Raw genomic sequence first — 216,939 nt, 5'->3', positions numbered from 1 at the left:
TCTCCGGGCGCTGTCGTTCATCGGGCTCGGTGCGGTGCTGATCGGGATCGGGCTTTTCTACCAGCGCATTCTGGTGAACAAGAGCGGTGAACCCGCCGCCGTTGATTCCCAGGAACCCGTTTCGTGACCACTTCGCTTGTCGCTTCCTTGGCCGCCGCCTTTTCGCCTTTCGAGGCGCTTGCCGATACCCTGATTCCACATGCGACCGAAGGCGACGACGGCTCGCACGACATCGCCCATATTCTCCGCGTCTTCCGCAATGCGATGCGCATCCATGCCAAGGAAGGCGGCGACGGGCGAGTGCTTGCCGCCGCCGTGCTGCTGCATGATTGCGTTTCGGTGGAGAAGAACTCGCCGCTGCGGACACAGGCCTCGCGGCTGGCGGCGGAGAAGGCCGCGACCGTCCTTGCCGATCTCGGATGGGACAAGACGGATATCGCGGCCGTCGCGCATGCGGTGACGGCACACAGCTTTTCGGCCAATATCGTGCCCGAGACGCTGGAGGCCAGGATATTGCAGGATGCGGACCGGCTGGATGCGATCGGCATGGTGGGCGCGGCGCGCTGTTTTTATATCGCCGGGCGGATGGGGTCCGGCCTCTACGACCCGGCCGATCCGCTCGCCAGACACCGCCCGCTCGATGACAAGGCGTTTGCAATCGACCATTTCGAGGTGAAGCTGTTCAAGCTCGCCGACGGCTTCCAGACGGCCGCGGGGCGGGCTTTTGCCACCGAGCGGCATGAGCGGCTGAGGCAGGTCCTCGACCTCTTCATCGACGAGATCTGAAGGAGACCCCGATGCGGATCAGCGAACTCAACCTCTATCCCCTGAAGAGCGGCCGCGGCATTGCGCTTGGCGAAGCGGAGATCACGGCCGCGGGCATTCCCGGCGACCGGGAGATGATGGTCGTCGATCCGACCGGCATGTTCATCACCCAGCGGGAATTGCAGCCGCTTGCCAGGCTCGAGGTCACTCCGGACAAGGATGCCGTGCGCTTCGCGATGGAGGGGCAAGGTGAGATCCGCGTCGCCCGGCCGCCGGCGGACCGGCGCATGGAGACGGTGGTGTGGAAATCGAGCGTCAACGCGGCGCTTGCCGACGATGCGGCCAATGCGACGCTGTCGAAATGGCTCGGCCGGGACATTCGGCTGGTGTTCTTCGACCAACAGGCAAGACGCGTCGCGAGCCCCGAATGGGCGGGCGACAATTCGCCGGTGACCTTTGCGGACGGCTACCAGGTGCTGGTGACCACGACCGGATCGCTCGCCGCGCTCAATGCGGACATGGCGGCCAAGGGCGAAGGCGCGGTCGGCATGGAACGGTTTCGGCCGAATATCGTGCTCGACCATGACGAACCCTGGGCGGAGGACGGCTGGACCGGCATCGAGATCGCCGGCATCCGCTTCGATTTCGTCAAGCCCTGCGCCCGCTGCATCATGACCACGCAGGACCAGCAGACCGGCTCGCGCGGCGTGCCGGACCCGATCCCCGCCATGGGCCGCATCCGCATGTCCGCCGACCGGCGCGTGCCCGGACCGCTGTTCGGCTGGAACGCCGTGCCGCGCGGCACCGGGCGGATCAAGGTCGGCGATATTGCGACAGTGGTTGCCGAGAGGCCGGAGGCCTGGGCGATCAAGCGGCGTGCTTGAGCGGTTCCCATCGATGATCGTCACCGACCGGCTCATCCTCAGGCGCCCAAAGCTTACCGACGTCCCTGCCCTGTTCGAATTCCTCGGCGACCCGAACGCGATGCGGTTCACCCATGTGGACGGCTCACCGAGGGAATGCCGGCGGCGGGTGGCGGTGCACGAATGGCGGCGGCGGCGCGACGGTTACGCGCCCTGGACGGTCGAACTGAAGGAGAGTGGCCGGATCATCGGCTGGGGCGGGCTTTACGACGACCCTTTCGATCCTGGCTGGGGCGTCGAGCTCGGCTACTACTTTCACCCCGATAGCTGGGGCAAGGGATTTGGCCGCGAGCTGACGGCGGCAGCGATGCATGAAGCCGACGAGGTCCTGAAGCTGCCAAAGGTCGGGGCCTTTGCCCGGCCGGAGAATGCCGCCTCGCGGCGACTGCTCGAAAAGACCGGATTTCAGGTGGTGCGCTACGTGCCCGAGATGGAACGCTATTATTTCGAGCGCCTGTCGCCGGAAAGTTGAAAGGCCGCCGCGGCGGCCCCTCCCATTACTCGGCGGGATTGAGCGCCACGCCATCCGGCACGGCCTGCGGCTCCGACCGGCTCAGCAATCCAAAACCGGTGAGCATGGTGGTGAGCGCCAGCGCGCCGCCGGCGACGGCAACCCAGAAACCGTTGGAGGCGCCATGGGCATCAATCGTCCAGCCGGCGAGCGAGGAGCCGGCGGCAAAGCCGATGCTCATGCCGGTCATCGCATAGGTGATGCCTTCCGTGACCTGCGAGGACGGGACGATGCGTTCGATCAGGGTCATGGCGCTGATGAAGGTCGGCGAGATCGCAGCGCCGGCAAGGAAGATGACCGCCGTCAGCCCCCAGAGGCTGCCGACGAAGGGCGTGGGCAGCGTGGTGACGGCGGCGACGAGGCTTGCGAAGAGCAGCCGGCGGGCCAGCGACGACTTGAACTTGATGGCGCCGAAGACGATGCCGACCACGAAGGAGCCGGCAGCATAGGCAGACAGGATGTAGCTTGCGGCGCCCTTGTTTCCCATCGCTTCCGAGAAGGCGACGACCGAGACTTCCGCCGTGCCGAAGATGACGCCCATGCCGGCGCAGAGCACCACCAGGAACCACATGGCACGCAGCCGCATGACCGAACCGCCGCCTTTCATCCGCTGCGGATCGACCTTCGGTTCGGTCGATTTCTGGACCACGAAGAGCGTCGTGCCGACCGCCAGGAAAGCGGCCGACGCGAGCACGCCGGCCTCCGGGAAGAGCGCGACGCTGAGGCCGATGCCGAAGACCGGGCCGCAGATATAGACGAGCTCGTCGATGACAGATTCGAAGGCGAAGGCGGTGTGCAGTTCAGGCCGGTCGCGATAGATCTCCGACCAGCGGGCGCGCACCAGCGCCATCATGCTCGGCATCAGCCCGGCGACGAGGGCGAAGGCAAACAGCGTCCAGATCGGCCAGCGCATCCAGGCGGCGGCGGCAAGACCGATCAGCGCCAGGAAGGTGACGATCGTCGTCGGCAGCAGCACGGCCGACTGGCCTTTCGCATCCACCCAGCGCGACACCTGCGGGGAGATGAAGGCGTTGGCGAGGGCAAACGTGGCCGAGACCGCGCCGGCCAGCCAATATTCGCCATGCGTCTGGGAAAGCATGGCGACAAGGCCGATCGTCGTCATCGGCAGCGGCAGCCGCGCCACGAAGGCGGCGGCGGAAAAACCTTTCGTACCCGGCCTTGCGAATATTTCGCGATAGGGATTGGGCATAACCTGCTCCTTGGGTTATTTTGAATGAGGACTTACATACGCCGCGTATGTGAGGTAAATAGTCGCATACATTTCGTATGTCAATTCACATACGGAGCGTATGCGAATAATTCGGAGTCCGCATGGCTGAGAAGATGGCAGACAAGATCGTCACCGATATGGCTCCCGACACGAGCCCAAGGAGCGCCGCCAGGCCGCGCAAGGAAATGATCGCCGAAACGAAGGCCAAGCTGATCGCCGCGGCAAGGCACGCCTTTGCGCGCCAAGGTTATGCCGAGGCCTCGATGGACGATTTCACCGCCGGCGCCGGGCTGACGCGTGGCGCCCTCTACCACCATTTCGGCGACAAGAAGGGCCTGCTGATGGCGGTGGTCATGCAGATCGACGCGGAAATATCAAACCGTCTCTGCGAGATCTCAAGCCGGGCCGACGATACCTGGCGCGGCTTCGTCGACGAATGCGTCGCCTATATCGAAATGTCGCTGGAGCCCGAAATCCAGCGGATCATGCTACTTGACGGACCGGCGGTACTCGGCGATCCGTCGCAATGGCCAAGCCAGAGCGCCTGCATCCGCACCACCACCGCAAGCCTCCAGAAGCTGATCGACGAAGGCACGATCCGCCCCGTCGACGCCGAAGCCACCGCCCGCCTCGTCAACGGCGCCACCTTGAGTGCCGCACTCTGGATCGCCAGTGCCGAGGACCCGAAAGCGGTGTCGAAAAAGGCGGTGGAGGCGTTTCTGACGCTGGTTTCGGGGTTGTTGGTGGAGAGGTGAGGTTGAGGCGTGGACGCTGGCTGAACTGAAAAACAAGCAGCCTAAGGTCATTGCAGCGGCACTTCAGGCCAATCGTCCGGCACCAACGCTGGCGGCTTTGCCCACGGCGTCTCAACAAGCGATTGCTGGAACCAATCGTCTCGCAAGTTTGCGTGTTCCGTCACAATGAGCTGAAATCCAGGCGCATCCTCGGTGACAAATCGATACAGCATTTCGAACAACCGGCGAACCGCTTCCAGGTCCGCGTCCTTCTGGCTTTCAGTTTGCTCCACCGAACCACCCGCCGCAATGTAAGAAGCGTCGGAAGGAAAGTAGACTTGGCTAGGCTGATCAATCAGCATGAAGCGAGGTATTGGGTGCCCGTATGTCGTCGCAAACCGGTGCAAAGACAAGAGCGCCGCCAGATGGTAAGCGAGATGGTTCTCGCCGCCACCGGTCCTGTTCATGTAAATCGGTCTGCCAGGACGATCTATCACCACGGTCAAGTTGTGCATATCGAGCCGTGCCGGGAACTCAGAAAACTCGCCGCCGAGGGCGGCGATGTACCCAGACATATGAAGGCCGATGTTGCTTAGCGTCGACATCAGTCTCGCATCAGAATCGTCAGTGCCGAGGCGCTCCTCCAAATCGGCTATCCGAGCTTTGAGCCGGCGCTCCTCAGCCTGGAGATGAAGTAGCTCTTTGTTGGGAATGATACCTTCGAGGAACAGGCTTATCCGACCGACTACACGCGACGCCGCGTTGTTTCGGTTGCCTAGCGCCGTTGCCATTTCGCTTGAAGCGATGGCGGAGGAGAGTTCCACCTCTTTTGTTCGGATTTGGTCGCCAATCTCAACCAGCGCTTTTTCTTGCTCAACGAGATAGGCAGCCAATACAGGCCTCTCGCCAGTAACCGCAGCAAGCTCGTCGTCTAACGACCCAAGCTCGCTCAATAGAATCTGGGCGATAGGTCCTTCCATTCCAAGATTGACCTGAGCGAATGGCCATTGCCACTCGCCAGTCGCCCTGTTAACCGGCAAGGCCTTGATTGAGTTCAGTCTGTCACGTTGCTCACTGGCCTCCACTTCAAAGCCTTTCGACCGCTTGGAGAACTGCTCGGCGCCTTCAATACGGCGCTGAACTTCGCGACGCCTGTCGCGTAGGTCGAGCAACGTTCCTTCAATGCTTGAGATCCTGGTACCATCGTCTTGCGGGATCGGAGTGGGTTGCCAGTTCAGTGCACGACGGAGAAGCGCGATGACTGCCGTTTCGTCGTCTCCAAGCGGAATCTCAACCGCACGGGCTTCCGAAAGAAGGCCGATAGCTCGCTCTTCGGAATTGTCGATTGCCTCACGAGCCTGCTGAAGAAGCTTCGTGTTAAGGCGCAGTTCCCGCTGAGCCATGCGAAGCTGCGATTCGAGCGTGAACTTGTCTCGTCCGGATACGCCGAGAAGTATGGGTAGGGTGTCCTTGATGGTCTGAGGTTGCTGCGGTTCGTTCTGCCGATAAAATAACTGCTCCTTGTTCGTGACCAATCCCTGCTTTTGGAACAAGTAATAGAAGCTATGCTTCACGTTAGCATCAAAGCTCACCCTACTGCTTTCAAGTGGAACCTCGGTGGTGTTTTCTGGAATGCCCAACAGGTGCGTCAGCAGCGCCACGACTCCATCATCGCTGTCATTGACCGCAAGCTCAGGGAACGGGGGCGCTTCTAGCTTAGCTCCACGGCGTACCATCGCCATGCTCAAACTTTGCGCCCCAGGCGAGGGCGCCGGCTTGGCGACCAGGACTTCCTCGCCAGTAAACCGGAAAATTACTGAGAACCAAACCACACGATCACGAATGACGCCTTCCGGAACGTTGAAAGTCGATCGCCCCATGCAGTATTCAATGATATCTGAAAGCGCGGACTTACCCGTCGAAGATCGGCCGGTGATAACATTGAGCCCATCGTGAAAGGCCACGTCCCGCCGGCGCCCGTCAACACTGTAAATGTGGATTGATTTGATTTTCATGGCCGAATTCCAAGCGTTGTGTAGATAGTCCCTCGATCGCCAATCAGGGCAAATTGCTTACCCAAATAAGCGGCTACTCGCTGGCAAGCCTTGGATTCCTCACTCCCGTTGACGCTCTTGACGACCCGGCTGTCTCCCGGAACCAGAAATCCTTCCGTCGTAACCGTAAGCGCGCCGACATGCATGAGCAGGCCTAACCCTTCGAACGTAAAGGGCAATACGTCCGCACAGCGATCTGAGAATCCGACGAGGAGTTCGGGATGTTCTGCAATTACCTTGAGGAGGTAGCTTCGACTACCAGTCTGCAGGATTTCGCGGGATCCCTGTTGAAGGCTCAAGGGAAGGATCAGCAGTGACAACGAGAACGGAATTCCCCGCGCGTCTTTCTCCTGAAAACTCGCGATAGCACGATGCAGAACCAGGCCACAGAATGCAGGGTTGAACAGGTTACGAATTTCGATGGGGCGATTGACCCACTGCTTCATGCCGCGACCTCAAGGATCTTGGCGATCTGTTGAAGGAAGCGGGGATGCCAATGGATGCGAGGTTCCGGGCTACCGTTTGCCAGAATATGAAAGGTGCCGCGTACAACATATTGCTCGGCGACGCGCTCGCGGATTCTAAGCTGTCCAGTTGAACGCTCTGCCCAATTGTAGAGCTCACGCCCGGCAACTACGCATGTCTCGTCTTTACTTTCTTCCGTGATGTTTTCGCAAACCACGGCTTTGTAACGGCCCCACTCCTCAACAAGCTTGTCCTCGTATCTTTCGATTTCGCCGGACACGATGAGGGTCGCTCTCGCCCAACTTGAGCGCTGCTCGAAGGCGCGGTAGTAGTCGATGATCGCGTACCGGATGCGTTCTGCAGGTAGGTTTAGCGCTCGCAACTGCTCGACGAAGCGACGTGGATCTGTGTTTGCATCAATGTCGCCCTCCGGAAATTTATCACTGAATTCGATGGGAAGACTGTCCAACTTGTAGTCGTCTGCAAGAACCGCAAGCCGGTCGTGCAACTCCTGTACCTTTATGGGCTCTTTTCGCACGCCGGTCAGCGTTTGGATCACCAGGTCGATCCACCAGCCTTCAAGGCGCTGGAATAGATCCGCTCGAGATTCCTTACGCACGGTTATAAGCCGCCGGCTGATCAGGCCCGGAATGTCTCCGATCCTTGGCGTTTGAGGAAATATTGTAATGCGAGAATAAAAGTCGCTCGCCTCCTCTGCAGTCAGGTCTGCCAGTTCGTCCTTGATCTTGGCAATCAGTTCCGACCGGCTATTTTTTAGCGCGGCAGCCGCGCCCTGAGCTCTATTGAAGCCATCCGCGTCGTGTTCCGCGAACTGTTCGAGGAACGATCCTCCCGAAATTTCCGATGTGGTGAGGAGCTGAAATTGCGCCTTTGAGGCGGTTCGTCCAGTCCCCTTGAAGGTAACGAGCCAGATCCGGACCGATTTCCAGAAATCTATCGACAGATCACTCAGTCGATCACCCTCCGCCTTGTGCTTCACCGAGCCTAACGAAATTCGTCCACCCTGCTCGACGAATTCAACGTCATCGTTACGCTCCATGTAGACGAGGCAGTCCTCGGGATAGTCTAGAGCCTGAAGTAACGCCAACCGGGGCTGGAAGATGTATCCTAGTCCCTGTTCAGCGGCTGAGAATTGCGACATGAGATCCGGCATATAAAACTGGCGTTTGAACCGATGCGGTTCTCCAAGAAATCTTCATCTTTATAGTGAAGTCAGCAGAAGTTAAAATCAACCACTAATCCTCAGCATCCACGATCTGCAACCACCAAATGCCTGCTAATTCCGCCACTGCTTCGGCGCAATTTGGCTGATGCAATTGCCGTGCGCAGTGATCGCTTCTGGCGCAAACGGACGTTACCCCCACTCCCCCGCCACACGCATGGCAGCTATTCGTAAAATCACGTTGTCCGGCCCCTTGCCGAACGGTCACAACCGGGTCATCACCATAAGCCGCCCTGCTTCCCATGCGCCGACCGGATTTCCATCCGGGCGGCACCCCGAAAGAGACTGCCTTCATGACCCCTCGGTCCACCGGCCTCATCTGCGCCATCGCGGCGGTGACGATCTTTTCGCTGCAGGACGGGATTTCCAAACATCTGGGCAGCGCCTATCCGCCGATCTTCATCACCATGATCCGCTACTGGGCATTCGCGGGCTTTGCGTTTGCGCTGGCGAGCCGGTCGTCGGGCGGATTGAAGGTTGCGGCAAGCGCCAGCCGGCCTTGGCTGCAGGTTGCCCGCGGTGCGCTTCTGGCGGTGCAGATCGTCATCTCGATCTTCTCCTTTTCGCATGTCGGGCTGGCGGCCAGCCACACGATGTTTGCGGCGACGCCGCTGGTGGTCGCCTGTCTTTCGGTGCCGTTTCTCGGCGAGAAGGTCGGCTGGCGGCGGTGGACGGCGATCGGCGTCGGCTTTATCGGCATCCTTCTGATCGTCAACCCGCTCAATGCCACCTTCGACGCGGCGATCGCCATCCCGATGGTCGCGACGCTGATGTTCGGCCTCTATTCCGTCATGACCCGGCTTGCCAGCCGCACCGACACGTCCGAAACGGCCTTTTTCTATACCGGCGTCGTCGGCGCGGTGACGATCACCTTTGTCGGCCCGTTCTACTGGACGCAGGTCACGCCCGCCGACTGGCTGTGGATGGTGGTGCTTTGCATCACCGGCATGAGCGGGCATTACCTTCTGATCCGCGCCTTCAACCTGCTCGATGCGGTGGTCGTGCAGCCGATGTCCTATATCCAGTCGGTGCTGGTCTGCCTGATCGGCGTCTTCGTGTTCGGCGAGGTGATGACCGCCAACATGATCCTCGGCGTAGCAATCGTCATCGGCGCCGGCATTTTTACCATCTGGCGCGAAGCCCGGCTCGGGCGCATGAGCCCATCGGCGATCGATCCGCCGGGCACGCCGTAGAGGGCGGCATCATCAATCCCGGTGATGGATTGATTGAGCAAAAGTTGTTTTAACAACAGCGGTGCACGCGGTATGTTTTGCTCCTTGTGTTCGAGGAGGTCCCCATGCCCACGTCTGCATCGCCATCCGTGCGCCCCTCGGGGCAGAGGCCGGCTTCCATGCCCTGGCTGATCATCGTCGCCGGTGCCCTGATCGCCATGCTGACCTTCGGCCCGCGCTCGGCCATGGGCTTCTTCCAGCTGCCAATGCTCCACGACACCGGCTGGGACCGCTCCACCTTCGCGCTCGCCATGGCGATCCAGAACCTTGCCTGGGGGCTCGGCCAGCCGTTGTTCGGGGCGCTTGCCGACAAATACGGCACCGGGCGGGTGCTGACCCTTTCCGGCCTGCTCTACGCCTGCGGCCTGATCCTGATGTCGACTGCCCATTCGGTCCCGGTGCTCTATCTCAGCGGCGGCGTGATAGTCGGGCTTGCGGTCGGTGCCGGCTCGTTCGGCACCATCCTGTCGGCCTTTGCCCGCAACGTGACGCCCGAACAGCGGTCGGTCGCCTTCGGCATCGGCACGGCTGCGGGTTCGGCCGGCATGTTCCTGTTTGCGCCATTGAGCCAAGCGCTAATCAGCACCTACGGCTGGTCGGACAGCCTCGTCTATATCGCCTTGCTGATGCTGCTGGTGCCGGTGCTCGCCTATCCCCTGCGCGGCAATTCCAGCTCCGGCACCCAGTCGCAGTCCGAGGTCAAGCAGACCGTCGGCGAGGCGCTGCGCGAGGCCTTCGGCCACCAGAGCTATCTTCTCCTGACCTCCGGCTTTTTCGTCTGCGGTTTCCAGGTGGCCTTCATCACCGCGCATTTCCCGGCCTATCTCGGCGATATCGGCATCGCGCCCGCTTACGCGGTGATCGCCATGGCGCTGATCGGCTTCTTCAACATCATCGGCTCGTTCGGCGCGGGCATGATCGGCCAGCGTTATTCAAAACCCTATTTCCTCGCCTATATCTACATCGCCCGGTCGATCGCGGTCACCGCCTTCCTCCTCCTGCCGCAAACGCCCGTCTCGGTGATCGTGTTTGCGATCGTCATGGGGCTTTTGTGGCTTTCCACCGTGCCGCCGACCAACGGGCTCGTCGCCATCATGTTCGGCACGCGCCATCTCGGGCTCCTGGGCGGCATCGTTTTCCTGTCGCACCAGGTGGGCTCGTTCCTCGGCGTGTGGATGGGCGGTTATCTCTACGACCGATTCGGCTCGTATGATCCGGTCTGGTGGCTCGGCGTGGCACTCGGCATCTTTGCCGCGATCGTGCATTGGCCGATCCAGGAAAAGCCGGTCGACCGCGGCTTGTTGCGGCCTCAGCCGGCGGAGTAGAGGCCCCTCACCCGGCCTGGCGTTCCGCATCCCTCGAAAGCGCCTTCAGCGCCGCCTGGACGAAGCCGTCGCGGGCGGCGTTTTCCGTCAGGCCCCGAGGTTCGTAGACGTGGCGGTGCAGGAAATAACCGGTGAGCCGGAAGGCCTCCGCCATGCTGTCGCGGTCGGCGGCCGAAGCGGCGCCTTCGCTCAAGAACCCCGGCAGCGCCAGCATCCGGTCGGCATAGGGCGTGCCTGCCTCGCGGGAAACGGCACGGCCGGTTTTCGGCGAGACGTAGACGAGGTTTTCGCGTCCGCCGGTCGCGGCGCATTCGGTGAGGTCGAGGCCGAAACCGAGATCGTTCAGCACCGCGAGCTCGAAACGCACAAAAAGCTCGCCGGCATCGGAGGGGTCGTCGAAGGCATCGAGGATGATGTCCAGCGCCTCGAAGAGATGCGGATGCGGATCACGCTCCGGCAGCAGGCGCAGCAGCGCGCCCATGGCCTGGACGCCGTAGACTGCGGTCGCCGTTTCCATCAGCTTGGCGGCGCGCAGCCGGATCGGTTCCAGCTTGAACTCGCCGAGATGTTCGTCGAGCCGCGCGCGCCAGACGGCCTCGACCCGGTTGCCGGCCTGCAGCACCGGCTGCATCGCCCGCGAGCGGCCGGAGCGGACGAGGCCGAGATGCCGGCCGCGGTCACGGGTCATCAGCTCGGCGATGACGCTCGTCTCGCCGTGGCGCTTGACGCCTATGATGATCGCTTCGTCCTGCCACTGCATGTATCTGTTCAAGCTCCTTCCGAGCCGATTCAACAATAGAGCATAAGTCCTTCGGACTGAATCGGTTTCTGCTTTCCCCGGTCGACGGCAAAGATGCAGGTGTCCATGGGCTTGCCTGGAACAAATCGGCCTCCATTTGGATTCCTGAGCGAAATTCGCACGTCAAATACGACCCTTGGGAGTCTTCATGAAACACGCCCTTCTCGCCGCTGCCCTCCTGGCCGCTTCGCCTGCCGCCCTTCTCGCTCCCTCGCCCGCTGCCGCGCAATCGCCACAGCTCGAACAGGCCTGCATCTCGGTCGCCAAGAATTTCCTGCTGGTGCCGTCGCTCAAGACGGGAATCGTCCAGTCCTTTCCGGAACTGGATCCGCCGGGCGCGCGGCTGACCTATTCCACCCGCGAGGACCCCAAGCCGACCGATTTCAGCAGCGAGATCGAATGCGAGTTCGACAAGGGGCAACAACCCTTCCGCCTGCAGCGCTTCTGCATTTCCGACACCTGCTACGGCCCCAACGAACAGGACCAGGACCGTCGCCGCCGCTACCTGGAGGTCAGGGCGCTGATGGACCGGCAGAAGTAAGACGGGAACCTATTTGCCGAGCACATTGAGCGCCGACGTGAGGTAACGCGCGGCGAGCATCTGGCGGCGTTTGGTGGCAAGCCCGAGAGCGGCGCGGCAATGGCGCTCCAGCGGATCGGTCGCCGCAGCCGCCGTGGGCTGGATCATCACGGTGCCTGAATAGATATACGGGACACCCTCGGCATCGCGCAGACACCGGCCATTCGCCACGACGTCGATCCGGCGCCCGTCCGGATGGGTGACACGGTAGTTTTCCTGGTAGGCAAACCCTGTGACGATCGCATCGTGGATCGCCTTTGCGACCCGCTGCCTATCGCCTTCGTTGATGTACCGGATGACCCTCTCGATCGGGGCGCCGGCTGCCAATTCCTGATCCGAAACACCGAATATGGAGGCAATCACCTGATCGCCATACACCTTGTTTTCCGGGACGACCCAACTGTAGAAGCCGACGGAATTCGGATCATCCGAACCCGTGTCTTCTTCTCCTGATCCGCCATCCGACATTCATGACTCTCCGCGCCATTTTGCCGATAAATTGGATCTTCGGTTCAACGTTAGCAAGTCATTATAATGATGGATAAAAATCGCTAGCGAAGTACTCCGTCCGTGGGTATCGCTCGCGGCGGTTTACGCCGCCACGTGGCGGCGTTAGTTCAGGACTTCGGGAACTCCAGGCCCATCTCGCGAAAACGCTCGGGATCGTCGCCCCAGTTCTCGCGGACCTTGACGAACAGGAAGAGGTGGACCGGCTGTTCGAGGATTTCGGAGAGTTCCTTGCGGGACGCGGTGGAGATTGCCTTGATGGCGTCGCCGTTCTTGCCGAGCGCGATCTTCTTCTGGCTGTCGCGCTCCACGTAGATCACCTGTTCGATGCGCACCGAACCGTCCTTGCGCTCCTCCCATTTCTCCGTCTCGACATGGCTGGCGTAGGGGAGTTCCTGGTGAAGGCGCAGGAAGAGCTTTTCTCGGGTGATCTCGGCGGCCAGCTGGCGCATCGGCAGGTCGGAGATCTGGTCCTCCGGGTAATACCAGGGGCCTTCCGGCAGCTTGTCGGCCAGATAATCCATCAGGTCGCCGCAGCCGGAACCGGTGGTGGCAGAGACCATGAAGGTGCGCTCGAACGGCACGGCCTCGTTGGCCGTGGCGGTGAGCTTCAGCAGATCCTCGTGACGGACGCGGTCGATCTTGTTGAGCACCAGGATCTTCGGCTGATGAACTTCCTTCAGGCCTTCCAGGATCGCCTCGGCATCGCCGCGGATGCCGCGTTCGCTGTCGATCAGCAGCAGGATCAGGTCGGCATCCTTGGCGCCGCCCCAGGCCGATGTCACCATGGCGCGGTCGAGCCTGCGGCGCGGCTTGAAGATGCCGGGCGTATCCATGAAGACGATCTGTGCGTTGTTGTGGATGGCGATGCCGCGCACGATGGCACGCGTCGTCTGCACCTTGTGGCTGACAATCGAGACCTTCGCGCCGACGAGCCGATTGAGAAGCGTCGATTTGCCGGCATTGGTGGGGCCGATCAGCGCCACGAAACCGGAATGGGTCGGGCCGGCATTGGTCGGGCCTGCTTCGTTCTCGTCACCGGTGATGTTGTCGTTTTCGGTCATAGTGTCCAATTCATTGTTCGGCAGAGGGTTTCTGCCATACGCCTTCGCGTTCGAGCATCTTTGTGGCGGCCACCTGTTCGGCGGCGCGCTTGGAACGGTCCTCACCGGTCTCCGGCGCCACGCCCGTAACCTCGACGGTCACCGTGAAGCGCGGATCATGATCCGGGCCGGAGCGTTCGTCCACCCGGTAGGCGGGCGTCAGGCCGAATTTCGCATGCGCCCATTCCTGCAGCTCGGTCTTGGCATCGCGCCGCGCGCCGTCGGCACGGGTGGCGCGGCCTTCCCAATACCTGATGATGAAGCCGCGGGCAGCTTCCAGCCCGCCATCCAGATAGAGCGCAGCAATCAGGCTTTCGACCACATCGGCACGCACGTTCATCATCCGCTTGCCGGTCAGCTTCTTGACGTCGGCGCCGGTGCGGATGAAGCGGTGCAGTTCCAGTTCGTCGGCGACAATGGCGCAGCTATCGGCGCTGACAAGCTGGTTCAAACGCACCGAAAGCTCGCCTTCGGCGGCGGTGCGGAACGTCTTGAACAGCAGTTCGGCGACACAGAGGCCGAGCACCCGGTCGCCCAGGAATTCCAGCCGTTCGTAATTGGCACTCTTGGCCGACCCGGTGCTCGCATGGGTGAGCGCCCGGTCGAGCCATTGCTTGTCGGCGAATTCATGACCGATGGCTTTTTCAAGCTGGCCGCGTTCCTCCGCCGAAAGCGTCTTTGACTTCATCACCGGACGACCTTGAAAATCCGATCCCAGCGCATGTTCGTCGGCCATTTCCAGATTTCGCGGAACGAGGTGTCATTGCCGAGCGAGAAGAAGATGACGCTGGCGCGGCCGACGAGGTTTTCGGCGGGCACGTAACCGACGTCGAAACGGCTGTCGAGCGAGTTGTCGCGGTTGTCGCCCATGAAGAAATAATGATCCGCCGGAACCACGAATTCCTGGGTGTTGTCGCCGCGCGAAACCGGTGAATGGTCGAGCGTGTCATAGGTGACACCGTTGTCGAGCGTTTCCCGGAAGACCGGCACGTCGGTGCCCGGATCGAGGCTGTAATCGGAGGTAAAGGCGCCGTCGCCCTGTTTGGGGACCGGCTTGCCGTTGACGAACAGCACGCCGTTGGTGACCTGGACGCGGTCGCCCGGCAGGCCGATCAGGCGCTTGATATAGTCGATATCCGGATGGCTCGGCAGGCGGAAGACGATGACGTCGCCGCGCTTCGGCTCGTTGAATTCCAGGATACGGCCCGAGAACAGGTCGGGCGAGAACGGCAGCGAATATTTCGAATAACCATAGGCGAACTTGTTGACGAAGATATAGTCGCCGACGAGCAGAGTCGGCATCATTGAGCCGGACGGGATGGTGAAAGGCTGGAAGAGTACGGTGCGGATCACCATCGCCAGCAGCAGAGCCTGGATGATGACCTTGATGTTTTCCCAGAGGCTGTTCTGCGACTTCGTCTCGGCTTTGTCGGACACGTTTGACGTCTTTCTGTTCGGCTCGGCTGTTGCCAGCGGTTTTGCGTTCTCTAAACCCTTCGCAAAGCGGCGGCAATGGTCGATTAGGCTGCGAGGCGCGCTTCGATCACCACAAAGGCTTGCGCATAAGGGTATTCGTCGGTGATCGTGATGTGAATAACCGCTTCGTGACCCGCCGGCATCATGCTCGCGAGACGTTCGGCGGCGCCATTGGTGAGCACCATGGTCGGGCGTCCGCCGGGCAGGTTGACGACGCCCATGTCCTTCCAGAACACCCCTTGCGCGATGCCGGTGCCGAGCGCCTTGGAACAGGCTTCCTTGGCGGCGAAACGTTTGGCATAGGAGGCGGCGCGGTTCTGGCGGCGGTCGGATTTCGCTCGCTCGATCTCGGTGAAACAGCGATGGGTGAAACGCTCGCCAAACCTCTCGATGGATTTTTCCACGCGTCTTATGTCGATGAGGTCACTGCCCATGCCGATGATCATGAAATCTTCCTCACGGCGCCAGGCCGGTTCTCGTCAGTCTTTATACTGACTTGAGGGCTCCGGCCCGTGCCGTCAAGCGCTCCAGCCGCCGGTTGCGGAAACTGCGCACGCCCAGATAGGTGACTGCGTAGAAAACCAGGCCGCACAGGATGCCCGGCGGCAGGGAGCCGATCAGCATCGGCTCGAGGATCGGCCGCCAGAGCTGCGAGAAATCGAGGTGGTGAAAAAGCCGGCCGAGATCGAGATTGTCATGGCCGGCAGCCTCGTTCCCAAGCATCGTCTCGCCGATCTTCCAGGTGAGCGGCCAGATGATCGGACAGGTGATGGGATTGGCAAACGTGGTGCCGAGGGCTGCGGCGATCATGCTGCCGCCGAAGAGATAGGCGAGCGGGATGGCAAACAGGATGTGGAGGCCGAGGAACGGCGTCCAGGCGCTGATCACGCCGATCGCGAGGCCTGCCGCGACCGCATGCGGCGAGCCGCCGATGCGCATGACCTTCAGGCGATAATAATCGAGGACGCGGCGAAAGCCCTTGGGAGGCAGGACGGCACGGCGCAGTCTTTCACGAAATGCAAGCGGTGTACGGCGGCGAAACGGCATTGGGGCGCATCTGGTTCGGCAGCGGGATATTCATCCGTCGGCTGCGGGAATCTTCGATCGAACAGGCTTTAGCCCAAACCGAAGATGATGGCGAAAATTTGCCCGTCTCGCATGAGACAAGGTTTTCGCGGAGGTGATCAGGCCTTCGGCCGCATCGAGGCGGCAGGGGAAGACCTACATCTGCCGCGCGGCGATTTTCCGCGCGAACGGGTGGCTGATCGGAACGTGTCGCTTAGAAGGACGACTTGCGGAACATGCCGCGGTCGACCTGGCGCATGCGGAATTCAAGGTCGATCCGATCCTTGGATTCGTTCAGGTAGGCGACTTCGCGGTCCTGGGTGGAGGGAACGCGGAAAGCGCGGGCGAACTTGCGTACTGAGTCAAACATGATGTTTTCTTTCTCTCTTATATTGCACTGCACCAATATATGACGCGGCGTCGCGCTTTACCAACGCCGCAACTGCTGGTCAGCCCTGCGTGAGAAGCATGGCGAGTTAATCCGGATGCGCAGGAAATAGGCGTCTGGAAGAAGCCGCCGGGAGCCGGGCTTCATCATCTAGCGTGAATCGAGAAAGCTCTATCGGCGTATTGGTGTCTTTTCCAGGCTGCTTTTCCTTGGCTAAATCACCTTCGGGATCGTCGGGCGTGACGGCCCGCAGAAATCAGGGAGGATGCCATGACTGATCAGAAGGTTTCGGTGAAGGAGATACGCCAGAACGAGAACCGCTTCCTGAGCTCCGATATCTTCGAATCGGGGCACTATGTCTTCCCGCGCCGCAACGGCGAAGGCGTTCTCCGGGAGGAGGCCCGCGACGTTCCGGTCTATCATCGCTGCGACGTACTGGTCGTGGGCGGCGGACCATCCGGAACCGCCGCAGCGCTCGCCGCTGCGCGAACCGGGGCAGAGGTCGTGGTGCTGGAGCGCTATAACCATCTCGGCGGGCTTTCCACCGGAGGCGTGGTGATCTGGATCGACCGGATGACCGACTGGGAGGGACGCCAGGTCATTCGCGGCTTTGCCGAGGAGGTTCTCGGTCGCCTTCCCCCTGAAGCCGTCGCCGGGCCGGACAGGAGCCTGTGGGGGCAGCGGGACGCGGATCTCGCAAAATACTGGCGGCTGCGCACCTCCGCCTTTCATGGGATCGTTACCTGGGCGCCCACGATCGACCCCGAAAGACTGAAGCTGATCTCGCAGGAAATGCTGATCGAGGCGGGCGTGCGGATCGTCTTCCATTCCTGGGCAGCGACGCCGGTGGTCGAGGACGGCGCGGTAAAAGGCGTCATCTTCGAAAGCAAGGAGGGGCGCCAGGGGATCATGGCCAAGGTCGTGGTCGATTGCACCGGCGACGGCGACGTTTTTGCGCGCGCAGGAGCGAGTTTCGAGGCCGATATCGAGGAAGGCGACGTCCATCACTCGATGAATACCGGCTTCATGCTGGGCGGCGTGGACATGGAAACATGGCTGACATTCCGTGCCACCCAAGAGCAGGCCTTTGCCGACTTCAACACGCTCGGGCGGGACAAGCTCGGCTTCTTCCAGACACCCTACGTTTCCTGGCGCAACGATATCGCGCTGTTCCTCGGCCCGCGGCAATCGGGGCTTTCGGCGCTCAATGTCGACGACATGACCGAGGTGGAGATCCGTTCCCACCGGTTCATGCAGTCGCATTGCGAATTCTTCAGGAAGCATGCGCCGGGATTCCAGAACGCCTATATGCTGCTCAGCGCGCCCCAGCTCGGCGTCCGGCACACGCGGCGTCTGGCCGGTGTCGGCCGGGTCGAGCGCAGCCAGTGGCCGGTCGGTGCCGTTCTGCCGGATGAAATCGGCGTCAGTCCCTCGGTCTCGCCGAAGTTTCCGGTGATCTCAGTACCGTACGGAGCACTTGTGCCGGCAAGGCTGGATGGACTGCTGGCCGCCGGGCGGCACATCTCCTGCGATGCGAACAGCCACGGTTTCATGCGCGAAATTCCGCAGTGCTGGCTGACCGGACAGGCGGCGGGTGTCGCGGCGGGCATTGCGGCCAACCGTGGCGTGGCACCGCGGAATGTGGATATTGCCGAGCTGCAGTCGACCTTGCGCACTCAAGGCGCATTCGTGCGGGATGCGAGCGAGGCTGCTGCGATGGTGAGCCAGGCGGAGACGGTGCAGGGCTGACCTCAGGTGAGTTCCTGGGCCAGTCCGATGAGAAGCCCGCCAGGTCCGCGTATGTAGCAGAGCCGGTACGCGTCTTGATAGTCGACGACCTCGCCTACGAGCTCAGCGCCGCGCGCGCGGAGCCTTTCAAGCGTCTCGCCGATGTCGTCCACGGTGAACATCACGCGAAGGTAGCCGAGCGCGTTGACCGGGGAGTTCCGGTGATCTTCGACGATTGGCGGCGTGAGGAAGCGGGAGAGCTCGATCCGGCTGTGACCGTCCGGCGTGCGCATCATCGCAATCTCGACATGCTGATTGCCCAGCCCGGTGACGCGTCCGGCCCATTCTCCTTCGATCGTCGCCCGCCCTTCGAGCTCGAGGCCGAGTTCGCGAAAGAAATCAATCGTCACGCCGAGGTCTTCGACGACGATTCCTACATTGTCCATCCGCTTGAGCGCCATGTTTCCAATCTCCGATGTGTCGGTTCAATCTACGAGGTGTTCGCCTCGTCTAACAAAAGACGTTCAGGGCACCCCAACACCGACAGCCATCCGCGCTGAATTCGCTGTTTCCACATCAGAAGCTTGAATCAGGGGCCACCTCGAATTTCCGCCCCCTTTTCAAACGGTCTCTCAGTCATACACCCGCTTGAGGTTCGCCACGCAGTCGAGATCCTTCAGCTGACTCAACAGCTGGTTCAGCTGGCGCAGGTCCCAGACCTCGACTTCCATGGTGATCTCGGAGAAGTCGGCGGCGCGGTTGCTGCCCATGGTCAGCGTGCGAATGTTGATGTCGAGATGGGCGATCGTCTGGGTGACGGTGGCGAGCGTGCCCGGCTCGTTCAGCGTGTTGACCTCGATGCGGGCAAGGAAGCGGGACTTGTTGGCCTCGTCGAGATCCCAGCGCACGTCGATCCAGCTTTCCGGCTGATCGTCGAACCGCTGCAGGGCGGACGCCTGGATCGGGTAGATGGTGATGCCCTTGTTCTTTTCCATGATGCCGACGATGCGGTCGCCGGGCACGGCGCCGCTCGGCGCGAAGCGTACCTGCAGATTGCCCGAAAGGCCGCGGATCGGCAGCGGATCGGGGCCTGCTTCCAGCTCCTCCGGCGAGACGCGCCGCTGGTTCGGCAGCTTGAAGATCATGCCGGAGGCGCTACGCATGTTGAACCAGCCATCGTCGGCGGCCGGCTTCACGGTGACACGCTCGTCCTTGTAGTCGGGGAAGACGGCGCGCAGCACGTCGAGGGAGGAGAGTTCGCCGCGGCCGACGGCGGCGATCGCATCCTCGACATCCTTGTGCGCCAGACGGGGCAGCGCGGGCTTCAGCGTCTCGCGGGAAAACACCTTGCCGGCGCGCTCGAAGGTGCGCTCCAGGATCCGGTGGCCGAGACCGGCATATTGCTTTCGGATCGCCATGCGGGTGGCGCGGCGGATCGCCGAGCGCGCCTTACCGGTGACGACAATCTCTTCCCAGGCGGCGGGCGGCACCTGCACGCCGGAACGGATGATCTCCACTTCGTCGCCATTGTTGAGCCGCGTCACCAGCGGCATGATGCGGCCGTTGATCTTGGCGCCGACCGTGGTGTTGCCGATATTGGTGTGGACCGCGTAGGCGAAGTCGATCGGAGTGGCGCCGCGCGGCAACGCGATCAGCTTGCCCTTCGGCGTGAAACAGAAGACCTGGTCCTGGAACAGTTCGAGCTTGGTATGTTCCAGGAATTCTTCCGGATTGTCGCCTTCGGCGAGCGACTCGATGGTGTGCCGCAGCCAGGAATAGGCGTTGGACTCCTTCGGGAGCAGTTCCCCGCCCCTGCCGTCCTTGTAGAGCGCATGCGCTGCGATCCCGTATTCGGCGATTTCCTGCATCAGCTGGGTGCGTATCTGCAGTTCGATGCGCTGGCGGGAGGGGCCGACGATGGTGGTGTGGATCGAGCGGTAGTCGTTCTGCTTCGGGTTCGAGATATAATCCTTGAAACGGCCGGGCACGACGCGCCAACGCGTATGGACGATGCCGAGCGCGCGGTAACAGGATGGAATGTCGCCGACCACGATGCGGAAACCATAGACGTCCGAAAGCTGCTCGAAGGAGAGCGACTTCGACTGCATCTTGCGAAACACCGAATAAGGCTTCTTCTGGCGACCCTTGACGAAGGCATCCTTGAGGCCGTTGGCGATCAGCAGCTCGCGCAACTCGTCCTCGATCTTCTTGATCAGGCCCTCGTTGCGGGCTTCGAGATCGGCGAGCCGGCCGGTGACGGTGTCGTAGGCTTCGGGATTCATGTAGCGGAAGGACAGTTCCTCCAGCTCGTCGCGCATGTCCTGCATGCCCATGCGGCCGGCAAGCGGCGCATAGATGTCCATGGTCTCTTCGGAAATGCGCGCCTTCTGCTCGGCCTTCATGTGCTCGAGCGTGCGCATGTTGTGCAGCCGGTCGGCGAGCTTGACGAGAAGGACGCGCACGTCGTCGGAAATGGCAAGCAGCAGCTTGCGCAGGTTTTCCGCCTGCTTGGCTTTCTTCGAGACGAGGTCGAGGCGTTTCAGCTTGGTCAGCCCCTCGACCAGCCGGCCGATATCCTCGCCGAACAGTTCGTCGATCTCGGCGCGGGTGGCAGTGGTGTCCTCGATCGTATCGTGCAGCAGGGCGACCGCGATGGTCGACTCGTCGAGATGCATGTCGGTGAGGATGGCTGCGACTTCCAGCGGGTGGGAAATATAGGGGTCGCCGCTGGCGCGCTTCTGCTGACCATGCTTCTGCATGGCGTAGACATAGGCTTTGTTGAGCAGAGCTTCGTTGGCTTCGGGTTTGTATTTCTGAACCCGCTCCACGAGCTCGTATTGCCGCATCATCCTGAAAAATGTCCTCGATACCGCTTCAGTGCCTGCGAATGGGCACCGGACGAAAAGAAAATGGCGCGCCAACCGGGAAGGTTGGCGCAGCCATCATAAAACATTCAAGCAGATTAGGGCGAGAGAATGAACGAAAACTTGCTAAGCAGGTGTTTCGCTTAGTAATCGTCACTCTTTTCCGGCGGCACGAGGCCTTCGATGCCGGCGAGCAGTTCTTCTTCCGACATCTGGTCGAAGGTGACGGTCTCCGGAGCGTCGTCTTCCTCGTCGCGATCGGAGGCGACGGCAACGCCGCCGGCAGCGATCAGCGAAGCCGGATCGGGCTCGGGCTCGTCGACTTCGACATGCTTCTGCAGCGAATGGATGAGGTCTTCCTTGAGGTCGTCCGGCGAAAGCGTCTCGTCGGCGATTTCGCGAAGAGCGACGACAGGATTCTTGTCATTGTCGCGGTCGATGGTGATCGAAGCACCCTGCGAGATCTGGCGGGCGCGGTGGCTCGCGAGCAGGACCAGTTCGAACCGGTTGTCGACTTTGTCGATGCAATCTTCTACTGTGACACGGGCCATTGCCTGTCCTTTGATCAGTGATTTTCGGAATTGATACGCCCGATACAGGCATTGCGCGGCAAATTCAAGTTTTTCCTGATAATTGACTTTCGGCAAGTGAGGCCACGCCTTCTGGGGGTGCCGGCGAAATTCAACCCCAAGCTGCTTGGATTATTGCGAATCGTGCCATAAATGACAGTTATATGAATAGTTCGTAATGTAGTGGATTATTCCGGAGATTTGGCTCGGCTTATATTGACCAGGCCTCCACCTGCCAAGCAGGTTCATAAGAAAAGGGGATGGAGACCATATGTTTGACCCAAGGGAGAAGATTGCTCTCTTCATAGACGGCGCAAATCTTTACGCTGCTTCGAAAAGCCTCGGTTTCGACATCGATTACCGGAAATTGCTGAAGGCCTTTCAAAAGCGCGGTTATCTTCTTCGCGCCTATTATTACACCGCCCTGATTGAGGATCAGGAATATTCCTCCATCCGCCCGCTGATCGACTGGCTCGACTATAACGGGTACAAGGTCGTCACCAAGCCGGCCAAGGAATTTACCGACTCGATGGGCCGCCGCAAGATCAAGGGCAACATGGATATCGAGCTTGCGATCGATGCCATGGAGCAGTCGGAAACCGTAGACCATCTCGTGCTGTTTTCCGGCGACGGCGACTTCACTACGCTCGTCGAGGCGCTGCAGCGCAAGGGCCGCAAGGTTTCCGTGGTTTCGACCATGGCCACCCAGCCCCCGATGATCGCCGACGACCTGCGTCGCCAAGCCGACCACTTCATCGACCTGGTGTCGCTGAAAGCCGAAGTCGGTCGGGATCCGTCCGAACGCCCGGCCCGTCCGGCGGAATCGACCGAAGCCGCCGATCTCTGATCCGGCCCTTTGCCCGGATCGCTATCCGGCATATCAAAAGAAGAATAGGCGCCCGTTTTTCGGCGGCGCCTTTTTTCGTTCTGGGCTAGAAAGGCTTCATGCTTTTCGAACGCCCTTCCGACGATCTTCTTTACGATGCGCTGGTCGCCCGCGACGCCTCCTATGAAGGCTTTACCTGGGCTGCGGTGAAGACGACCGGCATTTTCTGCCGCCTGACCTGCCCGGCCCGCAAGCCGAAGCGTGAAAACACCAGTTTCTTTGAGACGATCGCCGAATGCCTGGAGGCCGGCTTCAGACCCTGCAGCCGCTGCCGGCCGATGCTGAAACTTGGCGAGGCGGATCCGATGGTGACGCGGTTGCTGACGGCGCTCGATACCGAACCCTTCCGCCGCTGGAGCGAGGATGATGTCGTTTCTCTCGGCATCGATCCGTCGACCGCACGGCGTGCCTTCAAGCGGCAGTTCGGCATGAGTTTTCTCGAGATCGCCAGGCTCAGGCGCATGGGCAAAGCGGCAGAAACACTGAAGGAGGGCGCGAGCGTTCTCGATGCGCAGCTCGATGCCGGTTACGAATCCGGCAGCGGCTTTCGCAGCGCCGTGACAAAGCTGTTCGGTGTGGCCCCCGCCAACCTGCGTAACAAGGTGCTGCTCAGGGCCGACTGGATCGAGACGCCGATCGGACCGATGATGGCGATCGCCGACCAGCATTGCCTGCATCTCCTCGAATTCGCCGAGCGCAAGGCGCTGCCGGCGGAAATCAAGAAACTGCAGAAATTCACCGGCAGCGGCATCGTCATGGGACGTCATCCGCCGATCGATCAGATCGAGGAGGAGCTGAAGGCCTATTTCGCCGGCGAGGACAGGGGGTTCAAGACGCGGATTGCCGGGCATGGATCGCCATTTCAACGGCAGGTCTGGGAGGCTTTGCGGGCAATCCCGGCCGGGGTGTCCACGACCTATGGGGCGGTCGCCGCCGAACTCAACCTCCCCTCCTCCACCCGCGCGGTGGCGGGCGCCAACGGCGCCAACCAGATCGCCATCGTCATCCCCTGCCACCGGCTGATCGGCGCCGACGGCAGCCTCACCGGTTACGGCGGCGGGCTGTGGCGCAAACGCTGGCTGTTGGAGCATGAGCGGCGGATGGCGGCCAGGGATGGCGGTTAGGTTTGCGCCCCGGCCGCGCCAGTCGTCAATCAACGGGATCCGGCTGCTGATCAAAATGATCAGTCGATGATCTTGTTGAGCCCCTCGGCTGTCAGGCGGGCGAGACCGGCCTTCATCTGCTCGACCTGTTCAGGTGAATGTCCTTGCCATTCGGTTACCTCGCCGATGATCCGCAGCGGATCGCGAGATCGGTAAGACAAGGTCGGGTTACCGGGGAACTTCTTGTCCGTCAGATTGGGGTCATCAACGATCGGTCCGGTTGGCTCCACGACATAAATGCGCTGCCGTTCGCCGCCGGCCGCAAGTTCCGTTCCCCAAATCGCGGCGTCCAAAGTCCCGGAGAAATAAACCCAAGATAGCGGGTCACCGGCGAAGTTTGATCGATGGCCGACACGGATCACATCACCGGCTTTCAAATCGGCCCGCGTTCCGTGGAAGAACGATTGAACGAACATCGTGGCACTTGCTGCCATATATGGGTGCTCCTTTCTGCTTGAGTCGATTGCCGTCCGCCCCGGAGGGATCGAAACTGGCCTGAGCCAAAGCGCTCAAACCGATGCCGGCTCGCGCATCTGAAGCCCCTCCGCCGAAGACCGCTTCGCCTTCCGCGCCCGAAACACCGCCTCGACAACCAGCGACAGCGGCAGGCCGATGAAGAACGGGATGAAGAAATAGATGACCCGGAAGGCGACCAGCGAACCGATCGAGGCCTGGTCCCCCATGACGTGGCGAACCGTCGCCTCGAGTACACCGAGACCACCCGGCGCATGGGTGATCAGTATCGCCAGGTTGGCGAGCACGAAGGCGGTCGCCGCCTTGAGATAGCTGACATCCGCCGTGGCGGCCATGACCTCGCGCAGGCAGGCGGAAACCAGTGCGAAATTGATCGTGCCGATCACCACCTGGGCTATAGCGATCTTCAGCGTCGGCATCTCAAAAGTCCAGGCACGGATTTTGAGCGGCGTGCGGACGAAGGCCGCAAGCACCAGGTAGCCGGCTGTTGCGGCAAGGCAGATAAAACCGATCGCGACGATCACGGCTTCGCTCAGGCCCAGCACCGAAGCGGCATCCTTGGGATTGAGGACCATGACGATGCCCGACAGCATTGCCATGCCGATACCGACCGTGACGCCCGACAGCAGAACGATCTTCGCCACGTCCTCGGTGCTCATGCCCCAATGGGCATAATAGCGGTAGCGCAGCGCGCCGCTGCTCAAGCCCGCAAGACCGACGCTCTGGCTGATCGACAGCGCGATAAACGAGGCAAGCCCGATCTTCGGATAGGCGAGGTCGTTCTTCACATAACGCACGCCGGCCCAATCGAAGCCCGAGAGGCAGAGATAGGAACCGAAGGCAAAAAGGAGTGCCATCAGGAGGTTGAAGGTGGGGATGGCGCGGACGGATTCGACGATGTCGGAGAGCGAGTATTCGCGAAAGGTGTGATAAAGCAGGTAGCCGGCGGCGCCGAAGCCGATCACCAGCATGCCATAGGTCAGGATTTTCTTTCGCGTCATTGCCCCATTGCCTATTGCCCGCTCGCGCTCAGAGATGAAAAACGAACGGGCGAAGGTGGATTTTGTTCCTAGGGCGGGATTTTACAGCCGCTCGATGATTCGCGAAAAAGCGGGGTCGTTGGGATTATATCCGCGCGCGGGGCTGCGGAAGCCCGCCTCGGTCTCGGTCAGATCGCCGATATCATCGACATGAAACAGACGCCACCCGGAACCCGTTCCGGCAACCTGCCAGGCGCTGAGAGCGAGCGCGCCCTCGCCGACATAACCGAGGATATGCGGCCGCACCCTGCGCCTTACGTCCTTGTAGCGGAGTTCGATGATCCGCCGCCGCTCGATCGCACCGATGATGATATTCGGATAGCTTATCTTCCGCACGAGAACTCCCTGGTGTCTCCCTTAACGGCCGGGAGGCAGGGAAGTTCACGATCGATATACGGCGAAAATGGCTTCGGCGGGAAGTGCGCGGTTGATCAGTTCGACTTCAACAGCCGCGACTTCTGGCGGTTCCAGTCGCGTTCCTTCTCGGTCTCGCGCTTGTCGTGCAGCTTTTTGCCCTTGGCGAGCGCGAGTTCGAGCTTGGCGCGGCCCTTTTCGTTGAAATAGATCTTCAACGGCACCAGCGTCATGCCCTCACGATTGATGCCGACGCGCAGGCGGTTGATCTCGCGCTTCGACAGGAGAAGCTTGCGGCGGCGGCGCGGTTCGTGATTGAAACGGTTGGCCTGCAGGTATTCCGGCAGATGCGAGTTGATCAGCCAAATTTCGTTACCCTCGTCCGATGCGTAGGATTCGGCAATGTTGGCCTTGCCTTCGCGCAACGCCTTGACCTCGGTCCCGGTCAGGACCAGGCCGGCCTCATAGGTATCCAGGATTTCATAGTTGTAGCGGGCCTTGCGGTTCTCCGCGACAATCTTGTTGACCGTGCGCTGGCTGCCTTTGGGGGCCATGGGTATATTCCGTTCCGCCCTTTTTATCCGAAAACAAATCCCCGCCCATGGGCAATGAGCGGGGTTGGTTACCTATGTAATGCGGCGGATGCCGAAAGTGAAGCGGCGAGCGCTGACGTCTCTCAGTTCAGCAGCCCGGCATGGCGCAGCGCGGAGTCGATCGCCGCTTCGGTTGCCGGCTCCAGCGTCGAGACCAGCGGCGAGCGGACCGTGCGGTTCATGCCGCGGGTCCTGTGAAGGCCGTATTTAGCGCCGCAGAGGCCGGGTTCCAGGAAGATCGCCTTGTGCAGCGGCATCAGGCGGTCCTGGTATTCGAGCGCCTTGGCGTAATCGCCGGCAAGCGTCGCCGCCTGGAATTCCGCACAGAGGCGCGGCGCGACATTGGCCGTTACTGAAATGCAGCCGACGCCGCCATGAGCGTTGAAGCCGAGCGCTGTCGCGTCCTCCCCCGAGAGCTGAACGAAATCATTGCCGCAGGTGATGCGCTGTTCCGAGACACGCTCGATCTTGCCGGTCGCATCCTTGACGCCGACGATATTCCGGTGCGCCTTCGCGAGTGCGCCCATCGTTTCCGGCGACATGTCGATGACCGAACGCGGCGGGATGTTGTAGATGATGATCGGCAGCTTTGTCGCTTGCGCGATCGCCGAGAAATGAGCGATCAGGCCCTTCTGCGTCGGCTTGTTGTAATAGGGTGTCACGACCAGGACAGCATCGGCGCCTGCCTTTTCGGCATGCACGGCCAGCTCGACGGCTTCACGCGTGTTGTTGGAGCCGGCGCCGGCGATCACGGGAACCCGCTTTTTGGCGACTTCGATACAGAGTTCCACGACGCGCTTGTGCTCGTCATGGCTGAGCGTCGGCGATTCACCGGTGGTGCCGACCGGCACCACTCCGCTGCTGCCTTCGACGATCTGCCAATCCACATGCGCGGCAAAAGCCTGCTCATCCACAGCGCCATCGGCCGTGAACGGGGTAACCAGGGCGGGCATCGATCCCTTGAACATGCAATACTCCCAGTCGGCAACGTTCATTCTGCTGCCGCAATCCATGACTATGAGGGACGTTCAGGACATTTGGACGGGCAGCGACGCAGCCGATCTTTTCCCGAAAGCCTCTCAGGTCGCGCACCATAAAGCGGCGGGAAAGCGACGACAAGCGCAAGTGCCAGGGATTTCATATGGAATCTCATATAAGAAACCGCGCATTTTCATAAATGCGGTAAGCTTTCGTTAATGTGGCTGGCGGCTAATAAGGGGACGACATATTTTCGCGAGTTACCGGATGTACAGGCCTGTTCTGATCCTCGCAGCACTGGGGCTCGGCGCTGTGAGCATGCATGCATTTGCCGCATCGCTTCCCGAGAGCATGGCACCGCTGCCCTATGTGAAGCCCGAAAACCCGGTCGCGATCACCATGCCCGCCGCGATGCCCGCGCCTGATGTGACCGGCACGATCCCAAGAACCGATCCACTGGTCGTTGCTCCCCAGCTGAAAGCCGGGCTCGATGCGCTTGCAGGCAACGACATCGCCGCCGCCCTTGCCACGCGGAACGGTCTCGCCGAAGGCTCGCTCGACCGCCATATCCTCACCTGGGCGATCGCCACATCCGGCGCGCCGGGCGTGCCGTCGGGCGAGATCGCGGCGGCGCAGACGGAACTGAAGGGCTGGCCGGGGCTCAAGGGCCTGCGCGCCAACTCCGAACGGGCGCTTTATCGTGAAAACCCGCCCGTCCCGACCGTGCTCGCTGCCTTCGGCGCGACCCGGCCGGAAACCACCGAGGGCACGATCATCCTCGCCCGCGCGCTCGTCGCCTCCGGCAAACAAGCGGAAGCTGCCCGTCCGCTACGGCAGATCTGGCTCACCGACACACTCGACAAGCCGACCGAGGACAAGATCCTCGCCGAGTTCTCGGCGCTTTTCACCGCCGCCGACCATAAGGCGCGCATGGACTTCCTGATGTACAAGGCGCGCGCGGCGCAGGCCAAGCGGTTCGGTGATCTCGGCAAGGCGCAATCGCTCTACAAGGCCTGGGCTGCCGTCATCGGCAATGCCAAGAATGCAGAGGCCCTGCTCACCGGCGTCGACGGCTCGCTGAAGGATGATGCGGGTTATCTCTTTGCCCGCGTCGAATATCTTCGCCGCCAGGACAAATACCAGGATGCGGCGGACCTGCTCGAAAAGGCGCCGCGCGAGGCGGCAAAACTGGTCAATACGACGGAGTGGTGGAACGAGCGGCGCATCGTGGCGCGCGGCCTTGCCGACCAGGGCGAATTCAAGCTGGCCTACCGGACCGCGGCCAATTATGTCGCCGCCTCCTCCACCGATATTGTCGATGCGGAGTTCCACGCGGGCTGGTATGCGCTGCGGGCGCTGCATGAGCCGGCAACCGCCGAGAAACACTTCCGCAAGATCCTCGACACTTCGAACAAGCCGCTATCCGCTTCGCGCGCCCTCTACTGGCTCGGCCGCGCGGCGGAAGACGGCGGTCCGGGCAGCGCCAAGGAGTTCTTCGCCAAGGCGGCGCATTTCTCCAGCACGTTCTACGGCCAGCTTGCCGCCGCACGGCTCGACCTCAAGTCGCTCGACGTCACCTATCCGGCGGCGAGCGGGGCCGACCGCCAGAATTTCGAAAGCCGCGAAGCCGTCCGGGCGATCGCAAGGCTCGAAGATGCCGGCCACGGCAAACGCGCCGCGGTGCTCTATCGCGCGCTGGCGGAAGAAATGACCAGTCCTGGGGAACTGGCGATCCTCGCCGCCAGGGCCGAATCGGAAGACAATCACGCCCTTTCGCTGCAGATCGGCAAGACCGCTTTCAGCCGCGGCATCGATGTGGCGGCACTCGCCTTCCCGGTCGGCGTCATCCCGGCCGGCGCCGATATCGAAGGTTCCGGCAAGGCACTCGCCTATGCGATCGCTCGCCAGGAAAGCGCCTTCAACCCGGGCGCGGTTTCGCCCGCCAATGCCCGCGGGCTCCTGCAGATCCTGCCCGGCACGGCACAGGGCGTCGCCAAGCGGCACGGCCTCACCTACGCGGCCGCACGGCTGACCACGGATGCTGGTTACAATGCCACGCTCGGCGCGCATTACCTCGGCGAACAGATCGACACGTTCGGCGGTTCCTACATCCTGACCTTCGTCGCCTATAATGCCGGTCCGAAACGGGTGCCCGAATGGATCACCCGCTATGGCGACCCGCGCGGCAAGTCCCTCGACGAAGTGGTCGACTGGATCGAGCGCATCCCCTTCCCCGAAACCCGAAACTACGTGCAGCGGGTGATGGAGAACTACCAGGTCTACAAGACGAGGCTTGGACAGAAGGCGGATATAGATGCGGATTTGCGGTTCGGGCGGCAGTAGCAGGCTGCTGCTCGACCGAGATCACTCTTCTTTTGAACAAGAGGGGTCGCGTCTTCCACGGCGACACTGGGGCTCATTGCACCCGCTATGCCGTTGGATCCCGAAGTTCCTCAAAGAAAAAAGCCCGGCACGAGGCCGGGCTTCTGAACTCAACCTGATCAAGTCAGATTAGAAGTCGCGCTGCAAGCGGACGAGACCGCGAACCTGGTCGGCGCCGTCTTCGACCTTGAAGTAGTTGACGGCAACCTTGGCTGCGAAGCCTTCGACGATCTGGTAGTTGATGGTTGCACCAGCGGTCCAGGTGTCAGCACCGGTGAATTCGTTATCAGCGGTCAGTTCCGTGTTCCAGGTGTACTGGGCTTCCGGAATGATTTCGAGCTTGTCGGTCGCCTTGAAGGAATAGGCTACAGCAACGGCTGCTTCACCAGCAGCGGTATCGCTCACGCCGTAATATGCGTTCTCACCCGAAGACCAAACACCGGAAAGATAGAAGGTGCCCGGACCAACGGCAACCGAGCCGATCGCACGGATAGCGCCTTCTTCTGCGCCGAAGTCATAAGAACCGAGCAGTTCGAGCTTAGCCGGGCCGATTGCAGCCTGGATGACAGCTTCGACACCGACGTTCTGACCGCCAACGCCAGCAGGGCGCGACAGTTCGTCAACCTGAACGCCAGCCGTGAAGGCAGAGCCGGTATAGGTGTACGAGATCGACTGGAGACGGTTCGAACCGAGGTTGTCCGCTTCGCCCGGAAGGTCGTTGGCATCCCACCAGTTCAGCCAACGGCCGACGCGGAATCCGCCGAGCTGGATGTAGGCTTCGTTGATGTAAGCGCCGTTGGAGCTGCCGTTGGACGTGTAACCAACATCCTGGTTGGCTTCGAAACGAACCGAAGCAACCGAGGTCAGCGTACCAAGTTCCGTGTCGCTCTTGGCCGTGAAGTCAAGCTGAGCGCGGCTGTACGAATCCCAGTCAGCGCCGTTAAAGGCGTTCTCGCCATTGCTAAAGCCGACTTCGAAACGGACATAACCGCCGACCTTGAGGCAGGTTTCCGTGCCCGGGATGTAGAAGTAACCAGTGCCAAACGCGTCGCAGACGCGAACGTATTCCATAGGCTCCGGTTCGGCAGCGACGATGGCGTCGGCAGCCTGAGCACCGGAAACTGCCGCGAGAGCCGCTGCAGAACCGAGAAGAAGGCTCTTAATGTTCATTCTTTTGACCTCCAGTCAATTTCTCTGAATGCTAATTCGCGCCCGATCGAAAATTAATCAAACACGTAAAGGCCGCATAAGCAGCCCCATCCCCCGGTATCAACTCCCCATATGGAGGCCCTGCATAGAGGCCAACCACTTATAGAAAACTCCCCCGGCGAACCGGGGGAGTTCCGTTATGATTAGAACGTGCGGTCGAGACGGACAAAGCCATCCCAGAACTTGTTTTCACGCACCGTCGCACCGTCGGCCTGCGTCTGGTTGTAGTTCGCAGTGACCTTTGCAGTGAAGCCCGGAACGATCGTGTAGTCGACCGTCAGACCAACGCGGTAGGCTTCGTCGCCACCAAAATCACCATCGCCGTCAACCTGGGAGTTCCAGACATACGTACCACCGGGGGTGATCGTCAGCTTGTCGGAGACCTTGAAGGCGTACGAAGCAGCGAGAGCCCATTCACCACGTGCGTAGTAGGCATTATCGAAGTTCGCATCACCCACACCGCTCGACCAGATGGCGAGAGCCTGGAAGGTGCCCGGACCGACCGGAGCCGAGATGAGAGCGCGGACTGCGCCATTTTCAGCGGCGAAGTCATAAGCGCCGAGAAGGTCGAACGCTACAGCGCCGAACTTAGCAGTGACAATAGCTTCGATACCGACGTCCTGGCTACCAAGGCCCTTGAGACGCGACAGTTCGTCAACCTGGACGCCAGCGGTGAAGGCAGAGCCCGTGTAGAAGTAGCCGACAGACTGCATACGGGTCTGGCCAGCAGAGTTCCAATCGGATTCGCCGTTGATGCCCTTATCCCAAGGGTTGTAGTAACGACCAACCTTGAAGCCGCCCAGCTGGATGTAGGCTTCGTTGATGTAAGCGCCGTTGGAGCTGCCGTTGGACGTGTAACCAACGTCCTGGTTAGCTTCGAAACGAACCGAAGCAACCGAGGTCAGCGTACCAAGTTCGGTGTCAGACTTCGCGGTGAAGTCGAGCTGAACGCGGCTGAAAGTATCCCAGTCCGAGTCGTTGAAGGAGTTTACGTCCTGGCCGATATCAGCCTGGAAACGGACATAACCGCCGATCTTGAGGCAGGTTTCGGTGCCCGGGATGTAGAAGTAGCCGGTGCCGAAAGCGTCGCAAACGCGAACGTATTCCATGGGCTCCGGTTCAGCAGCTACGATGGCGTCAGCTGCCTGAGCGCCGGAGACTGCTGCGAGGGCAGCAGCGGAGCCGAGAAGAAGGCTCTTGATGTTCATTTTTGACCTCCAGTCAAAGTTTCGTATGGGTCTGGGTTCTTTTGGCTGAAGGACAGCGTTCCCTGCCCCATCCCCGTCGATTGCTAGAAGAAGGACGATCCACCGCCTCGCTTCCGGATTTGAAAATACAAGACGGGGAGGGTCATGCAATCTGGAACTTCAACCGGACGCCATTCCGGTACCCGCTTCCCAGAAGTCTGTTGCCGAAAGGACACAAAGCCGGGGACTGCCTTAGGTGGTATTTTACGTTTTGTTAAGAAAGGGCTTATCCGGCAGCCACTTAGCGCCGCGGAGAAGCCTCGGAAGGGAATCACCTCGCCCGTCAGGTGGCGCGGGTGCACGGCCGTGCGAGCAGCTGGCAAAGGTCGATCAGAACGGCATTGGGATTCAGAATTGGGCGGGCGTTTCGAGCCTGGAATGGCGGAGAAGATGGGATTCGAACCCACGATACCCTCTCGGGTATACTCCCTTAGCAGGGGAGCGCCTTCGACCACTCGGCCACCTCTCCGGTCGGGCCTGATTATTGGGAAACGATATCGATGGCAAGGTCTTTTATGGAAATGTCATGCGATTCCCACCGGTCACGACACACGAATCGCAACAAGTGATTCCATTCTTGCCACTTCGGTGATTCTCAGTAGCCCGAACGCTGCTTGCCGATCCCGCCACCGCGACCGTAGCGGCCCGCAAGCGATCGCAACGCGCCGGAAAACTCGGTGACGTCGGCGCCAACCGCCACGAAGCTCGCGCCGAGATCGAGATAATGGCGGTTCAGGGATTCGCTGAAGGTGAGGATGCCGGCCGCCTTGCCGGACTTCACGATCGTGCCGATCGCCTTCTCGATCACTTCCTGGACCTCCGGCGCCTCCATGCGGCCGAGATAACCCATGTCGGCCGAAAGGTCGGCCGGGCCGATGAACACGCCGTCGACGCCATCTACGGCTGCAATGTTCTCCAGGTCGCGGATCGCGGCCATGGTTTCGGCCTGGACGATCAGGCAGATTTCGTCGGCGGCCGTCTCGGCATAATCGGGAATGGAGTTGAAGGCGGAGGCGCGGGCAACGGCGGCACCGACGCCGCGCACGCCGCGTGGCGGATAATGCACGGCGCGGACGAGTTCCCTCGCCTGCTCCGCCGAATCGACCATCGGCACCAAAAGCGTACGGGCGCCGATGTCGAGCATCTGCTTGATGACCCAGGTCTCGCCGATCGGCGGCCGCACGACCACTTCCGAGGGCGAGGTGGCAAGCGCCTGTAATTGCGCCAGAATGCTGCGCAGGTCGTTCGGCCCGTGTTCGCCGTCGATCACCAGCCAGTCGAAACCTGCATGGCCGGCGATCTCGGCGGTCAGCGCCTCCCCCATGTTCAGCCAGAGGCCGATCTGCGGCAGGCGGGCCTTCAACGCCGCCTTGAAGTGATTCTTCGGAGACGGCATGGCATTTCCCTTCAGGCGAGGAGCTGTTTCAGGTCGGCAGCGGGATCGGCGAGGATGGCGCGGCTCGGTTCGATGCCGGCGTCGAGCAGCTTCTTGCCGCTCACATAAGCCTTGGCATCGTTGATCGCATCGACGGCGATGAACCGCCCCTCACGGAAATACCAGATCGACAGGCTGCCCTCGCGGGCGCCCTTGCGCACCAGCGTCTCGTCGTAACCGAGGTTGAAACCGGCGATCTGCAGCTTGACGTCGTATTGATCGGACCAGAACCAGGGCTTTGCGTCGTAGGGCGCGGAGCCGCCGGCAAGGATCGCTGCGGCGGCTTCCGCCTGGTCGACGGCGTTCTGTACCGATTCGAGACGGATGCGCTCGCCCTTCCAGGGCAGCATGGCGCAGTCGCCCATGGCGAAGATCGACGGATCGGAGGTGCGGGCGAATTCGTCGACGATGACGCCATTGCCGACTTCGAGGCCGCATTCCTGCGCCAGTTCGTCGTTCGGCTTGACGCCGATGCCGACGATGACGAAATCGACCTCGATCGTGCTGCCGTCGGAAAGCTCGGCGGCGCGCACGTGATTCCCTTCCGGACCGCCTCCACCGATCAGCCGATGCAGGCCGGTCTTTTCGCGGATGACCACGCCGTGGCTGTCGTGAATGGTGCGCATCACGTCGGCGGTCTCTTTTGCGGCGACGCGCTGCAGGATGCGGTCGGCCATTTCAATCAGCGCCACTTCGAGGCCGAGATGGCGGGCGACGGCAGCGGCTTCGAGGCCGATATAACCGCCGCCTATAATAAGGAGTCGGCGGCCCGGCTTCATTTCGCCTACGAGCAGGTCGGCATCACGCTTGTCGCGAACGGTGAAGACGCCGTCGAGATCGCCGCCGACACTTGCCGGCAGCGTGCGCGGCGTCGAGCCGGTAGCGAGCGCCAGGGTGTCGTATTCGATGACCGCGCCATCCTGCATGCGGACGGACTTTGCCTTGCGGTCGATTTCCTCGACATAGGTCGAGAGCAGAAGCTCGACGGCATTCTCGGCAAACCAGCTTTCAGGCCGGAAGGTCAGCCGCTCGAATTCCATCTCACCGAGCAGATATTTCTTGGAGAGCGGTGGGCGCTGGTAGGGGATCACGTTTTCCGAACCGATGATCGTAATCGGCCGCGCATCCTTCAGGGCCCGGAGTTTTGCAGCGAGCGCGAAACCCGCCTGGCCCGCGCCAATTATCACCAACCTGCCCGTCACGTCTCACTCCCCACGCCGATCATGGTTTCGTTGATAGCACCACTCATCCGATCGCAAGGGGTATCCCCGCGACACCGGCCCGTCAACAACGCGACATGGTCGATTACGGGCTTTGAGTTCGCAGCTGTCCCACACGGAAAGGAAAAACCGCCTCTGCTGCACTTAAATGCCGGATTTTTTGGCGATATTCCCGTTATCCGTCGCATTTTACCATTCCGTTTCAGAATGTGTCAGCGGACGAGGAATATAGTCACATCCTAGGAGCGCAACAGGAGGGTGTCATGCCCTTGAACATGGACCAAGACACAAAAACAAACGGCTCACGCGAGCACGCCTTCGAAAAGTTCTCGATCGATCGGCCGGGCAAGATCATCTTCGTCGGGCATCACCTCAGCACCAAGACGAGTTTCCGCTGCCTGATCCGCAGCATCTCGCTTCACGGCGCGGAACTCGAGGTCAGCCCACACCTGCCGGTGCCCAACAATTTCTTCCTCGAAATCCTCGGCATCCATGACGACATCGGCTGCACGGTGATCCGCCGCGAGGAAGAGAAGGTCACCGTCGGCTTCAACATGCTGATCGATGCCGAATTTCTGCATCACGTGATCCGGCTGAACTTCGAGACCAGCCACTGACCGGCTGATAGTCTCGCGGCCGGAGGGCCCTCCTCTCTCGCCGCTTGTGGTTGCCGTTCGTCAGCCGCGACAAAAGCGGCACCGCCCATAACAGCCCGCGCCATTCGGCGCCCTCCAGAGGGTCGGCGAGCGGATCCCCCAGCCCGTTCCGGCAGCGCCCGCTCTTCTCCTTGTTCAGTTGTTTCCAAAACCTCACCCGGTTGAGAAACATGGCAGTCACTCCATCTATGATGTGATGCCATCGAGCTAGTGGTTTGCGGCGCGGCTTGTAGACGCGCCGGCGAACGCCGTTTTTCATCCATGAACGATGGGACGATCACCAGTGAAACAATAAGGTGTCTCGCATGACAGACGCGGGCTGGGATGATCTCAAACTGTTCCTGCATGTGGCGAGCGAAGGTGCCTTGAGTGGCGCCGCCGCCCGCACGGGCCTCAGCGCGCCGACGGTCGGCCGGCGGATGCTGGCGCTCGAACGGACGACAGGCCGGACCCTTTTCGTGCGCAGCCAGCAGGGCTATCGGCTGGCTCCGGACGGCGAGACGCTGCTCGAACATGTCCGTGCCATGCAGAAGACGGCCGACAGCATCGCCGACTGGAAGGCGCAGGCCTTCGCGCTGCCGATCGTTTCGATCGGCGCCGACGCCTGGCTTTCCGGCTTCGTCAGCGATCATACGTCCGAGATCAGGGGCAAGGAGGACCGGTTCCGGCTCTGCTGCAAATCGCTGCACAAGGGGCTCGATTTCACCTATCGCGAGGCGGATGTCGGGATCCTCGGCCGAAGGCCTGAATCCGGCAATGTGGCTATCCGCCGCTCGGTCACTGTCGCACACTGTATATATAGAGCGCATAGCCTTGCCGAAGACGAGACCACGCCTTGGGTTTCGATCGGCACCGAAAGCTCCCATTCGCCAGCCGACAAATGGGTGTTTCAGCATCACGAAGCGGATATCCGCACCTGGACCAATTCGCCGGAACTGCTGCTGCGGCTGATTGCCGGCGGCAACGGGCGCGGCGTGCTGCCGTGCTTCATCGGCGATTCGCTCCCTAGCCTGGTGCGCGAGGGCGGCATCATCGAAGAACTCACCTATACGATGTGGATCGTCGCCAATGACGACGACCGGCACCGGCCGGAGGTGCGCCAGGTGATCGAAGGCCTCGGAGCGCTTTTCAAACGGCAAGAGAGAAGATTCAGCGGCGAGAGGGCGCAATCGGCAGCAAGCAGACTTGCTTACCGATGAATCGATCTTATTGTGTGCCGGTTTTAGAGAACCGGAACTGAAGTCCATGCCTGCATTCTCGCGCTTCACACCGCTGATCAGCGCCCTTCCCGCCAGCGTCCCCTTCGTCGGCCCCGAAGCCATCGAGCGCAATCGCGGTCTCATGGTCAAGGCCCGCATCGGCGCCAATGAAAACGGTTTCGGACCGGCGCCTTCCGTCATCGAGGCGATCGGCGCGGCGGCGGCAGGCACCTGGAAATATGCGGATCCGGAAAATTTCGAGCTCAAGCAGGCGCTTGCGGCGCATCTGGGCTGTCAGGTCAACAATATTGCCGTCGGCGAAGGCATAGACAGCCTGCTCGGGCTGATCGTCCGGATGGTGATCGAGCCGGGCATGCCGGTCGTCACCTCCTTCGGTGCCTATCCGACCTTTAACTTCCATGTGGCAGGCCACGGCGGCCGGCTGGTAACGGTGCCTTATGTCGACGACCGCGAGCATCTCGACGGGCTGATGGAAGCCGTTCGCCGCGAAAACGCGCCGCTCGTCTATTTCGCCAATCCCGACAATCCGATGGGAAGCTGGTGGGATGCCGACAGCATCGTCGCGTTTGCCAAGGCGCTGCCGGAAACCTGCCTGATGATTCTCGACGAGGCCTATTGCGAGACAGGCCCAGCCGGCGCGACGCCCGATATCGCCGCCCTGATCGACCGGCCGAACATCATCCGCACTCGAACCTTCTCGAAGGCCTACGGCATGGCCGGCTCGCGGGTGGGTTATGCGATCTCGACGCCCGGCACGGCGGAGGCCTTCGACAAGATCCGCAATCATTTCGGCATGAACCGGATCGGCGTCGCCTCGGCGCTCGCGGCGCTGAAAGACCAAGCCTACCTCTCCCAGGTGATTGGGCAGATCAAGGCCTCGCGCGAACGGATAGCCGCAATCGCTGAAACCAACGGTCTGAAGCCGCTGGCGTCTGCCACCAATTTCGTGGCGATCGACTGCGGCCGCGACGGCGCCTATGCGCGCTCGATCGTCGATGGGCTGATGGAGCACGGCGTTTTCATCCGCATGCCGGGTGTCGCACCGCTCAACCGTTGCATCCGCGTGAGCACGGGACCGGAGCCGGACATGGCGTTGCTTGAAGAAGCGCTGCCGAAGGTGCTGAAAAGCCTATAGGCCAAAAGAAAATGACCGCGCCGGCCTTGTTCCTGCCGGTCGCGGTCTCAATTTCAGGCGTCGTCCCCGTCCAGACCCGACCGCCCTCTCCCGATCCCCTTTTGGGTTGATGTCTTTTGGATTGTTCTCCCGCCGGCCCTCTTGCGGGGCCGGTCAAATTCTTCGACCACAGCGCTCCCTCGAGGAGCTCAGTGCATGGTCATCCATTCGCGAGCGGCGCGAAGGGCTGCGGCCAGCTGCATCTTGCTCATCGTCTGGGCCAGGTCGGCGCGCAGTTCGGCGGCGCGGTCGGAGCCCTTGATCGCGGCGATGTTGAGCCATTTGTGAGCGGAAACGAGATCGACGTCGCAACCACGGCCGGTCGCATACATCAGACCCATTTCGCAGAAAGTGTCGGCGCGGGTTTCGCCACCCATGGTGGCCATTCCGGAATTGTTCATTTCAAAGCGTGCCATCGGTTTGATCCCTGTTAAAGCCTGTTGTTCGTCGTCTGCCCTGTTTTTGCCCTTTCGGGCTCCGTCCGGATCACCGTCTTAAAGCGGCTGTTTCGATCCTTCCGGCCGGCGGTTTTTCCCGCTCGTTTGATGACTTCACTATGCGCCCAACCTTCCAAAAGACGCCTAAAAAGCATGATTAATTCAACGAAAACAAAGTACAAACGCTTGGTAAACTTGGCTTTTTGTTAAACATGGGATGCCTTGCATTTTAAGGAATTTGCGGAGATTTTTACGAAAAATTTAGAAATCGATTTAAACTGATCGCTAACTACGAATCCGGGTCGCATCGGGGATCTGTGGAAAAACCTGGCCCTCCCCGACGCTGTAAATCCCCCGTTTTCCAAGCCAATCCGATATTTACCTTTACGTACGGGTAAGATAAATTTCGAACCGGGTTCGCGCAAAGGGGTGCGAATTAGAGGAAACCGCGCCGTCTATCGCTTGAGAAGGTCTGACGGCGGAAGCAAAGGAGGAAACAATCATGATGCGCAGACTGATGCTTGCTGCCGCGCTGACACTTGCCGCAGCTGGGGCCCAGGCCGCCGAGCCGATCGAAGGCAATTGGAAAACCGCCAGCGGCGAGACCGCAGCGATCGGCAAATGCGACACCGCCTATTGCGTGACGCTGAAGACCGGCAAACATTCCGGCAAGCAGATCGGCAAGCTCTCCGGCAAGGACGGCGAATATAGCGGCGAGATCACCGATCCTGCGGACGACAAGACCTATAGCGGCTCAGGCTCGGTCAGCGGCAATTCGCTGAAGATGAAGGGCTGTGTCCTCGCGATCTTTTGCAAATCGCAGACCTGGACGCGCCTCTAAGGTCGGCTCGTCCCATATTCCTTATATAAGAAGTGCAGAGATGGTCGCGCCGGCAAGGGCCGCGGCCATTTTTCGTCTCGCGACGTCAAGGACTGCCTGATTTTTTTGCTGCGTCGCACCAACAAGAGGCACCATGATCACGGAAACGGCATCGGATTTGACCGCCAAGTCCGGTGGATTTTTGGATGTCACAGTTTTGTGAAAAGCTTGAATAGGCCTTGAACGCAATTTTTGCCACATAGAAGTCTCAAAAAAGCCTTGTTCTGCCAAAATACACACGCAGGCGCTGCAAATTCTGTCAGACCTATCTATGCACTTGATATACATAGATAATTATCTTACCAAACCGTAACTTAATCGGTTTATTTGCGGCAATTTCAAAAAAAATTAGCTTGCTTAGCACTTTTAGCGTGCATTTTTAAAAGCCGATTTTGGTTGTCAACGTTTCGTTGACAGCAGTCGTCAAAAGTGGGGCTTTCGGATCGAACCGATCGGTCCGATATCAGCATCGCAAACAGAAATTCACTCTGGTTCGCCCCAAGACCGAACCGAACATACTCCAAGGATAAAGACAATGACCAAGATCACATCCGCATTCGCCGCTGCTCTTATCGCTTCGGCTTCTTTCGCTTCCGTCGCCCTTGCTGAAGGCGACTATTATGAAGGCGCCTCCAAGGCCTCCGCTACTGTCGACCACGTTCAGACCGGCAGCATTGCGAAGGATCAACAGGCCGCCAACCAGATCCAGGCTCCGATCGGCCGCGGCGACTATTATGAAGGCGCAAATCGCCCGAACTAACCGCAGCTCATTCAAAACACCGAAACAATAATCCGCAGCCAGGTCGCAAACTTTGAAGCCGCGGAACACTCTGAAGGGACTACCATCATGACCAGGATCACTTCCGCTATCGCCGCAGCCCTCATCGCTTCGGCTTCCTTCGCCACCGCCGCTCTTGCTGAGGGCAACTATTACGAAGGCGTCACCCCGCCGTCGGCTGGCCAGCAGCATCCGTCAATACATCAGAATACCCAGGGTTCGGCCAGCTACGGTTACACGGGCTCGGTCTCCAACGCTCAGGGTTCAAACCAGTCGTTCGACGGCACGGTCACCCTGAACCACGGCGACTATTATGAAGGTGCAGTTCGTCCGAACTAACTGCAGCTCACGCAAGATACCGAAACAAACAATCCGCAGGCCAGGTCGCAAACTCATGAGCCGCGGAACACTCTGAAGGGACTACCACAATGACCAAGATCACTTCCGCTATCGCCGCAGCCCTCATCGCTTCGGCTTCCTTCGCTTCCGTCGCTCTCGCTGAAGGCGACTATTACGAAGGCGCCTCCAAGGTTTCCGTCACGACCGACCAGGTCCAGACCGGCAGCATCGGTCAGAAGGCCGAAGCCCAGAAGGCAGACGTCAACAGCGGCGACTATTTCGACGGCGCAAACCGCCCGAACTAACCGCAGACGTTCAAGACACATAAACAATTTCCGCAGGCCAGGTCGCAAACTGATGCGCCGCGGAACACTCTGAAAGGACTACCATCATGACCAGGATCACCTCCGCTATCGCCGCAGCCTTCATCGCTTCGGCTTCGTTCGCCACCGCCGCTCTTGCCGAAGAAGGCGATTATTACGAAGGCGCACAGCCCACCCAGCAGGCTCAGTCCGTCCAGGGCGCCCGCGTCGATAGCTTCGGCTACACCGGTTCGATCGCTCGCGCTCAGGGCTCCGCCCAGTCGAACCAGTCGTTCGACGGCACGGTCACCCTGAACCGGGGCGACTATTACGAAGGTGCAGTTCGCCCGAACTAATTGAAAGTTCGCCCGAGCTACTCCGCAAGTCATCCAAGACAACCACATCCGCAGGCCAAGGTCGCAAACTTTAAAGCCGCGGGTCACTCTGAAAAGGAATAGGACCATGTCCAAGATCACTTCGACGATCGCTGCTACGCTGATCGCTACCGCTTCCTTCGCCACGGCCGCCCTTGCCAGCGGCGGCACATACTACGAAGGCGCCGTCGAACCGGCTCCCAGCCAGTCGGTTGCCTCCAGCCATCAGGCGGCTCCGAAGGCCCAGCATCCGGGCGTCAGCTACGGCCACACGGGCTCGGTCTCCAGCGCCCAGGGTTCGAGCCAGTCCTTCGACGGCACGGTCACCCTGAACCGTGGCGACTACTACGAAGGCGCAGTTCGTCCGAACTAACCGCCGTTATTCAAAATACTAAACATATGTCCGCAGGCCGGGTCGCAAACTCACTGCCGCGGGCAACTCTGAAAGGCATAAGACAATGACCAAGATGACTTCCGCACTCGCCGCAGCCCTGTTTGCTTCGGTTTCGTTCGCCGGTGCAGCACTTGCTGAAGGCGACTATTACCAGGGCGTTCAGAAGACTGCGCCTTCCGTCTCCACCTCCATCGATCGCACCAACACCGGCAGCATCGATCGCCAGGACGGCAAGCTTCCGTTCAACAATGGCGGCGGACGGGATAACCGTATCTCCGATCTGGACAGCGGCGACTACTACAGCGGCGCAAATCGCCCGAACTAATTCTTGAGTTCGCTCGCGATCGATAATCGCACAGAGGCTTTGCCCCGTGCGGGATCGGACAGACTGAAAAGATATGGAAAAATGAAATACCAGCCGCTTGCGCGGCTGGTATTCGCAGTTCATTCAAGACACCGATTGGAAAGACGGGTCGCAATCGTCTTTCCGGTGCGTGGGTGGCAGGACTCTGAAACCAGCCACCGTCTTCAAGATTAAGTGAAGCTTTTCCACGAATCAATCACGTTGATGCTCTTCTTCGTGAGATTCCTGCATTTGGCAGCGCACGGCCCGGTTTTCGCGGTATTTCAGGCTTTTTCACCGCCTAGACGAAAAACCCTTAGTGGCAACTCCGCTCCATTTCTATTGGAACGATCCGTCCTTCCAGGGATTTCTATCTTCGGCGGAGCGATGCGACTATCGCTTCGCACCATAAGAACAGATGGAAAGGACAGGACAATGAAAACCTATCTGACGTCCGGTATTGCCGCTCTTATCATTTCGGCAGGTTATACTGGTGCCGCCATGGCACAGGATGCCGTCTATCCTGACCCGAACGGCCTGCCGCAGTCGCCGCCGACCATCCAGCAGGATCGCGGCCGGGATCGTGGCCAGGGCGTTGATACCATGTCGACCGGCAGCATCTATCCGGGCACCGGCTACATGTATAACAATAATACCAGCGGCAATGCCGATCTGGATGGTGGACAGGACGAAGGCGACTACTACGACGGTACGTTGCGTCCGCATAACTAAGCAGTTGCTTCAAGATACCGCATCTCGCGCAGGTCGCAGCCAATGCACGGGATGACGTCTCCACCGATAGAACCAATTTCAAAGCCGGCCCTCACGGGTCGGCTTTTTCGCGATCGGCATTGGCTTCGAAGACGCATGGCGACATCCGATCACCTGGTGACGGCGCGCGGTCATGGTTCCGGCAAGGACGCCGTCATGTGCGGCTATTCAAACGCCCGTTCTGTTCCGCCGGCGTTAACCATTCTGAACCCAGGATGAAGCCCTCTCTCAGCACGCATTCAGCCCCGCGCCTTTATTCTGCCGCCATTGGCTTTGGGGAGAGAACCATGACCGTCCTCGCACGTCGCCTGACAATCGTAACGCTGATCATGACCATTTTCGCATTTGCCTTTGCCGCGCTTGTCGCAGCTCCGGCGCGCAACGATCTGCGCGTGCATCTCGGCACGACCGTGCCTTGCTATCATCCCGCGACGCCGAACTGCGTCGCGGCGCTTTAAAACTCATGGATCAATCGGCACAAGCCTTCTGACGTCGTTTGATTGTTATTGAGTTCCCACTATAATAGCGCATGAACACACGAATCTTTTCCCTATCCCCGCTCTCCTTCATCAGCCCGAGCCCGGTCGAGCCGCGCGCTTTCGACAATCCGGTCGAGGCGGTCGATGCCCTGACCGAGCTCTACGAGCGCAACACGCGGTTCCTGATCGAGGCGTTCGGAGCGCTTGCCGACGGCGCCGCCGTGACCGGCCGCTACCGCGCCTGCTATCCGCAGGTCAGCATCGAGACGACCTCATTCGGACACGCCGACTCGCGCCTCTCCTACGGCCATGTGTCGTCCCCCGGCGTCTATACGACGACCATCACCCGGCCAAAACTGTTCCGGCATTACCTCAAGGAACAGCTCGGCCTGCTGATGCGCAACCACAGCGTTCCGGTGACGATTTCCGAATCGACTACGCCGATCCCGCTGCATTTCGCTTTCGGCGAAGGTGCGCATGTGGAAGCGTCGGCGACCAGTTCACTCGCCGACATTTCGCTGCGCGATCTCTTCGACACGCCGGATCTCAACAATACCGACGACCTGATCGCCAATGGCGAATACGACCAGGTGCCTGGCGAGCCGGCGCCGCTTGCGCCGTTCACCGCCCAGCGGATCGACTATTCGCTGGCGCGGCTCAGCCACTACACCGCGACCAGTGCCGATCACTTCCAGAACTTCGTGCTGTTCACCAACTACCAGTTCTACATCGATGAATTCGCGGCCTGGGCCCGTGAGATGATGGCAAAGGGCGGCGACGGCTACACGGCCTTCGTCGAGCCCGGCAATATCGTCACGCTTGCCGGCGGCGACAAACCGGAAACCGATGCGGTCGTCCGCCTGCCGCAGATGCCTGCCTATCATCTGAAGAAGAAGGGGCATGCCGGCATCACGCTCGTCAATATCGGTGTCGGGCCTTCGAACGCCAAGACGATTACCGACCATATCGCCGTGCTGCGCCCGCATGCCTGGCTGATGGTCGGCCACTGCGCCGGCCTGCGCAACAGCCAGCGCCTGGGTGACTATGTGCTGGCGCATGCCTATGTGCGCGAAGACCATGTGCTCGACGACGACCTGCCGGTGTGGATCCCGATCCCGGCACTTGCCGAAGTGCAGCAGGCGCTGGAAAGCGCCGTCGAGGAAGTCACCGGCTACCAGGGTTTCGAGCTCAAGCGGATCATGCGCACCGGTACGGTCGCGACGATCGACAACCGCAACTGGGAACTGCGCGACCAGCGCGGGCCGGTGAAGCGGCTCTCCCAGTCGCGCGCCATCGCGCTGGACATGGAATCGGCGACCATCGCAGCGAACGGTTTCCGCTTCCGTGTGCCCTATGGGACGCTGCTCTGCGTCTCCGACCGGCCGCTGCACGGCGAACTGAAACTGCCCGGCATGGCAACCGCCTTCTACCGCACCCAGGTCAGCCAGCACCTGCAGATCGGCATCCGCGCCGTTCAGAAGCTTGCAGCCATGCCGACCGAGACACTGCATTCGCGCAAGCTGAGAAGCTTTTATGAGACGGCGTTTCAGTGACGGCGCCATAATTTAGGACTATATTCTGGACTCTCAGGAGGGCTCCCGATGCGCATGTCCTTAAATATCGACGACGACCTCTTGAACGAGGCGAAGGAAATCACCGGCTTGCCGACGACGGCAACCGTGGAGGAGATCCTTCATCATCTGGTCACGAACGAACGCCGACGCCGCGCTTTCAAGGAGCTTGAAGGCATGGGCTGGGATGGCCCTCATCACAGCCGGCCGACCTTCGAGACCCTGGCATCCGAATTTCGAGCCCTGACCGCCAATCGCGACCATACGCCCTCCGAAATGCTGATGCGCGAAGGACGCCAAGAACGGTGACGACCTTCGTCGTCGACGCAAGCGTCGTCATCAAATGGGTCATCCAGGAGACAGGGACTTCCGAGGCGCTGTCCCTACTCGACGGCAATGCGCTGATTGCCCCGGATCTGATCCTTGTCGAATGCGCCAACATCCTCTGGAAGAAGGTACGGCGGAGAGAGCTTTCCGCCGTAGAGGCACATTTCGGCGCCCGGCTCATCGAGGGCTCGGACCTGCAATTGCGAGAAATGCTACCGATCTTGAACGCCAGTCTCGAACTCGCGATCGAACTCGATCATCCGGCTTATGACTGCATCTATCTGGCCCTTGCGCTGAAGGAAAACCTTCGCTTCGTCACTGCGGATGAAAGCCTCATTCGCAAGCTGCGGCAAAGCGCCGACAAGAGACTTCGGGACATGGCGGTATCGCTGAGCGAACTGGCCTAGCCGCGATCGCGTGTCGGCCGCGCCACCAGCAAGGACAGCGCCGTCCCCACCAGCGACGAGATGATCACCAGCAGATGCGTGTTGACTGCCGCTTGGCCGAGTTCCGCCAAGGGCAGCCCGGCCGTGCCGGCGCCGAAGGCGATGGCGCCGGCGGTGATGCCGGCGGGATAGGTGCCGACGCCGGCGGGGGCGTGGACGGGAAGCACCGAAGAGAGTTCGCCGCCGAGGGCGCCGCCGAAGCTTGCAGCGGTAGACAAGCCGCCGAGCAGGCCAAGCACCCAGGCGAGCACGGCAATCTTGGTGAACCAGTTGATCAGCGTCGCGCCCCAGGCGCGGGCGAAGGCTTTCGCATCGAGCGGCAGGCCGGCTTCGACCTCGTCGAGCAGCTTTTTCGCCTTGTCCGGCAGAACCTTGGCCGCAAGACGGAATGCTTGGCCGCGCAGCGCGAAGGCGATGGCGGGAAGGATGAGGAAGGCGAGCCAGAGTGCCCAGGCCCAGAGTTTTCCCGTCTGCAGCGCCAGCCCGGTGCCGGCAGCGGCGAGCAGGGCATGCAGGTCGAAGAGGCGCATGACGAACAGCGCGGCGGTTCCGCGGGCGACGCCGAGGCCGAATTCACGCTTCATCAGCAGCGGAAAGCTCGCCTCGCCGGTGCGGAAGGGCAGCATGATGTTCAACAGGTTATGGACCTGGACGAGCCTCAGCAGCGTGCCGAAATGACCGCCGGTTTCGGCCGGGAAATAGTCGTAGATACGCCAGGTGCGCAGGACATAGGTACCGAGCAGCAGCACGAGCGCTATTGCCGCTGAGCCCCAGCCGGCGCTGCTCCACAAAGACACGACGCTCTGCCAGCCCCAGACCCACTGGATGAAAGCGGCGTAGACGAGGATGATCGACACCGTTCCGAGCGTCATCGCGTGGCGAATTATCCACGCCCGGCTGGCAACCGGAGAATTCTTCATATAGTAGGGTGCCCCATGTGATATTCCGGGTTTTGCCGCCATCGAGGCGTGCCGTTTCAAGCCCGTGGTTTAGGAGAAACGCAAGGTGCGTACAACAGCAGAGTCGGTGACGGGCCTCATCGAGACGGCCGAGCCGATCGAACTGTCTCTGGTCGTGCCGCTCTTCAACGAAGAAGAAAGCGTGCGCCCGCTGATCGAGCGGATCTGCGTGGCGATGGATAACTACGCCGCGACCTGGGAACTCATTCTGGTCGACGACGGCAGCACCGATGCGACGATCGCCAATGCCCGCGAAGCGCTGAACCGCCCCGGCCTAGACCTGAAGATCGTCGCGCTGCAGCGCAATTTCGGCCAGACGGCCGCCATGCAGGCCGGCATCAACCAGGCCGAAGGACGGTTGATCGCCACGCTCGACGGCGACCTGCAGAACGACCCGAAGGACATTCCGGGGATGGTTGCGGAATTGGAACGCCGCGAACTCGACCTTCTCGTCGGCTGGCGCAAGAACCGCCAGGACGGGCTGCTGTTGCGCAAGGTGCCCTCCTTCATCGCCAACCGGCTGATCGGCCGGATCACCGGCGTGCGGCTGCATGATTACGGCTGTTCCCTGAAGATCTATCGCGGATCAGTGATCAAGCAGGTCAAGCTGATGGGCGAGATGCACCGCTTCATTCCGGCCTGGGTTGCCGGCGTGGTGCCGAGCTCGCGGATCGGCGAGATGCCGGTGACCCACCATGCGCGCCAGCACGGGGTTTCGAAATACGGCATTTCCCGCACCTTCCGGGTTATTCTCGATCTTCTGTCGGTGATGTTCTTCATGCGCTTCAAGGCGCGGCCAGGACATTTCTTCGGCTCGCTCGGCCTCGGGCTCGGCGCGCTGTCTGCGATCATCCTCTTCTACCTGTTCATCGACAAGTTCGTCATGGGCAACGACATCGGTACGCGGCCGCTGTTCCTCATCGGCGTCATGCTGTTCCTGTCGGCAGTGCAGATGATCACCACCGGCATTATCGCGGAAATGATCGCCCGCACCTATTACCGCGATGACAACTCGCTCAGCTACATCGTCAGGGAAGTCTATGAGGGCGATGCGGCGCATCAGTGACGCGCTTGCCCGCCGTCCCCACCTCATCCTCTGGCTGATCGCTGCATATTATGTGCTCGCGGTCATCCTTCGGGTGCTGCGATCGGAGGCGCTCGAAAGCGACGAGGCAGAACAGCTCTACCAGTCGCAGTTCCTGCTGATGGGGTACGGCCGCCAGCCGCCGTTCTACAACTGGCTGCAATACGGGATCGTCCACCTGATCGGCCCGTCGATCCTGGCGATCGCCCTGGTCAAGAACCTGCTGCTGTTTCTCACTTGTGCGGTCTATGGGCTGGCGGCGCGGGTGTTGCTGAAGGACCAGAGGCTGGTCGCCGTCGCCATGATCGGGGTGATCGCCATGCCGGCGGTCAGCGTCATGGCGCAGCGGGACCTGACGCACGCGATCGCCACGCTGTTTGCCGTCGCGCTGTTCTTCTGCGGTTTCCTCAAGACGCTGACGCGGCCGAGCCTGTGGACGTATCTGCTGACCGGCATTGCGGTCGGGTTCGGGCTGATCGCCAAGTATAATTTCGTCATCGTACCGGTTGCGGCAATCCTCGCGATCCTGCCGGAACCGGACCTGCGCAAGCGCATCCTCGACTGGCGGCTGATCCCAGCACTTGCCGTGGTCGGAGTGATCTGCCTGCCGCACGGGCTGTGGGTGCTCGGAAACCTCAGCGAAGCGACGGCGGGGACGATCAAGGCGATGCGGGAAGATGCATCGGGCAACCCCATCCTCGACCGGCTGTCCGGCATCGGCACGCTTTTCGTCGCAATACTGACCGGCGGGCTGCCGGTGCTCGCCTTTTTCCTGATCGCCTTCCGGCGGTCGCTGGTCGATGCATGGCGAGCGACGAACCACTGGACGCGGGTGATTGGCCGGACGCTCGTCATTTGCTTGATCGCGGTCGGGTTGATCGGGCTCGGTTTTGGAGCCACCAGCATCAGCGAAAAATGGCTGTCGCCCTTCCTGGTTCTGCTGTCGCTCTATCTCTGCCTGAAGCTGGAAGCCGCCAATGCGGAGACGAGCCGCAGCATTCCGCGGCTGCTGTTTCCGGTGGCCGTGCTGGCGCTCGGCTTCGTCGTCTATATCGCGCTCGGCAATGTCATCGGCCCGATATTCGGCAATTACACGAAGGAAAACCTGCCGTCCGGGCGGTTCATCGAACAGGCGGTGGCGGAGCATGCCGGCGCCAAGCCCGCCTATGTGATCACCGCCGACCCCTATCTTGCCGGAAGCGCCCGGCTGGAACTGCCGCAGGCCCGCGTGCTGCTGCAAAGCTTCGGGCAGACGCCGCCGCTCGGCGAGGCGGAGAGAAGCCAGCCGGGGCTGATCGTCTGGCAGGAAAGCGGTGATACGCTCGATGCCCTCAGGCCTTATCTGCAGGCGAACGGGATTGCGGCGGAAAGATTGACGCCGGCGACCAAGGCCGTGCCCTATCTCTTCTCCGGTGGGCGGAACAGCGTCACGTTTGGGTATGCCTGGGTGGAGCCGGGCACATAGAGGCCGGCAAACTCCCTCTCCCCCCTTGCGGGGGAGATGTCACCAGAGGTGACAGAGGGGGGGTGGGTCTGCGAACTCAATTGCCGGAGAGTATGCCGCGCCCCCCCTCTTCCCCTGCCGGGGCACCTCCCCCGCAAGGGGGGACATTGAATCGCGGCGGCGCTCACCCGCTGACGCTATCTCTCAGATGATCCAGCGCCGCCCGCAGCTTTTCGATCACTTCGTCCACTTCCGAACGGCTGATCGTCAACGCCGGCGAGGCCAGCATGCGGTCGCCGGTGGCGCGCAGGATGAGGCCATTTTCGAGGCAGTGGTTGCGCACCAGCGAGCCGATATCGTCGGGCTTTGCATATCGGCGGCGGGTGGATTTGTCGGCTGCAAGCTGCAGACCGCCGATCAGGCCGACGCTTTCGGCCTCACCGACCACCGCGTGATCCTCAAGGCTTTTCCACGCGGCGGCAAAATAGGGGCCGATATCGTCGCGGACGCGCTCGACCAGCCCCTCCTCCTCGATGATACGGATGTTTTCCAGCGCTGCGGCGGCGCAGACCGGGTGACCGGAATAGGTGAAGCCGTGGTAGAAATCGCCTAACTCCTCGACCATGACATCGGCGACGCGGTCGCTGACCAGCACTCCGCCGATCGGCAGGTAACCGGAGGAGAGGCCCTTGGCGATCGGGGCAAGGTCTGGCTCGAAGCCGTAATACTGGTGGCCGAACCAATGCCCAAGACGGCCGAAACCGCAGATCACCTCGTCGGCGACAAGCAGGATGTTGCGCGCCTTGCAGATTCGGGCGATTTCCGGCCAATAGGTCTCCGGCGGAATGATAACGCCCCCTGCCCCCTGGATCGGCTCGGCAACGAAGGCTGCGACGCGCTCCTCGCCGAGTTCGTCGATCTTCGCCTCCAGCTCGCGGGCGACCTTCAGGCCGAATTCGGCAGGCGAAAGGTCGCCGCCCTCGGCGTACCAGTAGGGCTGGTTGATGTGGTGGATGCCCTCGATCGGCAGGTTGCCCTGCTCGTGCATCAGCTTCATGCCGCCGAGCGAGGCGCCGGCGACGGTCGAGCCGTGATAGGCGTTCTTGCGGGCGATGACCAAGGTCTTTTCCGGCTTGCCCAAGGCCTTCCAGTAGACCCGCGCCATGCGGAACCAGGTGTCGGTCGCCTCCGAGCCGGAATTGGTGAAGAAGACGCGCTTCAGGTTTTCGCCCGTGTGCGAGGCGATCTTCTGGGCGAGCAGCGCCGCCGGCTCGGTCGTGGTGCCGAAGAAGGTGTTGTAGTAGGGCAGCTCCTGCATCTGCTTGTAGGCGGCATCGGCGATCGACTTGCGGCCGTAACCGACATTGACGCACCAGAGCCCGGCAAAGGCATCGAGATATTTCCTGCCCGTCGAGTCGTAGATATGGACGCCTTCCGCGCGCTGGATGACCCGTGCACCCTTGGCGTTCAACTGCTTCATGTCCGAGAACGGATGGAGGTGATGGGCGGCATCGATGGCGGCGAGATTGGAAAGCGGCGGCATATCGGTCATGACTGTCTCTCTGCCTTAGATTGTGCCGTCAATTCTTATCGGTTACGAACAGAGTTCCGCAACACCCGTCAAAAGACATTCCTCATGGCTTCCGATTCCGCACCGCCCCGCATCGAAATCCTGCTCGTCGGCATGAACGGCGACTTGCGCGGCAAGCAGATCCCGCTCGAAGCCGAAAAGAAGGTCTGGGACGGCACCGTGCGCCTGCCCTCCTCCACCCAATCGCTCGACATCTGGGGCTACGACAATGACGAGATCACCGGGCTTTCCATGTCGATCGGCGATCCCGACGGCCTATGCATTCCCGACAAGCGTAGTCTTGCGCCAATGCCCTGGGCGCCGGAAGGGTCCAAGCAGGTGCTTTCGACCATGCACGAATTCGACGGCACGCCTTCCTTTATGGATCCGCGCGCCATTCTAGCGGCCCTCCTCAAGCGCTTCGAGGAGCGCGGGTTGACGCCGGTCGTGGCGACGGAGCTCGAATTCTACGTGGTGCAGGACGACTGGCGCGAGACCGGCAGGCCGCGACCGCCGGCGAAGCTGACCTATCGCGACCAGCCGAACGGCTTCCAGCTCTACGACATGAGCGCTGTCGATGCGCTCGACGACTACCTGCAGACGGTGCGGACCTGGGCGAAGGCTCAAGGACTGCCGGCGGATGCGACGACCGCAGAATTCGGCCCCGGCCAATTCGAGATCAACCTTCTACACCGCCCCGATGCGCTGGCGGCGGCCGACGATTGCATTTATCTCAAGCGCATTGCCGAACAGGCGGCGAAGAAGCATGGGCTGAAATCCACCTGCATGGCGAAACCCTATGCGGATCACGCCGGATCCGGCCTGCATGTCCATGCAAGCGTCATCGACCGCGACGGCAACAATGTGCTGGACGCGAAGGGCGGCGATCCGGTGCGGCTCAAATCCGTCTGCGCCGGCATGCTGATGACGATGCGGGATGCGCAGCTGATCTTCGCGCCATTCGCCAATTCCTATCGCCGCTTCCAGCCGGGCTCGTTCGCGCCGGTCGATATCGACTGGGGTTTCGGCCATCGCGGCACCGCAGTGCGCATTCCGGACGCTCAAGGGCCGGCCGCCCGCATTGAACATCGCGTCGCCGGCGCCGACGTCAATCCGTATCTGCTGCTGACCGCCATCCTCGGCGGAATGCTTCTTGGGTTGGGTGAAACGCTGGATCCGGGTCCTGCGACCGAACCGGGCAAGGAGCCGCCGGCCGGTACGAAAAAGCTAACGCACGATTTCCTGACGGCAGTCGAGGAGTTTTCCGCCTCGCCCTTCATCGCCGACGTGTTTGGGGCGCGATACCAGAAGCTCTATGGCGACACGAAGCGCAAGGAGGCGATCAGCTACCTGCGCACGGTCTCGGATTTCGACTATCAGACCTATCTGCCGCGGATCTAGGGCTTCATCCATGCTGCGTAGAGAATATCCTTCACGTCAACAAACATAAATACATCGCCTGGCTTGAAGCCGAATGCATCACTCCAGGCGGTGGCATATGAACCGAGTTCCATGTTGAGTTCACGTAAGGCCGTCTCGTCGCCGGTCTTGGCAGCGTTGATCTCCTCCTCCGCCACCGCTTTCATGAGGTCGCTATAGGTGCTGTTCCCCCCGCTGTCGGGAATGAAGACGATGATGCCGCTCTTGTCCTCGAACTTCACCGAAAGCTCGATCTCGTCTTCGGTGAAACGCTCGCGGTTCTTGACGATCATCTGGGGAAGCACGATTGCGAAGAGGTTTTCGCGCGAAATAGCACCGTCATGGGCCTCCTGTTGCTGCTTCACCAGCTGCATGAATTCCCATCCCTTCTCGGAGATCACCTGCTTCAGCGTCTGCTTGACGGCGAGGTCGGTGACCATGAACTGATCCGAGTCGATAAACTCCGCCGCCTCGACGGCCAGTTCGCCCTTGGCGTCCAGCTCCATGAACGCGACGCTGATCGCAAAGGCCGCCTTCAGCGTCTCTTCAGCGGGCTCTCCGGTAATACCGTTCGCCACCTGGACGAGATCGGCTTTCTTTTCCTTGTCTTCGTCAGTTTCGGCAGGCTGCGCGTTCGCCTGCTGAAGGATCAGCAAAGCCGCAGGTTGAACGACGGAGATTGAAGTCATGCCGGCCCTCGTCCGCGACGCACCACCCCTAATGGGCATTGCCGCGATTTGCCGGGCGCTTCATGGCCAGACCAACCAATGATTCTATCAATGGTTGAGAAATTAGGACCCGGGGATTAACGAGATATGAATGGCTGGATGCGAAAGGTTGTATTGCCGGCAGCGAACTCGCTCATATCCCGCTGCCGTCCCGTTCCTGTGTCACGCGTTCCTGCGGCTGGTTGACCAGCACGGTCAGTTCGCCTGCGTGGACCGACAGCACTGCCTCACCATAAACAGTGACGATCTGTGGTAGCGGGACTAGGCATCGGCCGCACAGGATCGATGTTTAAGCGAATGTTTCAACCTATCTTAAATTCATGAGGCCTAAGGAAGCTGGATATTTGAAGTCTTGCGGCACATCCGATGCGTATTGTTATCGCCAAGTCACTCTTTACCGGACTGTTATCCCTGCTCGCATCTCTGGCTCTATCGTTTGCCTTCGTTCCGATGCTGGGCGGGGAAGTAGCCGGTGCCGGCCTGGTGATGACCATCGTTTGCCCGCTTGCCATCTCTATCCCCGCCTCGGCCGTGCTTTACAGCCAGTCGGAACGAATCCGGCGTGCGGAAGCCATGGCTTCTGACGCCCTCGCCAAACTGGCAGCTGCCTACGAGGAACTTCACCGGCAGTCCCGCCACGACGGATTGACGGGGCTGTTGAACCGCAGCGCCTTCATGGAAGAACTGCAGACATTCAGCCGGGAGGGTGTAACCGGAGCCCTTATTTTTCTGGATCTCGACCACTTCAAATCGATCAACGATCGCCACGGCCATGCAGCCGGTGACGAGGTCCTTCGCCGCACCGGGCAGATACTCGCCACGTATGACGGGCAATTCAACATAGCGGGCCGCCTCGGAGGGGAAGAATTCGCTCTGTTTCAAGGTGGCCTGACCGTCGACGAGATGTTGAGGTGGTGCGAGGATATTCGAGAGCTCATCGAAGGCATGGATGTGCGCTCCGCCTCACGATCGAGTGTGCCGGTATCGGCCAGCATCGGAGCTATCCACTGTGCTCCGGGCTTCGATCCTCATGGATGTCTCAGAGCCGCCGATATAAATCTATACGAGGCAAAATCGCTCGGGCGAAATCGGGTGGTTTCATCCATCTGAAGAGGCGGCAGAACGGTTCGGATACCGCCTCGAACTCGCTCAGATGCCGCTGCCGTCCCGTTCCTGTGTCACGCGTTCCTGCGGCCGGTTGACCAGCACCGTCAGCTCGCCCGCATGGATCTTCAGGAGCACATCGCGATCCATCGGCAGCAATTCGCCGTCGATGACGCAGCGGATATCGTGGCGCTCGCGGGGGAAATGCAGTTCCAGTTCGGTCACCGTCATCGCGGTGACGGCAGCGTTTTCCTTCAGCCGGCCGCGCATGATATCGAAAGTCAGCCGCGCCACGCCCGCCGGCGTCAGCGGATCGGCGACATAGAAGCCGAGATGGCCGCCGGTCAGGCTGTCGGCAAACATCAGCGGGTCGCGGCCGAATTCGTTGTTGGAGACGGAGATGGCCGAGACCCTGCGGTGCCCAACCTTGCCGCCCGCATTGTACTCCACCTCGAATTCCGGCGGATTGAACATGACGCCGATCGCCGCCCGTGTGCTCGCGCGTATCTTGCCAAGCCGCGAGGCAAAGGTCATCGAATTGCGGTACCGCACCATGCGCGCATGCATGCCGGCGGAAAACTGGTGCACGAAGCTCTTGCCGTTGGCGCTGGCGATATCGATGTTTTCCGGCCGCGCCTGCGCCAACGCATCCAGCACCTGCCAGATATCGAGCGGCAGTTTCAGCGAGCGGGCGAACAGGTTCATGGTGCCGGCCGGCACGACGCCAAGTGCGATGCTGCTTTTCCAGGCGATGCCGGCAGCCGCCGAGATCGTGCCGTCGCCGCCGCCGGCGATCAACCCTTCGACGCCTCGCGTCGAGGCCGCCTTTTCCATGGTCGCGACCACGTCCTTGCCGGACACTACATGGCATTCGATCTCGTGACCGGCCGCCTTGAACGTCTCGACTGCTCGAGCGCAATAGGCGTCCATGTCGGTGGTTCGGAAGGTACCGCCATCGCGGTTGAAGACGGCAAAGAGGTTCATCTGATCTCGCTTGCAGAGGAGCGGATTTGGCGCGGGACAACGGCCCATCAGAGAAATGGTTGCGACCGGCAGCTTTATCAACAAGCCCGCCGTCGCTTCAGGGAAAAACTCACAATCCCGTGAGGGGGACGCCTGAATAAGTGGCGGATACTACCGCAATGCACAATGCCATGCTAATTTCAAGTTCGGTCATTTCGGTGACCCGCTCACCTCCAGAGCGGGTGGATGTCTCCCACATCCTACCCGCGTCTTTTTCCAGCAGATTCAACGTTATGACCGATACTGCCGCCGATTTTCAATCCGCACGGGACCGTTCGGAAGCCCAAGACTTTGATAGTGCACCCGCTCTTTCGCGGCTCGCCGTCATCCTGATCGAGATCGCATTGGCGGTCGGAGGCTTCGGTATCGGCACCGGCGAATTCGCGATCATGGGCCTGCTGCCGGATGTCGCCGCGACCTACCAGGTCAGCATTCCGATGGCGGGCTACGTGATCAGCGCCTATGCCCTTGGTGTCGTCATCGGCGCGCCGATCATCGCGGTCGCCGCTGCCCGGATGACGCGGCGGTCGCTGCTGCTGATCCTGATGACGGTGTTTGCACTCGGCAATATCTTGAGCGCCGCCGCCCCGGATTTCTGGAGCTTTACGGCGCTGCGCTTTATCACCGGCCTGCCACATGGCGCCTATTTCGGGGTCGCAGCGCTCGTTGCCGCCTCGATGGTGCCGCCCAACAAGCGCGCCCGCGCCGTCGGCCGGGTGATGCTCGGCCTCACCGTCGCCACCCTGGTCGGCACGCCGATCGCCACCTTCATGGGACAAATACTCAACTGGCGCGCCGCCTTCTTTCTGGTCGGCGGCATCGGCGTCGTGACCGTGGCGCTGCTCTGGTATTTCCAGCCGCGCGACACGGTGCAGGAAGGCGCCGGCATCTGGCGCGAGCTGAGCGCCTTCGGCCGCACGCAGGTGTGGCTGACGCTCGGCATTGCCGCGGTCGGCTTCGGCGGCATGTTCTCGGTGTTCAGCTACATAGCCTCGACCACGACGGTGACGGCCGGAATGTCGGTCGGCATGGTGGCGATCGTGCTGACGCTGTTCGGCATCGGCATGAATGTCGGCAATATCATCGGCTCGCGGCTGGCCGACCTGTCGCTCAAGGGCACGATCGGCGGCGTGATGCTGTTCAACATCGTCGTCATGGGCGCCTTCGGCCTGTGGGCGCAATATCCGGCCGTGCTCTGCCTCTGCGTCTTCCTGATCGGCTGCGGGTTTGCCGCCGGACCCGCGCTGCAGACGCGGCTGATGGATGTCGCCGCCGACGCGCAGACGCTGGCCGCCGCCTCCAACCATTCGGCCTTCAACATCGCCAATGCACTCGGCGCCTGGCTCGGCGGGCTGGTGATTGCCTGGGGATGGGGTTTCGCCGCGACCGGCTATGTGGGAGCGGTGCTATCGTTGCTCGGCTTCGGCGTATTCGCGATCTCAGCGGCGCTCGACCGGAAGGTCGCCGCGGCCTGATCAGGCCGCCCTCGATGGCTTTTCAGCCTCCGGCATGACCATGTACTTTTTGCCGCCTTCGCAGATGACGTGTTCCTTGCCCCAGAGGCGAAGCGCGGCGATGACCGGTTCCAGGCTGCGGCCGATCGGCGTCAGCGCATAATCGACGCGCGGCGGCACGACCGGGAATACGGTGCGGGACAGCAAGCCTGCCTCTTCCAGTTCCCGCAGCTGCTTGGTCAGCATGCGCTGGGTGACCGCCGGAATGCGGCGGCGCAGTTCGTTGAAGCGCAACGTGCCGTCTTCCAGCAGATGATAAAGGATGACGCCCTTCCATTTCCCGTCGAGGAAACTCAGGGTCGATTCCACCGGGCAGCCTGGGAAATTGCCAGTGAGCTTGGCGCGGGGTTTCGACATGGTCAGCGTCCTTTCGCGGTATACTTTTCGGTACTATAGACCAAAAATGTGCATTCTTGCGCTCTCTGAACATAGACGCCATCTAGTCTCCGGACAACAGGACACAAACCAAGGAGACGTTCCATGCGCGCCGTCGGCTTCAACACGCCCCAGCCCATCACCGCCGAAACCTCGCTGATCGACATCGAGCTGCCCATGCCGGAGGCGGCGGGCCGCGACCTGCTGGTCGAGATCAGGGCGATCTCGGTCAATCCGGTCGATACCAAGGTGCGCCGCTCGGCACCGGTCGAACCCGGCCAGCACCGGATCCTCGGTTATGATGCTGCCGGCGTGGTCAAGGCGGTCGGCCCGGGCGTCAAGCTCTTCAAGCCGGGCGACGAGGTCTATTATGCCGGCGTGATCAACCGGCCGGGCACCAATGCGGAATTCCATCTGGTCGACGAGCGCATCGTCGGCTTCAAGCCGAAGACCCTGAGCTTCGAGGAAGCAGCCGCCCTGCCGCTGACGGCGATCACCGCCTACGAGACGCTGTTCCATCGCATGAAGGTGCAGGACAAGGTAGCGGGCGCCTGGAACGCGGTGCTGGTCATCGGTGGCGCTGGCGGAGTCGGCTCGATCGCCATCCAGCTCCTGCGCGAACTGTCGGACGTGACGGTCATCGGCACCGGCTCGCGGCCGGAGACGCAAGCGTGGATCAAGGAACTCGGCGCCCACCACGTGCTCGACCATTCGAAGCCGATGGCGCCGCAACTTGCCCAGATGGCGATCGGCGCGCCCGCCTTCGTCTTCTCCACGACCCATACGGAAAACCATCTCAAGGATATCCTGGAGCTGATCGCACCGCAGGGCCGCCTGGCGCTGATCGACGACCCGAAGGAGCCGATGGACCTGCGCGCCTTCAAGAGCAAGGCGCTGTCGGTGCATTGGGAGATGATGTTCGCGCGTGCCGTCTTCCAGACCGCCGACATGATCGAGCAGCACAAGCTTTTGAACCACGTCGCGGAACTGGTCGATGCCAAAAAGATCCGGACGACGCTTGCCGAAACGCTGGGGCCGATCAACGCCGCAAACCTGAAGAAGGCGCATGCGATGGTCGAAAGCAATCGCACCAAGGGCAAGCTCGTGCTTTCGGGCTTCTGACGCAGCCCTGTGAAAGAAACAAAGAAAGCCCGCCGTGGCTGAAACGGCGGGCTTTCTTAGCGGCCTGGCGGTGGATCAGGCCTGGATGACAACGACCTTGGCGCCGACATTGACGCGGCTGTAGAGATCGACGACGTCATGGTTCATCATGCGGATGCAGCCGCTCGACATAGCAAGCCCGATCGATTGCGGCTGGTTGGTGCCATGGATGCGGAAATGCGTGTCGTTGCCGCCGCGATAGAGATACATGGCGCGGGCGCCAAGCGGATTGTTCGGGCCGCCAGGCATGCCGCCTGCGAGTTTCCGGTACCGCTCCTCGCGGCGCTGCATGTTTTCCGTCGGGGTCCAGGTCGGCCATTCGGCCTTGCGGCCGACATAGGCATTGCCGGCAAGCGCCAGTCCGGCACGGCCGACGCCGACGCCATACCGGATCGCGCGGCCGTTGCCGAGAATGTAATAGGCGCGGCGGGCCGGCGTGTCGACGACCACGGAGCCGGCGGCATGCGGGGTGACATAGGCGACTTCCGTGCGGCGCAGCTCCGGCTTAATGTTCTCTACCGGTACGGTCTTCAACGGGAACTGTTCGTTGGGCAGCGCTGCGTAATTCGTCTGATCATTGATGGTGGAAGCGCAGCCGGCAAGCAGAAGCGGCAGACCGCCAAGAAAGCCGCGACGGGAAATCGACATGAATGTGTCCTTGATGCGTCGAGAAGATGACGCCGAATTTAAGAATATTATGGTTAATGAAGTGCTAAACGGGTGATTGAAGCAGTCATCACGAACGCGTCAGAAGGACGCTGAGGTAGAGATGCTACGTACCATGCCTGTGTTGAGATAGGCATCATTTGATGCTATCTTTGATGCAGCAGGAGATAAGCCATGCGCACGACGGTGACGATCGATGATAAATTGCTCGCAAGAGCTCAAGAAGTCACTGGCATCAAGGAGCGATCCCTCCTTTTGAAGGAGGCCTTGACGCGGCTGATTCAGGAAGAAGCTGCGCGTCGCCTTATCGCGCTGGGGGGAAGCGCGCCCGATTTGGAAGCCCCGCCCAGGCGGCGGTGGAACCTTGACGGGACATGGGGAGGATCAGATTGGGATAAATCGGAGTGATCCTGCTCGACACCTCGATCTGGATTGATCATCTCCGAAAGCGCGAGGAGGCTGTTGAATTTCTTCTGAAACGAAAGCAGATTCTCGTGCATCCTTTCGTCATCGGGGAAGTGGCCCTCGGCCCGATGCCACGCTACGATCTTGTTCTACAGTCCCTCTCGGAATTGCCTCAAGCGCTAGTAGCCAGCGACCCTGAGGTTCTCTTGCTCATCAGACAGCACTCTCTCATGGGAAGCGGCGTCGGCTATGTCGACGCACATCTATTGGCGTCGACCAAGTTGCACGAAGGTACCCGACTGTTAACCCGCGACAAACGCCTCGCGCGGATCGCGACCGCGCTCGGCATCGGGTACGAGCCTTAACCAGCCTCACATATTCGGATAAACCGGCCCTTCGCCGCCCTGCGGTGGAACCCAGTTGATGTTCTGGTTGGGGTCCTTGATGTCGCAGGTCTTGCAGTGGACGCAGTTCTGGGCGTTGATCACGTAGACTTCTTCGCCGCCCTTCTCCACCCACTCGTAGACGCCGGCCGGACAGTAGCGCGTCGACGGGCCGCCATAGACTTCCAGCTCCGAGCGCTTCTGCAGGTCCATGTCCTTTACTTGCAGATGAACCGGCTGGTCTTCCTCGTGGTTGGTGTTCGACAGGAAGACCGAAGACAGGCGGTCGAAGGTCAAGACGCCGTCCGGCTTCGGGTAGTCGATCTTCTTGTGCCGGGCTGCCGGTTCCAGCGAGGCTGCGTCGGTCTTGCCGTGTTTCAGCGTGCCGAAGATCGACAGGCCGAACAGCTGGTTGGTCCACATGTCGAGGCCGCCGAGCGCGATGCCAAGGCCGGTGCCGAGTTTCGACCAGAGCGGCTTGACGTTGCGCACCCGCTTCAGGTCCGTGCCGATCGGCGTCGAGCGCCATTCGGCCTCGATCTCGATCACCTCGTCATTGGCGCGGCCGGCTTCGATTGCCTTGGCGATGTTGTCGGCGGCGAGAATGCCGGACAGGACGGCGTTGTGGCTGCCCTTGATGCGCGGCACGTTGACGAGGCCGGCGGAACAGCCGATCAGCGCGCCACCCGGGAAGGTCAGTTTCGGCACCGACTGGTATCCGCCCTCGGTGATGGCGCGGGCGCCGTAGGAAAGGCGCTTCGCGCCCTCGAACGTTCCGCGGATCGCGTCATGCGTCTTGAAGCGCTGGAATTCCTCGAACGGATAGAGATACGGGTTCTTGTAATTCAGGTGCACCACGAAGCCGACGGCGACGAGGTTGTCCTCCAGGTGATAGAGGAACGAACCGCCGCCGGTCTTCATGCCGAGCGGCCAGCCGAACGAGTGCTGCACTAGGCCCAGACGATGGTTTTCCGGCTTCACCTGCCAGAGTTCCTTGACGCCGATACCGTATTTCTGGGGCTCGCGATCCTTCTGCAGGTCGAACCGCAGGATCAACTGCTTGGCGAGCGATCCGCGCACGCCTTCGCCGATCAACGTGTATTTGCCAATCAGTTCCATGCCGCGGGTAAAGGCCGGGCCGGGCTCGCCATTCTTCTCGACGCCCATGTCGCCGGTGGCGACGCCCTTGACGGCGCCGTTCTCGTCGTAGAGCACTTCGGTGGCGGCAAAGCCTGGATAGATTTCGACGCCCAAGGCTTCCGCCTTTTCGGCGAGCCAGCGACAGACGTTTCCGAGCGAGACGATGTAGTTGCCGTGATTGTTCATCAGCGGCGGCATCATGAAGTTCGGAAGGCGGATTGAGCCGGCCGGCCCTAAGAACAGGAAGTGGTCGGCGGTGACCGGGGTCTTGAACGGATGACCGTCCTCGTCGCGCCAGCCGGGCAGCAGCGCGTCGATGCCCACCGGATCGACGACCGCGCCAGACAGGATATGGGCGCCGACTTCCGAACCCTTTTCGAGCACGACGACGGTCAGGTCCGGATTGACCTGTTTCAGGCGGATCGCCGCCGAAAGCCCCGCAGGACCCGCGCCGACGATCACCACGTCGAATTCCATGCTCTCGCGCTCTGGCAATTCGTGGACAGGAAGTTCTTGCTCGCTCATATCCAACTCCGCTCGCCGGCCCCTTCCGGCTTTATTCAGGCAACCTGTTTGACAAAACCGCCCCGGCTTGTCGAGGCGGGAAAACGTCCTCCGCCTTGTCATTCGCGCAAATGGAGTTTCGGTTTTCTCATATTACGTTTACGTACACGTCAGTTATAGGCACCGAACCGCAGAAAGCAAGATCGGCCTTTCGCAGCCTTCTGTCGCTGCTATAAAGGCCCGACAACCGATCACAGGAATTGGGGAAGGAACAGAACCATGGATCTCGGTCTCACCGGTAAACGCGCCCTCGTGCTCGCCTCGTCGCGCGGACTCGGCCTCGGCATTGCCAAGGCGCTTGCAAGCGAAGGCGCACACGTTCTCCTCGTCGGCCGCTCCGGCGACCGGCTGGCGGAAAACTGCAAGGCGATCAATGCCGAAGGCAAGGGCAAGGCCGACTGGGTCTGGGGCGATCTCGCCGAAGAGAATTTCGTCGAGGCGACGAAGGCCGCGGTCAAGGAGAAGCTCGGCGGCATCGACATCCTGGTCAACAATACCGGCGGCCCGACGCCGGGTACCGCGGAAGAAATGACTGCCGATAAGCTCGACATCTTCTTCCAGTCCATGGTTCTGCGCGTCATCACGCTCACCAACGCCTTCCTGCCGCAGATGAAGGAACAGGGCTGGGGGCGCATTCTCACCTGCGCCTCGTCGGGTGTCTACGAGCCGATCGCCAACCTTGCGCTGTCCAACACCCTGCGCTCGGCGCTGGTCGGCTGGAACAAGACGATCGCCACCGAAGTGGCGGGGTTCGGCATTACCTGCAACATGCTGCTTCCCGGCCGCATCCATACCGACCGCATCGATGAACTCGACGGCGCCAATGCCAAGCGCACCGGCAAATCGGTGGAGGAAATCCGCTCCGCCTCGCTGAAGACCATTCCCGCCGGCCGGCTTGGCAGGGTCGAGGAATTCGCAGCCGCCGGTGCTTTCCTCTGCTCGGTCCCGGCAAGCTATGTCACCGGCACGATGCTCCGGGTCGACGGAGGCGCGTCGCGTTCGATCTGATCTTCGGACCGTTAAACTGAGGTCGTTAAACATTAAATCGAATTGAGCTGCCGCTGTTGGCGGTATCTCAATTCGCCTCAGCTAAGAGGCAAGCCGGCCCCCAAAATTAAAGGATCGCCGGCATGATCGAAAGTGTTTCGGGGGCGACCGAAGCTGCATCGCCCAGTATCCCCTCCGCCGTGCCTCACGTCGCGGCGCCTTCGGCAGCCTCCTCGGCTGCCTCGATCTCGGCGACGCTTGCGGCCGGACAGGTCGCGACATATGCAGGCACCTGGGAAGCAGCAACCCGGCACGCAGCCGAGACTTCGGCGATCTCCAGCCGGCCGGGCATGATGCATGCGCGAAGCCTTGAGGCCGTGGACGATGTTGTGGTCCGCAACCTCCTCGACAGCCTGTCTCCATCGAGTCGCATCGCCGGCAGCTTCTTCCTGGCCGACGGCGAGGAACCAGCGCCACGCTCGCTGATCGCCACCTATTACGAAGATGTCTGACCGGACACGGTTCGGGACGATGTGACATCACGCAAATTCGTTTCGCGGGAGCACCCGCTCAAGCCTATGATCTCCAGACCCTGTCCTCGGAGACTTTTCGATGAAATTCACTCGACTTGCGCTTTCGATCATCGGCGCCCTGCTGGTCGTGCTCGGCCTCATCTGGATCGGCCAGGGCAGCGGCGCCTTCCCCTATCCCGCCAGCAGTTTCATGATCAACCAGACGCCCTGGATCATCAGGGGCGCCATCGCCGCGATCGTCGGCGTCGTTGTCATCTGGGGCGCCCGGCGGTTTCTGCGCTAGCTGCGGCGAGCGCAGTTCAGCGGCGCATCCAGAAGGCGAGAAAGATTAACTCCAGTTCATCTAAGCCCTTCATTACAAACCTTTAATCCGCTTTCACCGGTTAGTGAGCCGGTCACTCAAAACTTGTCTTTTTTGCGCCGCAATAGGGGCGGTTCGATGGGCCGATACCATCGAGCACAACCATAGGCGAGCGGTCACCTCATGAAGAAGATCTGGATTTTTGCTGGCATTCTTGTCGCTGCCGGCGTTGCGGGCTGGGAGTTCCGCGATCGGCTTCCCTTTCTCTCACCCTTCATCCAGCAGGCATCCGCCGATACCGGCGACGGCCAGTCGACGGGCACGCAGCGGCGTCGCGGAACAGGCGGTCCGCCGCCGGCGGTGAAGACCGTTGCAGCCACCCGCACCGCCCTGCCAATGGACGTGACCGCCTCGGGCGCGGCCAATGCCGACCAGAATACCACGATCGCCGCACAGCAGCCGGGCATCGTCGTCAGCATCGCTGCGACTGACGGCGCCTTCGTCAAGGCGGGTGACCTGATCGCCAAGCTCGACGACCGCACCGCCAAGGCCGCGCTCGACAAGGACAAGGCGCTGCTGGTCCGCGACCAGGCGACGCTGACCCAGGCTCAAACGGCGCTTGCCCGCGCCAACGACCTGCTGCGCGGCAATGCCGGCACGCAGCAGACCGTCGACCAGGCGAAAGCGGCACAGGACACCGCAGCCGCCACCGTGCAGAGCGACAATGCGGCGATTGTCTCCGATCAGATCGCAATCGACCACACGGACATCCGCGCGCCGTTCAACGGTAGGCTGGGCGATATCGACATCAGCACCGGCGCCTATCTCAGCGCCGGCTCGGCAGTGGTGACGATCGCCAAATACGATCCCATCTATGTGAAATTCCATCTTCCCGAAGCCTATCTCGGCCAACTCAAGCAGGGTTCGACGGCGAATGCGGTAACGGTCGATGCCGTACCGCAGGGCGGCGGCACCTCGGCCAAAGGAATGTTGAGCTTCTTCGACAACACGGTCGATCCGGCTTCGGGCACGATCCTTGCCAAGGCACGGTTCGACAATCCATCCGGAACGCTCTGGCCGGGGCAATCGCTGAATGTCACCGCGCATTTTGAGAGCGACGACAAGGACATCGTGGTGCCGACGGTGGCGGTCAATCCGGGCGTCGACAGCCCGTTCGTTTATGCGGTCGGCGACGACAGGAAGGTTCACGTAACGCCGGTCAAAATTGCCCGCTCCAGTGGTCCGGATACGGCGATTGCCAGCGGGCTGACCGAAGGCGCGCATGTGGTGATCGAGGGCCAGGTGCAGCTCGTCGATGGCGCGACCGTCGTCGAGCAGTTCGGCAACGGCCAGAAGACGGCCGGCGCCAAGGGTAATGATCAGTCGATCGAAGTGGGGGCCGCGCAATGATCCCGCAATTCTGCATCCGCCGCCCAGTCGCCACCACGCTACTTGCCATCGGCGCCGTGCTCGCCGGCATTGCCGGTTATCAACTGCTGCCGGTCGCCGCCCTGCCGCAGGTCGATTTCCCGACCATCAACGTCTCCGCACAGCTGACCGGCGCCTCGCCGCAGACGATGGCGACGGCGGTCTCGACGCCGCTGATCAAGCAGTTCGAGACGATCCCCGGCATCAGCGAGATCAGCGCCACCAACTCGCTCGGCAATACTTCGATCGTGCTGCAGTTCGACCTGAACCGCAATATCGACGCGGCGGCCGCCGACGTGCAGGCGGCGATCTCGCATGCGACCCGGCAGCTGCCCGACAACATGACGACGCCGCCGAGCTACCGCAAGACGAACCCAGCCGACGCGCCGGTCCTGCTCCTGTCGATCCGCAGCGATACGATGCCGCGCAGCAAGATCGACGAGATCGCCGAGGACGTTCTCTCCCCTTCCCTCTCGACGCTTCCCGGCGTAGCGGAAGTGTCGATCTTCGGCGCCCAGACTTATGCGGTGCGCGTCGAGGTCGATCCCAACAAGCTGCAGGCGCGCAATCTCGGCGTCGACAACGTCACCAATGCGATCTCCAACGCCAACAGCCAGGCGCCGGTGGGCTCGCTCGAGAACAACAGCCAGCGGCTGACCATCAATGCCGATACCCAGCGCACCAATGCCGACCAGTTCCGCTCATTGGTGATCGCCAGCCCGAACGGTGCGCCCGTCCATCTCGGCGATGTCGCCAACGTTCAGGACAGCGTTGCCAATCTCGACGCGGGAAGCTGGTATGACGGCAACCAGTCGATCATCCTCGCCATCCAGCGCCAGCCGGACGCCAACACGGTCGATGTCGTCGATTCGGTGCGCGCAAAACTGCCCGGACTTTCCGCCGAGCTGCCGGCGTCGGTGTCGATCAGCGTCATGAACGATTCCTCGACGGCGATCCGCTCCTCGATATCGGACGTGCAGTTCACGCTGATGCTGACGATCGGCCTCGTCGTACTGGTCATCTATCTCTTCCTCGGCCGGATCACCGCCACCCTCGTTCCGGGGCTTGCCGTGCCGCTGTCGCTGATCACCACGTTCGGCGCCATGTATGTGCTCGGCTACAGCATCGACAATATCTCGCTGCTCGGACTGACGCTCTCGGTCGGCCTCGTGGTCGACGATGCGATCGTCATGCTGGAAAACATCATGCGGCATGTCGAGGATGGCATGCCGCCGATGCAGGCGGCCCTGCAGGGGGCAGGTGAAGTCAGTTCGACGATCATTTCCATGTCGGTGTCGCTGATTGCGGTGTTCATCCCAATCCTGTTGATGGGCGGGGTAGTCGGGCGGCTGTTCAACGAGTTCGGCATGGTGGTGGCGCTCGCCATCGTCGCCTCGGCGATCGTCTCACTGACGGTGACGCCGATGCTCGGGTCGCGTCTGTCCGGTGCCGAACATCACCCAGGCCTGCTGGTGCGCATCTTCGATGCCGGCTTCAGCCGCACACTCAAGGGATATGACCGGGCGGTCGGCTGGTGCCTCAGAAACCGAGGGGTCATCCTCCTCGTCTTCCTCGCCTCGGTCGGCGCCTCGGTCTATCTGTTCAGAACGCTGCCGACGAGCTTCTTCCCGCAGGAGGATATCGGCCGCCTGACGATCTCGACCCGCGCCCGCGAGGACATTTCCTATCCGGCGATGCGCGACCTGCAGGCACAGGTGGCTGCCGCCGTGCAGAAAAACCCGGCGGTCAACCACGTCACCTCGATCGTCGGCAGCAATGGCCGCAGCTCGCTCAACAACGGCACGATCTGGGTGGAACTGAAGGACCGCGACCAGCGTCCGCCGCTCGACCAGACGCTGCGCGAACTCCGGCAGGCGACATCCAGGTTCGCCGGCATGAAGACCTTCATCACCCCGCAGCAGAGCCTGCGCTTCGGCGGCCGCGCGACGGCCAGCCAATACCAGCTCGTCGTTCAGGCGCTGAATGCCTCGCAAACCAGCGAATGGTCGGACAAGATCCAGACCGCGATGCGCGCCGACCGAACGCATTTCACCGACGTCACCTCCGACGCGCAGAACAACGCGATCGAAGCCAATATCAAGGTCGACCCGGAAAAGGCGGCGTCGTTCGGGATTACCGACGACGAACTGCGCAAGACGCTGCAGATGGCCTTCGGCGGTTATACGGCCGCCGAAATCCAGTCGACCGGTGACAGCTACGACGTCATCACCGAGTTCGACAATACCCAGCAGTGGAATGACCAGATGCTGCAGGGTGTCAGGGTGATGTCCTCGAACGGCTCGCTGGTGCCGCTCTCGAATTTTGCGACGGTCGTGCGCCAGACGGCGCCGGTCACCATCAACCAGACCGGCCAGCTGGTCTCGACGACCGTATCGTTCAACCTGCCGGCCGGCGTGTCGCTCTCCGATGCGACGGCGGCGATCGACCAGATCAAGACTCAGCTGCAGATGCCGAATGACGTGTTCACCTCCTATGGCGGCACGGCGCAGATCTTTCAGCAGAGCCAGGGCAATACGCCGCTGCTGATTCTCGCTGCGGTGCTGACCATCTATGTGGTCCTCGGCGTGCTCTACGAGAGCTTCATCCACCCGCTGACGATCCTGTCGGGCCTTCCGGCTGCGGCCTTCGGAGCGTTGCTGGCACTGAAGCTGTTCGGCTTCGACCTGTCGATCATCGCGCTGATCGGACTGCTGATGCTGATCGGCATCGTCAAGAAGAACGCGATCATGATGATCGACGTGGCGGTGGAAACGATGCGCTCGAAGGGAGAAACGGCGGCCGTCGCGATCCACGAAGCCTGCGTACGGCGTTTCCGGCCGATCATGATGACGACCTTCTGCGCCCTGCTCGGGGCGCTGCCGATCGCGCTCGGCACCGGTGCCTCGTCGGAACTGCGCCAGCCGCTCGGCGTCGCTGTGGTCGGCGGCCTGATCGTTTCCCAGGCGCTGACGCTGTTCATCACGCCCGTCATCTTCGTGGAAATGGACCGGTTCGGGCGGTTCCTCGGGAGGCTTTGGTCGAAGAAGGACAAGGACCTGCACGAGGCAAACGACGACGCGCCGACGCAGATCGCCGCGGAGTGACGCCCCTGACCGCCGCCCCAAAAAGGGCCGGCGGGCAAGCGCCAGTGCAGGTAACCTTAACCGATAACCTGAACGGACGACTCCGTTTGCATTAGCCACTGCTAAAGCTTCTTATAGGTGGCGCAGCGCAGTGTTGCGTACGCGCTGGGCGGTCGGGCTTGGGGGTCGCCCGGCCGCTTTCAGCTTCAGGCCGAGAGCCTAGAACCCTTCCGCCAGTTTCGGGAAATCCTTGATCAGCCCATCCCGCACCACGAAGCTGATCGGCTCGTTCGGATACCGCTTGGTATCGACCAGCAGCCTTGCGAAGATGACACGCCGTTCGTCCTTCATTGCCCAGCCGACGAACCAGCCGAGCGGGCGGTCGTAATCCACCTTGCCGGCCTTGTCGCGCAGCCAGCCGGAACCGGTCTTGCCCTGGATGTCCCAGCCGTCGCCGGCCTCGAAATGCGGCACGATCGCCAGCGTCATGTCGACCGCATGTTCGGAGATCGGCAGGCCGCCATTCAGGAACCGGCGCAGGAACCGCACCTGCTCGTCCGCCGAAATCTTCAACGACGACATCAGCCAGGATTCGGTCAATCCGTCGGTATTGCCTGGGCCGCCGGAGACATCGCGATTGCCGTAACCGAAGCGCTGGATGTAGTCCGCAAACTTGGGCTTGCCGAGCTTGCGGGCGACTTCCTGCGAGTACCAGACGATCGAGTCCTTTTCCCATATCACCGGATCGACATCCTTCTTCACCCGCTCCGGGCCACCGAACTTCGCCTGGTATTTCCAGCGCGGGTTCTGGGCGTCGGTCAGAATGCCGGCATCATAGCCCATCATGGCCAAAGGCAGTTTGAAGGTCGACTGGGGATAAAAGCCCTGATCGCAGGTGCCCTGGCGGTAAAGCGCGTCGCCGCTGTCCTCGTCGATGATGACGGTGCAGCGGATCGGGTCGGCGGCACCAGCGGAGGTGCAATCGAGAAAAGTCACGATAATTCCGAGAGAAAATGCCAGAAGAAAAGAATTTCTGAAAGCCATCGAGGTGCTCCAATTGGGGTGACGCGGCTTTTCTAGGTCGGCTTGCAAGCCCCAATCAAACGATGATATCTGCGGTCAGGCATGAATCAAATTAGGGCATGGCCATGGTTCGACCATATTTGCCGCTGAACGCGCTGCGCGCCTTCGAGGCGGCCGCCCGGCATCTCTCCTTCACCCGCGCATCGATCGAGCTCTGCGTCACCCAGGCCGCCGTCAGCCATCAGGTGAAGCTGCTCGAAGAGCGGCTCGGCGTGACCCTGTTCCGGCGCCTGCCGCGTGGGCTGATGATCACCGAGGAAGGCCTGGCGCTGCTGCCGGCGCTGCAGGACAGTTTCGACCGCATGGCCGCCATGCTGGAGCGCTTTGAAGACGGGCATGTGCGCGAGGTGCTGAAGCTCGGGGCGGTCGGCACGCTGGCGGTCGGCTGGCTGCTGCCGCGGCTTTCCGACTTCCGCGAGAAATACCCGTTCATCGATCTCAGGCTTTCCACCAACAACAACCGCGTCGACATCGCCGCCGAGGGTCTCGACTACACGATCAAGTTCGGCAACGGCGCCTGGCACGATATCGAGGCGGAACCGCTGTTCGAGGCGCCGCTGTCCGTCCTCTGCATTCCGGCGATCGCAAGGCAGCTCAAGACCCCGGAAGACGTGGCGCACCAGGTGCTGCTGCGCTCCTACCGCGCCGACGAATGGCCGGGCTGGTTCGAGGCCGCGCATGTCGCCCCGCCGCAGATCCGCGGGCTGGTGTTCGACAGTTCCGTGCTGATGGTCGAGGCGGCGATACAAGGGGCCGGCGTGGCGCTGGCTCCTCCCCTGATGTTCTCCCGCCAGCTTGCCGCCGGCATGATCGAACAACCGTTTCCAATCACTATTTCCAAGGGCAGTTACTGGCTGACGCGGCTCAAATCCCGCAGCGTGACGCCGGCCATGGAAATGTTTAGGAATTGGCTTGTGCAACAGGCGGCGGAGACGCGGCGGCAGTTGGAAATCTAGGGCTTTCGGGGGTTGCCATCCCGGCGACCTTGTGCGATCACCCGCCCTCTCAAAAATTCCGGGGTGCCAGAAGCGCCCTTTTTCGCGTTCGAAGCCTTGTCGGCTTCGGTTCAATGATTTTCGACGGATAAAAGGAGCACGGCGATGGCACGGGCGCTCGGGCTTGATTTCGGCACGACCAATACGGTTCTGGCACTGGCGGATGGCGGCAGCACCACGCATTCGATGCGCTTCACCAGCAGCGCCGGCGAGAGCGATTCGATGCGCACCGCACTTTCCTTCATGAAGGATCCGGTGATGGGGGCGCAGGCGCTGAAGGTCGAGGCAGGCCAGGCGGCGATCCGCCAGTTCATCGACAATCCCGGCGATTGTCGTTTCCTGCAGTCGATCAAGACGTTTGCGGCAAGCGCGCTCTTCCAGGGCACGCTTGTGTTTGCCCGCCGGCACGTCTTCGAGGACCTGATGGAAATTTTCCTGAAGCGCCTGAAGATCTACGCGGACGACAGCTGGCCGAGCGACGTGTCGCGGGTGATCGCCGGACGGCCGGTGCATTTCGCCGGCGCCAATCCGGATCCGAAGCTTGCGACCGAACGCTACAACGAGGCGCTGACCCGGCTCGGCTTTCCGGAAATCCACTATGTCTACGAGCCAGTCGCGGCCGCCTATTATTTCGCCCAGACGCTGAAGAGCGATGCCACCGTCCTCGTCGCCGATTTCGGCGGCGGCACCACCGACTATTCGCTGATCCGCTTCGAAACCAGGGCCGGCAAGTTGACCGCCACCCCGATCGGCCATTCCGGCGTCGGCGTCGCGGGCGACCATTTCGACTACCGGATGATCGACAACCTGGTGTCCCCGGAAATCGGCAAGGGCAGCAAGTTCAAGAGTTTCGACAAGGTACTGGACGTGCCGGCCGGTTATTACGTCAATTTCGGCCGCTGGAACCAGCTGTCGATCTTCAAGACCACGCGCGAATTCACCGACCTCAAATCGCTGGTGCGCTCGGCGCTGGAGCCGGAAAAGCTCGAACTGTTTGTCGATCTCGTCGACCACGACGAGGGTTATCCGCTCTACCAGGCGATTTCGGCAACCAAGATGGCGCTGTCGGGAGCCGAGGAAGCGGAATTCAACTTTGCGCCGCTTGGGCGTGCCGGCCGCAAGATGGTCAAGCGCTCCGATTTCGAAGGCTGGATCGCCGAAGACCTCGGCCGCATCGAAGGCGCGCTCGACGAGGTGCTGGAAAAGACTGGCACCGCACCTTCCGAGATCGACAAGGTGTTCCTGACCGGCGGCACCTCCTTCGTGCCGGCCGTGCGCAGCATCTTCACGCGGCGATTCGATGCGAGCAAGATCGAGACCGGCGGCGAATTGCTGTCGATTGCCCACGGCCTGGCGCTGATCGGCGAGAGCGACGATATCGGACAATGGGCGGCTTGAGGGCGGCATACTCCCACTGACCTCCCCCCTTGAGGGGGAGATGTCACCGAAGGTGACAGAGGGGGTAGCGACGGTGCGGCAAAACATTCGGCCAATGAATCTGCCGAGAGGTTACCCCCCTCTGCCCTGCCGGGCATCTCCCCCTCAAGGGGGGAGATGCCCGGCAAGACGCTCCGTCTCCGTCCACAGGCCGTCGCCCATTCGAGCCAAAACCGGTTCCCTCTCCCACGCCACATGCTGTAGTGTGAATCCGATGAACCTCGCCAAAGACATGGACGCTCCCGAGCTCGCCGCCCTTCTGCATTTCTATGCGGATGCGGGTGTCGAGTGGCTTGTCGAGGATGAGCCGGTCGACCGGTTCGCGCAATTTGCGGCCCAGAAGGCAGCGCAGGCCGAAGCGCGAGCGCCGGCGTCTGCCCGGCAGCAGCAGCCGACGAACTATGAGCAGGCGCCGACCTCCCAGGCAGCCGCGGCAACGCCAAAACGCACCACGCCAACCACACGCGCGTCAGCACCTCCACCCGCCTCCGCGCCCGTATCGGTACCAGACGAACAGGCAGTCGCCTCGGCGCGATTCGCGGCCGAAAGCGCCCGGTCGCTCGACGAGCTCAAAACCGCGCTCGAAGCCTTCAACGGCTGCAACCTGAAGAACGGCGCGCGCAACACGGTGTTTGCGAGCGGCAACCCCGCTTCCGGCATCATGGTCATCGGCCCGATGCCGAATGCTGACGACGACCGTGACGGCATTCCCTTCTCCGGACGGCAAGGGCAGTTGCTGGACCGCATGCTCGGCGCGATCGGGCTTTCCCGCGACGGCGTTCTGCTCACCAATGTCATCCCCTGGCGGCCGCCGGGTAACCGCATGCCCTCGCAGGCCGAGATGGATATCTGCCGGCCGTTCCTGGAGCGCCAGGTGGCGCTCGCCGAACCGAAACTGCTGCTGCTGCTCGGCAATTTTCCTGCCCGTTTCTTCTTCGGCGGCAATGGCACGATCCATTCGATGCGCGGCGAATGGCGCGATCTCTCCTTCGGCGGAATCACCGTGTCGGCGATCGCCACGCTGCATCCGCAGGAACTGCTGGCGGCACCCGCCAACAAGGCGCTGGCCTGGCAGGACCTGCTGATGTTCAAAATGCGGTTTTCCGGGCACTGAATGCCCGCATTTCAGGCAGAATTGCCCAAAATTTGCTTAAGGTTACGGAAATATGAAGGCTGCCATGCAACCCACGCATGGCAGTGCGGCGTTTCGCTGCATTGCAGAATCGATGTTGCGCTGCAATATAAGCGGTGTGTCTTGGGAGGAATTCTAGGTTTAAGGAACCAAGGCCAATGACGACCCGCTTCCGCCCGATCCATTCGGGTTTCGAAACTCTTCGCATCGCCGGCCTGTCGCCGCGCTCGACGAAGGGCTATCACCATTTCGGCTCTGCGACGAACGAACAGCTGACCTCCTGCGCCATGGCGCGTCCGGTCGGCATCACCCGTCCCGCTTCGATCTTCAACGATTTCCGCGAACGTTGATCGCGCGGCACCAGGGAAGCATCAGCCATGACGGCCATTTTCCACCCGATCCGCATCCTGCGTGAGAACTTTTCTCATATCGGCGCTGCCGTGAACGCCTCGCGCGAATATAGCCGTGCGGGCGCTGCGCGCGCCTGCGCCGAGACCAATCCGGTCACCGCGGCCATTCCGCTCTAAACCTCCGGCTTGATCAAGCCCCCGGCGGCGATGCCTTGCGCGCCGCCTTCCGCTCGAGCCCCAGCTGGTGCTCGCGGTAGATGATGAAAATCCCCGCCGACACAGTGATCGCCGTTCCGACCAGCATGGCCGCCGTCGGCACATCTCCGAACAGAACATAGGCGATGCCGATCCCGAGCAGGATCGAGGTGTATTCGAACGGCGCCACCGTCGAGACATCCGCGTTGCGGTAACTTTCCGTCAGCAGGATCTGGCCGATGCCGCCGCAAAAGCCGGCGCCAATCAGAAAAAGCTTTTCCGGCATCGTCAGCGCCGCCCAGCCGAAAGGCAGGCTCGCAAGAGAAAACAGCGCCCCCGATAGCGAGAAATAGAGCACGATCGTCGCCGTCTTTTCGGTGCGCACGAGCTGGCGCGTCTGGATCATCGCAAAGCCGGCCAGCACTGCCGAGAGGATGACGGAGGCGGCGCCCATCGCCTGTTCCGAACCCATTCCGCCCTGTTCGAACATGGTGAGCTTCGGCCAGGAGATGATCACCACCCCGACCATGCCGACCATGACTGCGCTCCAGCGGTAAATGCGCACCGTCTCCTTCAGGAAGATCGCTGCGAAGACGACGGCCAGGAGCGGCGAGGAATAACCGATCGCGATTGCATCCGGCATCGGCAGGTGGACTAGACCGTAAAAGCCGAAAACCATCGACAGGATGCCGAGAAAGCCGCGTTTCACATGGCCGGTCAGACTGTTCGTGTGGAAGGCGCCGCGCAACTCGCCCTGGAAGGCGAGATAGACCATGATCGGCACGAGCGCGAAAGCGGAGCGGTAGAAAGTGATCTGTCCGGCCGGAATATCGGGACCTGCCGATTTGATACAGGTCTGCATCATCACGAAGATCACCACGGAGGTGACTTTGAACATGATCCCGCGTAGGGGATTCAGGGCATCGGCGGACATCAACAACTCATGGAGATTTCTGGGGGAATTTTGGCGGAAATCCAGTCCGCGCTGACAGGACGTGTTGGAGAGGCAATCCGGGGAGATTCAGTTTGGCGGCAAAGTAACGGAAAAGTGCCGTGAGGGGGATCAAATCTGATGATAGGTCGATCAATATCCGTGACCTTGTGAAAGATTGCGCGAAATATACTGGATCGAAATGACGCTTTATTTTAGCCAAAGTTTCAACAATCGTTTAGCATTGCGTGCAATTATCCGCGCGGCGACGGGTGTGTGCCAGTTCGACGGGAGTGCTGCGAAGCGCCCGAAACCAATTTGAAGAGCCGGTTCAGGAAGCAATATGCGAACAGATACGGGCCAGATCGTTCATCTGGCAGATTACCGCCCCACCGACTTTGTCCTGGAACGCGTCGATCTGACCTTCGAGCTCGACCCCACCAACACCAAGGTTGATGCGCGGTTGATCTTCCACCGGCGCGAAGGTGTCGACCTCTCGGCGCCGCTGGTGCTGGATGGCGACGAACTGACGCTGTCTGGACTGCTGCTCGACCAGAACGAAGTGCCTGCGGCGCAATACGATGTGACGCCGGAAAGCCTAACGATCCGTGACCTGCCGGCCGAATCTCCGTTCGAAATCACCGTCACCACCTATATCAATCCGGAAGCCAACAGCCAGCTGATGGGCCTCTACCGCACGAACGGGATCTACTGCACCCAGTGCGAGGCGGAAGGTTTCCGCCGCATCAGCTATTTCCCGGACCGGCCGGACGTGCTGGCGCCCTATACGATCACCATTATCGGCGACAAGGCCGCCAATCCGGTCATGCTGTCGAACGGTAATTTCTTAGGGGGAGCCGGCTATGACGAGGGCCGCGCGTTCGCCGCCTGGTTCGACCCGCATCCGAAGCCGAGCTACCTCTTTGCACTGGTTGCCGGCGATCTCGGCGTGGTCGAGGACACGTTCGTCACCATGTCCGAGCGTGAAGTGACGCTGAAGATCTATGTGGAGCACGGCAAGGAGGCGCGTGCGGCCTATGCCATGGATGCGCTGAAGCGCTCGATGAAATGGGACGAGGAGCGATTCGGCCGCGAATACGACCTCGACATCTTCATGATCGTCGCCGTATCCGACTTCAACATGGGGGCCATGGAGAACAAGGGTCTCAACGTCTTCAACGACAAATACGTGCTGGCCGACCCGGAAATCGCGACCGACCAGGACTATGCCAATATCGAGGCGATCATCGCCCACGAATATTTCCACAACTGGACCGGCAACCGCATCACCTGCCGCGACTGGTTTCAGCTCTGCCTCAAGGAAGGCCTGACGGTCTATCGCGACCACGAGTTTTCCGCTGACCAGCGCTCGCGTGCCGTCAAGCGCATCGCCGAGGTGCGGCACCTGAAATCGGAACAGTTCCCGGAAGACGCAGGCCCGCTCGCGCATCCGGTCCGCCCGACCAAATACCGCGAAATCAACAATTTCTACACGACCACCGTCTACGAAAAGGGCTCGGAAGTCACCCGGATGATCGCCACGCTGCTTGGCCGCGACGATTTCAAGGCTGGCATGGACCTCTATTTCGAGCGCCATGACGGCCAGGCCGTGACGGTCGAGGATTTCGTCAAGTCGTTCGAGGATGCGAGCGGCCGCGACCTTACGCAGTTCTCGCTCTGGTACCACCAGGCCGGCACGCCTCTCGTCACCGTGTCGAGCGACTATGACCAGGCAAGCGGCACCTTCAAACTATCGCTCGAGCAGATGATCCCGGCAACCCCTGGCCAGACGGCCAAGGAACCGATGCACATCCCGCTCTCCTTCGCGCTCATCCTCGACAACGGCTCGCCGGCAGTGCCAACCAAGGTCGCGGGTGGCGAAGTCACCGGCGATGTGCTGCATCTGACCGAGCGCCGGCAGAGCTTCACCTTCACGGGCGTCTCCTCCCGTCCGGTCCTATCGCTCAACCGTTCGTTCTCGGCGCCGATCAACCTGCATCTCGACCAGACGCCGGCCGATCTTGCCCATATCGCCCGCCACGACACCGATCTCTTCGCCCGCTGGCAGGCGCTGACCGACCTTGCGCTGCCGAACCTGATGCACGCGGCGCGCGACGCGCGTGACGGGAAGGAAATCACCTGCGATCCGTCTTTCGTCGCGGCCCTTCTGGAAGCCGCCGGCGATGAGACGCTCGAACCTGCGTTCCGCGCCCAGGCCCTGACGCTGCCGAGCGAGGCGGACATTGCCCGCGAACTCGGCGGCAACAACGACCCGGATGCGATCCATGCCGGCCGCGACGCCATTCTTTCGGAGATCGCCAAGGCCGGAACCAAGACTTTCCTGCGCCTGTTCGAAGACATGAAGGTCGATGGCGCCTTCACGCCGGATGCGGCAAGCGCCGGCAAGCGCTCGCTGCGCAACACCGCGCTGTCCTATCTCACCTATGCGGAAGGAACGCCAGCCCGCGCGGCCGCAGCCTTCGCATCCGCCGACAACATGACCGATCTCGCGCAAGCGCTGGCGGTGCTCGCCCATCGTTTCCCGGACGCGCCGGAAACGACAAACGCGCTCGCCACGTTCCTCGCACGCTTCGACGGCAACGCTCTTGTCGTCGACAAGTGGTTCTCGACCCAGGCGACCATTCCCGGTGCGGGTGCGCTTGCCCGCGTCAGGGCGCTGATGGAAAACCCGCGTTTCATCGCCACCAATCCGAACCGGGTGCGGTCGCTGATCGGCACGTTCGCCTTCGGCAATCCGACCGGCTTCAACCGCGCCGACGGCGAAGGTTACAGGTTCCTGGCCGAGCAGATCCTGGCGATCGACCCGCGCAATCCACAGCTCGCCGCCCGCATCCTGACCTCGATGCGCTCCTGGCGGTCGCTGGAACCGCAGCGCGCCGATCATGCGCGCGCAGCGCTGACCACGATCGAACAGACCCCAACGCTTTCGACCGACGTGCGCGACATCGTCGAGCGGATGCTGAAAGGTTGAGCCTGAAGCGCCGGCTTCAAGCGCCGGCGCATTTTTCCAGGAAGCGGGAGACCAGCGAGCGGCAATAGTCGATCGTCAGTTCGCGGTCGCGGAACAGGATGTGGTAGATGATCGGCGCGATGACGGCGTCGATCGCTTCGCTGACGTCGAAGGCTTTCTCGCCGCGCGTCAGGGCGCGCTCGCGCAAGGTCTCCAGGTGATCATAGGTGAACTGGCAGCAGCGGCCCGCCGCGGCGCCTTCTATGCTGCCCAGCACGTCCGCCAGCATCGAGCGGCCAACCTTGGATGACATTTCCTCGGCATATTGGAGAATGAAGGTTTCGAGGTCGGACCCCATCGCGCCGGTGTCTTCCGGGTCGGCGACCGGCCGCATGCGCGCAACCGCGACATCCGCCAGGAGTTCGGACAGATCGCCCCAGCGGCGATAGATGGTCGACGGCGTCACACCGGATTTTTCGGCGATCATCGGCACAGTGATCGCGCCGCGATCCATGGTCTTCAGCATATCCCGTACCGTGCGATGCACCTCCGACTGGATGCGCGCACTGCGCCCACCCTGGCGCACCATTTCCCTGGCCATTTTGTTCTCCTTGCCGGCACATGCCGGAATATGAAATTCCTTAATGCAAAGATATTGCATTAATCCGGCAATGCAACTATATCCCGTTAACGCTAAAAAATTGCGTTAAGGTGAACCGCCATGAGCAGTATCCTCCCCTCGCCCAATTCCCCATCCGCTTTCCGGATGACGGTCTACAGTTTTATCTTCGCGGTACTGATCTCCGCGACCAGCAGCGCGCCAACGCCGCTTTACCATCTCTACCAGCAGCTCTTTCATCTCTCCCCGGCGATGATCACCCTGATCTTCGGTTCCTATTCTTTCGCGCTGCTCGCGGCGCTTCTGACGGTCGGCGGGCTTTCGGACTATCTCGGCCGCCGGCCGCTGATCCTGCTGGCGCTGATCTTCAACGCCGCGGCGCTGATCGTCTTCATGCTGGCTGAATCAGGCACGACGCTGCTCGTCGGCCGTATCGTCCAGGGTTTCGCGACCGGCATCGCCTTCCCGACCTTCGGGGCGACGATCCTCGATACCGACAAGCGCAGAGGCTCGACACTCAACAGCATCACCGCCTTCCTCGGCCTGATGGTCGGCACGCTCGCCGCTGGCACGCTCGTCGCTTTCGCGCCCGCGCCGACACATCTCATCTACGCGCTTCTTTTCATCGCGACGGTCGCCGGCATCATCGCGCTTGCCCTCATGCCGGAGACGATCACCGGACGGCCAGGAGCGCTCGCCGCCATGCGCCCGCATATTAGCGTACCGCAGCGAGCCCGCGCGACGCTTCTCAAGGTCACGCCGGTCAATATCGCCGGCTGGGCGCTCGGGGGCTTCTATCTGTCGCTGATGCCGACACTGGTCGCCGTTGTGACCGGCATTACCTCACCGTTCGTCGGCGGCACGGTCGTCGCCGCACTGATGCTGAGCGCCACCGCCTCGGTCTTCATCTTCCGCACATGGGCACCACAGCGGGTTCTCTTTACCGGCGCGACCATGCTGATCATCGGCGTCCTGATCACGCTCTCCGGGATATACCTTGAGGCCGTCGAGCTTCTCTTCCTCGGCACCGCGGCCGCCGGCCTCGGCTTCGGATCGATCTTCTCAAACATTCTGAAGATCGTCCTGCCGCTTGCCGAAAGCCACGAACGAGCCGGCCTGTTCGCGGCCTTCCTGGTCGAGAGCTACCTCGCTTTCTCGATCCCCGCGATCGCCGCGGGACTGATCGCGCCCACGCTCGGCCTCTCCAATACCGCGTATATCTATGGCAGTGCAATCATCACGCTGGCGGTGATTTCGATCGCGGCCACCCGCACCAGCCTTTCCGAAAGCCCGGCCGTCTCCTGAGACAGCCGGTTTTCCGTCCCGCGGGACTCTTCCGATTCGCAATTGAATCAAAACGTTAAAAAAATCTTAGCAAGCCTCTGGACACGAAGAATCACTAATGATTCATTAAGGCAGATTCGGGCGAGCGGCGCGGCGAATCACCATGAGGGACACCATGAAAACCATGTCGGACGTGCAGCGGGCAACCGCGGCCGAGGGGCGGCTGCGTCTTAAATTTCCGAGCCTTGGAAATTTGCGGCGGGCCATTCCTGACGAGGCGCGGCTCTCCGTCAAACCCATCGCACGGCAGCTGCCGCGGGTGGAGCTCGTTCTCAAGCGTTCGATCCCTCTTCTCATCATCGCATTCCTCACCGTCGTCGCCGCCTCGCGTATTCTCGGCATCGTCTCCGAATACACGCGGATGGAAAACGCCGCTCGGCAATCGACCGCTCTGATGGCAGCCGCGGCTAGCGCTGCCTTTGCCAGTGATGCGACGGCGCTCATCGGCCGCGACCGCGCTGCAGCGGAAAAACGCCTCGGCGCTTTCCTGCCCCAGGAGCATCTGGGGGCGGACGCCTTCTTTCTTTTCGTCGACGAGACCGGCCGTATCTTCGGCGGCACCAAGCAGGCGGCCAGCTATATCGGCAGGCGCCTGACCTCCGTCCTGCCGGAAACCGCGGCACTGCGGCGGTTCGGCGACGAGAGCGGTGTGATCGAGACTTATTTCGGCGAAATCCCGCATTACGCGGCCATCGAGACGGTCGGCAGCGAAGGCGCGCTGATCGTGGCGGCCTATTCGATGGAGAGCATCAATCTGGCATGGCGTCACGACGTCTCGCTCAACGTCACGCTTTTCACCGGCATTTCGGCGATCCTGCTGATCATCCTCTATGCCTATTACATGCAGGTGAAACGCGCTCGCGAGGCCGACGAGACCTTCGTCGAATCCAATCTGCGTATCGAGACCGCATTGTCGCGCGGCCGTTGCGGGCTGTGGGATTTCGATGTCAGCAACCGGCGCCTGTTCTGGTCGGGATCGATGTACGAGATGCTCGGCCTGCCCCCCGCCGGCAATGTCATTTCGTTTACCGACGCGGCCCGGATGATGCACCCGACCGACGGTAATATCTATGCGCTCGCCCGCGCCATCAGCCGCGGCAATGCCAAGCAGGTCGACCAGGTTTTTCGCATGCGCCATGCGGCCGGCCATTACGTGTGGATGCGCGCCCGCGCCCAGCTGGTGAAGACCAGTCAGGGCCGCACCCATGTCATCGGCATCGCCATGGACGTGACCGAACAGCATCGCCTCGCCCAGCGCTACGCCGAAGCCGACCAGCGCCTCGCGGATGCGATCGAATGCACGTCCGAAGCCTTCGTGCTGTGGGACAAGAACGACCGGCTGGTGATGTGCAACACCCATTTCCAGCAGGCTTACGGTCTGCCCGACAGCGTGCTTGTGCCCGGCACCGAACGGCATGCGGTCAACGCCGCAGCAGCGCGACCGGTGATCGAACGCCGAGTTGCAGACCCGGACGGTAGCGGCCTTTCGCGCACCACCGAAGTGCAGCTCGCCGACGAGCGCTGGCTGCAGATCAACGAGCGCCGCACCCGCGACGGTGGCCTGGTCTCGGTCGGCACCGACATCACGCTGCTGAAACGCCACCAGGAGCGGCTGCGCGACAGCGAGCGCCGGCTGATGGCGACGATCGGCGACCTTTCTTCCTCTCAGAAGAAGCTGGAGCGCCAGAAATCCGAGCTTTCGATCGCCAACGCCAACTACCAGGCGGAGAAGGAACGCGCCGAGGCTGCCAACAAGGCCAAGTCGGAATTTCTCGCCAACATGTCGCACGAGCTCAGAACGCCGCTCAATGCGATCCTCGGCTTCTCGGAAATCCTCGCCAACGGCATGTTCGGGCCGCTCGGTTCGCCGAAATATTCGGAATATTCCAAGGACATCCACGACAGCGGCAAACATCTGCTCAACGTCATCAACGACATCCTCGACATGTCGAAGATCGAGGCCGGCCATATGCGCATTCAGTGCGAGGCGGTCGACCTGAAGCCGCTGATCGAGGAAAGCCTGCGACTGACCACGATTTCCGCCCAGGACAAGGAGATCGCCATCCATCAGCGCCTGTGCGACAGCCTCCACATGGTGGCCGACCGCCGCGCGCTGAAACAGGTGCTGCTCAACATTCTCTCCAACGCAGTGAAATTCACCAACTACGGCGGCAGGATCGAGCTGCGTGCCCGCAAACTGGAAAAAGGGGTGCTGCTGACGATCGCCGACACCGGCATCGGCATTCCGATGGAGGCGCTCAACAAGATCGGCCAGCCGTTCGAGCAGGTGCAGAGCCAATATGCCAAGAGCAAGGGCGGTTCGGGATTGGGGCTTGCCATTTCCCGCTCGCTGATCGGCCTGCACGGCGGCAAGATGCGGATCCGTTCACGGGTCGGCGAAGGCACTGTCGTCTCGCTGCTTATTCCTGACCAGCCTCTGCTGGTTAGTCGCAAGCGGGTGGCCTGAGGATCGCCGCAATACCGAACCAAGCGCTAGATGAGGGGCAACGCCACCTCTCATTTCCGGACGACCGTCTGGAATATTCCCCGCACCGCCTTCGACAGCCGCTTCACCTCACCCTCCAGCGTCCTGATATCCGGGCAATCCCCAGCCCGGCAGACGCGCTCGACAAGCCCGGCGGGTGCATCACCTGGATCAAAAGGTCCATCGACGCAGAGCCGGACGATCTGCGACAGTTCGGTGAACAGCCGTAACGCCTCGATGCAGGTATCGAGATCGCCGGGCTTCATCAGTTTTTCGCCAAGCGCCTTCAGGGCTTCCTCGGTGCTGAACCCGTAGGTATCGGGCGCTACGCCTTTGGCTGGCGCAATCAGGCGCAGATACTGGGCGATGAACTCAATATCGATCAGGCCGCCCGGAATGAGCTTGAAATCCCAGATGTCACGCGGCGGCTTTTCCTTGTCGATCAGCGCGCGCATCTCGGCCACGTCCTTGGCGATCTTGGCGATATCGGGCTTGGTCGATAGCACTTCGCCGATCATGCCCTTCGCTTCGTCGGCGAGGCTTTCTTCGCCGCAGATCAACCGGGCGCGGGTGAGCGCCATGTGTTCCCAGGTCCAGGCCTCTTCGCGCTGGTATTTGCCGAAGGCATTGATGCGGGTGGCGACCGGCCCCTTGTTGCCCGACGGCCTGAGCCTCAGGTCGACCTCGAAGATCACCCCTTCCGCCATCGGCGCGGAAAGGGCTGCGATCAGCCGCTGCGTCAGGCGGGTGAAATAGCGGGTGGAATCGAGCGGCTTGTCGCCCTCGCTTTCCGTGGCTTCATTGTCATAGTCGTAGAGCAGAATGAGATCGACGTCGGAACCGGCCGTCAGCTCGAAACTGCCGAGTTTACCCATGCCCATGACCGCGACACGGCCGCCCGGATAGGTGCCGTGGGCACTGCGGATTTCTGCGGTCACCGCCTTCAGGGCGGCGTCGATCAGGAGGTCGGCGAGATGGGTGAACGCGCGGCCTGCCTGGGCACCGGAGATCGCCCCCGTCAGCAGCCGGATGCCGATCAGGAACCGCTGCTCGGCCGCAAAGATGCGCAGCCGGTCGAGCTTTTCCTCGTAGTGCCGGCCGGCGGTGAGAAATGCCGTCAGGCGATAGGAAAGATAGTCGCGGGTCGGCAGTTCGGACATCAGGCCGGGATCCAGCATGCCGTCGAAGACATGCGGCTTGGAGGCGATGATATCGGCAAGCCGCGGCGCCGAGGACATGATCGTGACGATCAGCGCGAGCAGCGGCGGATTGTTGCCGATCAGCGAAAAGAGCTGGATGCCGGCCGGCAGGCCTTTCAGGAAGCTGTCGAACCGCAGCAGCGCCTCGTCGGCGCGCTTGCTCTCGCCGAAAGCCTGCAGCAGCGCGGGCATCAGTTCGGTCAGCCGCTCGCGCGCCTCGGCAGACTGGGTGGCGCGATAGCGGCCGTAATGCCAGGTGCGGATAACGCGGGAAATGTCGACCGGCCGTTCGAAGCCGAGCGAGGCAAGCGTCTTCAGCGTGCCCGGATCGTCCTGCTGGCCGGTGAAGACGAGATTGCCGTCGCCACCGGACAGCTTTGCCTCCTGCTCGAAGAGCCGTGCGTAACGTTTCTCGACGGTTCGCAGCACCTCTTCCAGCCGGGCGGAAAAACCGGCAGTGTCGGCAAAACCGCGCATGAAGGCGATGCGCTTCAGCTCGGCATCGGTTTCCGGCAGGTTATGAGTCTGCTCGTCGCGCACCATCTGGATGCGGTGTTCGACATCGCGCAGGAACCAGTAGGCCTCGGTCAGCTCGGCGGCGATCTCGGGCGTGATCCATCTGGCCTCGGCGAGTGCGGCAAGCGCCACTTCCGTATCTCGGGCGCGCAGCGGCGGCATGCGGCCGCCGGCGATCAATTGCTGGGTCTGGGCAAAAAACTCGATCTCGCGGATGCCGCCACGGCCGAGCTTGACGTCATGGCCCTTCACGGCGATCGCGCCGTGACCCTTGTGGACATGGATCTGCCGCTTGATCGAATGAATGTCGGCGATCGCCGCATAGTCGAGATATTTGCGGAACACGAAGGGCGTCAGCAGCCGCATAAAATTTTCGCCCGCTGCAATGTCGCCGGCAATCGGCCGCGCCTTGATGAAGGCTGCCCGCTCCCAGTTCTGCCCCCTGCCCTCGTAATAGATCAGCGCCGCGTCGAGCGAGACGGCGAGCGGCGTGGAGCCGGGATCCGGCCGCAGGCGCAGGTCGGTGCGGAACACGTAACCGTCGGCGGTACGTTCCTGCAGGATGCGGATCAGGCGGCGCATCATCCGGCCATAGACTTCCGACCCGTCGAGCGGATCGGTGAGGATGCCCGTTTCGGGATCGAAGAACACGACGATATCGATGTCGGAAGAATAGTTGAGCTCCCGGCCGCCGAGCTTGCCCATGCCAAGCACGATCAGGCCCGAACCCTTGCTCGGCTCATCCAGGTCGGCGAGCTTCAGCTTGCCGCTTTCATGGCCGGCAACCAGAAGGTAGTCGATTGCCGCGGCGACGGAGGCTTCGGCAAACAGGCTCAACCAGCGTGTCGTGTCCTTCGCGGAAAAGATGCGGGCGAGATCGGCGAGCGCGACGAGGAAGCTCAAAGCCCGCTTGGCAGTCCGCAGTGCCGTCATCACCTCGTTTTCAGACGGTGCCTTGCCGTCTCTCGGCAGCCAGGCCCGCCGCGCCGTCTCGACCAGCCGGTCGAGCGCCGGCTCCAACGGCTCAGTGATCGCTGTCACCAGAAGCTTTGGCGAGATGACCGCCATGTCGCGCAGATAAGGCGAAAGGGTGAAAGCCGCGACGATGAAGTCCTTGAGCGCGCCGTCCTTGCCAAGCAGTGCCGCGACCGAGGGTTCGGACTTGCCGATATCCTTCAGGGCAGCCATCGCTGCCTTGGCTTCCGTCTGGTTCAGCGGACGGATCACCTCCGCCTTCACCGTATCGAGCCGGTTTCCGGTCTCCGACACTGGCACCTCCCGTGATTCTTCCCTGGCCAAACTTAAGGCTTCGGCGCAGGAAAGACCATGGTGACCGTCAGGCCGGGCGCCGAGGTGTTCGCCTCATCGGTGGCGGAGAGTTCCAGCGAGCCGCCATGCAGTTCCATCACCGCCTCGACCAGCGAGAGGCCAAGGCCGGTGCCGGGCTTGGAGCGGCTTTCGTCCAGGCGGAAGAACCGCTTGGTCACCTCGCCGCGCTTGTTGGCCGGGATGCCGGGGCCGTTGTCGCAGACGGAGAGCCTGAGCGTGCCGTCGCTCCTGGCGAGGCGAACGCGGATATGCGCCGCGTCCTTTGCCTCGGAGGCGTATTTGATGGCGTTGTCGAGGAGGTTGAAGATCGCCTGCCCGATGAGCTCGCGGTTGCCGTGGACCACGAGCCCCGGTTCGAGCTCGGTCGTCAGCGACAGGCCCGCTTCCTCCGCCGCGGGCTCATAGAGCTCGGCGCTGTCGGCGGAGATCGCCGACAGATCGACATCGGACATTTCCGCGGCGATCGATCCCGCCTCTACACGGGAGATCATCAGCAGTGCGTTGAAGGTGCGGATGAGCTGGTCGGATTCGGCGATGATGCCTTCGAGGGCTGTCCGGCGCACGTCCGCACGATCCTCGCCCAGCGCATCGGCCGCCTTGTTGCGCAGCCTCGTCAGCGGCGTCTTCAGGTCATGGGCAATGTTGTCGGAAACCTGACGCAGACCTTCGTTGAGCTTCTCGATGCGTCCAAGCATGGCGTTCAGCGAATCTGACAGCCGGTCGAATTCGTCGCCGGACTTGCCGACCGGCAGGCGCTGCGAAAGGTCGCCGGCCATGATCTTCTGGCTCGCCGCCGACATCCGGTCGATGCGTTTCAACGCATTGCGACCAATGCCGAACCAGATCACCAGCGCCCCGACGCCCATGATGGCCAGCGCCACCATCAGCGCCCGGCGTACGATGCCGCGGAAGCGGCTCGGGTCGCCGAGATCGCGACCGACCAGCATCCGCAGGCCATTGTCGAGGCGGATCACGTTGGCCGTGGCGAGATGCCGGCCAGGGCGATCCGATTCGGTATAGGGTTCGTAGGTGAAGGGAATTTCCGTCCAGCCCTGCTCGTCGAGCACGCCGGGCTGCACCGCGGCGACGTTGCCGGCGAGCATCTCGCCGTTGGGACCCGCGATCACATAGAGGTTCGCGCCCGGCTGGCGGGCCCGCCGCTCCATCATCCGCAGGAGAAGGCTGACGCCGCCCCGTTCATAGGCGCGCTGTATCTCCTGCACTTCCTCCTGCAGCGACTGGCGCGTCTGCTGCGCCAGCAGCCGTTCGGACATCGCCGTCACGTAAATGACCAGGAATGCCGCACACAAGGCGAAGAGCAGGATATAGAGCGCCGACAGCCGCACGGCCGTCGAGCGGAACATCAGGCGGGCACGTGCCAGCAAGTCGGCTTACCCCTCGTCCTTGATCATGTAGCCGGCACCGCGAATGGTCTTCAGAAGCGGCTTTTCGAAATCCTTCTCGATCTTCGATCTCAGCCGCGAGACATGCACGTCGATGACATTGGTCTGGGGATCGAAGTGATAGTCCCAGACGTTTTCGAGCAGCATGGTGCGGGTGACCACCTGGCCGGCATTCTTCATCAGATATTCGAGCAGGCGGAATTCGCGCGGCTGCAGAAGCACTTCCTTGCCGGCTCGCTTCACTTCGTGCGACAGCCGGTCGAGTTCCAGATCGCCGACCCGGTAGACCATGTCCTGTTCGGGCGTGCCCTTGCGGCGGCCGAGCACTTCGACGCGGGCGAGCAGCTCGGAAAAGGCATAGGGTTTCGGCAGGTAGTCGTCGCCACCGGCGCGCAGGCCGGTTACCCGGTCGTCCACCTGGCCGAGTGCCGAGAGGATCAGCACCGGCGCATTGATGCCGCGCTTGCGCAGCTCGCTGATGACGGAAAGCCCGTCGCGACGCGGCAGCATGCGGTCGATGACCATCACGTCGTAGGAATTTTCGGTCCCCATGAACAGGCCGCTCTCGCCGTCGCTTGCGTGGTCGACCACGATCCCGGCCTCGCGAAAGGCCTTGGTCATATAGGCCGCGGCCTCCAGGTCGTCTTCGATCACCAGAATCTTCATGTGCGGAACAATAGCGTCCGCGCCCGCCTTTGCACTACGGGAATCTGCGGCACTGGCAGAATATCGGGTATCCGTTTCCATCACGCGCTCCATGGAAGGAAAAAGGGCGCCGACCGTTGCCGGCGGCGCCCTCGATCTTGCGACCTGTTTTTTAGAAATCAGCCTTCATTGATCGGCAGGGCAACGAAACGGCTGCTATTGCCTTCGCCGGCCACCTGGAACAGCGCGCGGGTGCGCCCGTCCTTGCGGGCCTGGTCGAGAACCTTGCCGACTTCGGCGGCGCTGGTGACCTTGCGGTTGTTGACCGAGACGATCTTTTCCCCGGTCTTCAGGCCGCGGGCGGCGGCTTCACTGTCCGGGTCGACATCGGTGACCGAGAGACCGGAACCGTCCTCGGCCGGAGCGACGGTGATGCCGAGGCTGGCAAGCGCCTTGTCGCTGGAGGGCGCCGGAGCGTCGGGCTGCTTCGGCTCGGCCTTGGCGGCTTCGTCACTCTGGAGGTTGCCGAGCGTGACCGGGATCTTCTGCGCCTTGCCGTCGCGCCACAGGTCGACATCGACCTTGGTGTTGGGGCCGAAGGCGGCGACGCGCTTGGCGAGGTCACGGGCATCCTTGATCGGCTGGCCGTTGACGGCGGTGATCACGTCGCCTTCCTTGATGCCGGCCTTCTGGCCCGGAGAGCCTTCCTGCGGAGCGACGACGAGGGCGCCGGTCGCTTCCTTGAGACCAAGCGAGTCGGCGATATCCTGGGTCACCGGCTGGATCTGCACACCGAGCCAGCCGCGATCGACCTTGCCGTCCTTCATCAGGTCGGCGACGACGTCCTTGGCGGTGGACGACGGGATCGCAAAGGCGATGCCGACATTGCCGCCCGACGGCGAGAAGATCGCGGTGTTGATGCCGACCACTTCGCCCGAGAGGTTGAAGGTGGGGCCGCCGGAATTGCCGCGGTTCACCGCCGCATCCACCTGGATATAATCGTCATAGGGACCGGAGCCTATGTCGCGGCCGCGGGCAGAAACGATGCCTGCGGTAACCGTACCGCCAAGGCCGAACGGATTGCCGACGGCAACCACCCAGTCGCCGACGCGGACCTTCGAATCGTCCGCGAAATTGACATAGGTGAACTTGCGGCTGGTGGCGTCGACCTTGAGCACGGCGAGGTCAGTGCGGCTGTCCTTGCCGACCAGCTTGGCTTCGAGTTCCGTGCCGTCATTCAAAACGACCGTGTAGGCGGAACCATCCGAAACGACGTGGTTGTTGGTGACGACATAGCCGTCTTCGGAGATGAAGAACCCGGAGCCCTGTGCCGCCGGGCGCAGGCGGTGAGGACGATTGCCGTCCTGGCCCCGCGGGCCGTTGCGGTCGGCGCGATCCTGGTTGCGGTTGTTGCGGTCGCCGGGAGCACCCGGAGCGCCCGGCATCTGGCCGCCGAATTCACGGAAGAACCGCTTCAGCGGATGGTCATCGGGAAGCTGGTCGAAGCCACGGCCGCCGAAACTGAACGAACTGGTGTCATCGGAAACGGGTTGGGCGTCGGACTGGACGCGCACGGAAACGACGGCGGGAGAAACAGCCGAAACGACATCGGCAAAGCTCGGGGTCTGCGGTGCGGTGACGCTGACCGGAGCAGCAAAGGACTGCGTGATCTGAGCCGGGATGCCGCTCGAGAGCATGACCGCGGCAAGACCAGCAACCGTGGTGGTCTTCAAGACGGTCTTCAGAGAGGGACGTCCGATATTGCGCATGTTTTAAGCTACCTTCTTCTCTTCAGTCATTTTGGCCGGAGGTCAGCCAAGCGGTGGATGAGAGAGATATAGGCGCTCGCAGGTTAACTGCAGGTGGCGGACGAATGAAATATTGGTAATGTTCGAGCGTGCCTCTTTCAGGCAGCTATTTTTTCAGAAGCTCTTCGATGCGCGCCTGTTCCTCGGCACTCAGCGCCGCAACTGCGCGTTGGCTTGGACGGGTGCGGACGAAGATCAGAATGGCGATTGCACCGACCAGCAATAGTAGCACTGGCATTGCCCAGAGAATGATCGTCTTGGCGCTGAGGCGCGGCTTCAGGAGCACGAATTCGCCGTAGCGAGACACGACATAATCGATCACCTGACCGTCCGTATCACCGTTCGTCAACCGCTCCCGCACCAGTACGCGCAGGTCGCGGGCAAGCTCCGCATTGGAGTCGTCGATCGACTGGTTCTGGCACACCATACAGCGCAATTGGGCCGAAAGATTTCGGGCCCGCTGTTCGAGCACGGGGTTGGTAAGCACTTCGTCGGGGTTGACGGCGAAGGCCGGCAGGGGGGCGAGGAGAGCCAGGATCATTGCAAGAGCGACCCAGAACACCCCCCTCTGCCCTGCCGGGCATCTCCCCCTCAAGGGGGGAGATTGGCAAGACGCACCGACATTGCTCCAATCGCGGCGTTTGCTTGGGGCGGGACATGGCAACGGGTCGATCTCTCCCCTTGAGGGGGAGATGCCCGGCAGGGCACAGGGGGGTGATGTGCGTGAGTTCGCCATCACTCCGCAGCCTCCAGCGTCGCCTTGACCGGTTTCACCTTGCGGCTCGGCGCGCCCACACGCAACCGTCGATCCGACAGCGAAACGAACCCGCCGAACATCATCACAAGGGCGCCGCCCCAGATGCAGAGGATGAACGGCTTCCACCAGATGCGCACCACCATGCCGCCGCTGTCCATTGCGTCGCCGAGCGAGACATAGAGCTGGCTGAGCCCGAAGGTGAGGATGCCGGCCTCCGTCGTCGGCATGCGCCGCGCCGTATAGAGCCGCTTCGACGACCAGACATCGGCCACCTGGACGCCGCCGCGGCTGACGGCGAAATGTCCGCGCTGCTCGGTATAGTTAGGCCCGACCGCATCGCGCAGCCCGTCATAGGTCAGCGAATAACCGCCGATATCGACGGAAGCACCCTGCTTCATCTCGACCACCGTCTCGGTGCCGAAAGTCGTCGCAGCAAAGATACCGAGCACCGTGACGCCGAGCCCGAAATGGGCAATCGCCGTGCCGAAGACCGAACGCGGCAGGCCGGCCAGGCGCTTCAGCCCAACAGACAGCCCGACCTTCGAAAAATTGGCGCGATACCAGAGATCGGCGAACGCACCGATCATGCCCCAGAAGCCGAGCACCAGGCCGAAGATCGCCAGAACCGGCCCACCGTTCTGGATGTAGAAGAAGGCAAGGCCTGCAGCCAGCGCCAGGCCGGCGAAGGCATAGAGCCGCTGCAGGGCGCCCAGGAGATCGCCGCGCTTCCAGGCAAGCACCGGCCCGAACGGCACGGCGACCAGCAGCGGCAACATCAGCAGGCCGAAGGTCATGTTGAAAAACGGTGCGCCGACCGAGATCTTTTCGCCGGTCAGCGTTTCGAGGATCAGCGGATAGAGCGTGCCGGTCAGCACCGTCGCGGTGGCCACCGTCAGGATCAGGTTGTTGAGCACCAGCGCGCCCTCGCGCGAGATCGGCGCAAAAATGCCGCCCGCCTTCAGCATCGGCGCCCGCCAGGCAAACAGAGCGAAGGCGCCGCCGATGAAGATGCCGAGAATGCAGAGGATGAAGATGCCGCGGGTCGGATCGGTCGCAAACGAATGCACCGAGGTCAGCACGCCCGAGCGCACTAGGAAGGTTCCGAGCAGCGACAGCGAAAAGGTCATGATCGCCAGCAGCACGGTCCAGATCTTCAGGGCCTCACGCTTTTCCATGACCAGCGCCGAATGGAGGAGCGCCGTGCCGGCGAGCCAGGGCATGAAGGAGGCGTTTTCGACCGGATCCCAGAACCACCAGCCGCCCCAGCCGAGCTCGTAATAGGCCCAGTAGGAACCCATGGCGATGCCGGCGGTCAGGAAGGTCCAGGCGGCGAGCGTCCACGGCCGCACCCAGCGGGCCCAGGCGGCATCGATGCGGCCTTCCATGAGCGCCGCGACGGCGAACGAGAAGCAGACCGAAAAGCCGACATAACCGAGGTAGAGAAGCGGCGGATGAACCGCCAGGCCGAGATCCTGCAGCACCGGATTGAGGTCCTGCCCCTCGGCCGGCGCCGGGTTGAGGCGAAGGAACGGATTGGAAGTCAAAAGGATGAAGAACAGGAAGGCGGTCGAGATCCAGGCCTGAACGGCAAGAACATTGGCCCGCAGCGTATCGGGCAGATTCCGCCCGAACACCGCCACCAGCGCGCTGAAGAAAACGAGGATCAGCAGCCAGAGCAGCATCGAACCTTCGTGATTGCCCCAGACGCCGGAGAATTTATAGATCAGCGGCATCAGCGAATGGGAATTCTCCCAGACGTTCATCACCGAGAAGTCCGAGACCACATAAGCCCAGGTCAGAACGCCGAAGGAAAAGGCGACAAGCGCGAACAGCACCAGCGCGCCGGTCGGCGCCAGCGCCATCATCGCCACGTCGCCGCGCCTTGCGCCGATCACCGGCAGGACGGAGACGATGAGGGAGGTCGCAAGTGCCAGCACAAGCGCGTAATGGCCGATCTCGATGATCATTGCGTGACCGCTCCCTTGGCACTGCCGGGTTTTCCCTGATTGGCTTGGCCCTGTTTCCCCTGGCCTTCGTTCCAGACGCCCTGCGCCTTCAGCCGGTCGGCGACTTCCTTTGGCATGTAGTTTTCGTCATGCTTGGCAAGCACGCTGTCGGCCACAAAACCATGCGATGCCGCATCGAACGCGCCTTCGGTCACCACGCCCTGGCCCTCGCGAAACAGGTCCGGCAGGATGCCCGTATAGGTGACCGGCACATTGCCGGTGCCGTCCGTCACGGTAAAGCTCACGGTCGAGCCCTGGCCGCGCTTCACCGAGCCTTCGGCCACCAGCCCGCCAAGCCTGATGCGCGTACCGGGCTTGACGTCCGCCTTGGCAAGGTCGGCCGGCATGAAGAAATAAGCGACCGACTGGCTGAAGGCGAACATGACGAGCAGCACCGCGACGAGGATGAAGCTCATGCCGCCTGCGATCACCGCCAGCCGCTTCTGTTTGCGGGTCATTGGGCCACTCCTTCGACGGCAAGCCCCATCTCGTTGGCCAGCGCCACCAATTCTCCTGATGACGGGAACTGCTTGAGGCCGCTCTTCAACGCCGCTTCTGCCTTGGGTTTATCTCCGAGCACGGAATAGGAGCGCACCAGCCTCACCCAGCCCTCGAGATTATTGGGATCCTGCTTCAGCCGTTCCGCAAGGCTGTCGACCATGCCGCGGATCATCGCCTGCCGATCGCCCTGCGACATGGTTTCGGCTGCCGCCACATCCGCCTGGCTCGGATTTCCCGGAACCTGCGCCGTGTCCCGTCCCGGCACGATGGTGCCGCCGTTCTTGGCGATATGCTGGTTGACGAGCTGCATCCACGGCGCGTCGGCGGGCGAGGCTTTTGCAATCGTCTCGAACTGCGCCCTTGCTTCTGCCGCCCTGCCCGCCTGCTCTAAGCCGAGGCCGACATAGAAGCGGGAACGCGGATTGTCCGGATCGAGCTTCACCGCCTGCTCGAAGACGGAACGCGCGTCCTCGGTGACGATCCCGTCATTCGATGCGACCAGCGTTTCGCCAAGCCCCGCGAGCCTGACCGGACTGGCCCCAAGGATGCGGATCGCGTTGCGATAGGCCATTTCAGCATCACCGAGCCGCATGGAGCGCAAATAGATCGGCGCGAGCAGGTCCCAGCCGGAACCGTCATCGGGGTTTTCGGCGAGATGCCGCTCGGCCTTGGCGACCAGCAGCGCGACATTGTTGCCGGGATTGGCAAGCCGCGCTTCGAGCGGCTGATCCGGCAGCCCGGGATTACCGAGCGCCAGGTAAAGACAGAGCCCGACGACGGGCGGAACCAGCGTTACGATGGCAGTGGCGAGCCCATGTTTGCGTGTCTTCGGAGCGGCAATCCCGTCGGCTTCCCCGGCACCGGCCGCAGCCAGCAGCCGGCGGCCGATCTCCGCGCGGGCGTATTCGGCCTCTTGCGGCTCGATCAGGCCCTGGGCTCGGTCCCGGTCCAGTTCGGCCAGCTGGTCACGATAGACGGCGACCTCTCCGGCACGGTCAGCGGATGCTGTTTTGGTGGCTCGGGCGAAGGGCAGGATGAGGATTGCCGCAACGGCCGCCGTCAGAGCTGCGAGGATGATCCATAAAACCATAGTGGCCCATTACTGCAACGGCCCGTGCTTTCCAACAGCGCAGCCGGCGTTGACGCGAATTTGAGGCGTTTGGCCGCAAGTTCAAGCCTCATATGGACCTAATCCGATCCAGCGGCCATGACCCATGTCAAACAGCGGCAGAGGAAATCAGGTGAGCGGCGTCCACGTGCCGTTCGAATTGCGGCAGGCAGCGCCCCGCGCCGTCATGTCGCGGCCATTCATGGTCACCGTATGGCGATACTGGCGGCAGTTCTGGGTGCCGACCTGATAGGGAGCATTGGCGACCACCTGGCCGCTCGCGTCGTCACCCTTCCAGGTGATGGCCTCGCCGCCGGCCGCCCCTTCCAGGGCGCGATATTCCGCCTCCAGGGCGCGGGAACGGTCGCTTGCGGAAAGCGTCGCGCCGCTCCGTCCGACGATGCCCCCCTGAAGAGCGGAAATATAGGAAGTCGAAGGCGAAGGCCGCGGCGAAAGCAGGCCACGCGCACCTCCGGGTCCGGTTCCCGAAGTCGTGCCGCAGCCGGCCAGCAGGCCGGCAACCACAAGCGATGAAACGGCATTTCGGAGGCTCAATAATCGCATCGTGTCGGAAACCGGTCGCGGGTCGTTTTCTTCGGAAATCTTGCCGAGACTGGTCCCGTCCCGGCATGGCATCATTATGGCGTCACTGGGAAAACACACAAATCCGGCGATCTTTCAGTCTCCCGCACACTAGCAGACAATCATAGGAAAGTCTGTTCCGGCAAAGATATAGCAGGCGATCCATCCGTCCATAACCAAAGGCAGGGAATAGCCCGATGTTGCCGATATGTCACAGACCCAAAGGACTGAAGTGCGAGACCTGCGACAATCAGGAGGCTTCCTTGGCGATACCCGGAAGCAGAAGTTGCGCCCTGAGGCCACCACGCGTCCCGCGCGTCAGCTCGACCGAGCCCTGATACTCGCCGGTGATCTCGCGCACGATCGAAAGTCCGAGCCCGGCGCCCGGCTTGCTCTCGTCGAGCCGCCGGCCGCGTTTCATCGCCTCGCGGATCTGATCCGGCTCCAGCCCCGGGCCGTCGTCCTCGACAGAGACCTCGACCCAGGAGCGCCGCGCAGTTTCGCCTTCGCCGGACTGAGGGCCGGATGTCGGCGTCGCGGTGATCCAGACGCCGGTCTCGCAGAAGCGAGCGGCATTTTCGAGCAGGTTGCCGATGGTCTCCTCGACGTCCTGCTGTTCCATGGCAAGCGCCACGCCCGGCGGAAAAACCGAGAGATGGAATTCCTTTTCCGGATTGAGTCGGCGCATCACCCTGACCAGGCGTTCCAGCACAGGCTCGAGCTCGGTCCGGGCAAGCAGGGACTCGCGCTGGGCGGCGATGCGCGCCCGGTTCAGATAGGATTGCACCTGCGCCTGCATCCCCTCCGCCTGCGACCGCACCATGTCCGACTGCACCTTTTCGACGGCGCGCGATTCGTTGAGCAGAACCGCGATCGGCGTCTTCAGCGAATGGGCGAGGTTGCCGACCTGCATGCGCGCACGCTCGACGATGCGGCGGTTGCTTTCGATCAGCGCGTTGATGTCGCTGGCAAGCGGCATGATCTCGCGCGGAAACTCGCCTTCCAGCCGCTCCGCTTCGCCGCGCCGGACCCTTTCGAGGGAGCGCCGCGCGCCGTCGAGTGGCTGCAGCCCGTAAAGGATCGCCAGGCCGTTGACGACCAGGCTGCCGAAACCGAAAACGGCAAGCGCGATATAGAGACTGCGGGTAAAGGCCTGGATATCCTCCTCGACGACCGCAAGATTGCCCGAGACGCGGAAGCGCGCGGCGCGGCCATCGCCGTCGAGCACCACCTCCGTCTCGGCGACCAGAACATGGTTCTTGTAGGCGTCGATGGCCGGGTAGAAGCGCTCGTAGCGATTGTTGAAGGGCACCGCCAGAATCGACGGCACGCTGATGTTCGAAGTGCCGAGCGAGGAGGAGGAAAGCGGCGTCGCTGCAAAGGTGCCGAGCGGCTCGATGATCCAGTACCAGCCGGTCTCGGGCTGCGAAAAGCGCAGGTCGCCGAGCTGCGGACTGCCGGCGAGCTTGTTGTCGTCGCCGATCGTGATCGAGTTGATGACGTTATAGAGCTGGGCGCGCAGGAGGTCGGTGAAGGCGCGTTCGGCCGATTGTCGGTAGAGCTGCGAGATGACGATCGAAATGACCACCAGGGCCAGCGCCGACCACAGCGTGGCCAGAAGCAGCACGCGGGCAGTCAGCGATCTTGGTCCGATCATTCGGAATTTAACGCGCATCGTTTGGCGCTTGCATCCTGTAGCCGAGTCCGCGGACCGTTTCGATGAGGTCGACTCCGAGCTTCTTGCGAAGCCGGCCCACGAAAACTTCGATCGTATTGGAATCGCGGTCGAAATCCTGGTCATACATATGCTCCACAAGCTCGGTGCGGGAAACGACCTGCCCCATGTGATGCATCAGGTAGGACAGCAGCCTGAATTCGTGCGAGGTGAGCTTCAGGGCGACGCCTTCGACGCTCGCCTTGGAAGCCTTGGTGTCGAGCCGCACGGGCCCGCAGACGATTTCGGAGGATGAATGCCCCGCCGCCCGGCGGATCAGCGCCCGAACACGGGCCAGCACTTCCTCCACATGAAAGGGCTTTGCGACATAGTCGTCGGCACCGGCATCGATGCCTGCCACCTTGTCGCTCCAGCGGTCGCGGGCGGTCAGCATCAGAACCGGCATGCCCTTGCCTCCGGAACGCCATTTCTCGACGACGGTGATGCCGTCCATGACCGGCAGGCCGATATCGAGGATCACCGCGTCATAAGGCTCGGTTTCGCCCAGATAATGGCCTTCCTCGCCATCGAAGGCCTGATCGACCACATAACCCGACTCCTTCAGGGCGTCGGAGAGCTGCCGATTGAGATTGACGTCGTCTTCGACCACCAGAATGCGCATGCACCGCCCCTCGAATGATATGCCGGCGACTGATGCCGCCGACCCCCGCTTTACATCGGAACCCTGACGGTCACCTTGCGCGGTCTTTGATTGCCATCGCCCTGGACGAGCACCGTCACGACGCAGGTCTGGCCATCGGAGGAGGGCTGAGCGGAAAGAAGCTCGCCGCCGGTTTCCCGCACCACGCGAGACGCAGCCGACCCGCAATCGCCTGCGACGAGGACGAGATAATCACGCGCGGAGACCTTCTCCGGCACGAAGCCGGAGAAACCGGCCAGGCCGGCGGTCAATATCGCGATGATTGGCAGTCGCGCCATGGTTACAATTTCCACTCACAAGACAAATAGGATTCATGTCCAAAGCATGTGATGGATTATGTAGCTAAAGGCGGCTGAATGGCAAATGAATGGTCCGTAACGCTTTCCTTCAGGAGGCTATTTTCCCCTGATTCCGCTCTGGGCCGCGACACGCCCATAAATCGCAAAAAGTCCGCCGGCGGCACCCGCAAGCGTCACCGCAATGTCTGCGAGATCGGCCTGCATATCCGCTCCGAGCTTTATTCCCATGACCTGCAGAAGCGAGGCGGCGACCGCGATCAATCCACCCCAGACAGTCTTCGACTGGTACCATGCCTTCATGCCGTCCATGCTCATCTCCTTGTTTCAGTTTAGAACACAACGACCGTTTCAAACGGAACGCCGAGCGGAACCGCCCGGCCCATCTGCCGGATCCGCAGCGAAAGGCTCACCAGAGGTCCGCCGAAATCGGCGACCTCATCGGCTGCCGGATAGGTGAAAACCGGCCCGGCGACCTCGATCGCGCGCTTGACGGAACCGCCGTCGAGAAACTCCAGCCGGTAACGTTCCACCGGCTCGTCCAGCGGGATTTCGCTACCGTCCCAACCGTCCGCCTCGATCCTTCCGCGCCTCACCCAGGTCAGCCGGACATCGCCGGTCACCTGCCGCTCGCCGCGGACATGCACCGGCGATAACGGCGTCTCGGCACGCACGCCGCCCGAAAACACATGTGGGCTGGATCGCCCGCCCGCCTTCCCTAAGCTTTCCGCGAGCCAATTCAGGGCAAGGCCGCGTTCGTCCGCCGCAAGCCCCAGCGGCACCACCGCCTCGTCGAGCACGACGACGGCGTTCCCTGAAGCCGCGCCGGCCCGCATGGCGTCCTCGGTCCCCGCCAGCCCGCGCAACAGGTTCGACAGACGCCATCGGTTAGGGCTGATCTCCTCGGCATCGGCAAAGCCGATCGCCTCCCAGACGCCGCTATCCGCCCTCACCGCGATCCGGTTTTCGCCGTTCAGTACGGCCTGCTCGTCCGCCGACGACAGCCCGCCGAAAAACAGTTCGATCTCGATTGCCCTCCCCCGATCGAAGCGCCCGGCAATGCCGCCCGTCAGCGGCGCCGCCAGAACGCCCAACCTCGCCGGCCGGTCGAGCGCGGCCCGCGTGCGATATCCTTCCGTCGTCACGGAGGAGGATAGTGCCATCCGCCGCCATGGCCGGCAGAAACCTGCGACCCGGGCAAAGCTCGCCGCCTCGCCGGACGCGAATCGTGGCAGATCGAGAAAATGCAGGATCGGCGCAAATGCGTCGGAGACCGCGCCGCCGCCATTCCTGTGCCCCTCGTCAGCGGCGTAATTCGATGGCGCGAGCGGCGCGTGGTGCCGTGCGTCGATCCGCCGCACCGCCCCCTCCTCGATCCGTTCGACGATAAAGGTCCCGTCCGGCCCGGTGCCATCCGGCAAAACCAGCCGCACCGTATCCCCGGGCTCGACCGCGACATCGGCTGGCGAGAGCCCGAAACTCAGCGACCGTTTCGCAATCCTGTGGGTACGCAGCAGCGTCTCGACGGCATCGAGCGACGTCTCCTCCGGCAGCACGGCGGGCAGATCGTAGCTCAGGATTCGCTGGCTTTCCGCCCGTGCCCGCCGTGAGCGCACGCCCGACTGTTCGTAATCCAGTCGTGGATTGTAGGAGGTCAGCACCGCCTCCGCCGCAAAATCGCTGTCGTGCCCGCGGTTTTCAGACCAGAGGGCCTCATCCTCGGTATCGGCGACGACGGTAATCTCCTTTGCCGCCAGGCTGACCTTCAGCCGCGACCGGAAACGCAGCTTGCCGCCAGCTTCCGCCACATCCACCTGAAACACCTCGAGCAGCGGTTCCAGAAGAGCCCGTGCCGAGGTCACTTCGCCCTGCACATAGCCGGTCAGGTCGCCGCTCACTTCAGAAACGTCGAAATCTTCAAAACCATGCTCGGTCAGGATCGCGGCGATGGCATCGGCAAGCGTAGTTCCGCCGAGCCGGCCATTGAGCCAATGGCCGGCGCGCCAGTTACCGCCATCGCTCCAGGCAGAAAGATCGCCGGGAAAGGCCGGAACAGGCCGGGCATCCCAGGTCCAGACAAACACGTGGTCCCGGTCGACCATGCCGGCCGGCGTCGCGTCACCCTGCCACCAGCCATGATGCGCTTCCAGGAACCGTCGCTGCATGCTGTCGGACCGTCCGCCACTCGAAGAATACGGCAGCGCGCTTTCGGCCGATTTCGGATCGATGAAGACGTTCGGCTGATTGGCGCCCTTATCGACCGCCGGGCACCCGAGTTCGGTAAACCAGATCGGCTTCATGCCGGGCACCCAGGCCGTGGGTGTTACGGTCTCGGCACCGCCCACGCGGTCATGATGCCGGTTGGACCACCAGCCCAAGAGGTCCTTGTAACGATAGACCCACGGCTTGCCCGCCAGCCCATCCGAAATTGGCGATCGCAGCCGGTTCCACCGGTCTGCATCGCTCGCATAATACCAGTCGAAACCCTCGCCGGCGGCGATCTGCGCAGCCATCGCTTGGCGGTCATCCGCAAGACGAAAATCATCCGGATTGTCCGCGACAAGATCCCCGTCGCGCCAATCGCCGAGCGGCATGTAGTTGTCGATGCCGACCGCATCGATATCCGCCGACGCCCAGAGCGGATCGAGATGGAAATGCACCTCACCCGAACCGTCCTGCGGGTGATAGCCGAAATATTCGCTCCAGTCTGCGCCGTAGGTGAGTTTCGTCCCCGGCCCGACGACCGCCCGCACATTAGCCGCGAGCCTGACCAGTTGCTGCACGAAAGGAAAGGCCCCCGTCTCGTCGCGCAATTGCGTCAACCCGCGCAGCTCCGAGCCGAGGATGAAGCCATCGACCCCGCCCGTGGCTGCCGCCAGGCTGGCATAATGTAGCACCATGCGCCGGTATCCCTCGGAACCGGCGCTGAAAACCTGTACTTGCGCCCGCGCATCCGCGGTCTTATCCGCCGACGCCGGGAAACAGGTGATCCGCCCCCGCCAGGGAAAGGCCGCTTGTTCCGTCCCGCCATAAGGGTCCGGCAGGCCATTGCCCGGCGGAATATCCATCATCACGAACGGATAGAGATAGACCTTCAGTCCACGTGCCCTGAGATCGGTGATTGCCTGCGCCACGCTCGCGTCGCTCGGCGTCCCGCCGAAAGCCGGTCCGCCGTCCTGGCTCACCAGATGCGCATCGCCGCGCGACGTGCCGGCGACGGACCACTCTGCGCTTTCCTCCCGTCGCTCGGGCACCTCGACGCCCGGCACGATCCGGCAATGCCCTGCCCTGAGGTCCGTTCCGAACCAGGAGACCACCAGCGCCACCCGTTCGAGGTTCGGGCAGAGCGCCTGCAACTCGTCGAGCGACGCCTGCCAATCGGAGCCGGCCGCCAGCGTATGGCGATTGAGAATGCGCCCGCTGCCCTCGCCGGTCTTCTCCGTCACCGGCACAGTCGCATAACCGTGCTCCGTTGCGCCCGGAACGATCGTCACGGCGCGGATCTGCTCTTCGAGCCTGCCCACCGGCCGCAGCACCTCGAACTGCAGAAGCGGGATGCGATTGCCGAAACTGTCGAGCGGCAGCCGTTCGAACACGACGTAGGCCAGCCCGCGATAGGCTGGCGCATTGCCTTCGCCCTGCTTCGCCTCGATCAACGGATCGGGCAGTTGCTCCTCGTCGCCACGATAGACCCGCATTTCGATCGCCGTCAGGTCGAGTTCACGTCCATCGGCCCAGACCCGCCGCACGGCAGCGATCGGTCCCTCGCAGAGCCCGATCGCGAGGTTTGCGAAATAGCGGTACGTCTCCACCCGCGGCCCGCTCGTCGCCTTGCCGCCGGAGCGCTCGTGCGTCACCTCCTCCTCGAAACGCGTCGCCCAGATCAGCGTGCCGCCGATCCGCGCCGCGCCATAGATGCGGCTGATCGCCGTACCCTCATCCGCACCCGGAATGCGTGCGGTCGCAAGACGAGGCCCGGAGATGGTCGTGCCGCCGCCGCCGATCAGCGCCCGATCGACCATGCTGCCGGCCAACGCGCCCGCCGCCCGCCCGAGGATCGCCCCGACCGGACCGAACACACTGCCCAGCGCCGCACCCGCCGCCTGGAAAAGGATAGTGGCCATGGAAATACCTCGCCGTCGCCCAGCCTTGCCACTGGATGCTCGCTCAGATTGTGATAGCGCCAGAAAATTCGGGAGCAGAAGCAGCACGCGCCGCGCCAGCCGGCGCATCGGCGAGGACAGGCCGCGCCGACCCCGGCAAGGGCCTTGCTCTCGAAAATGGAGGTAATGTTATGAGGCTCAGGCCGATTGGCATTACGCTTATCTTGAAGATGACCCGGACGGGCTGGTCTATAGCCGTCCGGATCCATTTCAACGGATAAGCAAAACGGTGAGCGGAGCAGCAACTCCGCTCACCACTCCAGAAGATAGCCCATGCCGGGATTTTTTCAAGTTCGGGTTGGAAACCGGTACACGCCCGCAACCCGTCGCCGCCACGATGGCACCAGCGCCGAACGCGTCACGGCCGATTGCTCATAGGCATGGATGAAATGCTGCGGCCCGGCCAACACCCCGGCATGTTTGGCCGCGCAATCCGGCCGCCAGCGAAACAGCAGGACGTCGCCAGGCTCCGCCTCCGTCAACGGCACCGCCGGCCCAAAAAGCCGTAGCGCCGCGTCCATCAACCGGTCTTCGCCGCTCCGCTCGGCCCAATCGGGAGCATAGGCGGGCACCGTCCCCGGCTCCTCGCCGTAAAGCTCGCGCCAGATGCCGCGGATGAGCCCGATGCAATCGCAGCCGACGCCCTTCGTTGCGCCCTGATGGCGATAGGGCGTACCGATCCATCCCTCGGCCAGTGCCACGATCCGCTCGCTTTGCCCGCTCATTCGAAGATCGGGCCGCCGTCATGGACCCGCTCCCCATCGACATAGGAATAGGCAAAATCGGCGCCGGGAACATGCGGAAAACCGCGGAAATTCAGATGGTTCGCAAAGCGCGCCTTGCAGGTTGCAAACGACTTGTCGCATCCCGCGGTCAGCGTGAACGTGTGACCCGCCGCAACCGGCTCCTCCAGCGGCAGCCAGAAAGTCAACTCCACCGAACCGTCCGCCCTCTTTTCGTGTGCGTCGACATCGACCGCGACGCCGTCCGCAAACGTCAGCACGCCGTGGCGGAAAAAACCGCTCCCGAAACCACCGAGCCCCGAGACGACAATCCGGCTCGCATCCTTTACCGCGACCACCGCCCCTTCGCCGCGCCACAGGGCCAGGTCTACGCCGCAGCGCGTATCCCCGAGGCTCGCGTCGCAGCGTCGGTTGTAGACCCGGCCCTGCGGCTGGCTCAGCCGATGCGCCAGACTGCGCAGCTCTGCGCGAAACTGGCCGCCGGTGCGGGAAACCTCGCCGATCTCCCGCACGTTCAAAAGCACGTGCTGGTCCGGCGCCGCCCAATTGACGAGAAACAGTTCCACTCGAGCGCCGTCATATTTGCCGGTCGCCAGATCCTGCTCGCCAATCGCCGCGTTCGAAAAACCGCCGACGACCTCGTCGGCGCTGGCGGAAAGTCCCGTCGCCGCCTCCGCCTCGCTTGCCGAAAATCCGCTTGCCGCCAGGAAGATCGTGCCGCCGAATGTCAGGTCATGGTCGTGTTCGGTGAAACCGAGGATCACGCCATCGCGCCGCGTCACACGCCAGGCGTGGCAGGTGGTCGTTGCCTCCTGCGCCAGATGCTCGGCCAGATCCGCCGGTATCATTCTCATGCCAAAACCTCCGTCAGCGGAATGGTCGGGATGCGCCCGGCATCGAAATGCGCGAGGTTGACGTCGATCCGGTCGGTATCGAACCGCACCGGCACGTCGAATTCGTAACCCGCCCGCACCACCGCGCCGACCGCCGGAACATGGCCGGCGGCAAAAGTGACGATCCCCGTCGCCGCATCGACGGAAAAGACCTCCGGCGCTTGCCCAACGCCGTCCACCGACAGCGCGACCGTTCCGGCAACCGGCTTGACGATCCGCCGGACCCAACTCCCGCCGCTGTCCGCATAGGTCTTGACGAGTTGGAATGCCGCGGTCTCCCCGTCGCCCGCACCGATCGCCTGGTCGGTCGCCGATACCGCCTCGCCCGGAGCACAGGATTTCCAGTCCACCGGATCGCGGAACCGAAAGCCGTAAAGCTGCCCGCCCCGCGCCTCAAAAAATTCCAGCACCGCATAGAGATCGGTGAGCGATTTCACGCCCGATCCCGCATCATAACTGCGCCTTGAATCCCTCCAGCGCTGGTTACGCTGCTCGCGCCCGTTGGAAAGATTGACGATATCGGTGCGCCGCACCGGCCCGCCGGTTGCCCCGAGCGCCAGGCGCAACGGAAACCTAACCTCGTGAAAACCGCTCATCTCATCCTCGCAACATCATCGTCACAAACCACGCCGCCCGCGCGAAACGCTGCGCGCCAGCATGGCGGAAATCTGCCCTTCGCTTTTCCGAAAGCTCGCGGCGTCGCTCGCCGTCACGTTGAAGACGATCTGGGGCGCGGCCCCACCCGCCGACGCAACCCCGAGCGCGCCATCCGGCCCGCGTCTGAGCGGCAGGATCGCTTCCGCGCCCGCCTCGCCCATCAGCCCCATATCGCCGCCCATCGGAAAGAAGCTCGGGGAGCGCACAACCCCGCCGTCGGCAAACGGCGTCACCGACCCGACAAGCCCGCCGATCGCGTTGCCGAGCATGTTTTCGAGCGGCCTCAGCCCGGCCGCCAGCGCAATGTCGGAAAGCCGGTTGCCGAGCCCTCGCAACACGTCCTCAAGCCCCCGCCCGCCCGTCGTCGCGGATCTGAGGGCCCCGGTCAGTGCTGCCCCGAACCGCTGCGAGCGGGCTTCGAGATCCGCCATCACGCCGGTCAGCGCCTCGGCGCCGGAGAGCGTCCCGGCCAAGCTATCGTCGTCTTCCATCGTGAACTCCGTTTCGTCGCCGCTGCCCAACTCACTCATCCGGAAACGCCTGCATCAGCGCGTCCAACCCCGCTCTCTCGATTCCTGCGCCACGCCCCCTCAACCCGCCGGTCATGGCAAAAAACTCGACTGGCGTCAGCGCCCAGAAATCCCTCGGCGGAAGCCGCAGCAGGCAGAGGCCGGCATGCATCACCGTTCCCCAAGGAAACGGCTCAAGCCTCGCCTCTTCGATCGCAGTGTCGGGAACCCCTATTGCGATCGCTCCGATTCCCGCTGCGGCCCTCAAGGGTTTGCCGTGGCCTTCCCGCCCGGCTCCGCAAACGTCGCGGCCAGCAGATCCCCGACAATCTGCGCATAGGCTAAAATTCCGCCCTCGATGCTCATTGCCGCCACTTCGTCATCGGAGAAGAGATTGCCGCCGCCGCGCAGGCCGGCGCCGATTAGCCGGATCATGTCCGCCGCCTTCAGCCGCCCGGAGGAAAACCGGTCCGCCAGCCCGTTGAGGTCGCTGACGGAAAACACAGTTTCCAGTTCCGCCAATGCGCCGAGCGTCAGGCAGAGAATGCGGCGGTCGCCGTCGATCACCGCCTCCACCTCACCACGCCTGCGGTTTGCGTGTCCGCCCGCCATCACAGCACTCCGAAGGTCAGGCTGCCGGCCGATTCCAGCGCCAGTTCGAAGCGGATCTCGCCATTGTGCTCGCCGGAATATTCGAGCGCCGTCACCTGGAACGATCCGGTCACCGTGCCGAAGGCCGGGATCAGGATCTGCCAGGCAAGAATGCTGCCGGCAAAGAACGCAGCCCGCACCAGCGCGTCACTCGCCTGGTCCTTGAAAATGCCGGCGCCAGTCAGCGAAGCGCGCCGCACGCCAGCGCCGCCCAGCAGCTCGCGCCAGCGCCCGGCGCTTTCGGCATCGGTGATGTCGACGGTCTCGGCATTGAAGGCGAGCCGCTTCGAGCGCAGCCCCGCCACCGTCACCAACGCGCCGTCATTGTCGATTTTCAAGAGCAGGTCCTTGCCCTTCTGCGCCACCATGTGGAAGTCCTTTCCTGTGTTGTCGGATTGTCGCTTCCGCACCTCCAGAAGCGGTGCTAGAGCACCGGGCGCTCACATCCGTTTCCCGAATGCTTCCCGCCGCCATGCCCAAAATTCTCCCTCTGCGCTCGGCGCAGACGATCGCCGTGCTCGCCGTCACCCAGATCATCTCCTGGGGCACGACCTTCGACATGCTCGGGGTCATGGGCCGCATCGTCGCGCCGGAACTTAACCTTCCGAACGAGGTCGTGTTCTTCGGGCTGTCGATCATGATGTTGGTCAGTGCGCTTGCCGGTCCCGCGACCGGGCGGCTGCTCGGCCGCCATGGCGCTGCAAAAATCATGGCAAGCGCGTCCGTGATCTTCGCGATCGGCCTGCTGCTGCTCGCGAGCGCTCACGAAATCCTGGTCTACGGGCTAGCCTGGATCGTTATCGGCCTCGGCGGCGCGCTCGGCCTGTCGGCGCCGGCCTATACGGCGGTCGTCGAGCGCGAGGGGCTGGACGGCAAGCGCATCATCGCCATCCTGATGTTGTTCACCGGGCTTTCGGCGACCATTTTCTGGCCGGTCCTGGCGCTGATGAACGATCTCGTCGGCTGGCGGATGACGTTCGTATTCTCAGCCATGCTGCAGATCTTCGTCTGCCTGCCACTCTATCTGTTCGGCCTTCCCAAACCGATCGACCGCAATGAGCAAACCCAGGCCACGGATACGGTTCCCGTCGATTTCACGCCGCCGGAACGCCGTCGCGCCTTCTTCCTGGTGGCGGCGGCAACGGCGATCAGCTCGTTCATCAGCTTCGGCCTGTCGCCCTCGCTGCTGGCCCTGCTGCAACACTCCGGCGCCTCGCCAGCACTTGCGCTGCAGCTCGGCTCGGCGCGCGGCGCAATCGGCGTGTCCGCCCGCTTCGTCGACATGGCGCTTGGCCGACGCGGCAATGCGCTTCTGACTTCGCTCGTCGGCACCGGCCTGGTTCTCTTCAGTTTCCTGCTCGCCGCGACCGTCACGTCCTCGGCTCCGGTCCTGGTCATCTTCATGGTGCTCTATGGCTTCGGCACCGGCGTGCTCGCAGTCGCCCGCGCGCTCCTGCCGCTGTCGCTGTTTTCGCCCCGCGAATTCGGCCTGCAATCGGCCCGCCTGTCGATGCCGCAGAACCTTGCCAATGCCGCCGCACCGGTCATCTTCACCGCCCTCCTCGACCGCGTCGGCGCCACCGCCGCACTTGTGACCGGAGCGGTGCTTTCGGCAATCTCGCTGGTATTGGTACTGATGCTGGTGGGGTTGGTGCGAAGGGTGAATGGGCGGGCGGCGGAACCTAGTCCCGCTTCATGATCCTGTTCTTCCGCTCGCGATCTAGGTCGATGATGCGGCCGCGCATCTGTTCGAAGCTTGGGCTCCGGAAAACTCACCTGGCAATAGAGCCGTATTCGGCGTCACGGATAGCAGAGAGCGTCTCCTCGTCCAGTTCACCGACGGTCAGGATCTCCCGTTCCTTGCGCTTCAGCGTCTCGTAGTGGGCAAGCTCGCTAGCGGAGAGATAAGCGCCTACCACGCGCCCGTGACTGGTGACACTGATCACCTTGGCGCTGATCGCCTCGTCCTGATATCTTGCAAAATTGCGGGCGAATTCCGTCGCCGCTGTGTATTTTACACAAGCCTATTCCGTCACCGCCCGAAATCGCATCTCCGCCAAATAGAACTTCGTCTTCGGCTCCCGCCGCGTCCTTGTGCCGACCTGCAGCAGGTTCACCAGCACCGCACCGTCCAGCGGCAATGCCGCATCGTGGAGCAGGCCGTGCACCAGGCTGGCGACCTTCTGTGCCTGCCGCCGTCCCTCGCCATCCGACCAGATTTCCAGAACCAGAAGATGTTCCTCGCCGGCCTCGCTGGCGGTCGAAAAATCCCGTGTCTCCAGCTCGCCGAACACCACGCAGGGCAGCTTTGCCCGCGGCAGAAGCCGGTCGCGGATGCCGTCGGCACCGACGATCGCAGTCAGCGCCGTATCATTGGCAAGCGTCTGATGGATCGCCTGCAGAAGCGCGTTTCCCGCCGTCATCGGGTTTCCTCCTCGCATTGGCAGACGAGATAACGCCGCGTCTCGTCCGGATCGCGCACCAGCTTCACCAGGAATATCCGGCCGCCCTTTCGAAATCGCTGCCCGGCTGAAATGCCGTCGCGGAACCGTACCCAGATGCGGTGGCTGATCGTGCCGGCCTCGGCCGCTGCCTGTTCCGCTACCACGAACGCGACGGGCTCGATCCTGGCCCAGAGCGTCGCCGTCACCTCCCAGGCGACCGTCGCGCCGCCCTGTCCGTCCGGCATCGCCTGCGACGCCTCGAGGTCGAGCCTTGCGGTCATCGACCCCGGATCGAAGAACACGACCATCAGAGCCTCCGCATCCGGAAAGGCGCGATCAGCCGCTCATAGCCGTCGGGAATGCCAGCCGGCTGGTTCTCCGGCGAAACGACGCCGCGAAAGGCGAACATGTGGCCGATATGGATCGACATCGCCCGTTTCAGCGTGTCCGGCACATCGGTGCCCGCCTCACCGAAACCGGCCAAAAGGTCGATCTCGATGCCGTTGACCGACCGGCCCGGCGCCGGTGGGTGCCTCAGCCACAGCCGCGCCGGCCGGCCCTTGCCGTCGAGGAGATGATCTTCCAGTGGAACTTCAAGCGCCGCGCCGTCAGCGTCGTAAACCGTAACGTTCTGAATCTCTTGCACCGGCGATCTCGAAATCCGGATCACCCCATCCGCCGGCCAGCGGTCAAGATAGAGCCGCCAGGCTTGAGAGATCAGGCAAAGCCCGGTCTCCCGCTCCAGGTGTTCGCGGGCGGTGCTGATCAGCGAGGCCAGCAGCGCATCCTCGTCGCTTCCATCGAGACGCAGATGCGCCTTCACCTCGGCAAGCGTCAGCGGCTCCGCGGAAGGCGGAGTGGTTTGGGCGTAGGTCATGGGGATCCTGGGTGATTGAGTGGGTAGCGGTTGGTCGGTAGTGAGCAGTGATGTGAAAGGGGCAGCCAACCCGCCGCCCCTACTCACCAATCACTACCCGCTACTCACCGAGCGTCAGCTCGCGGCAAACTTCACCACCTTGATCGCCTCGAAGTTCTGCACCCCGCCGCCGACGCGCTTGGTGGTGTAGAAGAGCACATAGGGTTTCGCCGAATAGGGATCGCGCAGGATGCGCACGCCCGCCCGGTCGACGACGAGATAACCGGAACGGAAATCACCGAACGCGATCGACAGCGAATTCTCCGCCACGTCGGGCATCTCTTCGGCCTCGGCGATCGGAAAGCCCATCAGCGAGGCCGGCTGGCCGGCGGATACCGGCGGGTGCCAGAGATAGTTGCCGTCACCGTCCTTGAACTTGCGGATGTCGCCCTGCGCCTTGCGGTTCATCATGAACGTGCCGTTCTGGCGATGGCCGGCCTTCAGCGCATAGATCACTTCGATCAGCGTGTCCGAAGGACCCGTCGATTTCCAGCCGCCCGCAACGCCGGTGGCGATGTGGCCGATATTGCCCCAGCTCCAGGAGCCTTCCGCCACCGTCGGATAGGACAGAAATCCTTTCGGCTTGTTGGTGCCGTCGCCGCGGATGAAGGCGTCGCCCTCCTGCTCGGCAAACACGATGTCCACCTCGCCGGCAATCCAGGCCTCGATATCGACCGCCGAGTCGTCCAGCAGCGACTGCGTCGCGGCCGGCATGGCGTAGAGCTCCATGGTCGGGAAGGAGAGTTCGGTGAGCTGCGGCGTGTTGGTCTGCGGCCGCGCCGCGGTCTCCGCCACCCAGCCGGTGGAAAGGCCGGCCGCCGCAAACGGCTTCTTCAGCACGGCGGAAGATACGGTACGCACGGTCGAGAGCGCCCGCATCGGTGAGACCGCCGAAATCCGCCGGCCGATTTCGGTATCGATTTCCGGCGGCACGAGATAACCGCCGTCGGCTCCCGTCCCGGAAGAAAACGCCTTGGCCTCCAGCTCGCGCAGACCGTTCTCCTCGCCACGGCGGACATAAGCGTCGAAGGCCGCCTTGTGCTCCACGACCTCGGCCGAAAGCTCCGAGCCGCCGCGGCCAAGTTGCGGCCTGGCCTTCTTCAGTACCAGCTGGTCGAGCACCTTCTTCTGGTCGTCGACGGCACGGTTGATGCGGTCCATCTTGTCGCGGGTCACGACGTCGGCGGTCAGCTTCTGCTCGATCTCGCCGAGGCGCCGGTCGTTGACCTCCTTGAAGGCCTCGAACGCCTCCATGAATTCGTCGAACGCCGCCGTCACCGTTTCCGGCACGGCTTTTACTTCGGGCGCCACGCTTACCATCGTTCTCGCCTGCTCGGTCATATCGCTTTTCCTTTGAAGGTTGATTTCATCATCATCTTCGCCGCCCGCCGCATCTGGCGGACGAGTTCGGTTTCCTTGTCGCGGAAGAACCGCGCATGCTTGACGTTGGAGACCCGGGCCGATGGCAGCATCGGAAAGGTCACCACCGAGATTTCCCAGAGATCGGCCTCGAGGATTTTGCGCACGCCCGTCTTGGCGTCGGTGCGGGCCTTGACCGTGCGAAACCCGATCGACAGCCCGTCGAGCGCGCCCGATTTCATCAGCGCCAGCACCTCGCGGGAACGGGCGACGCCCGGAGACAGCATGCCCTCGACATAAAGCCCGCGGGCATCCTCTCGGATCGTCTTCCAGGCGCCGATCGGCTCGGAAGGGTCGTGCTGGTAGAGCATCCGCACCCCCATCGCCCCGCGCTCGACGAGGCAATTGCGAAAGGCGCCGCGCTCGATCGTATCCTTGCCGAGATCGACTTCGCCGAAGACGCTGGCATAACCGGAGAAAACCCCGTCGCCGGTAAGCCCAGCGAGTTCCAGATTGGCAAATTTGCGCGCAGTCGGACGCGGCCCGCGATAAGCGTGCATTGGTATTCTCCTAACGATTGAATTGGTGCTGGCCCGGGCGAGGACCGAAGTTAAGCCGCGCCGCCTCGGCCGCCATATCGCGCAGCGATCCTCGCCAGCGCGCCCAGCACCCACCAGGCACAAAGACTGACCGCCGCCGACCCCGTCAGCATCACTTCCGCTCCTGAAAGCTCCCCGCCGATCCCCAGCCTTTCCACCAGCCAAAGCCCGGCCGGCCCGCCGAAGATCATCCCGCAGCTCAGGCCCGTCAGAAACCGGCTCGCCGCCTCGCGGCGGCTCTTCGGCAGCAGGTAGATCAGCGAAACGCCAGCTCCCGCCGTGGCGCCCACCGCCTTGGCGGCCCAGATGCCGGCCAGGGCGCCCGGATCGTTTCCGAGGTCAGCCATTTTTAATCTCTCTTGTTTATGATGCACGAACATGGACCGAACGGCGCTGCTGCCATGCAACCAGCCGTTCCGCGCTCGACCCAGGGTCGGCGGATCCAGTTTCCATGAATGTTCAGAATCGCTTGGGGTTACCTGCTGGGAAGTTGAGTCCGGCACTTCGCAAGTTGAGTGAGTTCGGAGAACGATTCAGCAGACCTGCAGAAAGTGTGCCACCTCGACGATTTCATTCGAAGTCGTCGTCTTCGTCCTTTTCGAGATCCGCTGGCCCCTGCCGCGCACGCATGATGGAAACAATCAGTATCCGATCCGCCTGGATGACATAGTCCAAATGATAGGGCGCCGATACAAAACGGCGAATTCCCTCGACCGGCGCCACAGCGGTTCCCACACGAGGATGATCCGCAATCACCGTGCCGCCCTCTTGACCTGTTCCGAAAAGGCAATGGATGCCCGTCGGCTGAATTGGGCAAGATATGCCCTTTCCCGTTGGACGTAGCGTATCGCTTCTTCCGACAGGAACACCTTCATCAGGCGGCGTCCTCGCGGTTGAGACGGTCAAGCTCAGTGAAAAGCTCCTCCGCCTCCACGAAGCGCCCGGCCTCGATATCCTCCCTGCCACGCCGGATGCTCAGGATTTCACTCCCCTCCGCCATCAGGTAATATTTCAGCGCCCGCACGATCACCCAGGACCGGCTTCTGTCCGCTGTCTCAGCGATCTTCTCGATGTCCTCAAGGATGTCGAGCGGCAGGCGCAGCGTGATCGGATCTGAAAGAACGGGCTTGGCCATGACAGCCTCCATTTTGTAATACAGCGTATTACAATCTACACCCCTTCCTTACGGATTAATACCCCACCGCCTCGCGCTTCTCCTCGTCGCTCAGGAACGCCGCCGCCCCGACCCTCGCCCACAGCGCCTCGCGCTCGGCGGAAAGGCCGGCGATCCGGTCGAGGTCCGGCTCCAGCCGCAGCCGGTCGCCATAGGCCTCCGACAGCCAGGCGGAAAAGCTCGCCGCGGTGCGGGAGATCAGCGGCAGCACCGTGAGCCGGTAGAAGGCGCGGTTGGCCTCCTGGTAGTTGGCATAGGTGTTGTCGCCGGGAATGCCGATCAGCATCGGCGGCACGCCGAAGGCGAGTGCGATGTCGCGGGCAGCTCCGTTCTTGGCCTCGATGAAATCCATGTCCTTCGGCGACAGGCCCATCGCCTTCCAGTCGAGCCCGCCTTCGAGCAGCAGCGGCCGGCCGGCATTGACGGCACCGGAATAACCCGCCTCCAGCTCGTCCTTCAGCCGCTCGTACTGGTCGGCGGACAAGTTGCCGCCGTCCTTCGGCTGATAGACCAGCGCACCGGAAGGCCGCGCGGAATTGTCGAGCAGCGCCTTGTTCCAGCTCGCCGCCGCATTGTGCAGGTCGAGTGCCGCACCCGCCGCGCCAAGCGGCGGAAAACCGCAGTGGTCGTCGAGCGGATGAAACAGCTTCAGGTGCAGCAGTGCGATGCCACCGCTTTCGGCCGCAAGCCGCCGCGTGGTGCCGCCGGCGCGATAATCGTAAGCCGCCACCCAGCCGTCGCGGCCCTCGACCACGCTCACCCGGTCGGGCCGGAGCAGATGCAGTTCGCGTAAGCTCCCGCCGATCGAAAGCGGTTCGACATAGGCATTGCCGGAAAGCGCCAGGTGCCCGTAGAGCGCCTCGAAAAAGTCAGGCCCGCCCTGCCGGCCGTTCGGCCGCGCCAAGAGCGCCAGCGCCGGATGTTCGGCAAGCTCCGTCGCACCGTCATAGGCAAGCCAGGGCACGGCTGCGGCGGCTTCGGCGATCATCCGCACCGCCCGATAGGCGACCGGGTTCTTCATGAACCCTGCCCGCGCCAGCGCCGCATAGGACCGCCCCGACCACTGCGCCGCCCCCTCGCCGGAAACGATCGCGAAACCGGAGGCCGTCTTGGTTTCGGCCCTTCGGGTGTCGGTTCCCTGAATTTCGGGCACGGCCTGTCGCCCACCCGTGGAAAACCACGGGCGCCGGAATGGAGATTTCATCGTGACTTGTCCTTTTCGCTCGCGGGCGCCAAGGCCCGCTTCAGGGAAGCGGCAGGGGCGATTTCACCGCACTTTCGCTGTCGAAATCGGCCGCAACACGCATTTCACGGATCGGGCGGACGATATCGATCGAGGCCTGATAGGCCGGATGCGCCTTGTAGGCGGCAAGCGCCGCCGCATCCTCGAATTCGCCGTAGACCACCAGGTCGACCTCGTTGCCGAGCTGGTCACTCTTCACGTTGGTGCCGATCTCCAGGGTCAGCGCATGCGGGTTGCCGGTCAGCAGGGAAAGACCTGCCCGTACCCGTTCGATCTCGCCCGTTTGCGCCGTGAAAAATACGATGTGGCGTATCATGGAACCTCCAGCAATGCGGAGGCCTGCTATCATGGCCTGCAGTGGGCTTCAATGCGGCTTGGTGTCCAGCGCCTCGGTGAACACTTGCGCATGCCGCGCCACCAACTCCGCCCGGTCATTGCCGTTGATGATTTTTCTGGCGCCCAGCCAATCCGTCCTGCCCCGCCCGAAATAGTCGCCGAGCTTGCGGCCGGTGAAACTGCCGCGCCGCATGCCCTCGATCAGGATCGCCACCGAGACCGGCATCTCCATCGCCCGGCCCGGATCGGCCACCAGGTCGATCCCGGTCACAGCGGACATCGCCTCGTAGTTCCGCCTGTGGGTGAGCTGCACCAGTCCGCGGCCGAGCCAGCTTTTTCCGTCTGCGTCCAGCCGCCAGTAGGGCGTCTTCACCGACCCTAGCCGACCCGCCGCAAAAGCCTCCTCCAGTCGCGCAATCGCCGACCTGTCGCTGGAAGCCAGGGTCTCGCGGACGGGCTGCATGGTGGCGGCCGTCTCGTGAAAGGCGGTGGCCAGCACATAAGCGAGCGGCTGCGCCTCATCCTGGCCGACCCTTGCCTGCCAGCCATCGAGAATCGCCGTCAGCCCCTCCACCTGGCCGGTAGCGAGCCTGCCCTTGAACAGCTTCGTGCGTACCAAATCAAAGAAAGCATGCCGGTTGTGAGCCATCTGGTGCCTACTCCCATACCGCGTCGCAGGGTTTCAATCGGTTTAGAAAAACTAAATCGTTTTAAGCCTTTAGGCGGCAGTTTACTTTTTTCTAACGGTATGGAACCAACGGCGTCACACGACGTTCTTGTCGGCTTTCTAAACAACAGGAGATCATGATGATGCAGCAGCCCGCACCGGCCGCCCCTTCCAAGCCGATCCCGCAGCATGTCGTCGAGCGGATCGAATCCGAATGGAAGCAGATGCGCGAAAGCGCCCAGCCGAAGCCGGTTACCCCGCGCTGATCATCATCACCTGAAGCGCGAGCCGCGCTCAAACACCGCGCACGCGCGGCTCTCCATGACCTTCCAGCATCAGCGCCGTCAGCGCCCAGACCAGCGCATCGAGCCGGTCGGGCGAGCGGCCTGAAGACAGGCCGTCCGGGCCGAAATCGCACATCTGGTCTTCGAGTTCGGCAAACCGCCAGGCATGCGCCACCCGCCCCTGTTCGTAGAGGGCAGCAACAGGCTCGGCGCGCAGGAATTTTCCGCGCGTCGCTCGCACCATCGTCACCGGCAGGCCTGCGTCGACGCTTTTCAGCATCGCCGTCACCATCTCGCCGCCCTGGTTCACTTCCGCCACCACCCGATCCGCCTGGAAGCGCGCATAAGCGCGCGCCACCGCGTTCGCCCAGCCCGCCGGGGTTTTTCCTTCGACCGAACAATCGGCCAGCACCACCGCCCGGCCGCTCGCTTCCAATCCGGCGACGACGATGCCGCAGCAGGAATGTTCGCCCGAACCCGAGGGCGGGTCGACGGCGACGACGATGCGCCGGAGCGCACCGGTAAAGCGGATCGTGAAGGCTTCGAGGTCGGCGCGTTTCCACAGCGCGTCCTCGCGGTCTTCGATCAGCTCGCCGGCCAGTTCCTGCCGTCCGAGCCTCGTTCCTCCGTACCGCGCCTCCAACGCAGAGATGAAGCCGGGTGAAAGATTGCCGGCGTTGGCCTGGGTCGAGATCCTCACGAGCCGGGTGCCGGGATCGGCAATCAGCCGTTTCAGGATCGGCACCGGCCGCGGCGTGGTCGTCACCAGCTGGCGCGGATCGGCTCCGAGCCGAAGCCCGAACTGCAGCATGTCGAAGGTTTCCTCCGCATGCCGCCATTTGGCGAGCTCGTCGCACCATGCGAAATGAAACTGCGGGCCGCGTAGGCTTTCAGGATCTTCCGAGGAAAAGATCTGCGCGATCGCCCCGTTCGGCCAGACCAGCCTCCGGCGAGAAATCTCGAAATCCGGCCGGTTCTTCCGCGCAATCCGGCAGATCCCGGACACTCCATCGATCATCACTTCGCGGGCATCGCCCAGCGTTTCCGCCACCAGCGCTATCCTGAGCTGCGACCTGCTGCCGGCCGAGGCGAGCCCATGGATCCATTCCGCGCCTGCCCGCGTCTTGCCCGAGCCGCGCCCACCCATGATCAACCAGGTGCGCCAGTCGCCCTCGGGCGGCTTTTGGTCGCGACGGCCCTTTATATCCCAGTCGCGTTCATGATCGAGCGTGAAGCCCATCAGAGAGGTGTCGGACTCGTCATTCCGCTCCGGAGCGTGCTCGCTTAAAGGAGCAGACCCGTGCGGCAGACCGATCTCCCCCCTTGAGCGGGAGATGCCCGGCAGGGCAGAGGGGGGTGCTGCGGCACATTCTTCGACAGTTGAGTTCGCGGCGCCACCCCCCTCTGTCACCTTTGGTGACATCTCCCCCTCAAGGGGGGAGATCAGAGGGCGTTTGCCGCGCCCGGCGTTTCCTTGCTCAATCACGCTTCTCAAGGCCGTGCTTTTCACAACGGCTTCGCAATATTCCTCCCGCGCAGCCGTGATCGTCCGCAGACCCCTGTTCAACCCCGACGCCCCCTTTGAGGCTTTGACCGCGATCTTCTCCTGCGCTCGCAGCAAGGTCCGTTGGCTCGGAGGACGCGTGTCCAAACCTCTCCAAAACGAGGGGCGGAGGTCCATGCCGCTTCCATACTTCGAAAAGCCGATAGGCGTTTTCATTGGCGCGATCCTCGATCATTTTCAGGAAGCGGACCTTGGCCTCCTCATAACCACCCTCGTCCGCATCGCGCTCGGCGGCCTCGTCGCGGTCGCGGGCGAGCTGGCGTTGCAGGCTGTCGACCTTTTCGAGCGTGCGGACGATCAGCGACATGGCGTCGGTCGCGGCCTTCACGTCGGCACGCGCCAGTTTCTGGGCGGCGTCGTCGCCATCTGTGAGCGCCGCCTCCGCCGCGGTCCGCATCCGCCGGAAGGTCGAGAACTGGTCGCGCATTTCGACGGTCATCTCGTTCAACAGCCGCCGCAATTCCTCGCCGGGAGAGAATGCGCCCTCAACCGACTTGATCTCCAGCAGCACGCCGCGCACCGCGTCGACCAGCGCCGAATCGTCCATGACGACCCCGTCGCCATAGACGGGGGCCTCCGTCCAGAGCCCGAAAAGCGCCGGATCGAACGTCTCGAATTCATCCATCTGGGATATCCCCGGGGGCCAAAACAGGAGCCAAAATTTCGGCGCAGAAAATCCCGCCGCCCCCGTTTCCGGTCGCCGCGCGTCCCCCGCTGCCGATTGTCGAGATAAAAAGAAGGCCCGGCTTTTGGGACCGGGCCAATTTGACTGGAAGTCTTGCCACCGGCCGCCCGAAGGCCACTTGCCGGCGCAATTCTTCGACTGTGCCTAAAACCTACCAAACAGCCGTCACGCCGTCAAGGACTATTTTCCTAATTAGCAAAAATTAATTTACGTTCCGCAGAACGTCTGCGTCACCCGCTCCTCAGGCTCCGGCGGCTGCATGTAGCCCAAGAATTCCGGCCGCTCTTCGAAAGGCTTTTCCAGTGCCTCCAGTAATCGTTCGAAGAAACTGAAATCGCCGTAATTGGCGGCCGAAAGGGCTTCCTGGACCTTGTGATTGCGGGGAATGACCGCCGGGTTGACCGAGCGCATGGTCTTTGCCCGTTCAGTTGGGCTCTGCGGTTCGGCATCCAGCCGCGTTCCCCAGAGTTCCAGCCATTCCCGCGCCTTGGCCGGATGGGAGAAGGAGGAGAGGAAAAGCTCATCCCCCTCCGTCCCGGCAGCTGCCCCGCAAAGCCGCCGGAAGGCCAAGGTGAAATCCGCCTGCCCCTCATGCATGGCCGCCAGCAGCGCCTGGATCAGGTCGCCATCGCCGTCAGCCTCGGTCGCGAGGCCGATCTTCGCGCGGAAAACCCCGATCCACTCCTTCTGGAACCGCTCGCCAAAGGCCTTCAGCACGGCGTTCGCCGCTTCCACAGCCTTTTCCTCGTCCTCGTCGAGCAGCGGCAGCAGGCATTCCGCCAGCCGCGCGATGTTCCATTGGCCGATGCCCGGCTGGTTGCGATAGGCATAACGCCCGCCCTGGTCGATCGAAGAAAACACCTTCATCGGGTCGTATTCGTCGAGGAAGGCACAAGGCCCGAAATCGATCGTCTCGCCCGAAATCGTCATGTTGTCGGTGTTCATTACCCCGTGGATGAAGCCGATACCCATCCAGCGGGCGATCAGATCAGCCTGCCGCGCCGCTACACCCTGCAGCAGCGCCAGATAGGGGTTTTCCGCGACTTTAAGCTCCGGATAGTGCCGCTCAATGACGTAGTCGGCGAGCAATTTGATCCCGTCATTGTCGCCGCGGGCGGCAAAGAACTGGAAGGTGCCGATCCGCACATGGCTTGCCGCGACGCGCACGAACACCGCGCCCTGTTCCACCGTCTCGCGATAGACCTGTTCGCCGGTCGCGACAGCCGCCAAGGCCCGCGTCGCCGGCACGCCGAGCGCATTCATCGCCTCCGAGACGATGTATTCGCGCAGGACCGGGCCCAAAGCCGCGCGTCCGTCGCCGCGACGGGAATAGGGCGTCGGTCCGGCGCCCTTCAGCTGGATGTCGCGGCGTTTGCCGTTGCGGTCGACGACCTCGCCCAGCAATATCGCCCGCCCGTCCCCGAGCTGCGGCACGAAATTGCCGAACTGGTGGCCGGCATAGGCCATGGCGATCGGCATGGCGCCGGGCGGCACGACATTGCCGGCAAGAATCGCCGCCAGCCGGGCGGGATCGGAAAAATCTGCCTCGACGCCCAGCTCCTCAGCCAGCTCCGCGTTGAATTTCAGAAGCTTCGGCCCCTCCACCGGCTCGGGATAGACGGAAGCGAAAAACCTGTCCGGCAGGCGGGCATAGGAATTGTCGAACTGGAACACGGGAAGGACTCCTTTGACCGCCGGGATGCGGCGACCTTTTCTTCAAATATGGGAAATCTGTCCCGCCGAACAAGCAAAATGCGCTTTTGTTGCGCCGCTCAAGGCTTGGCCAGCCGCACCCCGAAACCGAGGAGGAAGGTCAGCAGCGCACCGGCCGCCGCAGTCCCGTAGAGCCACATGGCCGGCCCGCCGGCGTTGCCGTTCTCCAACGCCGAAACCAGCCCGGTCGCACCTGCGATCATGCCAGCGATCCCCGCGCCGATCGCGTAACCGGCGGTCGAAATCGTCGGCAGCAAGGCACTTGCGAGATCGCGCTCCTGCCTTGCTGCCGCTTCCATCGCCGCCTGGTTGACGCTTGCCCAGGCGACGCCGAAACCCGTGCCGATTGCCACCTGGCCCGCCAGCAGTAGCACCAGCGAGCCGCTCGCAAACGCGGCGGCGAGGCAGAGGAAACCGGCCAATTGAAACAACGCGCCTGCGCGCATCCACCGATGCCGTGGAGCAAGCGCCGTAATCCTGCTCGCGACCACCGCGACAGCACTCCAGGAAAGCGCCATGGTCACCACCAGATAACCGACCACCGCCGGCCGGAAACCGAAGACGGCATCGATCATCAGCGCCAGGTAAACGCTGCCGACAGAGTGGCTCGCGGACATCAGGAACAGCACCCAGAACCCGTGCCCGAGAACCGACCCCAGCCGGAAGGCGCCCTCCGGAAACAATCTTGGTCCGATCCGCCCGTCGAGCTTCAGCGCCGGCAGGAACAGCCCCGCGCCCGCCACGACCGCCACCGCCTGCATCGCCCCTCCGGTCACCACCGAAGAGAGCGACAGGACGAAGGAGGCCGCAAGACAGAGCGAAATGGTGGCAACCGACAGCGGCACCGGCGCCGCCTCGGTCACCCTCACCTTCGCGGTCAGCGCAAAGACGGCCAGCAGAACCACGAAGGGCGAGACGGCCAGGAACGACGCCCGCCAGGAATAGGCCTCGGTCAGAAGCCCGCCCGCCAACGGCCCGGCAATTGCCGCCACCGCCCAGACGATCGCCTCCACCGCAAACACCTTTGCAATCAGCGGGGAGGGAAAGTTGGCGGGGATGAGGCTGTAACAGATCGCCACGATCAACCCGTCGGCAATGCCCTGCAGCAAACGCCCGGCCATGATCCAGGAAAAGGCCGGCGCCGACAGCGCCAGCAGCCCGCCGGCCGCAAAGACCAGCGCCGAAAGAAGCAGAATGAAACGCGCGCCGAACCGGTCGCGCATCGCCGCAGCGCCCGTGCCGCCGGCGATCGAGCCGAGGAAATAGAGCGTATAGGCCCAGCTGAAATAACCCGTGCCGCCGATCTCCTTCGCCGCCGGCGGCAGCGCCGCGACGATCGCGAACTGGTTGAAGGCATGCAGCCCGATCCCCGCCGAGATCAGCCCCAGCATCGCCCCTTCGCGGCCTCTGAGAAGCCTCGACCAGCCCACATTGATATCCTGCAACACGCCCTGCCTCTTATCCGTTTTTCAGTCCCGGGGACGCTACAACCTCAAGCATGATTGAGGTCAAGGGAAAAGCCAAAAATTAAACCTTCGCATTTTCAGCACCTTAAGGCGCAATTGCAGATTCTCTCCGATGTTGTATTTTAGCTACAGCTTTCCAAGTAAATCGCGCTATTTGCGTTTTTGCCAACCAATCGGAGGGAATATCCATGAAGGCTCTTTTCATTCTTGCAGCGTCGGCCGCCATGACCGCCTCTTCCGTTGCTTACGCAGCCGACGCCGTCGAGCAAATCCCGCAAGCGCCGCAAGCCGTCGAAACGCCCGTCGTGTTCTCCTGGAACGGCCCGTATATCGGTGCCCACACGGGGTATGCCTGGGGCAGCGGCGATGCCGCCGGCGGCGGATCGGACGATTTCGACGGCTGGAGGCTTGGCGGTTTCGTCGGCTATAACTGGCAGTTCTCCAGCGGTTTCGTCGCCGGTATCGAAGGTGACGTCAACTACGACTGGAACGAGAACAGCTATCCCGGCGGCATCGACATCGACACCGGCTTCTCCGGTTCGGTTCGCGGCCGCGTCGGTTATGCCATGGACCGGGCGCTGATCTTCGCGGCAGCCGGCTGGACGGCCACCACCGCCCATATCAACGGCGGCGGCTTTGACGACGACGACATGCTCAACGGCTGGACCGTCGGCGCCGGCGTCGACTACGCATTCACCGACAATATCTTCGGCCGCCTCGAATACCGCTACAACGACTTCGGCAACGGCAGCCTTGGCGGCGCCGATTTCGACTTCAACCAGCATGTCATCAATGTCGGCATCGGCGTGAAGTTTTAAGCCGCAGCTTCGAGACCCGTCTCAATGCTCCACCTTGCGACAAGGTGGAGCAAGGTCTCGAGGTGCGGCGGCTTCATCAGGGGCGTGCCAGCACCTTGAAGGCGATGAACTGCGTCTTCTGTTCCTTTGAGAAATTGTTGTCGGAAACGAAGATCAGCAGGTCGCTGCCATCGGTGCCCTTGGCCATACGGCCGGTCGTCAGAATGTTGAATTTTTCATGACGAGTGTGGGAGACCTCAGACCGCTGCCCGTTCCGGCGAATACCCCGCCTCGCGGATCGCCTCTTCAGCCTTTGCAGCGTCGCCTTCGATCACCACCGTCTTGGCCGTCAGATCGATCGCCACGACCGCACCCGGCAGGGCTTCCGCCAGCGCGCCGCGCACGGTCTTTTCGCAATGGCCGCAGGTCATGTCCGGCACGGTGAAAATCGCAGTCATCCGAATCTCCTTGTTCGATAAATGTGTTGTGCAGCTTCCCATGGAGGGAAGGTCAAGTATGCAGTGAGCAGATCAAGCGCAAATAGGAGCAAAGCCGGTGCGGCATTCTTCCAGTGATCTCCCCCCTTGAGGGGGAGATGTCATCGAAGATGACAGAGGGGGGTGGCGACGGTGCGGAAAATGCAGTGGCCGAAGAATATGCGGAGCGGTCCCCCCCTTCTGCCCTGCCGGGCATCTCCCCCTTGAGGGGGAGATCGGAAGGAGGCGCTGTTTTGCCTCATGCTGGCGTAAAGGCATCAGGCAGTCTGTCTCATCTTTTTCCTCGCCGCCGGCACTGGCGTACCATCCCCCGCCAGATCATCGAGGATCGGGCAGTTGGGGCGGTTGTCGCCGCCGCAGCAGTTGGCGAGGTGTTTCAGCGTTTTGACCATGCCCTGCATCTCGGCGATGCGTCGTTCGAGGTCGCCGATATGGGCGGTCGCCACCTCCTTGACGGCAGCACTTTCGCGGCTCTTGTCCTGCCAGAGTTTCAGCAGCGTCTCGGTCTCTTCGAGCGAAAAGCCGAGATTGCGCGCCCGCTTGATGAAGCGCAGGATATGCACTTCCTCATCGCCATAGACCCTGTAGTTGTTGCCGGTGCGGCCCATCGGGCGGATTAGGCCGATTTCCTCGTAATAGCGGATCATCTTGGCCGAAACGCCGGACTCATTCGAAGCCTCGCCGATATTCATCTGGTTTCTCCCACTTTCACCGCCTTCAGCCGCAGCGCATTGCCGAGCACGAAGACGCTCGACAGCGCCATGGCGCCGGCGGCGATCATCGGCGACAGCAGCCAGCCGAAGGCCGGGTAAAGCACCCCGGCCGCAACCGGCACCAGCGCGACGTTGTAACCGAAGGCCCAGAACAGGTTCTGCTTGATGTTGGTCATCGTCGCGCGGCTCATGGCGATCGCCGAAACGGCGCCCGAAAGCTCACCGCCGACCAACACCACATCGGCGCTCTCGATCGCCACGTCCGTGCCGGTGCCGATGGCGATGCCGATATCGGCTTCGGCCAGCGCCGGCGCGTCGTTGATGCCGTCGCCGACGAAGGCGAGCCTTTTCCCGTTGGCGCGCATCTCGTGGATCGCCTTCACCTTGCCCTCCGGCAGGACCTCGGCGACCACCTTTTTAATACCGACTTGGCGGGCAATCGCTTCAGCGGTGCGGCGGTTGTCGCCGGTCACCATGGCCACTTCGACGCCCATCGCCTGCAACGCCCTGATCGCGTCGCGGCTTGAGGGTTTCAGCGGATCGGCAACCGCGATCACGGCGGCCAGCTTGCCGTCGACAGACGCATAAAGCGGCGTCTTGCCCTCGTCGCCAAGCCGGGCGGCGGCTTTCGCAAACACCTCGACGGAGAGCCCCAGCTTTTCCATGAACCGGTCGGCGCCGACCGAGATCTTGCGGCCGTCCGCTTCCGCCTCGATGCCGTAGCCGGTCACCGATGCGAACTTTTCCGCCTTCGGCACGACCAGACCCTTGGCCTCGGCCGACTTGACGATCGCCTCGGCGATCGGGTGTTCGGACTGCGCCTCGACGCTGGCAACCAGCGCCAGCACCTCGTCCTCGGCAAAACCTTGCGAGGTCACCAGGTCGGTCAGTTCCGGCCGGCCCTTGGTGACGGTGCCGGTCTTGTCGACCACGACGAGCTGGACATTGCGCAACTCCTGCAGCGCCTCGCCCTTGCGGAACAGCACGCCGAGTTCGGCCGCGCGGCCGCCGCCGACGACGATCGAGGTCGGTACGGCAAGCCCCATGGCGCAGGGACAGGCGATGATCAGCACGGCGACCGCATTGACCAGCGCATGGGCGAGCGCCGGCTCGGGGCCGACGAAGAACCACACGCCGAAAGTCAGCGCGGCAGCCAAGATCACCGCCGGCACGAACCAGGCGGTCACCCGGTCGACCAGTCCCTGGATCGGCAGTTTCGACCCTTGAGCCTGTTCGACCATGCGGATGATCTGGGCCAGCATGGTATCGCGGCCGACCTTGTCGGCCCGGAAACGGAAGGCGCCGGTCTTGTTGATCGTGCCGCCGACCACGGTCGCGCCGGCCGCCTTTGCGACCGGCAGCGGCTCGCCCGAAATCATCGATTCATCGACATTCGAGGAGCCGTCGATGACGGTGCCGTCGACCGGAATTCGCTCGCCCGGCCGGATCACCAGCACGTCGCCGGCAACCACCTGTTCGGTCGGGATATCCAAGAGCTTGCCGTCGCGCTCGACGCGGGCGGTCTTCGCCTGCAGTCGGCTCAGCTTCTCAATCGCCTCGCCGGTGCGGCCCGTGGCGCGTGCCTCCAGTAATCGGCCGAACAGGATCAGCGTGACGATCACCGTGGCCGCTTCATAATAAACGAAGCGGGCACTCTCCGGCAGCAGGTCCGGGGTAAACGTCGTCACCAGCGAATAACCATAGGCCGCCAGCACGCCGACCGCGACCAGCGAATTCATCTCCGGCACGCCGCGCAGCAGCGCCGGCAGGCCGAGCTTCAGGAACCGGAAACCGGGGCCGAAGACGACCACCGTCGCCAGTGCGAAATAGAGATAATAAAGGTTCTGCGTCTCGATCACGCCCATCAGCCAGTGGTGGAACGGGTCGTAGAGGTGGCCTGCCATTTCCAGCACGAACAGCGGCAGGGTGAGCACGAAGGCGATCGCCAGATCGCGCTTCAGCACGCCCTCCTCGCCCTGGTGCATATGCATATGGTCATGCCCGCCGGCATGGCCCGCCTGGTCGTGCCCCATGGCGGCATGGTCCATGTGGGCCTGTGCGTCCGGTGCGGAATGGTCGGGGTGATGCCCGTGGTGGTGCTCGTGCCCGGCATGCGCCGTCGGCGGCACGAGCGGCATCATGCCCGCCTCGCGCATCGCATGGTCCATGGCGCCTGGCTGAATTTCGTAACCGACCTTCCTGATCGCCTTCGTCAGTTCCTCCGGCGAAAAGCCTTCGGCCGATTCCACCGTCAGTTTCTTGGTCGCGAAGTTGACGGCGCTCCTGTCGATGCCCGCCACTTTGGCCGCGGCGTTCTCGACACGGCGCACGCAGGAGGCGCAGGTCATGCCCTCGACGGGAACGGTAAAAGGCTCGGCCTTGTGGATCGGCTTGACGGTCTCGTTCATGGGCGCAATCTCCCCTTTTTTGTTGGGATGTCTCACTGTCCCACGCTATGTGGAGCTTCCCATCATGGGAAGGTCAAGGGGTGCCGGCGGATATTCTCAAGGGCGGCAGATACCGGCGGGTCGGGCAGCCGGGACAGAGCCGTTACCGCAGCCCTCAGTCGCCGCCTTCACGATAAGATCGTACAGATGGTACTTCTTTCCGAGCAGCCGTATTCCGCCCTGGGAATAGTGTCCCGCATCTGCATAAAGGGAGACGCCATCCTCGGAAACCCGGCAGGTCGTGCCGTTGCACCGGCCGGTGCCCAGATCGATCACCGGATAGTCCCGCGCCACGACATTCATGATGTCCGTCGCAACGCGGCCTCGCCGGTTCACGTCGTCAGCAGACAGATCGCAGCGGTCGGCCGCGATCTCCAGCAATCTTGACCGGGCAACACAACCGCCGACATCGGTTCCCGTCTGCGGAGGCGGCGCGAAAACCACCGGGCTCAATCCCATTTGCCGCAAGTGGGACAGGGATCCTAAAAAACTGTCCAGGAGCAGCGCCCGGCTTGCTGGAACACTCTGCCCGTCCTTCCGAACGAACGTTTCGGATTCGGTATAGATGTCGAGATTGACGCCTATCGCGACGTATCGAAGCGTCTTGGTTGTCGCCATGGCGTCGAGGACGTCCCTATTCCGGGACAGGCAGCCTTCGGGCGACCTGCGACCGTCGCTGGCGACCGGGTAGGTAATTTCGGTGAACGGTCCGCAAAGGCTTTTGGTGAACTGCACGAGTTTGACATCGGGGGCCGACGCCAGGATACCTTCCACAAGATGGGCGCCGAAGGAATCCCCCCACACCGCGATCTCGGGACTATCGGACGTGGAGCATTCAGGCGCCATCTTGCCGTTACAGTTCTTGCTCAGCCCCGTGCTCACCTCGGTCATCTCGTAGAGACCCGGCGCCCTGAACGCGGCACCGTCGGTCGTTTCAAACATGATCCCGGAGGCGATGCTGGCGGCTACCGCAACGCCGGCCAGGGCAAGGAACCCCTTCGTCCGAACGCGGTTCCTGTCGCGAAACGGCCGCTCGACAAGATAGTAGCTGACGACCGCAAGCAACGCCGCGACGCAAAGGAGAAGAGCGGATGTCAAAGCGCTCAAGTCATTGGTGAACAGCCGCAAGCGCGCGAAGGCCAGGACGGGCTGATGCCAGAGATAGAGGCTGTAGCTGATCAAACCGACAAACACCAAGGCTCTTGCGGAAAGAAGCCGTCCAGCCAGATTCTCTGAAGACGAAAATAGAAGAACCAGCGCGGTTCCGACCACGACGGGCAGCGTCTGCCAGCCGGGATAATACGGCCCGCCTTCAACGAAGAAGCAGGACAGGACGATCATCGCAAGACCGCAAGCCGCCGCCAACCCGCCATGGCGGGCTTTTTCTCCATCGAAATTCGCCAGGCTGATGCTGGCGCCGACGCCAAGTTCCCAGAAGCGCGTGGGCAGAAGATAGAAATTCGCCGCAGGATCGAACAGTGGCACGGCCTGCGTGGCAAGGAAACTCGCCGTGCTCAACAGCAGGATGGCCGCCAGAACGAACTGGCGACGAAACCGGCGCAACGCCATCAGAACAACAGGAAATATGATGTAGAACTGTTCTTCTACGCCGAGAGACCACGTATGCAAAAGCGGCTTCAGGTCGTTGCTTGAATCGAAATAGCCGGTTTTACTCCAGAAATAGAAGTTCGAAACGAACAGATTTACCTGATAGAGGCTGCGACCAAAGTCGCGCAGCTCATAGGGAAGCATCCATGCCCATGCAAAAGGCAGACAAGCCAGGCAGACGCAAACAAGCGCCGGAGCGATGCGTCGCAGGCGCCGCTCGTAGAAGCGGACGAGACTGAATTTGCGCCCTTCGACTTCGCGATACATGATCGAGGTTATCAGATAACCGCTGATGACGAAGAAGACGTCGACGCCGACAAATCCGCCGCGGAAACCCAAACCACCGTGGAATATAAGGACAGGAACCACAGCGACGGCCCGCAGGCCGTCGATTTCCGGTCTGTATTTCATTCTACAACCCAATGCGAAATCAATTGACTATAGGCTATGCAACAACAGGCTGCACCCTTCCCATACCTGAGCCAATAATTGCAACCACGTGCGTGCGGGTTATTCAACAAAGGAATGTGGCCGATTTAACCCGGGCGCGCTTTTCGAGGCGTTCACGGTTCCGGCCGACCGCCGCTGAAGCTCGGCGCATTCAGCCCTGAAAGCAGCAGCACCAGTTCCGCCTGGCGGGTAGTGCCGGTTTTCAGCATGATCTTCTTCAAATGCGAGCGGGCGGTTTCGAGCGAGATGCCGAGCGAGGCGGCGATCATTTCCGGCGTCTGGGCCATCGCGATGCCGCGCGCCACGCGGGCTTCGGCCGGGGTGAGGTCAAAGAGGCCGCAGAGCACCCGCATGTCCGGCGGGCCGACCTGCCCGACCTGGGTGACGGCCAGCACCGCCATCGAACGGGAGAAGATGTCGCGCGCCGCGCGGCGAACCGGCAGCAGATGCAGGATCAGCGGTGGCGCGCCGGCGCGTCCCGCCATCGGCAGGGACTGCACGGCCGGCGAAGCCTGCGCCTTGTAATGCGCGATCGCCTCCTCCAGCAGGGCATTGGCGCCCGCCCCTTCCAATATCAGCCGATCGCCGGCGCCGGTGCGGATGCGCGGGCTCAGTGTCTCCATCTCGGGGTTCATGGCGATCGCCCGGCCGGCGTCGCCGATCACCGCCGCCGGCAGTCCGAGCATAGACAGCGTTTCGGTCATCGATCTCGCCTCGTTGAAGGCGAGCCGCGACGACATATAGGCAGCCCGGGCGAGATCCGGCTTCAAGAGATCGAGGCGCGCCAGCTGTTCGTCGGAAAAATGCGTCAGGCCCTTGGCGCGCATCAGCGTGATGACGATGACGTGCCCGGTCGGCTCCTGGAAGGCCCAACCCGCCTCCCATTGCATGCCGTGCGGCTCGATGATGTCGCGCTGGATCGCATCATTGGCAAATTCCTCCGCGCTCAGGAGATCGGTGACGCGGACAAACGAAAAGGGCGAACGTTGCATGGCCCGAAGGGGGCGAACATTGTCGAGCCGGGTGTCGCTCTGCACGAACTGGGCGAAGGCTTCGGCAATATTCGGAGTGGTGACGTAGCGATGATTGCCGCTGCCGTCGACGGTGAAGATCGAGGCGGTGCTGGACCCGGCCTCCAGGGCAATCCTCTCGCAAGTTTCCGTCCAAAGCTCCGGAACCAGGGCTGCCTCGTAGAGGCGGTCTGCCAGCGTGCCTTCTGCATTCATCGGGGTGCCATCGGAATGAATTCGGGATGAAACTGGACTGTTGCGGTAATCTTTAACGTTTCTGCAAGCCTCGGTATACCGGAAGAATTGCGTGAAGCTCCGATTGTCCCCCTTAACTTACTTGAATGACAAGTAATAAAGCTGTGTTTCGAACAGCTTCCCGTGTGCTCCTCGCTCGCGAGGCGAGCAATCCGGCACGGGACGCGAGCTTTCAACCAGAGTTGCCGGACGCCGCTCCCTCTGCCTTGAAGGGGGCTTATTCGGGTGCCGCGATCCGGATAGGACGTGTTCCGACCGGAGCGCCGGTCGCGCGATCGATGGTGACGGGATCGATTTCCGTTCCGGTTTCGGCGTCGAAGAACCGGGTCACCTTGCCCCCGCCGCGATGCTTGCGTCCCCACGCGCCGATCGCAAACAGAACCGGCAGAAAGTCGCGGCCGGCTTCCGTCAGCACATATTCGTCCCGTGGCGGACGATCGGAATAACGGCGTTTCTCCAGGAGCCCCTCCTCGGTCAGGCCTGAAAGCCGTCCCGTCAGCATGGTCGGCGCGATGCCGAGGCTTTTGCGAAACTCATCGAAACGGGTCAGCCCCGCATGGGCGTCGCGCATGATCAGCATGCTCCACGCATCCCCCACAAGCGCCAGGCTTCGGGCGATCAGGCAGGGCTGGTCGGAAAGATTCTTCATGTCGATATCTTTTTAGTAGTGACTTCATACGGATTTGATAGTAACTGATCGCTCCATGATGTTCCATCACAAAATGAAAGCAGAGCCGATGAGCAAGAAAAAACGTGGCGTTGCCCTGGTTACGGGTGCCTCCTCAGGAATAGGACTGGTGACGGCGCAGGCGCTGCGGCGGGATGGATATCTTGTCTTCGGCACCAGCCGGAAGCCGATGGCCGACACGGTGGACGGGGTGACGATGCTGATCTGCGACGTGACCGACGACGCATCCGTCAAAAATGCGGTTGACGAGGTTCTGCGCCGCGCAGGGCGGATCGATCTTCTCGTCAACAATGCCGGGGTCGGTCTGCTTGGCGGCGCCGAGGAATCCACCACGGAACAGGCGAAGGCTCTCTTCGACGTCAACGTGTTCGGCATCATCCGGATGACGAACGCCGTCCTGCCCGTGATGAGGGGCCAGCAGAAGGGCCGCATTGTCAACCTCAGTTCGATACTCGGGCTGATCCCGGCTCCTTTCAACGGCCTCTATGCGTCGACCAAGCACGCCGTCGAAGGCTATTCGGAGTCCCTCGACCATGAAGTGCGGACCCAGGGCATCCGCGTCGTGCTTGTCGAGCCCGGTTTAACCCGCACCGCCTTCGAGGAGAACCTGACGCGCGCGGACCGGCCGCTTTCCGTCTATGATAAGGTTCGCGCCGGTGCGGAGCAGCTGATGCGCGAAGCCGTCGCGAAGGGAGATGCACCGGAGGTAGTCGCCGAAGCCGTCCTAAAGGCCGCCAATGCGACATTGCCCAAACGGCGCTACACTGCCGGAAAAATGGCAGGACAGGTCCGCTTCATACGTCGCTTCCTGCCCGAAACCATTGTCGACAAGAACCTTCGGAAATTCAACGGGCTTCCCGCCTGAGCATTCATCGCAGGCCCGCCGGCGATGCCGGCCACCACGGAAACGAAAGTCAGTCCGATGAAATCATTCCTGATCGATCGCTATCGCAAAGGCGGCGCCCTGCGGCTCGGCGAAATACCCGAACCGTCATTGCGCGACAACGATGTCATGGTCGAGGTTCATGCCGCCAGCGTGAACGCCCTGGACAACAAGATCAGGGACGGCGAATTCAAGCTTATCCTGCCCTATCGCCTTCCGCTGGTGCTGGGCAACGACGTGGCGGGCGTCGTCGTCCGGGTCGGACCCAAGGTCCGGAAGTTCAAGCCGGGAGACGAGGTCTATGCCCGTCCGGCCCAGGATCGCATCGGGACATTTGCCGAGTATATCGCCATGGACGAGGCCGATGTGGCAATCAAGCCCAGCAACCTCACCATGGTGGAGGCTGCATCCATCCCGCTTGTCGCGCTGACGGCATGGCAGGTCCTTGTCGAGCGGGCCAACCTGCGGAAGGGGCAGAAGGTCCTGATCCATGCCGGCTCCGGCGGCGTCGGCACCATCGCGATCCAGCTCGCCAAGCATCTCGGAGCCCATGTGGCCACGACCACAAGCACCGCCAATGTCGCTCTCGTGAAAAGTCTCGGCGCGGACATCGCGGTCGACTACAAGAAGGACGACTTCGAGAAAGTCCTGCAGGGCTACGACGTCGTGCTGAACAGCCTGGGCAAGGATACGCTGGAAAAATCCTTGAATGTATTGAAGCCGGGCGGCAAGCTGATTTCGATTTCCGGTCCGCCCGATCCGGATTTCGCCCGGCAGAACGGCTCCGGCTGGCTGCTTCAACAGGCCATGCGCCTGCTGAGCTTCGGCATCAGGAGAAAAGCGGGACGCCGGAAGATCGGCTATTCGTTTCTTTTCATGACTGCGAACGGCGGGCAGCTCGCACAGATCACCTCGCTGATCGAGGCGGGTCATATCCGCCCGGTGATGGACCGGGTCTTCCCGTTCGACCAGACCAACGAGGCGCTGGACTATGTCGAAACCGGCCGCGCGAAGGGGAAGGTCGTCATCGCGGTGAAGTGACGCCGCGTCGGTAGTGGGTCAGTTTGAAACCCGGCCTTCCAATTGGTCTAGCCGAGTGGCATATTCGCAAAATGAGCAGATCAACTCCATACACAACCGACCATAGTTGCCCACAATGTAGGGCTATACATACCGCACTATGTCAGGAATTGCCTAACCGAGAGCGTGGGCACTTCGATTGCCTCAAATGCGGATTCGAAGTTTTGCGCTGGAATGGTGGAGTTGACTATTCAAACTGGGAGTTGAAGGGTAGCGATGAGCGATCCTAGCAGACCAAAACGCCCTCGCGACCCGAACCAACTTGCTAAGTCAATTGTGGATTTGGCAACGGGAGAAGCCGAGGATAAGAAGCCGCTTGCGAGCGCTCGCAAGGGTGGATTGAAGGGCGGAAAAGCTCGCGCGAAAAAGCTAACCCCGGAACAGCGATCGGAGATCGCGTCGATAGCTGCGCAAGCTCGTTGGAAGAAGAGCGCCTAGGCCGCCGCCGGCGCCTCGTCGCCAGCCGCTTTCCTCCACTCGATGTCCAAAGCAAAGTCATATTCCACTTCTATCGGCTTGTCCGTGGGATTGGCTGCGGCCCAATGATCCAAATCAAAGCTAAGCTGGACCAGCTCACCGACCACGTGTTCGCGACGACGATTGGTAGACCGAACCATCTGTGGGCGGGTCGCGTCCTCAATATCGATCCAAAAGAACAACGTCTCGCCGCCTTGTTGAACGGGCAAGGAATGATAGGCCCGGTATGGCCGACCTGTATCACGATCAACCCGCATCTCTTCACGGGCTGCTTGGCTGATCTGTTGAACAAGCAGCTTTTTAGGGTCAGCAGGAGTCGGGAGTTTAATCCCGTTCAGGATTGCAAAGTCTGCAATCTTCGCAGGGTCCATTTCAGTCTCGCCGGTCTTTATCCGGTATAGAGCGATCAATTTCTGGAGGGTTTTCGGGCCAGCCATTTCTTTTTCCTATGATTCGATGGGGTGGATATCGCCCCAGCCGTCCGTTTCGGCGCTGGGAACTATGAACTCACGCACATTGACTAGGTGTTGACGAAACTTATGGTATTGGTCCGTCCTCTTTTGAAGTTGACCTGCCACAATGCCGGGGTGGACCTTCATGGTCCGCGCGAAGCCGATAAGATCGACTTCAGAAAAATACGGTGCTTTTCGCTTGATGAAGGCGTCCATCATTTTTGATGGGATGCAGTATTCGGCGGCGGCGGCATTTGCGATTGCCTCTTGCTGAGCCACGGTTGCTTCCAATTCCACATGGACATCGCCGCCAAGATCGACATCCAGCATCGCGCCTCCATTCAAACCGTCACGATTCTTAACGTGCTCCATTTCGTGACGAAGGACGAAAACGAAGTTGTCTATGCGGTCAAACCTAAGCGTCATGCCGATGACGGGCGAACGCTCATTGAGCCAGAAGCACGCGCCGTCGATCTTCCCGCCGGGCAACCCCTCGACAACTACAAATCTAATGCCCGCTTCCGCTAGAATTCGAGGTACGCGGCGCATATGTTCCGCATGACCCAAGAGCGGCCTGATATTCGCTATCGCAGCCTCCACAGCTTGGGGCGAATATGTGCCAACCAACATTCCTTCCGCTATCGACTTAACCCGGTAGAGCCACGCCATTTGAGCGGGTGTTGCTTCTATGCTGGTCTGAGTTTTGCGCGCCGCATGCGGCAATATCTCTGCATCTTCCAATCGATTCACACCGAAGAAGCGGCATAACTCTCGCTCGACGTTGTCAGTGTCGCGGATGCCATCAGCTAAAATCCATCCGCGCTCAATCATCTTCGCTACGGGGAGGTCGCCATAGATTTTCGCCCGGTTTGCCCGATCTGGGTTAGGTCTGGCCTCAATTCTTGCCTTAGCCAAGTCATACTTGTGCTGGAGTTCTAAGAAGCGTTCGGCCTTCACCGAAAACACTTCTTCCAGGGCAATGGCCATTTCTGCGCTCATCCGGCTTTGCCCGGATATCACCTTGTTGACGCTCGTTTCACCTCTTTCGAGAATGACGGCAAGAGAACGTTGAGACCAACCCTTCTCGGCTAGAAGGGCCTCGATCAACTGCCCCGGCGTTTTATAATCCATGTTCGCACCCTATGACGCGCTTTTGATTCTGCATAATAATCCAACTTGCGCAAAATCGCAAACTGACCCTTATGCTTGATTGAACTTGTGAATGTGCTAGTTTGAATGCATGAACAAGCTCGACACCGAAACCCGCTCCCGCATTCTTCACATGCTCTATGAAGGTCAGTCGATCCGCGCCATCACCCGCATCATGGGTATGAGCAAGAACACGATTGCAAAGCTTCTCGTTGATGCTGGCAAGGCATGTGCCGAGTACCATGACCAGAATGTCCGTTATGTTCAGTCCGGCCGTATTCAGTGCGACGAAATCTGGTCTTTCACCTACGCCAAGGCGAAGAACGTCAAGGATGCGAAGTCCGCTCCCGAAGGCGCTGGAGACACATGGACATGGACCGCGCTTGATGCCGATAGCAAGCTAATCGTCTCCTATCTCGTTGGCGGTCGCGATACTGAATATGGTTCGGCATTCATGGAAGATGTTGCCTCGCGTCTCGCCAGCCGCGCCCAGCTTACCTCAGATGGCCACAGGGCTTACCTTGAAGCCGTTGAAGGTGCATTCGGTGCCGATGACTATGCCATGCTGTTCAAGCTCTACGGCGCCGCGCCGAAGGATGGCGTAAGTGTTCGGTTCTCATCTGGTGACTGCGTCGGCTTAAAGAAGACTCCGATCACCGGCAACCCGGATGCGGCCTATATCAGCACATCGTATGTCGAGCGCCAGAACCTCACAATGCGGATGCACATGCGCCGCTTCACCCGCCTTACCAACGCCTTTTCGAAGAAGGTCGAAAACCACGCCTATGCGGTCGCTCTGCATTTCATGTACTATAACTTCGTTCGTATCCATAAGACGTTGCGCATGTCCCCAGCGATGGCCGCAGGCATCAGCGACCGTCTTTGGGAAATGAAGGATATTGTTGCGCTGGTGGAAGCCGCCGAAGCAAAGCAGCCTGCTATCCGTGGCCCTTACAAAGCTAAGGGTCAAATTTCAAATTGACCCACTACCGTCGCGGCCTCTAGCGTTCCTCGCCCACCGTCAGCGGCCAGTCGACGACGTAGTCTTCGAAATCCTCCACATCGACGTCGTTTTCGCTGACCGTGCGGCCGCGGGCGGAGATGCCGGCCTGGTGCACGGTGTTCGGATCGCCCGAGACCAGCGGATGCCACCAATAGAGGTCCTCGCCGTCGCGGATCAGGCGGTAACCGCAGGTCGGCGGCAGCCATGTGATCTCGTTGACCGTCGTCGGGGTGAGCTGGATGCAGTCCGGCACGGTCGCCTGGCGGTGCTGATAGTCCTTGCAGCGACAGCTCTCCCCGTCGAGCAGGCGGCAGGCGACGGAGGTGAAGACAACGTCGCCGGAATCCCAGTCTTCAAGCTTGTTGAGACAACAGAGGCCGCAACCGTCGCACAGGCTTTCCCATTCATTTTGGGTCAGCTGGTCGAGCCGTTTGGTTTTCCAGAAAGGTTCGTCAGTCATCGTGGATATCACATTTGCGGCAGTTCGGAACAAATCCCGATATCTGCATTTTACCTGTTGCGATTTTGATATCGCGCATCAACCATTTGTCAGCTAAAGCTGATTAACGGTGAGAGGCTAGAGCTCTTGATCCCTTGCAGGGACCACGTCAAGCACATCTCATCGAAAGGGCAGGGAATTCCGAAGGTGCAGGACGAGCCAAAGTCATCCGACGACCGGCCGCGCGGCAAGCGCCATGTTCTGCTGCGCATCGATTCCTGGATCGATTCCACCGTCTGGAATCTCGGTTTCCGGCTTGCCGAAATCTGGGAGGAGATCACCATCTTCTTCCGCCGGTTTCGCGTGCGCGGCTGGAAGCGCATCGGCTTCGAGCTGGCCGGCGAGGCGATGACACTTGGCACTGCCGGTTTCGTGCTGCTCCTGGCACTCGCCCAGCCGGCCTTCGAGGAGACCCACGAGGACTGGCGCAATCGCGGCGATTTCGCCGTCACCTTCCTCGACCGCTACGGCAATATCATCGGTCATCGCGGCATCATCCATGAGGATTCGGTGCCGATCGACGAATTGCCGGACCACCTGATCAAGGCGGTGCTGGCGACCGAGGACCGCCGCTTCTTCGACCATTTCGGCATCGACTTCTTCGGCCTTGCCCGCGCCATGAGCGAAAACGCCAAGGCCGGCGGCGTCGTGCAAGGGGGGTCGACCCTCACCCAGCAGCTCGCCAAGAACCTGTTCCTTACCAACGAACGGTCGATCGAACGCAAGATCAAGGAAGCCTTCCTGTCGCTGTGGCTGGAAGCCAACCTCTCCAAGAAGGAGATCCTGTCGCTCTATCTCGACCGCGCCTATATGGGCGGAGGCACGTTCGGTGCCGCGGCGGCGGCTCAGTTCTATTTCGGCAAGAACATCACCGAAGTGAACCTTGCCGAAAGCGCCATGCTCGCCGGTCTGTTCAAGGCGCCGGCCAAATACGCGCCGCATGTCAACCTGCCGGCCGCCCGCGCCCGCGCCAACGAGGTGCTTTCCAACCTCGTGCAGAGCGGGCTGATGACCGAGGGCCAGGTGATTGCCGCCCGCCGCAACCCCGCGACCGTCGTCGACCGCGCCGATGCCAAGGCGCCGGATTATTTCCTCGACTGGGCCTTCGATGAAGTGCAGCGACTGGCGCAGGCCGGTAAACTCCACGAACATTCGGTCGTGGTGCGCACGACGATCGACATGGGCCTGCAGCAGGCCTCGGAATCGGCGATGGAATCGAGCCTTCGCGAATACGGCGAGAGCTACAAGGCCAAGCAGGGCGCGCTCGTGATGATCGAGAACGGCGGCGCCGTGCGCGCCATGGTCGGCGGCCGAGACTATGGCGAGAGCCAGTTCAACCGCGCCGCCAGGGCGCTTCGCCAGCCGGGCTCGTCTTTCAAGCTCTATACCTATTCGGCGGCGATGGAGAACGGCTTCAAGCCGGAATCGACGATTTCGGATGCGCCGATCACCTGGAACGGCTGGTCGCCGCAGAATTACGGCCGCTCCTACAAGGGCAAGGTGACGCTGCTTTCGGCGATGGCGCAGTCGCTCAATACCGTTCCGGTCAGGCTTGCCAAGGAATATCTGGGCACCGACGTGATCGTTAAGACCGCCAAGGCTTTCGGCGTCGAAACGCCGCTCAGGAAAGACAAGACCATCCCCCTCGGTACTTCGGAAATGACCGTGCTCGACCAGGCGACGGGTTACGCCGTGATGCCCGCCGGCGGCATGCAATCGCGCCGCCACGGCATCGAGCAGGTTCTCGGATATGGCGGCGACGTGCTCTACGATTTCAACCGCGACGAACCGCCGGCCAAACGGGTGCTCTCCGAACAGGCGATGTCGTCGATGAACCGCATCCTGTCGCAGATCCCGGTGATCGGCACCGCCCGCAAGGCAGCCCTCGACGGCGGCATCGTCACCGCCGGCAAGACCGGCACATCGCAGAGTTATCGCGACGCCTGGTTCATCGGGTTTACCGGCAATTACACGACCGCCGTCTGGTTCGGAAACGACGACTTCACCTCGATGAACAACATGACCGGCGGTTCGCTGCCGGCTGCGACCTTCAAGACGGTGATGGATTATGCCCATCAGGGGATCGAGTTGCGCGCCATTCCCGGGATCGACAATCCGCTGCCGACCGGCGACCACAAGGGCAACGCGGTCGCCAAAAAGAAGGACGGCACCACCGATACCGGGTTGCAGGCGCTCGTCCGGCCCCGCTCGCTGTCGGCCGAATCCACCCGGCTGCTGCGGCAGATTGCCGGAAAGCTGAAAGAAGCCGGCCGGCTCGGACCTGCCACCGCCAAGGTGGCCGACAAGACCACGACGGGATCGGTCACCGAGGCACAGCCCGTCAGTTCCAAAAGTCCCTGAACCCCTGGCTTCCGAGCTTGCCGCGCACGGTCGCGGCGACGCAGAGCGCCGTCACGCCTTCATGCAGGCCGCCCTGCATCAACTTTTCGAAAGCGATGCGGTCCCTTTCAGCCAATCCGTCGTCGGCTCGCGAAACCCAGCCGCGGAACAACGCTGTGCGTTCGCCCTGATCGATATCCTGGCCCATCAGGTCGAAGAAGCGGACATAGGTATCGACCGCGAGGTCCTTGACCGGAGGGCTCGTCCAGCCTGGCCGCGCCGCCTGCGGCAGGCAGGTGTCGATCGCCTCGACGACGGCGCGGCGTGCCGCGGTCGGCTGGCTTTCGGTCAGCGTCATGAAGTCGGCGGAAATGGACTTCGGGCTCGCCGAGCCCGTTTCCTGCTTCAGGTGGTAATAGGCACCCGAAAACCCAGCTGCCGCGGCCACCAAGGCGCCGGTCGCCATCATCCATAATCTCATCGTCTTTGCCCCGGAACGTTGTCTCGGGGCAACGGTAGCCAAGGAATGAGCTGCGCGCGTAGCGGGGGCGAATTCTAGTCACAGGAACCGCTTCAAACAACGTTATCAAACAGTTATCGGATGGTGCCGGTTGCGCGGGAATAGAACGAAAGGCGCGTAGGCTGGACGAGACTGGCACAGGCGGCGGTGCTCATCTCGGTCGGGCGCGGAATGGAGACCGGTTGCCCAGCCCGTAATTCGGTCGGTCCGGCAAGACTGATTCGGGTCAGGCGGACGCCTGTACCGGAAAGACACAACCCACCCATTCCTTCCCAATAGAATCAATGCTAACCCTCTGACACAGCTGTCCGAGGGCCAAAGCAAACCCGTGTTCCGTGTTCCCTTCCTCATAGCGATCGCGCTCACCATCGCCTTCGGCGGCGGGATATGGTCCACCCTCGTCGCGCTGGATGCCACGATCGGTTTCGGTGCGATCAAGCTCGGCTCGTGGGAAGCCTTTCCGCAGGCGCAGACAGCGCAGGCGGACCCTTATGCGAAGTCGCACCGGGCCAATGCCGGCAAGCTCATCTACGCGAGCGCCGAGGGCCTCACCTTCATTGCCTCGGTCGACGAGAAGGGCGATCGCCTGACCGGAACCTGCTCCTACCGCCTCACCGGCCGCACGCCGCCGGCGCGTTTCTGGACGCTGTTTGCCGCGGCCCCCGGTGTAGCCCCGCCCTTAGCGCAGTCGGACCTGCCGACTGCGCTCAATTCCCGCATCGTGCTGCGCGACGGCGACAGCGACGGCGGTTTCGACATTGCGATTTCCGCAACCGCCAAGCCCGGCAACTGGCTGTCCGTCGCGGCGCCCGGCGCGTTCCGGCTAACGCTGACGCTGTTCGACACGCCGACGGCCGGCAGCTCCGGCCTGATCGACCTCACCATGCCGCGTATCGAGAAGACCGGGTGCGGCAATGTCTAGAAGACTCGGATTTAGACGTTTGAGGTCGATGAGTTCGAGAGCTGCGGAGCCGGTATCCCGGGGGTTCGCACTGAAGGTGCTGCTGGCGGTGATCACCGGCTTGATCGGCGCGGCGCTGCTGCACCTGATCATCGTGTTGGCGCTGCCGGATTTCAGCGAACGCGACGCCTATACGCGGGTGCTGGCGGAAGGGGAGATCTTCCGCTTCTATCGGTTGGGGGAAAAGCCGGATCGCGCCGGGCTTGCCAAGGATGATCCGTTCGTCGACGCGACGGTTTGCGCCTTCGATATCTCCGACGGGCCGGTCCGGCTGACGGCCGCCAATGGCGGCGTGCCCTTCTGGTCGCTCGGCGTCTTCGACCAGTCGTCGAACGAGGTGTTCAGCATCAATGACCGGACATCGGCCGGCGGCGTGCTGGATGTGGTGATTGCTTCCCCGGTGCAGATGACCGCATTGCGCAAGGCGCTGCCGCAGGCAGTCTCGCAGTCGATCCTGGTGGAAGCCAAAGAGACGGCGGGATATGCCGTCCTGAGAAGTCTCGTCCCGCAACCGAGCTTTGCGGGTATCGTGTCGCAATTCCTGAACCAGGCAACCTGCGCGCCGTTCGAATGGCGCTCCCGAAGCCGGTTCTGATGTCTATCCTGCCGGCTATTCGGCGCGCACCGCGTGGTTTTCGGCCTTGCGGTCGCCCAGGTCTTCGAAACGCTCGTACCGCACGCCGGTGAACAGCAGAAGCTGGCCGGCGTTGTCGCTTTCGCCGATCTTGATCTGCGGCCGGCGCTGATGCTCGCTGCGCCATCTGTTCAATATTACGATCTCTGCCATGCTCGTCTCCGTTTAAGGAATTCGAGACGGATGAAGACGGACCGATCTCACCCTGCCCTCTCCAAGGGCCTGACGCATCCCGAGACAGAAGTCCGGGCATCCGCGCCTTTCTCGCCTGTGCGCCTTGTTCGAAAGCGCAACGACATTTCGACATGGACGGCCGGTTCCGCCTGAACCGGCCGTTATGGAGAAGGTCCCAGGGACGCGGGGCCATCCGGTACTTGAAACCCGGCAAAACACACGCCGGTTACCCCATGATTCAGCCAGACCACCGTTAACAATTCCTTACTGCTAATATAGCAGTTGCTACCGGTGGATGTCTGTTGTCCGCAGCCAAAACGCAGGAGCGTCGGTTTGGTTCACCGCCTCCGCAGGCGCCGACCGCAGCCGCAATTTCCTGGCCAAAACAGGGAAACTGCAAGAAATCAGGGACGTATCAAAACGATCCATTTTCACAGACCGTTAACCCTCCAAGAGTTAGCATCCGGTTAAACCAAGGCGACACCATTCTGCAGATGCTCTCACAGCTGCGTGAGCGGGCGCGCGCCACCGGGAGTTTCCCAGGCAAGGTACGATGAGAGCGCCAGGCGGGCTTTTCCGGCACACCTGATCGGCGTTCGGCACTCCGGATTTGTTTTGCGTTGATTGCGAGTTTGCCAGTGACGAATGAGTTTCGAGACCTTGAAAGGCCCCAGGCCATGCGTAAGAAGGATGTGGTGCTGATGGCCACGGTGACGAGCTTCGAAAGCCTTCCGTACCCTTCGCGGTCGGAGCTTCGACAGTTCGCCGAGCTCTTCGCCCCCCTGTTTTCCGCATCGTCGGAGGAAGCCCGCCGCGATGCGGTCGCGGCCCTTTCCCAATGCAAGACCGTGCCGCCGGCCGTCGCCTTCTTCATTGCCAGCCAGCCGATCGCGGTCGCGGCCCCGTTCCTCACCTCCTCGACCTGCCTTTCCGACGATGCGCTGATCGCCATCGCCCGCACCCAAGGGGAAGCGCATGCCCGTACCATCGTGCGCCGCGAAGCGCTGTCGCCGACGGTGATCGACGCGCTGGTCGGGCTGCGCTACGACCGTAACACCCGCCGCGATGCGCCCGAAAACCTCGACGCGCTCGTGCCGCGCAGGCCGACGCCGGAAATGGTCGACGAGGCCGAACGCAATACGCGCGAGGAACTCCTGCGCAACCGGATCAAGGCGCTTGCCGGCCATGTCGACCGGCCCGCCGCCGACCGGCTGGGCTTGCGCAATCTGTCGCCGATCCAGGAGGCGCTGCTCGTGCGGTTCGCCCGCAATCGCGAGACGGGGCTGTTTGCGACCGTGCTTGCCGATACGCTTTCGGCCAGCCGTTGGCTTTCGGAACGGATCCTGCTCGACATTTCCGGCCAGCAGCTCGCGGCAACGCTGAAGGGCCTGGCGATGGAGAAGGACGATGCGCTCTTCATCCTCCAGCGGCTTTACGACCATCTGGCGGCCGAGCAGGACGGCGTGACGCGGAGCGCGTCTCTCTGGGATGGGCTCGACGAGGACGAATGCGGCAAACGCGTCGAGGCCTGGCGCCGTGCCGACAGCTATACCTATCCGGAACCGCAGCATCAGCCGATGTTTGCCGACAACCGTGGAGAGGACAGCCGCGAACCGCGGGTGATCCGCACCACTGCCAGCGCCCGAAAGCCGCTCACCGGCCTCTACCGGGTGCGCTGAAGCTTAAAGCACGCCGCAGATCCTCCGGATTCGCGACATGCTTTAGGTCCTTGTTTTTACGTCGGTTTCACCACCTCGAACAGATCGGCGACGTCGTCGATCTCCAGTTCCAGCAGCCAGAGATCCGGATCGAAGCGCAGTTCGCGCGACAGCATTTCGCGGATGGCTTCCGGCTCGGCCCGTTCCGCCCTCATCTCGAATTTGCGACCGCCATCGTCCTCGCCGAAGAAGTTCTGCGGAGCCGGCGCGTAGAGCGTTTCCCGCCCGTCGCGAAAGCGCTGGCGGATGAAGATCGCGCCCGCCGCCTCCGCACCCTTCTTTTCGACAGCGGCAAAACCGCCGAGCCCGAAGACGCGGCGGATCATGGCGGAGACGACGATTTCGGATTTCAGGCGCATGGTTCCTCTTACGGCGCTTCGTCACCGGGCGCAAATTCGCCTTCGTTGGATTTTACCCGGATATAACTATTGCCATAATATTACCCGGGTGATATTGGCTGCACTTCCATCAAGGAAGGCACGGGACATGAACACCATCGACAGGAAAGCAGCGATCTCCGCCTACAAGGAACGCAAGGCTCCGACCGGCATCTATCTCATCCGGTTTGCTCCAACCGGGCAGGCATGGGTTGGGCGGGCGGGCGATCTCGACAAGATCCAGAACCGCATCTGGTTCACGCTCCAGCACGGCAGCCATGTCAACAAGAGCCTGCAGGCAGCCTGGAATTCGAACCGGGCGGAGGACTTTGCGCTGGAGCGTCTGGAAGAGATCGACAAGGAGCTGACCGGCTATCTGCGCGACCGGACGCTGAAGGACCGCCTCATCCACTGGGCTTTCGAACTGGGCGCCGAAACGGTGTGAGGTTATCCAGCGGAAGTCCCTGAGAAGAAACGGGAAATCGCGATGCTGCGCCCTTTCCTTTCGCCGAATGCACGATATCTTACACATCGGTGCCGCACGGCACTGTCATGAAAAGGAGTTTGGGGCTTGGCTACTTCCGCATTGATCAGCATTCTGATCACCTTCCTGGTGATCGTCCTGGTTCTCTATCTCGTCGCGCGCCTGCCGATCGATGGCCGCGCAAAACAGATCGCGCAGATCATCATCATCATCATCGGCATCATTTCGCTGCTGAAATATCTCGCCGTTTTCTAAGGCAGAGATGCGCCCGGCCAATGCCGGGCGCCATCCAACCGGCGGCTCAGGATCACGCCGTCATCGCATTTGTACGCCGGTATTCCTGCGTCACCCCGCCGAAACCCCAGGCGTCCGCCTCGACCTCGCGGACGATGACATAGGTGGCGGACGGTATCCCGCCAAGGCTCTTTTTCAAAAGCGCATCCATCGCCTCGATGAAACGCTGCTTCTCCTCCGCCGTATTGGTGCCGAGCGTGACATTCGCCTCCACATGCGCGGCCACTTCCAGCGGTTCGCCGCCGACGGTCCAGCCGGAGAGATCCACCTCCTCCACCAGGACCGCGGTGACCTCGCGGCGTTTGCGCATGATCGTGTTCATCAGCACCGTGGTTTCCTGCTGCAGCAGGCGCCTGGCTTCCGGCTCGATGCTTTTGCCGGCGATGATGACGTGAACGAAGGGCATGACGTTCTCCTTTTCGGATTTCTGTTGACGCCGCTATCTTCTCACCACACAATCATTCTGAAAATCACGAAGTTTCAAACGTACACTTTTGCGAAACTCAACGATCATGCTGCCCGTCAATCTCGACATCGACATTCTGAGAAGTTTCGCGCTCGGCCTGGAGCTCGGCAGTTTCGCCAAGGCTGCCGACCGGCTCGGCCGTTCGCCTTCGGCGATCAGCCTGCAATTGAAGAAGCTCGAGGAACAGGTAGGAGAGACCTTGCTGCAGAAGCAGGGGCGTGCACTTGTCCTCACCGAAGCAGGCGAAATCCTGCTTAGCTATGCCAAGCGCATCCTGGAGCTCAACGACGAGGCGCGTGCGGCGGTCCGCGGCGTCGGCAAGCTCGAAGGCTGGGTGAAGATCGGCGTGCCGCAGGATTTCGCCGAAACCTGGCTGCCGGACCTGCTCGGCCGCTTTTCGAAGATCCATCCGAAGGTGCGGGTCGAGGCCCGGGTCGACCGGGGTGCCGCGATGGTGCAGGCGATCGACAAGGGTGAACTCGACGTGGCGCTGACCTGGGGCACGCTCGCCAGCCCGCGGGCGGAGATCGTCGCAAGGCGGGAAATCGCCTGGATCGGCCCGGACGGCTTCCGGCATATGCCCGGAGAGGCGCTTGCGATCGTCGCCTTCGATCCGCCCTGCGCCTTCCGCAAGGCCGCCATCGACGCGCTCGACCGCGGCGGCATCCCTTGGCGGCACGCCTTTGCCAGCCCGAGCCTTGCCGGCCTCTGGGCCGCCGTGACCGCAGGGCTCGGCGTCACCCCCCGGATCGTCGAGGGCAAACCGCCGCAGCTTGCCGCGCTCGATCCGAAGGAGGCAGGCCTGCCCGATCTCGGCGCGATCGAGCTTGCGCTGCACGTCGCCGAAGCCCGCCTTGCACCGCCTGCCGAAGAGCTGAAACGGCTGGTGCTGGAAGCGGTGGCTATGCGCTGAGCGGCCAGCCTCGCCGCTGATCACCTGCCTGTCCGATGGACGGTCGATGACCGTCCCAAGTGACAGGCTAACGGCTATCGTTGAAAGGTAAGGTGGACGGTGCCGCTCTCGGCCGTTTCCGCCTTGACCGTATAGCCCGTTTCGAAGCCGCGCAGATCGTCCCACAGGCGGATGCCCCGCCCGAGCAAAATGGGCGCGATAGCAACATGGAGGCGGTCGACAAGGCCAGCCTCGAGGTAGTCGCGAACGACGGTAGGGCCACCGCCTATCCTGACATCCTTGCCGTTTGCGGCGCTCATAGCCTGCTGGAGCGCATCAACCGGAGTGGTACTGAGGAAGTGGAACGTGGTGCCGCCGGCCATCTCCCGGGAGGGCCGTGGCTTGTGTGTCAAGACGAAGACCGGGCAGCGGAACGGTGGCTCGTCGCCCCACCAGCCACGCCAGTTCGGATCGTCGGGAAAGTTGTGCAACCCGAACATGCCCGCACCCATAATCTCGGCACCCACATCGGCGAAGTACGCCTTCGCGTATGCGTCATCGACACCTGTGGTCCCCGCTCCCGAGGTATCCTTCAACACGCGCTCCCGGAATGTTCGCGTTGCAGCATATGCCCCGACGAGACGCGACCAATCCTCGCCGAACGGGGTTTCGGGGGTCTGGTCGGTCGTAGTCGCGAAACCATCGAGCGAGATCATGAGATCGACACGAACTACCACCGGGATCCTCCTTGCGTGTGATTGCACCTTGACCGCCTCATATTCAGAACCGGATACTAAGGTATTTGCCTTCGTATCTAAAGCCTGATACTAAGGCAAGTACCTTTTTGTCCTTGACCGGCGCACCCGCCCATTTTACTGACGCAAATGCCTTACCACTCGACTCCGCTCGATCTCGCCTTTCATGCTCTCAGCGACCCGACCCGCCGGGCTGTGTTGTCGCGGCTGGTCGAGGGCGAGTTACCGGTCAGTACTTTGGCCGAGCCTTTCGACATGGCGCTGCCCTCCTTCGCCCAGCATCTCAAGGTGCTGGAAGATTGCGGGCTGATCGTCAGCCAGAAGCGCGGGCGCAGCCGCTGGTGCCGCCTGGTGCACGCCCGCTTCGACGAGGCGGCGGACTGGATGGTATCGGAGCGCCGGCGCTGGACCGAGCGGTTGGATCGGCTCGAGGTCTACCTGGATAAAACCGAAGAGGACGATGAAGGACATGGCAAAGCTGTTTGAGACATGGTCGCTGGACCGCGAAATCGTGCTGGTGAAGCTGCTGAACCACCGCCGCGAGAAGGTCTTTGCCGCTTGGATGGATCCCAAGGCATTGGCCGAATGGTACGGCCCGGCCGGTCTCAGCATCGAGACCCACGAAGCCGATATCCGCGAGGGCGGGGTCTGGCGGTTCGACATGGTGGGCGTGTTCGAGGGTAAGGAACAGCGCTTCCCAAACCTCATGCGCTTTCTGGAGATCGTGCCGAACGAACGGATCGTGATGGACTACGGCACGCCCGACCCTGACGACCCTGACCGCTTCCGCGCCACGGTGACCTTCGATGAGCAGACCGATGGCAAGACGGTGCTGACCATGCGCCAGCTTCACCCCAGCGCCAAACGGCGTCAGGTGGTCATCGGCTTCGGCGCGGTCGAATACGGGCTGCAGACGCTGGATGGCCTCGCGGCCTGGCTTGACCGCTGAACGGTCGGCCAAAGTGCCGCGTGCGCCTGCGCGGCGCGGGCGATCGTGAAAATCGGAACTATACCGGGGGACGGCCGCCCCTACAGCGCGCCGATCGACTTCAGCTTCTTCAGCACCAGTTCGTCGGGCTCGCCGGTCTCGGGCAGGCGGTAGTGGCGCTGGAAACGGCGGATGGCGGCCTTGGTCTGGGCGCCGGCAACGCCGTCGACCCCGACATCCGCATAAGCGATGTTCGACAGGCCGCGCTGGATCTGCAGTACCAGGTCCGTGGGCTGAACGGGGGCGTTCGGCTTCTGGGAGACCGGGGTGGCCGCGGGCCTGCCGGAATTCGAAGCTGCGTTCGGAATATTGGCGGGCGGCGTCATCGTCGGCTTGCGCTCGGAGGCGCGGATTGCCGCGGCAACCGGGTCTTCGCCGTGCGCATTGGCGCTCTCGACCGGACGGGCCGGCGAAACGGGCCGTGGCGGCTGGACCGGCGACGGCGCGGCCCTCGTTGGCGCAGCCGGCGTGGCGCGTGCTGTCTCGGCGGGTTTTGGCGCCGCGGGCTGCGTGTCAGGGGATGCTGCCGGCTGAGCGGCGGCCTGCTGCGGCGGCTGCGGGCGCGGCATCGGCGCGACAACGGTCGGCGCGGGCGCCGCCGTCTGGGCCGGTGCTGCGGTCGGCACAGCGGCCGGAGCCGGCGCTACGACGCTCGGGTCGGCGCGCTCGATACGGAAGGTCGTGACATCGGCGGGCGCGGTGCGCCTTGCCGGACGATAACCGGCAATCTGATTCGGGTTCTTGGAATCGCGGGTGGCGAGGAACGGGGACGGATGGCCGCCCGGCTGATACCAGAGCGCATTGGCGGCGACGAAGGAGAAGACGACGCTGAAGGCAGCGCTGCCGAACAAGGCCTTTGGCCGTCGCGCAGCAGCCCGCACTCCCGCCAGAGCCAAGCTCGACAGAATGCCAGGCTGCTTGACAGTTTTTTTCCTGTCAGGCGATTTTCGCTTCCGCGCGGTCATCGATAAAATCCTGTTCGTCCATCATGGCCGCATGCCGGGCTGCCCTCAGCCGCGGCGGGAATTCGACTTTCTCCTCCCGGGAATCATCCCGTTTTGCTTCGACGCCGGAGCCGTCCGATGGCAGCGAGATCGTCACCACGGTCCCTTCGCCCGGACGGCTGGCAATCGCGAAACGACCGCCGTGCAGCGCTACCAGACCTTTTACCAGAGAAAGTCCGAGACCGGTACCTTCGTAGGTGCGGGTATAGGCGTTTTCCACCTGCATGAACGGCTGGCCGATATATTGCAGCTTTTCGGCCGCGATGCCGATGCCGGTATCGCTGACGGAAATCTTGACGTCGTCGCCCTCGAGCACGGCGTCGATCGACACGACGCCGCCCGGACCGGTGAACTTGATCGCGTTGCCGGCGAGATTGATGAGGATCTGCTGTACGGCGCGACGGTCGGCGATCACTTCGCCAAGCCCGCGCGGGGCGCGGCTTGTCAGCGTCACGCCCTTTTCGCGGGCGGTCAGGTCGAGCATGGCGCGGCAGGTTTCCACGGCTTCCGCAATCGCGAACGGCTCGGCGAGCAGTTCGTAACGGCCGGCCTCGATCTTCGACATGTCGAGCATGGTGTTGACGACGGAGAGCAGATGGCCGCCGGACTGGCGGATCAGCCCGACATATTCGCGCTGGCGGTCGTTTTCGAGCCGGCCGAAATATTCGCCGATGAGCACGTCGGAAAAACCGAGAATGGCGTTGAGCGGCGTGCGCAACTCGTGGCTGACGGCGGCGAGGAACCTCGACTTCGCCTCATGGGCGGAGCGTGCCTCGGCGACATTGGCCGCGGCTTCCAGGCGGAGTTGCTCTTCTTCCGAGATGTCGCGCGCCTGCGCCATGACGTAGAGGAGCTCCCCTTCGCCGTCGCGGATGGCAGTCATGTCGAGACGGACCGACAGAAACTGGCGGCCGGCGGCCGAGAACGGCCGCTCGATGCGGATTTCGGCAAGCGCGCTCGGCGCACCCTGGCGCAGCATGTCGAAAGCCTGGACGAGGCCGATCCGGTCGGACACGTGGACGCGCTCGGCAAACGGCTCGCCGGCCGCATCACGCAGGCTTGCGGGAAACAGATGCTGGTCGCGACCGCCGGTCTTCACCAGCAGGCCATGCGGATCGAGAATGAGCGACAGACCCGGCATCGCATCGAAGGCAACCTCTTCCGGCTGCGGCGCGGCAATAAAAGCCACGGCATGGCGCGGAAAGGCAAAGGAGGCGGCAACGGCCAGAAGGAAGAGCGACAACACCAGCGCGACGCCGACGGGCAGAGCGAGCGCCGGCGGCAACAGCAGCGACAGCGCCGGCGGCACGGTCAGCAGTGCGCCAAGGCCACAGAAGACGAGGCGGCGGAACTGGGCAATTTCACCGGCGCGCGCGGTGTCGCCCTCGCCGAGGCGCGTGAGCCAGCGGGTGGCGGTCTCATCGACCAGCGTGACCGCCTTTCCGGCAATGTTACTCAATACGCGCACGCAAAACCCTGCACAGACTCGTTTGTTGAAGCCGACAATAGGCCTCCGTGGCTTAAGGAAAGGATAAAACAAGGGGGTGCGGGAAGCCCCGCAATGACCCAAAATCCGGCTTTGGGACAGAAGGGGCAAGCCTTCTGAGCTTGTGGTTAACGCAACGTAAGCGACGGATTTGCTTCGATTTTTCCTAAAACGTTAACCTTTGTGGCGAGCGCACGGCCAAGAAAGCCAAGGGGTTCGGGTGAGCTGCCGCAATTATGCTTAACATCGATCGCTAAAATTCGATTCAAGTTCGCGACAAAGGCGCTGCAAATGCAGATATTTCGCATTTTAGGCAAATTTGCCGAAAAACCGAACGGTCCCGTCAAAGCCATATTCGCTTCCCGGCGGTACAACCATGTTCAAGACCGGCACAGATCCGGCGGCCCGCTTGAGACCCAAGAGCGGGAAAAAACAGGTGGACAGAGCGATGTGGTTTCTCATCAAGGGAAGTATGTGGTTCGCGGCGGTGCTGGTCGTGCTTTCCTATTTCAGCAGCAAGCCGGCGACCGAGACCGACGGGCTTTCGCCTCTGCAGGTCAGCAATGCCTTTTCGGCGGCGACCGAAGCCTATCAATATGTGAGCGCCATCTGCACCGAAAAGCCGGAGGTCTGCGAAAAGGGTGCCGAGACCTTCTCGGCGCTCGGCACGAGGGCCAGGCAAGGCGCCCAGGTCGCCTTCGAGCTGCTCGACAAGCAGTTCGGCGACAAGGGCACCCGGACCGCGGTGCTCGCTGATCCGGAGCCGACCCCATTCCCGGCCAGACAGGCCGAAACGGCAGCCGCGACTGTTGCCGACACCATCTTCACCGGCACCGTGCCGGTCCCGCAGAAACGGCCCATTCGTTAGGTTGACGCACTGACAAACAGCGTTGCGGACGTCTCTTTCGAATTCGAATTTCAAAACTTGCGCCGGGCTCTGATAGCCATGGTTCCCGGCGCCGGACTGCCTGCCCTGTCATTCAGCATTTGCTGGCGCCGTGAGGATTACCCCTCACGGCGTTTTTTTTCGCTTTTATCCCGGCCTGCAGTGCCTATATGGAGCGGATAGAAGAACCGGAGCGCTTATGGCCAGCCTCGAGCAGATCATCGAAGATTTCGAATACCTCGACGAGTGGGAAGACCGCTACCGTTACGTGATCGAACTCGGCAAGGCGCTGCCTGACCTTCCCGACGACAAGAAGACGGCGGAGAACAAGGTGCAAGGCTGCGCGAGCCAGGTCTGGCTGGTCAGCCATATCGGGGACGGCAGCGCCGATCCGGTGATGACCTTCGAGGGCGATTCGGACGCCCATATCGTGCGCGGCCTCGTCGCCATCGTGCTCGCCGTCTATTCGGGCAAGACCGCCTCTCAGATCGCCGCCACAGACGCGATCGAGATCTTCGACCGTATCGGGCTTGTCGAACACCTGTCGTCCCAGCGCGCCAATGGGCTACGCTCGATGGTCAAGCGCATCCGGGAAGAGGCAAGAGTCAGGGCTGCGGCTTAAGGCCCTCTTTTGGTCCTGCTCCGGCCTCAGCCGGTTACTCCACATCTCGACAGGATATCGTCGACAACGGAAGCGAGCGGCGCGGCGGCATCAATGATCGTTGCGTTGCCGGGAATGCCCTCTTTCGCGGCATGCAGCCGCATGATCAACTTCCGCTCGGCCGGCTGTCCGCCAAACTCATCATCGGACCTTTCGGCAAGCCGCCTCTTCAGCGTGCCCAGATCGACATTGAGAACAAAGACCTCATCGAACAGATCTATGAAATGATGGAAGTTCCTTGAGCCGCCGCAGAAGAAGGAGATCGGATGGCTTCGATCGGCTACCAGGGACCTTACTTTGCCAACATCCCAAAGGTGGTGCTGATGCACGAAGGTAGCATCGGCAAGGTCTTGATTGGACGCTGAGCCATCCAGAGGCTCCCCCGTGCGCGGATCGCCCCTATAAGCCAACTCGCGGTCACCGTGGACAACGTGATGACCGCGCCGATGCAGTTCCGCGGCGACCGATGTCTTCCCGGTGCCGGAGACTCCTTCGATGAGATAATTCCTGACGCCCATTCCGCTGCCCTCGATGAACCGCATGCCCCCAAAGTGGCCAAGCTTCCCCCGGACGGACGGACGGAGCGGACACGGTGTAAAGAGCGTCAATGACGCGGGCATTACAGGCGCATTCATTCCACCCGTTCGCGCGTGAAGGTCCAGCAGGCCAACTCCCCCGGGGGCTCCGGGTCGCGACCGCGCCGGCTTTCAGGCCGTTTCGCGGGCCGGCGCGGGACGGCCTGCGGGCCACGTGGAAAGCGCTTGCTCGGCAACGGCCTCCAGCGTGTCGCGACTGAAACCGGCCTTGGCCTGTACCGCCATGCCGTGAAGAACGGCCATCAGGAATGCCGCAAGCGTATCGGGCCTCGCCGTCTCCGGCAGGTCGCCCTCGGCCTTTGCCCGCTCGAAGCGTTCGCGAAGCTGCGCCTCGGCTTCGGCGCGCGCCTCGATCAAGGCCTGCCGGACAGGCTCCGCTTCATCCGACCCCGCCAGGACACCCTGGATGCCAAGGCATCCCGTATGGTCGGGATAACGGGTGGTGAGGTCGATTGCACCCTGGAGAAGGTGCGCCGCAACCTCGCGCGCCGTCGGGAGCTGAAGTGCAGCGGGAACATAGTCCACATACCGCTCATAGTAGCGCGCCAGGGCCTTGCGGAAAAGCGCTTCCTTGTTGCCGAATGCGGAATAGAGGGCCGGTCTCTCGACACCCGCCGCCTCGGTGAGGTCGGCATAGGAGGCGCCCTCATAGCCCTTGCGCCAGAAGACGCATATCGCAGCGTCGAGCGCCTTCTCCACGTCAAATTCGCGATGGCGTCCCATCAGCTCTGCTCAGCTTTTTTCATAATGACCGTTATTAAAGCCCCTTGACCATCATTGTCAAATTTCATACCGATTGTTATCGTAACATACGTTATGAAATTGGGGCCTCTCGACAGGATCGAGCGGAGCCCTCGTCGAATAGGGAAAGGATACTCATGTCCAACATATTCAAGGGGAAGGTCGTCCTCATCACCGGCGGTTCGCGCGGCCTCGGTGCCGCGACGGCGGAAGCGTTCGCCGATCACGGAGCGGACGTCGCGATCAGCTACGCGGCCTCGGCCGACAAGGCGAAAGCCGTCGTGGAGAAGCTCAGGGCAAAGGGGGTTCGCGCGATTGCGGTCCAGAGCGACCAGGCCGACCTTTCTTCCGCCAAGCCTCTGATCGACAAGGTGATGGCGGAATTCGGCAGGCTCGACATCCTCGTCAACAATGCCGGTATCGCCATCCAGGGTCAGATGGTCGACGACCCCGAGCTTGACGGAGACAACTATAATCGCCAGTGGCAGGTCAACGTCCTGGGCACGATCGCCAACACCCGGGCGGCGGCGCAGAAGCTGACCGATGGCGGCCGGATCATCTTCGTCGGCTCCCTCCTCGGCTCCTACGTCCCCTTCCCCGGCGTCGCCGACTATACCGGAACCAAGTGGGCGCTTGCCGGATACGCGAAGGGCATTGCGCGCGACCTTGGCCGGCGCAATATCACCGTGAACGTGGTCCAGCCGGGCATCATGCCGACGGACATGGCCGCGGACGTTGCCGGCGAGCTTCCGAACCGTGACGCCATCCTGGACATGCATCCGATCCGCCGCATCGCAACACTCGAGGAAGTGGCCGAAACCATCTGCTTCCTGGCCGGACCCCATGCGGGCTACATCAACGGTGAGACGGTGAATGTAGCCGGCGGTCTCGGAATCTGAGCATCGAAGCCCAAAGCTTCGACACTCAGATCCGGGTCATATCACTCACATAAGTCCCTGAGCATCGAACGAGGCTCAGGGGCCCGCGTCAAGAGATCAGGCTTCCGCTGCTTTGGCGGCCATTGTGGCCTTTGCCCACCAGACCAGTTCGTCGAGCGCCGTTTTGGCCGAAGGCAGCAGATTTGCCTCGATCTCCTCGATCGGCTTGTTGCCGCCCCTGGGGGCGACCGCCATGAAGTCTCCGCCGCCGATATGGACGGCGGCGTGGGTCGATACCATCTGCAGCTCGACCCCGATGCCGCGCAGGTGTTCCACGGCGCGCGACGCGCCCGTGCCGCCGTAACCGATGGCGGTAAAGGGCTTCCGGTTCCATTCCTTGTAAGCCTGATCGAGGGCGTTCTTGAGCACGCCGGTGAGCGAATGATTGTACTCCGCGACCACGAAAATGTAGCCGTCGAAGCGGCCGACGGTTTCCTGCCAGCGCACAGCTTGCGGGTTTTGGCTCGGCATCCACATGTTCGAGGCCATCTCGTCAAAGAACGGCAGCGGATGGTCGCGCAGATCGACCAGTTCGACCTCGATGTCGTCACGCGCCTGCGCCTGCTTCAACATCCACTGTGCCGGCCTGTCGGCAAAGCGGGTGGGGCGGGTAGAGCCGATGACGACCGCGATTTTTGGCTTCGGAACCATAGTATCCTCATGTATGTTGGTTTCTGTCCGTAACCATCTATCCGAGGATCGAATGCCTCATCAAGAAAGCACTTTTCAGAAACCAGGTAACCGCGAGGATACCAGGTCCTGCGAGCCCATCAGCCGCATGCTGGCCCGGATCAGCGACAAGTGGACGCTTCTGGTCGTGCGCGTTCTGGGTAACGGCCCTCTTCGCTTCAATGCGCTGAAGCGCGAGATCGGCGAGATCAGCCAGAAAATGCTGGCTTCCACTCTTCGCGATCTTGAGGAGAATGGTTTCGTGACGCGGACGGTCACCCCGACGACGCCTCCGCAGGTGGAATATGCCCTGACAGACCTCGGCCGGGATTTTTGGGAGCCAGTGCAGGCACTGGCCGACTGGACCCATGCGAATTCCCCGAGGATCGACGCCGCCCGCGCCGCTTATGCAGCGAACCGGGCAGCGCGTTAGGCCGGTGCGTCTCGAGCCGCTCACGAGCGGCATTGCAGCGTCAGCCTCGCAAGTCTTCTTCGTCACAACGCCGGCCGGAAATCTTCCGCGCCCCAATGATGGCTCTGGCGGCGTTTTGGCGGAGCCGGCGGGGCATAATGGCGGGCGAGCGCCAGCAGCGCGGTGCGCAGCATGAGTTTGGCCGAGCGCGCCGGCCATTGGCGTTCGCGTTCCACCGTCTCCAGCCCCTTGGCAAAGCAGCAGACATCCATCGCGACGCCGGAAAGTTCCGGTCCCATCGCGTCCACCGCCCTCGAAAAACGGTTTCGGGCGGCCATCGCGCTGTCGGCGATGTCGGCCTGGCCGCCGGCGCTGCCCTTGGCGCGGGTGGCGAGCCGCGGCTCCCAGGAGGCGGTGACGCGCGGCTGGAGCTGGCCGCGGGTGAAATCGACGAGCAGTCGTTCTCCCGCCTCCAAGGCTTCGGCTGGCAGGAAGGGTTTTCCGTCGCGGTCCTTCATCCGGGCGATCGTGCCGAGCGGTGATTCGGCCAGGTTGCGGCGCACCGGTTGGCGGGCGCCGTCGATCTCGGCGGAGGTCACGACGATCTCGCCATGCTGTTCGACAAAAGCCTCCTCGCCCGTCACCAGCGCCCGGCGCAGAAAACTGGACGCCTCGACACTTGCGGCGATACGGCCGCCTTCGGAAAGCTGCACCAGCCCGAGCGAACGGGCTCTCGCGATCACCGCCTGCGGATAAAGCCGCTCCTCGGCTCCGGTGAGGCGGACTTCGGCGCCCTCGCCCGTCTCGATCGCGCATTCGCCGCGGGCAAGCTGGCGGATCAGGCGCAGGAGATGCCGTTTAAGGTCCGGAATATCTGCCTTGCCGGTCATGGACTTCCCGATCGCCTCAGTCATGGGCTACCACCTCCGACAGGCCGAAAACGGCGGTAACGATGCGCTCGACCGCCGAGATGAACTCGTCAAAGGCAAGGTCGTCGCGGCGATCCTCGACCACGTGGCAGGCATGGCCGACGGTGGTGCGGTCGCGGCCGAACGCTTCTCCAATGTCGCTCATCGAAATCTGGAGCGCCACATGGCAGACATACATGGCGATTTGGCGCACGTGGCAGGATAGCCGGCGCCGGTCGCGGCGCAGCATCACCCGGTCGCCGAAAAGCTGGACCAGTTCGCAGACCATCTGACGGACGATGCGGCAGACGCTCCTGAGCGGCAGGCTGGCGGGAAGCCGCGGCGTACCGGCAGTCGCATCCATTGGCACTGGCGGGGAAAATCGCGCCGAGGACGTCGGGGCGGAAGGCTCGGAATATCGCTCGAAAGGCATGACAACTCCTCAATGGATAGGAATTAATTCATACACCCTAGAGCAAAAGCGGGGACGCTGAAAACTGCCTCTTTGCAATTTTCAGCTGAAATCGTTGATGATTCCCACAAGTCATGGAAAGATAATGGGATTTTTTTCCTCATTCCTTGCCCCGTGACCAAGTCGCTAAAAAAGGAAAAACCGGGCGTACGATCGCCCGGCTCTTTATCCGCATCTGTGTTTGATGCCGAAATCACCCGCCGGTCGCTGGCGCGATCGGTCCTCATCGGGATGGTCTCAAATCCTCCCGGTGCCTTTGCCGGGCGTTGGCCCGGCTCAGGCCTTGGCGCGCTTGCGGCGCTGGCCGAGTCCCATTTCCTTGGCGAGCCTGGAACGGGCTTCCGCATAGGCGGGCGCCACCATCGGATAGTCGGCCGGCAGGCCCCACTTCTCGCGATATTCTTCCGGCGTCATGTTGTAATGGGTCATCAGATGCCGCTTCAGCGACTTGAACTTCTGCCCGTCCTCCAAGCAGATGAGGTAGTCGTCTTCGATCGATTTCTTGATCGGAACCGGAGGCTTCGGCTTTTCAATGGCCGCTACAACCGGTGCCGGCGAAGAGGTGTTGCTCAACGCCGTATGCACGTCCGCGATCAAGTTCGAAAGATCGCTGACGGGCACCACATGGTTGCTCACATAGGCCGCCACAATATCTGCGGTCAACTCTACCAGCAGATCGGGGCTTTTGCCCAATGCGATGTCTGTCATTTCCTGTCTCCTGTTTAAGTGACTGGCTGGCCCCGCGACCTCCGCGACACCTGCCCGTTCGTAGAGTCTTTCGGCGCGAAACCATTGCCCGACCGCCGTCTTGCGACCGAAGCCTACCCCTAAGCTCCATGCGGAAAAGAAAACGGTTCGCACCGGATATTGCGTTCGATTAAGGCTTGCCCAGGTCCGTGATCGACATTTATCGTTCCTCAATCCGAAGAACTTGTCGACTTCATCAAATTGACGAGGGAACGCCTAATCTAGAACAACATCTGCACTCTACTTGTAACGAAGTACCACTGCTTCGCTTTATCTCCAAGTGCGATTTTCGAGAGTTACCAGCCTTTCTGCGGCCTATATCGCTCCCACGTCAGCTTTACTGATGAATAGATGAGCATTTGCTCAGTCACGACAGGGTTATAACTCGTCCTCACCGGGATTATATTCGCTTATCGTAATCCTTCATTTCATCCCGGACGGACTCAGCGTAAAGTGGATATCCGATCTTATGTGCTGCCATAGCGAGCAGATGCGCCGAAATCGGCGCGGTCAGCACGAAGAAGAAGAAGCCTGCAAGGGCTCTCGCAAATGTCAGCAGATCGGCCGCATGGACGCCGACCGCCAGCAGCAGCAGCCCGGAGCCAACCGTGCCGGCCTTCGATGCCGCATGCATCCGGGTATAGAGATCCGGCAACCGGTTGAGGCCGATTGCCGCCACCAGTGCGAACCCGGCGCCGCCAAGGATCAGAAGGGCGGTTATCGTGGCCAGCAGGATATCCATCATTTCTTCGCCTTCCGCCTGACGGCCGGTCCGGTGCCGGGCGTGCGCCTTGCTGCGGATTTGCGCCGCGGTTCGGGCACCGATGCCGTGAACGTCTTCATCATGTCCGGCCTCGGCGTTTCCCGACCGCCGCGCGACAGGATGAAGCGTGCAAAGGCGACGGTCGCCAGGAACCCGACCAGGCCAAGCGAGATGGCGATATCGATATAGAGCGTGAAGCCAGTACGGATGGCGATCAGGGCGATGAAGCCGATGACGATGCCAGTCAGCATGTCGAGCGCCACGACCCGATCGGGAAGCGTCGGGCCCCTGATTACCCGCCAGACGGTGAGCAGGAAGGAGACGCAGAGCACCACGAGCGCCAGCCAGACCGCATAGGAGAGGATCATTTCAGCCGTCGTCATCGGAACGCCTCCATGATCTTGCGCTCGAAGCCGTCGGCGATATCCCGTTTCGTGGCCTCGACATCGGAACAATCGATCGCGTGGACGAACAGCGTCTTGCGGTCCTCGGAGACGTCGACCGACAGCGTGCCCGGCGTCAGCGTGATCAGGTTGGCAAGCAGGGTGATCTCGAAATCGCGGGTCACGGTCAGCGGAAAGGCGAAGATGCCGGGCTTCAGGTCCATGCGCGGGCTCATCACCAGCACCGCCACCTTCCAGGCCGACAGCGCCAACTCCTTCAGGAACAGGGTGAGCAGCGACAGGATGCGGCCGAGCCGCCGCCAATAGCCGCGGGCGCCCATCTCGTCGCGGACGATCCAGAGCGCCAGCGTCGACAGCGCAAAACCGAAGATCAGGTTGTGCAGCGTCGCGCTGCCGGTAACAGTGACCCAGACGACGGCAAACACCAGAGACAGGATATAGGTGATCATCGCGCTGTCCCTCCCGGGAAGACCGAATGGATATAGGCCGCCGGTTCGCCGAGCCCCTCCGCCGCCGTCTGGGCCAGATCGAGCAGCGGCTCCGGCAGCAGACCGAAAAGGACGACGAGCGCCGTCAGGCAGCCGAGCGGCAGGGCGATGCGCCAATCCGCCGGAGCGGCGGCCTCCGGAACAGGGTCGGGCTGCGGCCGCCAGAAAGCAAGCAGGAAGACCCGGGCGAGCGCCAGCGTGATCAGGAAGGCGGAGACGAGGATCGCGGCCGCCAGCCACCAGGCGCCGATATCGAGCGAAGCTTTCAGGAGCGCCACCTTGGGCCACAGGCCGGAGAGCGGCGGCAGGCCGGAGGCGGCGAGGAACAGCAGGAAGGCGGCGCCCGAAAACCACGGCGCCCTCCGGTAAAGCCCGCCGAGGCCGGAGAGCGCCCAGGTGCCGCCGAGCCGGCCGGCTTCGCCCGCCACCAGATAGAGCGCGGTCATGGTCACCACCGAATGCAGCGCATAGAAGATGGCGCCACTGACGGCCGCCGGCGTACCGATCGCCACGCCCGCCATCATGTTGCCGATGCCGGCAATGACCACGTAGCCCATGAGCCTGCGGATATCGTTCTGCGCCAGTGCGCCGAGCGCGCCGACCAGCATGGTGAGCGCCGCCGATATGGCGACGACGAGGCTCAATTCCTCGCGCTCGACGGGGAAGAGCATGATGGTGACGCGGATCAGCGAATAGATGCCGATCTTGGTAAGCAGCCCGCCGAACAGCGCCGACACGACCACCCGCGGCGTATGATAGGAGGCCGGCAGCCAGAAATTGACCGGAAAGGCGGCGGCTTTCATGGCGAAGGCGAGGATGAACAGTGCCGTCAGCGTCGTCAGCGGCGCGGTGCCGCGCAGACCCGCCGCCTTGCGGGCGATATCGGCCATGTTGAGCGTGCCGAGGACCGCATAGAGATAACCGACCGCGATCAGGAACAGGGTCGTGCCGATCAGGTTGAGGATTGCGTATTTCAGCGCGCCGTCGATCTGCTCCGGCTCGGAGCCGAGGATCAAAAGGCCGAAGGACGAGATCAGCAGCACCTCGAACCAGACATAGAGGTTGAAGATGTCGCCGGTCAGAAAGGCGCCCGTGACGCCGGCCACCAGCAGCATCAGGAACGGGTAAAAGCCGTAGCGCCGGCCGCTCGCGTCGATATCGCGCAATGCGAATATGCCGCCGGCAAGGGCAACGATCGCCGCGGCGAGCGCCATGACCGCGCCAAAAAGGTCGGCGGTGAACGCAATGCCGAAGGGCGGTAGCCAGCGGCCCATCACCATGGTGACCGGACCATGGCTCCAGACGCGCCACAGCAGGCCGGCGTCGAGGATGACGAGGAGAGCCAGGCCGGCAATCGCGATGCCGCCATGCAGGCGGACGGACTTGCGCACCATCATCAAGACGGCGCCGAAGCCGATCATCAGGGCGACGGGGAGAACGACAAGCCAGTCGGCAAGCGGCGGAGCGGCGAGGACGAGGGCTGCGGAGAGATCGATTGCTGGGGTGGCCATCAGTGGATGCCTCCCGGTCGCTTGCCGGCGAATGTCGCCGCGGTAGCTTGACCTGCCCGGACGGCTATCGTCGAAGTCGGGATACCCCCCTCTGCCCTGCCGGGCATCTCCCCCTCAAGGGGGGAGATCGGCTGGGTGCACCGACCTGCCACAAGCAGCCTCAGTCCCAGAAGAGAAGGTTCGATCGTCGTCGTTGATGAAGGCCGAGGCGCCGCCTCTGGCCGATCTCCCCCCTTGAGGGGGAGATGCCCGGCAGGGCAGAGGGGGGTGCCGCGAGATCCGAAGCCGGAAAAACGAAAGGGGATAACGACCTGCAAAACCATCCCCTCAATACCCCAGCGGCGGAAGCTGCTCGTCCCGCGGTTCGGCCAGCCGCATCTCGTCGGTATCGTCGGTGCCGAGCTCCTGGTAGGCGCGATAGGTCAGCACCAGAAGGAAGGCGAAGAAGGAGAACGAGATGACGATCGCCGTCAGGATCAGCGCCTGCGGCAGAGGATTGGCGGCGTTCGACGACAGCGTGTCCATGCCGGCCGGGATGATCGGCGGCACTTCGCGGGTAAGCCTGCCGGTGGTGAACAGCAACAGGTTGACCGCATTGCCGAGCAGCACCACGCCGAGCAGGATGCGCACGGTGTGCTTCGACAGCAGAAGGTAGATCGCGGCGGCAAAGAACAGGCCGATCAGGATCGAGAACAGCGCTTCCATCAGTCCCCTCCCTCCGCGTCCGAGCCCGGCTCCTGTTCGAGCGCCAGCGCAATCGAGGTAATCGCCCCGACGACCACCAGGTAGACGCCGATATCGAAGGACATCACCGTCGAGAGCGGCACTTCGACCTCGAAGATGACGGGATAGACCCAGAGCCCGGTCATGAACGGCACGCCGGACACGATCGAGATCAGGCCGGAGAGCGTCGCAAGCAGCAGGCCGGCGCCGGCAATCGCCATCGGGTGGAACCGGATCGCACGGCGCACCGCAGGCACGCCGAAGGCGATGCCGTAGATCGCCAGCGCCGACGCCGCGATCAACCCGCCGATGAACCCGCCACCGGGTTCGTTGTGGCCACGCAGCAGGACGAAGACGGAAAACAGCAGCATCAGGGCGGTGAGGAAGGGCGCGACGGTGCGCAGGATGAGGGTGTTCATGGATGAGCACCTTGCACGTTGGTTGCCACCACCTCTTGGAGGTTGAACAAGCTCCGTTCCCCTTGCAGGTCGAACCCGGTCAGCCCCCCTCTGCCCTGCCGGGCATCTCCCCCTCGGGTGGGGAGATCGGCTGGGCGCACGAGCATCGCTCTCACCGGAACGTTTGAGATGGCCGGGATCTCACCGCGATTCGATCTCCCCCCTTGAGGGGGAGATGCCCGGCAGGGCAGAGGGGGGTAAGCCACACCCGTCAACGCCGCGTCTCCATTTTGTCGTCCGCAACCTTTTTGCCCGCCCTCACCCGGATCAGCGCCAGCACCGCCAGCCCGGTCACCATCACCACCGCGATCTCGCCCAGCGTATCGGTGCCGCGGAAGTCGACGATGATGACGTTGACGACGTTGGCGCCGTGGGCGACGGTCTTGGAATAAGCGTTGAAGAAGTCGGTGAGCAGGGTATCGAACGGCGCCTCGGTCGACTTCAAGAGGAGCAGCGTGAAGCCGAGGCCGCAGGCGACCGCAATCGTCCCGTCGAAGAGCGATTGCCCCAGAGGCCGGTGGTCGCGGGGCGAGAGCCGCAGCCGTGTCATCACCAGCGCCAGGATGACGACCGACAGGGTCTCGACCATGAACTGGGTGAACGACAGGTCCGGCGCGCCGAACAGCAGGAAGATGACGGCGACGGCAAAACCCTGGATGCCGAGCGAAACGATCGCCGTCAGCCGATCCTTTGCACGCAGCACGGCGACGAGGCCGATCACCGCGATTGCGAAGAATGCCGCTTCCTGGACCAGCAATTGCTCCGGCCACCTAGGCATTGCCGGCAGTTCGCCGAACACGAAAGGCGGGACGAGCAGCGTCACGGCCAGCAGGATGAAGGTGGCGGTGATGTAGATTTCCAGCCGGCCCGGCTGGACGAGGCGGGTGACGACGCCCGAAAGCCGCACCAGGCCGGAGACGAAATGGTCGAAACCGCGGTCCGGGCCGGGGCCAAGGCTTTCCACCGCCCGCACCATGAAGGCCCGCAGGTCCGTCAGCCGCCAGAAGGCGAGCGCGCCGAGGATAACGGTGACCACCGACAGAAGCAGGGGCACGCCGAGATGCGGCATGGTCGAAATGTCGATGACGATCTTCTGGGCGGTGATCGCGCTTGCCATCGGCGAGGAGATGTAACGATGCGCCACGCCGGAAAAGAGTGCAGCCGCCAGGCCGAGCACGGACAGAACGACCGGGCCCAGCCAGAGCGTCACCGGTCCTTCGTGGGCATGTTTCGGTGTCTCGACATCAGGGCCGAGGAAGGGTTTCAGCGCCACGGCGAAGGCGATAGCGAACATCAGCGCGTTGCCGATTACGGCGAGGCCGGTAAAAAACACGGCGCGTGGATTGCCGGCGGCAAGCGCCGCATAGATCTCCTCCTTGGCAAGGAAACCGAAAAACAGCGGCAGGCCGCCCATGGAGAGCGCCGCCAGCAGCGCTGCGCCGAAGGTGACCGGCATGGCTGCCCGCAGGCCCCCGAGCTTCGTGACATCGCGGCTGCCGGCCTCATGATCCACCGTGCCGGTGACCATGAACAGCGCGCCCTTGAACAGCGAATGGGCGACGAGATAAAGCACCGCCGCCTCGACCGCATGGGCCGAACCGAAACCGGTCAGCATGACCAAGAGACCGAGCGAGGCCATGGTCGTATAGGCAAGCATCAGCTTCAGGTCCGTCTGGCGGACGGCGAGAAACGTGCCGGCAATGAGGGTAATGCCGCCGAAGAAGGGCAGCAGGATGACCCAGGCGGGTGTTTGCCCCATGACCGGGTTCAGCCGCATCAGCAGGTAGACGCCGGCCTTCACCATGGTTGCCGAATGCAGATAGGCCGAGACCGGCGTCGGCGCTTCCATGGCGTTGGGCAGCCAGAAATGGAACGGAAACTGCGCCGACTTGGTGAAGGCGCCGGCGAGCACCAGCAGCAGGGTTGCGAGATAGAACGGGCTCTGGCGCAGCCCGTCGCCGAGATGCACGAGCAGCGAAAGCTGGGTGACGCCGGTGATGTTCCAGAGGAAGACCAGGCCGGCGAGCAGGCAGAGCCCGCCGCCGCCGGTGATCACCAGCGCCTGAAGTGCCGCTCGCCGCGCCGCCTCCCTTTCGTGATCGAAGCCGATCAGCAGGAAGGAGGTGATCGAGGTCAGTTCCCAATAGACGAACAGCATCAGAAAGCTGTCGGAGACGACGAGGCCGAGCATGGCGCCCATGAAGGCGAGGATGAAGGCCATGAAGCGCCCCTGCCCCTCATGACCCTTCATGTAGCCGCCGGAATAAAGGACGATCAGGGTGCCGATGCCGGTGATGAGAAGCGCGAAGGTGAGCGACAGGCCGTCGAGGAACCAGGAGAAGGAGAGGTTGAAGCTCGGCGCCCAGGCATAGCCCCCGGTCACCACTTCGCCGGCGGCGATTTCGGGCAGGAAGGTGCAGAAATGCGCAAATGCGAGCGCCGGGGCCAGCGCCAGAACCCAGGCGGCCCTGTCGCCCAGAAGACGGGTGAGGACCGGTGCCAGAACTGCGGCGATGAAGGGAAGGAACAACGCGAAGAACGTCAACGCCGGCGCATTGGCAGCCATGTCATCTCCACGCTTCAGAAGCCCCACACCGCCCGACCGTTCGGAGGCAGGAGATTTTCTATGGGAAACGTGGCCTCGCCTCAAGCAGAACCGGACGAAACACACAGAAACGCGAGTTTTCGGGAATTTGATGGCAAGTGCCGCCAATGCTTGAGGGGGCAGCTTCTCGCGAGGAGCGGTTATTGCTGGCGTCGCAAAACTGCTTATTCTGCGGCCGCCGAGCTATGTTGGGTTCGCGCTCCCGGCTGGTGCCTGGCCTATGCTTAAGCAACGGTTCGGCATCATACCTCATAAGAAGGCTTCACGAAGAAGCCGAGAATTTCACCGTCACGCCGCGCTGCCGAAAGTAGGCCTGCATCAGCTTCCTGCCAGAACGGTTGTTCTGCACGAGCTTAGCCGGGTCGAATACGGCCTCTTTCAAACCCGCTCGGGCCATCGCCGCCTTGAGAGCCGCGATATGCACGTCGATGTCGGCGTTGTTCGCCTGGAGCGATTCATAAATGCGGCCTGTTGCATCTGCTACGGTCGGTTCGCTCACTATTTCACTCCTGCTGTTGCCTGGCTGGCGCTTATCATCTTTTTTCGGCTTGACCTTATTGTGGTGAAAAATGCCTTCGTCAATGTGCGACGCTAGATTGAGAACATCGCGTCCGCTTTCGAAGATGTGACTCCAGAAGCAGGCCATGGGGAAACTGGCATCACGGCCGGATGCAAGGGCAACAATGGGCCTTGAAGCGGACTTTGCGACCGTCACAAAAGTCGGGAAACAAGTGCCAGTTTCGCATTTTTTGCGAAACCGTTTTTAGTGGGTTGACTTAGAGTGCGCTCTAACCGGTAGCTTCCCATGCGTCGTGACGAAAGAAGGGCGTTTATGAAGATTGGCGAACTGGCAAAGCGTTCGGGACTGTCAGCCTACACCATCCGTTATTATGAGCGGATCGGATTGCTTCCCCATGCCGACAGAGATCAATCGGGCCAACGTGATTACGACGCATCAATCCTGATCTGGATAGAATTTCTCGATCGTCTCAAAACGACTAGGATGCCTATTCGGGAAATGCTGCACTACGCAGCTCTACGGGAGCGCGGCGTCGCCACGGAATCGGCGCGCAGCGCGTTGCTTGAACAGCACCGTGAGCGTGTCCGCGCCCAGGTGGCAGAATTGCAATCCTGCCTTCTCGTCCTCGACACCAAGATTGCCGGATATGCCGGCAAGGAACAGAGGAAAAATGACCATGACGCACCAATCCCCGAACGCCGGCGAAAGCCGGCTGGAACGCGGCAAGCGGGCGCTCGCTGAAATCGACGGCGCGGCCGGCCACAATGTCATCGCCGCTCTGGAGGACATCGCTCCCGATTTCGCAAACTACGTGTTCGAGTTTCCATTTGGCGACATCTACAGCCGCCCTGGCCTCGATCTGCGCGCCCGCGAGATCGCCACTATCGCGGCGCTGACTGCGATGGGAACCGCTACTCCGCAACTGAAGGTTCATATAGAAGCGGGCCTGAATGTCGGTCTAACCAAGGAGGAAATTATCGAGACCATAATGCAAATGGCCGTTTACGCCGGTTTTCCTGCGGCGCTTAATGGCTTGTTCGCAGCCAAGGAAGTCTTTGCTGCCCGGTTCCCCTCCCATGGTGAGGAGGAATAACCTGGTTATAAGGGAAATATCCTTCACAAACCCGCTCGCAAAGGTCGACCCAAGTGGCCAACCTTTGCGGCGGTTGAATGCTTTTGATCGACCGACCGGGAAGGCTGCGGCTCATGGCGCTGTTTCGCCCCGCAGACCTAGTCCTTTTCAAGGGGAGTATGCCGGTCTTCAGAATGGCCATGTTTCCGCGAATCTGTTTTATCTACCGCACGGCGGTTAGAAGGCACGGCCACCGTGCTCGACGCTCGTAACCTCATGGCCAATCGGCGGAATTCCAGGCCTAAACACTACGATCAGCTTGATAGATTAGCGGTTCGCACCTGTAGGGCCTGTTCTAATAGGGATGTTGACAGATCCACCGTGAAATTGACGTTGCTGCAAGTTTTGAGGACATCATGGCGGGCGGGGAGCAGGTGCCGAAAACGTGTCGTTCTGAACGGACATAAGGAAGCAAGACTGTGATCTACGAGCTCAGAATTTACGACTGCCTGCCCGGCCGATTGCCCGCGCTGCTCAACCGCTTTGCCGAACATACGCTGGCAATATGGGACAAGCACGGCATCAAGCAGGCGGGTTTCTTCACCACAATCGTAGGCGAAAGCAGCCAGCGTCTCACCTATCTCATCGCCTGGGAATCGCTAGGCGATCGCGAGGTGAAATGGAAAGCTTTCACCACTGATCCTGCATGGCTTAAGGCCCGCGACGAGTCAGAGCGCGACGGGCAAATCCTCTCCAATATCTCTAACCAGCTGTTGTCACCGACCGCCTTTTCGGCAGTAAAGTAAGACACCACTGATCCCCGCTTGCAGCCAGTCGGAATTCGATCCGATCTGATCATCCGCGGAAGTTATGAAGAACGGCAGCTCTTAGGATATCGCCAACACTGCCTGAACGGCCGGAATGAGGGCGCTAACCTATCCGTTGGAAAACGAGTGTCTATCTCCGCCTTAGGACGGAAACCGCCGTAGCGGCATCCACTCCCCAATCGCGGACTTTTCCTTCGCCGCCTCGATGCCTATCTATGGGGAAAACGAAAGGAACCCTGCGATGTCCGATGTCATCACCCCGAAAGTCCAGAAGACCGATGCGGAGTGGCGCGAGCTCTTGACGCCCGAGCAGTACCGCATCCTGCGGCAGGCCGGCACCGAACGCGCCTTTACCGGGCCCTTCTGGAACAGCCATGAAAAGGGCCTCTACAGCTGCGCCGCCTGCCACGAGCCGCTGTTCGTCTCCGACACCAAGTTCGATTCCGGCTGCGGCTGGCCGAGCTATTTCGAGGCGGTGAATCCGGAGGCGATCACCGAAATCCGCGACGTGTCGCACGGCATGGTGCGCACCGAAGTCCGCTGCAGCAATTGCGGCGGCCATCTCGGCCACGTTTTTCCCGACGGCCCACCGCCGACCGGCCTGCGCTACTGCATCAACGGCCATGCAATGGATTTCGAGGCGATGAAGTGAAGCAAAACACCCGAAGCGCCGGCGATCCGCCGGCGCTTTTTTTAATTCTCAGTAATCTTCGCTGATCTCGAGCCAATAGCCGTCCGGGTCCTGCAGGTAGATCGACCGCACCCCATCGGCACGGGTGTAGATCCTGCCCTCGTTTCTCGCCAGATCGCCGTATTTCGTGCCGGTTGTGGCGATGTGGGCGACCGTGGCGTCGAGGTCGGTCACAGCGATGCAGAGATGGGTCGACATGGTGACGTAGGTTTGGCCGAAATCGCCTTCGATCAGATGGATCGACTGGTCGTCGCCGATACCGAACCAGCGGATGTTCGGCTTGCGCGCCTTGCACTCGATTTCCGGCAGGCGCAGGACCCGGTGATAGAAATCGGCGCTGCGGGTTAGATCGCGAACCATGATGGACAGGTGGTTTATGCGAAGCGACGCGGTCATGCTCTCCTCCAACAGCACTCGCGGGACCGCCTGACGTCAGGTCGGGTCCTTGTCGTAGACGATGATCCCGGACGGCAGTTTCACCCAGGAATGCCGGCGGCAATCATAGACCGAATCCTGCGGCGCCGGAAAGCCCGGATCGGCGAAGGCGCCGACCGAGACCGCCACGAAATGCTGCTCGGCGCCCTCTTCCGTATGATAGAGATTGGTGCCGCAGACGGGGCAGAAGCGGAACCTGAACCGGGCGCCCTGGTCTCCGGTGCGGACATATTCGGTGGCCTTGCCGGAAACCTTGTAGTCCGGAGCGAAACCGGCAAGTGCGGCAAAGACGCTGCCGGTGCGACGCTGGCAGGCGAAACAATGACAGACGCCGACGCCGAGCGGCTCCCCTTGGACCTCGATCGACAACTGGCCGCAGGAACAGGTGGCTATGCGGGGCGACATGGGAGCACCTCGGTTCGTTACGCCGGCAGTTCCACCGTGAAGGCGAAGCGGGCCTTTTCGCCCGGCTGGAGAACCACGCCGTAGGGACGCTTGGCGATATCGTCCGAACCGCCGAGTTCGGCTGCGGTGCCGTGCCAGGGTTCGATGCAGATGAAGGGGGCTCCGGGTTTCTGCCAGAGCGCCAGGTTCGGCAGGTTATCGAAGGAAAATTTGAGCGCGGGACCGCCCTCGGCGGCATAGGTCAGCCCCTCGCCCGCCCCTTCCGGAAAGATCATCGCATCCGCCTCGAACATCGCATGGTCGAGCGTCAGGCTGCCTGCCGTAAACGGCGACGGCAGCTTTTCCGGCTTGACCAGCCCGCCTTCCAGCCGCGTCAAAGCCGGTTCGGCGCCGTTGTCGAGGGTGATGGTGTGGGCCTTGCCCGTACCGCCAGGGATCGGCCAGACGAAGGCCGGGTGGAACCCGAGGCCGAAGGGCATCGGCCGCTGATCGCGGTTCTCGACTTCGGCCGCGACCGTCAGCGTCCGGCCATCCAGCGAATGCTCGACCGCCAGCAAGAATTCGAACGGATAGACGGCGCGGGTCGCGTCGGATGCGGCGAGCTCGTAGCGGCACGTGGTCCCGCTCGACGAGGCGAGCGTAAACTCGCTGCGGCGGGCAAAACCGTGCTGACCCATCTCGCAGGTCTTGCCCTCGACGCTAATCCGGTTTTCGGGCGCCTTGCCGACCATCGGAAACAGGACTGGCGAGCGGCCGTTCCAGAAGGCGGCATCGCCATTCCAGAGAAACGAGCGGCCATCCGCCGCCGTCAGCGCCTGCATCTCCGAGCCGAGCGAGGAGATGTCGACGGTCAGGTGCGGGTTGGAGATGCGGGTAACGTCGGACATGGCGGCTCCTTCAGGTTCCGGTTCGCAATCATGCCCTCATCTTTGCGCGACAGACGTTTCCGTTCAATGACGCATGCGGTCTTTTCGAGCGTCAAACGGCGCCAGCCAGTTCGGCTCAGTCTTTCGCGACCTCGCCTGCATATTGATCGTCCGTCACCGCACCCAGCCATTCCGCCGTGCTGCCGTTCAGCGCTTCCTGGATGGCGATATGGGTCATGGCGGTGGTCGGGGATGCGCCGTGCCAGTGTTTTTCGCCGGGCGGGAACCAGATCACGTCGCCTGGGCGGATGGCCCGGACCGGCTCGCCCCAGACCTGGGCGAGGCCAGCGCCGGCCGTGACGAGCAGCGTCTGGCCGAGCGGGTGGGTGTGCCAGTCGGTGCGCGCACCCGGTTCGAAGGTGACCGAAAGGGCGCGGACCCGGGCCGGCTCCGGCGCCTCGACGATCGGGTCGAGCCTGACGGTGCCGGTGAAATATTGTGGCGGTGCCTTCGAAGGCTGCGATCCGCTGCGCTTGATGTCCATGGTTCGATCCTCGCTGAACGACTGGTTACACTTCATATAGGTCAGGTCATATAGGTCAGAACAGGAGCGGCGCGACGTCCAAAAATTCTTGACTTCGGTTTTCGCATGTTTATGCCTTTCCGTCGAAGAGCGTCGGCCTTTGAGGTTCAGTTTGCCTAAGTAATCCCCGGTCTCGACAGGTTCACCCTCCCATGTGTGGAAGAGCGGTGACGCTTGCCCGCGTGGGAACACTGTTCATCGGGGTGGCGGCTTGAGACCGGTTTGGCATTGATCGTGCCAGTGCGGCCTCCGCTGCCCTGAACCGTCCGACGACAACCTCCGACGCTTGGCCTCCCACAGTCCGGACCTTCGCCACACCGTGCGCGCCCGCATAGGGCTTCTTGAGTGCCGTTTCCCGCATGAACTTCCTGACCGGAAGATCAAAACGGCATGTGCGACATCCTCCATCTCGAATGGACTGCAACCCCTAAAACCCCACCCCGGCCGATCCTTGCCTGCAGCGGCTGCGGGTTATCGAGACCGTTCCGCTCCAGCGGCCGCATCCGCCTCAATGCCAATGGCAAGCGGCTCGATGCCTGGCTCATCTACAGATGCATCGCCTGCGACGGCACCTGGAACCGGCCGATCTTCGAGCGGTTGACCATCCGGGCGATCGACCCTGCCATGCTCGAAGCGATGCAGGCGAGCACGCCGGACTGCGTGGCCCGCATCGAATTCGATGCGCAGGCGCTGAAGGCCAAGGCTGGACGCATCGAGGAAAGCGACGACATCGAGACGCGCAAGGCGGTGCTGCGCCACGATGCGGATTGGCGGCGGATCGCAATCACGCTTTCCCTGCCCTACCCGACCGGCCTGCGGCTCGACCGGCTGCTGGCGGCGGAACTTCAGCTTTCGCGCAGCCGGCTGCAGGCGCTTTTCGACAGGCAAGAAATCCGGATCGGGCCGGAGCGGAAGGACGCACTGAAACGCGGTGTCCGCGACGGCACCCTGATCACGCTCGACCTGCGCGACGAGGCCGAGCGAATGGCGGTGAGCAAGGCGGCGATGGGCGGTTGATCAGCGATAACCGGTGGCGTCGGCCGGCTTGCCGGGCTCCTGAACCTCTTTCATGTAGCGCCAGCAATCCGGCCGCGAGCCATCGACATCGTTGAACTCATAGACCTTGGCAAGGCCGCCGCTCGACAGCGACTGGCCGTTCCAGCGCGCCCGGTCCGGATCGGCGGCAAGCGCTGCCACCGCCCGGCCGATGAAGCGCGGGGTTTCGGAAATGCAGAAATGCGGCTGGGCGATAAGCGCATCCCGCCAGTTCTCCTCGGTCACCTCGTAGATATCCAGCATCATCTCGGAGCGCAGCCAGCCCGGCGTGATCGACACGGAGGTGCTGCCCACCTTCTTGAGGTCCTTGCCATGCGCCCAGGCCATGCGCGTCACCGCCGTCTTGGCAAGATCGTAGAAAGGCGAGAGGCGGTAGTGTTCGGCATTGTATTCGGCGGTGCCGTCGGTGACCTCGACCAGCAGGCCGCCCGGCTTTTCGATCATCAGCTTCAGCGCGTGATGGGCGGTGATCAGATGGGTGTCGATCGCCAGCCGCAGCATGCGCAGGCCCTTTTCAAGGTCGTGCTCCCAGACCGGCTTGTCCCATTCGAACAGATGTTCGCCGCCCCAGATGTCGTTGACCAGGATATCGAGCCTCCCCTGCTCACGGCGGATGCGCTCGACGAGCGCTGCGACATCCTCCGGGACGAGGTGATCGAGCGGCACCGCAATGCCGGTGCCGCCGGCTTGCGTCACCAGGTCGGCAGTGTCCTCGATCGTTTCCGGCCGGCGGTATTCCGACTGTTTCTGCCGCGTCGTTCGGCCGGTGACATAAACAGTTGCACCGGCCGCCCCGAGCTCGACCGCGATACCCCGCCCGGCACCCCGCGTGGCGCCTGCCACCAGCGCGATTTTCCCCTCCAGCGGCTTTTTGTACACGTGCGACATGACGGCTCCTTCCCTTCCGGTTCGGTATGGTTAGAACTGGCTTTCCAAATCGAGACAATATATAAACGTTTATTCGTTTATAATGCGAGAGGCAAGATGGCGCGACCAAAAACCATGCCGGACAGCGAGGTGCTGGCGGCGGCGCTGAAGGTGATGCACGAAAAAGGCCCGGAGGCGCTGACCTTCGCCTCGCTCGCGACCGCCTGCGGCCTTTCCGGCTCGACGCTCGTGCAGCGTTTCAAGAACAAGGAAGAACTTGCCCGCGCCGCGCTGCTGTTTGCCTGGGACGATCTCGACGCCAGGACAGAGGCGGCGATCGCCACCGCGCCGAAGACGCCTCAAGGTGCCGTGGACATTCTCGTTGCGATTTCCGGAGACTATGGGGGCATCGAAGCCTATGCCGAGGGCCTGCTGATGCTGCGGGAGGATTTTCGCGATTCTCGCCTGCGCGCCCGGGGCTTTGCCTGGGGCGAGGTTCTGTCCGCCGCGATCACCGCCTGTTTTGCAGCAACGCCGGGCGCGCCGGACAATATCGGCATGCTGATGGCCTCGCAGTGGCAGGGTTGTCTTCTCTGGTGGGGGTTCAACCCCAAGGGGCCGATCGACGCGCATGTGCGCCGGAACCTGGAAGCGTTTGTCGCAGCGGTGCTGCCCGGACAATAAGAAAGGCCCGGACTGCCGGGCCTTTCTTCGACCTTCCGGCTCAGGCTGCCGGTTCAGGCGACCTTGCCGCTGCGCCGCGGGCGAAGCATGGCAGCCAGCCTGCGGCAGGCCATCAACAGAACTTCCGACTTCAGCGACACGATCGCAACACCGGCAAGCACGATCGCAGTGGCGATGATCTCTCTCAGGCTGACGGGTTCGCCCAGCAGGACAAAACCGAGGACAATCGTCCAGGGCGGCAGGAAATAGCCGTTCATCGAACCGATCGTCGGGCCCGCCTTCTTGAGGATGTTCATGTAGAGAACGATCGGCAGGGCCGTTCCGAATACGCCAAGGACGAGAAGCAACGGCAGGTTGTCGAGTGCCGGAGAGAAGGCCGAAAGACCGCCGAGATAGATCATCACCGCGAAGGTCGGCAGGCCGGAGAACAGCTGCTGTCCCAGCGCCAGCCGGACCGGCTGAGCACCTGGAATACCGCGCACATAAAGATTGCCGAGCGCATAGCTGACCGCGACGATGGCCACGGCGCCGACGCCGCGAAGGCTGACGTTGTCGGCACCGAGCGCCGCCGGGCCGATCAGCAGGACCATGCCGCCGAAGCCGGTTGCAAGCCCGAGCGCCACTTTCGGTGTCAGCCGCTCGCTCGCAAACAGCGCCTGCGCCAGAACCGCGACGACAAGCGGCGTGGAGGCCTGGATCATCGATGTCAGGCCCGCCGAAATTTCCGTCAGCGCGTAGGCCGTCAGGCTGTTCGGCACGACGCCCTGCAGGAAACCGAGGACGACCCAGTCGCGCATTTCCCGTCCGCGCGGGAGAATGTTGTGGCCGGAGACGATCATCCAGATGGCAATCAGGCTGCCGCCCATCAGCCCCCTCACCGCCGTCAGGGCGAGCGGAGAGAGCGCGGTGCCCGCCAGCTTCAGGAGAATGAAAGCGCCTCCCCACAGGAAGGAACAGGCAAGCATCTGCACGATCAGTGGAATTTCAAAGGACTTCCTTGCGGCGATCGAAGGCATGGTCGGCTCCTCACCTATTTATCTTCATGTGAAGATATTTGCTCTCAATTTATCTTCATGTCAAGATAGTTTCATCGAGACGGAGAATCGCAATGGCGGAAGCGAGAAAAACGCAGGATCACATCGACCGGGCGCGGGCCCAGTGGGCGAAACAATTGCCTGATCTCGATACGGGACCGATGGATATTCTCGGCCGCGTCTACCGCCTGTCGCGGCTGGTCACGCCGTCGATCGAGGCGACATTCGCATCATTCCAGCTGGACCGCGGAGAGTTCGATGTCATCGGAACGCTGCTGCGCTCCGGGCCACCCCATCGGCTGACGCCGACGGAGCTCTACCGGTCGCTGATGATCGCCTCCGGCAGCCTCACCCACCGGCTCGGCCGGCTGGAAAAAGCCGGCCTGATCAAGCGCGTCCCATCCGACCGCGACGGCCGAAGCCTTTCCGTGCAGTTGACTGACGAGGGCATCGACAGAGCGGCGGCCGCATTCCGGCAGGACATGGCGAGCGAGGCGGAGGCGATCGCGGGTTTCGATCCGGAGAAGAAGGCACAGCTTGCAGGCCTGCTGCGGGAACTGAACCTTGCCGTCGAGGCCCATCTTTCACGACAGGGACCGCCGGAGCCGGCGGAGGATTGACCGCCAGCGAAGATCAGACGGAAGCGAGCTTTCGACGTGCCGGCAAGGTCATGGCGGCAACTCCTGCGACGACGCAGACGAGGCAGGCCCATGCGCCCGGATGCAGGCTTTCGCCGAGGAAAACGACGCCGATCGCCACCCCGACGGGCACGCGCAGATAGGCCTGCGAGGTCGCACCAACCGAGCCGAGCGTCTGCATCAGCCTGAAATAGATGACGAAGGCGAGCGCCGTCGAAAAGACCGAGAGCGCCACCAGCGCGAGGATCGAGTCCAGCGAGGGTGAGAGCGTCCAGGGCTTGTCGACGATCAGGCTTGCCGGGACCAGCAGCGCGGCGCCGCAGACGAGCGAGCCGGCCGCCGGCATGATCGGGTCGAGACCCTTGAAGTTCTTGCCGAAGATCGCCGCTCCAGCATAACACACCGTCGCCAGTACGATCGCCAGCTGCGGCATCAGTCTCTCGCCGAGCCCCGACAGCGCTTCGACGCCGATCACCATGCAGATGCCGACCAGCCCCGCGCCGACGCCGAACAGTTTTCGCACCGTCACCGGCTCGTGGCGGGTGATCAACGCCGTGATCAGGAAGGCGAAGATCGGCGTGGTGGAATTGAGGATCGCCGCAAGCCCGGCTTCGGTCGATTGTTCCGCCCAGGCGATCAGCGTGAAGGGAATGGCGCTGTTCAGGCAGGCCTGGAATAGGAAGCGCGCCCAAGTGCCCCCGTCGCGCGGCAGCTTCAGGCCGCGCCAGCGGATCACGGCGAGCAGCACCGCTCCGGCGATCAGCGTCCGCAGCGCAATCAGCGTGACCGGTGGGATGGTCCCGACGCCGATCTTGATGAACGTGTAGGAGGCGCCCCAGAGCGTGGAGAGCGCCAGAAGCAGCGCCAGTTCTTTCGTCAAATTCGGTGTGTTCGGCATGATCTCGCCTGGCCTGTTCGCATTTCGATGCGGGTGTTCTAGGTCAAGACGACGGGCGGATGCTTCGGTGCCGATCGAACTGTTTCGACGCTGCGCTGCCTGATCGGCTGCGCCGGGCGCTCTTGCAGCCCGCCGCTGCCTGTTGCAATGATGCGGGTTCATTCAAGGAACAAGATATGCCCTCGACCGAGCTGTTTCTCGCCTTCCTCGCCACAACGGCGGTGTTCGCTTATATTCCCGGGCCGGCCATGCTTTATGCCGCGGCCCAGACGCTGGCGCGCGGGCGGTGGTCGGGCCTGATGGCCTCGCTCGGCATCCATATCGGCGGTTATGCGCATGTGTTCACCGCCGCCGCGGGGCTTTCGGTGCTCTTTCACGCTGTTCCGATGCTTTACATGGCGGTGAAGCTTGGCGGGGCGGCCTATCTCGTCTGGCTCGGCATCTCGCTGTTCCGCGCCAAGGCGGCGGGCGATGCCGAACTTCCGGAGATTGCGGAGAAATCCGGCCGGCGGGCGTTTTTCGAAAGCATCACCGTGGAGGTGCTGAACCCGAAGACGGCGATCTTCTTCCTTGCCTTCCTGCCGCAGTTCATCGACGCCTCGGCCGCCTTCCCCATCTGGCTGCAGTTCGCGATCCTCGGCACGATCGTCAACCTGATGTTCTCGTCCGCCGATATCGTCTGCGTCTTCCTCGCCGGCGCTGTGATCACCCGGCTGAAACGCTCGAGCGGAGCGCAGCGGCTGATGCAACGGGCCGGAGGGGCGCTGCTCGTCGGGCTCGGCGCGCATCTGGCGTTGCAGCGGAGCTGAGGGGTCAGTCGTCCGGGAAGAGGACGGCTTCGTAATCCTGGGCGGCGTTGAGGATATTGAGAACGTAGACATTGGCATCATCGACACGATAATAAATCACGTAGTTCCCGTGGGGAACGCGGCGTATATCGGCGTGTTGCAACCGAGAAAGAAGCGGAAATCGGAGTGGCATCCTCGCCAGACTCTGGCACCGCAAGAGCAGTTCCTCGACAAAGCTTTCCGCCCGTGAAGGATTGAACTGAGCAATATAATCACCGATGCGCTCGAAGTCCTCTTCGGCCTCGGACGTGATGACAACGATCACTTGCCGCCGTCTTTCGCCATCGCGGCATATTTAGCCTTCAAGCGAGCAGCAACCTCTTCAATGGGCTTGAAGCGCCCCGCTTCGACATCTGCCAGACCCCGCGCCAACGCAGCGTCCAACACCATAAGACGTTTCTCGCGCTCCTCGACCAGCCGCACGCCTTCACGCAGGACCTCGCTACGGGAGTTGTAGCGGCCGGACTTCACCAGTTCGTCGACGTAGCTTTCGAGATGCTGTCCAAGATTTGCGCTGCTTGCCATGGTCTTCTCCGTTCATCGAAGAATACCAAAACCAATAACTATTATCAACGTCACCCCGTGACCTTCAACTCCATGCAGGTCAGATCCAGCCAGCGGCCGAACTTGGTGCCGACTTCGGAAAACGTGCCGGCAGTGCGGAAGCCGAGTCTTTCGTGAAGGCCGATGGAGGCGGTGTTTCCGGCCTCGATGCAGGCGACCATGACGTGGATGCCGTTCTCGGCGGCGCGGGTTATCAGGTCCCGCATCAGCAGCCGGCCGATGCCGGCGCCGCGGAAATCGCGGTGGACGTAGACGGAATGCTCGACCGTGTGGCGGAAACCGTCGAAGGCGCGCCAGTCGCCGTAGGAAGCGTAACCGGCGACCTTGCCGCCGACATTCGCGACCAGGACCGGAAAGCCGCGCGCCTTGCGGGCGGCGAACCATTCCTTGCGGTTCTGGAGGTCGACGAGGACCTCGTTCCAGATCGCCGTCGTATTGGCGACGGCGTCGTTGTAGATCTCCATGACGGTCGGGAGATCGGCTTCGGTAGCGTCGCGGATAAGTGGTTGGGTCATCAAATTTCGTCCATCATGATACTCGTTTGTCCACTATATCAGACGACAGAATAGCGAGTCCAGATTTGCTGGTCTGCTCTTTTGATAACTTCAATGGAATTGATGAGGGAGGGGCGAGCCTGAAGCTAATCGGTTGACCGCGATAAACCGAACCTCGGATCAAAAACCGCCTGAGAGGCTGAAGCAAGTCATCACCGCACCGTAGTGGACGGCGGCGGCAGCGACCACGAAACCGTGCCAGATGGCATTCTGGAAACGCAGCCGTTCCCAGACGTGGAAGATCACTCCAAGCGAATAGATGAAGCCGCCGATGACGATCAGCCAGACGGTGACGGCCGGCAGATATTGCGAGATCGGCCCCGCCACCATCACGCCGCTCCAGCCCATGGCGAGATAGAGCAGGATCGTCAGCTTGTCGAAACGGCCGGGAAACAGGCATTTCAGCGTGATACCGAAGATCGCGGTCGCCCAGATCGCCAGAAGCATGGCGAATATCCAGGGGTCGTGCGCACCGCGCTGCAGGAAAGGCGTATAGGTCGCCGCGATCAGGATGAAGATCGCCGAATGGTCGAGCCGCCGCAGCACCCATTTGGTGCGCGAGTGAGGCCAGATATTGTAGGTGAACGAGATCGACAGGCAGATGATCAGGCCAAGGCCGTAGATCCAGGCGGCGGCGATTTCGCCATGGCTCGACCAGACCGTCGCATAGAAGATCAGGGCGGTGGCGCCGACCAGTGCGAACACGATACCGACGCCGTGGATGATGCCATCCGCGACGATCTCGTGGAAATCGTATTTCCGCCCGAAATTGAAAAACTCGTTCATCCGACCTTCCGCCTGCCTCGATCTTAAGAATGAGCATGACCGCGGCGGAAGGCAAGAGAGGGAGGATTCACATTCCGTTTCCCGCGTTAAACTTCCTCCGACACCTCGGCGGCGCAGGCCTGGCAAAGGGGCGTGTGCGGCACGGCATCCAGGCGCTGCTCGGCGATCGACCGGCCGCATCTGGCGCAGATGCCGAACGTGCCGGCGGCGATGCGGTGAAGTGCCGCATCGATTGCCGCAAGCTCCCGTTCGCCGGTTTCGCCGAGTTCTTCCAGTACTTCGTCATTGTTGCGTTCGACGGCGCGGTCGTCGTCATTAGGATTGCGGGGCGTGACGAAATCCTGTTCGATGCGGCTCAGGCGGCCTTCCAGCTCCGCCTTCCTCGCCCTTAGAACGCTGCCATATCTTGACGTATCCATGGATCCGTTCCTTCTCAGCGGTCGACGAGGACCGAGCATGTGGCGTGGCGCACGACGCGGTCGGCAGTGGCACCGATCAGGTAGTTCGACAGGTCCGGGATATGCGAGGCGACGATGATCAGATCGGCGCCCTGCTCTTCCGAAGCGGCCAGGATTTCGCGCGCCGGCGCGCCCTGGCGGATTTCGATATCGGCCTCGATGCCGGCTTTTTCGCGAAGCTCGACGAGTTGCCGTTCGGCATCCTGACGGGCCGCAACTGTCAGATCGATGGTCAGCTCGGAGACGAGATAAGCGGGCATATCCTCGACCACGTTGACGATCAGGATCGTGCCGCCCGTGTCGAGCAGGTTCGCCGCAGTGCGCAGGATGCGCTCGCCCTTTTCCAGAGCGGAAACATCCACCGCGACGATGATCTTCTTGTACATGCGATCTCCTTCCTGCTTTTCACCATTGTAGCTTCGTATGGTCCAAACCGCCTTGACCAAGGTCAAACCCGCCCATTGTCCACAATTTGGAGACGATCCATCGCCAGTTCGCGCCCTATCGTGAACGATGGGCATGGGCCATATAAGATGCAACAGGGCGTTTCGATCCGCCCGGCGCCCGAAAGGATTTCGATATGTCCGACGTCATGCAACCCTTCGCCCTGACCCGCCCGGCCCATATACGCGGCGCGCATCTGGTCGTCAGCGACCTGGCCCTGGTTTCCGGCTTCTACCAGAACATTATCGGCCTGAAGGTCATCGAAAAGAACCCGAGCGGCGAAGTGCTGGGCGTTAACGGCCAGCCGCTCCTGACTCTTTCGACCGGCAAAAACGTTGCCCGTGCGCCGCGCAATGCCGCCGGCCTGTTCCACACTGCTTTCCTGGTGCCAAACCGGCAGGAGCTAGCCCACTGGCTGGCACATTCCGCCGACAACAATATCCGGCTGGAGGGTGCCTCCGATCACCTCGTCAGCGAGGCGATCTATCTATCCGACCCTGAAGGCAACGGAATCGAGATCTACCGCGACCGAACCCCGCAGGAATGGACCTATCAGCCGGACGGCACGATCGCCATGGCGACGGAACGCCTGAACCTGCAGGAACTCTACAACAGCGCTCCGAAGCAGTCTTTCGACGGCATGGCGGACGGCACGGCCGTTGGTCATATCCATCTGCAGGTCGGCGATATTCCGCAGGCAGACGCCTTCTATCGCGACGTGCTGGGCCTGAAGGTGATGGCGCGGTATCCGGGCGCCAGCTTCTTTGCAACCGGCGACTACCACCACCATATCGCCGCCAATATCTGGAACAGCCGCGGCGCAAAAGCTCGCGAAAACAATATGACCGGGCTTTCGGATTACACGGTCCGGTTCAACGACAAAGCGGCGCTCGACAGGGCGCTGACGGCGCTCGCAACCCAGGAAATCGCCACGACCAAGACCGCCGAAGGCTGGTCGCTGAAGGACCCGTGGGGCATCGGCCTGACGCTCGCCGCCTGAGTACCGTACCTCGTTCCGCCCGACAGCGGCGCTCCGGAACCGGAGTGCCGCTTTCGCGTTGAGAGCGATCACGGGGACCTCTGGACACGAAAAACATGAGCGCGCGCGGCAATGGCAAGCTGAAGAAACACCTGACGGAGATGCCGGCCCAGCGCAAGGAGGCGCTGCTGCACCCGGAAGAGATCGACGTGGTGGAGAACCTGCCGCTTGGGCGCGAGGCGCTGGACGTCGCGATGGCCTGGGCGGTGATCGGCATTTTCGCGATCGTGTTCTTCTCGCTCGTCCATTACATGTCGCTGATCCTGATCCCCGTCACGCTCGCCGTCGTCGTCGGCCTGATCCTCGGGCTGGTCGCGGATCGTCTCGGCAAAGCCGGCGTGCCCCGTTTCGGCATTGCCTTCATTCTCTCGACGCTGGTCTTCGCGGCCCTGTTCCTGATCATCAATTCGCTTGCTGAACCGGTCGCGAAGCTGATCCAGGAAGGCCCGAACTTCATCGAGCGGACCATCGACCGCATCAAGCCCTTCCTTGAAAGCCAACATTGGATCAACGTCTCGCCCGCGACATTCGAGACCGGGCCGATGTCGATGCAGTCGCTGATCGAGAATTCCGGCAATATTCTCGGCATCGTCACCGCCAACCTGACGCCGGCGATCGTCCAGGGAATGATCTTCTTTGCGGCCCTGCTGCTCTTCCTCTACGGCCGGCTACGGCTGCGGCGCACCATCATTCTCGCCTTCCCGACACGCCGGCAGCGGCTGATGGCAATCCGGGTGCTCAACTCGATCGACGAGGTGCTCGGCTATTATTTCGCGACGGCCAGCCTCCTCTATCTGGGGCTTGGGGTGGTAATGGCGCTGATCGCCTATTTCGGCGGGCTTTCCATGCCTGTGCTATGGGGCCTGTTCGCCTTCGTCTCAAGCTTCATCCCGTTCGTCGGCATCACGCTGATGACGGTTTCGGTAGCGATCGCCGGCATTCTCACCCATGACGCTTTCTTCCTCGGCCTGATCCCGGCGGCTATTTTCTTCACCGTCCACCTTGCGATGGAGAACCTGCTCTTCCCGGCGATCATGGGCCGGCAGTGGGAGATCAATCCCTTCATCGTCTTCATCGCCATCCTGTTCTGGACCTGGATGTGGGGTGCGGTCGGGGCGATGCTCGCCCTGCCGCTTTCCCTCATCATGATGACGGTGCTGAATGAGCTTTTCCCCGACCGGAAGACGGTGCCGCATCTGCCGGGATGACCTCAGTCGTAGAGGTAATACTTTTCCCACTCTTCGCGCGGGACTTTCGAACCGATCTTGTAGTCGAAGGACATCACTTCCAGGCCCTTGTCGCCGGTCTCGCACTTGTATTTGAGCCGATACCAGTCGCCGGCACTGCGGAAAACAGCGCCCGGTGCCCGGATGGCGTTGCCATCTTCGACCGGCTGGGAAAAGGTATAAGCGATCACCTTGTCCGGCTTGAACTCGCCCTTGTTGTCCTTTTTGATGCGATCCATCGCCTCGATATCGCAGCGCTGTTCGCGCCGTTCATCCGGGGCGAGCGCATCGAGCTGCCGGACGATGTGGGCATCGAGAGCATGCGCCGGTAGGGCGGAAAGAAGAGCCAATGCTGCGAGTGACCAGGTTTTTATCATGTCATTTCCTATCCAATATGACTCGGACGGCCGGAAACTATGAGACGGTTACGCAATTGACCACCTACCAGAACGGGAAATAGGATGATGTGATCAAGGGGGTGAACAATGACCAAACTGCGCTACCCGGTTCTCGTCTCACCGCTCCTTCCAGAAGATGGCGGCGGTTTTCTGGCGACCGTACCTGATCTTCCCGGCTGCATGAGCGATGGCGAGACTCCGCAGGATGCCATTTCCAACGTACAGGACGCGATCGAAAGCTGGATCGAGGCCGCACATGATGTGGGCCGAGATATTTCCCAACCTTCATTGCAGGCCGCCCTCGGCTAAGCATTCCAGAAGCAACCCGCTTGCCTAGCGCCCAGGCGCCCCCTATCTCTGGCACTCCTCGCCTCATAACCGGAGTGCTTCCTTGGCCACCTCCCGCCTATCGCCTTTCGCCAATCTTCCTGCCGCTCCCGTTGCGCCCAAGAAGCCGGTCTCCGATACCCGCCACGGCATTACCCGCACCGACGACTATGCCTGGTTCCGGGCTGATAACTGGCAGGCGATGTTCAAGGATCCGTCGCTCCTCGATCCGGAAATCCGCAAGCATCTGGAGGCCGAGAACGCCTATATGGAAGCGGCCATGGGCGACACGGCCGAGCTGCAGAAAAAGCTGTTTGCCGAGATGCGCGGCCGCATCAAGGAAGACGACAGCTCCGTGCCGATGAAGGACGGGCGGTTCGCCTATGGCACGCTGTTCGTGACCGGCGGCGAGCAGCCGCATTATTTCCGCACCCCGCGCGACGGTGGCGAAAAACACCTCCTGCTCGACGGGGACAAGGAAGCCGTGGGCAAGGACTATTTCCGCCTCTCCGGCATCGACCACACGAGCGACCATTCCCGCGGCATCTGGGGTTACGACGACAAGGGGTCGGAATATTTCACCCTGCGCATCCGCGACCTTGCCACGGGCGAAGACCTTGCCGACGTGGTCGAGAATACCGGCGGCGGCGGGGTCTGGGCACCTGACGGCAAGAGCTTCTTCTACACGCTGCAGGACGAGAACCACCGGCCCTCGAAAGTCTTCCACCACATCGTCGGCCAGCCGCAATCGGAAGACCGGCTGGTCTATGAGGAAGAGGACCCGGGCTTCTTCATGGGCGTCGGCGGCTCGCTGCTCGACGACTTCATCTATATCGACATCCACGACCACGAAACGTCGGAATATCGGCTGCTCTCGACCAGGGACCTGACGGTCGAGCCGGCGTTGGTTGCGGCACGCGAAGAAGGCATCGAATATTCGATGACCGAAGGCGGCGACGTCTTCTACATCCTCACCAATGACGGCGACGCCAAAGACTTCAAGATCATGCAGACGCCGGTTAACGCGCCGGGCAAGCAGAACTGGACCGAGGTCGTGCCGCACGAGCCGGGCCGGCTGATCATCAGCCACATGGCGTTCGCCCGTTATCTTCTGTGGCTGCAGCGCAAGGACGGGCTGCCGCAGATCATCATCCGCGACCGGACGACCGGCGAGGAACATGCGATCGCCTTTGCCGAAGAGGCCTATTCGCTCGGCCTGCAGGGGGCCGCCGAATACGACAGCGACGTCATCCGCTTTTCCTATTCGTCGATGACGACGCCGAGCCAGCTCTACGACTACGACATGAGGACCCGCGAGCGGGTGCTTCTGAAGACCCAGGAAGTGCCGTCGGGCCACAATCCGGACGATTACGTCACCCGCCGGGTGATGGCGCCGGCGCATGACGGCGAACTGGTGCCGGTCTCGCTGCTCTACCGGAAAGATACGCCGCTCGACGGTTCGGCGCCCTGCCTGCTTTACGGCTACGGCGCCTACGGCATCACCATTCCGGCCGGATTCTCGACCAACAACCTGTCGCTCGCGGATCGCGGCTTCGTTTATGCCATCGCCCATATTCGCGGCGGCAAGGACAAGGGTTTTGCCTGGTACGAGACCGGCAAGATGGAGCACAAGCAGAACACGTTCAAAGACTTCATCGCCGCTGCTGATTATCTGAATCAAGAGAAGTTCACGTCCTACGCGAACATCATCGCCGAAGGCGGATCGGCCGGCGGCATGCTGATGGGCGGCATCGCCAACATGGCACCGGAAAAATTCGCCGGCATCATCGCCGCCGTGCCCTTCGTTGATGTCTTGAACACCATGCTCGACGACACGCTGCCGCTGACCCCGCCGGAATGGCCGGAATGGGGCAACCCGATCGACAGCCTCGAAGAATACCAGTGGATCGCCGCCTACTCGCCTTACGACAATGTCGAGGCGAAACCCTACCCGCCGATTCTCGCCATTTCCGGCCTGACCGACCCGCGCGTCACCTACTGGGAGCCGACCAAGTGGGTCGCCAAGGTCCGCGAATTCTCGACCGGCACCGCGCCGATCCTGTTGAAGACCAACATGGCGGCCGGCCACGGCGGCAAGTCGGGACGCTTCCAGCGGCTGGAGGAGATCGCGTTCGAATATGCGTTTGCAATCAAGGTGGCGGGGAAGATGTAGCAGCCTTGAGGGGCGGCGGCATATCGAACGTCGACTGATCGCGGGCAACACCTTTGTTCCCTCATTCCTGTGCTTGTCACAGGAATCCAGCTACGCGAAGTCCTTCGCGTGAAAGGGTCTCCCGCGCCGCAGACGCGGCGCTGCTGGATCCCTGTGACAAGCACAGGGATGAGGAGAGGTGGGTGTGTAGCCGTTCCCCACTTTACGGCTGAGGGAAGGTAGGAGGAGAATCGATGACTGTCTACATTGCCCTGCTCCGCGCCGTGAATGTCTCCGGCACGGCACTCCCGATGACCGAACTGAAGTCCATCTGCGAAGGGCTCGGCTTCACCGACGTCAAGACCTATATCCAGAGCGGCAATGTACTGTTCCGGTCCGACGAGGCGGAGGCGAAGGTTGCCGAGAAGCTTGACGAGACCCTCGGCAAAAAATTCGGCAAGAAGCCGGGCGTCATGGTTCGTTCGACGCAGGAGCTGGAGGCGATCGTCGAAAATGCGCCCTTCCCCAAGGCCAAGCCGAATTTCCTACTTGTGCTTTTCCTGCCCGAGAAGGCCACCAAAGATGCACTCGACAAGATGGTCGCGCCGGATGGCGAGGAAGCCGTCATCGCCGGGCGCGAGATCTATGTCCATTATCCGATCGGCTCGGGCAAATCGAAACTGAAGCTTCCGGCCCTGAAACCGGGCACGTCGCGCAATTTCAACACGGTTCGCAAGCTCGCCGAAATGGCCCGCGCCATGGAAGGCTGAACGTCCGACGGCAGGCATCGTCATTCCGATCGTCTGCCATGCTGTCATCTTTCACCTCCCGGGCGTGGCTCGGTCTTCGCCCGCCAGAGCGACTTTATCTTGAGCGGCCGGAAACCGCAGGCGATATCCGGCAGGTTTACCAACAACTGGAACGGATACGGAACGCAGCGAACAGCCGTTCATTGTCATTTTTTTGTCAAGCCCCTGCCGTCAAACCGCAACATCAGGCGCAAGCCTCGCGCAAGCTTCGTGCGTTAACTATTTGTTAACCATTCTGAACACGGGCGTTTCGCCATGAAGATCGATAGCGGCCTCAACGGCTATTATTATCCCAACCGGGCACAAGAGATGGACCGGAAAGTCGAAGAAGCGCCCCAGCGTGAAGCCGTCGCCGCCCAGCGTTCTCCGAACGCTTTGACGGGAAGCAGTACGCTGCTGTCGTCTTCGCTTGCCAATGCGCTGTGGGTCATGGAAATCGACGACGCGGGTTCCGCAAACGTCGACATGCAGGTCCGAGGCATTAGGAAGGACTGGGTCGAAGGCCGTTACCAGGAATTCGCCGAATTCTAATAAGTCCGACTACGCCGTTCCAGCCGGCGTGACTTCCACCGTCACATGCGACAGATCCCGGATGCTCCGGAGCTTATCCTTGTAGAAGGACGGCGCCCGGGGGTTTGGCGTGACCAGCGCGACGATTGCCGCATGGTGCCCCGGCCCCACCTGCCAGACATGCAGGTCGGAAATCCTGTCCTCCTCCGTCTCAACGCTCCGGCGGATTTTGCCCGCCAACTCCGCGTCATCCGGCTGTGCATCCAGCAATATCGTCGCAGTCACCCGGATCAGCCCCCAGGACCAGCGCGCGATCACCAGGCCGCCAACCACGCCCATGACCGGATCCAGCCAGGACCAGCCATAGGAGCGACCGAGAGCGAGCGCGACGATCGCCAGCACCGAGGTCAGCGCATCGGCAAGAACATGCAGGTAGGCGGCGCGCAGATTGTGATCCTTGGCAGCCCCGTGCGCATGGGCGCCATGATGTCCGTGATGGCCGCCGTGATGATGACCGCCGTCATGGGCATGGCCACCGTGATGGGGATGATGATCCTCCCGCAGCAGCCAGGCGCTGAGCAGGTTGACCGCCAGCCCGGCCACGGCCACGAAGATCGCCTGGTCGAAATCGATCGCCACCGGGTTGGCGAGACGGACAAAACTCTCCCAGGCGATCAGCAGCGCGATCAGGGCGAGCACGATGGCGCTCGCGAAGCCAGCGAGATCGCCAAGCTTGCCGGTGCCGAACGTGTAGCGCGGATTGCGGGCCTGGCGGCGGGCATAGAGATAAGCGAGCGCCGCAATCAGCATTGCGCCTGCATGAGTGGACATATGCCAGCCGTCGGCGGTCAGCGCCATCGAACCGAAGACCGAGCCGGCGACGATTTCCGCCACCATCATCGCGGCGGTCAACGCGATCACCAGCCAGACCTTGCGCTCGTTGCGCTCGTGGTCGGCGCCCAGAAACACGTGCTCGTGCTTCAGCTCCTCGATGGAATGGGCCATTGTCTTCTCCTTCGTCTCGATCAGCGGATATAGGTGCGGAGCGCCTCGGCGAGCTCGTCCACCGCCTGCGCCCTCTGTTTCTCGTCATCGGCATGCAGCACATGCTCGCGCAGATGATCCTCCATGACTTCTCCGGTGAGCCCGGAAAGCGCGCCACGGATCGAGGCGAGCAATTGCAGCACCTCGCCGCAGGGCGCCTCGGCCTCGAGCGCTCGCTCGACCGCCTCCATCTGCCCCTTCAACCGGCGCACCCGCGCCAGAAGCTTTGCCTTTTCCCGGATGGTATGCGCCATGAGCGTCTCCGCGTAATATAGGGGGGTACCCTATATTCTTATAGACCTAATTGCAATTGAGTCCAGTTTTCCGGTCGAGGGGGTTTGAAGCAGACCTAAGCCAAACGTGGAGACGCGAGACCAAGGAAAACCAGCGCGGAGCGATTGAGGCGCAGGATGTCGTCGTCGCGCAGCCGCCCCAAACGTTCACCGATCTTGCTGCGGGGAACTGTGGCGATCTTGTCGACCGTCAGCCATGAAGCCTGATGCAGGCCATTGCGTTCATCAGGCCGGACATGGAGACGGAACAGCGGAGCATCCACTTCGTAGGTCGTGAAGATGCAGATCGTGACCGAATCCGTTCCACCGAAGCTATCATCCTGCACCACGACGCAGGGACGCGGCTTACCAGCATAGTCATTACCGCCGGAAACAGTCCAGACCTCGCCGCGCTTCACTCGTCGGCCCAGTCCGCAATAGAATCGACAAAGGCCTGGTCTTCGGCGGCACCGGCACTTGCAGCCGTGGCGAGCGATTGGCGGTATGCCTCCGCCTTAAAGGCAGCAGACCGGACATCGGGAACCCAGATTTGCACAGGCCGCAGGCCTTGGTCTCGCAACCGCTCTCGGTGTTGCCGAACCTTTTCTCGCGATGACTTAGGCTTTGCTGGCATGAAAAGCACCTATGGTTACATGTAACCATACCCAGGCTACCGATATTTCACAAGTGGAATCCGAAAGCTCCGTGCACGTTTCGGGACCTAAGCCACTAGTGGTCCCACACGAGGAGAGTCGCGATGACGACGATTGGCAGCACCAACCCATATTATGCATCTCTTTATGGTGTCCTTGGCAAGAACGGCGGCGACAAGAATGCTTCGGGCGGCAGCGCCAATGACTACGCAGCACCGCGGCAGTCCGTATCGGGCGGCATGACCGGCAGCGACACGGTGTTCGGCGCAAAACTGGCCGATAGCCTCTGGACGATGGAAAGCCAGGGTGTCGACATCGACCAGAACCCCGGCGATACCTGGCTTGGCGAGGCGCCCTCGACGAAATACGAGGACGAGTTCATGGGTCTCGCCAAGAAGACCTTCGCCGAGCGCATCCGCGAACAGTATCTCAAGGACAAGGATCTCACCGAAGACGATCTCAAGACCATGTCGGCGGAAGACCGCGAAGCGATCGAGGCCGAGATCCGCAAGGCGATCCTCGAAGCCATGGGCGTCAACGGCGAGAAACAGGAAGCCGCGATGGACATGGGCGGCAATCCAGCAGCCCTTGCACAGGGCAACGCGCAGAAACAGCAGCAGAACGGCATCGAGGACGATCCGCTGCTCTCCATGTAAGATTATAGAGCCTTCAGCGGCTGCAGCCTTGTCAGTCAGGGCTGTAGCCGTTTTACGTTGGCGATCGGCGCCATGTCCCCCCGCTTGCCTTCATGCCGATGACTGACTAGATAGTTCCTCTAGTGACTAGAGCTACAAGAGGAATTTTCAGCCATGCTGTCGATCGGCGATCTTTCGAAACGCACCGGCGTCAAGGTGCCGACCATCCGTTATTACGAGCAGATGGGCCTTATCGAAGCGGCGGAACGTTCGGAGGGCAACCAGCGGCGGTATGAGCGAAACGACCTCGAACGGCTCGCCTTCATCCGCCACGCCCGCGACCTCGGGCTCGACATTCCGGCGATCCGCGAACTGATCGCGCTCAGCCAGCACCCCGACCTCCCCTGCGTCAACGCCGACAGGATCGCCGCCGATCATCTGGTCGCCGTGCGCGAAAAGATCGAAAAGCTGAAGAAGCTGGAGCACGAACTCGAACGGATCATCTCGCACTGCGACGGCCATTCGATCGAGGACTGTTATGTGATCCGGGCGCTGTCGGACCACGGGCTGTGCGAGGGGGAGCATTGACGGGCGGCGACGGCTTGCCTCAAGCGGCAGCCTCGATGTCGAATTCCAGGTGGATACGATCATAGGGAAAGACGATCCCCCCGCCCTCGGCCTTATCGATAACGCCACTGACCAGCAACATGTCCACGTCGCTGTGCACACCCTTGAAATCCCGGTCGACCCTGCGGGCCACCTCTCGAATGCTCAAAGGCCCCTGGCCCGTCATAGCCTGCACGATTTCGAGCCGTTTCGGCGCCAGAACACGATGAAGCATCTCCCAGGACGGAAAGGACAATACACTCATTGCGGGCCTGCGCTTACCGACTTTGGACGCCTTGACGGCTTCAGAAACCGATGCCATGGACTGTTCGAGCGTTTCGATCTTCACCTTAAGCGTTGTCACGCAGCCATCCTCTCACGTCGGCAGTGAAATCGGCCAAGAGCTGGTCGATATCCTTGAAAAAATAGGCTGTTTCCAGCGTACCGAAATGCCTGTGATCGCCTTTTCCGGCTTCATTGTCATATCGCAACACGCACTCGCCTCCGGCCACCAGCGCCATGCTGTACTTGAATTCATGAGCGCTTCCGCGTAGCGAAGCCGGCACCTGCCAGATCACGACTTCAACGAACACGCCTTCCCGCAGATAGCTACGCGTCCTCTGAACCAGTGTCGCTTTCGCCATTCGAGGCCTCGTGATGCCTGATGTAATATACTCCATCACGAGCAATCGGCAAGCAGGAAGGCGCCTATCGGAACCGCGCATTGGACGGGCGGGGTGGAGACGCAACGGGAAGGAATGCAGATGACCGAACAGATGCCAACCACGCCGCCCACCCTCTTCCCCGCCCTCGCCCCATACCAGACCGGCTTCCTCGACAGGCCCGACGGCAACCGGATCTTCTTTGCCCTCTCCGGCAACCCCAACGGCAAACCGGCGCTCCTGCTGCATGGTGGCCCCGGGTCGGGGATGTCGGACAGCGCCAGGCGGCATTTCGATCCGGCGGTGTGGCGCATCATCCAGTTCGACCAGCGCGGCTGCGGCAAAAGCACGCCGAATGCCGGCGATTTCGGCAACGCGCTTGCCGATAACACGACGCAGCATCTGATCGACGACATAGAGGCTTTGCGGGAGCAGTTACAGGCGGAACGCTGGCTGGTGTTCGGCTCCTCCTGGGGCGCTACGCTGGCGCTTGCCTATGCGCAGGCGTTTCCCGAACACGTCCGCGCGGTCATCCTTGCCGGCGTCACAACGACACGCTGGGCCGAGATCGACTGGCTCTATAACGGGCTGTCGATCTTCCTGCCGGAGGCCTGGGAAAAGTTCGTCGCGGCCATTCCGGAGCCCTTGCGCGACCGCCATCCCGTTTCCGCCTACCATGCGCTTCTCAACGACGACGACCCGGCCACCCGCCAGAAAGCCGCTTTCGACTGGCATCATTGGGAAACAGGCTCGATCTCGGCGGAACCGCAGGCAGGACTGCCGGCCCGCTGGCAGGATGCGGCTTTCGTGCTCGCCCGGGCGCGGCTCTGCGTCCACTATTTCGAGAACCGCGCCTGGCTGGAGGATGGCCAGCTTTTGCGCGAGGCCCGCAGGCTTGCCGGGATACCCGGCGTGCTGATCCAGGGCCGGCTCGACCTGCAGGGGCCGCCGGCGACGGCTTTCGATCTGGCAAAAGCCTGGCCCGGGAGTGAGCTGGCGATGATCGAGAATGCCGGCCATTCGACCGCCGACCGGGGCATGACGGAGGCGATCATGGTGGCCGCCAACCGTTTCGCGGATCACGCTTGACAAGGTTTGAGATCGGGAGCATCTAGGCGCCATGATCAACACGCGCACGACCACCGCCTGCTCGTATTTTTGGGCCTTCCTTTAAAGGGCGGCTCGACAGATCACCATGTCAACAAGCCGCCGTCAGGCGGCTTTGTTGTTTCAAACGGCACCTGACGGCAAGAAGACCGAAAAAGGATGCCGGAAATGACCGAAGATACCGATATCACCCTGCCCCGCCCGCCGGTCGTGACGATCCGCAACGCGAAATCGCGCGACCTGCCGGAACTCAACGAGATGATCGCGCTGCTCGCCGCGCATCACAACGACCCCGCCGCCATCACCCCAGAAAAACTCGAGCGCGACCTGTTCGGCGCCATGCCCTGGATCAGCGCGCTTGTCGCCGATACCGGCTCGGATCTGATCGGCTACGCCATCCTCGTGCCGCTCTACCGGGCGCAGGAAGGTACCCGCGGCATGGACCTGCACCACCTCTTCGTGCGCGACGGCCATCGCGGCCACGGCATCGGCCAGCATCTTGTGTCACGCGCCCGCGAAATCGCCAAAAATGTCGGCTGCGATTATCTTTCGGTCAGCGCCGCCACCGGCAATTTCGCCGCCCACCGCTTCTACGAACAGATGGATTTCAAGCCGCGCCCGGTCACCGGCATGCGCTATACGCAGGCGCTCGCGTGATATCCGCGGCCGAGGCCTATCCGGCGGCCTTGGCCAGGACTTCGCCTGCCCATTCGTTGAGGCTCTTTCCAGCAAGCTCGGCTGCCTTTGCGGCTCGGGCATGCACGTCGGGGTCGATGCGAAACATCACCCGGCCGGAATAGGGCTTGTGCGGCGATCTTCCGAGCCGCTCACAGGTTTCCAGATAATCGTCGACCGCCTCGTGGAAGGCGGTCTTGAGATCGGCGACGGAATCGGCGTGAAAGCCGACGACATCGGCAATGCCGGCGATGTGCCCGACAAAAATCTCATCTTCGGCATCGAATTCGATACGGGCCGAGTATCCCTTATATTCCAAGACATTCATGGCTCTATTCCTAACTGAGACAGAAAAAGCCGCGCATCCTTGATCTGATATCGCTTCGCTTCCTTATCCGGGTGGGGTCGATGGAAGAACGCGACCAGTCCGTCTTTTTCAAAACGAACTCGCGAGCCGTTGCCCTCCAGCAGACGGCATCCAATGGCGATCAAAAGATTTTCGACGTCGCTCCAATCGATGGACGGCGACACCGGATCCCGAAATATGGCGCCAAGCGTCTTGCGCTGCTTGCTGTTCATGCTAGCACTTTAATCCATGCTAGCAGATTTTGCAAGCAATCCACCTATCGCGACGGCACCGTCTTCAGATAGGCCGCGATCGCTTCGAGATCGCTTTTCGGCAGATGCGCGAGGTTCTGCTGCACTTCAACCATGGAGCCGCCGACCGTGTCGAAATCCGGGGTGAAACCGGTTTCGAGATAACCGGCGATGTCGCTCTCGCTCCAGGAGCCGATATCCTTCGAGCCCGGCGTGATATTGGGAATGGTTCCCTTGCCTTCCGGGTTCGGGCCGCCGGCGAGCCAGCGGTCGGGGAGAAAACCGCCCGTCGCGTCGCGCGGTGTATGACATTCGCCGCAATGGCCAGGCCCTTCGACCAGGAACTGGCCGCGCCTGACCTTGTCGTCGGCCGACGCGAGCTGCACCCGCGGCTGATCGCTGAAATAGAGGAATTTCCAGCCGCCGACCGCCAGCCGGATATTAAAGGGGAACGGCAGCTCGTGCGGCGGCGCGACATTGGTGCTCGCCGGCAGGGTCTTGAGGTAACCAAAGAGATCGTTGACGTCCTTGGCCGAGAGCCTGGAATAGGAGCCGTAGGGGAAGGACGGGAAGAGGTGTTTGCCGTCCGGCCCGACGCCGCGGGTGGTGGCATTGCCGAACTGCGCCAGCGTCCAGTCGCCGATGCCGGCTTTCGGGTCGGGCGAGATATTGGGAATATGGAACGTGCCGAACGGGCTCGGCAGTGGCCTGCCGCCGGACAAGACCTTCAGGGCATCGCCGGTGGCACCGGTTGCGGCATGACAGCCTGCACAGCCGCCGGCCCAGAAAAGCTGTTCGCCCTTGGCGAGATCCGGCGCGCCGAGACCTGCCCAATGGGAATCCGGATAGGGATCGGGCTTGGTCAGCGCCCAGGCGGTGGCTGCACCCGCAGCGATCACCACGACGCCAGCCGCCAGGATCTTGGACAAAATCGAGGCCATCGCCTTCCTCCAGCGTAACGAGATCATACGAGGGCGGCCGCAGAAGACTGCGGCCGCCTTTCATTCGAAGATAGGTACAGTTACTTCAGGCGAAAGTTCTGATGGCAGGTGCTGCAGTTGCCACCGAGTGTCTGCAGGGCCTTGCCGACAGCGGCTTGGTCTGCCGGCATGGACGCCAGAACAGCCTCCGCATCGGAACCGAGCTTCTGTGCGTTCCCACGGAATTCGGCGTTCTTTTCCCAGATGGCCGGTGCCGCCTTGGTCTTGTCGCCGGTCTCGGAGCCCGCCGGGAACTGATCGGGGAAGGCCTTGATATTGGTGCTGATCGTGGTCAGTGCCGTGCGGACCACAGCCTGATCATAGGGCTTTTCGCCCTTGGCGATACCGCCGAGCGCGCCGGCTGCGCCGCCAATACCCTTCATCAGCGCCTGGCGCTTGGCAATCGGGGTTTCCTGCGCGGTCACGGCCGTAAAGCCAAGACAGAGTACGGCCGCGGCGGCGGCAATCAGTTTAAACTTCATCCATTCCTCTCCTCATCGAGCCGGTCACGCCGGCGCAGTTTTGCGAGGATCATGATTGCCGGCTTATGCGTTTGAAAAAAGTAACTTTTCTGTCATGACGCCGCGAGCGGGCCGCCTGTTGCCGGGCGGGCACGGAATATGAAGGAACTGTGTCCGGCGGGACGGCCGCCGCCTGCCCTTTAGGCCATCACCCCTTCCCAGAGCGTCAGTATGGAAACGGCAAGCAGCAGCAGGCCGGCGATCCGCCCGACCCAGATCGTTGCATTGCCGTTGCCGACCAGGAATTTTCGCGCGTGGCCGGCGGCGGCGGCGAGACCGCCATAGATCGCGAACTGGGTCGCGGCCGTCATCGCCGCCATGATTGTCGCCTGCGGGGCGAGCGGCCCGAAATCCGGCCGCAGGAACTGCGGATAGACGGCAAGCATGAACAGATAGGCCTTGGGATTGATGAGGCACGTCACCGCGCCGCGCCGGAACGCTTCCCAGTTCGAGCGGGTATCCGCCGGACCGACATGATCGACGGTGATCGAACTGCGGATCAGGCTGACGCCGATCCAGGCCATGTAGAGCGCGCCGACGATCAGCAGCGGCTTGAACAGCACAGGCATCAGGCTTGCGAGCAGCCCGACGCCGACCGCGCCGTAGAGCGAGTGCACCAGCCCGCCGGCGATGATGCCGGCAGTTGCGGCAAGCCCCGCCGTTCGGCCGCGGGTCAGCGAGTTGGCGAGCACGAAGATCATGTCCATCCCCGGCACGACGATGATGCCGAAGAGAAGCGTGAAAAAGAGCCAGAGGTTTTCGGTATAGGTCATGTCAGTTTCCAGAGCCTTGGATAATCGACTTCGAATGCCGAAGCCTTGTTTTTCAATTGGATATGCGCTCCTATACGGCAGCCCAACTGACAGCGTGTTGTCAGTAGCCATCGTCTGGCCACAAGGAAACCCGGCATGCGCAAGGCCTCGCGCCTGTTCGAGATCATCCAGATTCTCCGGCTCGCGAAAAAGCCGGTGACGGCGGCGGAAATCGCCGTGCAACTGGAAGTCACCGTGCGCTCCATCTACCGGGATATCGCGGCGCTTCAGGCGATGCGGGTGCCGATCGAAGGCGGGCGCGGCATCGGTTATATCCTGCGCCCCGGCTTCACGCTGCCGCCGCTGATGCTGTCGATCGAGGAGACGGAGGCGATCGTGCTCGCGCTGGCGCTGCTGGAACGGACCGGCGACACGGAGTTGCGGCAGGCGGCCAAGCAGGTCAACCGCAAGATCGCCGCCGTGGTGCCGGCGCCGCTTGCCGGCACGTTTTCCGCCAATGCGCTGCATGCCTGGGGCTCGATCGCACCGGTGCCGGACGCGCTCGACCTTGCGATGGTCCGCCGGGCGATCCGCGACGAGCAGAAGCTGGCGCTCGACTACCGCGACGAACAGGCCCGGGCCACGGAACGGACGATCCGGCCGGTGGCGCTGATCTATTATTCGCAGACGGCCAATATCGTCGCCTGGTGCGAACTGAGGCAGGCGATCCGCAATTTCCGCGCCGACCGGGTGGAGCATTGCGAGCTCGCTGACGGCTTCTTCCGCGGCGAAGGCGAAAAACTGCGGTCGCTGTGGGTTCAGGGCTGGACCAGTCCGCCGATGTGACCGCCCCGTGACCTTCGCCCTCCCCTGACAGCCGGCGGCTTTGTCCCTATGGTGCGCCCGCTTCGTCAGGAATCAGCAGGGCATGGGAGACATCGAATGCGTAAGGCAATCATCGTCTGGGGCGGATCGAAGATCCATGAGCCGGAGGAATGCGCCGGCATTACCGGCGCCATCCTTCGCGAGGACGGGTTTTCGGTCGAGATTACGGGCGATCTCGACATCTTCGGCTCCCAGACCATCGCCGCTGCCGACCTGCTGGTGCCGATCATTACCGGCGAAAAGCTGGAAAAGGTGCATGCCAATGCGCTTGCCGAGGCGGTGCGCGGCGGGCTTGGGCTTGGCGGCCATCACGGGGCGCTTGCAACCTCCTTCAAGGAGAGTGCTGCCTTCCGTTATCTGGCCGGGGTCACCTGGGTGGCGCATCCCGGCAATATCATCGACTACCGCGTCAACGTCACTCGCCCCAACGATCCGGTGATGCAGGGCATTGCGGATTTCGACTACCGGTCGGAGCAGTATTATCTGCATTACGACCCGTCGGTCGAAATCCTCGCGACGACGACCTTTTCAGGCGAATATGACGAGGCGGTGCGCAATGTGACGATGCCCGTCGTCTTCAAGCGTCATTTTGGCAAGGGACGGATCTTCTATTCGGCGCTCGGCCATGTGGCGGCCGAATTCGAGCATCCGCATATGCGCAGCATCCTGCGGCGCGGGCTTTCCTGGGCCGCGCGCCGCTGAGCCTAGAGAGCGAGGGTGCGGCTTTCCTCTCGGCCATAACCGATGATCTCGATCCGGTCGCCGAATACCTCGATCACCGCGAAGGTATTTTCCGCCTCGGTATCGACCATGCCCTTGAAGTTGACGTACCAGGTGTTTCCGGCACGGCCGAGATTGCCGACGTGGTTATGGCCGTTCAGATAGGCGATGACATTGCCGGAGCGAGCGAACAGATCGGTCAGCCGCTCGGCACTCCAGAGATTGTGCTCGTTTTCGGGGTAAAGCGGATAGTGGCCCATGACCACGACCTTCTCGTCCGCAGCACTTGCCCGCGCAAGCACCGCCTCCAGCCAGGCGAACTGTTCGTCGCTGATGCCGCCGTTCCATTCCTTGGCGTTGATCGCGCCTTCGGCCAGCAATGTCTTCAGCCGCTGCTGCGCCAGCGTGTGGCGCGGATGGCCTTCCGGGGTTGAAAACAGGCTGATTTCGTTGCCATCGATCACCACGAAGCGAAAGCCGCCGCGGGCAAAATCGTGCCAGGCGGCCGGCATGCCGAGCCGTTTGTGGACATCGCCGAGCTGCGTCGGCGCGACGAAGAAATCGTGGTTGCCCGGCATCAGAAAGCTCTCGTGACGCAGGCCCTGATAGACGGCAAGCACCGGATCGTAGCTCTCCCAGCCGCGGTCGATGAGATCGCCGAGCGTTACCACGAAGGAGAGATCCTCGCCATTCAGCACGCCGATCGCCTGGCGCAGTTTATCGAGGCTGTTGGCATAATAGCGGTTCATTTCCAGCCATGGCGGCAGGTCGGCATATTGCGGATCGGCGATCACGCCGAAGCGGAGGAGCGGTTTTTCGTGGGGCATTTCGCGGAGGTAATCGGTGGCTGTGACAGGCGTGTGACATGGTCGGGATGGCGGCAGCGGGCCGGCCTTTGCAGCATCAGAGCAACAATTCGTCGGGTGACTTCACCGCCACGCCGAAAGGGAGGAAGTGCTTGAGGTTATGGGTGATGATCGTCAGCCCGCGAAGGCTCGCGGTTCCGGCGATCATGGCATCCGCCATGCCGGGACTATGACCGGCGGATATGACCCGGGCTTCCAATCTGCCGGATTCCAGCGCCGTCTCAGCATCGAACGGCAGGATGCGATCGCCATATCCTGCAATCAGTCCCTGCAGAAAAAGCTCGATGAGTGTCGCCTTCGAGGTCGCGCCCCTGCCTTCCAACAATCGAATGCCCTTTTCGATCTCATGGATGGTCACCGCAGACAGATAGATCGTCTCAAGCTTTTCCTGCTCCTCGACCCAGCCGGCAAATGCCGAAGAGGTACCGGCCTTCGAGGGTGAAAACATCGAAACGGCATTGGTATCGAGAAGAAACCCCGTCACAGATCGGCCTCGCGGCTCGGTGCGGGATTTCTGGCGAAGACGTCGTCATCGATGTCGATATCAGCCGGAAAACTCCTGAGATACCGGACAAAACTGGGACGATCCTTCCGCAGCGCCTTCCTTGCCACCTCCGCGGCCTCGACGCTGACGATCACGGCTGCCGGCTTGCCGTGCCGGGTGATCGTCACGAATTCGCCTGCGGCCGCCTGATCGACAAAGCCGGAAAAGCCCGCCTTGACATTCTTCAAACTGACTTCCGACAATTCAACCTCCAAAATGGTCACTTATGACTATTTTGGATCATTGCGCGGGAAAATCAAGCGGGCCGTGAAAACCCATCCTTCAAGCAATCACCGTTCCCTGGTGAAAGACGATCTTCCAGCCCGTCGCCGTGCTCCTCCAGAACGTGGAGCGCCGGCTGAGGCGGTCGGGTTCCTCCAGGACATACGACAGATGGTAGAGGTCGTCGGCGAGGCGGCTGACGGTGAAATCCCGGCAGGGCCAATCGTGAGGCTCCGGCTCGCGGTATCGTTCGAGAAGGTTGGCGATCACGAAGTCGCGCCGGTAGACCCGGCCGCTGGCGCCGATTTCCCAAAAGGCCTCGTCGGTCATGGCTTCGAGAGCTTCCCGGCTGGTGCCGTATTCGCGTCGGTGAAAGATCGGCTCGCGGGCCGCCAATTCCGCGAGGACGGCCTCGATCGAAGGTTCGGTCATGCTGCTTCCTTTCAAAGTTGGAGGCTTCGCGAATGACAAAAAACAAAAACACCCGGCGCCTTGCGACACCGGGTATTCTCGAAAAGACCGACGATTAAGCCGCTCGATTACTTCGTGGCGGCTTCGTAGCGTTCGAGGACGTAGTCCCAGTTGATCAGGCTATCGACGAAGGCTTCGAGGTATTTCGGGCGGGCGTTGCGGTAGTCGATGTAATAGGAATGTTCCCAGACGTCGACGCCGAGGATCGGCTCTGCGCCGTGAACCAGCGGGTTCTCGCCGTTCGGGGTCTTGGAGATGACGAGCTTACCGTCTTTTACGGAAAGCCAGGCCCAGCCGGAGCCGAACTGGGTGGTGCCGGCGGCGATCAGGTCAGCCTTGAACTTGTCGTAGCCGCCGAGATCGGAGGCGACTGCCGCCTCGAGCTTGCCCGGCAGCTTGGTGCCGCCGCCGCCCTTCTTCATCCACTTCCAGAAATGGACATGGTTGTAATGCTGGGCAGCGTTGTTGAAGAGGCCCTGGTTGGTGCCGAAGGATTTCTTGACGACTTCCTCGACCGACAGATCGGCCATTCCGGCTTCGGCAGCGAGCTTGTTGCCGTTGTCGACATAAGCCTTGTGGTGCTTGTCGTGGTGGAATTCGAGCGTCTCTTTCGACATGAAGGGCGAAAGGGCTTCGTAGTCGTAGGGGAGTTCGGGAAGTTCGAAAGCCATTGGTCTACTCCTTGTTCGATAGCTACCTGGGTTCGGCAGATACCTGGGTAAAGCGTCGTGCGGGAACATAGGAGCGCAAGGCCCAAGAGGCAACGGTAACTTTGCCAAAAATCAAGCCAATCGGGTCAAGAACTTGCTGAAATTTCGAGATACAAGAAACGGGCCAGATCACGATTCGGAGCCCGTTTGATGAAGACCACTTTTGCTCTTGCCGCTGTCCTCCTCGCATCCAGCGTCACTGTTACGCACGCCGCCTCGGACGACGCCTGGTCCAATTTCCGCTCGGAGGTGGCCAAGGCCTGCGTGACCGCCGCCAAGGGGCTGATCGAGAACGGCAAGGCGCTGGTCGATCCCTTCGGCAGCCAGAGCTACGGGCTCGCCATCGTCTCCGGCAAGGCGGTCGGCGCCAACATGACGATCAGCACGATCTGCGCCTTCGACAAGAAGACCCGCAAGGCCGAGATCGGCGGCCAAATCTCCGCAGACAAGCTGACGGTGAAGTAGTCTCACCGGATCAGGCGGCGCAGATGCGCGACCACGACGACGGGCCGACAATTTTTCCGCTCGTCTGGCGACCTTCCCGCGCGAGCGAAACGGGAACCTTTCTTCGCGCCTGCGGATTGAAAGCGGACGCCCGTGGCAAAGAGGAGGCTGCATGTCATTGGACTTCCTGACGTCTGAATTCCTGATCTTCGTCGCCATCGGCTTTTTTGCACAGATCATCGACGGGGCGCTCGGCATGGCCTTCGGGGTCCTGACGACGACCAGCCTGCTTGCCGTCGGCGTTGCGCCCGCCGCTGCAAGCGCCATGACCCACGTGACGGAATGTTTCACCACCGCCGCCTCGGGCGCTTCGCATCTCTATAACCGCAATGTCGATTGGCGGCTGGTGGCAAGGCTTGCACCGGCCGGCATGGTCGGCGGGACGATCGGCGCCTTTGTTCTGTCGAATATCGACGGCAAGGCGATCGAACCCTTCGTCTCGGTCTACCTGATCGTCGTCGGCCTTTTCATCCTCTACAAGGCCTTTCAACCGAAATTTCCGCGCGACGTGCGCGACTGGATCGTGCCCTTTGTGGGCGGCGCCGGCGGACTGCTCGATGCGATGGGCGGCGGCGGATGGGGGCCGATCGTCACCAGTTCGCTGCTCGGCCGCGGTCACGACCCGAAAAAGGTGATCGGCTCCACCAACCTCACCGAATTCGCCGTCACCACGGTGATTTCCGCGACCTTCATCGTGGCGCTCGGCTGGTCGGAACTCTCCTCCGCCCTCGGCCTCATCCTCGGCGGCATCCTGGCCGCCCCGATTGGCGCCTTCATCGTCCGGCACCTGCCGGTCAAACCCCTGATGATCGCCGTCTCGGTGATCATCATCGGCACGGCCGCGGTCCGGCTTGTGTGAGGCGGCGTAGAGGGAGACTGACGCGGGGTTGCCTGTAGCACCGTGCCGCCGAACTGCTTACTAAACCCGACTGCGAAATAGCGGCCCTTGCCCAATTGTGATAGGCTTGCCCGCGAACAGGAACCGACCTATGCGCCCGAACCGATCGATTACCATCTCCCTCCCGGAAGACATGGCCGAACTCGTCCAGAAGAAAGTCGCGTCCGGCGAATTTGCTGACGAGAGCGAGGTTGTCGCCGAAGGATTGCGGTATCTGGCGGATCATGATGCGGGCATAGAGAGCTGGCTGCGGGACGAGGTCGTGCCGACCGTCACGGCGCATGATCCTTCCAAGGCAATTCCGATCAACGAAGTCCGACGGCGCATCAATGCGCATATGGATGCGCGCGACAGAGACACCCGTCTTCCCGAATGAGATACCGGGTCGTTTTCGATCAGGCAGCGGATGCCGACCTTGCCGAACTCTATGACTACATCGCTCCGAAAGCCGGCCGTGCCATTGCCCGGCGCTATATCAACGAGCTCGTCGGCCACTGCGCGGCCTTTGAAACCTTCCCCGCCCGCGGCACGAGACATGACGAATTCGGCGCCGGCATCCGCGTCGTCGGCTTTAAACGGAAAGCCAGCATCGTCTTTCGCATTGATGCCGACCTCGTGACGATCATGCGCATTCTACATCGGGGCAAAAGCCTCGGCGGCGGGCACGACATCGAGGACGACGAATTCTAACTTATTCCCTGTGTCGCACGCCGCAGCCTGAAGGTTTCAGGCCTCGTCGCCGGGGGAGCGGGCCCAGTCCATGTAGAGTTCGAGCGCCTTGCGGGCGACCGGGCCTTCCTGGAGCTGGCGTTCCTCGAAGCGGTTGACCGGGACGATCTTGGAATAGTTTCCGGAGGTGAAGATCTCGTCGGCGTCCATGAAATCCTCGACCGTCAGGGTCGTCTCGCGCACGTCGAAACCACCGCGGCGCAGGAGGTTGATGACGCGCGAGCGGGTGATGCCGGCAAGGAAGGTGCCGTTGGCGACCGGCGTCATGATCACCCCGTCCTTGACCATGAAGATGTTCGAAGAGGCGGTTTCGGCGACATTGCCGTTCATGTCGCGTGCCAGGGCATTGTCGAAGCCGCGGTTGCGCGCTTCCATGATCATGCGGCCGCTATTGGGATAAAGGCTGCCGGTCTTGGCGCCGGTCATCGCCACTTCCGGGTTCGGGCGGCGATAGGGCGAGACGGTGAGCGACGAGGGTTTGGCGGTCTGCATCGGCGCTTCGAACAGGCAGAGCGCGAAACGGGTCGATTCCGGGTCGGCGGTGACGACGCTGTAGGGCATGCCGTGTTCCGACCAGTACATCGGCTTGATGTAGATCGCCGTCTTGCCGTCGAACTTCTTGACGCCTTCCCAGGCGAGCGCCTCGATCTCCTCGGGCTGCATCACCGGCTGCATGCCCATGTTCTTCGCCGAGCGGTTGACGCGCTGGCAATGCAGGTCGATGTCCGGCGCGATGCCGTCGAACCAGCGGGCGCCGTCGAACACGGTGGAGCCGAGCCACATTGCATGCGAGGTCGGTCCGATCAGCTTCGGATTGCCCTCCAGCCATTCGCCGTCCACGAAGGTCCAAGTGGTGGTACGCGGGGCTGTATTGACGGGCATGGCGATCTCCTTAACGCTTCAAAATTGCGGGGTGAGTGAAGTCCGGGGCCGCCACCGAGGTCAAGCGATAATATGAAATGGATCATCACAAAAATTGATATTTTTGCCCATGGAGACCGGCGCACCGGAGTGCCATGTTCCAGCGAGACACGATTGAAGGAAGCTAGAAATGGCATGGTCGGCAGAGCAATATGTGAAATTCGAGGACGAGCGGACGCGGCCCGCTCGCGATCTTCTGGCGCAGGTGCCGCTTGCCTCGGTGGCTCGCGCCTATGACCTCGGCTGCGGCCCGGGCAATTCGACGGAGCTGATCGCGGCACGTTTCGGGGCCGCCAATGTCACCGGCCTCGACAGCGACGACAACATGCTGACGGCGGCGCGCAAGCGCCTGTCCGGCACGCAATTCCTGAAGGCGGATCTCAACAGCTGGGTCCCGGAAGAACCGGCCGACCTGCTTTACGCCAACGCGGTGTTCCAATGGGTGCCGGACCATATTGCCGTGCTCGCGCGGCTGATGAACCACCTGGCGCCCGGCGGCGTGCTTGCCGTGCAGATGCCGGATAACCTCTCCGAGCCGAGCCACACGCTGATGGAGGAGACCGGTGCCGCCGGCCCTTGGAAGGCAGCCTTCGAAGGCGGCAGGGTGCGCCGCCCGGTCCTGCCGCCGCCGGCCGCCTATTTCGACCGGCTGATGCCGAAAGCCGCCCGCGTCGACGTCTGGCACACGGTCTATTACCACCCGCTCGGCGATGCGCCGGCGATCGTCGAGTGGGTCAAGGCGACCGGGCTTCGGCCTTATCTCGACGCCGCCGGCCCTGCACATGCCGAAGCCTTTGCGGCCGACTATACCGCCCGCATCGCCAAGGCCTACCCGCCGATGGCCGACGGGCGGGTGCTGTTGCGCTTCCCGCGGTTCTTCATCATCGCAGTGAAAGCCTGAAGGGCAGCTTCAAGGGGTGTCCGGGGGCTTCAAGGTGTGCCCGGGGGCGGGGCCAGCGGGTTTTGCGGCTGGGGCTGCGTGACTTCGATCCGGGCAACACCGGAATCGTTCATCCAGATGATGCTGAGGACACAACCGACCAGGATCATCAGCACCGCGACAAAAAGCCAACGCATCAAAAACTCTCCCCCGGCCTTCAACCGGAATGTACCCGGCCAAGGAAGTCGCGGATGAGCGGGGCGACCTCGTCGAGATTGGTTTCCAGCAGCCAATGACCACCATCGAGAAGATGAAGTTCTGCCCTCGGCAGGTCGCGCAGGAACGCGCGGGCGGATTTTTCCGGCATGTAGCCGTCCTGGGGACCCCAGACGATCAGGGTCGGCGGCTGGCGATCGCGCAGATATTGCTGATAACGCGGAAACCAGGCGACGTTCTCGCGCAGCCCGGCGATGACATCGACCGCGATCTGCCGCCGCTGCTCGTCCATCAGGGCCCAATGCAGTTTCCAAAGGTCGGGCGAGATGCGTTCGGCGATCTCCGGCCGCACTTCGTTGAGAAACTCCTCCCTGAAACCCTCCTCGTTGACGGCGCCGGCGATCTTGCGGCGGCCCTCCTCGGTCGGGTTGCGCCAGAACTCCTGCAGGCCGGCATATTTGGGGCCAAGCGCGTCCTCGTAGATATCGCCGTTCTGGATGATCAGCGCGGCGATCTTCTCGGGGCGCCGGATCGCCAGACGAAGACCGATCTGCGACCCGAAATCATGGAGGTAGAGCGCGAACCGGTCGAGGCCCAGCGCTTGCGTGAAGTCGTCGAGAAAGCCGGTGAACCCATCGAAATCATAGGCAAAGCCGGAGGGCGTGTCGGTATAACCCGAGCCCGGAAAATCCGGCGCGACCAGATGCCAGCGATCGGCAAGCCGGAGCATCAACTCGCGGAATTCATAGGACGAGCACGGATAGCCGTGCGGCAGCAGAAGCACGGGCGCACCGACCCTGCCCGCCTCCCGGTAAAACACCTTGATGCCGTTGAGGTCGAGCCACTTGTGTTTCACCCGCATCCTCTCCCGGGGGGCTTCGGTGGTCATGTCCATGATCATCGCTCCTTGGTTGCCAGCCCTTCAAGAAAGGTTCATGCTGGAAATGTTCCGTGACCATTTCGTGGCACCAGGCCGACTTTTCGCATTGCGGTGACGTCGGCGGTTCTCCAGCTTGACGCACCCGGCCTGCAGCCGCAACGCAGCAAAATGGTTGACTCGGGCCGGTTCGGCTTGCACTCTCGACCCTTCCCGTTTTCGTCGTCCTGCCCGAAAAGCCGTTCGAAGCCATGCCGAAACCATCCACATTGTCGCTGACGCAGGACCTGGTCGACCTTTGCTTTCGCGAGGAGGTCGATCCCGGGCAGCCGGCCACGTGGGAGCCGCTGACCGACGACGATTTCGTCGAGATCGCCGATCGGCTGGCGGCGGAAATCGGCGAGGATCCGCTCTGGGTGTTCGCCTATGGCTCGCTGATCTGGAAGCCGGGCTTCGATAGCATCGCCTGCCAGCGGGCCGCTGCATTCGGCTGGCACCGTTCCTTTTCGCTCCGAATCGAGCGCGGTCGCGGCTCGCCGGCACAGCCGGGGCTGATGATGATGTTGTCGCGCGGCGGCCGCTGCGACGGGGTTATCTATCGGGTGGCCGACGACGACAAGCGCGTCCAGATCGAAAAAGCGCTGCGCCGCGAGGTCAGCCATCGCGACAGCCTCACCTCGTTCCGCTGGCTGCCGGTCCGCACCCAGGCCGGCGAGACCGTGCGGGCGCTGACCTTCTGGGTCGGCGGCACCAGCAAGCGCATCGTCCGTCCGCTGCTGCCGCTCGACGAGGTCGCGAAGGTTCTGGCCCGCGCCTGCGGGCATCGCGGCTCGTGTGCCGAATATCTCTACAATACCGTCGTGCATCTCGCCGAATTCGGCATCCACGACCGCAATCTCTGGCGGCTGCAGGAGATGGTGGCGAAAGAGATCCGGGGGATGCATGTGCGGGAGAAGGTTGACGTAGAGGACGTCGGCGTGGAAGCCTGAGCCGAGACGGCGTCCCGTGCCAGCGATCTCGACAGAAACCGAATTGCACTGCGACCGACAAACCAGTTGCAAAAAGCAATCAGCCGAGCTATTCCTAAACTAGTTTCAATTCGCAATCGGTTATGGGAGGCCGTCATGCGTCCGGTTCTGTACTCACATCCGTTCTCGTCCTACTGCCAGAAGGTGCTGACCGCGCTCTATGAGAACGGCACCGACTTCGACACCCGCATGCTCGGGCCGGAGGATCCTTCGGCTTACCAGGATCTCTGCAGCATGTGGCCGGTTAAGCGTTTTCCAATCCTGATCGACGGCGAGAAACGGGTCTTCGAATCGTCGATCGTCATCGAATATCTCGACCAGCATTATCCAGGCCCGGTAAAACTGATCCCGGACGACGCGGACACGGCGCTCGACGTGCGGATGATGGACCGCTTTTTCGACAACTACGTCTCCATCCCGCAGCAGAAGGTCGTCTTCAACGCCATCCGCCCGGAAGAGAACCGCGATCCCTATGGCGTGCAGGAAGCCCGCGACATGCTGGATGCCGCCTATGGCTGGCTCGACCAGCGCATGGCGGACCGGGAATGGGCGGCGGGAGGGGCGTTCAGCCTCGCCGACTGTGCCGCGGCGCCCGCACTCTTTTATGCGGACTGGACGCACCGGATTGGCGAGCAGTTCGCCCATGTGCGGGCCTATCGCAACCGGCTGCTCGCCCGACCGTCTTTTGCGCGCGCGGTGGACGAGGCGCGGCCCTATCGACCGTTCTTCCCGCTCGGTGCGCCGGATCGGGACTAACGAGTCGGATTTTCAGAACATGCTGTCATTGGCGATCGGCAGACCGCGCATCGCAGCATAGACTCGCCACACCTCGTGGCGCAGGACTGCACTTGGGCGCACGCCGCCGCTGCCGTAGTTCTTGTACTTGTCGCGATAGGCTTCCATAAAAACCGTCACCGCCTCGATGACATCGGCATGCAGCTCCGCCCTGCGGCGCAGTTCCTCCCTCTCGGAACGGAGGATTTCAAAGTTCTGAACAAGCAACCGCAGGTCTTCGGTCGACATGGCGACATGCGAGCGATCGGCCGAACCGGCAGCCACCTCCGCCCGTACCCGGGCGATGATTTCATTCAGCTGGTCATTCATGGGATTAGATTCTCCTAATCCAGCCGATGTGGGTGGCAAAATTGACCAATACAAGGCGAAACTGTGGCCTGAAAGACACGTTTGCCGATCAACGTGACCGGGTCAGTCTCTTAAAGTCGTGCCGCGATAAAGTCGATGTAGGTGCGAATGCGCAGCGCGAGGTGCTCGTGGCCGGCATAAACGGCATGGATTTCCTCGAGGTCCTCCGGATTGAAATCCTCCAGAACCGGCACGAGCCGGCCGGCCTCGATATCCGGTTCCACATGGAAACGCCCGACCCGGCCGATGCCAAGGTGATCCAGGCAGAACTGCCGGATGATCGAGCCGCTGCTCGCCTTCAGGTTTCCGGAAACCGGCAACAGCTCCCGGCTGCCGGTTTTCGGATCACGAAAAGGCCAGCCTTCCACCGCCCGCCGGAAATTAAAATTGATGCAGTTGTGATGGATAAGCTCGGCCGGCGTCTTCGGCACGCCGTGGCGCTCCAGATAGCCGGGCGAAGCGATCACCACCTGACGGCTCTCGCCGAGCTTTCGCGCCATCAGCGACGAATTGCGCATCGGCCCGTGGCGGATGGCGATATCGACGCGCTCACGAATGAGATCGACGATATCGTCGGTCAGGGTGATATCGAGCTGAATGTCGGGGAAAAGCTGCTGGAACTCCCAGGTCAGCGGCAAGATGTAGCGCTCGCCGAAGCCGACCGAAGCATTGATCGACAGCGGCCCGCGCGGCAGCGTCCGCCCGCCGCCGGAGACCATTTCCTCCGTATCGGCGATCTCGGCCAGGATGCGCTGTGCCCGCGCCAGATAGGTCTCCCCCTCCGGCGTCAGCTGCAGCATGCGGGTGGACCGGACCACGAGGCGGGTGCCGAGCCGATCCTCCAGGCGGGTGACGAGTTTGCTGACGGCGGACGGGGAGAGCTTCAGTTTTCGCCCCGCAGCTGAAAAGCTCTTGAGCTCGGCTGCGAGCGCAAAGACTTCCATTTCACCGGCGCGGTTGTCCATTTGGGGCTCGCTTTCAGATTTCGATCATTTCGGTTGTGCCGCGGCGCCCCCCTCTGGCCTGCCGGCCATCTCCCCCACGGGTGGGGAGATCACAAGTGGCGCGACCGTCGCTTCCCAACAAGCCGTCGTCCTGTGGTTGGTCGGCGCGCCGGATGAGGTGTCGAATGTAGAGCGGTGAGCAGGCGCCCAGCCGATCTCCCCACCCGTGGGGGAGATGGCCGGCAGGCCAGAGGGGGGCGGTCTTGCTCGAGTGTCAACCATCGCTTGTGACTTCAATTCACAAATGATTATCCGCTTATGCGGCTACACACGCAAGTCGGAGGTGACGATATTGCGGTGCATCAACCTCAATTCCTTCCTCCCAAGGACAAGGATCCAAGCCAATGCCTCTCGCCCTCTACGCGCTGACGGCCGGTGCCTTCGGCATCGGGGTCACCGAATTCGTCATCATGGGCCTACTGATCGACGTCAGCAAAGATCTCGGAGTATCTATCTCGGCCGCCGGCCTGTTGATCTCCGGTTACGCGATCGGCGTCGTCGTCGGTGCGCCCATCCTCGGCATGCTGACCGGCAAATGGTCGCGCAAGACCCTGCTGATGAGCCTGATGGTGGTGTTCACCGTCGGCAATCTCGCCTGTGCGCTGGCGCCCGACTATTGGACGCTGATGGCCGCCCGGGTGCTGACCGCTTTCGCGCATGCCTCGTTCTTCGGCGTCGGCTCGGTGGTCGCCACCAGCCTGGTTGCCCCGAACAAAAAGGCTTCGGCCATCGCCATCATGTTCACCGGCCTCACCGTCGCCAATATTCTCGGCGTGCCCTTCGGCACCTGGCTCGGCCAGGCCTATGGCTGGCGCTCGACCTTCTTTGCCGTCACCCTGATCGGTCTCGTGGCGCTCGCCGTGATCGCGCTGTTCGTCCCGAAAGACAAGGCCGTCGACAATCAGGAGGAAGGCTCGCAGGGCGCGCTTGCCGTGCTCGGCCGCCGTTCGGTTCTGCTCGGGCTTTTGATCACCGTGCTGAGCTGGGTCGGCGTGTTTGCGGGCTTCACCTATATCGCCCCGATCCTCACCCAGATCACCGGCTTTTCGGAAGCCGCCGTCTCGCCAATCCTGCTTGTCTTCGGCGGTGGCCTGGTGGTCGGCAATTTGGCCGGCGGCTGGCTTGCCGACCGTCATCTGGTGCCGACCATCGTCGCCAGCCTCGTCGCGCTCTCGGTCGTGCTGCTGGCGCTGACCGCCGCGATCCACCAGCCGGTGCTTGCCGTCATCGCCATCGGCCTGTTCGGCGCCGCAGCGTTCGCAACCGTCTCGCCGCTGCAGATCTGGGTGCTGCAGAAGGCCGAGGGTGCCGGCCAGGGGCTTGCCTCGTCGTTCAACATCGCCGCCTTCAACCTCGGCAATGCCATCGGCGCGTGGCTCGGCGGCGTGGTCATCGACCATGGCCCGGGTCTCGGCTCGGTCACCCTGATCGCCGGCCTGGTACCGCTCGCGGCGCTTGCCGTCGCTCTCTTCGCCATCCGGCTGGACAAGCGCGAGACCGCCATCAGCGGCGCACCCGCCCTCTCCTGCCCGGCCGAATAACCGACACACCGAAGGATCACGACCATGGAATACCGCAATCTCGGACAATCCGGCCTCAGAGTGCCGGTCTTAAGCTTCGGAGCCGGCACGTTCGGCGGCTCCGGCCCGCTGTTCAGCCACTGGGGCACGACCGATGTCGAAGAGGCCCGCCGCCTTGTCGACATCTGCCTGGAGGCCGGCGTCAACCTGTTCGACACGGCCGACGTCTATTCGGCCGGCGCTTCGGAAGAAGTGCTGGGCGAGGCGATCAAGGGCCGGCGTGGCGACGTGCTGATCTCCACCAAGGCCAGCCTGCCCACCGGCGACGGGCCGAACGACTGGGGCTCCTCCCGCTCGCGGCTGATCGCGTCCGTGGAGGCCGCGCTGAAGCGGCTCGGCACCGACCATATCGATATCTTCCAGCTGCACGCCTTCGATGCCTCGACGCCGGTCGAGGAAGTCGTCTCGACGCTCGACGGTCTCGTGCAGGACGGCAAGCTGCGGTATATCGGCGTTTCCAACTTCTCCGGCTGGCAGATCATGAAGTCGCTGGCCGCCGCCGAAAAACATGGGATGACCCGCTATGTGGCGAACCAGGTCTATTATTCGCTGGTCGGCCGCGATTACGAATGGGACCTGATGCCCTTGGGCAAGGACCAGGGCCTCGGCGCGCTGGTCTGGAGCCCGCTCGGCTGGGGACGCCTCACCGGCAAGATCAGCCGCGGCAAGCCGCTTCCGGAAGGCAGCCGCCTGCATGAGACGGCGGATTTCGGCCCGCCTGTCGAAGACGAGCTGCTCTACCGTGTGGTCGATGCGCTGCAGGTGGTGGCGGACGAGACGGGCAAGACGGTGCCGCAGGTGGCGATCAACTGGCTCACCGGCCGGTCGACAGTCTCCTCCGTCATCATCGGCGCCCGCAACGAGGAGCAGCTTCGCCAGAATCTCGGGGCCGTCGGCTGGTCGTTGACACCGGAGCAGATCGGCAGGCTCGACGCGGCAAGCTCAGTCACCGCGCCCTATCCGCATTTCCCCTATCGGCGCCAGGAAGGCTTTGCCCGCCTCAACCCGCCCATCGCCGGCTGACGCCTCCTGAAATCAGGTTGGTTGATCCGTCACAGAATCGGTCCATGTAATACGGGCCTCATTTGGCCCGGCCGTTTGCCGGGCTTTCCCTTCAGGAGTTCAATATGTTCACAGTCAGCGCCAATGGCGCCAACATTCCCGCCCTCGGCTTCGGCACCTTCCGCATGCCTGACGAAGACGTCGCCCGCGTGCTGCCGGAGGCGTTGAAGCTCGGCTTCCGCCATGTCGATACCGCCCAGATCTACAAGAACGAGGCGGCCGTCGGCGACGTGCTTTCCAAGTCCGGCATCCCGCGCGCCGACATCTTTCTCACCACCAAGGTCTGGGTCGACCGCGTCGGCCATTCCGCCTTCATCGCCTCGGTCGACGAGAGCCTGGCCAAGCTGAAGACCGACTATGTCGACCTGCTCCTCCTCCACTGGCCGCAGAGCGAAATGCCGCTCGCCGACCGCATGGGTGCGTTGAACGCGCTCAAAAAGGCCGGCAAGGTGAAGAATATCGGCGTCTCCAATTTTTCCGTAGCGCTGATCGCCGAAGCGGTGAAGCTTTCGGATGCACCGCTTGCCACCAACCAGGTGGAATACCATCCCTATCTCGACCAGACGAAGGTTCTGGCCGAAGTCGCCGAGCACGGCATGTCGCTGACCGCCTATTACCTGATGGCGAACGGCGCGGTACCGGGCGACGCGGTGCTGAAGGATATCGGCGCAAAGCACGGCAAGACGGCCGCGCAGGTGACGCTGCGCTGGGCGATCCAGCAGAAGGACGTCGTCGCGCTTTCCAAGACCGCGACCGTTTCCCGCCTGCCGGAAAACTTCGACGTGTTCGATTTCGTCCTGTCGGAAGACGAAATGCAGGCGATCCACGCGCTCGCCAGACCGACCGGCCGCATCGTCAACCCGGGGCACCTGGCCCCGGAATGGGATCTCTGAGCGTTCAGCCGCTTGATGCAACTATGCGCCGGGTCATTCCCGGCGCATTTTTATTGCCTAATTCCATTTGACGAGAAGATCGATGGAAGCACCCGGCAATATCCGGAGGCCTTCCCTGGTCACAGCCACCCTTTCCGCTTGAAATACAGATACGGCAGGGCCATCGAGACGATCATCATGGCAATCGCCATATGGTAGCCGTAGGTCCATTGCAGTTCCGGCTGATTGGCGAAGTTCATGCCGTAGATCGAGGCGACCAAGGTCGGCGGCAGGAAGACGACGGAGGCGACCGAGAAGATCTTGATGATCTGGTTCTGTTCGAGATTGATCAGCCCGAGCGTCGCATCCAGCAGGAAATTGATCTTGCCGGACAGGAAGGCGGAGTGATCGCCAAGCGACGTGGCGTCCCGCTGCAGCAGTTTCAGCCGCTGGCGCAGTTCCTTGGTCAGCTTGCGGTCGACACCGTCGAGCGCCGCATAATAAGCCACGACTCGGCTGACGCTGACGAGGCTTTCGCGCACCACCGTGATGAACTCGCCCTTCTGGCCGACCTCGCGGATGAGGTCCTGCAGGTCGCGCGTCTTCTTGTTGGCCTTGGCGGCCTTGGTCGAGAAGACCTCCTGGGAAATCTGGTCGATCTCGGTGCCGAGCCGTTCCAGCGTATCGGCCATGCGGTCGATGATCGCCTCGATCAGTCCCGTCATGATCAGTTCGCCGTAGCTGCAATGCAGGCCGGTTCCGTTCGGCTTGCGGGCGCGCGCCATGAAGGCGTCGAAGGGGCGCGGCTCGGCATAACGGACAGTGACCAGGACCTGGCCCTTGACGATGAAGGTGACGGGAACCTTTCGCGGCGTGCCGGCATCGGGCCTGGTCAGCACCGTCATGGTCATGAACTCGGCGCCGTCCTCCTGATAGAGGCGGGCGGAAAGCTCGATGTCCTCCATCTCGTCCATGGTCGGCACGGTAATGCCGAGACGCTCGCCGACGGCGCGCTCTTCCTCGGATGTGGGGCTGACAAGGTCGTACCAGACGATGGGGGGTTCTACGGGGACGGGCGTTGCAAGGTCGGACGTTACGGGTACCGACACGTCGGATGCCGCCGGTGCTGCGGCAACAGCCGGCACATCGGAGGCGACGGAAACAAGGCGATCAAGGTCGTAGGCATGGATGCGCAGCATGACGGCTCCTTTTTCGGACCATCGGTCCCTTCGGAGCGCGCATCCTTATCAAGAAGGACTAGAGCCCCGGAGGAACGGGTCGGTATGATGACGTCGAACTTCGACTGTCGGGGTTCATCTCAATTGTCCTTTGAAAGAGTGGCGCCCGGTCGGACGTCACTTCGCTTTCGGAAATGTGCCTTAAAGGATGAAAAGTCAATGGCTTTTCTGTCGCAGCCGCCGCCGAAACAACTGCCGTCACTTCGGGCCGGATAACTGGGGGGATCGGCCGCCGAGAACCGGGAAACCGGGCGATCGGCCGGGTCATCTGGTGATCCGGAAGCCGACCGGCTTTCCCGCGAGCGTCGCCGGTTGTCGCTCCGCGCCAGAGACCGACGCGCCGGGCGGACCGTGCCGGAAACGCTCGAGCATTTGCGATATGCTGGCGGGCGATCCCGCGAGCAAAGCAAGGACGGAACCATCCGGCTCGTTGCGGACCCAGCCCGTCAAACCCAGCTCTTCCGCCTCCTCACGGGTCCAGGCACGGAAACCGACGCCTTGCACCCTTCCCGTTATCCGCACCATGGCGGCCTCGTCATCATAGGACATGGCAACCTCCCATCTTGGGGCTACTCTCATTGACATGGAAAGTGTGAAACTGAGGACAAGCCTGCAAGGGTGCCGACGGTATCCGATTGGCGCCTCGCCGGTCTCATTGCTTTGGATTCGACAAAAAAGCCGCCGGCGTTGCGGCCGACGGCTTAAAAGTGTCGAAGGAGGCAGATCAGACGAACTGCGACAGGCCCGGAACCGAAGCTATGACCGTGTCGACGACCTCGTCGCCGGCGTGTTCGCGGGCGACCGCCATGGTTTCCTTGGCAAGGCCGGTGATTTCGCCCATGCCGAGACCCTGGGACATCAGCTGCTGGCCGAGTGCCATGACGCCGCCGCCGAAGCTTGCCATCAGGCCGCCGAGCAGACCGCCGCTGCCGGCACCTTCGCCGTTGAACTTGGCGACCAGTTCGGAAGCGCCAGGGATCGCCTCGATCATCTTGGCAACCGCGCCGTCATCGGCCTCGCGCTGCAGGAAACCGAGCATCATGCCAATCGCCTTTTCGGCGACGTCAGGGGCAATGCCGACATTTTCGGCGACGCGGGAAACCAGTTCGTTCATCAATCTCTCCTGAAGGTTTTGACGTTCACGTCAAGGTAATACACACAGTCTTTGCCGAAGCCAACAGGGAGCGTGAAGCATCTCCAGGCTTCATGTTTCGCCGGAACTCTCGCCCACCGTATCGGCCATGTAGGCGCCGCGGGCGCCCAAGGGCACCGGCGTGCCGGTGGTCGAATCGCGGGCCGTCTGGTGTTCGAGTTCGGCATTGATCTCGGCCCCGACGATGACGATGATGACCGATATCCATGTCCAGACCATGAAACCGATCAGCGCGCCGAGCGTACCGTAGGTGGCGTTGTAATCGGCAATATTCCCGAGATAGAAGGAAACTGCAATCGAGGCGGCGAGCCATGCGACGGTCGAGAATGCCGCACCCCAGGTGAGCCACTTGAGTTTTGCCGGTTCGCGGCTCGGGCCGAAGCGGTAGAGCATCATGATGCCGCCCGCGACGAACAGCATCATCACCGGCCAGCGGGCGATGCGGATGATGATTTCCGTGAAGCGGTCGAGCCAGAGATAACGCAGCACCGCCGGCACGATGCCCATGGCAAACAGGATGACGATCGCCAGCAAAAGCGCGCCGAGCGTGAACAGCAACGAAATCACGTTGAGGCGGACGATGCTGCGCTTTTCCTCTTCCGCATAGGCGACGTTCATCGCCTCGAACAGCGCCTTCATGCCATTGTTGGCGCTCCACAGCGCCAGCGCCAGCCCGCCGATCAGGGCGATCGACAGTGTCGTGTTGCGCTCGGAGGTGAGCGCCCGCAGCTGATCGAGAAAGATGTTCAGGCCATCCGCCGGCATGACCGAACTCAGGAACGCGATTCGGTCGACGATCGCCGAGGGATCCGCGACGAAACCGTAAAGGGATACGAGCGCGCTTGCCGCCGGAAACAGCGCCAGAAGCAGATAATAGGTGACGCCGGCGGCGATCAGCGTGATGCGATCCTGGGTGACGCCGGCATAAACGCGCCAGAAAACATCCTTCAGGCCGGTCGAGGGAATTTCTTCAGGCGAGTCGGCCTCGCGCGCCCTGTGCCTTTCCGATGTGGCAGCCGTTTCGCCGATCGTCATCCCTATCCAGCCTTCCCGTCGCGGACGGGTTCAGACAACGTCGTTCCCGTTGCCCGGCGCCTCCGCGCATCCTATAAGCAGTTGCCACAGAACGCGGTCAGGGAGCGCATAGTTGCATGGACGATACGGGAAAGCTCTTCATCGGCGGTAGCCGCAAGCCGGACGATTCGCTCAACAAGGCTGAATATCTGGAGCTGAAATTCGGCAACCGCCACGGCCTCGTCACCGGCGCCACCGGCACCGGCAAGACGGTAAGCCTGCAAGTGCTCGCCGAAGGTTTTTCGAAGGCCGGCGTGCCCGTCTTCGCCGCCGACATCAAGGGCGACTTGTCCGGCATCGCCATGAAGGGCGAGGCCAAGGATTTTCTCCTGAAGCGCGCCGAGCAGATCGGTTTCCAGGATTACGAGTTCGAACAGTTCCCGGTGATCTTCTGGGATCTGTTCGGCGAAAAGGGCCACCGGGTACGCACCACCATCGCCGAGATGGGGCCGCTCTTGCTGTCGCGCCTGATGGATGCGTCCGAGCCGCAGGAGGGCGTCATCAACATCGCCTTTAAGATCGCCGACAAGGCGAACCTGCCGCTGCTCGACCTCAAGGATTTCGCCTCCCTGCTCAACTACATGGCAGACAATGCCAGCGAGCTGTCGAGCCAGTTCGGGCTGATCTCGAAAAGTTCGGTCGCCTCGATCCAGCGCGGGCTGCTGGTGCTGGAACAGCAGGGCGCCGAGCATTTCTTCGGCGAACCGGCGCTGAAGATTTCAGACATCATGCGCATCAACCCGAACAGCGGCTACGGGCAGATTTCGGTGCTCGCGGCCGACAAGCTGATGATGAACCCGAGGCTTTACGCAACCTTCCTTCTGTGGCTGCTTTCGGAACTGTTCGAGGAACTGCCGGAAGTGGGCGATCCGGAACAGCCGAAGCTGGTGTTCTTCTTCGACGAGGCACATCTGTTGTTCAATGACGCGCCAAAGGTGCTGACCGAACGCGTCGAACAGGTGGTGCGCCTGATCCGCTCCAAGGGCGTCGGCGTCTATTTCGTCACCCAGAACCCGCTCGACGTGCCGGAAACCGTGCTTGCCCAGCTTGGCAACCGGGTGCAGCACGCATTGCGCGCCTATACGCCGCGCGAGCAGAAGGCGGTGAAAACCGCCGCCGACACGTTCCGCCCCAATCCGGCTTTCGACTGCGCTACCGCGATCACCAACCTCGGCACCGGCGAGGCGCTGGTCTCGACGCTAGAAGGCAAGGGTGCGCCTTCCATCGTCGAGCGCACACTGGTCCGTCCGCCTTCGGGACGCATCGGCCCGCTTTCCGACCAGGAACGGCAGGCGGTGATGGACAAGAGCCCGGTGCTCGGTCTCTATGACGAGGACCTAGATCGCGAATCCGCGTTCGAAATCCTCGCCGCCCGCGCCAGGCAGGCTGCCGATACCGCTGCCGCCAGGAAGGCGCAGGACGAGCTGCAGGCGTCACCGCCGGCCGGTTCCGGCGAGACGACCGGCTGGACCCTGCCCGGCTTCGGCGGCAAGGACGACGACAACGACCAGAACCGCGCCCAGCCACGCCGCTCCGGCTATCAGCGCGAGACGATCATCGAAGCGGCGATGAAGAGCGTGACACGGACGGTTGCGACGCAAGTTGGCCGGGCGATCGTGCGCGGGATCTTGGGGAGCTTGAAGCGGTAGGTTTTCCCTGCGCTAATTCGCGGGGAGGCTTGTCGGATTTCGGTTGCTAGTTGGCTGTCGTGCCCGGGATACCCCCCTCTGCCCTGCCGGGCATCTCCCCCTCAAGGGGGAGATCGGATGGGGCTTGCACCCTGCCTCGATCCAGGTCGAGGGTTAGCGTTGATACATGCTGTCGCCCAAGGCTAAAACGCTTTAGCCCGAAGCCGGTATGTCGCGGCTTGGCTTTACACACAGTAGCGAAAGAGGAATTAGGAGCCGGCGGCTGGCCGATCTCCCCCCTTGAGGGGGAGATGCCCGGCAGGGCAGAGGGGGGTGCCCGGGGCGCAACGAAACCTAGCCGCCCAGCATCGATCCCAATCATCACCGCTTGCGCACAAACTCCGTCCTGAGCACCAGGCCCTTGATCGCCTCATGCCGGCAGTCGATTTCTTCCGGGTTTTCCGTCAGCTTGATCGACTTGATGACCGTGCCCTGTTTCAGGGTCTGACCGGCGCCCTTGACCTTCAGATCCTTGATGAGGGTGACGGAATCGCCGTCCTTGAGGAGGGTGCCGGAGGCGTCGCGAACCTCGATGGCACCCGAGCCTGCGGCCGCAGCCAGTTCGGAGGCCGGGCGCCATTCGCCGGTCGCTTCGTCATAGACGTAATCGTCGTCGTCGGCTGCCATCGGTGTCTCTCCTGAATAAACCTCGCCGGTCGGCGGTTGCCGCTTATAGCAGCCGAACCGCCCCGGGCAAGCTCCGCGGCAATATGCCGGCCGAGCATCGTCCGGTTGCATTCGCCCATATGCGATGCTATTTCGCCATTGTGTCATTCAAGAGAAAGGAGGATCACGTGCACAATTTCTATTTCCGGTATTACCGGACACGTGGTCCCGTCGACGCCCTGCAAATGCGTTTGCAGGGCTGACCAGAGGCCGTTTCTCTTAAAATACCCTCTTCCTGGTCTGCCCTTCGTGGCCCGCAGCGCCGAGCGTCCGCTCGTGCGTCATCGCGATTTCAGAACACGCTGCAAACTGTGCATGACATCGATGATGGCGGCGAGTGCCCGCGATGTCATGCGCCTGCAAGCCAAGACCAGAGAACGACAATGAGCCTCATCAACCTCCGCAATCTCGGAATTACCCTTTCCAGCCCGCTGTTTTCCGGGCTCAACCTCAGCGTCAATGCCGGCGACCGGATCGGCATCGTCGCGGCCAACGGGCGCGGCAAGTCCACGCTGCTCAAATGCATCGCCGGTGCGCTCGATGCGAGCGAAGGCGAGATCACCAGAAGCCGCGGGCTGACGATCGGCATGGTGGAGCAGAATGTGCCCCCTGCCCTGATGCAGGCGAGTTTTCGCGAAGCCGTGCTCCAGGCGCTGCCGGCAGATCAGATCGACAGCGAAAGCTGGCGGGCCGATGTGGCGCTCGAAGGGATGGAGGTGCCGGAGGAGTTACGTGAGCGGCCGCTTGCTGCGCTGAGCGGCGGCTGGCAAAGGCTGGCGCTGATCGCGCGGGCCTGGGTGACCGAACCGGACGCGCTGCTGCTCGACGAGCCGACCAACCATCTCGATCTTGCCAAGATCGCGCTTCTGGAAGACTGGCTGAACGCCCTGCCTCGCGACATGCCGGTGATCCTGTCGAGCCACGACCGCGCCTTCCTCGACACCGTGACCAACCGCACGCTTTTCCTGCGACCGGAGAACTCTCAAGCCTTCTCCCTGCCCTACGCCCGAGCGCGGGCAGCGCTCAATGAGGCGGATGCGGCGGATGCCAAGCGTTACGAGCGCGACATCAAGACCGCCGATCAGCTGCGCCGGCAGGCGGCGAAGCTGAAGAATATCGGCATCAATTCGGGCAGCGACCTGCTGGTGGTCAAGACCAAGCAGCTGAAAGAACGGGCAGAGAAGCTGGAGGACGCGGCAAGGCCGGCGCATCTTGAACGCTCGGCCGGCGCCATCCGCCTCGCCAATCGGGGTACCCACGCCAAGGTGCTGGTGACGCTGGAGGATGCGGCGGTGACGACGCCGGACGGCACGCTGCTGTTCAAGACCGGCAAGCAGTTCATCTGCCAGGGCGACCGGATCGTGCTGCTTGGCCGCAACGGCACCGGCAAGACGCGGCTGGTGACGATGCTGCGCCGGGCGATCGCCGATCCCTCCGTGACGATCGGCGGCATCAAGGCGACGCCGACGCTGATCCTCGGTTACGGCGACCAGTCGCTCGCCGATCTCGACGACCGGCAGACGCCGCACGAAACGATCATCCACCGGTTCGACATCGGCGACCAGAAGGCCCGCTCGCTGCTCGCCGGCATCGGCATCACCGTGGAGATGCAGGCGCGGCCGGTGGCAGAGCTTTCGGGCGGGCAGAAGGCGCGGCTCGGCCTGCTGGCGCTGAGGCTGCGTGAGCCGAATTTCTACCTGCTCGACGAACCGACCAACCATCTCGACATCGACGGGCAGGAGGCGCTGGAAAGCGAGCTGATGGCGCACCAGGCAAGCGGCCTGCTGGTCTCCCACGACCGCAGTTTCGTGCGCGCCGTCGGCACCCGTTTCTGGGTGATCGACAAAAAGAAGCTGATCGAGGTCGAGGGGCCGGAGGAGTTTTTCGCGGCGAGCCGTAGCTGACGTGATGGAAATTGCTCGGGAAGCGGTGGTGGCTGCCGGATAAGGACATACCTTCCTCCCCTCCATAAGGAGAAAAGCTCAGGCGTCCCCGTTCCGCTCCTCGAAGGCTTTTCGCGCGGCTGCGATATCGGCATGGCGCGCCGCTGCCCATTCCCAGACGCTGCAGAAGGCGGCGCCGAGGCTTCGTCCGAGTTCAGTGAGGCTGTATTCCACTTTCGGCGGGATGACCGGATAGACGGTGCGCGAGACGAAACCGTCGCGCTCCATCTGCCGCAGCGTCTGGGTCAGCATCTTCTGGCTGATGCCGCCGGTCAGCTTGCCGATCTGGGTGAAGCGCAGCGTACCGTGCTCCTCCAGCACTTCGAGGATCAGCATGGTCCACTTGTCGGCCACCTGGCCGATGATGCCGCGCACCAGTTCTTCCAGAACCGGATCGATCTCATCGGGAATTTCGCGACCCGAAGGTGACCGCATCGGCGTGCGAATTCCTTGATCCACAGTCACTCTCCTTTTGGTGCGTATAAATCTTTTGGGTGCCTTCTTCCGAGAAGAGATTGATAGCCGTATTTTCCGGCCACGCAACACGGAAAGGCGACGACCATGAAAATGAACGGCAATACGATCCTCATCACCGGCGGCAATTCGGGCATCGGCCGGGCTCTCGCCGAGGCATTCCATGCGCTCGGCAACCAGGTGATCATCACCGGCCGGCGCCGGGAAACGCTCGATGCGGTGACCGCTGCCAATCCCGGCATAAAAGGCCTGGTGCTCGATCTTTCCGATGCCGAAGCGATCAAGACGTTCTCGGCCGAACTCGTGAAGGCCTATCCGTCGCTGAACGCCGTCGTCAACAATGCCGGCATCATGGTGCCGGAACATATCGGCGCCGGCTCGGATTATCTCGCGACCGCCGAGCAGACGATCACTGCCAACCTGCTCGGCCCTATCCGGCTAATCGCGGCGCTGCTGCCACAACTTAGCACCCAGAAAGATGCCGCGATCCTGACCGTCTCCTCGGGCCTTGCCTTCGTGCCGATGGCGCTGACGCCCACCTATTCCGCCACCAAGGCCGCCATCCATTCCTATTCGATGGCGATCCGCGAGCAGCTCAAGGGCGCGGGGCCGCAGGTGATCGAGATCGCGCCGCCCTATGTGCAGACATCGCTGATGAGTGAGCGCCAGGCGAGCGACCCGAACGCCATGCCGCTTGCCGATTTCATCTCGGAGGTCATGGGCATCCTGGCGGGGCAGCCGGACGTCAAGGAAGTGATCGTCGAACGCTGCAAACCGCTGCGTTATGCGGTCGAGAACGGCAATTTCGACGCGATGTTCAACGGCATCAATTCGATGAGCCACTGATACCGACGCGTCGACGCAATCGGTCTGGCGAGGAAAGGATTTAAGCAGGCACGTATGTCAGCCTGATCACGTCCTCGCCAACGCGATCGGTGGAAACAAGGCGGAGCGGTGGCCGCGGGCCGGCGAAGAATGACTTGCCGCGGCCAAGCACGACGGGGTGGAGGTAGAGCCGGTATTCATCGATAAGGCCAAGGGTCGTCAGGCTTCCTGCTAGGTCCGGTCCGGACACTGAAATCTCCCCGACGAGCCGAGCCTTCAGGCCACGGACCATCGCCTCGACATCATCATCGACAAGCGTGGCGTTGGGGCCGACCGACTTCAACGAGCGCGATACGACCCATTTCGGCAGGCGCCGCCAGGCGGCAGCGAACTCGCGGTGCTCGGCGCTCCACTCGGGACGGTCTTCATCCCAATACCGCATGGTCTCGTACATGCGGCGACCGTAAACACTGCCCGCCAGATCGCGCACATGCTCTATCCAGTGACGAAAGAGCACGGGGCCAGTCGACATTTCCTCGTGGTCGACATAGCCGTCCAGGGACTGGTTCATTCCAAAAACGAGCTTCGCCATGCTGCAAAATCTCCACCCAGGGTATTCGGAATAACTTGAGGCGGCATCCGCTCGGATGCCAGGCCCCAGAATCTATCCGTCAGCTGCCATTCAGGACGTCGTAGCGGATAAAGACGGTGCCGTTGGTGAAGGGCACCTCTTCGGTGCGCGCGAGTTTCACCTTGTTCCGGGTCTGGAACATCGGCGTGCCGTCGCCGACCGCGACGGGGACGTAATAGATGCCGATCTCGTCGACCAGGCCGGCATCCAGATAGTCGGCGGCAAGCGTCGGGCCGGAGACGAAAATATCCCGCCCGGTTTGCGTCTTCAGATCGCGCATCGCGTCGACATTGAGGGAAGTCACCAGTTTCGTGCGCGGCGTCTTCGGCCCGGTCAAGGTCTTCGAGACGACGACCTTATCGGTCTGCCGCCAGATTTCGGCATATTCCGCCTCGAACGGCGTATCGCCCCGATAGGTCTGCCAGATCGCCATGGTCTCGTACATGCGCCGGCCGTAGACGGCGAGGCCGCAGCGGCGGCCCTCCTCATTGGCGTGACCATGCACCTCGGCATCGATATGCCCCCAGTCGAAATCGCCCCGGGCATCGTTGATATAGCCGTCAAGCGAGATCATCATCTCGAACACCAGTTTTGCCATCGGCCACTCCTTAACCGTTCCGCATCAGGCCGCCTCGATCAGCAGCGCGGTCAATTCGTCCGGCATGTCGATCGGGATGTCGTGGCCGCAGGCAAGCTCATGCACGGCCCAACCGGAGGCACCGCGATATTTTTCCGACATCTGGCCAAACGGCCCGTCCCAGCCGGTCGCGACGATGAAGGTCTTTTTGGGGACGCGCTGATAGGCGCCGGTGACCTTCAGCTTCTGCCGCAGCGTGCCGGAGGGCTGTGGCGTCGCCTTGGGTGCGGCCCACAGCTCGTCTTCTTCGCGCATATGGCCGCCGGGGCCTTTCGGCACCGGGGTCATCGGCGCGGAATAGTCTCCCTCCGGATCGTAGTCGGTGAAGCTCATGCCGTCCTCGGGGATGAAGGCCTCGACATAGACGATCGAGCGGATCCGCTCGGGCATGCGTTCGACAACGCCGGTGGCGACGATGCCGCCATAGGAATGGCCGACGAGGACGATATCCGTCAAGTCCTTGTAGACCGCCTCGTTGACGATGTCGTCGATATGGGTGTCGAGGTTGACGGAGGGGCTCGCCAGGTGCTTGCGCTCGCAAAGCCCGGTCAGCGTCGGCGCATAGGCGCGGTGGCCCCTGGCATGCAGGCGGGTCAGCACCCGCTCCCACGACCAGCCGCCGGTCCAGGCGCCGTGGGCGATCAGGAATGTCAGTTTGGAATCGGACATAGCTTTCCCCTTGAACCAGTTGCGATCTGCAATTGGCTTCAACCTACCAAACCAGTTCCATTTTGCAATCAGTTTTTCGGAACATAAAAAGGGGGGAGGCCCTCACCCTTTGGCGACATGCCTGCGTCTTTTTCAACGCCTCGCATGCCCTTCAGGGTGAGGGCCAACACCCGCCAAAACAGACTGTGCCGCTTACTTCTTCGCGGAAGTCAGCGCGAAGAAAGCACCCTGCGGATCGAGCGCCTGGACGATCCAGGAACCGCCGGGGACTTCCATCGGGCCGTGGACGACCTTGCCGCCGCCTGCCGTCAACCGGGCGATTGCGGCGTCGATCGAGTCGACGATGAAATAGTAGCACCAACAGGCCATCGGCACCTCCGCCGGCTTGGTCATCATGCCGCCGATCTGCCGGCCGTTATGGGAGAAGATGTGGTAGGTGCCCATCGGTCCCATGTCGAAATCGTGGTCGAGCGTCCAGCCGAACATCTTGCCGTAGAAGTCCATGGCTTCCTTGCCGTTGCCGGCATAAAGCTCGCGCCAGCCGACATTGCCGACGGCATCCGGGGCGAGTTCCTGAGGCGGATTTTCCATCGGCAGCGGAGTCATGATGCAGATGACCGCACCATGCGGATCGGCGACGACCGCGAAACGGCCGATGCCCGGAATATCCTCCGGCTCACGCTGGACGCGGCCGCCATTGGCGACATAGTCCTTCGCCATCTGATCGACGTCGTCGACCGCGACATAACCGGTCCAGTTCGGCGGGATCTTGCCTTCGAGTTCCGGCGGAAAGTTCATCATGCCGCCGATGCCGGGGCAATTGTCGCCCTCGCCCATCTCGAACAGGAAATAGGCGGGCATGTCGGGCATCGACATTTCCTTGACTTTCCAGCCGACCACCGACGAATAGAATTTTCCGCCGGCATCGGTATCGGGCGTCATCAACTCGACCCAGATGAATTTGCCATGGGTCTCGGATCGAGACCCGGTAACGGTCTGCAACATGGTCGTCTCCTCTACGAATGACTGCGTCGTCCGACGCGTTGAATTGGACACACGCAAGGCTCAGCGCTTGCGGGCGTAATGCGCTTCCATGAACTGCTGCCAGGTACCGTCCGGCTGTTTGGAGCTGGAATTGAAGGTCCGGTGATCGTCGTCGGTGAAGATGATCTGCTCGCGGTAATCGCCGGTCTTGCCGGGATTGGCAAAATCCGGGCCGGTCGTATAGAGATTGAGCGTCGATCCGTCGTCCGACACCTCCCCCTCGTAGACCCAGAGATGGTTCATCATCGTGCCGAGCCAGGTGCCGACATATCTGCCCTTGGCCGGATCATAGCCGAGAGTGAGAATGGTAGTGGCGGGGCCACCGCCGCCCGGCATCTCGCCGCTGCCTTCAGCGACGAACCAGATGCCGTTCAGCGACCGGCAGACTTCGACCCATTTTTCGTCATGGCCCATGCTGGTGGACGTCACCTCCCAGAGGCCGACCATCCTTTCCAGAAAGCCGTGTTCGACCTGCGGCTTGGGCATTTCCATCGTGCTCATCTTTTCCTCCTCCTCTTTTCGAAGCGCCAGAATGAACCCGTTCAATGGCAGCAGGATGAAGCCGTCTCCTGCGGCTTCTCTTCGTATTCGTCGTGGCGCTTGACGAAATTCATCGTCGAAGCCTCGTTGCGGCCAAGTGGTGCCCGGTCGAGGATCATCAGCGTGCCGATCAGCTCTTCGCCGCCGCGGGCATAGCTGGAATAGGTATGAAAGATCTCGCCCGCCTCGTTTCTGTAGAAGGCGGAAAGACCCGGCAGCTCGTCATGCGCCTCTGACGGCGGGACTTCGCGGAAGTTATAATACACCTTCTCCTTGGCGAGGTCTTGCCTGGTAAAGGAGACGTGATAATCGAAGTTGAAATCGCTGCCGAAGGACGAGACCCAGGGGAATTTCCAGCCCATGCGCTTCTTGTAGGCCTCGATCTTGTCGAGCGGCGCGCGGGCGACCGCGACATAGGTGACGTCGTGGTTGTTGAGATGCGGCAGAGCGCCATCGATATGGTCCGAGAGAAATGAACAGCCGAGGCAGCCGGCATCCCAGTCCGGGCCGAGCATGAAATGGTAGACAAGCAGCTGGCTGCGGGCGTCGAACAGTTCGGCGAGCGACTTTTTGCCCTTCGGAGTGTCGAACACGTAGTCCTTGTCGACCTTTACCCAGGGCATCGCCTGGCGTTCAGCGCGCACCTTGTCGCGCAGATGGGTCTCTTCCTTTTCCAGAGCCAGCAGCTTGCGCCGGGCTTCGAGCCACTCCTCGCGGCTGACGACAGGGTTTTTCGGGGACGTGGTGACATCCATGACAGGCTCCTCCTATGCTTGACAGAATAAGTTGATATCAACATACTCTTCCGATGCTGTCAAACACCCCGACCATCGAAGTGATTCCCTTTTCGACAACGCTGCTGGTACGCGACACGTGCCTCTGCCTGCATGTGCAGCGGGCGGCGCGGGC

250 protein-coding genes and 1 tRNA gene (2 of these 251 running past the window's edge) are annotated in these 216,939 nt (G+C 62.2%); 101 read left to right on the top strand and 150 right to left on the bottom strand.

The window, feature by feature from the left end; all coding sequences use genetic code 11:
- The 4 genes in view from RG540_RS04855 to RG540_RS04840 are tightly spaced (at most 20 nt apart) and all read left to right on the top strand, a layout consistent with a single transcriptional unit that may run on beyond the window.
- Positions 1-127: the 3' end of a DUF2339 domain-containing protein gene (locus tag RG540_RS04855; protein ID WP_157884580.1), read on the top strand. Its footprint begins 2,681 nt before the window's first position; the window shows 127 of its 2,808 coding nt (coding positions 2,682-2,808); its start codon lies off the left edge, out of view; it ends in the stop codon at positions 125-127.
- 20 nt (positions 128-147) lie between these two features.
- On the top strand, positions 148-786 hold the full coding sequence (locus RG540_RS04850; protein WP_038593078.1) for an HD domain-containing protein: 639 nt from the start codon (positions 148-150) through the stop codon (positions 784-786).
- A gap of 11 nt (positions 787-797) precedes the next feature.
- Entirely contained in the window at positions 798-1,649 is an 852-nt protein-coding gene (locus tag RG540_RS04845) for an MOSC domain-containing protein (protein ID WP_038585213.1), read from the top strand.
- Entirely contained in the window at positions 1,642-2,160 is a 519-nt protein-coding gene (locus tag RG540_RS04840) for a GNAT family N-acetyltransferase (protein ID WP_244446621.1), read from the top strand. The genes RG540_RS04845 and RG540_RS04840 overlap by 8 nt, the downstream gene beginning before the upstream one ends.
- Positions 2,161-2,185: 25 nt before the next feature.
- Here RG540_RS04840 and RG540_RS04835 read toward each other — a convergent pair whose 3' ends face one another.
- Positions 2,186-3,409, bottom strand: a complete 1,224-nt coding sequence (locus RG540_RS04835; protein ID WP_038585208.1) for an MFS transporter — start codon at positions 3,407-3,409, stop codon at positions 2,186-2,188.
- 158 nt (positions 3,410-3,567) lie between these two features.
- Between RG540_RS04835 and RG540_RS04830 the strand changes: the two genes are divergently transcribed.
- On the top strand, positions 3,568-4,185 hold the full coding sequence (locus RG540_RS04830; protein ID WP_038593075.1) for a TetR/AcrR family transcriptional regulator: 618 nt from the start codon (positions 3,568-3,570) through the stop codon (positions 4,183-4,185).
- Positions 4,186-4,232: 47 nt separating this feature from the next.
- Here the strand turns inward: RG540_RS04830 and RG540_RS04825 are convergent, their stop codons facing one another.
- The 3 genes from RG540_RS04825 to RG540_RS04815 are packed head-to-tail and all read right to left on the bottom strand — an operon-like array spanning position 4,233 to position 7,743.
- Positions 4,233-6,179 carry a DUF3732 domain-containing protein gene (locus RG540_RS04825; RefSeq protein WP_038585207.1) on the bottom strand — a complete coding sequence of 649 codons (1,947 nt, stop codon included), beginning with the start codon at positions 6,177-6,179 and terminating at the stop codon, positions 4,233-4,235.
- Positions 6,176-6,664, bottom strand: a complete 489-nt coding sequence (locus tag RG540_RS04820) for a three component ABC system middle component (protein ID WP_038585205.1) — start codon at positions 6,662-6,664, stop codon at positions 6,176-6,178. The genes RG540_RS04825 and RG540_RS04820 overlap by 4 nt, the downstream gene beginning before the upstream one ends.
- A complete protein-coding gene (locus RG540_RS04815; RefSeq protein ID WP_244446620.1) occupies positions 6,661-7,743 on the bottom strand; it encodes an ABC-three component system protein in 1,083 nt (360 codons plus the stop codon). The genes RG540_RS04820 and RG540_RS04815 overlap by 4 nt, the downstream gene beginning before the upstream one ends.
- 476 nt (positions 7,744-8,219) lie before the next feature.
- On the opposite strand from RG540_RS04815, the gene RG540_RS04810 reads away from it, so the two are divergent.
- Entirely contained in the window at positions 8,220-9,119 is a 900-nt protein-coding gene (locus RG540_RS04810) for a DMT family transporter (RefSeq protein WP_038593072.1), read from the top strand.
- Positions 9,120-9,223: 104 nt separating this feature from the next.
- Positions 9,224-10,483: an MFS transporter gene (locus tag RG540_RS04805; protein ID WP_038585199.1), complete on the top strand. Its 1,260-nt coding sequence runs from the start codon at positions 9,224-9,226 to the stop codon at positions 10,481-10,483.
- A 7-nt stretch (positions 10,484-10,490) separates the two neighbouring features.
- Here the strand turns inward: RG540_RS04805 and recO are convergent, their stop codons facing one another.
- The gene (recO, locus tag RG540_RS04800) at positions 10,491-11,243 is read right to left on the bottom strand and encodes a DNA repair protein RecO (protein ID WP_038585196.1); all 753 of its coding nucleotides are present in this window, start codon (positions 11,241-11,243) and stop codon (positions 10,491-10,493) included.
- Positions 11,244-11,430: 187 nt separating this feature from the next.
- Here recO and RG540_RS04795 point away from each other — a divergent pair, with 187 nt between their 5' ends.
- Positions 11,431-11,823 (top strand): hypothetical protein, encoded by a 393-nt coding sequence (locus RG540_RS04795; protein WP_051909241.1) that lies wholly within the window; start codon positions 11,431-11,433, stop codon positions 11,821-11,823.
- Between the two features lie 9 nt (positions 11,824-11,832).
- Here the strand turns inward: RG540_RS04795 and RG540_RS04790 are convergent, their stop codons facing one another.
- The 7 genes from RG540_RS04790 to RG540_RS31345 form a co-directional block, all read right to left on the bottom strand.
- On the bottom strand, positions 11,833-12,330 hold the full coding sequence (locus tag RG540_RS04790) for a PAS domain-containing protein (RefSeq protein ID WP_038585193.1): 498 nt from the start codon (positions 12,328-12,330) through the stop codon (positions 11,833-11,835).
- 149 nt (positions 12,331-12,479) lie between these two features.
- On the bottom strand, positions 12,480-13,433 hold the full coding sequence (era, locus tag RG540_RS04785) for a GTPase Era (RefSeq protein ID WP_038585191.1): 954 nt from the start codon (positions 13,431-13,433) through the stop codon (positions 12,480-12,482).
- Between the two features lie 10 nt (positions 13,434-13,443).
- Positions 13,444-14,163 carry a ribonuclease III gene (gene rnc / locus RG540_RS04780; protein WP_038593066.1) on the bottom strand — a complete coding sequence of 240 codons (720 nt, stop codon included), beginning with the start codon at positions 14,161-14,163 and terminating at the stop codon, positions 13,444-13,446.
- Complete coding sequence (gene lepB / locus RG540_RS04775; protein ID WP_038585187.1) at positions 14,160-14,909, bottom strand: signal peptidase I; 750 nt, start codon at positions 14,907-14,909, stop codon at positions 14,160-14,162. Before lepB ends, rnc begins: the two co-directional genes overlap by 4 nt.
- A gap of 83 nt (positions 14,910-14,992) precedes the next feature.
- Entirely contained in the window at positions 14,993-15,394 is a 402-nt protein-coding gene (gene acpS, locus RG540_RS04770) for a holo-ACP synthase (RefSeq protein ID WP_038585184.1), read from the bottom strand.
- Between the two features lie 40 nt (positions 15,395-15,434).
- Positions 15,435-15,995, bottom strand: a complete 561-nt coding sequence (locus RG540_RS04765) for a DUF2062 domain-containing protein (protein WP_038585182.1) — start codon at positions 15,993-15,995, stop codon at positions 15,435-15,437.
- Between the two features lie 232 nt (positions 15,996-16,227).
- Entirely contained in the window at positions 16,228-16,383 is a 156-nt protein-coding gene (locus RG540_RS31345) for a DUF3563 family protein (RefSeq protein ID WP_065814410.1), read from the bottom strand.
- Positions 16,384-16,671: 288 nt separating this feature from the next.
- Here RG540_RS31345 and RG540_RS04760 point away from each other — a divergent pair, with 288 nt between their 5' ends.
- Complete coding sequence (locus RG540_RS04760; protein ID WP_174479277.1) at positions 16,672-18,150, top strand: FAD-dependent oxidoreductase; 1,479 nt, start codon at positions 16,672-16,674, stop codon at positions 18,148-18,150.
- Between the two features lie 2 nt (positions 18,151-18,152).
- On the opposite strand, the gene RG540_RS04755 is transcribed toward RG540_RS04760, so the two are convergent.
- The 3 genes from RG540_RS04755 to rpoZ all read right to left on the bottom strand — a co-directional run bounded on the left by RG540_RS04755 (position 18,153) and on the right by rpoZ (position 21,544).
- Positions 18,153-18,590, bottom strand: coding sequence for a VOC family protein (locus RG540_RS04755; protein WP_038585180.1), 438 nt, complete (start codon positions 18,588-18,590; stop codon positions 18,153-18,155).
- A 171-nt stretch (positions 18,591-18,761) separates the two neighbouring features.
- A complete protein-coding gene (locus tag RG540_RS04750) occupies positions 18,762-20,978 on the bottom strand; it encodes a RelA/SpoT family protein (RefSeq protein ID WP_038585177.1) in 2,217 nt (738 codons plus the stop codon).
- Positions 20,979-21,136: 158 nt separating this feature from the next.
- Positions 21,137-21,544 (bottom strand): DNA-directed RNA polymerase subunit omega, encoded by a 408-nt coding sequence (gene rpoZ / locus RG540_RS04745; protein ID WP_037080919.1) that lies wholly within the window; start codon positions 21,542-21,544, stop codon positions 21,137-21,139.
- 289 nt (positions 21,545-21,833) lie between these two features.
- Between rpoZ and RG540_RS04740 the strand changes: the two genes are divergently transcribed.
- A complete protein-coding gene (locus tag RG540_RS04740; RefSeq protein WP_038585174.1) occupies positions 21,834-22,409 on the top strand; it encodes a LabA-like NYN domain-containing protein in 576 nt (191 codons plus the stop codon).
- A 98-nt stretch (positions 22,410-22,507) separates the two neighbouring features.
- Positions 22,508-23,572: a bifunctional transcriptional activator/DNA repair enzyme AdaA gene (locus RG540_RS04735; RefSeq protein WP_038585171.1), complete on the top strand. Its 1,065-nt coding sequence runs from the start codon at positions 22,508-22,510 to the stop codon at positions 23,570-23,572.
- 59 nt (positions 23,573-23,631) lie between these two features.
- Here RG540_RS04735 and arr read toward each other — a convergent pair whose 3' ends face one another.
- The 5 genes from arr to dapA form a co-directional block, all read right to left on the bottom strand.
- Positions 23,632-24,045, bottom strand: coding sequence for an NAD(+)--rifampin ADP-ribosyltransferase (arr, locus tag RG540_RS04730; RefSeq protein ID WP_038585168.1), 414 nt, complete (start codon positions 24,043-24,045; stop codon positions 23,632-23,634).
- Positions 24,046-24,120: 75 nt separating this feature from the next.
- Positions 24,121-25,086 carry a lysylphosphatidylglycerol synthase transmembrane domain-containing protein gene (locus RG540_RS04725; protein WP_038585165.1) on the bottom strand — a complete coding sequence of 322 codons (966 nt, stop codon included), beginning with the start codon at positions 25,084-25,086 and terminating at the stop codon, positions 24,121-24,123.
- Between the two features lie 81 nt (positions 25,087-25,167).
- The gene (locus RG540_RS04720; RefSeq protein ID WP_038585162.1) at positions 25,168-25,461 is read right to left on the bottom strand and encodes a WYL domain-containing protein; all 294 of its coding nucleotides are present in this window, start codon (positions 25,459-25,461) and stop codon (positions 25,168-25,170) included.
- 95 nt (positions 25,462-25,556) lie between these two features.
- On the bottom strand, positions 25,557-26,033 hold the full coding sequence (gene smpB / locus RG540_RS04715) for an SsrA-binding protein SmpB (protein ID WP_038541461.1): 477 nt from the start codon (positions 26,031-26,033) through the stop codon (positions 25,557-25,559).
- Between the two features lie 122 nt (positions 26,034-26,155).
- The gene (gene dapA, locus RG540_RS04710) at positions 26,156-27,040 is read right to left on the bottom strand and encodes a 4-hydroxy-tetrahydrodipicolinate synthase (RefSeq protein WP_038541459.1); all 885 of its coding nucleotides are present in this window, start codon (positions 27,038-27,040) and stop codon (positions 26,156-26,158) included.
- A 277-nt stretch (positions 27,041-27,317) separates the two neighbouring features.
- Here dapA and RG540_RS04705 point away from each other — a divergent pair, with 277 nt between their 5' ends.
- Positions 27,318-29,393 (top strand): lytic transglycosylase domain-containing protein, encoded by a 2,076-nt coding sequence (locus RG540_RS04705; RefSeq protein ID WP_038585159.1) that lies wholly within the window; start codon positions 27,318-27,320, stop codon positions 29,391-29,393.
- Positions 29,394-29,561: 168 nt separating this feature from the next.
- Here the strand turns inward: RG540_RS04705 and RG540_RS04700 are convergent, their stop codons facing one another.
- The 5 genes from RG540_RS04700 to RG540_RS04680 form a co-directional block, all read right to left on the bottom strand.
- Positions 29,562-30,602, bottom strand: coding sequence for a porin (locus tag RG540_RS04700; protein WP_038585156.1), 1,041 nt, complete (start codon positions 30,600-30,602; stop codon positions 29,562-29,564).
- A 182-nt stretch (positions 30,603-30,784) separates the two neighbouring features.
- The gene (locus RG540_RS04695; RefSeq protein ID WP_038585153.1) at positions 30,785-31,849 is read right to left on the bottom strand and encodes a porin; all 1,065 of its coding nucleotides are present in this window, start codon (positions 31,847-31,849) and stop codon (positions 30,785-30,787) included.
- 418 nt (positions 31,850-32,267) lie between these two features.
- A tRNA-Ser gene (locus RG540_RS04690) sits at positions 32,268-32,357 on the bottom strand.
- 126 nt (positions 32,358-32,483) lie between these two features.
- On the bottom strand, positions 32,484-33,284 hold the full coding sequence (locus tag RG540_RS04685) for an aldolase/citrate lyase family protein (RefSeq protein WP_038585150.1): 801 nt from the start codon (positions 33,282-33,284) through the stop codon (positions 32,484-32,486).
- Between the two features lie 11 nt (positions 33,285-33,295).
- Positions 33,296-34,525 carry an NAD(P)/FAD-dependent oxidoreductase gene (locus RG540_RS04680; protein WP_038585148.1) on the bottom strand — a complete coding sequence of 410 codons (1,230 nt, stop codon included), beginning with the start codon at positions 34,523-34,525 and terminating at the stop codon, positions 33,296-33,298.
- A gap of 281 nt (positions 34,526-34,806) precedes the next feature.
- Here RG540_RS04680 and RG540_RS04675 point away from each other — a divergent pair, with 281 nt between their 5' ends.
- The 3 genes from RG540_RS04675 to RG540_RS04665 all read left to right on the top strand — a co-directional run bounded on the left by RG540_RS04675 (position 34,807) and on the right by RG540_RS04665 (position 37,554).
- A complete protein-coding gene (locus tag RG540_RS04675; RefSeq protein ID WP_038585145.1) occupies positions 34,807-35,160 on the top strand; it encodes a PilZ domain-containing protein in 354 nt (117 codons plus the stop codon).
- Between the two features lie 344 nt (positions 35,161-35,504).
- Positions 35,505-36,398 (top strand): LysR family transcriptional regulator, encoded by an 894-nt coding sequence (locus tag RG540_RS04670; protein ID WP_038585142.1) that lies wholly within the window; start codon positions 35,505-35,507, stop codon positions 36,396-36,398.
- A gap of 46 nt (positions 36,399-36,444) precedes the next feature.
- Positions 36,445-37,554: a pyridoxal phosphate-dependent aminotransferase gene (locus tag RG540_RS04665; protein WP_038585139.1), complete on the top strand. Its 1,110-nt coding sequence runs from the start codon at positions 36,445-36,447 to the stop codon at positions 37,552-37,554.
- Between the two features lie 188 nt (positions 37,555-37,742).
- Here the strand turns inward: RG540_RS04665 and RG540_RS04660 are convergent, their stop codons facing one another.
- Positions 37,743-38,009, bottom strand: a complete 267-nt coding sequence (locus RG540_RS04660) for a sel1 repeat family protein (RefSeq protein WP_007758903.1) — start codon at positions 38,007-38,009, stop codon at positions 37,743-37,745.
- 523 nt (positions 38,010-38,532) lie between these two features.
- Here RG540_RS04660 and RG540_RS04655 point away from each other — a divergent pair.
- The 12 genes from RG540_RS04655 (at position 38,533) to RG540_RS04605 (ending at position 44,995) form a co-directional block, all read left to right on the top strand.
- Positions 38,533-38,871 carry a DUF2147 domain-containing protein gene (locus RG540_RS04655; protein WP_038585137.1) on the top strand — a complete coding sequence of 113 codons (339 nt, stop codon included), beginning with the start codon at positions 38,533-38,535 and terminating at the stop codon, positions 38,869-38,871.
- A 574-nt stretch (positions 38,872-39,445) separates the two neighbouring features.
- Positions 39,446-39,670 (top strand): hypothetical protein, encoded by a 225-nt coding sequence (locus RG540_RS04650; protein ID WP_038541431.1) that lies wholly within the window; start codon positions 39,446-39,448, stop codon positions 39,668-39,670.
- Between the two features lie 87 nt (positions 39,671-39,757).
- Entirely contained in the window at positions 39,758-40,027 is a 270-nt protein-coding gene (locus tag RG540_RS04645) for a hypothetical protein (RefSeq protein WP_038585134.1), read from the top strand.
- Between the two features lie 89 nt (positions 40,028-40,116).
- Positions 40,117-40,332: a hypothetical protein gene (locus tag RG540_RS04640; RefSeq protein ID WP_038585131.1), complete on the top strand. Its 216-nt coding sequence runs from the start codon at positions 40,117-40,119 to the stop codon at positions 40,330-40,332.
- Between the two features lie 86 nt (positions 40,333-40,418).
- On the top strand, positions 40,419-40,685 hold the full coding sequence (locus RG540_RS04635; RefSeq protein WP_038585128.1) for a hypothetical protein: 267 nt from the start codon (positions 40,419-40,421) through the stop codon (positions 40,683-40,685).
- Between the two features lie 106 nt (positions 40,686-40,791).
- Positions 40,792-41,076: a hypothetical protein gene (locus tag RG540_RS04630; RefSeq protein ID WP_038585125.1), complete on the top strand. Its 285-nt coding sequence runs from the start codon at positions 40,792-40,794 to the stop codon at positions 41,074-41,076.
- A gap of 85 nt (positions 41,077-41,161) precedes the next feature.
- The gene (locus tag RG540_RS04625) at positions 41,162-41,422 is read left to right on the top strand and encodes a hypothetical protein (protein WP_038585122.1); all 261 of its coding nucleotides are present in this window, start codon (positions 41,162-41,164) and stop codon (positions 41,420-41,422) included.
- Positions 41,423-41,875: 453 nt separating this feature from the next.
- Positions 41,876-42,172, top strand: coding sequence for a hypothetical protein (locus tag RG540_RS04620; protein WP_038585118.1), 297 nt, complete (start codon positions 41,876-41,878; stop codon positions 42,170-42,172).
- A gap of 326 nt (positions 42,173-42,498) precedes the next feature.
- Positions 42,499-42,669, top strand: coding sequence for a hypothetical protein (locus RG540_RS32275; protein ID WP_157884579.1), 171 nt, complete (start codon positions 42,499-42,501; stop codon positions 42,667-42,669).
- Between the two features lie 71 nt (positions 42,670-42,740).
- Positions 42,741-44,243, top strand: a complete 1,503-nt coding sequence (gene amn / locus RG540_RS04615) for an AMP nucleosidase (protein ID WP_038585115.1) — start codon at positions 42,741-42,743, stop codon at positions 44,241-44,243.
- Positions 44,244-44,291: 48 nt separating this feature from the next.
- Positions 44,292-44,570 (top strand): type II toxin-antitoxin system VapB family antitoxin, encoded by a 279-nt coding sequence (locus tag RG540_RS04610; protein ID WP_038585112.1) that lies wholly within the window; start codon positions 44,292-44,294, stop codon positions 44,568-44,570.
- Positions 44,567-44,995 (top strand): type II toxin-antitoxin system VapC family toxin, encoded by a 429-nt coding sequence (locus tag RG540_RS04605; RefSeq protein WP_038585109.1) that lies wholly within the window; start codon positions 44,567-44,569, stop codon positions 44,993-44,995. The genes RG540_RS04610 and RG540_RS04605 overlap by 4 nt, the downstream gene beginning before the upstream one ends.
- Here the strand turns inward: RG540_RS04605 and RG540_RS04600 are convergent.
- Positions 44,992-45,954 carry a lysylphosphatidylglycerol synthase transmembrane domain-containing protein gene (locus RG540_RS04600; RefSeq protein ID WP_038585106.1) on the bottom strand — a complete coding sequence of 321 codons (963 nt, stop codon included), beginning with the start codon at positions 45,952-45,954 and terminating at the stop codon, positions 44,992-44,994. The genes RG540_RS04605 and RG540_RS04600 overlap by 4 nt on opposite strands.
- Before the next feature lie 85 nt (positions 45,955-46,039).
- Between RG540_RS04600 and RG540_RS04595 the strand changes: the two genes are divergently transcribed.
- Together RG540_RS04595 and RG540_RS04590 are read left to right on the top strand one after the other, a co-directional pair.
- Positions 46,040-47,059: a glycosyltransferase family 2 protein gene (locus tag RG540_RS04595; protein ID WP_038585103.1), complete on the top strand. Its 1,020-nt coding sequence runs from the start codon at positions 46,040-46,042 to the stop codon at positions 47,057-47,059.
- On the top strand, positions 47,043-48,542 hold the full coding sequence (locus tag RG540_RS04590; RefSeq protein WP_051909240.1) for an ArnT family glycosyltransferase: 1,500 nt from the start codon (positions 47,043-47,045) through the stop codon (positions 48,540-48,542). Before RG540_RS04595 ends, RG540_RS04590 begins: the two co-directional genes overlap by 17 nt.
- A gap of 163 nt (positions 48,543-48,705) precedes the next feature.
- Here the strand turns inward: RG540_RS04590 and RG540_RS04585 are convergent, their stop codons facing one another.
- Positions 48,706-50,073, bottom strand: a complete 1,368-nt coding sequence (locus RG540_RS04585; RefSeq protein WP_038585100.1) for an aspartate aminotransferase family protein — start codon at positions 50,071-50,073, stop codon at positions 48,706-48,708.
- A gap of 84 nt (positions 50,074-50,157) precedes the next feature.
- Here RG540_RS04585 and RG540_RS04580 point away from each other — a divergent pair, with 84 nt between their 5' ends.
- On the top strand, positions 50,158-51,492 hold the full coding sequence (locus tag RG540_RS04580) for a glutamine synthetase family protein (RefSeq protein WP_038585097.1): 1,335 nt from the start codon (positions 50,158-50,160) through the stop codon (positions 51,490-51,492).
- Here the strand turns inward: RG540_RS04580 and RG540_RS04575 are convergent.
- A complete protein-coding gene (locus RG540_RS04575) occupies positions 51,489-52,199 on the bottom strand; it encodes a hypothetical protein (RefSeq protein ID WP_038585095.1) in 711 nt (236 codons plus the stop codon). The genes RG540_RS04580 and RG540_RS04575 overlap by 4 nt on opposite strands.
- Before the next feature lie 405 nt (positions 52,200-52,604).
- Here RG540_RS04575 and RG540_RS04570 point away from each other — a divergent pair, with 405 nt between their 5' ends.
- The gene (locus RG540_RS04570) at positions 52,605-53,348 is read left to right on the top strand and encodes a GGDEF domain-containing protein (protein WP_038585092.1); all 744 of its coding nucleotides are present in this window, start codon (positions 52,605-52,607) and stop codon (positions 53,346-53,348) included.
- A 39-nt stretch (positions 53,349-53,387) separates the two neighbouring features.
- Here RG540_RS04570 and RG540_RS04565 read toward each other — a convergent pair whose 3' ends face one another.
- Entirely contained in the window at positions 53,388-54,326 is a 939-nt protein-coding gene (locus tag RG540_RS04565) for a diacylglycerol/lipid kinase family protein (RefSeq protein ID WP_038585090.1), read from the bottom strand.
- A gap of 272 nt (positions 54,327-54,598) precedes the next feature.
- Here RG540_RS04565 and RG540_RS04560 point away from each other — a divergent pair, with 272 nt between their 5' ends.
- Positions 54,599-55,840 carry an MFS transporter gene (locus RG540_RS04560; protein WP_038585087.1) on the top strand — a complete coding sequence of 414 codons (1,242 nt, stop codon included), beginning with the start codon at positions 54,599-54,601 and terminating at the stop codon, positions 55,838-55,840.
- Here the strand turns inward: RG540_RS04560 and RG540_RS04555 are convergent, their stop codons facing one another.
- Positions 55,841-56,236 carry a winged helix-turn-helix transcriptional regulator gene (locus RG540_RS04555; protein ID WP_038585085.1) on the bottom strand — a complete coding sequence of 132 codons (396 nt, stop codon included), beginning with the start codon at positions 56,234-56,236 and terminating at the stop codon, positions 55,841-55,843.
- Positions 56,237-56,359: 123 nt separating this feature from the next.
- Between RG540_RS04555 and RG540_RS04550 the strand changes: the two genes are divergently transcribed.
- Positions 56,360-57,376, top strand: coding sequence for a zinc-binding alcohol dehydrogenase family protein (locus tag RG540_RS04550; protein WP_038585082.1), 1,017 nt, complete (start codon positions 56,360-56,362; stop codon positions 57,374-57,376).
- Between the two features lie 75 nt (positions 57,377-57,451).
- Here RG540_RS04550 and RG540_RS04545 read toward each other — a convergent pair whose 3' ends face one another.
- Positions 57,452-58,063 carry a L,D-transpeptidase gene (locus RG540_RS04545; protein ID WP_038585079.1) on the bottom strand — a complete coding sequence of 204 codons (612 nt, stop codon included), beginning with the start codon at positions 58,061-58,063 and terminating at the stop codon, positions 57,452-57,454.
- 192 nt (positions 58,064-58,255) lie between these two features.
- Between RG540_RS04545 and RG540_RS04540 the strand changes: the two genes are divergently transcribed.
- Positions 58,256-58,489 (top strand): type II toxin-antitoxin system VapB family antitoxin, encoded by a 234-nt coding sequence (locus tag RG540_RS04540; RefSeq protein ID WP_038541378.1) that lies wholly within the window; start codon positions 58,256-58,258, stop codon positions 58,487-58,489.
- The gene (locus RG540_RS04535; protein WP_038585076.1) at positions 58,486-58,851 is read left to right on the top strand and encodes a type II toxin-antitoxin system VapC family toxin; all 366 of its coding nucleotides are present in this window, start codon (positions 58,486-58,488) and stop codon (positions 58,849-58,851) included. The genes RG540_RS04540 and RG540_RS04535 overlap by 4 nt, the downstream gene beginning before the upstream one ends.
- Positions 58,852-58,857: 6 nt before the next feature.
- On the opposite strand, the gene RG540_RS04530 is transcribed toward RG540_RS04535, so the two are convergent.
- Positions 58,858-60,534 (bottom strand): electron transfer flavoprotein-ubiquinone oxidoreductase, encoded by a 1,677-nt coding sequence (locus RG540_RS04530; protein WP_038585073.1) that lies wholly within the window; start codon positions 60,532-60,534, stop codon positions 58,858-58,860.
- 258 nt (positions 60,535-60,792) lie between these two features.
- On the opposite strand from RG540_RS04530, the gene RG540_RS04525 reads away from it, so the two are divergent.
- The 5 genes from RG540_RS04525 (at position 60,793) to RG540_RS04505 (ending at position 66,926) form a co-directional block, all read left to right on the top strand.
- Positions 60,793-61,581 carry an SDR family oxidoreductase gene (locus RG540_RS04525; RefSeq protein WP_038585071.1) on the top strand — a complete coding sequence of 263 codons (789 nt, stop codon included), beginning with the start codon at positions 60,793-60,795 and terminating at the stop codon, positions 61,579-61,581.
- A gap of 122 nt (positions 61,582-61,703) precedes the next feature.
- Positions 61,704-62,072: a hypothetical protein gene (locus RG540_RS04520; protein WP_038541369.1), complete on the top strand. Its 369-nt coding sequence runs from the start codon at positions 61,704-61,706 to the stop codon at positions 62,070-62,072.
- A 100-nt stretch (positions 62,073-62,172) separates the two neighbouring features.
- Positions 62,173-62,376, top strand: coding sequence for a hypothetical protein (locus tag RG540_RS04515; protein ID WP_038585069.1), 204 nt, complete (start codon positions 62,173-62,175; stop codon positions 62,374-62,376).
- A gap of 201 nt (positions 62,377-62,577) precedes the next feature.
- Positions 62,578-63,804, top strand: a complete 1,227-nt coding sequence (locus RG540_RS04510) for an efflux RND transporter periplasmic adaptor subunit (protein ID WP_051909239.1) — start codon at positions 62,578-62,580, stop codon at positions 63,802-63,804.
- Positions 63,801-66,926 carry an efflux RND transporter permease subunit gene (locus RG540_RS04505; protein ID WP_038585066.1) on the top strand — a complete coding sequence of 1,042 codons (3,126 nt, stop codon included), beginning with the start codon at positions 63,801-63,803 and terminating at the stop codon, positions 66,924-66,926. The genes RG540_RS04510 and RG540_RS04505 overlap by 4 nt, the downstream gene beginning before the upstream one ends.
- 198 nt (positions 66,927-67,124) lie before the next feature.
- Here the strand turns inward: RG540_RS04505 and blaOXA are convergent, their stop codons facing one another.
- Entirely contained in the window at positions 67,125-67,949 is an 825-nt protein-coding gene (blaOXA, locus tag RG540_RS04500; protein ID WP_038585063.1) for a class D beta-lactamase, read from the bottom strand.
- Between the two features lie 104 nt (positions 67,950-68,053).
- Here blaOXA and RG540_RS04495 point away from each other — a divergent pair, with 104 nt between their 5' ends.
- The 5 genes from RG540_RS04495 (at position 68,054) to RG540_RS32270 (ending at position 72,079) form a co-directional block, all read left to right on the top strand.
- On the top strand, positions 68,054-68,944 hold the full coding sequence (locus RG540_RS04495) for a LysR family transcriptional regulator (protein ID WP_038593054.1): 891 nt from the start codon (positions 68,054-68,056) through the stop codon (positions 68,942-68,944).
- Positions 68,945-69,088: 144 nt separating this feature from the next.
- Entirely contained in the window at positions 69,089-70,381 is a 1,293-nt protein-coding gene (locus RG540_RS04490) for an Hsp70 family protein (protein ID WP_038585060.1), read from the top strand.
- Positions 70,382-70,634: 253 nt separating this feature from the next.
- The gene (locus tag RG540_RS04485) at positions 70,635-71,534 is read left to right on the top strand and encodes a uracil-DNA glycosylase (RefSeq protein WP_038593051.1); all 900 of its coding nucleotides are present in this window, start codon (positions 70,635-70,637) and stop codon (positions 71,532-71,534) included.
- A 176-nt stretch (positions 71,535-71,710) separates the two neighbouring features.
- Entirely contained in the window at positions 71,711-71,902 is a 192-nt protein-coding gene (locus RG540_RS04480) for a hypothetical protein (RefSeq protein WP_038585057.1), read from the top strand.
- A gap of 27 nt (positions 71,903-71,929) precedes the next feature.
- Positions 71,930-72,079 (top strand): hypothetical protein, encoded by a 150-nt coding sequence (locus tag RG540_RS32270; RefSeq protein ID WP_155414676.1) that lies wholly within the window; start codon positions 71,930-71,932, stop codon positions 72,077-72,079.
- Between the two features lie 13 nt (positions 72,080-72,092).
- Here the strand turns inward: RG540_RS32270 and RG540_RS04475 are convergent, their stop codons facing one another.
- Positions 72,093-73,031 carry a DMT family transporter gene (locus RG540_RS04475; protein ID WP_038585055.1) on the bottom strand — a complete coding sequence of 313 codons (939 nt, stop codon included), beginning with the start codon at positions 73,029-73,031 and terminating at the stop codon, positions 72,093-72,095.
- Positions 73,032-73,371: 340 nt separating this feature from the next.
- On the opposite strand from RG540_RS04475, the gene pepN reads away from it, so the two are divergent.
- Complete coding sequence (gene pepN / locus RG540_RS04470; protein ID WP_038585052.1) at positions 73,372-76,020, top strand: aminopeptidase N; 2,649 nt, start codon at positions 73,372-73,374, stop codon at positions 76,018-76,020.
- A gap of 16 nt (positions 76,021-76,036) precedes the next feature.
- Here pepN and RG540_RS04465 read toward each other — a convergent pair whose 3' ends face one another.
- Positions 76,037-76,600 carry a TetR/AcrR family transcriptional regulator gene (locus tag RG540_RS04465; RefSeq protein WP_038585049.1) on the bottom strand — a complete coding sequence of 188 codons (564 nt, stop codon included), beginning with the start codon at positions 76,598-76,600 and terminating at the stop codon, positions 76,037-76,039.
- Positions 76,601-76,720: 120 nt separating this feature from the next.
- On the opposite strand from RG540_RS04465, the gene RG540_RS04460 reads away from it, so the two are divergent.
- Together RG540_RS04460 and RG540_RS04455 are read left to right on the top strand one after the other, a co-directional pair.
- Positions 76,721-77,923, top strand: coding sequence for an MFS transporter (locus RG540_RS04460; protein WP_038585046.1), 1,203 nt, complete (start codon positions 76,721-76,723; stop codon positions 77,921-77,923).
- A 163-nt stretch (positions 77,924-78,086) separates the two neighbouring features.
- The gene (locus RG540_RS04455; protein WP_051909592.1) at positions 78,087-80,429 is read left to right on the top strand and encodes a PAS domain-containing sensor histidine kinase; all 2,343 of its coding nucleotides are present in this window, start codon (positions 78,087-78,089) and stop codon (positions 80,427-80,429) included.
- A 50-nt stretch (positions 80,430-80,479) separates the two neighbouring features.
- On the opposite strand, the gene RG540_RS04450 is transcribed toward RG540_RS04455, so the two are convergent.
- The 21 genes from RG540_RS04450 to RG540_RS04345 form a co-directional block, all read right to left on the bottom strand.
- Complete coding sequence (locus RG540_RS04450; protein WP_157884578.1) at positions 80,480-83,431, bottom strand: bifunctional [glutamine synthetase] adenylyltransferase/[glutamine synthetase]-adenylyl-L-tyrosine phosphorylase; 2,952 nt, start codon at positions 83,429-83,431, stop codon at positions 80,480-80,482.
- A 32-nt stretch (positions 83,432-83,463) separates the two neighbouring features.
- Positions 83,464-84,873: a sensor histidine kinase gene (locus tag RG540_RS04445; RefSeq protein WP_155414680.1), complete on the bottom strand. Its 1,410-nt coding sequence runs from the start codon at positions 84,871-84,873 to the stop codon at positions 83,464-83,466.
- A 9-nt stretch (positions 84,874-84,882) separates the two neighbouring features.
- Positions 84,883-85,560 carry a response regulator transcription factor gene (locus RG540_RS04440; protein ID WP_037081175.1) on the bottom strand — a complete coding sequence of 226 codons (678 nt, stop codon included), beginning with the start codon at positions 85,558-85,560 and terminating at the stop codon, positions 84,883-84,885.
- Between the two features lie 158 nt (positions 85,561-85,718).
- Positions 85,719-87,308, bottom strand: a complete 1,590-nt coding sequence (locus RG540_RS04435) for a Do family serine endopeptidase (RefSeq protein WP_038585040.1) — start codon at positions 87,306-87,308, stop codon at positions 85,719-85,721.
- 145 nt (positions 87,309-87,453) lie between these two features.
- A complete protein-coding gene (locus tag RG540_RS04430) occupies positions 87,454-87,888 on the bottom strand; it encodes a cytochrome c-type biogenesis protein (RefSeq protein ID WP_038593042.1) in 435 nt (144 codons plus the stop codon).
- A gap of 194 nt (positions 87,889-88,082) precedes the next feature.
- The gene (locus RG540_RS04425) at positions 88,083-90,071 is read right to left on the bottom strand and encodes a heme lyase CcmF/NrfE family subunit (protein WP_038585037.1); all 1,989 of its coding nucleotides are present in this window, start codon (positions 90,069-90,071) and stop codon (positions 88,083-88,085) included.
- A complete protein-coding gene (gene ccmE, locus RG540_RS04420; RefSeq protein ID WP_038585034.1) occupies positions 90,068-90,568 on the bottom strand; it encodes a cytochrome c maturation protein CcmE in 501 nt (166 codons plus the stop codon). Before ccmE ends, RG540_RS04425 begins: the two co-directional genes overlap by 4 nt.
- Positions 90,565-91,701 carry a c-type cytochrome biogenesis protein CcmI gene (gene ccmI, locus RG540_RS04415; protein ID WP_038585031.1) on the bottom strand — a complete coding sequence of 379 codons (1,137 nt, stop codon included), beginning with the start codon at positions 91,699-91,701 and terminating at the stop codon, positions 90,565-90,567. Before ccmI ends, ccmE begins: the two co-directional genes overlap by 4 nt.
- A gap of 147 nt (positions 91,702-91,848) precedes the next feature.
- Positions 91,849-92,283, bottom strand: a complete 435-nt coding sequence (locus RG540_RS04410) for a membrane protein (RefSeq protein WP_038593040.1) — start codon at positions 92,281-92,283, stop codon at positions 91,849-91,851.
- Positions 92,284-92,551: 268 nt separating this feature from the next.
- Positions 92,552-93,958 carry an ATP-binding protein gene (locus RG540_RS04405; RefSeq protein WP_157884577.1) on the bottom strand — a complete coding sequence of 469 codons (1,407 nt, stop codon included), beginning with the start codon at positions 93,956-93,958 and terminating at the stop codon, positions 92,552-92,554.
- A 7-nt stretch (positions 93,959-93,965) separates the two neighbouring features.
- The gene (locus tag RG540_RS04400; RefSeq protein WP_038585027.1) at positions 93,966-94,637 is read right to left on the bottom strand and encodes a response regulator transcription factor; all 672 of its coding nucleotides are present in this window, start codon (positions 94,635-94,637) and stop codon (positions 93,966-93,968) included.
- Positions 94,638-94,687: 50 nt separating this feature from the next.
- Positions 94,688-94,954: a hypothetical protein gene (locus RG540_RS04395; RefSeq protein ID WP_038541320.1), complete on the bottom strand. Its 267-nt coding sequence runs from the start codon at positions 94,952-94,954 to the stop codon at positions 94,688-94,690.
- Positions 94,955-95,071: 117 nt separating this feature from the next.
- Positions 95,072-95,284 carry a hypothetical protein gene (locus tag RG540_RS04390; protein WP_038585024.1) on the bottom strand — a complete coding sequence of 71 codons (213 nt, stop codon included), beginning with the start codon at positions 95,282-95,284 and terminating at the stop codon, positions 95,072-95,074.
- 20 nt (positions 95,285-95,304) lie between these two features.
- Positions 95,305-99,096: a baseplate multidomain protein megatron gene (locus tag RG540_RS04385; protein ID WP_038585021.1), complete on the bottom strand. Its 3,792-nt coding sequence runs from the start codon at positions 99,094-99,096 to the stop codon at positions 95,305-95,307.
- A gap of 326 nt (positions 99,097-99,422) precedes the next feature.
- Positions 99,423-99,860 (bottom strand): NlpC/P60 family protein, encoded by a 438-nt coding sequence (locus RG540_RS04375; RefSeq protein WP_038585015.1) that lies wholly within the window; start codon positions 99,858-99,860, stop codon positions 99,423-99,425.
- Positions 99,857-100,732 carry a DUF2163 domain-containing protein gene (locus RG540_RS04370; protein ID WP_038585012.1) on the bottom strand — a complete coding sequence of 292 codons (876 nt, stop codon included), beginning with the start codon at positions 100,730-100,732 and terminating at the stop codon, positions 99,857-99,859. The genes RG540_RS04375 and RG540_RS04370 overlap by 4 nt, the downstream gene beginning before the upstream one ends.
- Complete coding sequence (locus tag RG540_RS04365) at positions 100,729-101,367, bottom strand: DUF2460 domain-containing protein (protein WP_038585010.1); 639 nt, start codon at positions 101,365-101,367, stop codon at positions 100,729-100,731. Before RG540_RS04365 ends, RG540_RS04370 begins: the two co-directional genes overlap by 4 nt.
- A gap of 21 nt (positions 101,368-101,388) precedes the next feature.
- Positions 101,389-101,919 carry a phage tail tape measure protein gene (locus RG540_RS04360; RefSeq protein ID WP_038593038.1) on the bottom strand — a complete coding sequence of 177 codons (531 nt, stop codon included), beginning with the start codon at positions 101,917-101,919 and terminating at the stop codon, positions 101,389-101,391.
- Positions 101,920-101,950: 31 nt separating this feature from the next.
- The gene (locus tag RG540_RS31540) at positions 101,951-102,109 is read right to left on the bottom strand and encodes a rcc01693 family protein (RefSeq protein WP_046600330.1); all 159 of its coding nucleotides are present in this window, start codon (positions 102,107-102,109) and stop codon (positions 101,951-101,953) included.
- A gap of 92 nt (positions 102,110-102,201) precedes the next feature.
- Positions 102,202-102,549 carry a gene transfer agent family protein gene (locus tag RG540_RS04350; RefSeq protein WP_038585007.1) on the bottom strand — a complete coding sequence of 116 codons (348 nt, stop codon included), beginning with the start codon at positions 102,547-102,549 and terminating at the stop codon, positions 102,202-102,204.
- Positions 102,549-102,956: a phage major tail protein, TP901-1 family gene (locus RG540_RS04345; RefSeq protein WP_038585004.1), complete on the bottom strand. Its 408-nt coding sequence runs from the start codon at positions 102,954-102,956 to the stop codon at positions 102,549-102,551. Before RG540_RS04345 ends, RG540_RS04350 begins: the two co-directional genes overlap by 1 nt.
- Before the next feature lie 104 nt (positions 102,957-103,060).
- Here RG540_RS04345 and RG540_RS04340 point away from each other — a divergent pair, with 104 nt between their 5' ends.
- On the top strand, positions 103,061-104,287 hold the full coding sequence (locus RG540_RS04340; RefSeq protein ID WP_046600331.1) for an MFS transporter: 1,227 nt from the start codon (positions 103,061-103,063) through the stop codon (positions 104,285-104,287).
- Positions 104,288-104,360: 73 nt separating this feature from the next.
- On the opposite strand, the gene RG540_RS04335 is transcribed toward RG540_RS04340, so the two are convergent.
- From RG540_RS04335 to RG540_RS04285, 12 genes are all read right to left on the bottom strand, one after another.
- Complete coding sequence (locus tag RG540_RS04335) at positions 104,361-104,534, bottom strand: hypothetical protein (protein ID WP_244446618.1); 174 nt, start codon at positions 104,532-104,534, stop codon at positions 104,361-104,363.
- 78 nt (positions 104,535-104,612) lie between these two features.
- Positions 104,613-105,011 carry a DUF3168 domain-containing protein gene (locus tag RG540_RS04330; RefSeq protein ID WP_038584999.1) on the bottom strand — a complete coding sequence of 133 codons (399 nt, stop codon included), beginning with the start codon at positions 105,009-105,011 and terminating at the stop codon, positions 104,613-104,615.
- Positions 105,008-105,340, bottom strand: coding sequence for a phage head closure protein (locus tag RG540_RS04325; RefSeq protein ID WP_407668865.1), 333 nt, complete (start codon positions 105,338-105,340; stop codon positions 105,008-105,010). The genes RG540_RS04330 and RG540_RS04325 overlap by 4 nt, the downstream gene beginning before the upstream one ends.
- Entirely contained in the window at positions 105,340-105,909 is a 570-nt protein-coding gene (locus RG540_RS04320) for a head-tail connector protein (protein WP_038584993.1), read from the bottom strand. Before RG540_RS04320 ends, RG540_RS04325 begins: the two co-directional genes overlap by 1 nt.
- A gap of 114 nt (positions 105,910-106,023) precedes the next feature.
- Positions 106,024-107,289 carry a phage major capsid protein gene (locus RG540_RS04315; protein WP_038584990.1) on the bottom strand — a complete coding sequence of 422 codons (1,266 nt, stop codon included), beginning with the start codon at positions 107,287-107,289 and terminating at the stop codon, positions 106,024-106,026.
- Positions 107,286-107,867 (bottom strand): HK97 family phage prohead protease, encoded by a 582-nt coding sequence (locus RG540_RS04310; RefSeq protein ID WP_038584987.1) that lies wholly within the window; start codon positions 107,865-107,867, stop codon positions 107,286-107,288. Before RG540_RS04310 ends, RG540_RS04315 begins: the two co-directional genes overlap by 4 nt.
- Before the next feature lie 50 nt (positions 107,868-107,917).
- The gene (locus tag RG540_RS04305; RefSeq protein ID WP_038584985.1) at positions 107,918-108,253 is read right to left on the bottom strand and encodes a DUF6107 family protein; all 336 of its coding nucleotides are present in this window, start codon (positions 108,251-108,253) and stop codon (positions 107,918-107,920) included.
- Positions 108,254-108,476: 223 nt separating this feature from the next.
- Positions 108,477-108,662, bottom strand: a complete 186-nt coding sequence (locus tag RG540_RS32265) for a hypothetical protein (protein WP_157884576.1) — start codon at positions 108,660-108,662, stop codon at positions 108,477-108,479.
- 118 nt (positions 108,663-108,780) lie between these two features.
- On the bottom strand, positions 108,781-109,041 hold the full coding sequence (locus RG540_RS04300; RefSeq protein ID WP_038584982.1) for a CopG family ribbon-helix-helix protein: 261 nt from the start codon (positions 109,039-109,041) through the stop codon (positions 108,781-108,783).
- A 55-nt stretch (positions 109,042-109,096) separates the two neighbouring features.
- Positions 109,097-110,284, bottom strand: a complete 1,188-nt coding sequence (locus RG540_RS04295) for a phage portal protein (RefSeq protein ID WP_038584979.1) — start codon at positions 110,282-110,284, stop codon at positions 109,097-109,099.
- Between the two features lie 40 nt (positions 110,285-110,324).
- Positions 110,325-110,639 (bottom strand): Dabb family protein, encoded by a 315-nt coding sequence (locus RG540_RS04290; protein WP_038584976.1) that lies wholly within the window; start codon positions 110,637-110,639, stop codon positions 110,325-110,327.
- A 48-nt stretch (positions 110,640-110,687) separates the two neighbouring features.
- Positions 110,688-111,308: a chitinase gene (locus tag RG540_RS04285; protein ID WP_038584973.1), complete on the bottom strand. Its 621-nt coding sequence runs from the start codon at positions 111,306-111,308 to the stop codon at positions 110,688-110,690.
- A gap of 155 nt (positions 111,309-111,463) precedes the next feature.
- Between RG540_RS04285 and RG540_RS33445 the strand changes: the two genes are divergently transcribed.
- On the top strand, positions 111,464-111,592 hold the full coding sequence (locus tag RG540_RS33445) for a hypothetical protein (protein WP_258719024.1): 129 nt from the start codon (positions 111,464-111,466) through the stop codon (positions 111,590-111,592).
- A gap of 28 nt (positions 111,593-111,620) precedes the next feature.
- On the opposite strand, the gene RG540_RS04280 is transcribed toward RG540_RS33445, so the two are convergent.
- The 4 genes from RG540_RS04280 to RG540_RS04265 form a co-directional block, all read right to left on the bottom strand.
- Positions 111,621-112,850 carry a DNA-packaging protein gene (locus RG540_RS04280; protein WP_038584970.1) on the bottom strand — a complete coding sequence of 410 codons (1,230 nt, stop codon included), beginning with the start codon at positions 112,848-112,850 and terminating at the stop codon, positions 111,621-111,623.
- A gap of 238 nt (positions 112,851-113,088) precedes the next feature.
- Positions 113,089-113,799, bottom strand: a complete 711-nt coding sequence (locus tag RG540_RS04275) for a hypothetical protein (RefSeq protein WP_065814409.1) — start codon at positions 113,797-113,799, stop codon at positions 113,089-113,091.
- A gap of 267 nt (positions 113,800-114,066) precedes the next feature.
- Positions 114,067-115,560 carry a protein adenylyltransferase SelO gene (locus RG540_RS04270; RefSeq protein WP_038584967.1) on the bottom strand — a complete coding sequence of 498 codons (1,494 nt, stop codon included), beginning with the start codon at positions 115,558-115,560 and terminating at the stop codon, positions 114,067-114,069.
- 71 nt (positions 115,561-115,631) lie between these two features.
- Positions 115,632-117,020 carry an MFS transporter gene (locus RG540_RS04265; protein WP_157884575.1) on the bottom strand — a complete coding sequence of 463 codons (1,389 nt, stop codon included), beginning with the start codon at positions 117,018-117,020 and terminating at the stop codon, positions 115,632-115,634.
- A 206-nt stretch (positions 117,021-117,226) separates the two neighbouring features.
- Between RG540_RS04265 and RG540_RS04260 the strand changes: the two genes are divergently transcribed.
- Positions 117,227-117,856, top strand: a complete 630-nt coding sequence (locus RG540_RS04260; RefSeq protein WP_038584960.1) for an outer membrane protein — start codon at positions 117,227-117,229, stop codon at positions 117,854-117,856.
- Between the two features lie 236 nt (positions 117,857-118,092).
- Here the strand turns inward: RG540_RS04260 and RG540_RS04255 are convergent, their stop codons facing one another.
- The 6 genes from RG540_RS04255 to RG540_RS04230 form a co-directional block, all read right to left on the bottom strand.
- Positions 118,093-118,293, bottom strand: coding sequence for a heavy-metal-associated domain-containing protein (locus RG540_RS04255; protein WP_038584957.1), 201 nt, complete (start codon positions 118,291-118,293; stop codon positions 118,093-118,095).
- 296 nt (positions 118,294-118,589) lie between these two features.
- On the bottom strand, positions 118,590-119,024 hold the full coding sequence (cueR, locus tag RG540_RS04250; protein WP_051909237.1) for a Cu(I)-responsive transcriptional regulator: 435 nt from the start codon (positions 119,022-119,024) through the stop codon (positions 118,590-118,592).
- Entirely contained in the window at positions 119,021-121,453 is a 2,433-nt protein-coding gene (locus RG540_RS04245; protein ID WP_038584956.1) for a heavy metal translocating P-type ATPase, read from the bottom strand. The genes cueR and RG540_RS04245 overlap by 4 nt, the downstream gene beginning before the upstream one ends.
- Before the next feature lie 96 nt (positions 121,454-121,549).
- On the bottom strand, positions 121,550-123,511 hold the full coding sequence (locus tag RG540_RS31055) for an acyltransferase family protein (protein ID WP_051909236.1): 1,962 nt from the start codon (positions 123,509-123,511) through the stop codon (positions 121,550-121,552).
- A 152-nt stretch (positions 123,512-123,663) separates the two neighbouring features.
- Positions 123,664-124,776, bottom strand: a complete 1,113-nt coding sequence (locus RG540_RS31050) for a helix-turn-helix transcriptional regulator (protein ID WP_051909235.1) — start codon at positions 124,774-124,776, stop codon at positions 123,664-123,666.
- Between the two features lie 256 nt (positions 124,777-125,032).
- The gene (locus tag RG540_RS04230) at positions 125,033-125,464 is read right to left on the bottom strand and encodes a winged helix-turn-helix transcriptional regulator (protein WP_038541217.1); all 432 of its coding nucleotides are present in this window, start codon (positions 125,462-125,464) and stop codon (positions 125,033-125,035) included.
- Between the two features lie 88 nt (positions 125,465-125,552).
- On the opposite strand from RG540_RS04230, the gene RG540_RS04225 reads away from it, so the two are divergent.
- Together RG540_RS04225 and RG540_RS04220 are read left to right on the top strand one after the other, a co-directional pair.
- Complete coding sequence (locus RG540_RS04225) at positions 125,553-126,368, top strand: oxidoreductase (RefSeq protein ID WP_038593023.1); 816 nt, start codon at positions 125,553-125,555, stop codon at positions 126,366-126,368.
- Positions 126,369-126,425: 57 nt separating this feature from the next.
- Positions 126,426-127,427 (top strand): NADP-dependent oxidoreductase, encoded by a 1,002-nt coding sequence (locus RG540_RS04220; protein WP_038593020.1) that lies wholly within the window; start codon positions 126,426-126,428, stop codon positions 127,425-127,427.
- 473 nt (positions 127,428-127,900) lie between these two features.
- Here RG540_RS04220 and RG540_RS04215 read toward each other — a convergent pair whose 3' ends face one another.
- Positions 127,901-128,380, bottom strand: a complete 480-nt coding sequence (locus tag RG540_RS04215) for a hypothetical protein (protein WP_038584952.1) — start codon at positions 128,378-128,380, stop codon at positions 127,901-127,903.
- A gap of 9 nt (positions 128,381-128,389) precedes the next feature.
- The gene (locus RG540_RS04210; RefSeq protein WP_038584949.1) at positions 128,390-129,526 is read right to left on the bottom strand and encodes a HigA family addiction module antitoxin; all 1,137 of its coding nucleotides are present in this window, start codon (positions 129,524-129,526) and stop codon (positions 128,390-128,392) included.
- A gap of 109 nt (positions 129,527-129,635) precedes the next feature.
- On the opposite strand from RG540_RS04210, the gene RG540_RS04205 reads away from it, so the two are divergent.
- Positions 129,636-130,526 (top strand): transposase, encoded by an 891-nt coding sequence (locus RG540_RS04205; RefSeq protein WP_038584946.1) that lies wholly within the window; start codon positions 129,636-129,638, stop codon positions 130,524-130,526.
- Between the two features lie 19 nt (positions 130,527-130,545).
- On the opposite strand, the gene RG540_RS04200 is transcribed toward RG540_RS04205, so the two are convergent.
- Complete coding sequence (locus tag RG540_RS04200) at positions 130,546-131,007, bottom strand: YcgN family cysteine cluster protein (protein ID WP_038584943.1); 462 nt, start codon at positions 131,005-131,007, stop codon at positions 130,546-130,548.
- A 186-nt stretch (positions 131,008-131,193) separates the two neighbouring features.
- On the opposite strand from RG540_RS04200, the gene RG540_RS04195 reads away from it, so the two are divergent.
- Complete coding sequence (locus tag RG540_RS04195) at positions 131,194-133,407, top strand: transglycosylase domain-containing protein (protein WP_051909234.1); 2,214 nt, start codon at positions 131,194-131,196, stop codon at positions 133,405-133,407.
- Here RG540_RS04195 and RG540_RS04190 read toward each other — a convergent pair.
- Positions 133,388-133,855 (bottom strand): hypothetical protein, encoded by a 468-nt coding sequence (locus tag RG540_RS04190; RefSeq protein ID WP_038584940.1) that lies wholly within the window; start codon positions 133,853-133,855, stop codon positions 133,388-133,390. The genes RG540_RS04195 and RG540_RS04190 overlap by 20 nt on opposite strands.
- 379 nt (positions 133,856-134,234) lie before the next feature.
- Here RG540_RS04190 and RG540_RS04185 point away from each other — a divergent pair, with 379 nt between their 5' ends.
- Positions 134,235-134,828, top strand: a complete 594-nt coding sequence (locus tag RG540_RS04185; RefSeq protein ID WP_038584937.1) for a DUF1214 domain-containing protein — start codon at positions 134,235-134,237, stop codon at positions 134,826-134,828.
- A gap of 28 nt (positions 134,829-134,856) precedes the next feature.
- Positions 134,857-135,462: a DUF1254 domain-containing protein gene (locus tag RG540_RS04180; protein ID WP_046600283.1), complete on the top strand. Its 606-nt coding sequence runs from the start codon at positions 134,857-134,859 to the stop codon at positions 135,460-135,462.
- 15 nt (positions 135,463-135,477) lie between these two features.
- Here the strand turns inward: RG540_RS04180 and RG540_RS32255 are convergent, their stop codons facing one another.
- Positions 135,478-135,654 (bottom strand): hypothetical protein, encoded by a 177-nt coding sequence (locus RG540_RS32255; RefSeq protein WP_155414678.1) that lies wholly within the window; start codon positions 135,652-135,654, stop codon positions 135,478-135,480.
- Positions 135,655-136,313: 659 nt separating this feature from the next.
- Here RG540_RS32255 and RG540_RS04175 point away from each other — a divergent pair.
- Positions 136,314-137,354: a DUF2336 domain-containing protein gene (locus RG540_RS04175; RefSeq protein WP_046600284.1), complete on the top strand. Its 1,041-nt coding sequence runs from the start codon at positions 136,314-136,316 to the stop codon at positions 137,352-137,354.
- Positions 137,355-137,410: 56 nt separating this feature from the next.
- Here RG540_RS04175 and RG540_RS04170 read toward each other — a convergent pair whose 3' ends face one another.
- Positions 137,411-137,752, bottom strand: coding sequence for a DUF1491 family protein (locus tag RG540_RS04170; RefSeq protein WP_038584935.1), 342 nt, complete (start codon positions 137,750-137,752; stop codon positions 137,411-137,413).
- 127 nt (positions 137,753-137,879) lie between these two features.
- Here RG540_RS04170 and RG540_RS04165 point away from each other — a divergent pair, with 127 nt between their 5' ends.
- Together RG540_RS04165 and RG540_RS32810 are read left to right on the top strand one after the other, a co-directional pair.
- Positions 137,880-138,215, top strand: a complete 336-nt coding sequence (locus RG540_RS04165) for a GIY-YIG nuclease family protein (RefSeq protein WP_038584933.1) — start codon at positions 137,880-137,882, stop codon at positions 138,213-138,215.
- A gap of 126 nt (positions 138,216-138,341) precedes the next feature.
- Complete coding sequence (locus tag RG540_RS32810) at positions 138,342-138,509, top strand: Thivi_2564 family membrane protein (RefSeq protein ID WP_007772654.1); 168 nt, start codon at positions 138,342-138,344, stop codon at positions 138,507-138,509.
- A gap of 52 nt (positions 138,510-138,561) precedes the next feature.
- Here the strand turns inward: RG540_RS32810 and RG540_RS04160 are convergent, their stop codons facing one another.
- On the bottom strand, positions 138,562-138,954 hold the full coding sequence (locus tag RG540_RS04160) for a tautomerase family protein (RefSeq protein ID WP_038584930.1): 393 nt from the start codon (positions 138,952-138,954) through the stop codon (positions 138,562-138,564).
- Positions 138,955-139,060: 106 nt separating this feature from the next.
- Between RG540_RS04160 and RG540_RS04155 the strand changes: the two genes are divergently transcribed.
- Positions 139,061-139,927 carry a LysR substrate-binding domain-containing protein gene (locus tag RG540_RS04155; RefSeq protein ID WP_038584927.1) on the top strand — a complete coding sequence of 289 codons (867 nt, stop codon included), beginning with the start codon at positions 139,061-139,063 and terminating at the stop codon, positions 139,925-139,927.
- Positions 139,928-140,001: 74 nt separating this feature from the next.
- On the opposite strand, the gene RG540_RS04150 is transcribed toward RG540_RS04155, so the two are convergent.
- Entirely contained in the window at positions 140,002-140,643 is a 642-nt protein-coding gene (locus RG540_RS04150) for a dihydrofolate reductase family protein (protein WP_038584925.1), read from the bottom strand.
- A gap of 147 nt (positions 140,644-140,790) precedes the next feature.
- On the opposite strand from RG540_RS04150, the gene RG540_RS04145 reads away from it, so the two are divergent.
- On the top strand, positions 140,791-141,147 hold the full coding sequence (locus RG540_RS04145; protein WP_038584922.1) for an ArsR/SmtB family transcription factor: 357 nt from the start codon (positions 140,791-140,793) through the stop codon (positions 141,145-141,147).
- On the top strand, positions 141,122-141,610 hold the full coding sequence (locus RG540_RS04140) for an SRPBCC family protein (RefSeq protein WP_174479276.1): 489 nt from the start codon (positions 141,122-141,124) through the stop codon (positions 141,608-141,610). The genes RG540_RS04145 and RG540_RS04140 overlap by 26 nt, the downstream gene beginning before the upstream one ends.
- A gap of 80 nt (positions 141,611-141,690) precedes the next feature.
- Here RG540_RS04140 and RG540_RS04135 read toward each other — a convergent pair whose 3' ends face one another.
- Together RG540_RS04135 and RG540_RS04130 are read right to left on the bottom strand one after the other, a co-directional pair.
- Positions 141,691-142,614: a peptidoglycan-binding domain-containing protein gene (locus RG540_RS04135; RefSeq protein ID WP_038584919.1), complete on the bottom strand. Its 924-nt coding sequence runs from the start codon at positions 142,612-142,614 to the stop codon at positions 141,691-141,693.
- On the bottom strand, positions 142,586-144,121 hold the full coding sequence (locus RG540_RS04130) for a sensor histidine kinase (RefSeq protein ID WP_038584916.1): 1,536 nt from the start codon (positions 144,119-144,121) through the stop codon (positions 142,586-142,588). The genes RG540_RS04135 and RG540_RS04130 overlap by 29 nt, the downstream gene beginning before the upstream one ends.
- A gap of 466 nt (positions 144,122-144,587) precedes the next feature.
- Here RG540_RS04130 and RG540_RS04125 point away from each other — a divergent pair, with 466 nt between their 5' ends.
- A complete protein-coding gene (locus RG540_RS04125; protein ID WP_038584914.1) occupies positions 144,588-145,007 on the top strand; it encodes a DUF5330 domain-containing protein in 420 nt (139 codons plus the stop codon).
- Between the two features lie 217 nt (positions 145,008-145,224).
- On the top strand, positions 145,225-145,647 hold the full coding sequence (locus tag RG540_RS04120; RefSeq protein WP_038584911.1) for a SufE family protein: 423 nt from the start codon (positions 145,225-145,227) through the stop codon (positions 145,645-145,647).
- A gap of 26 nt (positions 145,648-145,673) precedes the next feature.
- On the opposite strand, the gene RG540_RS04115 is transcribed toward RG540_RS04120, so the two are convergent.
- Together RG540_RS04115 and RG540_RS04110 are read right to left on the bottom strand one after the other, a co-directional pair.
- Positions 145,674-146,204 carry a DEAD/DEAH box helicase family protein gene (locus RG540_RS04115; protein ID WP_038593007.1) on the bottom strand — a complete coding sequence of 177 codons (531 nt, stop codon included), beginning with the start codon at positions 146,202-146,204 and terminating at the stop codon, positions 145,674-145,676.
- Between the two features lie 189 nt (positions 146,205-146,393).
- Positions 146,394-147,005: a TetR/AcrR family transcriptional regulator gene (locus RG540_RS04110; RefSeq protein WP_038584908.1), complete on the bottom strand. Its 612-nt coding sequence runs from the start codon at positions 147,003-147,005 to the stop codon at positions 146,394-146,396.
- A 155-nt stretch (positions 147,006-147,160) separates the two neighbouring features.
- Between RG540_RS04110 and RG540_RS04105 the strand changes: the two genes are divergently transcribed.
- Positions 147,161-147,922, top strand: a complete 762-nt coding sequence (locus RG540_RS04105) for an SDR family NAD(P)-dependent oxidoreductase (RefSeq protein ID WP_038584905.1) — start codon at positions 147,161-147,163, stop codon at positions 147,920-147,922.
- A 96-nt stretch (positions 147,923-148,018) separates the two neighbouring features.
- Here RG540_RS04105 and RG540_RS04100 read toward each other — a convergent pair whose 3' ends face one another.
- Entirely contained in the window at positions 148,019-148,612 is a 594-nt protein-coding gene (locus RG540_RS04100) for an NADPH-dependent FMN reductase (RefSeq protein WP_038584901.1), read from the bottom strand.
- Positions 148,613-148,664: 52 nt separating this feature from the next.
- On the opposite strand from RG540_RS04100, the gene RG540_RS04095 reads away from it, so the two are divergent.
- Positions 148,665-149,063, top strand: coding sequence for a winged helix-turn-helix transcriptional regulator (locus RG540_RS04095; protein WP_038584898.1), 399 nt, complete (start codon positions 148,665-148,667; stop codon positions 149,061-149,063).
- A gap of 62 nt (positions 149,064-149,125) precedes the next feature.
- Here the strand turns inward: RG540_RS04095 and RG540_RS04090 are convergent, their stop codons facing one another.
- The 11 genes from RG540_RS04090 to RG540_RS04040 all read right to left on the bottom strand — a co-directional run bounded on the left by RG540_RS04090 (position 149,126) and on the right by RG540_RS04040 (position 158,623).
- Positions 149,126-149,956: a DUF6456 domain-containing protein gene (locus tag RG540_RS04090; protein WP_080724880.1), complete on the bottom strand. Its 831-nt coding sequence runs from the start codon at positions 149,954-149,956 to the stop codon at positions 149,126-149,128.
- Positions 149,949-150,383, bottom strand: a complete 435-nt coding sequence (locus RG540_RS04085; RefSeq protein ID WP_038584895.1) for a helix-turn-helix domain-containing protein — start codon at positions 150,381-150,383, stop codon at positions 149,949-149,951. Before RG540_RS04085 ends, RG540_RS04090 begins: the two co-directional genes overlap by 8 nt.
- Positions 150,384-150,698: 315 nt before the next feature.
- Positions 150,699-151,130: a MucR family transcriptional regulator gene (locus RG540_RS04080; protein WP_038584892.1), complete on the bottom strand. Its 432-nt coding sequence runs from the start codon at positions 151,128-151,130 to the stop codon at positions 150,699-150,701.
- Between the two features lie 439 nt (positions 151,131-151,569).
- Positions 151,570-151,914 carry a monovalent cation/H(+) antiporter subunit G gene (mnhG, locus tag RG540_RS04075; protein WP_038584889.1) on the bottom strand — a complete coding sequence of 115 codons (345 nt, stop codon included), beginning with the start codon at positions 151,912-151,914 and terminating at the stop codon, positions 151,570-151,572.
- The gene (locus tag RG540_RS04070) at positions 151,911-152,315 is read right to left on the bottom strand and encodes a cation:proton antiporter (protein WP_038584886.1); all 405 of its coding nucleotides are present in this window, start codon (positions 152,313-152,315) and stop codon (positions 151,911-151,913) included. Before RG540_RS04070 ends, mnhG begins: the two co-directional genes overlap by 4 nt.
- Positions 152,312-152,785 (bottom strand): Na+/H+ antiporter subunit E, encoded by a 474-nt coding sequence (locus RG540_RS04065; RefSeq protein WP_038584883.1) that lies wholly within the window; start codon positions 152,783-152,785, stop codon positions 152,312-152,314. The genes RG540_RS04070 and RG540_RS04065 overlap by 4 nt, the downstream gene beginning before the upstream one ends.
- On the bottom strand, positions 152,782-154,335 hold the full coding sequence (locus RG540_RS04060; RefSeq protein WP_038584880.1) for a Na+/H+ antiporter subunit D: 1,554 nt from the start codon (positions 154,333-154,335) through the stop codon (positions 152,782-152,784). Before RG540_RS04060 ends, RG540_RS04065 begins: the two co-directional genes overlap by 4 nt.
- Before the next feature lie 327 nt (positions 154,336-154,662).
- Positions 154,663-155,040 (bottom strand): Na+/H+ antiporter subunit C, encoded by a 378-nt coding sequence (locus RG540_RS04055; protein ID WP_038584877.1) that lies wholly within the window; start codon positions 155,038-155,040, stop codon positions 154,663-154,665.
- Positions 155,040-155,477, bottom strand: coding sequence for a Na+/H+ antiporter subunit B (locus tag RG540_RS04050; protein ID WP_038584874.1), 438 nt, complete (start codon positions 155,475-155,477; stop codon positions 155,040-155,042). The genes RG540_RS04055 and RG540_RS04050 overlap by 1 nt, the downstream gene beginning before the upstream one ends.
- A 250-nt stretch (positions 155,478-155,727) precedes the next feature.
- Positions 155,728-158,082: a putative monovalent cation/H+ antiporter subunit A gene (locus RG540_RS04045; RefSeq protein ID WP_038584871.1), complete on the bottom strand. Its 2,355-nt coding sequence runs from the start codon at positions 158,080-158,082 to the stop codon at positions 155,728-155,730.
- Positions 158,083-158,383: 301 nt separating this feature from the next.
- Entirely contained in the window at positions 158,384-158,623 is a 240-nt protein-coding gene (locus RG540_RS04040) for a hypothetical protein (protein ID WP_038593002.1), read from the bottom strand.
- A 330-nt stretch (positions 158,624-158,953) separates the two neighbouring features.
- Here RG540_RS04040 and RG540_RS31520 point away from each other — a divergent pair, with 330 nt between their 5' ends.
- The 4 genes from RG540_RS31520 to msrB all read left to right on the top strand — a co-directional run bounded on the left by RG540_RS31520 (position 158,954) and on the right by msrB (position 161,192).
- Positions 158,954-159,382, top strand: a complete 429-nt coding sequence (locus tag RG540_RS31520) for a MerR family transcriptional regulator (RefSeq protein WP_080724879.1) — start codon at positions 158,954-158,956, stop codon at positions 159,380-159,382.
- A complete protein-coding gene (locus tag RG540_RS04035) occupies positions 159,318-159,734 on the top strand; it encodes a carboxymuconolactone decarboxylase family protein (RefSeq protein WP_038584868.1) in 417 nt (138 codons plus the stop codon). The genes RG540_RS31520 and RG540_RS04035 overlap by 65 nt, the downstream gene beginning before the upstream one ends.
- 458 nt (positions 159,735-160,192) lie before the next feature.
- The gene (locus RG540_RS04030; protein ID WP_038584865.1) at positions 160,193-160,519 is read left to right on the top strand and encodes an NIPSNAP family protein; all 327 of its coding nucleotides are present in this window, start codon (positions 160,193-160,195) and stop codon (positions 160,517-160,519) included.
- Positions 160,520-160,781: 262 nt separating this feature from the next.
- Positions 160,782-161,192: a peptide-methionine (R)-S-oxide reductase MsrB gene (msrB, locus tag RG540_RS04025; RefSeq protein ID WP_038584863.1), complete on the top strand. Its 411-nt coding sequence runs from the start codon at positions 160,782-160,784 to the stop codon at positions 161,190-161,192.
- A 48-nt stretch (positions 161,193-161,240) separates the two neighbouring features.
- Here msrB and RG540_RS04020 read toward each other — a convergent pair whose 3' ends face one another.
- From RG540_RS04020 to RG540_RS04005, 4 genes are all read right to left on the bottom strand, one after another.
- A complete protein-coding gene (locus tag RG540_RS04020; protein ID WP_038584860.1) occupies positions 161,241-161,627 on the bottom strand; it encodes a VOC family protein in 387 nt (128 codons plus the stop codon).
- Between the two features lie 36 nt (positions 161,628-161,663).
- The gene (locus tag RG540_RS04015) at positions 161,664-162,071 is read right to left on the bottom strand and encodes a GFA family protein (protein WP_038584857.1); all 408 of its coding nucleotides are present in this window, start codon (positions 162,069-162,071) and stop codon (positions 161,664-161,666) included.
- 17 nt (positions 162,072-162,088) lie between these two features.
- Positions 162,089-162,958, bottom strand: a complete 870-nt coding sequence (locus tag RG540_RS04010; protein ID WP_038584854.1) for an aldose 1-epimerase family protein — start codon at positions 162,956-162,958, stop codon at positions 162,089-162,091.
- Positions 162,959-163,073: 115 nt separating this feature from the next.
- Positions 163,074-163,481: a (R)-mandelonitrile lyase gene (locus tag RG540_RS04005; RefSeq protein ID WP_038584852.1), complete on the bottom strand. Its 408-nt coding sequence runs from the start codon at positions 163,479-163,481 to the stop codon at positions 163,074-163,076.
- Positions 163,482-163,910: 429 nt separating this feature from the next.
- On the opposite strand from RG540_RS04005, the gene RG540_RS04000 reads away from it, so the two are divergent.
- Positions 163,911-164,537, top strand: a complete 627-nt coding sequence (locus tag RG540_RS04000) for a DUF1062 domain-containing protein (protein ID WP_038584847.1) — start codon at positions 163,911-163,913, stop codon at positions 164,535-164,537.
- On the opposite strand, the gene RG540_RS03995 is transcribed toward RG540_RS04000, so the two are convergent.
- Positions 164,538-165,464, bottom strand: a complete 927-nt coding sequence (locus RG540_RS03995; protein WP_038584843.1) for an SDR family oxidoreductase — start codon at positions 165,462-165,464, stop codon at positions 164,538-164,540.
- A gap of 96 nt (positions 165,465-165,560) precedes the next feature.
- Between RG540_RS03995 and RG540_RS03990 the strand changes: the two genes are divergently transcribed.
- Positions 165,561-166,127, top strand: coding sequence for a TetR/AcrR family transcriptional regulator (locus tag RG540_RS03990; protein WP_038584841.1), 567 nt, complete (start codon positions 165,561-165,563; stop codon positions 166,125-166,127).
- Positions 166,128-166,180: 53 nt separating this feature from the next.
- Here RG540_RS03990 and RG540_RS03985 read toward each other — a convergent pair whose 3' ends face one another.
- Positions 166,181-167,143: a DMT family transporter gene (locus RG540_RS03985; protein WP_038584838.1), complete on the bottom strand. Its 963-nt coding sequence runs from the start codon at positions 167,141-167,143 to the stop codon at positions 166,181-166,183.
- Between the two features lie 92 nt (positions 167,144-167,235).
- Here RG540_RS03985 and RG540_RS03980 point away from each other — a divergent pair, with 92 nt between their 5' ends.
- Entirely contained in the window at positions 167,236-167,781 is a 546-nt protein-coding gene (locus RG540_RS03980; RefSeq protein WP_038584835.1) for a MarR family winged helix-turn-helix transcriptional regulator, read from the top strand.
- A gap of 13 nt (positions 167,782-167,794) precedes the next feature.
- Here RG540_RS03980 and RG540_RS03975 read toward each other — a convergent pair whose 3' ends face one another.
- Complete coding sequence (locus tag RG540_RS03975) at positions 167,795-168,697, bottom strand: DMT family transporter (RefSeq protein WP_038584834.1); 903 nt, start codon at positions 168,695-168,697, stop codon at positions 167,795-167,797.
- Positions 168,698-168,873: 176 nt separating this feature from the next.
- On the opposite strand from RG540_RS03975, the gene RG540_RS03970 reads away from it, so the two are divergent.
- Positions 168,874-169,506, top strand: coding sequence for a LysE family translocator (locus RG540_RS03970; RefSeq protein ID WP_038584832.1), 633 nt, complete (start codon positions 168,874-168,876; stop codon positions 169,504-169,506).
- Between the two features lie 4 nt (positions 169,507-169,510).
- Here the strand turns inward: RG540_RS03970 and RG540_RS03965 are convergent, their stop codons facing one another.
- The 6 genes from RG540_RS03965 to RG540_RS03940 all read right to left on the bottom strand — a co-directional run bounded on the left by RG540_RS03965 (position 169,511) and on the right by RG540_RS03940 (position 172,293).
- On the bottom strand, positions 169,511-169,810 hold the full coding sequence (locus tag RG540_RS03965) for a type II toxin-antitoxin system RelE/ParE family toxin (RefSeq protein ID WP_038584829.1): 300 nt from the start codon (positions 169,808-169,810) through the stop codon (positions 169,511-169,513).
- Entirely contained in the window at positions 169,807-170,070 is a 264-nt protein-coding gene (locus RG540_RS03960) for a type II toxin-antitoxin system ParD family antitoxin (RefSeq protein WP_038584824.1), read from the bottom strand. Before RG540_RS03960 ends, RG540_RS03965 begins: the two co-directional genes overlap by 4 nt.
- Positions 170,071-170,120: 50 nt before the next feature.
- Positions 170,121-170,624: a GNAT family N-acetyltransferase gene (locus tag RG540_RS03955; protein WP_038584822.1), complete on the bottom strand. Its 504-nt coding sequence runs from the start codon at positions 170,622-170,624 to the stop codon at positions 170,121-170,123.
- Positions 170,625-170,783: 159 nt separating this feature from the next.
- A complete protein-coding gene (trhA, locus tag RG540_RS03950) occupies positions 170,784-171,449 on the bottom strand; it encodes a PAQR family membrane homeostasis protein TrhA (RefSeq protein WP_038584820.1) in 666 nt (221 codons plus the stop codon).
- 86 nt (positions 171,450-171,535) lie between these two features.
- Positions 171,536-171,868 (bottom strand): TraR/DksA family transcriptional regulator, encoded by a 333-nt coding sequence (locus RG540_RS03945; RefSeq protein ID WP_038584817.1) that lies wholly within the window; start codon positions 171,866-171,868, stop codon positions 171,536-171,538.
- 14 nt (positions 171,869-171,882) lie between these two features.
- Complete coding sequence (locus RG540_RS03940) at positions 171,883-172,293, bottom strand: universal stress protein (protein ID WP_038584815.1); 411 nt, start codon at positions 172,291-172,293, stop codon at positions 171,883-171,885.
- A 194-nt stretch (positions 172,294-172,487) separates the two neighbouring features.
- Here RG540_RS03940 and RG540_RS03935 point away from each other — a divergent pair, with 194 nt between their 5' ends.
- Positions 172,488-173,351 carry a VOC family protein gene (locus RG540_RS03935; protein ID WP_038584812.1) on the top strand — a complete coding sequence of 288 codons (864 nt, stop codon included), beginning with the start codon at positions 172,488-172,490 and terminating at the stop codon, positions 173,349-173,351.
- 140 nt (positions 173,352-173,491) lie between these two features.
- Entirely contained in the window at positions 173,492-174,598 is a 1,107-nt protein-coding gene (locus RG540_RS03930; protein WP_407668896.1) for an AI-2E family transporter, read from the top strand.
- Between the two features lie 2 nt (positions 174,599-174,600).
- On the opposite strand, the gene RG540_RS03925 is transcribed toward RG540_RS03930, so the two are convergent.
- The gene (locus RG540_RS03925) at positions 174,601-174,993 is read right to left on the bottom strand and encodes a DUF930 domain-containing protein (RefSeq protein ID WP_038584808.1); all 393 of its coding nucleotides are present in this window, start codon (positions 174,991-174,993) and stop codon (positions 174,601-174,603) included.
- Between the two features lie 108 nt (positions 174,994-175,101).
- Here RG540_RS03925 and RG540_RS03920 point away from each other — a divergent pair, with 108 nt between their 5' ends.
- The 4 genes from RG540_RS03920 to RG540_RS03905 all read left to right on the top strand — a co-directional run bounded on the left by RG540_RS03920 (position 175,102) and on the right by RG540_RS03905 (position 178,833).
- Complete coding sequence (locus RG540_RS03920; RefSeq protein ID WP_038584806.1) at positions 175,102-175,323, top strand: type II toxin-antitoxin system HicB family antitoxin; 222 nt, start codon at positions 175,102-175,104, stop codon at positions 175,321-175,323.
- An 82-nt stretch (positions 175,324-175,405) separates the two neighbouring features.
- Entirely contained in the window at positions 175,406-177,514 is a 2,109-nt protein-coding gene (locus tag RG540_RS03915) for a S9 family peptidase (RefSeq protein ID WP_038584803.1), read from the top strand.
- Between the two features lie 233 nt (positions 177,515-177,747).
- Positions 177,748-178,263, top strand: a complete 516-nt coding sequence (locus RG540_RS03910; RefSeq protein ID WP_038584800.1) for a DUF1697 domain-containing protein — start codon at positions 177,748-177,750, stop codon at positions 178,261-178,263.
- A 294-nt stretch (positions 178,264-178,557) separates the two neighbouring features.
- The gene (locus RG540_RS03905) at positions 178,558-178,833 is read left to right on the top strand and encodes a hypothetical protein (RefSeq protein ID WP_038584797.1); all 276 of its coding nucleotides are present in this window, start codon (positions 178,558-178,560) and stop codon (positions 178,831-178,833) included.
- Positions 178,834-178,842: 9 nt separating this feature from the next.
- Here the strand turns inward: RG540_RS03905 and dmeF are convergent, their stop codons facing one another.
- The 4 genes from dmeF to RG540_RS03885 form a co-directional block, all read right to left on the bottom strand.
- A complete protein-coding gene (dmeF, locus tag RG540_RS03900) occupies positions 178,843-179,817 on the bottom strand; it encodes a CDF family Co(II)/Ni(II) efflux transporter DmeF (protein WP_038584794.1) in 975 nt (324 codons plus the stop codon).
- A gap of 20 nt (positions 179,818-179,837) precedes the next feature.
- Complete coding sequence (gene dmeR / locus RG540_RS03895) at positions 179,838-180,110, bottom strand: Ni(II)/Co(II)-sensing transcriptional repressor DmeR (RefSeq protein WP_038584791.1); 273 nt, start codon at positions 180,108-180,110, stop codon at positions 179,838-179,840.
- 95 nt (positions 180,111-180,205) lie between these two features.
- The gene (locus RG540_RS03890) at positions 180,206-180,547 is read right to left on the bottom strand and encodes a type II toxin-antitoxin system PemK/MazF family toxin (RefSeq protein WP_038584788.1); all 342 of its coding nucleotides are present in this window, start codon (positions 180,545-180,547) and stop codon (positions 180,206-180,208) included.
- The gene (locus RG540_RS03885; protein ID WP_038584785.1) at positions 180,544-180,762 is read right to left on the bottom strand and encodes an antitoxin MazE family protein; all 219 of its coding nucleotides are present in this window, start codon (positions 180,760-180,762) and stop codon (positions 180,544-180,546) included. Before RG540_RS03885 ends, RG540_RS03890 begins: the two co-directional genes overlap by 4 nt.
- Positions 180,763-180,885: 123 nt before the next feature.
- Here RG540_RS03885 and RG540_RS31045 point away from each other — a divergent pair, with 123 nt between their 5' ends.
- Positions 180,886-181,437 carry a hypothetical protein gene (locus RG540_RS31045; protein ID WP_051909231.1) on the top strand — a complete coding sequence of 184 codons (552 nt, stop codon included), beginning with the start codon at positions 180,886-180,888 and terminating at the stop codon, positions 181,435-181,437.
- A gap of 153 nt (positions 181,438-181,590) precedes the next feature.
- Positions 181,591-182,004 (top strand): MerR family transcriptional regulator, encoded by a 414-nt coding sequence (locus RG540_RS03875; RefSeq protein ID WP_038541031.1) that lies wholly within the window; start codon positions 181,591-181,593, stop codon positions 182,002-182,004.
- 19 nt (positions 182,005-182,023) lie between these two features.
- On the opposite strand, the gene RG540_RS03870 is transcribed toward RG540_RS03875, so the two are convergent.
- Positions 182,024-182,386 (bottom strand): HVO_A0114 family putative DNA-binding protein, encoded by a 363-nt coding sequence (locus tag RG540_RS03870; RefSeq protein WP_038584782.1) that lies wholly within the window; start codon positions 182,384-182,386, stop codon positions 182,024-182,026.
- A complete protein-coding gene (locus RG540_RS03865) occupies positions 182,373-182,666 on the bottom strand; it encodes a toxin-antitoxin system TumE family protein (protein ID WP_038584779.1) in 294 nt (97 codons plus the stop codon). Before RG540_RS03865 ends, RG540_RS03870 begins: the two co-directional genes overlap by 14 nt.
- Before the next feature lie 120 nt (positions 182,667-182,786).
- Here RG540_RS03865 and pip point away from each other — a divergent pair, with 120 nt between their 5' ends.
- Both pip and RG540_RS03855 read left to right on the top strand, forming a co-directional pair.
- Complete coding sequence (pip, locus tag RG540_RS03860) at positions 182,787-183,773, top strand: prolyl aminopeptidase (RefSeq protein WP_244446617.1); 987 nt, start codon at positions 182,787-182,789, stop codon at positions 183,771-183,773.
- A gap of 186 nt (positions 183,774-183,959) precedes the next feature.
- Positions 183,960-184,448, top strand: a complete 489-nt coding sequence (locus RG540_RS03855) for a GNAT family N-acetyltransferase (protein WP_407668864.1) — start codon at positions 183,960-183,962, stop codon at positions 184,446-184,448.
- A 16-nt stretch (positions 184,449-184,464) separates the two neighbouring features.
- Here the strand turns inward: RG540_RS03855 and RG540_RS03850 are convergent, their stop codons facing one another.
- The 5 genes from RG540_RS03850 to RG540_RS03830 form a co-directional block, all read right to left on the bottom strand.
- Positions 184,465-184,794: a type II toxin-antitoxin system HicB family antitoxin gene (locus RG540_RS03850; RefSeq protein WP_038584774.1), complete on the bottom strand. Its 330-nt coding sequence runs from the start codon at positions 184,792-184,794 to the stop codon at positions 184,465-184,467.
- Entirely contained in the window at positions 184,791-185,045 is a 255-nt protein-coding gene (locus tag RG540_RS03845; RefSeq protein WP_038584771.1) for a type II toxin-antitoxin system HicA family toxin, read from the bottom strand. Before RG540_RS03845 ends, RG540_RS03850 begins: the two co-directional genes overlap by 4 nt.
- A gap of 44 nt (positions 185,046-185,089) precedes the next feature.
- Positions 185,090-186,004, bottom strand: a complete 915-nt coding sequence (locus tag RG540_RS03840; protein WP_038584768.1) for a cytochrome c — start codon at positions 186,002-186,004, stop codon at positions 185,090-185,092.
- A gap of 80 nt (positions 186,005-186,084) precedes the next feature.
- The gene (locus RG540_RS03835; RefSeq protein WP_038584765.1) at positions 186,085-186,525 is read right to left on the bottom strand and encodes a c-type cytochrome; all 441 of its coding nucleotides are present in this window, start codon (positions 186,523-186,525) and stop codon (positions 186,085-186,087) included.
- A 179-nt stretch (positions 186,526-186,704) separates the two neighbouring features.
- Complete coding sequence (locus tag RG540_RS03830; RefSeq protein WP_038584762.1) at positions 186,705-187,337, bottom strand: LysE family translocator; 633 nt, start codon at positions 187,335-187,337, stop codon at positions 186,705-186,707.
- A gap of 135 nt (positions 187,338-187,472) precedes the next feature.
- Here RG540_RS03830 and RG540_RS03825 point away from each other — a divergent pair, with 135 nt between their 5' ends.
- Both RG540_RS03825 and RG540_RS03820 read left to right on the top strand, forming a co-directional pair.
- Positions 187,473-188,162 (top strand): helix-turn-helix transcriptional regulator, encoded by a 690-nt coding sequence (locus RG540_RS03825; protein WP_038584759.1) that lies wholly within the window; start codon positions 187,473-187,475, stop codon positions 188,160-188,162.
- A 96-nt stretch (positions 188,163-188,258) separates the two neighbouring features.
- A complete protein-coding gene (locus tag RG540_RS03820) occupies positions 188,259-188,903 on the top strand; it encodes a ThuA domain-containing protein (protein ID WP_038584756.1) in 645 nt (214 codons plus the stop codon).
- A 2-nt stretch (positions 188,904-188,905) separates the two neighbouring features.
- On the opposite strand, the gene RG540_RS03815 is transcribed toward RG540_RS03820, so the two are convergent.
- The 5 genes from RG540_RS03815 to RG540_RS03795 all read right to left on the bottom strand — a co-directional run bounded on the left by RG540_RS03815 (position 188,906) and on the right by RG540_RS03795 (position 191,695).
- Complete coding sequence (locus RG540_RS03815; RefSeq protein WP_038584753.1) at positions 188,906-189,748, bottom strand: metallophosphoesterase; 843 nt, start codon at positions 189,746-189,748, stop codon at positions 188,906-188,908.
- Between the two features lie 76 nt (positions 189,749-189,824).
- On the bottom strand, positions 189,825-190,271 hold the full coding sequence (locus RG540_RS03810; RefSeq protein WP_038584750.1) for a type II toxin-antitoxin system VapC family toxin: 447 nt from the start codon (positions 190,269-190,271) through the stop codon (positions 189,825-189,827).
- Entirely contained in the window at positions 190,268-190,534 is a 267-nt protein-coding gene (locus RG540_RS03805; RefSeq protein WP_038584748.1) for a type II toxin-antitoxin system Phd/YefM family antitoxin, read from the bottom strand. Before RG540_RS03805 ends, RG540_RS03810 begins: the two co-directional genes overlap by 4 nt.
- A 79-nt stretch (positions 190,535-190,613) precedes the next feature.
- A complete protein-coding gene (locus RG540_RS03800) occupies positions 190,614-190,985 on the bottom strand; it encodes a nuclear transport factor 2 family protein (RefSeq protein WP_080724877.1) in 372 nt (123 codons plus the stop codon).
- Between the two features lie 107 nt (positions 190,986-191,092).
- On the bottom strand, positions 191,093-191,695 hold the full coding sequence (locus tag RG540_RS03795) for a superoxide dismutase (protein WP_038584745.1): 603 nt from the start codon (positions 191,693-191,695) through the stop codon (positions 191,093-191,095).
- A 189-nt stretch (positions 191,696-191,884) separates the two neighbouring features.
- Here RG540_RS03795 and RG540_RS03790 point away from each other — a divergent pair, with 189 nt between their 5' ends.
- The 4 genes from RG540_RS03790 to RG540_RS03775 all read left to right on the top strand — a co-directional run bounded on the left by RG540_RS03790 (position 191,885) and on the right by RG540_RS03775 (position 193,826).
- Positions 191,885-192,199 carry a hypothetical protein gene (locus RG540_RS03790; RefSeq protein WP_038584742.1) on the top strand — a complete coding sequence of 105 codons (315 nt, stop codon included), beginning with the start codon at positions 191,885-191,887 and terminating at the stop codon, positions 192,197-192,199.
- A 151-nt stretch (positions 192,200-192,350) separates the two neighbouring features.
- Positions 192,351-193,097: a sulfite exporter TauE/SafE family protein gene (locus RG540_RS03785; RefSeq protein ID WP_407668863.1), complete on the top strand. Its 747-nt coding sequence runs from the start codon at positions 192,351-192,353 to the stop codon at positions 193,095-193,097.
- A 130-nt stretch (positions 193,098-193,227) separates the two neighbouring features.
- Complete coding sequence (locus RG540_RS03780) at positions 193,228-193,512, top strand: ribbon-helix-helix domain-containing protein (RefSeq protein WP_038584739.1); 285 nt, start codon at positions 193,228-193,230, stop codon at positions 193,510-193,512.
- Positions 193,509-193,826, top strand: coding sequence for a type II toxin-antitoxin system RelE/ParE family toxin (locus tag RG540_RS03775; RefSeq protein WP_046601542.1), 318 nt, complete (start codon positions 193,509-193,511; stop codon positions 193,824-193,826). The genes RG540_RS03780 and RG540_RS03775 overlap by 4 nt, the downstream gene beginning before the upstream one ends.
- Positions 193,827-193,862: 36 nt before the next feature.
- Here the strand turns inward: RG540_RS03775 and RG540_RS03770 are convergent, their stop codons facing one another.
- On the bottom strand, positions 193,863-194,747 hold the full coding sequence (locus RG540_RS03770; protein WP_038584736.1) for a branched-chain amino acid aminotransferase: 885 nt from the start codon (positions 194,745-194,747) through the stop codon (positions 193,863-193,865).
- A gap of 169 nt (positions 194,748-194,916) precedes the next feature.
- Here RG540_RS03770 and tam point away from each other — a divergent pair, with 169 nt between their 5' ends.
- On the top strand, positions 194,917-195,687 hold the full coding sequence (gene tam / locus RG540_RS03765; RefSeq protein WP_038584733.1) for a trans-aconitate 2-methyltransferase: 771 nt from the start codon (positions 194,917-194,919) through the stop codon (positions 195,685-195,687).
- Positions 195,688-195,716: 29 nt separating this feature from the next.
- On the opposite strand, the gene RG540_RS32245 is transcribed toward tam, so the two are convergent.
- A complete protein-coding gene (locus RG540_RS32245; RefSeq protein WP_155414791.1) occupies positions 195,717-195,863 on the bottom strand; it encodes a hypothetical protein in 147 nt (48 codons plus the stop codon).
- A gap of 20 nt (positions 195,864-195,883) precedes the next feature.
- Positions 195,884-196,771, bottom strand: coding sequence for an alpha/beta fold hydrolase (locus RG540_RS03760; protein WP_038592986.1), 888 nt, complete (start codon positions 196,769-196,771; stop codon positions 195,884-195,886).
- A gap of 239 nt (positions 196,772-197,010) precedes the next feature.
- Here RG540_RS03760 and RG540_RS03755 point away from each other — a divergent pair, with 239 nt between their 5' ends.
- The gene (locus tag RG540_RS03755; protein ID WP_038584730.1) at positions 197,011-197,748 is read left to right on the top strand and encodes a gamma-glutamylcyclotransferase; all 738 of its coding nucleotides are present in this window, start codon (positions 197,011-197,013) and stop codon (positions 197,746-197,748) included.
- A gap of 135 nt (positions 197,749-197,883) precedes the next feature.
- Positions 197,884-198,543: a glutathione S-transferase family protein gene (locus RG540_RS03750; protein ID WP_038584727.1), complete on the top strand. Its 660-nt coding sequence runs from the start codon at positions 197,884-197,886 to the stop codon at positions 198,541-198,543.
- A 12-nt stretch (positions 198,544-198,555) separates the two neighbouring features.
- On the opposite strand, the gene RG540_RS03745 is transcribed toward RG540_RS03750, so the two are convergent.
- Together RG540_RS03745 and RG540_RS03740 are read right to left on the bottom strand one after the other, a co-directional pair.
- On the bottom strand, positions 198,556-198,891 hold the full coding sequence (locus RG540_RS03745) for a hypothetical protein (RefSeq protein WP_038584724.1): 336 nt from the start codon (positions 198,889-198,891) through the stop codon (positions 198,556-198,558).
- Between the two features lie 110 nt (positions 198,892-199,001).
- The gene (locus RG540_RS03740; protein WP_038584721.1) at positions 199,002-199,895 is read right to left on the bottom strand and encodes a LysR family transcriptional regulator; all 894 of its coding nucleotides are present in this window, start codon (positions 199,893-199,895) and stop codon (positions 199,002-199,004) included.
- A gap of 383 nt (positions 199,896-200,278) precedes the next feature.
- On the opposite strand from RG540_RS03740, the gene RG540_RS03735 reads away from it, so the two are divergent.
- The 3 genes from RG540_RS03735 to RG540_RS03725 all read left to right on the top strand — a co-directional run bounded on the left by RG540_RS03735 (position 200,279) and on the right by RG540_RS03725 (position 203,469).
- Positions 200,279-201,475 carry an MFS transporter gene (locus RG540_RS03735; RefSeq protein WP_038584719.1) on the top strand — a complete coding sequence of 399 codons (1,197 nt, stop codon included), beginning with the start codon at positions 200,279-200,281 and terminating at the stop codon, positions 201,473-201,475.
- Positions 201,476-201,499: 24 nt separating this feature from the next.
- Positions 201,500-202,537: an aldo/keto reductase gene (locus tag RG540_RS03730; protein WP_038584716.1), complete on the top strand. Its 1,038-nt coding sequence runs from the start codon at positions 201,500-201,502 to the stop codon at positions 202,535-202,537.
- A gap of 104 nt (positions 202,538-202,641) precedes the next feature.
- Entirely contained in the window at positions 202,642-203,469 is an 828-nt protein-coding gene (locus tag RG540_RS03725; RefSeq protein WP_038584712.1) for an aldo/keto reductase, read from the top strand.
- Positions 203,470-203,588: 119 nt separating this feature from the next.
- Here the strand turns inward: RG540_RS03725 and RG540_RS03720 are convergent, their stop codons facing one another.
- From RG540_RS03720 to RG540_RS03705, 4 genes are all read right to left on the bottom strand, one after another.
- Positions 203,589-204,647 carry a magnesium transporter CorA family protein gene (locus RG540_RS03720; protein WP_038584709.1) on the bottom strand — a complete coding sequence of 353 codons (1,059 nt, stop codon included), beginning with the start codon at positions 204,645-204,647 and terminating at the stop codon, positions 203,589-203,591.
- Between the two features lie 303 nt (positions 204,648-204,950).
- Positions 204,951-205,235, bottom strand: a complete 285-nt coding sequence (locus tag RG540_RS03715) for an acylphosphatase (RefSeq protein ID WP_038584706.1) — start codon at positions 205,233-205,235, stop codon at positions 204,951-204,953.
- 175 nt (positions 205,236-205,410) lie between these two features.
- A complete protein-coding gene (locus tag RG540_RS03710; protein WP_038584704.1) occupies positions 205,411-205,800 on the bottom strand; it encodes a hypothetical protein in 390 nt (129 codons plus the stop codon).
- 90 nt (positions 205,801-205,890) lie between these two features.
- A complete protein-coding gene (locus tag RG540_RS03705) occupies positions 205,891-206,874 on the bottom strand; it encodes a YihY/virulence factor BrkB family protein (RefSeq protein WP_038584702.1) in 984 nt (327 codons plus the stop codon).
- Positions 206,875-206,990: 116 nt separating this feature from the next.
- Here RG540_RS03705 and RG540_RS03700 point away from each other — a divergent pair, with 116 nt between their 5' ends.
- Entirely contained in the window at positions 206,991-208,562 is a 1,572-nt protein-coding gene (locus tag RG540_RS03700; RefSeq protein WP_038584699.1) for a helicase HerA-like C-terminal domain-containing protein, read from the top strand.
- 360 nt (positions 208,563-208,922) lie between these two features.
- On the opposite strand, the gene RG540_RS03695 is transcribed toward RG540_RS03700, so the two are convergent.
- Positions 208,923-209,228, bottom strand: coding sequence for an alkylphosphonate utilization protein (locus tag RG540_RS03695; protein WP_038584696.1), 306 nt, complete (start codon positions 209,226-209,228; stop codon positions 208,923-208,925).
- Between the two features lie 422 nt (positions 209,229-209,650).
- Here RG540_RS03695 and RG540_RS03690 point away from each other — a divergent pair, with 422 nt between their 5' ends.
- Positions 209,651-211,171, top strand: coding sequence for an ABC-F family ATP-binding cassette domain-containing protein (locus RG540_RS03690; RefSeq protein WP_038584693.1), 1,521 nt, complete (start codon positions 209,651-209,653; stop codon positions 211,169-211,171).
- Positions 211,172-211,249: 78 nt separating this feature from the next.
- Here the strand turns inward: RG540_RS03690 and RG540_RS03685 are convergent, their stop codons facing one another.
- The gene (locus RG540_RS03685) at positions 211,250-211,645 is read right to left on the bottom strand and encodes a winged helix-turn-helix transcriptional regulator (protein ID WP_038584690.1); all 396 of its coding nucleotides are present in this window, start codon (positions 211,643-211,645) and stop codon (positions 211,250-211,252) included.
- 126 nt (positions 211,646-211,771) lie between these two features.
- Here RG540_RS03685 and RG540_RS03680 point away from each other — a divergent pair, with 126 nt between their 5' ends.
- Positions 211,772-212,530, top strand: a complete 759-nt coding sequence (locus RG540_RS03680; RefSeq protein WP_038584687.1) for an SDR family oxidoreductase — start codon at positions 211,772-211,774, stop codon at positions 212,528-212,530.
- Between the two features lie 40 nt (positions 212,531-212,570).
- Here RG540_RS03680 and RG540_RS03675 read toward each other — a convergent pair whose 3' ends face one another.
- The 6 genes from RG540_RS03675 to RG540_RS03650 all read right to left on the bottom strand — a co-directional run bounded on the left by RG540_RS03675 (position 212,571) and on the right by RG540_RS03650 (position 216,785).
- Positions 212,571-213,101: a dihydrofolate reductase family protein gene (locus RG540_RS03675; protein WP_038584684.1), complete on the bottom strand. Its 531-nt coding sequence runs from the start codon at positions 213,099-213,101 to the stop codon at positions 212,571-212,573.
- A gap of 79 nt (positions 213,102-213,180) precedes the next feature.
- The gene (locus RG540_RS03670; RefSeq protein ID WP_038584681.1) at positions 213,181-213,738 is read right to left on the bottom strand and encodes a dihydrofolate reductase family protein; all 558 of its coding nucleotides are present in this window, start codon (positions 213,736-213,738) and stop codon (positions 213,181-213,183) included.
- Between the two features lie 24 nt (positions 213,739-213,762).
- The gene (locus tag RG540_RS03665) at positions 213,763-214,446 is read right to left on the bottom strand and encodes an alpha/beta fold hydrolase (RefSeq protein WP_038584678.1); all 684 of its coding nucleotides are present in this window, start codon (positions 214,444-214,446) and stop codon (positions 213,763-213,765) included.
- Between the two features lie 192 nt (positions 214,447-214,638).
- The gene (locus tag RG540_RS03660; protein ID WP_038584675.1) at positions 214,639-215,451 is read right to left on the bottom strand and encodes a VOC family protein; all 813 of its coding nucleotides are present in this window, start codon (positions 215,449-215,451) and stop codon (positions 214,639-214,641) included.
- Between the two features lie 60 nt (positions 215,452-215,511).
- Positions 215,512-215,991 carry a DUF1579 domain-containing protein gene (locus tag RG540_RS03655; RefSeq protein ID WP_038592984.1) on the bottom strand — a complete coding sequence of 160 codons (480 nt, stop codon included), beginning with the start codon at positions 215,989-215,991 and terminating at the stop codon, positions 215,512-215,514.
- Positions 215,992-216,032: 41 nt separating this feature from the next.
- On the bottom strand, positions 216,033-216,785 hold the full coding sequence (locus RG540_RS03650; RefSeq protein ID WP_038584672.1) for a DUF899 domain-containing protein: 753 nt from the start codon (positions 216,783-216,785) through the stop codon (positions 216,033-216,035).
- 53 nt (positions 216,786-216,838) lie between these two features.
- Between RG540_RS03650 and RG540_RS03645 the strand changes: the two genes are divergently transcribed.
- Positions 216,839-216,939, top strand: the beginning of a protein-coding gene (locus RG540_RS03645; RefSeq protein ID WP_157884574.1) for a MarR family winged helix-turn-helix transcriptional regulator. The gene runs 358 nt beyond the window's last position; only the first 101 of its 459 coding nucleotides appear in the window; the start codon lies at positions 216,839-216,841; its stop codon lies beyond the right edge, outside the window.

Origin of the sequence: Neorhizobium galegae bv. orientalis str. HAMBI 540 (assembly GCF_000731315.1) — a bacterium.
GTDB lineage: Bacteria > Pseudomonadota > Alphaproteobacteria > Rhizobiales > Rhizobiaceae > Neorhizobium > Neorhizobium galegae.
Note: the sequence above shows the minus strand (reverse complement) of the source record. Positions and strands in the feature narration are given on the sequence as shown.

Bases quoted from the DNA above. Each gene is read 5' to 3' on its own strand.
- RG540_RS31045 (WP_051909231.1), top strand. From the start codon at position 180,886: ATGACGACGATTGGCAGCACCAACCCATATTATGCATCTCTTTATGGT.
- RG540_RS03750 (WP_038584727.1), top strand. From the start codon at position 197,884: ATGCGTCCGGTTCTGTACTCACATCCGTTCTCGTCCTACTGCCAGAAG.
- RG540_RS04435 (WP_038585040.1), bottom strand. From the start codon at position 87,308: ATGCGCAATATCGGACGTCCCTCTCTGAAGACCGTCTTGAAGACCACC.
- RG540_RS03990 (WP_038584841.1), top strand. From the start codon at position 165,561: ATGGCGCGACCAAAAACCATGCCGGACAGCGAGGTGCTGGCGGCGGCG.
- RG540_RS03690 (WP_038584693.1), top strand. From the start codon at position 209,651: ATGAGCCTCATCAACCTCCGCAATCTCGGAATTACCCTTTCCAGCCCG.
- RG540_RS03970 (WP_038584832.1), top strand. From the start codon at position 168,874: ATGCCCTCGACCGAGCTGTTTCTCGCCTTCCTCGCCACAACGGCGGTG.
- pepN (WP_038585052.1), top strand. From the start codon at position 73,372: ATGCGAACAGATACGGGCCAGATCGTTCATCTGGCAGATTACCGCCCC.
- RG540_RS04085 (WP_038584895.1), bottom strand. From the start codon at position 150,383: ATGCCTTTCGAGCGATATTCCGAGCCTTCCGCCCCGACGTCCTCGGCG.
- RG540_RS04765 (WP_038585182.1), bottom strand. From the start codon at position 15,995: ATGCCGTTTCGCCGCCGTACACCGCTTGCATTTCGTGAAAGACTGCGC.
- RG540_RS04810 (WP_038593072.1), top strand. From the start codon at position 8,220: ATGACCCCTCGGTCCACCGGCCTCATCTGCGCCATCGCGGCGGTGACG.
- RG540_RS04395 (WP_038541320.1), bottom strand. From the start codon at position 94,954: ATGGCGCGACTGCCAATCATCGCGATATTGACCGCCGGCCTGGCCGGT.
- RG540_RS04120 (WP_038584911.1), top strand. From the start codon at position 145,225: ATGGCCAGCCTCGAGCAGATCATCGAAGATTTCGAATACCTCGACGAG.
- RG540_RS04795 (WP_051909241.1), top strand. From the start codon at position 11,431: ATGAAACACGCCCTTCTCGCCGCTGCCCTCCTGGCCGCTTCGCCTGCC.
- RG540_RS04000 (WP_038584847.1), top strand. From the start codon at position 163,911: ATGTGCGACATCCTCCATCTCGAATGGACTGCAACCCCTAAAACCCCA.
- RG540_RS04290 (WP_038584976.1), bottom strand. From the start codon at position 110,639: ATGATACGCCACATCGTATTTTTCACGGCGCAAACGGGCGAGATCGAA.
- RG540_RS04125 (WP_038584914.1), top strand. From the start codon at position 144,588: ATGTGGTTTCTCATCAAGGGAAGTATGTGGTTCGCGGCGGTGCTGGTC.
- RG540_RS03905 (WP_038584797.1), top strand. From the start codon at position 178,558: ATGAAGATCGATAGCGGCCTCAACGGCTATTATTATCCCAACCGGGCA.
- RG540_RS04515 (WP_038585069.1), top strand. From the start codon at position 62,173: ATGAAATTCACTCGACTTGCGCTTTCGATCATCGGCGCCCTGCTGGTC.
- trhA (WP_038584820.1), bottom strand. From the start codon at position 171,449: ATGAACGAGTTTTTCAATTTCGGGCGGAAATACGATTTCCACGAGATC.
- RG540_RS04300 (WP_038584982.1), bottom strand. From the start codon at position 109,041: ATGGCCAAGCCCGTTCTTTCAGATCCGATCACGCTGCGCCTGCCGCTC.
- RG540_RS04685 (WP_038585150.1), bottom strand. From the start codon at position 33,284: ATGCCGTCTCCGAAGAATCACTTCAAGGCGGCGTTGAAGGCCCGCCTG.
- RG540_RS04640 (WP_038585131.1), top strand. From the start codon at position 40,117: ATGACCAAGATCACTTCCGCTATCGCCGCAGCCCTCATCGCTTCGGCT.
- RG540_RS04550 (WP_038585082.1), top strand. From the start codon at position 56,360: ATGCGCGCCGTCGGCTTCAACACGCCCCAGCCCATCACCGCCGAAACC.
- RG540_RS04460 (WP_038585046.1), top strand. From the start codon at position 76,721: ATGAGCAGTATCCTCCCCTCGCCCAATTCCCCATCCGCTTTCCGGATG.
- RG540_RS04625 (WP_038585122.1), top strand. From the start codon at position 41,162: ATGACCAAGATGACTTCCGCACTCGCCGCAGCCCTGTTTGCTTCGGTT.
- RG540_RS03740 (WP_038584721.1), bottom strand. From the start codon at position 199,895: ATGGACAACCGCGCCGGTGAAATGGAAGTCTTTGCGCTCGCAGCCGAG.
- RG540_RS03785 (WP_407668863.1), top strand. From the start codon at position 192,351: ATGTCATTGGACTTCCTGACGTCTGAATTCCTGATCTTCGTCGCCATC.
- RG540_RS04440 (WP_037081175.1), bottom strand. From the start codon at position 85,560: ATGAAGATTCTGGTGATCGAAGACGACCTGGAGGCCGCGGCCTATATG.
- RG540_RS31520 (WP_080724879.1), top strand. From the start codon at position 158,954: ATGAAGATTGGCGAACTGGCAAAGCGTTCGGGACTGTCAGCCTACACC.
- RG540_RS04160 (WP_038584930.1), bottom strand. From the start codon at position 138,954: ATGCCCTTCGTTCACGTCATCATCGCCGGCAAAAGCATCGAGCCGGAA.
- RG540_RS04740 (WP_038585174.1), top strand. From the start codon at position 21,834: ATGTTTGACCCAAGGGAGAAGATTGCTCTCTTCATAGACGGCGCAAAT.
- RG540_RS03790 (WP_038584742.1), top strand. From the start codon at position 191,885: ATGAAGACCACTTTTGCTCTTGCCGCTGTCCTCCTCGCATCCAGCGTC.
- RG540_RS04645 (WP_038585134.1), top strand. From the start codon at position 39,758: ATGACCAGGATCACTTCCGCTATCGCCGCAGCCCTCATCGCTTCGGCT.
- RG540_RS03705 (WP_038584702.1), bottom strand. From the start codon at position 206,874: ATGACGATCGGCGAAACGGCTGCCACATCGGAAAGGCACAGGGCGCGC.
- RG540_RS04365 (WP_038585010.1), bottom strand. From the start codon at position 101,367: ATGAGCGGTTTTCACGAGGTTAGGTTTCCGTTGCGCCTGGCGCTCGGG.
- RG540_RS04610 (WP_038585112.1), top strand. From the start codon at position 44,292: ATGCGCATGTCCTTAAATATCGACGACGACCTCTTGAACGAGGCGAAG.
- RG540_RS04145 (WP_038584922.1), top strand. From the start codon at position 140,791: ATGCCTTACCACTCGACTCCGCTCGATCTCGCCTTTCATGCTCTCAGC.
- RG540_RS04010 (WP_038584854.1), bottom strand. From the start codon at position 162,958: ATGTCCGACGTTACCCGCATCTCCAACCCGCACCTGACCGTCGACATC.
- RG540_RS04555 (WP_038585085.1), bottom strand. From the start codon at position 56,236: ATGTCGAAACCCCGCGCCAAGCTCACTGGCAATTTCCCAGGCTGCCCG.
- RG540_RS04600 (WP_038585106.1), bottom strand. From the start codon at position 45,954: ATGAAGAATTCTCCGGTTGCCAGCCGGGCGTGGATAATTCGCCACGCG.
- recO (WP_038585196.1), bottom strand. From the start codon at position 11,243: ATGCAGTGGCAGGACGAAGCGATCATCATAGGCGTCAAGCGCCACGGC.
- RG540_RS03685 (WP_038584690.1), bottom strand. From the start codon at position 211,645: ATGCGGTCACCTTCGGGTCGCGAAATTCCCGATGAGATCGATCCGGTT.
- RG540_RS04255 (WP_038584957.1), bottom strand. From the start codon at position 118,293: ATGACTGCGATTTTCACCGTGCCGGACATGACCTGCGGCCATTGCGAA.
- RG540_RS04245 (WP_038584956.1), bottom strand. From the start codon at position 121,453: ATGAACGAGACCGTCAAGCCGATCCACAAGGCCGAGCCTTTTACCGTT.
- RG540_RS04590 (WP_051909240.1), top strand. From the start codon at position 47,043: ATGCGGCGCATCAGTGACGCGCTTGCCCGCCGTCCCCACCTCATCCTC.
- RG540_RS04660 (WP_007758903.1), bottom strand. From the start codon at position 38,009: ATGGCACGCTTTGAAATGAACAATTCCGGAATGGCCACCATGGGTGGC.
- RG540_RS03725 (WP_038584712.1), top strand. From the start codon at position 202,642: ATGTTCACAGTCAGCGCCAATGGCGCCAACATTCCCGCCCTCGGCTTC.
- RG540_RS03665 (WP_038584678.1), bottom strand. From the start codon at position 214,446: ATGTCCGATTCCAAACTGACATTCCTGATCGCCCACGGCGCCTGGACC.
- RG540_RS04650 (WP_038541431.1), top strand. From the start codon at position 39,446: ATGACCAAGATCACATCCGCATTCGCCGCTGCTCTTATCGCTTCGGCT.
- RG540_RS04200 (WP_038584943.1), bottom strand. From the start codon at position 131,007: ATGACTGACGAACCTTTCTGGAAAACCAAACGGCTCGACCAGCTGACC.
- RG540_RS04495 (WP_038593054.1), top strand. From the start codon at position 68,054: ATGGTTCGACCATATTTGCCGCTGAACGCGCTGCGCGCCTTCGAGGCG.
- RG540_RS03850 (WP_038584774.1), bottom strand. From the start codon at position 184,794: ATGAATGTCTTGGAATATAAGGGATACTCGGCCCGTATCGAATTCGAT.
- RG540_RS03930 (WP_407668896.1), top strand. From the start codon at position 173,492: ATGCCGGCCCAGCGCAAGGAGGCGCTGCTGCACCCGGAAGAGATCGAC.
- RG540_RS04705 (WP_038585159.1), top strand. From the start codon at position 27,318: ATGTACAGGCCTGTTCTGATCCTCGCAGCACTGGGGCTCGGCGCTGTG.
- RG540_RS04275 (WP_065814409.1), bottom strand. From the start codon at position 113,799: ATGGATGAATTCGAGACGTTCGATCCGGCGCTTTTCGGGCTCTGGACG.
- RG540_RS31345 (WP_065814410.1), bottom strand. From the start codon at position 16,383: ATGTTTGACTCAGTACGCAAGTTCGCCCGCGCTTTCCGCGTTCCCTCC.
- mnhG (WP_038584889.1), bottom strand. From the start codon at position 151,914: ATGATGGATATCCTGCTGGCCACGATAACCGCCCTTCTGATCCTTGGC.
- RG540_RS03955 (WP_038584822.1), bottom strand. From the start codon at position 170,624: ATGACCCAACCACTTATCCGCGACGCTACCGAAGCCGATCTCCCGACC.
- RG540_RS04105 (WP_038584905.1), top strand. From the start codon at position 147,161: ATGTCCAACATATTCAAGGGGAAGGTCGTCCTCATCACCGGCGGTTCG.
- RG540_RS04805 (WP_038585199.1), top strand. From the start codon at position 9,224: ATGCCCACGTCTGCATCGCCATCCGTGCGCCCCTCGGGGCAGAGGCCG.
- RG540_RS03755 (WP_038584730.1), top strand. From the start codon at position 197,011: ATGCCGAAACCATCCACATTGTCGCTGACGCAGGACCTGGTCGACCTT.
- dmeF (WP_038584794.1), bottom strand. From the start codon at position 179,817: ATGGCCCATTCCATCGAGGAGCTGAAGCACGAGCACGTGTTTCTGGGC.
- RG540_RS04190 (WP_038584940.1), bottom strand. From the start codon at position 133,855: ATGATGGCGACCGGCGCCTTGGTGGCCGCGGCAGCTGGGTTTTCGGGT.
- RG540_RS03875 (WP_038541031.1), top strand. From the start codon at position 181,591: ATGCTGTCGATCGGCGATCTTTCGAAACGCACCGGCGTCAAGGTGCCG.
- RG540_RS04180 (WP_046600283.1), top strand. From the start codon at position 134,857: ATGAGTTCGAGAGCTGCGGAGCCGGTATCCCGGGGGTTCGCACTGAAG.
- RG540_RS03845 (WP_038584771.1), bottom strand. From the start codon at position 185,045: ATGAACAGCAAGCAGCGCAAGACGCTTGGCGCCATATTTCGGGATCCG.
- RG540_RS04330 (WP_038584999.1), bottom strand. From the start codon at position 105,011: ATGACGGCGGGAAACGCGCTTCTGCAGGCGATCCATCAGACGCTTGCC.
- RG540_RS03820 (WP_038584756.1), top strand. From the start codon at position 188,259: ATGCGTAAGGCAATCATCGTCTGGGGCGGATCGAAGATCCATGAGCCG.
- RG540_RS04820 (WP_038585205.1), bottom strand. From the start codon at position 6,664: ATGAAGCAGTGGGTCAATCGCCCCATCGAAATTCGTAACCTGTTCAAC.
- RG540_RS04370 (WP_038585012.1), bottom strand. From the start codon at position 100,732: ATGAGAATGATACCGGCGGATCTGGCCGAGCATCTGGCGCAGGAGGCA.
- RG540_RS04070 (WP_038584886.1), bottom strand. From the start codon at position 152,315: ATGACGACGGCTGAAATGATCCTCTCCTATGCGGTCTGGCTGGCGCTC.
- tam (WP_038584733.1), top strand. From the start codon at position 194,917: ATGGCATGGTCGGCAGAGCAATATGTGAAATTCGAGGACGAGCGGACG.
- RG540_RS04565 (WP_038585090.1), bottom strand. From the start codon at position 54,326: ATGAACCTCTTTGCCGTCTTCAACCGCGATGGCGGTACCTTCCGAACC.
- RG540_RS04305 (WP_038584985.1), bottom strand. From the start codon at position 108,253: ATGGCTGACCTCGGAAACGATCCGGGCGCCCTGGCCGGCATCTGGGCC.
- RG540_RS04170 (WP_038584935.1), bottom strand. From the start codon at position 137,752: ATGCGCCTGAAATCCGAAATCGTCGTCTCCGCCATGATCCGCCGCGTC.
- era (WP_038585191.1), bottom strand. From the start codon at position 13,433: ATGACCGAAAACGACAACATCACCGGTGACGAGAACGAAGCAGGCCCG.
- RG540_RS04455 (WP_051909592.1), top strand. From the start codon at position 78,087: ATGTCGGACGTGCAGCGGGCAACCGCGGCCGAGGGGCGGCTGCGTCTT.
- acpS (WP_038585184.1), bottom strand. From the start codon at position 15,394: ATGATCATCGGCATGGGCAGTGACCTCATCGACATAAGACGCGTGGAA.
- RG540_RS04315 (WP_038584990.1), bottom strand. From the start codon at position 107,289: ATGACCGAGCAGGCGAGAACGATGGTAAGCGTGGCGCCCGAAGTAAAA.
- RG540_RS04385 (WP_038585021.1), bottom strand. From the start codon at position 99,096: ATGGCCACTATCCTTTTCCAGGCGGCGGGTGCGGCGCTGGGCAGTGTG.
- RG540_RS04295 (WP_038584979.1), bottom strand. From the start codon at position 110,284: ATGAAATCTCCATTCCGGCGCCCGTGGTTTTCCACGGGTGGGCGACAG.
- RG540_RS04700 (WP_038585156.1), bottom strand. From the start codon at position 30,602: ATGAACATTAAGAGCCTTCTTCTCGGTTCTGCAGCGGCTCTCGCGGCA.
- RG540_RS03695 (WP_038584696.1), bottom strand. From the start codon at position 209,228: ATGGCAGCCGACGACGACGATTACGTCTATGACGAAGCGACCGGCGAA.
- RG540_RS03830 (WP_038584762.1), bottom strand. From the start codon at position 187,337: ATGACCTATACCGAAAACCTCTGGCTCTTTTTCACGCTTCTCTTCGGC.
- RG540_RS32275 (WP_157884579.1), top strand. From the start codon at position 42,499: ATGACCGTCCTCGCACGTCGCCTGACAATCGTAACGCTGATCATGACC.
- RG540_RS04465 (WP_038585049.1), bottom strand. From the start codon at position 76,600: ATGGCCAGGGAAATGGTGCGCCAGGGTGGGCGCAGTGCGCGCATCCAG.
- RG540_RS04480 (WP_038585057.1), top strand. From the start codon at position 71,711: ATGACGACCCGCTTCCGCCCGATCCATTCGGGTTTCGAAACTCTTCGC.
- RG540_RS04035 (WP_038584868.1), top strand. From the start codon at position 159,318: ATGACGCACCAATCCCCGAACGCCGGCGAAAGCCGGCTGGAACGCGGC.
- rpoZ (WP_037080919.1), bottom strand. From the start codon at position 21,544: ATGGCCCGTGTCACAGTAGAAGATTGCATCGACAAAGTCGACAACCGG.
- RG540_RS03940 (WP_038584815.1), bottom strand. From the start codon at position 172,293: ATGTACAAGAAGATCATCGTCGCGGTGGATGTTTCCGCTCTGGAAAAG.
- RG540_RS04050 (WP_038584874.1), bottom strand. From the start codon at position 155,477: ATGAACACCCTCATCCTGCGCACCGTCGCGCCCTTCCTCACCGCCCTG.
- RG540_RS04665 (WP_038585139.1), top strand. From the start codon at position 36,445: ATGCCTGCATTCTCGCGCTTCACACCGCTGATCAGCGCCCTTCCCGCC.
- RG540_RS04220 (WP_038593020.1), top strand. From the start codon at position 126,426: ATGAAATCATTCCTGATCGATCGCTATCGCAAAGGCGGCGCCCTGCGG.
- RG540_RS04360 (WP_038593038.1), bottom strand. From the start codon at position 101,919: ATGGAAGACGACGATAGCTTGGCCGGGACGCTCTCCGGCGCCGAGGCG.
- RG540_RS04225 (WP_038593023.1), top strand. From the start codon at position 125,553: ATGAGCAAGAAAAAACGTGGCGTTGCCCTGGTTACGGGTGCCTCCTCA.
- RG540_RS04755 (WP_038585180.1), bottom strand. From the start codon at position 18,590: ATGGCGCTCAAGCGGATGGACAATGTAGGAATCGTCGTCGAAGACCTC.
- RG540_RS32270 (WP_155414676.1), top strand. From the start codon at position 71,930: ATGACGGCCATTTTCCACCCGATCCGCATCCTGCGTGAGAACTTTTCT.
- RG540_RS32245 (WP_155414791.1), bottom strand. From the start codon at position 195,863: ATGCGTTGGCTTTTTGTCGCGGTGCTGATGATCCTGGTCGGTTGTGTC.
- RG540_RS04695 (WP_038585153.1), bottom strand. From the start codon at position 31,849: ATGAACATCAAGAGCCTTCTTCTCGGCTCCGCTGCTGCCCTCGCAGCA.
- RG540_RS04545 (WP_038585079.1), bottom strand. From the start codon at position 58,063: ATGTCGATTTCCCGTCGCGGCTTTCTTGGCGGTCTGCCGCTTCTGCTT.
- RG540_RS04845 (WP_038585213.1), top strand. From the start codon at position 798: ATGCGGATCAGCGAACTCAACCTCTATCCCCTGAAGAGCGGCCGCGGC.
- RG540_RS04045 (WP_038584871.1), bottom strand. From the start codon at position 158,082: ATGGCTGCCAATGCGCCGGCGTTGACGTTCTTCGCGTTGTTCCTTCCC.
- RG540_RS03655 (WP_038592984.1), bottom strand. From the start codon at position 215,991: ATGAGCACGATGGAAATGCCCAAGCCGCAGGTCGAACACGGCTTTCTG.
- RG540_RS04490 (WP_038585060.1), top strand. From the start codon at position 69,089: ATGGCACGGGCGCTCGGGCTTGATTTCGGCACGACCAATACGGTTCTG.
- arr (WP_038585168.1), bottom strand. From the start codon at position 24,045: ATGGCAGCAAGTGCCACGATGTTCGTTCAATCGTTCTTCCACGGAACG.
- RG540_RS03925 (WP_038584808.1), bottom strand. From the start codon at position 174,993: ATGATAAAAACCTGGTCACTCGCAGCATTGGCTCTTCTTTCCGCCCTA.
- RG540_RS04430 (WP_038593042.1), bottom strand. From the start codon at position 87,888: ATGATCCTGGCTCTCCTCGCCCCCCTGCCGGCCTTCGCCGTCAACCCC.
- RG540_RS03980 (WP_038584835.1), top strand. From the start codon at position 167,236: ATGGCGGAAGCGAGAAAAACGCAGGATCACATCGACCGGGCGCGGGCC.
- blaOXA (WP_038585063.1), bottom strand. From the start codon at position 67,949: ATGGCTTTCAGAAATTCTTTTCTTCTGGCATTTTCTCTCGGAATTATC.
- RG540_RS04405 (WP_157884577.1), bottom strand. From the start codon at position 93,958: ATGATCGGACCAAGATCGCTGACTGCCCGCGTGCTGCTTCTGGCCACG.
- RG540_RS04530 (WP_038585073.1), bottom strand. From the start codon at position 60,534: ATGAGCGAGCAAGAACTTCCTGTCCACGAATTGCCAGAGCGCGAGAGC.
- RG540_RS03680 (WP_038584687.1), top strand. From the start codon at position 211,772: ATGAAAATGAACGGCAATACGATCCTCATCACCGGCGGCAATTCGGGC.
- RG540_RS04015 (WP_038584857.1), bottom strand. From the start codon at position 162,071: ATGTCGCCCCGCATAGCCACCTGTTCCTGCGGCCAGTTGTCGATCGAG.
- RG540_RS04055 (WP_038584877.1), bottom strand. From the start codon at position 155,040: ATGGAAGCGCTGTTCTCGATCCTGATCGGCCTGTTCTTTGCCGCCGCG.
- RG540_RS03985 (WP_038584838.1), bottom strand. From the start codon at position 167,143: ATGCCTTCGATCGCCGCAAGGAAGTCCTTTGAAATTCCACTGATCGTG.
- RG540_RS04815 (WP_244446620.1), bottom strand. From the start codon at position 7,743: ATGGAGCGTAACGATGACGTTGAATTCGTCGAGCAGGGTGGACGAATT.
- RG540_RS04320 (WP_038584993.1), bottom strand. From the start codon at position 105,909: ATGACCTACGCCCAAACCACTCCGCCTTCCGCGGAGCCGCTGACGCTT.
- RG540_RS04670 (WP_038585142.1), top strand. From the start codon at position 35,505: ATGACAGACGCGGGCTGGGATGATCTCAAACTGTTCCTGCATGTGGCG.
- RG540_RS03780 (WP_038584739.1), top strand. From the start codon at position 193,228: ATGCGCCCGAACCGATCGATTACCATCTCCCTCCCGGAAGACATGGCC.
- RG540_RS04155 (WP_038584927.1), top strand. From the start codon at position 139,061: ATGCTGCCCGTCAATCTCGACATCGACATTCTGAGAAGTTTCGCGCTC.
- dapA (WP_038541459.1), bottom strand. From the start codon at position 27,040: ATGTTCAAGGGATCGATGCCCGCCCTGGTTACCCCGTTCACGGCCGAT.
- RG540_RS04635 (WP_038585128.1), top strand. From the start codon at position 40,419: ATGACCAGGATCACCTCCGCTATCGCCGCAGCCTTCATCGCTTCGGCT.
- RG540_RS31055 (WP_051909236.1), bottom strand. From the start codon at position 123,511: ATGAAATACAGACCGGAAATCGACGGCCTGCGGGCCGTCGCTGTGGTT.
- msrB (WP_038584863.1), top strand. From the start codon at position 160,782: ATGTCCGATGTCATCACCCCGAAAGTCCAGAAGACCGATGCGGAGTGG.
- RG540_RS04790 (WP_038585193.1), bottom strand. From the start codon at position 12,330: ATGTCGGATGGCGGATCAGGAGAAGAAGACACGGGTTCGGATGATCCG.
- RG540_RS04675 (WP_038585145.1), top strand. From the start codon at position 34,807: ATGCCCTTGAACATGGACCAAGACACAAAAACAAACGGCTCACGCGAG.
- RG540_RS03700 (WP_038584699.1), top strand. From the start codon at position 206,991: ATGGACGATACGGGAAAGCTCTTCATCGGCGGTAGCCGCAAGCCGGAC.
- RG540_RS03840 (WP_038584768.1), bottom strand. From the start codon at position 186,004: ATGGCCTCGATTTTGTCCAAGATCCTGGCGGCTGGCGTCGTGGTGATC.
- RG540_RS04310 (WP_038584987.1), bottom strand. From the start codon at position 107,867: ATGCACGCTTATCGCGGGCCGCGTCCGACTGCGCGCAAATTTGCCAAT.
- RG540_RS04020 (WP_038584860.1), bottom strand. From the start codon at position 161,627: ATGACCGCGTCGCTTCGCATAAACCACCTGTCCATCATGGTTCGCGAT.
- RG540_RS04345 (WP_038585004.1), bottom strand. From the start codon at position 102,956: ATGGTGGCGCAGAAGGGCAAGGACCTGCTCTTGAAAATCGACAATGAC.
- RG540_RS03730 (WP_038584716.1), top strand. From the start codon at position 201,500: ATGGAATACCGCAATCTCGGACAATCCGGCCTCAGAGTGCCGGTCTTA.
- RG540_RS04080 (WP_038584892.1), bottom strand. From the start codon at position 151,130: ATGACAGACATCGCATTGGGCAAAAGCCCCGATCTGCTGGTAGAGTTG.
- RG540_RS04570 (WP_038585092.1), top strand. From the start codon at position 52,605: ATGCGTATTGTTATCGCCAAGTCACTCTTTACCGGACTGTTATCCCTG.
- smpB (WP_038541461.1), bottom strand. From the start codon at position 26,033: ATGGCCCCCAAAGGCAGCCAGCGCACGGTCAACAAGATTGTCGCGGAG.
- RG540_RS04655 (WP_038585137.1), top strand. From the start codon at position 38,533: ATGATGCGCAGACTGATGCTTGCTGCCGCGCTGACACTTGCCGCAGCT.
- RG540_RS03855 (WP_407668864.1), top strand. From the start codon at position 183,960: ATGACCGAAGATACCGATATCACCCTGCCCCGCCCGCCGGTCGTGACG.
- RG540_RS04165 (WP_038584933.1), top strand. From the start codon at position 137,880: ATGAACACCATCGACAGGAAAGCAGCGATCTCCGCCTACAAGGAACGC.
- RG540_RS03710 (WP_038584704.1), bottom strand. From the start codon at position 205,800: ATGAACGAACTGGTTTCCCGCGTCGCCGAAAATGTCGGCATTGCCCCT.
- RG540_RS04095 (WP_038584898.1), top strand. From the start codon at position 148,665: ATGCCTCATCAAGAAAGCACTTTTCAGAAACCAGGTAACCGCGAGGAT.
- RG540_RS03910 (WP_038584800.1), top strand. From the start codon at position 177,748: ATGACTGTCTACATTGCCCTGCTCCGCGCCGTGAATGTCTCCGGCACG.
- RG540_RS04525 (WP_038585071.1), top strand. From the start codon at position 60,793: ATGGATCTCGGTCTCACCGGTAAACGCGCCCTCGTGCTCGCCTCGTCG.
- RG540_RS04005 (WP_038584852.1), bottom strand. From the start codon at position 163,481: ATGGACATCAAGCGCAGCGGATCGCAGCCTTCGAAGGCACCGCCACAA.
- RG540_RS04400 (WP_038585027.1), bottom strand. From the start codon at position 94,637: ATGCGCATTCTGGTGGTCGAAGACGACGTCAATCTCAATCGGCAGCTC.
- RG540_RS04110 (WP_038584908.1), bottom strand. From the start codon at position 147,005: ATGGGACGCCATCGCGAATTTGACGTGGAGAAGGCGCTCGACGCTGCG.
- RG540_RS04735 (WP_038585171.1), top strand. From the start codon at position 22,508: ATGCTTTTCGAACGCCCTTCCGACGATCTTCTTTACGATGCGCTGGTC.
- RG540_RS03825 (WP_038584759.1), top strand. From the start codon at position 187,473: ATGCGCAAGGCCTCGCGCCTGTTCGAGATCATCCAGATTCTCCGGCTC.
- RG540_RS04620 (WP_038585118.1), top strand. From the start codon at position 41,876: ATGAAAACCTATCTGACGTCCGGTATTGCCGCTCTTATCATTTCGGCA.
- RG540_RS04505 (WP_038585066.1), top strand. From the start codon at position 63,801: ATGATCCCGCAATTCTGCATCCGCCGCCCAGTCGCCACCACGCTACTT.
- RG540_RS04725 (WP_038585165.1), bottom strand. From the start codon at position 25,086: ATGACGCGAAAGAAAATCCTGACCTATGGCATGCTGGTGATCGGCTTC.
- RG540_RS03920 (WP_038584806.1), top strand. From the start codon at position 175,102: ATGACCAAACTGCGCTACCCGGTTCTCGTCTCACCGCTCCTTCCAGAA.
- RG540_RS03660 (WP_038584675.1), bottom strand. From the start codon at position 215,451: ATGTTGCAGACCGTTACCGGGTCTCGATCCGAGACCCATGGCAAATTC.
- RG540_RS04540 (WP_038541378.1), top strand. From the start codon at position 58,256: ATGCGCACGACGGTGACGATCGATGATAAATTGCTCGCAAGAGCTCAA.
- RG540_RS04060 (WP_038584880.1), bottom strand. From the start codon at position 154,335: ATGGCCACCCCAGCAATCGATCTCTCCGCAGCCCTCGTCCTCGCCGCT.
- RG540_RS03735 (WP_038584719.1), top strand. From the start codon at position 200,279: ATGCCTCTCGCCCTCTACGCGCTGACGGCCGGTGCCTTCGGCATCGGG.
- RG540_RS04280 (WP_038584970.1), bottom strand. From the start codon at position 112,850: ATGGGCTTCACGCTCGATCATGAACGCGACTGGGATATAAAGGGCCGT.
- dmeR (WP_038584791.1), bottom strand. From the start codon at position 180,110: ATGGCGCATACCATCCGGGAAAAGGCAAAGCTTCTGGCGCGGGTGCGC.
- RG540_RS04425 (WP_038585037.1), bottom strand. From the start codon at position 90,071: ATGATCATCGAGATCGGCCATTACGCGCTTGTGCTGGCACTTGCGACC.
- RG540_RS04230 (WP_038541217.1), bottom strand. From the start codon at position 125,464: ATGAAGAATCTTTCCGACCAGCCCTGCCTGATCGCCCGAAGCCTGGCG.
- RG540_RS03670 (WP_038584681.1), bottom strand. From the start codon at position 213,738: ATGGCAAAACTGGTGTTCGAGATGATGATCTCGCTTGACGGCTATATC.
- RG540_RS03835 (WP_038584765.1), bottom strand. From the start codon at position 186,525: ATGAAGTTTAAACTGATTGCCGCCGCCGCGGCCGTACTCTGTCTTGGC.
- RG540_RS04115 (WP_038593007.1), bottom strand. From the start codon at position 146,204: ATGGGCGTCAGGAATTATCTCATCGAAGGAGTCTCCGGCACCGGGAAG.
- RG540_RS04215 (WP_038584952.1), bottom strand. From the start codon at position 128,380: ATGGCTGGCCCGAAAACCCTCCAGAAATTGATCGCTCTATACCGGATA.
- RG540_RS03760 (WP_038592986.1), bottom strand. From the start codon at position 196,771: ATGACCACCGAAGCCCCCCGGGAGAGGATGCGGGTGAAACACAAGTGG.
- RG540_RS03960 (WP_038584824.1), bottom strand. From the start codon at position 170,070: ATGGCAAGCAGCGCAAATCTTGGACAGCATCTCGAAAGCTACGTCGAC.
- RG540_RS03945 (WP_038584817.1), bottom strand. From the start codon at position 171,868: ATGGATACGTCAAGATATGGCAGCGTTCTAAGGGCGAGGAAGGCGGAG.
- RG540_RS04340 (WP_046600331.1), top strand. From the start codon at position 103,061: ATGCCCAAAATTCTCCCTCTGCGCTCGGCGCAGACGATCGCCGTGCTC.
- RG540_RS03775 (WP_046601542.1), top strand. From the start codon at position 193,509: ATGAGATACCGGGTCGTTTTCGATCAGGCAGCGGATGCCGACCTTGCC.
- RG540_RS04575 (WP_038585095.1), bottom strand. From the start codon at position 52,199: ATGACTTCAATCTCCGTCGTTCAACCTGCGGCTTTGCTGATCCTTCAG.
- RG540_RS03935 (WP_038584812.1), top strand. From the start codon at position 172,488: ATGTCCGACGTCATGCAACCCTTCGCCCTGACCCGCCCGGCCCATATA.
- RG540_RS04140 (WP_174479276.1), top strand. From the start codon at position 141,122: ATGAAGGACATGGCAAAGCTGTTTGAGACATGGTCGCTGGACCGCGAA.
- RG540_RS04760 (WP_174479277.1), top strand. From the start codon at position 16,672: ATGACTGATCAGAAGGTTTCGGTGAAGGAGATACGCCAGAACGAGAAC.
- cueR (WP_051909237.1), bottom strand. From the start codon at position 119,024: ATGAATATCGGCGAGGCTTCGAATGAGTCCGGCGTTTCGGCCAAGATG.
- RG540_RS04325 (WP_407668865.1), bottom strand. From the start codon at position 105,340: ATGGTCGTGTTCTTCGATCCGGGGTCGATGACCGCAAGGCTCGACCTC.
- RG540_RS04580 (WP_038585097.1), top strand. From the start codon at position 50,158: ATGGCTTCCGATTCCGCACCGCCCCGCATCGAAATCCTGCTCGTCGGC.
- RG540_RS03975 (WP_038584834.1), bottom strand. From the start codon at position 168,697: ATGCCGAACACACCGAATTTGACGAAAGAACTGGCGCTGCTTCTGGCG.
- RG540_RS04100 (WP_038584901.1), bottom strand. From the start codon at position 148,612: ATGGTTCCGAAGCCAAAAATCGCGGTCGTCATCGGCTCTACCCGCCCC.
- RG540_RS04585 (WP_038585100.1), bottom strand. From the start codon at position 50,073: ATGACCGATATGCCGCCGCTTTCCAATCTCGCCGCCATCGATGCCGCC.
- RG540_RS03675 (WP_038584684.1), bottom strand. From the start codon at position 213,101: ATGGCGAAGCTCGTTTTTGGAATGAACCAGTCCCTGGACGGCTATGTC.
- RG540_RS04205 (WP_038584946.1), top strand. From the start codon at position 129,636: ATGAACAAGCTCGACACCGAAACCCGCTCCCGCATTCTTCACATGCTC.
- RG540_RS03795 (WP_038584745.1), bottom strand. From the start codon at position 191,695: ATGGCTTTCGAACTTCCCGAACTCCCCTACGACTACGAAGCCCTTTCG.
- RG540_RS04410 (WP_038593040.1), bottom strand. From the start codon at position 92,283: ATGCGATTATTGAGCCTCCGAAATGCCGTTTCATCGCTTGTGGTTGCC.
- RG540_RS04630 (WP_038585125.1), top strand. From the start codon at position 40,792: ATGTCCAAGATCACTTCGACGATCGCTGCTACGCTGATCGCTACCGCT.
- RG540_RS04830 (WP_038593075.1), top strand. From the start codon at position 3,568: ATGGCTCCCGACACGAGCCCAAGGAGCGCCGCCAGGCCGCGCAAGGAA.
- RG540_RS04520 (WP_038541369.1), top strand. From the start codon at position 61,704: ATGATCGAAAGTGTTTCGGGGGCGACCGAAGCTGCATCGCCCAGTATC.
- RG540_RS03885 (WP_038584785.1), bottom strand. From the start codon at position 180,762: ATGCCAGCAAAGCCTAAGTCATCGCGAGAAAAGGTTCGGCAACACCGA.
- RG540_RS04090 (WP_080724880.1), bottom strand. From the start codon at position 149,956: ATGACTGAGGCGATCGGGAAGTCCATGACCGGCAAGGCAGATATTCCG.
- RG540_RS04485 (WP_038593051.1), top strand. From the start codon at position 70,635: ATGAACCTCGCCAAAGACATGGACGCTCCCGAGCTCGCCGCCCTTCTG.
- pip (WP_244446617.1), top strand. From the start codon at position 182,787: ATGACCGAACAGATGCCAACCACGCCGCCCACCCTCTTCCCCGCCCTC.
- RG540_RS04375 (WP_038585015.1), bottom strand. From the start codon at position 99,860: ATGAGCGGGCAAAGCGAGCGGATCGTGGCACTGGCCGAGGGATGGATC.
- amn (WP_038585115.1), top strand. From the start codon at position 42,741: ATGAACACACGAATCTTTTCCCTATCCCCGCTCTCCTTCATCAGCCCG.
- RG540_RS32255 (WP_155414678.1), bottom strand. From the start codon at position 135,654: ATGGCAGAGATCGTAATATTGAACAGATGGCGCAGCGAGCATCAGCGC.
- RG540_RS03770 (WP_038584736.1), bottom strand. From the start codon at position 194,747: ATGCCCGTCAATACAGCCCCGCGTACCACCACTTGGACCTTCGTGGAC.
- RG540_RS04510 (WP_051909239.1), top strand. From the start codon at position 62,578: ATGAAGAAGATCTGGATTTTTGCTGGCATTCTTGTCGCTGCCGGCGTT.
- RG540_RS04475 (WP_038585055.1), bottom strand. From the start codon at position 73,031: ATGTCCGCCGATGCCCTGAATCCCCTACGCGGGATCATGTTCAAAGTC.
- RG540_RS03650 (WP_038584672.1), bottom strand. From the start codon at position 216,785: ATGGATGTCACCACGTCCCCGAAAAACCCTGTCGTCAGCCGCGAGGAG.
- RG540_RS04560 (WP_038585087.1), top strand. From the start codon at position 54,599: ATGACCGATACTGCCGCCGATTTTCAATCCGCACGGGACCGTTCGGAA.
- RG540_RS03720 (WP_038584709.1), bottom strand. From the start codon at position 204,647: ATGCTGCGCATCCATGCCTACGACCTTGATCGCCTTGTTTCCGTCGCC.
- RG540_RS03815 (WP_038584753.1), bottom strand. From the start codon at position 189,748: ATGCCCCACGAAAAACCGCTCCTCCGCTTCGGCGTGATCGCCGATCCG.
- RG540_RS04350 (WP_038585007.1), bottom strand. From the start codon at position 102,549: ATGGCGGGCGGACACGCAAACCGCAGGCGTGGTGAGGTGGAGGCGGTG.
- RG540_RS04210 (WP_038584949.1), bottom strand. From the start codon at position 129,526: ATGGATTATAAAACGCCGGGGCAGTTGATCGAGGCCCTTCTAGCCGAG.
- RG540_RS03800 (WP_080724877.1), bottom strand. From the start codon at position 190,985: ATGACCGAACCTTCGATCGAGGCCGTCCTCGCGGAATTGGCGGCCCGC.
- RG540_RS31540 (WP_046600330.1), bottom strand. From the start codon at position 102,109: ATGCATGCCGGCCTCTGCCTGCTGCGGCTTCCGCCGAGGGATTTCTGG.
- RG540_RS04260 (WP_038584960.1), top strand. From the start codon at position 117,227: ATGAAGGCTCTTTTCATTCTTGCAGCGTCGGCCGCCATGACCGCCTCT.
- ccmE (WP_038585034.1), bottom strand. From the start codon at position 90,568: ATGACCCGCAAACAGAAGCGGCTGGCGGTGATCGCAGGCGGCATGAGC.
- RG540_RS03745 (WP_038584724.1), bottom strand. From the start codon at position 198,891: ATGAATGACCAGCTGAATGAAATCATCGCCCGGGTACGGGCGGAGGTG.
- ccmI (WP_038585031.1), bottom strand. From the start codon at position 91,701: ATGGTTTTATGGATCATCCTCGCAGCTCTGACGGCGGCCGTTGCGGCA.
- RG540_RS04825 (WP_038585207.1), bottom strand. From the start codon at position 6,179: ATGAAAATCAAATCAATCCACATTTACAGTGTTGACGGGCGCCGGCGG.
- RG540_RS04750 (WP_038585177.1), bottom strand. From the start codon at position 20,978: ATGATGCGGCAATACGAGCTCGTGGAGCGGGTTCAGAAATACAAACCC.
- RG540_RS03865 (WP_038584779.1), bottom strand. From the start codon at position 182,666: ATGGCGAAAGCGACACTGGTTCAGAGGACGCGTAGCTATCTGCGGGAA.
- RG540_RS04390 (WP_038585024.1), bottom strand. From the start codon at position 95,284: ATGGACGGCATGAAGGCATGGTACCAGTCGAAGACTGTCTGGGGTGGA.
- RG540_RS31050 (WP_051909235.1), bottom strand. From the start codon at position 124,776: ATGAATGCAGAAGGCACGCTGGCAGACCGCCTCTACGAGGCAGCCCTG.
- RG540_RS04065 (WP_038584883.1), bottom strand. From the start codon at position 152,785: ATGATCACCTATATCCTGTCTCTGGTGTTTGCCGTCGTCTGGGTCACT.
- RG540_RS04835 (WP_038585208.1), bottom strand. From the start codon at position 3,409: ATGCCCAATCCCTATCGCGAAATATTCGCAAGGCCGGGTACGAAAGGT.
- RG540_RS04135 (WP_038584919.1), bottom strand. From the start codon at position 142,614: ATGACCGCGCGGAAGCGAAAATCGCCTGACAGGAAAAAAACTGTCAAG.
- RG540_RS04285 (WP_038584973.1), bottom strand. From the start codon at position 111,308: ATGGCTCACAACCGGCATGCTTTCTTTGATTTGGTACGCACGAAGCTG.
- RG540_RS03715 (WP_038584706.1), bottom strand. From the start codon at position 205,235: ATGTCCTATGATGACGAGGCCGCCATGGTGCGGATAACGGGAAGGGTG.
- RG540_RS03995 (WP_038584843.1), bottom strand. From the start codon at position 165,464: ATGTCGCACGTGTACAAAAAGCCGCTGGAGGGGAAAATCGCGCTGGTG.
- RG540_RS33445 (WP_258719024.1), top strand. From the start codon at position 111,464: ATGATGATGCAGCAGCCCGCACCGGCCGCCCCTTCCAAGCCGATCCCG.